Genomic DNA, 176,575 nt, shown 5'->3' on the forward strand with positions numbered 1-176,575 from the left:
AGGAAGTAGATCAGCACGACGGCCCCGAGCAGGCCGAACAGCAGCCCGGTGAAGGCGCTGTTCATGGTCTGCACCTGGCCGAGCAGCACCACGGAGGAGCCCTTCGGCACGTCCTTGGCGGTGTCGGCAATCACCTGGCGGATATCGGCAGCGACTGCGCCGAGATCGCGGCCCGAGGTCGTGGCAAAGATCTGCACCATCGACTGGATGTCGTATTGCGACACCACCGCGCTCGAGGTCGAGCGCTTGATGTCGGCGATGCCGCCGAGAATCGGCGATTGCGAATTGCCGGCGGCCGTGATCGGCAGCGTCTGGAGCGCGCTGAGCGAGTCGATCTGGTATTGCGGCGTCTGCATCACGATCGAGTAGGACACGCCGTTATCGGGGTTGAGGTAGTAGGTCGGCGCCACCTGCGAGGAGCCGGCGAGATTGACCACGAGGCTGTTGGTGACGTCGCGCTCGGTCAGGCCGACATATTGCGCGCGGGTGCGGTCGACGTCGATGTTGAAGGTGGGGTTGTTCGGCGACTGCTGGATGCGTGCATCGGCCACACCGGGAATCTTGCGGACCTTGGCCAGCAGCTGGTTGGCGTAAGCAAAATTGGCACTGAGATTGGCGCCGCGAATCTGAAGATCAATCGGCGCCGGCGCGCCGAAGTTCAGGATCTGGCTGACGATGTCTGCGGGGAGGAACGCGAAGCTGACGCCGGGGAACAGGCGTGGCAGCTGCTCGCGCAGCACGCGCACGTGCTCCTCCGTCGGCTTGTGGCCCTCTTTCAGCTTGATCTGGATGTCGCCGTCCTGCGGGCCGATCACGCCCGTGTTGTTGTAGGTCATGTTGATGCCGGAGATCGGCATGCCGATGTTGTCGGTCATGGTCTCGATCTCGCCCGGAATCAGCTTGCGAACCGCCTTCTGCACGTCGGCGAGCTGGTTGGCGGTCTCCTCGACGCGGGTGCCGACCTGGGTACGGACATGCATCAGGATATTGCCGGCATCGACCGCGGGAAAGAAGTTGCGTCCCAGGAACGGCACCAGCGCGAAGGACGCGCCGACCACGCAGAGGAAGCCAATCACGAACACCGCGCGGTGCGCCAGCGCCAGTCCCAGCAGATTGTGGTAGCCGCCGCGAATGCGCTCGAACCGCTTCTCGAAGCCGCGCTGGAACCACACCAGCGGATTGCGCGATTTCGGCGGCGCGCCCTCGTGATGGACATGCGCCTGCAGCAAATAGTTCGCCATGGTCGGCACCAGCGTGCGCGACAGGATGAACGACCAGATCATCGCGAACATCACGGCCTCGGCCATCGGCACGAACAGGAAGCGCGCGACGCCGGTGAGGAAGAACATCGGCACGAACACGATGCAGATGCAGAGCAGCGAGACGAAGGCCGGCGTCACGATCTGGTTGGCGCCGTCGAGGATCGACTGCTCGACCGGCTTGCCCTGCTCCAGATGGTAGTTGATGTTCTCGATGGTCACGGTGGCGTCGTCGACGAGAATGCCGACCGCGAGCGCAAGGCCGCCGAGCGTCATGATGTTCAGCGTCTCGCCGATCGCCGACAGCATGATGATGGCCCCGAGCACCGACAGCGGGATCGAGACCGCGATGATGATGGTCGAACGCCAGCTGCCGAGGAACAGCAGGATCATGACGCTGGTGAGCAGCGCCGCGATCACGCCTTCGAAGGCGACGCCTTGAATCGCGCCGCGGACGAACACCGACTGGTCGCCGATGAAGCCGATCTTCAGGGCGTCGGGGAGCTGGTCCTTGACGTCGATCACCTTCTGCTTGATGCCGGCGATGATATCGAGCGTCGAGGTCGCGCCCGCCTTCAGCACCATCATCAGCACCGAACGGTTGCCGTCGACATGGACGATGTTGGTCTGCGGCGGATTGCCGTCACGCACGGTCGCGACGTCGCGCACATAGACCATCGCGCCGTTGACGGTCTTGATCGGCAGATTGCCGAGCTCGTCGATCCTCAGCGGCGAGTTGTTGAGCTGGATGTTGTATTCGAACTGGCCGATCTTCTGGGTGCCGACCGGCGTGATCAGGTTCTGCGCGGCGAGCGCGTTGGCGACGTCCTGGCCAGACAGGCCGCGGGCCTGGAGCGCTGTCGGATCGAGGTCGATCTGGACCTGGCGCTGCTTGCCGCCGAACGGATACGGGATCGCCGCGCCAGGTACGGTGACCAGCGGCGTGCGCAGGTTGTTGATGCCGATATCGGCGAGATTCTGCTCGGTCAGGCCATCGCCTGACAGCGCCACCTGAATGATCGGCACGGTCGAGGCGGAGTAATTCAGGATCAAGGGCGGCGTTGCGCCCGGCGGCATCTGCTTCAGCAGCGTCTGCGAGATCGCGGTGACCTGCGCGTTGGCGGTGCGGATGTCGACGTTCGGCTGGAAGAAGATCTTGATGATGCCAAAGCCGTTATAGGAGTTGGCAGTAATGTGCTCGATGTCGTTGACGGTCGTCGTCAACGCGCGCTGGAAAGGCGTGGTGATGCGGCCGGACATCTGGTCCGGCGGCAGGCCGGTGTACTGCCAGACCACGCCGATCACGGGGATGCGGATGTCCGGGAAGATGTCGGTCGGCGTCCGCAGGGCCGCGAGCGGCCCGATGATCAGGAGCAGAAGCGCGAGCACGACAAACGTGTAGGGTCGGCTCAGGGCAATACGGACCAGAGCAATCATTGGTCAGGCAATTCCAAAATCGGGGACAGGGAACACGCCCCACGGGTTCCTAGGGCTGATTTACCCGAACACTGCGGAAATGGCCAACGACGGCGCCGCCCCGTGCGGTCACTTCCCTGCTATCGCACAGCGAAATCGCATTCCAGATATGCAGCCCCTGCCCGGAAGATTACAGAAGCGGCTTACCCAGCGAAAAAGCGGCGCCCGCAGGCGCCGCTTCCAGAACTGCGATCATGTCCCGGCTTAGGCCGCGCGGACGTTGGTCAGGAACTTGCTGACCTCGGTCTTGAGGCGGCTCGAGTCGTTGGACAGCATCTGCGCTGCCGACAGCACCTGCGATGAGGCCGTGCCGGTCTCGGTCGCACCGCGCTGCACGTCGGTGATATTGGAGGAGACCTGCTGGGTGCCCTGCGCGGCCTGCTGCACGTTGCGGGCGATCTCCTGCGTCGCTGCGCCCTGCTCTTCCACCGCAGCGGCAATCGCCGAGGAGATTTCGGAGAGACGCTCGATGGTCGAGGAGATCTCCTTGATGGCGCCGACCGAGTCGTTGGTCGCCGCCTGGATGCCGGAGATCTGCTGGCCGATCTCGCCGGTCGCCTTGGCGGTCTGCTCGGCGAGCGCCTTTACCTCGGAGGCGACCACCGCGAAGCCGCGGCCGGCTTCACCGGCACGCGCCGCCTCGATGGTGGCGTTCAGCGCCAGCAGGTTGGTCTGGCCGGCGATGGTGTTGATCAGTTCGACGACGTCACCGATGCGGGAAGCCGCCTTGGACAGCTCGCTGACGCGCTCGGTGGTGGCACGGGCCTGGCCGACGGCGTCACCCGCCATCCGGGCCGATTCCTGCACCTGGCGGCTGATCTCGCCGACCGAGGAGGCCATCTCTTCAGTGGCCGAAGCAACCGACTGCACGTTGGTCGAGGCTTCCTCCGATGCACCGGCAACCGTGGTCGCCAGCCGCTGGGAGCGGTCGGCGGTCGAGGTCAGCGTCGAGGCGGAGGCTTCGAGCTGGGTCGAGGCCGACGACACGGTCTGGACGATCTCGCCGATCATCGTTTCGAAATCGCGGGTGATGCCGTCGACGCGGCGGCCGCGCTCGATCTTGGCCTCGGCATCGGCGGCGGCAGCCTCGTCGGCGGCTTTCTTGGCGATCAGCGCCTCCTTGAAGATCTGGAGCACATCGGCCATGGCGCCGATCTCGGTCTTCTCGCCGCGATGCGGGACTTCGGCGGAGAGGTCGCCCTTGCCGAGCGCCTGCATCGGCTGGATGATCGAGTTGATGCCGGCGGAGACGTCCTGGACCAGGTAGAAGCCGACGCCAAGGCCGGCAACCACGGCGGCACCGAGGATGATCGCGACCAGCATGAAGGCGTAGTAATAGGTCTCCGAGGCGTCTGCGGAGGCCTGATCGCCGCCCTTGGTGTTGAGTTCGATATCCTTGGCCAAGATGGCGTCGGCCTCGAGGCCGATCTTGTTGACCGTCTTGGTGTTCAGCTCATGTGCGTCGTGCGGAATCTTGTTGGCATCCCGGCGCGACAGCGCCATGACTTCCTGGGTGCCCTTCTTGTACTCTTCCCACTTTTTGGACCACTCGCTGTACAGAGCTCGCTCTTCGGGCGAGGTGATCATCCCCTCATAAGACTTGCGGAACTTAGTGTTCGCCTCGACCACCGTTGCCAGCGTTTTCTCGGCCGCAAGCTTTTCCTCCAGCGTCTCCGACAGCATGTGCTCGCGGATCACGTTGCGGTAGGTAATGACGCCAGCGCGCAGATCGCCGATCACGCGGACGCTAGGCATCCAGTTCGTGGTGATGTCGACGGTGTTGGCGTTGATCGTCCGCATCTTCATGACGGCGAGGAGGCCCATGCCGGCCATCGCGACCAGCAGGAACGCCACGGCACTGATGATCTTGGCGCGAATGGAGATGGTGGCAAACATAATCGGGTCTCTTTGCGTTGGCGCGGCGGCGCGTCCTGAAACGTGGTCAAACAAAAAGGAGCGGCGCCGACATCCAACAACAAAGCGACTGAGCAGTTGTTAACTACGACTCCGTACGAGTACGGAACCTTAAAGAAGTGAATGAGGGACTAAAAAGGCCCTGCGCTCAGCGCATGAGCCCAAGCGCGTCCGAGAAAAACTCCGGCCCGCCGAAATTTCCGGACTTCAGCGCGAGCAGCATATCGCCAGCTTCAGCGCCGACGGCGCGCAGCACCGGCACGCCCGCAGCGATTTCCGCGCCGACCAGGAAGCCGGGAATCCCGAGGCGATCGACAACGGCGCCGGAGGTCTCGCCACCAGCCACGACCAGCCGCCGAACGCCTGATTTCACGAGGTTTTCCGCAATGTCGGCCATCGCCTGCTCGATGGCATGACCGGCCGCATCGCGGCCGTGGCGCGCCTGCAAGGCGGCGACCTGATCCGGTGTCGCGCTCGACGCGATCAGGACCGGACCGTCGGCAAGTCGCGGCCTGGCCCAGGCGATCGCACGCTGCACTTCGTCCGCTCCCGTAAGAATACGGTTCTGATCGAGATGGAGCACCGCCATGGCACGTTCAGCATTGGCGATCTGCTGGAGCGTCGCCTGTGAGCAGCTTCCGGCGAGGCAGGCCGCCGGTCCGCCGACGGCAGCGTCCGACCCGCCGCTGCCAGCGGCCGACTTGACCTTGCCCGTCGAGACCAGCGCCCGCGCCAGCCCAAGGCCGATGCCGGAGGCGCCGACCGACAGCCGATGCTGGGCGGCGACGAGGCCGATGGTCTCGAGGTCGCGGTCGAACACGGCGTCGATGATCGCGGCGCCGACGCCCTTGCCCGCGAGCTCAGCCAACCGGGCCCGCACGGCGTCGGCGCCGCGAGCGACGGTGGCGAGGTCCACGAGGCCGACCTGCGTCTTGCTCTGGCGCGCCAGCACGCGCACCAGGCTGGAATCGCGCATCGGGTTGAGCGGATGGTCCTTGAGCGGACTCTCGTTCAGCGGCACGGCGCCGACGAACAGATTGCCCTGGTAGACGGTGCGGCCGGTCTCCGGGAAAGCAGGCGTCACCAGCACGACGCCCTCGCCTCCATCGGCGCGCAGCGCGTCCATCACCGGGCCGATATTGCCCGCATCGGTGGAATCGAAGGTCGAGCAGATCTTGAACAGCACGTGGCTGGCGCCACGGCCACGCAGCCATGTCTCCGCCGCGCGCGAGCGCGACACGGCAAGGCCGGCCTCGATCGAGCGGCTCTTCAGCGACACCACGACGGCGTCGACCTCGGGCAGCGCCAGGTCGTCAGCGGGCACGCCGATGGTCTGCACGGTGCGCAGGCCCGCGCGCGTCAGCGTGTTGGCGAGATCGGAGGCGCCGGTATAGTCGTCGGCAATGCAACCCAGCGCGAGCGTCACGGCTTCACTCCGGCATAAGGCTTGAACCAGGCGAGGCCATCGGTGGTCTTGCCGCGCGGATTGTATTCGCAGCCGACGAAGCCGGCATAGCCGAGCCGGTCGAGCTCGGCAAACAGGAACGGATAGTTCAGCTCCTCGCCGTCGGGCTCGTTGCGCGACGGGATGCTGGCGATCTGGATGTGACCAATGATCGGCATCATCTCACGCAAGCGCATGGTGACGTCGCCGTGAATGATCCCGCAGTGATAGATGTCGAACTGGAGCTTCAGGTTCGGAAGCCTCAACTCCTGGATCAGGTCGCGCGCGAAGCCGAAATCGTTGAGGAAGTAGCCGGGCACGTTGCGCGCATTGATCGGCTCGAGCACGATGTCGATGCCGTGCGGAGCGAAGAACTCCGCAGCCCACGCCACCGATTTGTAGAACGCCTCGATCGCGACGCGCTCGCCGCGGTTAGCAATGCCAGCCATCAAATGGAGCCGCTTCACGCCAGTCGCCTTGGCGTAAGGCAACGCGGTGTCCAGGCTCGCCTTGAGATCCGAGAACCGCGCCGGGAGCGCCGCAAAACCTTTCTCGCCGGCGTTCCAGTCGCCCGGCGGCAGGTTGAACAGCGCCTGCGTCAGGCCGTTGCGCTTGAGGCGCTCGCCGACCGCCTCGGCCGGATGCTCATAGGGAAAGAGAAACTCGACCGCGGTGAAGCCCGCTTGCGCGGCGGCATCGAAGCGGTCGAGGAACGGCACCTCGGTGAACATCATCGAGAGGTTGGCGGCAAAACGGGGCATCGGACTCCTCTTGGCTCTACTTGTCGCCGGGCAGCTTCACGCCGGTGACCTGCGCATACATGCGCGCCACCGATGCGTCGTCGTCACGGCCCATGCCGGCGGCTGATGTCATCAGGAACATCTGGAGCGCGGCGGCGGAGACAGGCACCGGGAATCGGGCGCTGCGCGCCATGTCCTGGATGATGCCGAGGTCCTTGACGAAGATCTCGACCGCGCTCCGGGGCGTGTAGTCGCCGTCGAGCACATGCGGCATGCGGTTCTCGAACATCCAGGAATTGCCGGCGGAGGCCGTGATCACCTCATAGACCTTGCGGATGTCGAGGCCCTGCTTGGCGGCAAAGGCCATCGCTTCGCTGGCGGCGGCGATATGCACACCGGCGAGCAACTGGTTGATCATCTTGAAGGCGGCGCCCTGCCCTGCGGCATCGCCGAGCTCGTAGAGCTTTGCCGCCATGGCATCGAGCGCCGGCCGTGCCTTTGCAAAGGCAGCGGGACTGCCGGATGCAAGGATCGTCAGCTCGCCCTGGGCTGCGCGCTGCGCGCCGCCCGAGATCGGCGCATCCAGATAGTGACGGCCGGTCCCCTCAAGCTGCTTCGCGAGGCGGCGGGCCACATCCGGGTCCATGGTGGCGGAGGACAGGAAGACACTGTCCTTCGGCAGGGTCTCGGCGACACCGTCCTTGCCGAACAGGATCGTCTCGGTCTGGGCCGCATTGACGACGACGCTGACGACGATATCCGCGCCCTTGGCCGCTTCGGCCGGGGTCTTTGCGCCTGCGCCACCGTCCTTCACGAAACGCGCCACCGCATCAGCCGAAACATCGCAGCCGGTCACGGCATGGCCGGCGCGCTTCAGCGAGGTCGCCATGCCGAACCCCATCGAGCCGAGCCCGATGACGGCGATACGCTGATTCTGTGACCTGGAGGCTGACATGCAACTAACCCTTGCGAACGTTTCCCGGACGGCCGCCCTTTGTGGCGGCTCGGCAACCGAATAACACGGCTTGGCCGCGCTGCCAAAGCGTGAGACAAGCGGGCATGACGGCCATGAGCAATGAGACCCGGCTGCGCGAGGATGTCTGCCGCTTCGGACGCTCTTTGTTCGAACGCGGGCTGACGCCGGGCTCCTCCGGCAATATCAGCGTCAGGCTGGATAGCGGCGGCTGGCTGGTGACGCCGACCAACGCCTCGCTCGGCTTCCTCGATCCCGCAAAACTGTCGCGGCTGGACGATCAGGGCCGGCTGGTTTCGGGCGATGCCCCGACCAAGGAAGTTCCGCTGCACACCGCGCTCTACGACACACGCGGGAGTGCACGGGCGATCGTGCATCTGCACTCCACACACTCGGTCGCGCTATCGATGCTGCCCGAGATCGACCCGCGCGCCGCGCTGCCGCCGATGACGGCCTATTATCTGATGAAATGCGGCGCCACCGCGCTTGTGCCCTATTACCGCCCCGGCGATCCCGCAGTCGCGGATGCGATCAAGGGACTGGCGGGGAAGTATTCATCCGTGCTGCTTGCCAATCATGGCCCGGTGGTCGCCGGCGACACGCTGGAGGCCGCGGTGTTCGCGACGGAGGAGCTGGAGGAGACGGCGAAGCTGTACCTGCTGCTGCGGGGGCTGAACCCGCGATATTTGTCACCGGAGCAGGTGACGGATCTGGTGAAGGTGTTCGGGGTCACGCTGCCGGAGCATGGGCACGAGGATTAGGTGGCGCGCGGTCATGGGCGGGCTAGCGTCGCCTCACCCACCGCTGTCATTCCCCGTGAAGGCGGGGAATCCAGTACGCCGCGGCTTCTCCGTATCTCTCTGACGTCTCGGAGTACTGGAGCCCGCCTTCGCGGGCGATGACACCGAGTGCGTGGGACGTACATGCCCGACACCTTGTGGCTACAGCCCCAGATACGCCTTGCGCACGTCGGGATTGCCCCTGATTTCGGCTGCCGGGCCCTGCATCAGCACGCGGCCGGTTTGCAGGATGTAGGCGCGGTCGGCAATTTCTAGGCACTCGGCCATGCGCTGCTCGACGATCAGCACGGTCATGCCGGCGTCGCGGATGCGCAGTACCGCCTGGAAGATTTCGTCGACCAGCTTCGGCATGATGCCTTGCGAGGGCTCGTCCAGCATCAACAGCCGCGGGCGCGTCATGAGCGCGCGGCCGATCGCGAGCATCTGCTGCTCACCGCCGGATAGCGTCTCGGCGCGCTGCTCCAAACGTTCCTGGAGACGCGGGAACAGCTTGAAGACGAGATCGAGCGGCTCTTCGCGATTCGCCTCACCGCGGTAGAGATAACTGCCGAGGCGCAGATTGTCGCGCACCGACAGACGCGGAAACAGGCGGCGGTTCTCCGGCACATAGGCGATGCCGGTGGCGGTGACGTGATGCTGCGCCATGCCGTCGAGCCGCTTGCCGTCGAACGTCACCGTGCCCGAGCGCGGGCGCTCGGCGCCGGCGATGGATTTGAGCAGCGTCGACTTGCCCGCGCCATTGGCGCCGGCGACGCAGACGATCTCGCCCTTCTGGACCTCGATCGAGACCGCGGAGATCGCGACCAGACCCTGATAGGCGGTCGTGACTTCATGCACCGACAGCATGACGATCTCCCAGATATGCGCTGATCACCTTGGGATCGCGAACGACGTCGGAAGGCTTACCCTCGACCAGCACCTTGCCGAGGTCGAGCACGATGGCGCGGTCGACCAGCGGCATCACGATCTCCATGACATGCTCGACCATCAAAACGGTGATGCCGGCATCGCGCACCTTGCGCACCAGCGCGACGCCGGTCTGCGCCTCGGTCGGCGTCAGGCCGGTGAGGACTTCGTCCAGCAGCAGCAGCTTCGGTTCGGTCGCCAGCGCACGGGCGACTTCGAGGCGGCGTTTCTCGGCCGGCACGAGGTCGCTCGCGAGCACGTCGGCGCGCGCGGCAAGGCCGGTGAATTCGAGCACCTTATGCGCCTTACGGCGCGCCTCGCGCATCACGGTGTTGCGGACGAGAGCACCGACGATGACGTTGTCGATGACGGTCATGGTCTCGAAACTCTTGCCCACCTGGAAGGTGCGCCCGACGCCACGCTGGCAGCGCTCTGCCGCCGGCATGTTGGTGACATCCTCGCCGTCGAACCAGATCGACCCTTGAGTCGGCGGCAGAACGCCGGCGATGAGATTGAACAGCGTCGACTTGCCGGCGCCGTTCGGCCCGATCAGACCGACGATCTCGCCGCGGCCGACCGAGATCGAGACATCGCTGTTGGCGATGAGGCCGCCGAACCGCTGCCAGACGCCGCGGGTTTCAAGGAGCGCAGTCATCGCGTGGCTCCTTTTGCCTTCGAACGGGAGAACAGGCTCACCAGACCGCGCGGCAGGGCCAGCGAGATCGCGACGATCAGGGCGCCATAGACGATGAGGTCAACGCCACGGCCTGAGCCGCCGATATAAGAGCGCGTCAGCTCCGTCATCGGGATCAGGATGGCAGCCCCAAGCACAGGCCCCCAGAGGGTGCCGATGCCGCCGAGCACGGCCGGCAACGCCATCAGCAGCGAAAACTGGAAGCCCATCACGCTCTCAGGATCGATATAGGCCAGAAACTGCGCATAGAACGCACCGCCGATGGCGACGAGGAAGGCGGAGACCGCGGCCGCGCCCATCTTGGAGTTGAACACGACGACGCCGAGGCTCTCGGCCGCTTCCGGATTGTCCTTCACCGCGCGCCACCAAAAGCCCCATTTGGAGTCTTCCAGCCACCAGGTGACGAACCAGGCGAGGCTGCACAGCACCAGCGCAAAATAGAAGTACGGCAGCTTGCTACGCATGAACTGGAATTTCAGCCAGCTGTCGCCGCGCACGGGAACGGTGATTCCCATCGCAGCCCCCGCCCATTCCCAGTTCTGGAACAAGAGCAGTCCGATTTCGGCGATGACGATGGTCGCGATCACGAAGTAATGGCCGCGCAGGCGGAAGAAGGGATAGCCGAGCCCCATTGCGATGATCGCCGCTATCACGCCGCCGGCGAGCATGCCGAACCAGGGCAGCACGCCGAACTTGGTGAACAGCAACTCGGTGGTGTAGGCGCCGATGCCGAAATAGAGTGCGTGCCCCAACGAGATCTGCCCGCAATAGCCGGACAGGATGTTCCAGCTCTGCGACAGCGCCGCATACATCAGGGTCAGGATCAGGATGTTCTGGACGTAAACGTCCTTGATCAACAGCGGAGCCAGCGCTGCGAGCCCGGCCAGCACTGCGGCAATGATGAGGTCGCGGCGGCGCCGCGCTGCAAAAGCCTTGTCCATCACATCGACCCGAACAGGCCGCGCGGCCGGATGAAGACGACGAGGAGATAGACGGCATAGATGCCGACGGACTTCAGCGATGGCGGCAACACCAGCGCGGTCACCGCTTCGACCAGGCCGACAATGATGCCGCCGGCGAAGGCGCCGAACACGCTGCCGAAGCCGCCGAGCGCCACGGTCACGTAGGCGATCAGCGCGAACGACGCGCCGACATCGGGATAGATGTAGAAGAACACCGCCATGATCGCGCCGGCGAGACCGACCAGCGCGGCGCCAAGGCCCCAGCCGAACGCGAACACGCGGTTCTTGTCGATGCCGACGAGCGCGACGGCGCCGGGATCCTCGCGGGTGGCTTCCAGCGCGCGGCCGAAGTCGGTGCGGTGGACGAAGAGGTAGAGCCCGGCGAAGGCCGCGATCGAGACCAGCGCGCCGACCAGTTGCGGCTCCGGCAGGAAGATGCCGGCGACCGAGATGGTTTTACCGCCGAGCCAGGACTGTGGAATGCTGCGATAGTCCGGCGTGAAGAAGTACTGCGCGAGGCCGCGCATCACGATCGCAAGGCCGAAAGTCGTGAAGATCTGCACCATGCCGGCATTGGCCTTGGCCCGCATGGCGAAGCGTACAAGGAGCAGATAGACCACCGCTCCGAACACGAACATCGCCGCGGCGACCAATGGGGCCGACAGCAGGGGATCGATCGCGAAGAACGCGAACAGAAAGAAGGACAGGTACATCGCGATCATCAGGAATTCGCCATGGGCGAAGTTCGTGACGTCCATCAGGCCGAAAATCAGCGCGAGGCCGACCGCGATCAGTCCGTAGAGCAGGCCCATCAGAAGGCCGCTCGCGAGACTCTGGATAATAGCTTGAGCTGTCAAAAGTCGTCCCCCGTTCGAAACGTCATCGTTTGTTCCGTCATTGCGAGCGAAGCGAAGCAATCCAGCATCTCACCACGGAGACACTCTGGATTGCTTCGTCGCTTCGCTCCTCGCAATGACGAGGCTCGTGCGACGATCTCGATTTGCTCCCCTGCTCCCGCGCTCCGAAACGCTTACTTCATCGGCCAGATCGCTTCGGCGATCGCGGCCTGCGGCGGGAAGATGGTGACGAACTTGCCGCCGACATATTGCAGCAGCACCGGGTCGGCGTCGTTGTTCTGGCCGGCTTCGTCGAACTTGACGCGCTTCCAGGGCATGATGGTCTGCTCGCCCGGGATGTCGGTCGCGGCCAGTGCATCGCGGATCTTCTCGCCGTCGGCCGACTTGGCGCGGTTGATGGCGTCGGCCAGGATGATCAGGCCCATGAACTGGCGCGAGGTGAGGTCGTTGAAGTCCTTGCCCGAGCGCGCCTTGAACATCTCGTTGATCTTGCCGACCATGGGACGCTTCTGCGCGAGATCGAGCGAGAAGGTGCCGCGCGAGATCACGCCTTCGAGCTTGTCGCCGACGGCATCATAGAGCGCCTTCTCCGAGAAGCCGGCGTCCTGCGCCACGATCGCGTTCGGCTTGTAGCCCAGTTCGGCCATGGTCTTGACCAGCAGGATGCCGTCCGTGGTGTAGCTCGACGGCATCAGCACGTCGGCATTGGCGGTCTTGAGCTGCTGCACCTCGGCCGAGAGCGAGGGCGAGTTGGCGCGATACTTGATGTCGGTGACGATCTTGTAGCCGCGCTCGCCGGCGATCTTGGCCTGGGCGTTGCCGGAATCGGTGCCGAAGATGGTATCCTCGTGGAACAGCGACAGCGTCTCGATCTTGGTGCCCTTCTTCTTCAAGGCATCGAAGAAGTCGAACATCGCGGCCGAGTACATCTCGTCATGCGGGGCGGCGCGGAAGTAATATTTGAGGCCGCGGCGATGCAGGCTCGGCGAAGAGTTGTCGGCCGAGACGAACGGGATCTGGTAGCGTTCGCAGATCTGGCTGACGGTGACGGCGACCGCGCTCTGATAGGTACCGATGATCGCGGAGACCTTCTCCTGCGTGATCAGGCGCTCGGCTTCGGCGCGGCCCTTTTGCGGATCGGCCTGGTGGTCGGCGAACACGAGGCGGACTTTTGCGCCGCCGAGGCCGGGCAGACCCTCGCCCTTGGCCAGCGGCAGATCGAAATCGGTGTCCTTGTTGATGACTTCGAGCGCGGTCTCATAGGCCTTCTGCGCGTCGACGCCCTGCTGCGCGCTGCCGCCGGAGAACGGATAGATGACGCCGATCACGACTTCCGAGGTCTGGGCGCGTGCAGCGAGCGGCACCAGCGCGGCAGTGGCGGTGGCTCCTAGCAGCACGTCACGGCGAGAGATCGTCATGGCAAAGTCCCCTGTTACTAAATTTCGACTGATCGAATGGAGCGATTGATGGATGCGGTAAAGCCCGAAGAAGCAGCAGACGTTGCCTACTAAATCACGGCCATGGTCCGGTTCTTCAGATCCGTCACCAGCATCAGGCCGGGCGAATGCGTGATCGCGAACGGCAGCCTGGCGGCGTTGATCACCGATTGCGGCGTCACGCCGCAGGCCCAGAACACCGGGATCTCGTCGTCGGCGACGGGCACGGGATCGCCGTAGTCCGGCTTGGCGAGATCCTTGATGCCGATCAGGTGCGGATGCCCGAGATGCACGGGTGCACCGTGCACGGCGGGATAACGCGAGGTGATCTGCACGGCCCGGATCGCATCGGCCGGCCTGAACGGACGCATCGACACCACCATGGGACCGGCGAACGGACCGGCCTCGCCGCAGGCGATGTTGGTGCGGTACATCGGCACGCGCACGTTCTGCTCGATGTGGCGGATCGGCATGCCCTCGTCGAGCAGCGCCTCTTCGAACGAGAACGAGCAGCCGAGCACGAAGGTCACGAGATCGTCGCGCCAATGCCTGGTCACGTCGGTCGGCTCGTCGACCACCTCACCGTCGCGCCAGACGCGGTAGCGCGGCACGTCGGTGCGGATGTCGAGATCGGCACCGAGTGCGGGGATGTGCGGGCTGCCGACGTCGGACATGCCGATGATCGGGCACGGTTTCGGATTGAGCTGGCAGAAGCGGTGAAAGGCGCTGGCGTACTCGGCCGGCAGGATCGCCAGATTGCCCTGGACGAAGCCGGGAGCGACGCCGGCGGTAGATCCGACCTGGCCGCCGCGATAGGCAAGCCGCGCCTGGCGGCTCGGGAGCGTGTCGGGTGTTTCAGTTTGCTGCGCTGCCACCAAAACAGTCATTTGATCGACCTGCCTATAAACTCAACAAAGACAGCCAACACCAAGCATGCTATAAAGTCTAATCTTCCTTTCTAATCGATCTTGATAAATTGAATTTATCGATCGGGAAAATCCTTCTCAATGCTGGACTTCAGGTCGATCGAAACTTTCCTCTGGGTTGTGAAGCTCGGCAGCTTTCGCGGCGCCGCAGCACGGCTCAATACGACCCAGCCGGCGATCTCCCAGCGCATCGCCCAGCTCGAGCGCGAGATGGGCGTAAAGCTCCTGAACCGGGACCATCGCGTTGCTTCGCCGACGCCGAGCGGCCGGCAGATGATGGTCTATGCCGAGAAGCTGATCGGTCTGCGCGCCCAGATGATGGCCGAGGTCGGCGACCGCTCGGCCATGCGCGGCGTGATGCGCCTCGGCGTCGCCGAGACCATCGTGCACACCTGGCTGCCGCGGCTCGTCAAGAGCATGAACGAAGTCTATCCGAACCTGTCGCTGGAGATCGAGGTCGACATCACGCCGAACCTCACCGCGCGACTGCTCGCGCAGGAGATCGAGCTTGCTTTCGTCGTCGGGCCGCTGTCGGCCTCAGGCGTCCACAATCGCGTGCTCGCCGATTATCCGATCGGCTTTCTCGCAAGCCCCTCGCTCGGTCTCGGCAACGGACCGGTGACGCCGGCGGAGCTTGCGCGGTTTCCGATCATCACCTTCCCGCGCAAGACCAAGCCTTACGAGGTCGTGCGTGAAGTCTTCGACCGGCCGGAGCTGCCGCCGATCCGGCTGCATGCATCCGCATCGCTGGCGACAGTCATCCACATGGCGGTCGAGGGGCTCGGCATCGCCGTGATCCCCGACGCCATCGTCGAGAACGAACTCGCCGACGGGCGGTTACAACTGCTCGACACCGATCTCGCCATAGCGCCGCTGACATTCACGGCGAGCTGGCTCGCCTCGCCTGACGTCGTCGCGGTGGAGCGTGTCGCCGAGCTCGCACGGCAGATTGCGCAGAGCAGCCTCGCGGTTGACGAGCCCGCGCCGGCGCGTCATTGAAAAAGGCGCCGGACAAAAGAGAGACCGACCGCATGAGCCGAGCCGCCACCAATTTACAGATCGATTCCGCCCGCCTCTGGGGCTCCATCCACGAGACCGCGCAGTTCGGTGCGACGGCCAAGGGCGGCGTGCGGCGGCTGACGCTGAGCAGCGAAGACAAGCAGGTGCGCGACTGGTTCCGCAAGGCGTGCGAGGACGCCGGCCTCGAGGTGCACACCGATGCGCTCGGCTCACAGTTCGGCCTGCGCAAGGGCCGCGACATGTCGAAGCCGCCCGTCGGCATCGGCTCGCATCTCGACACCCAGCCGACCGGCGGCAAGTATGACGGCATCCTGGGAACGCTCGGCGCGCTGGAAGTGATCCGCACGCTGAACGACGCAGGCATCGAAACCGAAGCGCCGATCTGCGTCGTCAACTGGACCAACGAGGAAGGCTCGCGCTTTGCGCCGGCGATGATGGCTTCCGCGGCTTACGTCGGCGATTTCACCACCGACGATATCCTCTCGCGCAAGGACGTCGAGGGCACGACCGTCGGCCAGGCACTCGACAGCATCGGCTATCGCGGCGACAAGCCGGTCGGCTTCCAGAAGCTCGGCTGCTTCGTCGAGCTGCACATCGAGCAGGGCCCGATTTTGGAGGCCGAGGGCAAGACCATCGGCGTGGTCGATTCCGGCCAGGGCGTGCTGTGGTACGACGGCAAGATTTCCGGCTTCGAGAGCCACGCCGGATCGACGCCGATGCCGTTGCGGCGCGATGCGCTCGCGACGCTCTCCGAAATCGTGCTGGCGATGGAGGCCGTTGCGAAGAAGCATGGGCCCAAGGCGGTCGGCACCATCGGCGAAGCCGTGATCGCAAACCCCTCGCGCAACGTCATTCCCGGCGAGATCGCCTTCACCATGGACTGCCGCAGCGCGGACGGCGCCATCATGGATGCGCTCGATCGCGATTTGCGCGCCGCGATCGCCGAGATTGCCGCGCGCCGCAAGGTCGAGGTCAAGATCGACCTTGTCTGGCGCAAGCCGCCGACGCATTTCGATCCCAAGCTGATCGCAGCGGTCGAGAACGCGGCGAAGACGCTCGGCTATTCCTCTCGCCGCATCACCTCCGGCGCCGGCCACGATGCCTGCAACCTCAACACCGTCATGCCGGCGGCGATGGTGTTCGTGCCCTGCAAGGACGGCATCAGCCACAACGAGCTCGAGGATGCCACGCAGCCCGACTGCGCCGCGGGCACCAACGTGCTCATGCATACCGTGCTGGCGATCGCCGGCGTCGCATCCTGACCGGAGAGAGCCATGCGCGGAGTTTTCGTCGACGCCAACGAAGCCCTCGCCGTGATCATGGAGCGGCTGGAGAAGCCTGATGATCCCAAGGTGCGGATCCACCGGGATCCCGATATCAAGCCCGAGCAATATCCTGAAATCCTCGATGGCGCCGAGATCGCCATCGTCGATCACACCGCGCTGCCGACCGAGGTCGCGAAGAAGTGCACGGGCCTGAAGCACGTCGTGTTCCTCGGCACCGGCGCGCGCAGCTACATGAACCCCGAAGAGCTCGCCGAGCTCGGCATCTCCGTGCACCTGATCAAGGGCTATGGCGACACCGCCGTCGCCGAATCCGCGATCGCGCTGATGTGGGCTTCGGCCCGCGTCATCGCGATGATGGATCGCGAGATGCGCGCCGGCAACTGGCTGCGCGAGGATGGCATGCAGCTGACCGGCAAGACGCTCGGCCTGATCGGCTTCGGCGGCATCGCCGCCGAGGTCGCACGCATTGCGTCCGGCAGCGGCATGAAGGTGATCGCCTGGAACCGCTCGCCGAAGAGTTTTCCGGGCGTCGAATTCACCGATCTCGACACATTGCTGGCGAAGAGCGACGTGGTCTCGCTGCATCTGCTGCTCAACGACGAAACGCGCGGCATGATCACGCGCGAGAAGATTCTTGCGATGAAGCCCGGCGTCATCCTCATCAACACCGCGCGTGCCGCGGTCGTCGACGAGCAGGCGATGATCGACGCGCTGAAGTCCGGCCACATTCGTCATGCCGGCCTCGACGTCTTCAACATCGAGCCGCTGCCTGGCGATCATCCGCTGACGAAGATTCCGAACGTGACGCTGTCGGCGCATTCGGCCTTCCGGACGCCGGAAGCCAGCGAGAACCTGATTGAAGCGGCATGGGTTCATTGCCGCCGTATCGTGAAAGGATAAGAGCAATAACAATGGCCGACTATCGCACCATCAAGGCAGAGCCGCTCACCAACGCCATCCGCGCCATCGTCAAGGCCGGCGGCTCCTCGGACCGCGAGGCCGAGCTCGTATCCACCAATCTGGTGGAAGCCAACCTCAAGGGACATGACTCGCACGGCGTCGGGATGATCCCGCGTTATGTCCAGAGCGTCGTCAACGGCGGCCTCGCCGTGAACGCGCACGTCAAGACCGTGCTGGACACCGGCCCTCTCCTCACCCTCGACGGCGTCACCGGCTACGGCCAGGTGATCGGCCATGAAGCGATGGAGCTGGCGGCAGAGCGCGCCAAGCGCAACGGCGTGTGCCTGGTCGGCCTCTCCAACTCGCATCACATCGGCCGCATCGGCCACTGGGCCGAGCAGTGCATCGACCACGGGCTGGTCTCGATCCACTTCGTCAACGTGATCTCGCGCCCGATCGTAGCGCCTTGGGGCGGCAGCGATGCGCGCCACGGCACCAACCCGTTCTGCGTCGGCATCCCGCGCCGGGGCAAGGACCCCATCGTGCTCGACTTCGCCACCAGCAGGATCGCGCAGGGCAAGACCCGCGTTGCCCACAACAAGGGCGTCGAGCTCGAGCCCGGGACCATCATCGACAATGAGGGCAAACCCACCGTCAATCCGCGCTACACCGTGATCCCGCCGCACGGCGCCATTCTGCCGTTCGGCGAGCACAAGGGCTCGGGGCTCGCGCTGGTCTGCGAAATCCTCGGCGGCGCGCTTTCCGGCGGACAGGTGGTCAAGGGCCCGTCCGACGGCAAGTACAATGTCCTCAACGGCATGCTCTCGATCGTCATCGACCCGAGCAAGCTCGGCACCGGCGAGAACCTCGCGAGCGAAGTCGAAAGCTTCGTCGCCTGGCACACCGGCTCGCCGCCCGGCCCCGGCGTCGACAAGGTCAAGATCGCCGGCGAACCGGAGCGTGAGACCAAGAAGAAGCGGCTTGCGGAAGGCATCCCGGTCGATCCGACCACCTGGCAGGAAATTCTGGAGGCGGGGAAGAAGTTCGGACTGGATCAGGCGGCGATCGAGAAGATCGTGGGCTGATCGGAGCGCGAAGCGCAGCTCTCCGCGTGTGGTCCCGACCTCATGCACAATTGCGCAAAGAAGCATGGACTACGGCGAAACATCGCCGCATCCGCGGGATGGATTTGAACCGGCCCGCGTTGTCCCACGACAACGCGGGTATCCCGGCTCACATCCGCCCAGAGGTTCACATGCTCTCCCGTCTCACAAAGCTCGTGTCCGGCTCAGGCCGTCCGTCGCATGCGGCCGATTTCTACCAGCAACGGCTCGCCATCTACGAAAGCGAACTCGACGAACCCGAATACAGCTTCAGGGACAGCGCCGAGCGCCGCATCGACATCCACGCCTTTGGCCGCGATTTCGTGCCGGTGTGCCAGGAGGGATCCGACGAAGGCTACGTGCTTCTGACCAACGGCATGAGCGAGCAACGGATGCCGGGAGTGCCTGGGGACGCCAAGCCGCGTGCCGAGCTGATGTGGTATGTCCGCGAACCGACGCCGGATGTCTGCGACAATCTACGCTGGCTCTCCAACCTGCCGTTCATCGACACGACCTGGTTCGGCTTCGGCCATCGCGTCGCGCTGCCGTGGCCTCCGGTCGCAGGAACGGACTTCCAGACGTTCCTGTTTCTGACGCCGATCATCGGGCCCGACAAGCAGATCGCCGAGGCGCTGGAAATCGCGGGCGATCCCGTGGAGATTTTGACCGTGAACCTGATTTCGCATCAGGAGCTCGGGCTCATCAAGTCCAGGGGCCTCGATCCGTTCCTCGACCTGCTCGACGAGAACGACTATCCACCGATCTTCGATCCGGCGCGGAAGTCGTATGTATAGGGCGCGCCCAAGACACCGCTGCCCTACCCTTCTCCCCTTGTGGGAGAAGGTGGCGCGAAGCGCGGGATGAGGGGTTCTATCACCGAGCTAGACTGCGAAAGGCTCACCCGCGGAGAGAAACCCCTCACCCGGCTTCGCTTCGCGAAGCCACCCTCTCCCACAAGGGGAGAGGGTGAAGAGCCTCAATCCACCATATCCGCGACCGCCTTGCCGCAAGCAGTCGTGTCGGCATTGCCGCCGAGATCCTTGGTGCGCAGCGTGCGTTCGGCGAGCGTGCGCTCGATCGCATCGACGATCGATTTGCCGGCGACCTTCTCGCCGAGGTGGTCGAGCATCATCGCGCCGGACCAGATCGCGCCGATCGGGTTGGCGATACCCTGCCCCGCAATGTCGGGCGCCGAGCCGTGCACCGGCTCGAACACCGAGGGAAAATCGCCCTCGGGATTGATGTTGCCTGATGGCGCGATGCCGATGGTGCCGGTGCAGGCCGGGCCGAGATCGGAGAGGATGTCGCCGAACAGGTTCGAGCCGACCACGACGTCGAACCAGTCCGGATGCAGCACGAAGTTCGCGGTCAGGATGTCGATGTGGTACTTGTCCCACTTCACGCCCGGAAACTTCTTGGCCATCGCCTCCACGCGCTCGTCCCAATAGGGCATGGTGATGGAGATGCCGTTGGACTTGGTCGCCGAGGTCAGGTGCTTCTTCGGCCGCGACTGCGCGAGCTCGAAAGCGAATTTCAGGATGCGATCGACGCCGGTGCGGGTCATCACCGTCTGCTGCGTGACGAACTCGCGGTCGGTGTCCGGGAACATGCGGCCGCCGACGGAGGAATATTCACCTTCGGTGTTCTCGCGCACCACCCAGAAATCGATGTCGCCGGGCTTGCGATTGGCCAGCGGCGACGGCACGCCGGGCATCAGCCGCACCGGGCGCAAATTCACATACTGGTCGAACTCGCGGCGAAACTTGATCAGCGAACCCCACAGCGAGACGTGATCCGGGATTTTCGCCGGCCAGCCGACCGCGCCGAAATAGATCGCATCGTGCTTGCCGATCTTTTCCTTCCAGTCGTCGGGCATCATCTGGCCGTGCTTCTCGTAATAGTCCCAGGACGAGAAGTCGAAATGGTCGAAATGCAGGGACACGCCGTGCTTCTTGGCCGCGGCCTCCAGAACGCGCAGGCCCTCGGGCATCACTTCCTTGCCGATGCCGTCGCCGGGAATGACTGCAATCCGGTATTGTTTCTTGCTCATCGAGAACGTCCTTGGTTGGTCCGGCAGCCGCCGCCTTTTTGACCGCACTGCAATGGACCAAACTCGGCGGCAGTGCAACGCTGCACTGCAATGTTGACCATGGCGCGGCCGAGCGCCTACTGGTTTGATCCTGATGTTCCCACCGAGCGAGTACCCTTCATGGATCTGCATCTGCGTGGCAAGCGCGTCCTGATCACGGGCGCGTCCAAAGGCATTGGCGCAGCCGCCGCCGAGGCGTTTGCCGAGGAAGGCGCAAACCTCCTGCTCGCCGCCCGCAGCGGCGACCAGCTCAAGGCCCTGGCCGATCGCTTGCGCTCCGCGCACCAGATCGATGCAGCGACGAGCATCGTGGACCTGCGCAAGGCCGAGGACGTCGCGCGGCTCGCCAGGAACGCCGCCGATATCGACGTGCTCGTCAACAATGCCGGCGACATTCCCGGCGGCTCCATCGACAAGATCGACGAGGCGACCTGGCGGCACGCCTGGGAATTGAAAGTGTTCGGGTACATCAACCTGACGCGGCAGATCTACGCGCAGATGAAGGCGAAGGGCGGCGGCGTCATCGTCAACGATATCGGCGCGGCCGGCGAGAAATTCGACGCCAACTACATCTGCGGCAGCGCCGGCAATGCCGCGCTGATGGCCTTCACCCGCGCGCTCGGCGGCAAGAGCCTCGCCGACAACATCCGCGTGGTCGGCATCAATCCGGGCCCTGTCGGCACCGATCGCCACGTGACGCTGCTCAAGACGCGGGCCAAGCACCAGTTCGGCGATGAGAGCCGCTACAAGGAGTTCCAGAAGAGCCTGCCGCTCGGCCGCCCCGCGCATGCGCGCGAGATCGGTGACCTCATGGCGTTCCTGGCGTCGGATCGCGCCGGATATACGTCCGGGGTCATCTATACGGTGGATGGCGGCATCAGCGCAGGCTGGGGTTAACTCTATCCGCGTCATTGCGAGTGCAGCGAAGCAATCCAGAGTCTTTCCACAGCAACAGTCTGGATTGCTTCGCTGCGCTCGCAATGACGATTGAATATGCACAGGAGTAAAATAGTTGTCTCAAGACCTGATCCGCGAAACGGCCTGCGCCGTCGTCGACAAGCTGCGATCCGGCGACGTCTCGCCGCTCGAACTGCTGGATGTGCTGGAGAAGCGCATCGGTGAGGTCGATGGCAAGGTGAACGCGCTGCCGACGCTGTGCTTCGACCGCGCGCGGGACAGCGCCAAAGCGTTGATGCAGAAGCCGGCCGGTGCGCGCGGGTTGCTCGCGGGCCTGCCGGTACCGATCAAGGACCTGACCGATGTCGCGGGCGTGCTGAACACGCAGGGTTCGCCGATCTTCAGGGACAACGTGCCCAAGCAGTCCGATCTCATGGTCGAGAACCTCGAAGGCAATGGCGCGGTCGTCTACGCCAAGTCGAACACACCGGAATTCGGCGCCGGCGCCAACACCTTCAACGAAGTGTTCGGCGCGACGCTCAATCCCTGGGATATTTCGAAATCGGCCGCCGGCTCCTCCGGTGGCGCGGCGGTAGCGCTTGCCACCGGCATGGCCTGGCTTGCGCAGGGCTCCGACATGGGCGGCAGCTTGCGCAGCCCCGCAGCCTTCTGCGGCGTGGTCGGCATGCGGCCGAGCATCGGGCGCGTCGCACATACGCCCAAGTCGGCGATCGACCGCAATCTCGGCGTGGTGGGGCCGATGGCGCGCAACGTCGAGGATCTTGCGCTGCTGTTGGATGCCATGAGCGGCGACTATGCAGACGACCCGCTCTCGCTGCCCGCACCTGCCACCTCGTTCCTGTCGGCGGCTCAGTCAGGCAAGAAGCCGAAGCGCATCGCCTATTCGCCAGATCTCGGCATCACGCCGGTCGATCCCGAGGTCAAGGCGATCACGCGCAAGGCCGCGGAACGCTTTGCGGAGGCTGGCGCGATCGTGGAGGAAGCGCATCCGGACTGGCGCGAGGCGCATGAATGCTTCCATGTCCTGCGCGCCTTCGATTTCGCGATCACCAAGGCCAATCTGCTGCGCACCAAGCGCGACCTTCTGAAGCCCGAGGTGATCTGGAACATCGAGGAAGGCCTCAAGCTCACGGTCGAGCAAATCGCGCGCGCCGAGGCGCAGCGCGTCGGCATGACCGCGCGCGCGATCGAGTTCTTCGGGACGTACGACCTGTTGCTGACGCCGACCACGATCGTGCCCCCCTTCCCGATCGAGCACCGCTATGTCGCGGAATGCGCGGGCAAGAAATTCGAGAACTATGTCGAATGGCTCGGCATCGTCTACGCCATCACGCTCGCCTGCTGTCCGTCGCTGTCATTGCCCTGCGGCTTCACGGCGTCGGGGCTGCCGGTCGGCGTGCAGGTCGTCGGCGCGCCGCGCGCGGATGCGCAGGTGCTCGCGGGCGCAAAGCTGCTCGAGGACATTCTGGGCCTGCGCGGGACGACGCCGATCGACCCGAAGGTGAAGGCATAGTGCCGGCCGCACCGGGGGACGTTGGTTGTTCCCCGGTGCCGGCATCCCTGCCATCAGATCGCCACAGCGCTGCCAGTTACCAAGGCCTCGACGCCTTGGTCGGCTCTCTAGTCGTTCGCTTTCGGGCCACCGTGATACTGATGCGCGTCGTAGCCCATATCCTCCGTCATGGCCGCGTGGGCCATGGAGGCCGGATGGAGCTGCGACATCCGGGCGGTGGCTTCCGACGCCACAGACGGATGGTGCACGACGCCGCGGGCGTCGGCAGCAGAGCAAAGCGCGACCAGAACGGCCGACGCGGCGAGAACAGATTTCATCATGATTTGACGTGCCTCGTGTTGAAGCCCACCAGCAAATAAGAGGTGGGCTTCGCAGCGTAAGATTCCTAGCCTGAATCGGTGCGCTTGCTATAGGCGCGGCATAAACATTCCGCTCTCCAGGATTACCGCGAAGCCGCGTGCGCCTCGAGGCTCCGGCTGTAGCGCGACATCGCAAAGCAGAACACGAAATAGATCGCGGCAACGAAGATGTAGACTTCGACGGAGAACTGCTGCCAGGCGGGATCGATGATCGCGGTCTTGGCAGTCGTCAGCAGGTCGAAGATGCCGATGATCAGCACGAGGCTGGTGTCCTTGAAGAACGCGATGAACGTGTTCACCAGCGGCGGGATGACGTGGCGGATCGCCTGCGGCAGGACGATCAGCCGGTGCTTGCGCCAGTACGAGAGCCCCAGCGCATCGGCGGCCTCATACTGCCCGCGCGGCACGGCCTGGAGGCCGCCGCGGATGACTTCGGCAAGATAAGCGCCCGCGAACAGGATGATTGCGATCTGCGCGCGCAACAGCTTGTCGATGTTGAAGCCGCTCGGCATGAACAGCGGAAACATCACGCTCGCCATGAACAAAAGGCTCACCAGCGGCACGCCGCGGATCAGCTCGACATAGAGCACGCTGAGCGAGCGGATCGCCGGCAGCTTTGAGCGCCGGCCGAGCGCGACGAGGATACCGAGCGGGAAGCCGAAGGCCAATCCGAACGTTGCAAGGATCAGCGTCACCGGCAGGCCGCCCCAGCGATCCTGCGAGACGAACGACAAGCCCAAAACGCCGCCCCACATCAAGATACTGATCAGGGCCAGCGCCCCGATCCAGAGATAGGCCAGCTCGCGCCGCCACAGGGCGCGACGGGTGGAGAGATAGAACAGCGCGATGAACAGCACGACCGACAGCGCGGGCCGCCACTGCTCATCGAATGGATAGGTGCCGAACAGGATGAAGCGATATTTTTCGGGAATGATCGCCCAACAAGCGCCAAGGCCACGCACCGCCTTGCAGGCGCTGGAATCATTTGCCGGTGTCAGCCAGACAGCGTTCGCGATGCCCCACTGCACGAAGCTGAAGACGCCCTTGGACAGCAACGCCAGCAGCACGACCGTGAGGATGCCGTTCGGGATCGACGAGAACAAATTGGTGCGCAACCAGCGCAGCACCGGATTGCCCATCTGCGGGCGGCGGGCGGCGCGCGGTGCGTCCGGAACATCGGTGATCGCGGTCATGCTCAGCGCTCCACCAGCGCGATGCGCGCATTGTACCAGTTCATGAAGAAGCTGATGCCGAGGCTGATGGTTAAAAACACCGCCATGATCAGCGCGATCGCCTCGATCGCCTGCCCGGTCTGATTCAGCGTGGTGTTGGCGATCGAGACTACGTCCTGATAGCCGATCGCGACTGCGAGCGACGAGTTCTTCGTTAAATTGAGATACTGGCTCGTCATCGGCGGCACGATGACGCGTAGCGCCTGCGGCAGGATGATCTGCCGCAGCATGAAGCTGCGGCGCAGGCCGAGCGCATTGGCGGCGTCCCACTGCCCGCGCGGCACCGACTGGATGCCACTGCGCACGATCTCGGCGATGAAGGCCGAGGTGTAGGTGACGAGTGCGATCAGCAGCGCGAAATATTCCGGCGCGAGCGTCAGCCCGCCGACGAAGTTGAAGCCGCGCAGCTCGGGCCATTCGATCTTCCAGGACACACCGAGCAGCACGGACACCAGCGCCGGCAGCGCGACAATCAGGCCAATCGCAAAGGGCCAGGCCGGCCGCGGTTTGCCGTCGCGCATCTGCTGCGCAATCAGCCAGCGCCGGATGAGATAGAATGCGACTAAGCCCAGCACGGCTGTGCCGAGCACCCAAAGCTGCGGCGAGCCGACCGGAATCGCCGGCAGGATCAGGCCGCGATTGGACAGAAACACGCCGTCGACCGGCCGCCACGCCGCACGCGCGGCCGGCAGTGCCTGCATCAGCACGTACCAGAACAGGAGCTGGAGGAGCAGCGGGATGTCGCGCAGCGTCTCGACATAGACGGCGGCGAGCCGCGACAACAGCCAGTTGGCGGACAATCGCGAGATCCCGACCAGCGTGCCCAGGATGGTTGCGAGCACGATGCCGATCACGGCGACGCGCAAGGTATTGGCGATGCCGACCACGAAGGCCCACAGGTACGTGTCTCTCGGATTGTAGGCGAGCAGGCTGTCGGCGATCGGCATGCCGGCTTCGCGGCCGAGGAAGGCGAAGCCGGTCGTGATGCGGCGGGCCGAGAGATTTGTGACGGTGTTGGACCAGAGGAAGGCGACAACCCCAAGCACGATCCCGACGACGAGCACCTGCCAGAAAAGGCCTTGCAGCTCGCGGCGCCCCCATGCGCCGAAGAAGCGACGGCGGGGCGGCGGTCTCGGACTGTCTGAAGTCACAGCACAAAAATCCTTCTCAAGAGCAACGATTTCCGGCGGCGCACGTCAACTGTTGCACCAATCTGAAAAGCGTGCAACAAATGTTTCATGGCCGAGCCCGCGAAATCCTCGCCCTTGAGCGAACTGCGCATTGCGTTGCCATCGCTCCCCCTGCGCTTGCAGGAGGTCGGCCGCTTCGTTGCCGCCAATGACTACGACGCCACCACCCGTTCGATGCGCGATCTGGCAGCCGAGGCCGGCGCCGACCCGGCCGCGTTCACGCGGCTTGCCAAGGCCATCGGCTATTCCGGCTGGGAGCAATTGCGCGCCGCACTCACCGAGGCGCGGCGGCCGTCGCAGATCTCACCTTTCTCCGGCCGCGCCAAAAGCCGCCGCCACGGCCCGAACGCCGATGTCGCGCTCGTCACCGACAAGCTCGAGGCCGAGGGCGCCGGCCTTCTGCGCATTCCGGCCCAGCCGATTGCGGAAGCGGCCCGCGCGCTGCACGACGCCAAGCGGATCTGGATTGCCGGTTACCGAAGCTGCCGGAGCGTCGCGGAGCTCTTGAACTACGAGCTCCGTCTGTTCCGACCCGAACAGGTGCAACTCGTCGGCGTGTCCGGCCCGGACGATCTCGATCTCGGTGCCTTCCGCCCCGGCGAAGCCGTCATCGTCATCGGCTTCCTGCCCTATACTCATGCGAGCGTCCGCGTTGCGCAGGCCGCCCATCGTGCCGGCGCAACGCTGATCGCGATCGCGGACAGCCTCACGGCGCCGATGGCCGAAGGGGCTGACCACGTGCTGCTGTTTGAGGCGGCCTCCTCCCCCGGCTTCTTCCCGAGCCTCACCGGCGCCATCGCGATTGCGCAATCGCTCGCGGCGGTAACATTCTCGCTCGGCGGGACCACCGCGAAGACACGCCTGGAAAATACCGAGGCGCGGCTCGCCGCGGCCTCCACTTACGTTTCAGAGAAAGGTTGACCCATGGCCGCTCGCACCAGCCGCGTGCTGCACCGCTCGTTGCGCGAAACGCCGCCCAAGGCGATCGGCGGCGAAGGCGTCTATCTCTTCGCCGAGGACGGGCGGCGCATCATCGACGCCTCCGGCGGCGCAGCCGTCTCCTGCCTCGGCCATCAGCATCCGCGCGTGATCGCGGCGCTGGCGAAGCAGGCGTCGACGCTGGCCTATGCGCACACCGCCTTCTTCTCCTCCGAGCCGGCCGAGGCGCTGGCCGAGACGCTGGTCGGGCACGAACCCGGCGGTCTCGCCTACGCCTATTTCGTCAGCGGCGGATCGGAGGCGATCGAAGCCAGCATCAAGCTCGCGCGGCAATATTTCATTGAGCGCGGCGAGCCGCAGCGGCAGCACTTCATAGCGCGGCGGCAGAGCTATCACGGCAACACGCTCGGCGCGCTCGCCGCCGGTGGCAATGCCTGGCGGCGCGCGCCCTATGCGCCCCTGCTATCTGGTGCCTTCAGCCATGTGACGCCGGCCTTTGCCTATCACGAGAAGCACGAGGGCGAGTCTGATGCGCAGTTCGTGGCGCGGCTCGCGGCCGAGTTGGAAGCCGAATTCCAACGGCTTGGCCCGGCTACCGTCGCGGCCTTCCTCGCCGAGCCCGTCGTCGGCGCCACCGCCGGCGCCGTGACCGCGCCGGACGGCTACTTCAAGGCCGTCCGCGACATCTGCGACCGGCACGGCGCGCTGCTCATTCTCGACGAGGTCATGTCCGGCATGGGCCGCACCGGCACAACGCACGCGTGGGAACAGGAAGGCATTGCTCCGGACATCCAGGCGATCGCAAAGGGACTCGGCGGCGGCTACCAGCCGATCGGCGCGATGCTCGCGAGCGGCAAGATCATCGACACAATCCGCGCCGGATCGGGCGCGTTCCAGCATGGCCACACTTATCTCGCGCATCCCCTCGCCTGCGCGGCCGCGCTCGCGGTGCAGGATGTGATCCGCGAAGACCGCCTGCTCGACCGCGTGAGGGAGCGCGGCAAGCAGCTCGAGCAGCGGCTGACTGAGCGCTTCGGCAATCACCGCCATATCGGCGACATCAGGGGACGCGGACTGTTCTGGGCGATCGAGCTCGTCGCCGATCGCGCCGGCCGCACCTCGTTCGATCCCTCGCTGAAGCTGAACCAGAAGATCAAGGCGGAAGCCTTCGCCAACGGGCTCGGCTGCTATCCCGGTGGAGGTACCGTGGACGGCGTCCGTGGCGACCATGTGCTGCTAGCACCGCCCTATATCGCTTCGACTGACGAGATCGACCAGATCGTCGACAAGCTCGGCACGGCCGTCGACAACGTGTTGCGTAGTGTCAATCACTGAGGGGAGAGTATCATGATGAGGAAAGTGGTTATCGCGGCGAGCGTGCTCGCGGCATCGACGGTTGTCGCGTCGGCGGCGACGCTCGACACGGTGAAGAGCCGCGGCACGCTGGTATGCGGCGTCAGCGCCGGCTTTGCCGGTTTCTCCGCGCCGGACTCGCAGGGCAATTACAAGGGTCTCGACGTCGACTATTGCCGTGCGCTCGCCGCCGGCGTGCTCGGCGATGCCAGCAAGGTGCGCTATGTCTCGCTGACCGCGCAGAACCGTTTCACGGCGCTTCAGTCCGGTGAAATCGACGTGCTCTACCGCAACTCGACGCAGACGTACTTGCGCGGCGTCACGCTGGGGCTCCGCCAAGGCCCGATCAACTTCTACGACGGCCAGGGCTTTGTCGTGAAGAAGGACCTCGGCGTGAAGGAGTTGAAGGACCTCAAGGGCGCCACGGTCTGCGTCGCGCAGGGCACCACGCATGAGGTCACGCTCGGCGATTACGGCCGTGCCAACGGCATCGACTGGAAGCCGCTGGTGTTCGACCGTGTCGACACCATGTACCAGACCTTCTTCGGCGGCCGCTGCGATGCCATGACCCAGGATGCCTCCGCGCTCGCCGGCGCGGTCACGACCGCCGCACCGAATCCGGCCGACTACGTCGTGCTGCCGCAGACCATCAGCAAGGAGCCGCTCGGGCCCTTCACCCGCAACGGCGACGAGGTCTGGAGCGACATCATCACCTGGCTGCATTACGGCCTGATCGAGGCCGAAGAGCTTGGCGTCACGCAAGGCAATGTCGACGAGATGGCGAAGTCGCAGACGCCCGCGATCCAGCGGCTGCTGGGTGCCTCGGGCGACCTCGGCTCGCGGCTCGGTCTCGACAACAAATGGCTCGTGACAGTGATCAAGGCCACCGGCAATTACGGCGAGATCTACGAGCGCAATGTCGGCAAGGCGAGCCCGCTCAAGCTCGACCGCGGCCTCAACGGCCTCTGGAGCAAGGGCGGCTTGATGTACGCGGTGCCGTTCAAGTAAATGACTCTCGTGTCCCGGACGCGCTGCAGCGTCCCCGGCGATGCGAAGCATCGTCCGGTGCGTTGCTGCGCAGAGCCGGGACCCAGCGGCCACAATGGGCCCCGGATGCAGCGCAATACTTCGCATTGCGCTGCATCCGGGGCACGAGACCTACAAGGTACTCACCTTCAATGACCACGCCTCCTCGCATCGCTCTCATCCACGCCCTCAAGCACTCCATCGCCCCGATCGAGGCGGCGTTCGCGAAGGCGTGGCCGGAGGCGACCCTGATGAACCTGCTCGATGACAGCCTGTCGGCGGATCTCGCGCGCGACGGGGAACTCAATGATGTCATGACCGAACGCTTCCTGGCCCTCGGCGATTATGCAGCAGCAACGGGGGCGAACGGAATCCTGTTCACCTGCTCGGCCTTCGGCCTCTGCATCGAGGCGGTGGCGCGGGCTCATGCGCCGATGCCGGTACTCAAGCCGAACGAGGCCATGATCGAGCGCGCGGTCACGATGGGCAAGCGGATCGGCCTACTCTCGACGTTCCCGCCGACGCTGGTGTCGATGCCGCCGGAATTTCCTGCCTCCGTCCAGGTCGTGCCGAAGCTTGCCGAAGGCGCGCTGGCAGCGCTCGATCGCGGCGACCGCGCCACGCATGACCGGCTGATTGTGGACGCATCAAGAGACCTGCGCGATTGCGACGTCATTGCGCTGGCCCAGTTCAGCATCGCAGCAACCGCGCCACTGGTCGCAGAAGCCACCGGCCGTCCGGTCGTGACGACCCCGGACAGCGCGGTCGAGAAGCTCATGAGATTGCTGAAGGCGAAAGCCTAAGCGCCGGTCTTTTTCCGACGCTGCGCGTCCTTGATCGCGACCGCGAGCGCGGCCTTCGTCTCGTTGACAAAATCCTCGACCAGTTCCTCGCGCGTGGCGTGCGCGGCCTCGCCGGTGAACAGGCCCTGTTCGGCCAGCATCACCACGCCGTGCAGCGCCGCCCAGATCTTCAGGGCTTGCCGCTCGCGCAAGAAGCCTACGGCTGGCGCTTCCAGCGCCTCGATCACGAGCGCAAACGTCTCGCGCGTGGCTTCGTGCAGCTCACTGCCCTTGTCCGCGCATGACACGGTGCGCGAGGCGAACATCAGGCGGTAGATGCCGCTGCGGCGCAGGCCGAAATCGAGCGTTGCTTGCGCCAGGCGCGACAGCTTTGATTGCTTCGACGGTTTTGCCATCGCTTCACGCAGAATCGCGCTGAGCTGCCGGAACGCCTCCGCCGTCACCGCCACAAGCAGGGCATCGCGATCGGCGAAATGCCGATACGGCGCCGGCTGTGAGACGCCAAGCTGCTTTGCCAGCGCCTTGATACTGATCGCCTCGGCCCCGCCCTGCTCCGCCTCGCGCAGAGCGGCCTTGATCAGGGCGTCACGGAGATCGCCATGGTGGTAGGTGTTCTCGGGCTTGCGAGCGAGTTGTGAACGCATGTTACGGCGAAGCCTATAAGTTTGCGCTTGACAGGGGAAGCCTGTCGCGAATGTAATAGTATATAACTTAAAAAGCGGCAAAGGCCGTAGACAACATCGACAAGAGGAACGCGCCGGCCTGCGGGCTCCGCGCAAATGACCGAGGAAGCCGCCATGACAGAGCGACTGAGGGTTCACGTCGACCCCGACAAATGCCAGGGCCACGCGCGCTGCAAGGCGCTGGCGCCGGAGCTGTTCGAGCTCGACGAATACGGCAACGCCCATGAAGCCGGCGACGGCGTCGTTCCCGAGGGCCTCGAAGACAAGGCCTGGCTTGCCAAATCCAATTGTCCGGAAATCGCGATCGATGTGATCGAGGAGTAGTGCGGCCTCTGCCGCCCCCGCGTGCTTTCAGCGAACACGAGCCCTGAGGGATTTCCTGCCATGTCCGACGTCAGCCAGCCCGCCGCCCATCCGCCTGTCACCGACTGGGTCAACGATTTCGACCACACCGACCCGCAATGGACGGACGATCCCTTCCCGATCTGGGAGGAACTGCGCGCCGCGAGCCCGGTGGTGCACACCGAACGTTTTCTCGGCTGCTACATGCCGACGACCTATGAGGCGGTGCGCGAGATCGCCAACGACACCGAGCATTTTTCCTCGCGCCGCATCATCGTCCGCGATGTCCGGCCCGAAGTCGCCCGGAACGCGGCCCCGCCGATCACGTCCGACCCGCCCGTGCACAAGCCGGCCAAGCAATTGTTGCTGCCGCCGTTCACGCCGGATGCGATGAAGAAGCTGGAACCGCGGATGCGTGCGATCTGCAACGAGCTGATCGACGGGTTCATCGCCGATGGCAAGGTCGACGCCGCAGCGCGCTACAGCAAATACATCCCGGTTCAGGCCATCGCCCACATGCTCGGCATACCCGAGAGCGACAGCGATCTGTTCATCAACTGGATCCACATGATCCTGGAGCTCGGCATCAAGGACGAAAGCAAGCTGCTCGAGGCCGTGCAGGAGATGAGCGCCTATTTCAGGACGCATATCGAGGAGCGCAGATCGAGGCCGACCGACGACCTGATCTCCTACCTGATGAATGCCAAGGACAAGGAAGGCCAGCCGCTGGAGGAGTCCCACGTGCTGGGTTCGCTGCGGCTGCTCCTGATTGCCGGCATCGACACCACCTGGAGTGCGATCGGTTCCTCGCTCTGGCATCTCGCCCGGACGCCGGCCGACCGTGAGCGCCTGATCGCCGAGCCCGGGCTGATCCCGATCGCCGTGGAGGAGCTGCTGCGTGCCTATTCGCCGGTGACCATGGCGCGCGAGGTGGTCAAGGAGACCACGATCTCGGGCTGTCCGGTCAAGGCGGGCAACATGGTGCTGCTATCCTTCCCGGCCGCCAACCGTGATCCCAAGATGTTTCCGGACGCTGACAAAGTCGTGATCGATCGCCGCGAGAACCGCCACGCCGCCTTCGGCCTCGGCATTCACCGCTGCGTGGGTTCCAACCTTGCGCGCATGGAGATGCAGGTTGCGCTGGAGGAATGGCTGAAGCGGATCCCGGACTTCGCCCTTGATCCGGCAGGCACGGTGACCTGGTCGCAGGGCACCGTGAGAGGCCCCCGCCAGTTGCCATTTCTGCTTGGAAAGGCGATGTAGGCCTCTCCAAACAGCAATACGGAGAAGCCGGACGTGACTGACCAAGCAATCCAACCGGCCTCCGACCACATTGACCTCGCCGACGCCGAGCGGCGGATCAAGGCGATCTTCATCGGCTCGATCGGCAATCTCGTCGAGTGGTACGACTTTTACGCCTATACGGCGTTCGCGCTCTATTTCGCCCCGGCCTTCTTCCCCGGCAACGACCCCGTCGTGCAGCAATTGAACGTCGCCGTGGTGTTCGCGGCGACCTTCCTGATGCGCCCCCTGGGCGGCTGGCTGTTCGGCTACATCGCCGACCATTTCGGCCGGCGCATCTCGCTGACCTTGTCGGTCGTCTTCATGTGCTTCGGCTCGCTGATCATCGCGCTGACGCCGACCTACGCAACCATCGGTTTCGCCGCACCGGTGATCCTGGCGCTGGCCCGCGTCATCGAAGGCCTGAGCCTCGGCGGCGAATATGGCGCCAGCGCCACTTACTTGAGCGAAGTCGCCGATCCCAAGCACCGCGGGTTTTATTCGAGCTTTCAATACGTCACGTTGATCGGTGGCCAGCTCACCGCGATCATCGTGCTGCTGCTCCTGCAAAAGGTCTTCCTCACCCCCGAGGAGCTGAAGGCCTGGGGCTGGCGCATCCCGTTCGCGATCGGCGCGGCGCTCGCGATCTTTGCCGCCGTGATGCGGCGCAATCTGCACGAGACTGAGGCGTTCGAGGAAGCCAAGAAGGTGGTGAAGCCGACCGGCTCGATCACCAATCTGCTGCGCTATCCCCGCGAGCTGCTTCTGGTGGTCGGCCTCACTGCCGGCGGCACTGCGGCGTTCTACACCTTCACCACCTACATGCAGACCTTCGTCAAGCTCTCCGTCGGCCTGACCGAGGATCAGACCACCTTCGTGATCTTCGGCACGCTGATCTTCGCGACCATCCTGCAGCCGATCTACGGCGCCATCTCGGACAGGATCGGGCGCAAGCCACTGCTGATCTTCTTCGGCGTCGCCGGCACGCTCGCGACCGTGCCGCTCCTGATGACGCTGAAGGAGACCAAGTCGCCTTTCATGGCCTTCATCTTGATCTGCGCCGCCTGGCTGTTCGTCGCCGGCTACACCTCGATCAACGCCGTGGTGAAGGCCGAGCTGTTCCCGACCAATGTCCGTGCCCTCGGCGTCGGCCTGCCCTATGCCATCACGGTCTCGATCTTCGGCGGTACGGCACCGGCGATCGCGCTCTATTTCAAGAGCATCGGGCATGAGGAGTGGTTCTACTACTATCTCGCAGGCGTCATCTGCCTGTCGCTGATCATCTATTCCACCATGCGCGACACCAAGCACGCCTCTGCGATGCATCGCCACGAGTAGCTCATCCACGAGTAACCTATGGCCGACGAGACGCCATCCGACAGCAAACTGACGCGCACCAAGGAGAAATGGGCGCGCGAAGGCCGCTTCCTCACGGGCCGCGTGACGCGACCGGAGGATCAGCGGCTGCCGCCGGGCCAGCATCTCACCAAGGACTGGCCGGTGCTCGATCTGGGAGTCGTGCCGCCGGTTTCGCGCGAGCGCTGGCGGCTCGACGTTTACGGTGCGATCGAGAATCCCGTGTTCTGGACCTTCGCCGAGTTCGCTGGGCAGAAGCAGGTACAGTTCACCTCCGACATTCACTGCGTGACGACCTGGTCGCGCTACGACAATCAGTGGGAAGGGCTCGCGACCCGTGAGCTGCTCGCGGCCTGCCGGCCGCGCGAGGATGCCCGCTTCGTCACGCTGCATTCCTATGACGGCTATACCACCAACCTCGCGCTGGAAGACTTTGCCGCCGAAGACGCGCTGCTCGCCCATAGCTGGTCGGGCCAGCCGCTGACCGAAGAGCACGGCGGCCCGGTGCGGCTGGTCGTGCCGCATCTGTATTTCTGGAAGAGCGCGAAGTGGCTTCAGGCCATCGAATTCCTGACCGAGGACGCGCCGGGCTTCTGGGAAGTCCGCGGCTATCACAACCGCGGAGATCCCTGGGCCGAGCAGCGTTATTCAGGCGATTAGGTTCAAGCAAGGACGGGGAGAAGCCCATGCCGACTGAACGCTTTCAATTTACCGGCGAAGGCGGCCATCAGCTAGCGGCCGCGCTGGAGCTGCCGGATGGCGAGCCCACGGCCTACGCGCTGTTCGCGCACTGCTTCACCTGCGGCAAGGACACGCTGGCAGCAAAACGCATCTCGGTCGCGCTCGCCGCCAAGGGCATCGCCGTGCTCCGCTTCGACTTCACCGGGCTCGGCTCCAGTGAGGGCGATTTTGCCAATTCGACGTTCTCCTCCAACGTCGCTGATCTCGTGCACGCCGCCGATCATCTCCGAAAGGTCCGCAAGGCTCCGTCGATCCTGATCGGCCACAGCCTCGGCGGTGCCGCGATCCTCGCCGCCGCCGGAAGGATTCCGGAAGCCAAGGCTGTCGCCACCATCGCGGCGCCGTCCGATCCCGCTCACGTCACCGGCCTGTTCCGCGAGCATCTCGACACCATCCGCGCGCAGGGCGAAGTCGAGGTCTCGCTGGCGGGGCGCCCATTCCGGATCAAGCGCGAATTCCTCGACGACATCGCCGAGCACGAACTGATGAAGGACATCACCGGCCTGCACAAGGCCCTGCTGGTGATGCAGTCACCTGTCGACGACACCGTCGGCATCGACAATGCAACCAAGATCTTCGTTTCGGCAAAACACCCCAAGAGCTTCGTCTCGCTTGATCATGCCGATCATCTGCTGACCAAGCCGGCCGACGCGCTCTACGCAGCGGACGTGATCGTCGCCTGGGCGAGCCGCTACATCGACGCGGCAAGGCCTGCGAAGGCCACGGACGTTGAGGCGGAGCCGCGCAGGGTCGTGGTGCAGGAGACCCGCAAGAGCAAATTCAACCAGCTCATCACCGTCGGCCCGCATCATCTGGTGGCGGACGAGCCGATTGCGGCCGGCGGCGAGGATGCCGGCCCCGGCCCCTATGACTTCCTGCTGGCCGGCCTCGGTGCCTGCACCTCCATGACCATGCGCCTCTATGCCGATCGCAAATCGCTGCCGCTCGACCGCGTCACGGTCACGCTGAAGCACTCCAAGATCTATGCCAAGGACTGCGCGGAGTGCGAGACGCGCGATGGCATGCTCGACCAGATCGAGCGCGACATCGCGATCGACGGCGCGCTCGATGCGGAGCAGCGCAAGAAGCTGATGGAGATCGCCGACAAGTGTCCGGTACACCGGACGCTGACCTCGGAGATTCGCATCGTAACCAAGGCCGTATCGTGAGCAAGGCCGTGGACTAGCGCGCCTGCATTAGAAACACGACGCCATCGTCCGCAACGCCGCGCTGATCTCGTTCTCGCGCCAGGCCGCGAAGCCGAGCAGCAGGCCATGGTCGCGTGGACGGCCGAGCGCCAGGCTGGATAAGGCCCGTGTTTCAACGCCTGCCTCGACCAGCCGTTTCACCGCCGCCTGATCGGCCCGGCCGCGCTTGAGGCGGGCGACGAGCTGGATGCCGCCCGAGGGCACTTCGGCAGAGAGAACTTCGCCCAGATGGCGCTCCAGTCCCGCCGCGAGATGATCGCGGCGCGCATGGTAGAGCCGGCGCATCCGGCGCAGATGCGCGAGAAAATGCCCGTCGGCGATGAACTCCGCCAGCGCTTCCTGGATATGGCTGGAGGCGATCAGCCCGATGTGCCGCTGGGCGATCTCCAGGGTGCCGACCAGCCCTGGTGGCGCGACGACATAGCCGAGCCGGATATCGGACGTCATCGCCTTCGAAAACGTTCCGACATAGAACACGCGGCCATGGGCGTCTAACCCCTGCAAGGCCGGCACCGGCCGGCTGTCATAGTGGAATTCGCCGTCGTAATCGTCTTCGACGATCCAGGTCTCGCCTGGCCTGCTGAGACCGAGAAATTCGGTGCGGCGCGCGAGCGACATCAGCCGCCCGGTCGGGTGCTGGTGCGATGGGGTCATGAAGATGAGCTTTGGCGCGGCCAGTCCCGGCATCCGCTGCATGCCCTGCTCATCCAGCTTCATGCCTGTCACGCGCGCGCCGGACGCGCGGAAAGCGGCCGCCGCGCCGGGATAGCCGGGGTCCTCGACCCACACGTCATCGCCGGGCGTAATGAGCGACGCGGCAATCAAGGTCAGCGCGGCCTGTGCGCTGGGCAGGATCAGGATCTGATCAGCCGTGGCGCGAACGCCTCTGCTGGTCGCAAGATAGTGCGCCAGCGCCTCGCAGAGGCGTGTGCGGTTGACCGGTCCGAGCTCACGTTTGGCCGCACGCACGGCGCTGCGGCGCAGGCAGCGGGCCCAGATCTCGTTCGGAAACTCTCTGAAATCACCATGGCCCGGACGCAACGGCTTCAGCGGTGCCTGATAGGACATCGGCCAGTCCGCCCGCTTGAGCTTTGAAGCCCACGGAGAGAGCCGCAACTTTGCGGAGCGCGCGCCGGATACGACCGCCCCCACCCCTCACCCTGCGCGCCGCCGTCGGCCGTGACCACCGGACGGCGGCCGCGCGAGGTCTCGAGATATCCCTCGGCGGCGAGCTGCTCGAACGCATAGGTGACGGTGTTGCGCGAGACGCCGAGATCGCTCGCGAGCCGGCGGCTCGACGGCAGCGCGCGGCCCTTGCCGAGGCGACCGGCCGCGATCAGGTTTCGCAGCTGCCCCGTCAGCTGCGCCGCCAGCCCTTCGTCGTCGACCCGCTTCAGGTCGATCAGGGCAGAGATCATGCTTTCCGAAACTGGCACCTTATTCCTTTTCAATCTGGCACTTTTTTAGGTGCCAACCGGAATGCTATCCACCGGGCTGGACTGCTTCAAGGATTTTGCGATGAACTCCCTCTCACCCCGCACGGCCGTCGGCCTGTTCCTCATCGTCGTGCTGGCCTGGGGCGTGAATTGGTCCGTCACGAAACAGCTCGTTCAGTTCCTTCCGCCACTGTGGACTTCAGCGATCCGGAGCTGGATAGCGCTGGCCGGATTGTTCGTGATCCTCGGGCTGAGCAACAATCTGGTGATCCCGGAGCGACGCGACATTCCCGTGATCCTGAGCGTCGCGCTGCTGCACATGACGATATTCTCTGTCCTGGTTGCGGCCGGTGTGCGCTTCCTGCCCGCGAGCAAGGCCATCGTGCTCGGCTACACCACGCCGCTCTGGGTCGCGATCGCCGCGCCCTTGCTGGGGAAGGATACGCTGACCGCGCCAAAACTCGCCGGCGCCCTGCTCGGGCTGATCGGCCTTGCCGTGATCATGAACCCGGCATCGATCGACTGGACCAATACCAACGTCGTGCTCGGCGCCGGCATGGTCATCCTGGCCGCGATCTCCTGGGCTGCAAACATCATCTACATCCGCGCGCATCGCTGGATTGCCTCCCCGCTTCAGCTGCTGATCTGGCAGGTGCTTGTGGCGACCATCGTGCTGACAGGGTCGGCGGCAATCACGGACGGACTGCCGCACGCGGAATGGTCCTGGAAGCTCGTGCTGCTGTTCCTGTATTCCGGCCTGATCGGGACCGCACTGGCCTATTGGGCAATGTCGATGGTCAACAAGAGCATCTCGGCTCTGACGACGTCGCTCGGCACCACTGGAACGCCGCTCGTCGGCATCGCCAGTGCGGCGATCCTGCTGGGCGAGCCGATCGACATGAGCCTGGCCGTCGCGGCCGCTCTGATCGTCACCGGCATTGGCCTTGCGACGCTGGGCGACCGGCTGCTGCGCGGTCAGGCCACCGCGAGCGGCTGAACCCGCAGTGCACCGCGCAGGCCCGCCGTCGTGCCGAGCAGGATGCCGGCGACCGCGACGAACGAGCCCAGCGCGAGCGTCGACACACCGGTGAGCCCCTGCCCGATCGAGCAGCCGAATGCCATCACGCCGCCGATCCCCATCAGCGCTGCACCACCGGCCGAGCGCAGCATGTGGCGCGGCGAGGAATAACCTTCGAGGTGAAACCGGCCTGTGGCGAGCGCGGTGACCAGGCTGCCGGCGAGGACGCCGGCAACGGTGGCGATGCCGAAGTTGAGCGTCAGCCCGGTCGAGAGCATGGCGAACTGCAGCGCGTCCGCGATCGGCGCGATGAAGGTGAGCGACGTCACCGGGACGGGATTGAAATCGTCGGCGCCGAGATAGCCGGTGACGAACCAGCCGCTGGCGACCAGGAGGCCGACGACGACACCGGCTGCAATCTGGCCGGGCGAACGCCGAAACGCCGGGTGTGCGAAAGCAAACAGGATCAGCGCAATGACCATTGCAGCAGCGGTCAGCGCGCGCGAGACCGCTTCACCGGGACCAAGCGTCGCCAACAGTGACGGCAGCGAATTGGCGTTGACGGTCGTTTGCGAGGCCTGAACCAGTGCAATACGGGCTGGCGCGATCAGGCCCTTGAGCGTCATCTGCGCGGCAATGGCGAGCACGATCACGACGACGAAGGAGCGGAGATTGCCGCGGCCGAGCAGCACCAGTGCTCGCGAGCCGCAGCCGTTCGACAGCACCATGCCGTAGCCGAACAACAGGCCGCCGAGGAACAGCACCGGCGTCGAAAAGGATTGTTGCAGATAGATCGACTTGCCGAGATCGACCATGTCTCGACCGGCAAGGAATTGGCTCGCAGCGATCGCAACCGCAATCGCCAGCGCGTAGGTCCGCACCAGCCGCCCGTCTCCCTCGGCCAGCCAGCCGCGCATGCTGCTCATCAGGCAGAACCCGCTGAGCAGGCCGACGGCACCGTAGACCAAGCCGATGATAAGGCCGGCGAGGATGACGAGTTGAGTGGACGAGTCCATGATCAAGGCTTCAGGATAACCCGATCGCGCGACGAGCCGGCGACCGCGACATAGGCCTCCTTGGCGCGCTCCAGCGGATAGACGGCATTCGCATTGATCGGGAATGGTTTCAGGTGCCCGCTCGCAAAACCCGGGCCGAGGTCACGCAGCACGGCGCCCGTCGCTGCCGAGGATAGGCCGAGCGTGTCGATACCGACATAGGTGTGCTGTCCGCGATAGAATTCGAGGATGTTGAACTGCACGATCCGGTCGATCGCGGCGATCAGGATCTGGCGGCCGCGTAATGCGAGGGACTTGTGCGCGGCCTGGAAATAGGGATCGCCGACCGTGTTGAAGACGATGTCGGCGCCCTTGCCGCCGGTCACTTCGCGCACGCGCGTGGCGACATCGGTTGCGGAGGCGTCGATGACCTCGATGGGCGCATTGGCATGGCCCTCATAGGCTTCCGCCTTGCGCACCACGCCGATGACGCGCGCCCCCTGCCAGGTTGCGATCTGGACCGCGGCCTGACCGACCTTGCCGTTGACGCCGAACACCAGCACGGTTTCGCCGGGCTTTGGAATGCCGGCGCGCCGAAAGCCTTCCATTGCGGTGACGAAGGGCACGCCGATGCCGGCGGCCTCCTCCCAGGACACCGTCTTCGGCTTCTCCACCACGGCGTCAGCTTCGACGACGACATGGCTGGCGTGGGTGCCGTCGCGGCGGATGCCGAGATCGCCGGAGGAGCCGAACACCTCGCGGCCGATCGTATCCGCCGGTCCGCCAATCACCACACCGGCATAATCGCGGCCGGACGTGCGGGGGAAGACGGCATAGGGCATCAGCCCGGTGGCGGCCTTGACGTCGGACGGGTTGACGGCCGCGGCCTTGATCTCGATCAGGAGATCATTGGGACCGCGCGCCAGCGTATGAGGCTCGACGCCAGGTGCGATCGCAGCGGCGCTCTCGGCTTTGGCGTTGAGGCGCACGCAGCGCGCTTCGACGGTTTTGGTATCGGCTGGCGACATCGAAAAGCCCACGATTTCTCGCGGGCCTTGTCGCCTTTGGGCGCGGCCAAGTCAATCCTTCGGCCGCTTGTCGTAGAGGCGCTTGGCCTTGCCGAGCGAGCGCTCCAGCGTGGCCGGCGCGACCACGCGCACCTGGGAGCTGATGCCGATAGTGTTCTTGATGTGGGTCGAGATGCGGTCGGCGTGATCGACGAGCCCCCGACCGTCCCAGTGTTCGGGCCGCGCCTCGGCAATAATGGTCAGTTCGTCCATGCGGCCTTCGCGTGTGAGTTCAAGAATGAAATGCCCGCCGCACCAGTCGGTCGCGAGCAGCACTTCCTCGATCTGGGTCGGGAACAGATTGACCCCGCGCAGGATGATCATGTCGTCCGAACGGCCGGTCACCTTCTCCATGCGCCGCATGCCCGGCCGCGCCGTGCCCGGCAGCAGCCGCGTCAGGTCGCGGGTGCGATAGCGGATCACCGGAAAACCTTCCTTGGTCAGCGAGGTGAAGACCAGTTCGCCCTTTGCGCCGTCCGGCAGCACCGCGCCGGTCTCTGGATCGATCACTTCAGGATAGAAATGGTCCTCCCAGATGTGCAGGCCGTCCTTGGTCTCGATGCATTCCTGCGCGACGCCGGGGCCGATCACCTCCGAGAGGCCATAGATGTCGGTCGCGTCCATGTCGAAGGCATCCTCGATCTCCCCGCGCATTGCATTGGTCCAGGGCTCGGCGCCGAAGATGCCGACCTTGAGCGAGCACTGGCGCGGGTCGAGCTTCTGGCGCTTGAACTCGTCGAGGATCGCCAGCATGTAGCTCGGCGTCACCGTGATGATGTCGGGCCGGAAATCATTGATGAGCTGTACCTGCCGCTCGGTCATGCCGCCGGAGATCGGCACCACGGTGCAACCAAGTTTCTCGGCACCGTAGTGCACGCCCAATCCGCCGGTAAACAGGCCATAGCCATAGGCGTTGTGGATGATCATGCCCGTGCGGCCGCCGGCGGCGCGAATCGAGCGTGCCATCACCTCCGACCAGGTATCGATATCGCGCTGGGTGTAGCCGACAACGATCGGCTTGCCTGTCGTGCCCGAGGAAGCATGCACGCGCACCAGCTTCTCGCGTGGCACCGCGAACATGTTGAACGGATAATTGTCGCGCAGATCCGTCTTCACCGTGAACGGGAATTTCGCGAGATCGGAGAGTTCGCGAAAGTCGGACGGATGCACGCCGGCCTTGTCGAAGGACTGGCGATAATGCGCGACGTTGTCGTAGGCGTGCTTCAGCGACCAGGCCAGCCGCTGCTTTTGCAGCGCCATGATCTCGTCACGTGACGCGCGCTCATGCGCGTCCATCTCGGCACTATAGGCGTTGCCACCTTCCTTGAGCCTCGTCAGAGCCATCCTCGTTTCCCCACATTGGTTGGTTCTTTTTATTGATCTTGTTATTGATCTTGCGTCGGCAGCCACGTGCCGGGAATGACACGCGAATGCCCACGGAATTCCGCGATGACGGTGTCACTCACTGTCACGCGCACGTCGTAGATGCCTGAGCGTCCGCCACGGCTGACCTCGCGTGCTTTTGCAACGAGGCGGTCACCAAGCTTGCCCGGCTTGATGAAGGTGATCTGGCCCTGCGCCGCCACGACACGTTCATTGTGCGAATTGCAAGCAAAGGCGAAGGCGGAATCGGCGAGCGTGAAGATGAAGCCGCCATGGGCGATGCGCTGGCCGTTGACCATGTCCGGCCGCACATTCATCGCCAGCGTCGCGAAGCCCGGACCGATCTCGACGATCTCCATGCCGAGCCCCTTGGAGGCATCGTCCTCCGCCCACATGGCGTCGGCGCAGGCGCGGGCAATATCCTCGGGCGAAAGGTTGGCTTTGACGTTCACGCGCTTCTCCCGGCCAAATGCCTGGCCATAATGCTCTGCTGCCCGGCCATAACTGTCAAACGTGATCGTAATCGACCACGACTCGTTCCGACGATGGCTTCGCCTGGCAGGTCAGGACGAAGCCGGCCTTCAACTCCCAGGGCTCCAGCGAATAGTTGATGTCCATCGGCGCCTCACCCTCGACCAGCTTGGCGCGGCAGGTCGAGCACATGCCGCCCTTGCAGGCGAAAGGCAGATCGACGCCGGCGCGCAGCGCGGCATCGAGGATCGCCTCGTCCTCGGCAACCGGCACGTCACGACGCTTGCCGTCGATGATCAGCGAGGCCATCGCCTTCGGAGGCGCGTCGGGCGCAACGATCTTCTTCGGTCGCGGCTTGCCGCCGAATTCGGAGACGAAGCGCTCCACGTGGATGCGCTCCTCCGCGATGCCGAGATCCCTGCAAGTCGCCTCGATCTCCTCGCTCATGCCAAGGGGACCACAGATAAAGATATGATCGACACTCGCGGCCGGTACCAGGGAGCGCAGCAGCACCCTCACCTTGTCGCCGTCGAGCCGGCCATGCAGGATCGGGATGTCCTGCTCCTCGCCGGAGATGACGTGGAAGATCGAAAGGCGATCGATGAAGCGATCCTTCAGCTCTTCGAGCGCCTCGAGGAACATGATGTTGTCGGTCGCGCGGTTGCCGTAGAACAGGAAGAAGCGGCTGTCCGGCTCGCGCGCGAGCACGCCCTTGACGATCGACAGGATCGGCGTGATGCCGGAGCCTGCGGCAAAGCCGACATGGATGCGTCCGCCATCTGCCGGCGGGATCACGCCGAAGCGTCCGGTCGGCGTCATGACGTCGAGCTCATCGCCGCATTTGAGTTCATCCGCCGCCCAGTTCGAAAATGCTCCGCCGTCGACCTTCTTCACGGCAATGCGGATTTCGCCATCGTCAGGACCCGAGCAGATCGAATAGGAGCGCCGGACTTCTTCGCCATCCAGCATGGTGCGGAGCGTGAGGTACTGGCCGGGCGCGAAAGCGTAATCGCCCGCGAGTTCGCCGGGAACCGCAAAGGTCAACGACACGGCGTCGGCCGCCTCGCGGCGGAGGTCGCTAACGGCCAGGCGATGGAAGCGCGGTGCGGCTGCTGACATGGTCAATGACACTTGAAATAATCGAAGGGTTCGCGGCAGGCCTTGCAGCGCCAGAGCGCCTTGCAGGAGGTCGAGCCGAATTCGGACAGCAACTCGGTATTGTCGGAGCGGCATTGCGGGCATGCGACCGCCTGCTCACCGAACAGCGCACGGCGCGAGCTCGAGGCTTGCGGCGGCGCAATGCCGTAGGCGCGCAGCTTCCGGCGCCCCTCTTCGCTCATCCAGTCGGTGGTCCACGCCGGCGACAGCACCGTGCGGACCTTCGGACGATGAAAGCCAGCGCGCTCCAACGCGACCTCGATTTCGAACGCAATCATGTTCATGGCCGGGCAGCCTGAGTAAGTCGGGGTGATCGCGACCTCGACATGATCGCCGTCGAGAACGACATCGCGAAGCACGCCGAGATCAGCGATGGTCAGCACTGGAATCTCGGGATCAACCACGTTCGCGGCGGCGTCCCATGCGCGCCGGCGCAACTCACTGTCGCGGTCGAGCACCGTCACCATGTCTGCCCCGGGAACGTGCGCTGCATCGATTGCAGTTCGGACAGGAGATGGCCGAGATGCTCGCTGTGCCGGCCGGAACGGCCGCCCTGCTGCATCCAGTCGTTCTGCGGCAGCGCCAGCGTCGCTTCGCTGACGACATCGGAGAGCGTCGTCAGCCAGCGGCCGCACAAGGTCCCGGGATCGATGGCGATGCCGGCATGGATCAGGGCGCGTTCGCCGTCATCAACGGCAAACATCTCGCCGGTGAAGGCCCAGAGGTGATCGATCGCGGCTTGCGCGCGAGCGTGGCTTTCGTCCGTGCCGTCGCCGAGCCGAATGATCCATTCCGAGGCGTGGCGCAGATGATAGGCGCTCTCCTTCTCCGACTTGGCGGCAATCGCCGCGAGGGTCGCATCACGCGAGGCCATCATCGCCCGCCAGTAGAGGTCGGCGAAGGCCGAATAGAAGAACTGCCGCACCAGGGTCTGGGCAAAGTCGCCATTCGGCTGCTCGACCAGCAACAGGTTGCGGTACTGCCTGACATCGCGCAGGTACGCGAGCTTGTCCTCGTCGTTGTCCTTGCCTTCGGCCTTGGCGGCGTAAGTGTAGAGCTCGCGCGCCTGGCCGATGAGATCGAGCGCGATATTGGAGAGCGCCATATCCTCTTCCAGCATCGGCGCATGTCCGCACCATTCCGACAGCCGATGGCCCAGGATCAGCGCGTCGTCGGCGCGGCGCAGCGCGTAGAGCACCAGCGGCGTTTCAGAGACCTGGATGTTGGCCACAAGCATCACATGTGCCCCACTTCCTCTGGCACCTCATAGAAGGTCGGATGCCGGTAGATTTTCGATTCCGCCGGCTCGAACATCATGCCCTTCTCGGCGGGATCGCTCGCGGTGATCGCGGTGGACGGGACGACCCAGATCGACAAACCCTCGCCGCGCCGCGTGTAGATGTCGCGCGCGGCCTGCAAGGCCATGGTGGCGTCGCTCGCATGCAGCGAGCCGACATGCTTGTGCGCGAGCCCGTTGCGGCTGCGAATGAAGACTTCCCACAGCGGCGTGTTCGGCGTGGCCATCGTGATCTCCTTATTCCGCGGCTTGCGCGGTCTGGCGTTGCGCGCGCTTCGCCGCATAGCGAGCTGCCGCCTCGCGCACCCAGGCGCCCTCGTCGTGCGACTTGCGGCGCGCGGCGAGCCGATCGCGGTTGCACGGTCCGTTGCCGGCGAGCACCTGCTTGAACTCGGTCCAGTCGATGTCGCTGTAGCGCCAGTGCCCTTCAGGGTCCTGCGTCATGCCGGGATCGGGGATGGTGAGGCCGAGATATTGCGCCTGCGGCACGGTGGCATCGACGAACTTCTGGCGCAGCTCGTCATTGGAGAAGCGCTTGATCTTCCACTTGGTCGAGGTGTCGCTGTGCTGGCTCGTGGCATCGGGCGGGCCGAACATCATCAGCACCGGCCACCACCACCTGTTCAGCGCATCCTGCGCCATCGCCTTCTGCTCATCCGAGCCGCGGCACAGCGTCAGCATGATCTCGTAACCCTGGCGCTGATGGAAGGACTCCTCCTTGCAGACGCGGATCATCGCGCGCGCATAGGGACCATAGGAGCAGCGGCACAGCGGGATCTGGTTCATGATCGCGGCACCGTCGACCAGCCAGCCGATGGTGCCGATGTCGGCCCAGGTCAGCGTCGGATAGTTGAAGATCGAGGAATATTTGGCCTTGCCGGCGAGCATGGCGTCGACCAGCTCTTCGCGCGAGGTGCCGAGCGTCTCGGCGGCGGCATAGAGGTAGAGCCCGTGGCCGCATTCGTCCTGCACCTTGGCCAGCAGCGCCGCCTTGCGGCGCAAGGTCGGCGCGCGCGTGATCCAGTTGCCCTCAGGCAGCATGCCGACGATTTCGGAATGGGCGTGCTGGGATATCTGGCGGGTGAGCGTCTTGCGATAGGCCGCCGGCATCCAGTCGTTCGGCTCGATGCGCTCCTCGGCGTCGATGCGGGCCTGGAACTGCGCAGCCCTGGCCGCGTCCTCGAGGCCGCGATCGTCGGTCTCGGCCGTATTCAGCGCCTGGGTATACATGCGCATCCTCCCGTTTTATTGGGAGGCAATATATAACAAAAATTACTTCATGCAAGATATTTCTGTAACATATAAATCAGGCCTCGAACCTCCTTTCCAGAAGCTTCCGCGCTGGCGGCAGCGGCCCCTTTTCATTGGTTCCATGGCCATCAAGCCATTGTTCCGACGGAGCAAGCAGCGCGCGATAGATCTCGCCGCAGAGTTCGCGGGCCGCCCGGCCCGGCCAGTCCGCCGGCAGCAGGCTTTCGGGCAGCAAGGGATCGCGCAACACGACGCGGCGGTAATAGTGGATCAGCAGGATCCGCGCGGTGAAGGCGTCGGCCTCGGACAAATCGGTGCCGCGCGCGATCGCGGCGCGCAGCGGCTCGAACGTCTTCATGAATTTCAGATAGGCGTCGGCGGTACGGTCCAGCGGCCAGCTCGCGCTGAGCAGGCGACGACCGCTGTCATCCTCGGCCGAGACCTCGAGGCGGATCGCGCCCGCGGCCTCGTCCGGCACCGGCACGCCCGACGGCGCAATCCACACGCCCGGCAGCGGACTGCCGAAGCCGGCGTTGCGGAGCGCTTCGCGCGAGACGTCGCGGTCCTCGCCATTGCCGATCAGAAGCAGCTCGAAGCGACCGGTCCAGTCGGACGGCGGCGGATCGTAGATGTGGCGGGTCGCGGCCTCGAAAGTCTGATTTCCTTTGTCGGCCAGGCGATAAAAACTGTTGCGGCCGACCTTTTCACGCGTCAGCCAGCCATCGGCGGCAAGCCGCGACATCGCGGTACGCACCACGCCGCTGTCGATATCAAGGCTTTCGAAGAATTCCAGCAGCGTGCCGAGCCACACCGAGCCGCCACGCGGCACGATGGCGTCGCCGAACACGGTGATGACGATGGAGCCGGTGCGCGATGGCTCGCGCTTGAGCTGATCGGTGATGCGGGACAATGGATACGCCATGCGCGAGGCATAGCGCGTTTGATGCGGGCACGACAATGGACGGGAGCGACAATGGAGGCGAGCCGGGCTCGATCCTCCGGGACGGCGCTTCGCGCCTCCTCAAGATGAGGTCTCATCGCTTTCGCGCGGCCTCCTTACTCCCTGCCCTCATGGTAAGGAGCGCGGCACAGCCGCGCGTCTCGAACCATGCAGGCCCGCTACCGATGCGGATCGGGATAGACCATGCTGCGCCAGCCGCTGCGGTCGAACGGCCGCCACTGGCCTTCCTTCTGCGCGAGGCGGTCGGCGACTGCGTAGACGGCGGCGGGATGATGGCCCATGCCGCAATGGCTGCTCTCGACCTCGATGCTCTCGGTCTCGGCGCCCGACTTCTCCATGCAGCCCTGCCAGGCGCAGACGCCGTCGGTGCGGCTGAAGATGGCCGTGGTCGGCACCGGCGGCGCGACGGCGAGCTCACCTCCGAACTGCGGATCGACCTCGTCGGACTTCCGCCCGCTCGCCCACTCATACACACGCCAGGCATTGGTCGAACGGGGATCGCCCGCGAAGGGGCTGCCGAGCGTAACCACCTGCCGCACGCGCTCGGGCATCATCTTGGCGAGCTGGCGCGCATAGATGCCGCCGAGGCTCCAGCCGACCAGGCTGATCTTGCGGCCGTGCTTGTCGCTGAGCTCCTCCACCAGATCGACCATTGCATGCTGGACGCCCTCGCGCAGGCCGTAGTTGCGGCCCTGGCGCCAGCCGCTCACCGCATAACCCTTGCTGGTCAGAAACGTGCGCAGCGCGCGCGTCGACGCGTCGGAGGCCACGAGGCCTGGCAACACCAGCACCGGATGCCCATCGCCGCGGGGCGCAAGGCTCAGCAGCGGCAGCGCGCCGAGGAATGCGCCGAACTCGTGGATCGCACGCCCTTCCAGGAACATCAGGGTACGGGACGGCGGACGCAGCGTCTGGGCAGTAGCAGTCATCAATGGTCCCCTGGGCAGAGTTGCTGAAAAGGCTACCGGTTGCGATGCCGGCAAATGGGTGCGAATTCCAACAGTCCGGCTTCTTGAACGTTCCGCAACGCAGCATGAATCAGCTAGGCGGCCGGTTCCCGACATTCAAGCGGGTCAAGCCCGAGGCGACAATAGGCCCGCGCGTGAATGCCAGCGTCCGTGACGCAAAAGTCACAACCATCGAAGCAGGAATTCTACGGAGTAGAGCGCAAGACCTGCGAGCCCGCCGATCAGCGAACCGTTGAAGCGGATGTATTGCAGGTCGCGGCCGATGTTGATTTCAATCAGCGAAATCAGCTGCGCCATATCCCACGCCTTGACCTGGTCGGAAATGAAGGTCGAGACGCCGCTTTTCTGATCCGCAACGAAGCTGCGCAGCACCGCCACCAGACCCCTGTTGATCTCGCCGCGCAGCTCGGCATCGCCGGCGAGCGCCTCGCCCGCGGCGACGAACATGCCGGCGAGATGATGCTGCAGCACCTGCGTCTCGCCGCTCGCGCTGCGCTCGATGAAGGAGCGCGTGTTGGCCCAGACGGTGCGGGCGAGGTCGGCAAGCTCGGGCCGGGCGAGCAGATCGCGCTTCAATCCGTCGATACGATCGATATAGGCCCGATCGGTGCCGAGCCGGTCGACGAAGCTCAGCACCATGCGATCGAATTCGCCGCGAAACGGATGTTTGGGATCGCTGCGCACCTCATTGAAGAAAGCAGTGGCGGACGCCACGATCTTGTTCACCAGAAACTTGTCGGCGCGATAGAGCCTGAGCAGGGTCGGCAACTCCGCGCGCACCTTCTCGCGGATCATCGCCATCGTCTCGGTCTGGTTCAACGTCTCGTGCATCACGCGCAGGAGATCGTCGAACAGGATCTGGTGCCGTCCCTCTGCCACGAAGCCGCGCAGCGTGCCGGCCGCGAGCGGCGCGAGATCGATCGCCTGGAGCTGTGAGGACATGCGGCGGATGATGAAGGTCATCAGACCCGAGCTTTCCGTTGCGGAGACGGCCTCCGGCAACAGGCGCAGCGCGAAGCGCGCGAGATCATCGCTGCGCTTGCGGTCGCGCAGCCAGTCGGCGACGAAGGAGCCGAAATCGATCTCCCTCAGCTTGGCCTCGACCGGGCCGGCCTCGAGGAAGTGCACCTGGATGAACTCGCCGAGCTTGTCGGCGATGCGGGCCTGGTTGCTCTGGATGATCGCGGTGTGCGGGATCGGCAGGCCGAGCGGCCGCTTGAACAGCGCGACCACCGCGTACCAGTCGGCGAGCCCCCCGATGGTCGCGGCTTCCGCGAAGGCCGCGACGAAGCCGAACACGGGATGCACAGGCACAAGCCATTTCGCCACGGCGAACAGGACAAGCGTCGAGGCCAGCACCAGCGTCGCCAGCGCTTTCACGCGACGCAACTCGGCCGCGCGTTCGGCGTCACCGGGGGTGTCGAAGGAGAAAGTGGCGGGTGGGGTCATCACTGCATCACCCTACTCGTCATTGCGAGCGAAGCGAAGCAATCCAGAGTCTTTCCACGTCGACGGACTGTATGCTTGGCTTCGCTCGAAATGACGGCAGCGCAAAAACAAAGGCCCGCCGAAGCGGGCCTCAAATTTCAGTTTGTACTCAGGGTGCCGTATCAAGCGGTCTTGGTGTAGACCTTGGCAAAGTTGTCCTGAGCGGACTTCGCACCATTGGCAGCGAGCTTGCCGACATAGTCGGCGGTCGCCTTGGCGCGCGAGACGAAGACTTCGCCGCGGGCGCGGAGCAGGCTCGACTGGATCTCGACGGCTTCGCTGATCGACTTGGCGGACGCGAGCTTGTCGATGCCCGAGAAGAACGCCTCGGCGTCCTCGTAGATCGCCTGCTGGATGTTGCGGCTGATCTTGCCGGCTTCAGTGACGGACTCGGTCACCGCGTTCTCGACGGCGGCGGTCACGCGCTCGGAGCCAGCGAACACCTCGGCAGCACGGTCCTTGGCGGTGTTGGCAGACTTCTTGACGAACTCGCGGGCGGCCTCGGGAACTTCCAGGTTCTGGATGTTCTTGAACGCGTCCTTGAAGCCCTCGAAAGCGGTGTTGGTTTCGGTGGTCATTGGGGTCTCTCCATCCTCATTGGGTTGAGCTATGGGCTCACCCCGTCCGTTTGGCCCGGGGCGCGGCTTATATGGCACAATTAATTGTGCAATGCAATATTCGTATTGCATTGCGATATCACGAAACCGTGAATAGCCTTAATGGGAGGCAAATCTGGTGCCTCCTTGGCCACCTGGGTTCCCCAACGACCATTAGCGCCGAGCCGCGCTCCTAGTGCTGGACGGCGCCCGGCAGCCCGTAGGCCTCCATTTGGGCCTGGACCTGCGCGATGTTGTGCCCGAGCACGACGATGTCGTGGGTCTTGCCGCCGACGTCCCGGACATGGTCCCGCAACAGAGCCTCGGCCTTGAAGCCGAGGCTCTCGAACAGCGCGATCGCCGCCTGCTGGTCGACCGTCATCTGAACCGAGAGCTTTTCGAGGCCGGCGCCGAGCGCGAGCGCAAAGGTTTCCTGCGACAGCGCCCGCCCCACCCCCTTCCCGCGCACGTCGAGCGAGACCACCATGCGAATCTCGCCGACATGGGGCGACCAGGAATGCGGATCGCGCACCAGCGTGCCGCAGCCGACGACCTTGCCGTCCCTGACCGCGAGCAGGCTCGTGATCGCGCCGCGTTCGATCTCCTTGACCCACGCCGACAGCACCTTCGGCTCGCTGATGTTGCGTGGCAGGAACAACAGATCATGGGTCGGCAGGCCCTTGCCGAAGGCAAGCACCGCGGCCTCGTCTGCAGGCGACATCAGGCGGATCTCGATATCGCCCGCGTCCGTCTTGACCTGACGCGGATAGGAACGCTGCTCACTCATGTCGATCTCTTCCCCAGCCAGGAGTCCAGTTTCGGCCACAGCCGCTTTACCGCATTTGCACCGGCGACCAGCGAGACGTGACCACCCTTCAGCATCACCTCTTCCTTGTCATCCGAGCCGATCTTCGCAATCAGATGCTTTGCGGCATCATAGGGCACGATGTGATCGTGCTCGGCGACCGCATGCAGCATCGGCACCTTGATGTTCTCGAGCTTCGCTGCGCGACCGCCCACCGACATGGTGTCGTTGAACAGCTTGTTGTCCCACATCAGATCCTTGGTGATGGCGCGGAAATACTCGCCCGCAAGCGGCAGCGTGTCGGTCGCCCAGCGGTCGAACATGCGGTACGACTTGACGAACTCGTCATTCCAGATGTTTTCCCAAAGCTGGATCTGGCTCACCGTGCGCGAGGCCGGTCGCAGCATCTCGAACGAGGAAAGGATCATCTCGGGCGGCACGTTGCCGACGCTGTCGACGAGACGATCGACGTCGAAATAGCGGCGGTCGGAGAAATTGGAGAACAGCTTCATCTCACGGAAGTCGATCGGCGTGGTAAAGCAGATCAAATTCTTCATCGGCCCGTCTTTGAAGATCGAGCCGTAAAGCAACGACAGGACGCCCCCAAAGCAATAGCCGATCACGGAGACGTCCTGCTCGCCGGAATCCGCCTGCACGCGGCGGACGCAATCCGGGATGAAGTCGAGGACATAGTCCTCCATGCGCAGGCTCTTCTCCTCCGGCCTCGGCGCGCTCCAGTCCAGCATGTAGACGTCGTAGCCGCGCTTGAGCAGGAATTCGATGAAGCTCTGGCCAGGCACGAGATCGAGGATGTAGCCGCGATTGGTGGTCGCCATCACGATCAAGACCGGCACGCGGTAGATCTCGTCGGACATCGGCCGGTAGTGATAGAGGCTCATGGTGCCGCGCGAATGCAGCACGTCCTTTGGCGTCGAGCCGAGCGAAGGGCCCGAGGTCGAGAAATATTCGACGCCCTTGATGCTGCGTTGGATTGCGCGCTGTACCTCGGACTGGATGCGATCCGGGATCGATGCGAAATCTAGTCCGGTGGCTGCATTCATGTCTGCTCTCCGCCCTCGGACGGCGGGCGCTTGGTGCGCGGCGGTCGCAATGCCGTATCGAAGCCCTGAGATACGCCGGAACCTGCCGCCATCTGGCTCAGCATCCACTTGATCTCACCGATCTGGCCTTCGATGGCTTGCAACCTTTCGGCAAGGCCAGTGACCTGATCGCGGCTGGGCAGGTTCATGGAGACCAGATATTTTTCCATGAGCTCGCCGAGCTGCTTCTGAGCACCTGCAGCAACCCCTCCCGCGCGGTTCATCGCCTGTGAAAACTCGGGCGACGACATGGCCTGGTTGGCGAAGGAGTTGAACCCCTTCTCCATCTCGCCCATCATCTTCTGCCACATGGCGACCGGGTCATTGGTCTTGTCGGTCATCGGCGTCCTCCTGGTATCGAGAGCTGCGATGCCCTTCTTTTTTCGCCATACCACACCGTTGCGAGGGAGCGGTCAACCGGCAGGTCGCGCGGTGCGGCGCACACGGCTTCTTTGCGGCGGCAAACCGTGCGATACAGCATCGATCAGCAGGAGGGAACGCGCCCGTGACCACCCATCAGCCGCCCCAGACCATCCGCGCCAACGGCATCGACATCTGCTACGAGATTTTCGGCAACGACAATGCCGAGCCGCTGCTGCTGATCATGGGGCTCGGGGCGCAGATGATCCACTGGGACGATGCGTTCTGCGAGCAGCTCGCCGTGCATGGGTTTCGCGTGATCCGCTTCGACAACCGCGACATCGGCAAGTCGAGCCATCTGACGGGCGGCAAACGCCTGACGCCGCTCGAGCTATTGAAGCTGCGCTTTCTCAGGATTCCCGTCGCCGCGACCTACAAGCTGATCGACATGGCGAAGGACACGGTCGGCCTGATGGACGCGCTCGGCATCAAGTCCGCGCATCTGGTCGGCGCCTCCATGGGCGGCATGATCGCGCAGGAGGTGACGCTGTCGTTTCCCGAGCGCGTGCGCTCGCTGACCTCGATCATGTCGACGACAGGCAATCCGCGCGTGCCGCCGCCGACACGCGAGGCCTCCGCCATGCTGATGGCGCCGCCGCCGCGCAGCAAGGAGGAGTTCATCGTCCGCTTCGGCGAGACCTGGAAGGTGCTGCGCGCCGGGTCCTTTCCGGAGGAGGAAGCGCTCGATCCTGATCGCGCCGAGCGCGTCTTCGCGCGTGGGCTCAATCCGGCCGGCGTCGGCCGGCAGCTCCGCGCGGTGCTCGCTTCCGGCAGCCGCAAAGAGCGGCTGCATGGCGTGAAAACGCCGACGCTGGTGATCCACGGCACTGTCGATCCCCTGGTCCGGCCCGAAGGCGGCAAGGACACCGCAGAGTCAATTCCGGGCGCAAAGCTGTTGATGATCGACGGCATGGGCCATGCGCTGCCGATGCGCTTCTGGCCCGAGATAATCCGCGCCATCGACAAGCACGCTCATGGGGCGGCGGCGCGGGCGGCATAAACGCGACCGGTCTCCTCGCGGTGACCATAAGAGCTTCCGGTTACTCTCTTAACGCGGGCCGGCGTGAAAGCTATACAGGCCTCCCTCAATCGCAAGACAGAGGCTGCGGCCTCTCGGAGCTCACATGCCTCTCATCGTCCGGTCCGTCGCAATGATTGCGGCTTCCATTCTCATGCTGTCCCTCGGCGGCGGCGCTGCGATGGCCGCCAGCGCGCAGGAAGAAGCCAACCGCGCCGCCGCGCTGGCCTTCTACGAAAAGGGCCTCAATCAGAAGGACGCCGACGCCGCCCTCGCCTATGTCGGCAACCGTTATGTCCAGCACAATCCAAATGCGCCCGATGGACCGGACGGCTTCCGAAAGTTCATCGGCTTCCTGCGTGAAAAGTTTCCGAACTCGCACAGCGAGATCAAGCGCTCATTCGTCGACGGCGACTTTGTCATCCTGCACGTTCACTCCGTTCGCGAGCCCGGCAGCAGGGGCCGCGCGATCTCCGGGCTACAAATCGCCGCCTAGCTCTTCCGCGCAATCCAGATCACATGGCGCGCGCCGCCGCCTCTGCCGGTGGCGCGAATATTGACTTCGTTCACATCGAAGCCGGCGCTGCCGAGGCGCTTGGTGAAGGCCGGATTTGGTCCCGATGACCAGACGGCCAGCACGCCGCCCGGCCGCAGCGCCACCTTCGCCGCCTTCAACCCGCTCGCATTGTAGAGTGCGTCATTGCCCTTCCGGGTCAGCCCCTCCGGCCCGTTGTCGACGTCGAGGAGAATGGCGTCGAAGGCCGACCGCTGCGCGCGGATGATCTCGCCGACGTCGGTCTCCCGGATGTTCACCCTGGCATCGTCGAGGCTGTCGCCGAAGACCTCCGCCATCGGGCCCCGAGCCCAAGCGACCACCGCCGGCACGAGCTCGGAGACCACGATCTTCGCCTTGCTCCCGAGCACAGTGAGCGCCGCACGCAGCGTAAAGCCCATCCCGAGACCGCCGATGAGGACAACGGGTTTGGCGACCGTCTCGATCTGCTTCGCCGCCAGCGTCGCAAGCGCGGCCTCAGAGCCGGACAGGCGGTTGTTCATCAGCTCGTTGGTGCCGAGCTTGATGGAGAACTCCTTGCCGCGCCGCATCAGGCGGAGCTCTTCGTCGGAGCCGGGGATTTTGGCGGTATCGATCTTTTCCCAGGGAATCATGCAAGAGCTTTAGCACGATTTCCGTCGTGGCCCCGTAGCCCGGATCGAGCGCGTCTTGGGCTACGCGCCCGCCCAGACGTCGAGCACGTACCGGTTCTTCGCGCCCATTTCCTCGATCCAGCGCGCAGCCGTGGCGGCATCGCTGCCGCTCTTGTCGCGATGGATCGCCACGAGCGCGGCCTTCACGTCAGGCTCCATCTTGCTGCCGTCGCCGCAGACATAGATGATCGCGCCCTGCTCGATCAGCGGCCAGACCCTGTCCTTCTGCGCGGCAAGCATGTGCTGCACATAAGTCTTCGGTCCATCCGCGCGCGAGAACGCGGTGAAAAGCTCGGCGATGCCGCTCGCCGCCAGCGCCTTCAGCTCGTCTGCGTAGAGAAAGTCCTGGTCGGGATGACGGCAGCCGAAGAACAACATGGCCGGGCCGAGGGCGGCACCTTTCGCCTTGCGCGCGGCGCGCTCCTGGAGGAAGCCGCGGAAAGGCGCAAGCCCGGTGCCCGGACCGATCATGATGATCGGCACGGATGGCTCATCCGGAAGCCGGAAGCCGGCCTTGGTCTCACGAACAGTGGCGTAGATCGCATCGCCCGCGCGCCGATTGGCGAGATAGTTCGAGCAAATGCCCTTGTAGGTGCCGCGCCCGGAGGCAGCCGGCCCCTCGACCACGCCGACCGTGACGCTGCAACGAACTGGGTCGACCGACGGCGAGGAGGAGATCGAGTAATAGCGCGGCGCGAGCAGCGAGAGCATTTCGAGATAAACGTGGAACGGTAACTCGCAGGCCGGATATTCGAGCAGCATGTCGAACACCGATTTGCGCCTGGCCAGAATCTCGGTGCGATAACGCTCGAGCGGCTCGGCCTCCTCGCCAACGAAGACGAGCAGCTTCGGCTTGGTGACCGGGCAACGGGTGTGCTCGGCCATGATCTGGATCTGCTTGCGTGTCGCGACCTGCTGCAATTCGACGAACTCGCTCAGCAGGCGCCCGACCGAGACGGCATCGCCGACCGGCAGCTGCGCGCGGCGGCCTTCGGCCACCTGAAGCCTGATCTGGTCGGCCGGCAGGAAGCCGAAGCGGCGGGCAACCGAATCCACCAGCGTCGGATCGTTGCGCGGGACCACGCTCAAATGATCGCCGACGCGGTAGCTGATATTGGACGGCAGTTGCACCTCGATATGGCGCGTCGAGCGCTCGGACGAATTGGCGCCGGACTTGTTCTGAAGCTCGTCGTTGACCAGCACCTTCATCGCCACAGCACCGCCCTGCGCCACGATGGTGTTGACGGCGGTCACCGCCACCGGCTCGATCGCATAGAGCGGATCGTCCTCGGCCGTACGAGTGAAATTCCAGTCGATGCCGAATTCCTTGGTCGCGACCTGCGCGGCCGCCGGGAACCATTTCTGGAACTGGCCGTCGAGATCGCTGCGCGCATCGCCCTCGCCGCGCGGATAGACCGCGCGGGCGCCGTGCTTCGACAATTGCTCGTCGATGAAGCGCGGCACCGATTGATAGGTCGCCGCCCAGTCGCTGTTGCCGCAGCCGAACACGGCGTAGCGCACGTTGGCAAAGGCATCCTTCGGCAAATCGTCGCCGAGCCATTTGACGAACTGCGTCGCATTATCCGGCGGCGCGCCGTTGTAGGAGGCGCAGATGATCAGCACGCCGCCCTCCTGCGGCAGCTTGCCGACGTAGTCGTCGAGCGGCCCGAGATGCACGGCGAAGCCGTTGATCTCCGCGAGGTCGGCCATGCGCGTCGCGAGCTCCTCGGCCGTGCCGAGATTGGAGCCGTAAAGCACCAGCATCGGCGTGTTGTGGCCGGGGCGCGCCGTCGGCTGACGCGGCGCCTTGGGCGCCGAAGCCGCTGCAGCGACAGGGCCCCCATAGGCACCGCGCTCGCGATCGGCACGCGGACGCACCTTGATCTTGAAGCCCTCGGGCTTCATGGTCAGCGTTTCTTTCAGATGCAGCTGATAGCGCTGGTGGTCGATCAGCTTGAAGCGCTGGAGGATCATGCCGAGCGCGAGCGCGGCCTCGTGCATGGCAAATCCGCGGCCGATGCAGGCGCGCTGGCCGTTGCCGAACGGCTTCCAGGCATTGATCGGCCGCTTCGCCTCCGCTTCGCGGCTGAAATTGTCGGGATCGAAGGCGTCGGGATTCGGACCCCAGACCGAGGGATCGCGATGCAGCGCGGTCACCAGGATGGTGGTGAAGGTGCCCTTCCTGAGCCTGTACCTGCCGCCGCCGATGGTCTCGTCGTTCAGCGGCGAGATGCCATAGGCCGGCGCCGGCGGCCACAGCCGCAGCGCCTCTTTCAGGATCTGCGTGATGTAGGTGAGCTGCGTCACCTGCTGGTAGGTCGGCTTCGCATTGACGTCGGGGCCGAAGATGCGGTCGACCTCGTCATAGGCCTTCTTGAGAATGTCGGGGTGCTTGAGCAGCGCGTAGAGCGTGTAGGACAGCAGGCCGCTGGTGGTCTCGTGCCCCGCGATCAGGAACGTGTTGATCTGGTAGCGGATGTTGATGTCGTCGAGTTGCTCGCCGCTCGAGCGATCGACGCCGGTCATCATTGCCGCGAGCATGTCCTTCTTGTCGTCGATCCCTTCGGTGCTCTTGCGGCGCTCGGCGATGATCTCGTCGACCATCTTGTTCATGAAGGCGACGTCTTCTGCGAGCGTCTTCCGGCGCTTCTGCATCCAAAACTGCTCGAGCGGCAGGCCGCGCGTCATCATGATGGTTTCGAGCGAACGCACCAGCGACTCGACGAAGGGATGGTAGTCGCGTCGATAGAACGAATTGAAGCGGTACTCGAAGCCGCACAGGCCGATCGTGTCCAGCGTCAGCGCAGTCATGTCATGGACGACGTCGATCTCGTCGTCGGCATTGAGCCGCTCCCATTTGTTGACGAGCTGCTCGGCGATATCGACCATGCTCGGGTGATAGGACTGCATGGCGCGGTTGCCGAACGGCTGAAGCAGGATGTTGTGCGCCTTGCTCCAGTTCGGTTCCCTGGTGTCGGCCGTGAACAGGCCGTCGCCGCCGACCGCTCGCACGCGCCGCAGCGCGCCGCGCACCGTCTTGTCGAAACGCTTTTCGTCGGAAAGCTCGTCGACGAGATCGTGGCCGGAGACGACGACGATCGGCGAGCCCATCATGTCGAGCCAGAAGATCGGACCGAGCTCCTTGGCAAGCCGCGTCAGGTGCTGCACAGGCGCAGCCGAATCCAGCGACAGCATGTTGCCGACCACCGGCTTGGTCGGCGGATGCGGGATCGGGTCCAGTCGGTTCTTGGCTGACATCGAAATGTAGTCCCCCTGCCTCAATGTCGTCATTGCGAGCGAAGCGAAGCAATCCAGAATATATCCGGAGGCAGTCTGGATTGCTTCGTCGCTTCGCTCCTCGCAATGACGAGTTCGCAATGACGAGCTAGCCAAACCGCCTTCTACGCCATTCGATCAGCTTGGCGCTGACCTCTTCCGGCTTCTCCTGCTGCGTCCAATGGCCGCTGTCGCGGACCAGATATTTTTCGAGATCGGGAATCAGCTTGTCCATGCCATCGGCGGAGGACGGCGGCAACACCGCGTCGTTCTCGGCCATGATCATCAGCGACGGCACGCGCACGGTATGATCGAGCCCCTCGGCGCGCGTCCAGTTACGCGACATATTGCGGTACCAGTTGATACCGCCGGTAAAGCCGGTTCTGGTGAAATTGTCGACGAACACCTTCTTCTCTTCCGGCGACAGGATCGGCGTCCGCGGATCATGCTTCGCGTCATAGGCCGCAATCATCTGCGGAAACGCCAGATTGACCCGCGGCGAAGCGCCGACGCCGGCGATCACTTCCTCTGCCGGCGCGTCGGGCGGACGCGGCGCCGGCTTGCGCATGAACGCATCGAATGTCTGCTCGACACGACCGCCAAAGATCCTGTCGGGTTCACGCGCCGGATCCTGGAACTGCACGATGTACATCTTGTCGCCGAAGCGGGCGCGCAGCAGCTCGATCGGATCAGCCCAGGCACGGTTGGTATGGGGAGTGTTGATGCCGACCACCCCCGCAACCCGGTCGATGTGCCGCAGCGGCATCTGCCAGACGATGAAGCCGCCCCAGTCGTGACCAACGAAGATCGCCTTGTCGATCTGGAGGTGATCGAGGAGCCCGACGAGGTCACCGGTCAGATTTTCGATGTCGTAGGCCTCGACCGGCTCGGGCCGGTCGGTCGCGCCGTAGCCGCGCTGGTCCGGCGCGATCACCCGGATGCCGGCCTCGCTCAGCGCCTTGATCTGGTGACGCCAGGAGAAGGCGAGTTCCGGCCAGCCGTGGCACAGCACCATCGGCGGCTTGTCGCTGACCGGGCCCGCCTCGTAATAACCCATGCGGATTCCGTTCGTCTGCACGAACTTGAGCGGTGGCATTTCAATCATCGCAATGTTCCTACTCTGCGGCGCCCTTGACGTCGGCTGCCGGCGGCGCGTAGGCCGCTTCGAGCGCAGCAAACTCCTCCGGCAGCATGTCGCACATCACCTGCACATGCGGAATGATGTTGGCACCGACGATGAAGCCGAAATCGAGCTGGTCGCGATAGCTCTGCACAGTGATGTTGAGCGCCTGTCCATGCGTCGAGATCGACACCGGGAAGATGTGCAACAGCTCCGCGCCGGCGGCATAGAGCGTCTGCCGCGGCCCCGGCACGTTGGACACCGTGATGTTGGCCGCCGGCGGCAGCACATCCGACAGGTTCGAGCGGCTGTAGAGCAGTGCCAGAACCTGCACCATCATCGGCGCACCCAGCATCGAGATATTGGAAATCTGCGGCATCAGGGCCCGCAACGGATGCGACATCTCCTTGGACTTGGTCGACTGCGCGATGATCGCCTCCAGCCGCGCCTTGGGATCGTCGACATTGGTCGCGATCGAGCAGATCATGCCGAACACCTGGTTGTTGGCCTCGGTGTTGCCTTCCTCGCGCAGCGAGATCGGCACGGCGGCGGTCAGCGATTTCGCCGGCAGCGTGCCATATTGCTGGAGGTAGCGCCGGACCACGCCGGAGGCGAGCGCCAGCACCACGTCGTTGAGCTTGCCGCCGGCCTGCTTGGCGAGCGCCTTTGAACGCGATAGCGAGATCGAGACGCCGGCAAAGCTGCGTTCCGAGGAAATCGTCTTGTTCAGCATGGTCGGCGGCGACACCATGCTGGCGAGGCTTTCCCGAGATTTCGGATCGGAGATTTTGCCTAGCACTTCGGAGACGCTCTTGACCATGGTCGGGATGTTGCCGGCGAACCGCACGGCGCTCTCGATCTGGTACATCGCATTGTCGAACAGGATCGAGCCGATGTCGCTCTTGCCCGTGCGCGGCAGTTGAAGGTTCTTTGCGGCCGCCGAGGCATCGAGTGGCTGGGTGAAGAGCTGCTGATAGGAATCGAGCAGGTTGGCGGCGATGTCGCGCGGCTCCTGTCCGGGCCTCGCTCCCGCCGTCGGCGGATCGACCTTCCGGGGGATCGGCGAGATATCGTAGATCATGTTGGTCAGCGCCGCCCCGGCGCCGCCGTCGATGGCGGCATGGTGCATCTTGGAATAAAGCCCGACCTCGTTGTCCTTCATGCCCTCGAACACGTAGAACTCCCAGAGCGGCCGGGCGCGGTTCAAGAGCTTGGCGTGCATCCAGCCGACGATGCGTTCAAGCGTGGCGCGGTCGCGCGGCTGCGGCAGGCTGGCGCGGAAGATGTGGCGGTCGATGTCGAACTGGTCGTCCTCGACCCAGGAGGGATGATCGATATCGAGCGGCGCCTTCTCCAGCCGCGCCTTCAGGATCGGCGCGATGTGCAGGCGCGAGACGATCATCGCCTTGAAGTCTTCGAAGAAGTCGCCCTTGTAGTCGTCAGGCAGGCGAAAGATCGCCATGCTGCCGACATGCATCGGCATCTCCGGCGTTTCCAGATAAAGAAATGATGCGTCCAGCGACGACAGCTTCTTACCGTCAGCCATAGGTCCCTCCGCTAATTTTGACGGGCGCCTTTGCCGGCGCTTCTCGTCAGGCCGATACTGCCCGTTCCGGCGGGGCATATGCAATGGCAAACGGCCCTGCCCGGTCGAACGGCCAGAATTCCCCCTCCGGTTGCGCCAGACGGTCCGCCACGGCCCACAGCGCCGCGGGGTTTACGCCGAGCCCGATATGGCTCGCCAGGTGCACCTCGATGTTCTCGGCGCGGTCGGAGGGACGCAACAAACAGGTTCGCCAGTTCACGACACCGTCGGCGCGCGAATAGATCGACGTCGCCGGCACCGGCAGATCGTCGGCGATCGCCTCGCGCAGTTCGGCAAAATCCTCGACACGATCGCCGGACAACGCCTCGTAGAGCCGCGTGGCGTTGGTCGCCCGCACGTCGTTGGCAAACGGGCTGCCGAGCGTGACGACGTAACGGACCATCTCGGGCGCCTGGAGTGCGAGATCGCGGGCATAGACGCCGCCGAGACTCCAACCGACCAGGCTGACCTTGCGTCCGCTGGTGGCGTGGATTTCGGCGAGCCGCGCGCGCAAGGCCTCCCTTATCCGCCCCAGCCCACCGAGATTGCGTCCCATCCGCCAGGCATGCGCCTCATAGCCGAGCTCGCTGAGATAGCGCCGCATCGGCACCATCGAGAGATCGCTGGCGAGAAAGCCCGGCAGTGCCAGCACCGGATGGCCGTCGCCTCTGGGCGCGCGCATCAGGACCGGCGACAGCAGCAGGCTGGCGTTGAATTCGAACAGCCCACGGGCTTCGGCGAGCAGCAAGCCGAGGCTCGGCGGACGAAGCCGGCCTGAGGTCTGCGGCCCGTCCGGCCCCGGCGGCATTATTTCTTCTTGTCGCCGCTGCGCGGGCTGCCGAGGCCGGCCATGGTGACGAACATGTCCTGAAACCGCTCCGCGATCTTCGGATCGAAGGTGAACCAGCTCTGGATCAGCGATTCCGGCGAGACCTTCTCGATGTTGCTCAGAACCTGCTGCTGGAGCTTGTCCATCACCGCCGTCTGCATCGGCGCCACGTCGGGCAAACCGAAGAACTGGCGGGCTTCGAGGGGGGTACAGTCGATTTCGATGTTAACTTTCATGTCCCCTCCAGATGAGATTCGAGCGGCCTGTCGCAGTATCGCCGCGAGACGGTGTGCAACGCAAGCGACCTGAGGCAGGTGGCCGGGCGCCGGCCTCGGACATGGTCAATCAAATCGGTCCGCCGGGCGGCCTGCTGGCCGTTTCCGCGTTTATTCCCCTCGCCGATCGAAAGTCGAATGTCGCCGGGATGCCTCTCACCCCCAAATTGTCGGTCAGTATTGCTGCACAGCGGTGCAACTTGGCGCGTTCCTTGCTGGAATGGCGCTTGCACGGGTCGAGAACTCTGGGCAACATGGATCGATCGGCCCCACCGAACAATCAAAAATGACGGTGCGGGCGAGTGGAGAGGGTCAAAAATGTCAGTCGGACGAAGTCTGTTTGCGGCGACGCTCGCCGGTGCGCTTGCGTTGGCGGTCTCGCCGGCATCGAGCCAGACGCTGCGCTATGCCAACCAGGGTGAGCTCAAATCGCTCGACCCCTACACGCTCAACGAGTCGACCACCCACGCGCATCTCGGCCATGTGTATGAGGGCCTCGTTACGCGCGACAAGAACCTGAAGATCATCCCGGCGCTCGCCGAAAGCTGGGAGACGCCGGAGCCGACGCGCTGGCGCTTTCATCTGCGCAAGGGCGTGAAATTCCACAATGGCGACCCCTTCACCGCGGATGACGTGGTGTTCTCGGCCGAGCGCGTGCGGGCCAAAGGCTCGAACCTGCTGAGCCGAATTCCGGCCGACGCCAAGGTCGTCAAGGTCGACGATTACACCGTCGACTTCATCCTCACCGCGCCCAATCCTATTCTGACGGCGCTGTGGGCGACCTGGTACATCATGGACAAGAAATGGGCAGAGGCGAACGATGCGGTGGCACCGACGCCGGCCGCCGCCACGACGCCGAGCTACGCCTCGCTCCACGAAAACGGCACCGGCCCCTTCATGATCGAGAGCCATCAGCCGGGCGTGAAGACCGTCTTCAAGGCCAATCCGAACTGGTGGCGCAAGCCAGAACATAATCTGAAGGAGATCATCTTCACGCCGATCGCATCGGAGGCCACGCGCGTCGCGGCCCTGCTGTCGGGCGAGGTGGACGTGATCGAACCGGTTCCGGTCCAGGACATCCAGCGCGTCAATTCGAGCCCGAACGCCACCGTGCTGACGGGACCTGAACTGCGCACCATCTTCGTCGGCATGGACCAGTCGCGCGACGAGCTGCTGTACTCGAACATCAAAGGCAAGAACCCGTTCAAGGACATCCGCGTCCGCGAAGCCGTCTACAAGACGATCGACGTCGACCTAATCAAGAACCGCGTCATGCGCAGCCTCTCGACACCGTCCGCGTTGATGATCGCACCGGAGCTCTATCCGCTGTCGAAGGACTTCACCCGGCCAAAGCCCGATGCCGAGGCCGCCAAGAAGCTCCTGGCGGAAGCAGGCTATGCCGACGGCTTCGAGGTGACAATGGACTGCCCGAACGATCGCTACGTCAATGACGCCGCGATCTGCCAGGCTATCGTCGGCATGCTCGCCCGCATCAACATCAAGGTGAACCTGCTGGCGCAGCCCAAGGCGCAATACTTCGCCAAGGTGCTGAAGCCCGGTGGCTACAAGACCTCGTTCTTCATGCTGGGCTGGACCCCTGACACGCTGGACTCCCACAACGTGATGCACGACATCATGGGGTGCCGCGAAGATCCCAAGGATCCCAACCGCGGCGAAGCCAATCTCGCCGGCTACTGCAACAAGCAGTTCGACGAGCTCGCCGACAAGGTGCTCCTGGAGCCTGATACGACTAAGCGCGATCAGTTGATCAAGCAGGCCTATGAGCTCGCGATCAAGGACTACGCTTACGTTCCGCTGCATCAGCAGGCGCTCGCCTGGGGCGTGTCGAAGAAGGTGAAACTGACCCAGCGCGCCGACAACCAGGTCCTGCTCTATTGGGCGACCAAACAGGACGAGTAGGTTGTTGAGAAGTTGCGAAGTCCCGGAAGCCAAGGCTTCCGGGACTTGTTGTTTAGGGCTAACGCGATGATGCGTGCCGCTGAAGAGATGTGAAAGGAACAGATGCTCGCTTTCACACTGCGCCGGGCAATCCAGGCCATCGGTGTCATGATCGCCGTCGGGATCATCGCGTTCTCGATGTTCCGCTTCGCCGGCGATCCCGTGAACCAGATGGTCGGGATGGATACCTCCGGCGCCGAACGCGCTGCGATCCGCAAGTCGCTCGGCCTCGACGATCCCGTGCTCGTGCAGTTCGGCCGCTATATCGGTAACGCCGCGCAGTTCAAGTTCGGCGTGTCGTACCAGTTCCGCCTGCCCGTCACCAACCTGCTGATCGAGCGGATGCCGGCGACGCTGGAGCTCGCCATCGTTGCCACCATCTTCGCCATGGTCAGCGGCATCCTGATGGGCGTCTATTCCGCGCTGCGCCGCGACAGCTGGCTCGCGCATGTCTTCCAGGCCGTCTCGCTGATCGGCATTTCGCTGCCAACCTTCCTGATCGGCATCCTCCTGATCTACCTGTTCTCCGTGACCCTCGGCTGGCTGCCGTCCTTCGGACGCGGCGATGTCGTTCGCATCGGCTGGTGGACCACGGGCTTGCTGACACTGTCGGGCCTGAAGGCACTGATCATGCCCGCGATCACGCTCGGCCTGTTTCAGATGACGCTGATCATGCGTCTCGTCCGCGCCGAGATGCTGGAAGTGATGCGCACCGACTATATCCGCTTCGCCCGCGCCCGTGGCCTGACCACCCGCGCCATCCATTTCGGCCACGCCCTGCGCAACACGCTGGTTCCCGTGATCACCGTGGCCGGCCTGCAATTTGGCTCGGTAATTGCATTCGCGATCATCACCGAAACCGTGTTCCAGTGGCCAGGCATGGGCCTCCTGTTCGTGCAGGCCGTTCAGAACGTCGATATCCCGATCATGGCGGCCTATCTGATGATGGTGTCCCTGATCTTCGTCACCATCAATCTCGTGGTTGATATCCTCTACACCATCGTCGATCCGCGGCTGCGCTCGACGGTCAGCCGGGCGCATTAGAGATGAGCGACGCCGTCGTTCCGCACAAAGTCGAAGGCCGCGGCGCGCACGCTGCGCCGGGCTGGTTCAAACGCGCGCTCGACAGCGATCTGTTCTACTCGTTCCGCCGCTCCAAGATCACCATGGTCGCGGCTGCGGTGACGCTGCTGTTCTTCCTGCTCGCGATCTTCGCCTCATTGCTGTCGGTGCAGAACCCGTTCGACCCGGCGCAGCTTCAACTGATGAATTCGCGTATCTCGCCGCTGTGGACCGCCGACGGCCAGAGCCCGTTCCTGCTCGGCACCGACGAGCAGGGCCGCGACGTGCTGTCCGCGATTCTCTACGGCATGCGCATCTCGCTCCTGGTCGGTGTGCTCGGCGTGGTCTTCTCCGGCGCGCTCGGCATCCTGCTTGGGCTCACGGCCGGCTATTTCGGCGGTGCCGTCGACGGCCTGATCATGCGCATCGCCGACGTGCAGCTCTCCTTTCCGGCGATCCTGATCGCGCTCCTGATCAACGGCATCGCCAAATCGGTGTTCGGCAACAAGCTCGACGAGATGAGCATGCTGGGCGTGCTGGTGTTCGCGATCGGCCTGAGCTTCTGGGTCCAGTACGCCCGCACGGTGCGCGGCTCGGTGATGGTCGAGAAGAACAAGGACTATGTCGCCGCGGCGCAGCTGATCGGCCTGCCTGCCCCCGTGATCATGCTGCGCCACGTGCTGCCGAACACGATGGGCCCGATCCTGGTCATCGCCACCATCAACCTCGCCCTCGCGATCATCACCGAAGCGACGCTGTCGTTCCTCGGCTCCGGCATGCCCGAGACCATGCCCTCGCTGGGTACGCTGATCCGCATCGGCAACAATTATCTGTTCGCGGGCGAATGGTGGATCGTCGCCTTCCCCGGCATCGCGCTCGCTGTCCTGATCCTCTCCATCAACCTGCTCGGCGACTGGCTGCGCGACGCGCTGAACCCGAAGCTTCGATGAGTATGGGCCGTCCATGACCGAATCCATTCTCTCCGTGCGCAATCTTCAGGTCGAGTTCGCCTCCCGCCGCGGCACGCTGCGCGCGATCGACGGCGTCTCCTTCGACATCGCCAAGGGCGAGGTGCTCGGCGTGGTCGGCGAATCCGGCGCCGGCAAGTCCGTCACCGGCCTGTCGGTGATCGGCTTGATCGATCCGCCCGGCCGCATTGCCGGCGGCGAGATTCATCTCGCCGGCCTGCGCATCGACAATCTGCCGGCCGAGGAGATGCGCCGCATCCGGGGAAAACGGATCGGCATGATCTTCCAGGATCCCCTCACCTCGCTCAATCCGCTCTACCGCGTCGGCGACCAGATCATCGAGACGATCAGAACCCACCTGAGCCTGTCCGAGACGGCCGCCCGCCGCCGCGCCATCGACCTGCTCGCCGAGGTCGGCATTCCCGCGCCGGAAAAACGCATCGACGGCTATCCCCACGAATTCTCCGGCGGCATGCGTCAGCGCGTGGTGATTGCGCTGGCGATCTGCGCCGAGCCCGAGCTGATCATCGCGGACGAGCCCACCACCGCGCTCGACGTGTCCGTGCAGGCGCAGATCATCTCGCTGATCAAGCGGCTTGGGCGCGATCACGGCACCGCCGTGATGCTGGTGACCCACGATATGGGCGTGATCGCGGAGACCTCCGACCGCGTCGCCGTGATGTATGCCGGCCGCGTCGCGGAGATCGGTCCGGTACAGGACGTCGTGAGAAACCCGCTGCACCCCTACGCCAAGGGCCTGATGGGCGCGATCCCGACGCTCGCCGGCGACGACAAGCGCCTGGTGCAGATCCCCGGCTCGATGCCGCGCCTGTCGGCGATCCCGCGCGGCTGCTCATTCAATCCGCGCTGCGCCTTCGCCTTCGATCGCTGCCGGGTTGAACGGCCGGAGCCGCTATCGCGCGGCACACAATCCGTTGCCTGCCATCTCTACGATACCGTGCCGGCGGAGAGCGCGGCATGAGCAACGCCTTCGTCCAGGCCACAAACCTGCGCCGCGTCTTCGACGTCTCAAAACCCTGGCTCAACCGCGTGCTGGAAGGCGGGCATCTCGAATATCTCAAGGCTGTCGATCACGTCACCTTCGATATCAGGAAGGGCGAGACGTTTGCGCTGGTCGGCGAGTCCGGCTCGGGCAAGACCACGGTGGCGCGGATGGTCGTCGGCCTGTTGCCGCCAAGCTCCGGCGACGTGCTGATCGACGGCGTCTCGATGACCGATCCGCGGCAGGCGCCGGCACGGCGAAGGCTGCGTCGCCGCATCCAGATGATCTTCCAGGATCCCTATGCGAGCCTCAACCCGCGCTTCCGTGTCGATGCCATCATCTCCGAGCCGATCCGCGCTTTCGACCTGATCCAGGGCGAGCGCGACATTCAGGGACGCGTCGGCGAGCTGCTCAGCCTCGTCGGCCTCCATCCCGACGACCGGCTGAAGTTTCCACATGAATTCTCCGGCGGCCAGCGCCAGCGCATCGCGATCGCCCGGGCGCTCGCCTCCGACGCCGAGTTCATCGTCTGCGACGAGCCGACCTCGGCGCTCGACGTCTCCGTGCAGGCGCAGATCCTCAACCTGATGCGCGACCTCCAGGACAAGTTCGGCCTGACCTACATGTTCATCAGCCACAACCTCGCCGTGGTCCGCCACATGGCGAGCCGCGTCGGCGTGATGTATCTTGGCCGCATCGTCGAGATCGCGGAGGGGCGCGAGCTGTTCGCGCGTCCCCGCATGCCCTACACCAAGATGCTGCTGGGAGCGGTGCCTGATCTCGCCATGAGCGGCCGCCAGCGCATTCCCGTGAAGGGCGAGATTCCGAACCCGATCAATCCGCCGCCCGGCTGCGCCTTCAATCCGCGCTGCCCGCTGGCATTCGATCTCTGCCGCAAGGAAGCCCCGGAACTGATCGACGGCGTCGCCTGCCACGCGGTGAACACCGCGCCGGTCCCGGCGTGACGCGCGCGTGCCATGCGGTCCACGCATTGGCGGCACGGCATCGCCTGTGATCAATTGCGCGCGCGACAAATAAGGTAGCGAAATCCCATGGCCAGCAACGTCAATCCCGATCCTTTCACGACTCGCCCCGAGATCGAGGGCACGTTCGGGGTCGTCGCCACCACACACTGGATCGCGACTGCGGTCGGCATGGCCATCCTGGAAAAGGGCGGCAATGCCTTCGACGCCGGCGTCGCCACGGCGTTCACGCTCCAGATCGTGGAACCGCATTTGAACGGCCCGGGCGGAGACGTGCCCATCATCGTGCATGACGTCAAACGCGCACGCACCGAGGTGATCTGCGGCCAGGGCCCGGCGCCGGCGCGCGCCACCATCGCGCACTACAAGAGCGAAGGCCTCGACATGGTGCCGGGCACCGGCCTGCTCGCAGCCTGCGTCCCCGGCACGTTCGAATCCTGGATGATGCTGCTACGCGACTACGGCACGATGCGCGTGCGCGACGTGCTGGAGCCGGCGATCTCCTACGCGCGCGACGGCTATCCGCTTGTCGAGCGCGCCAGCGCCACGATCCAGACCGTCGAGCAGCTGTTCCGCAAGCATTGGCCGACGTCGGCCGCGGTCTATCTGCCCAATGGCGAAGTTCCGAAGCCCGGCACGCTCTTCACCAACAAGACGCTGGCTGCGACCTACGCCCGCATTCTCAGCGAGGCCGAGAGCGGCGGCGGTGGCCGCGACGCCGAGATCGAGCGCGCGCGAAAGGCCTGGTCGCAAGGTTTCGTTGCGGAAGCCATTGACAAGTTCTGCCGCACCCAGGAGGTGATGGATGTCAGCGGCTCGCCGCATCGCGGCGTGCTCTCGGCCGACGACATGGCGCGCTGGCAGCCGACGATCGAGGCACCGCTCACCTACGACTATGGCCGCTACACCGTCTGCAAGGCCGGCGTCTGGAGCCAGGGTCCGGTGACGCTCCAGCAGCTCGCGCTGCTCAAGGGCTTTGCGCTCGACGGGCTCGATCCGACCGGGCCGGAATTCATCCACCTCCAGATCGAATGCGCCAAGCTCGCCTTCGCCGACCGCGAGAAATTCTACGGCGATCCCAAGTTCAGCGAGATCCCGATCGCGACGCTGCTGTCGGACGCCTATAACGACGAACGCCGCAAGCTGGTGACCGAGAAAGCTTCGCTCGACCTTCGGCCCGGCACGGTCGAGGGTCTTGGCGGTGTGGTCAAACTGCGCCGCGCCGAAGGACAGCGCGAGGCCGTCGGCGCACTCGGCGCCGGTGAACCAACCGTAGGCCGCTTCGGCGAGGTGCGCGGCGACACCGTGCATTTCGACATCATCGACAAGGCCGGCAACATGGTGTCGTCGACGCCGTCGGGCGGCTGGCTGCAATCCTCGCCGATCATTCCCGAGCTCGGTTTTTGCCTCGGCAGCCGCGCACAAATGTTCGATCTGGAGGAGAACCAGCCGAGTTCGCTCGCGCCGGGCAAGCGGCCGCGCACGACGCTGTCCCCCACTATGGCGCTACGCGACGGCGAGCCGTATCTGGCCTGGGGCTCGCCCGGCGGCGACCAGCAGGATCAGTGGATCACGCAGTTCTTCCTGCGCCACGTCCATTGCAACCTCAATCTCCAGGAAGCGATCGACGCGCCGGCCTGGCACTCCGAGCATTTCCCGATCTCGTTCTGGCCGCGCACAGCGCGTCCAGGCGTGCTGGTGGTCGAGAACCGCGTGCCGAAGGCGACGATCGAGAACCTTCGCGAGCGCGGACATATCGTAGAGGTCGGCCCCGACTGGTCGGAAGGCCGCCTCACCGCCGCCTCGCGCGTCGGGGTGCGCCGGCGCGCCGCGGCCAATCCGCGGGGCATGCAGGGTTACGCCGCAGGACGCTGATAGGCAGCACATGACCTGGTCGATCATCGCGCGAGATCCTGCCACCGGCCAATTCGGCATCGCGGTAGCGACCCGTTTCTTCGCCGTCGGCGCGCGCGTGCCTTACATCGCGGCCGGTCTTGGCGCCATCGCAACCCAGGCCTTCGTCAATCCCTATTACGGCATCGACGGCATCAAGCTGCTGCGCGAGGGCCTGAACGCGCATGACGTTCTCGCCACCCTGCTCGCGACCGACGACGGCCGCGCGAGCCGCCAGATCCACATCATGGACGCGAGCGGCGCGATCGCCGCGCATACCGGGCGCGACTGCGTCGACTGGTGCGGACACATCGCCGGCAGCGGCTTCTCGATCGCCGGCAACATGCTGGCCGGCGCCGACGTGCTCGACGAGACCGCGAAGACCTATATCGCCAATGACAGCCTGCCCTTCCCGCGCCGCCTGCTTGCCGCCATGCGCGCAGGCGAAGCCGCCGGCGGCGACAAGCGCGGCAAGCAATCCGCGGCGCTCTTGATCCACGGCGAGGAAGAATGGCCGGCGCTGGACATTCGCGCCGATGATCATCCCGATCCGCTGGACGAGCTCGAACGGCTGGAGCGCGTCAGTCAGGAACTCTGGGTGCATTTCCGCTCCTCCATGCCGACGCGGCAGAACCCGGCAGGCAACACCCATCGCAGCGTCATCGACGCCAGCATCGCTGCGAGCCGAGCAAGGCAATCATGAGCGCAAGCCCTCTCATCGAGATCAAGGATCTGCGCATCCGCTTCCACGGCGACGACGGCCGCGTGACTCACGCCGTCGACGGCGTGGATCTCAGCGTCGCCAATGGCGCGACGCTCGGCCTCGTCGGCGAATCCGGTTGCGGCAAGAGCGTGACGTCGCTGGCGATCATGGGACTGCTGCCGAAACAGAGTGCCGAGATATCCGGAGCAATCCGCTTCGACGGCTTCGACCTGCTGAAGACTCCTGACCAGACGTTGCGCGACCTCCGCGGCAACCGGCTCGCGATGATTTTTCAGGAGCCTATGACGTCGCTCAATCCGAGCTTCACAATCGGCGACCAGATCGTCGAGACCATTCTGCGCCACCGCGGCGGCTCCCGGCGCAGCGCGCGCGAGCGGGCCATCGAGCTCTTGCGCCGCGTCCACATCCCGTCACCGGAGCGGCGGATCGACGAATATCCACACAAGCTCTCCGGCGGCATGCGCCAGCGCGTGATGATCGCGATGGCGCTCGCCTGCGATCCGCGGCTGCTGATCGCGGACGAGCCGACCACGGCGCTCGATGTCACCTTGCAGGCGCAGATCCTGGAGTTGATGCGCGAGCTGAAGGCAGCGAGCGGCGCCGCCATCATCCTGATCACCCACGATCTCGGTGTCGTCGCCGAAGTCTGCGACGAGGTCGCGGTGATGTATGCCGGCGAGATCGTCGAGCGCGCGCCGGTCGACGAGCTGTTCGCCATGCCGCAGCATCCCTACACCGTCGGCCTGCTGGGCTCGATCCCGCGCCTCGACCACCGCGCCGAGCAGCTTGCCACGATCGAAGGCATGGTGCCGAACATGGCGCAGCCGCCCGCCGGCTGCCGCTTCAGTGCGCGCTGCCCCTTCGTGCTGGACGACTGCACCAAGGCGCCGCCACCGCTGGTCGAGGTCAGCCCCGGTCACCTCTCGCGCTGCATCCGCGCGCCGCTCGAACTCCTGGTGTCGTGATGGCGCTGCTTTCTCCTCTCGTGCCCCGGGCGCGGCGCAGCACAAGCGAAGCGCAGCGGTGCGCTGCTGAACCGCGGCCGATGTGGCAGCGAGCTGGATCCCGGTTCAGCGTCGCAACACTTCGCGTTGCGCCGCACCCGGGACAGGAGAGCAGGATTCGCGGGGAGCAGACACGATGACCGCTCTCCTCGAGGTCGAAGGCCTGGTCAAGCATTTTGTCGCCGGGCGCTCGCTGTTCGGCCGGGCACTGGGGCATGTCAAAGCGGTCGATGGCGTCAGCTTCTCTCTCGACGCCGGCAAGACGCTGGCCCTGGTCGGCGAATCCGGGTGCGGCAAATCCACCGTCAGTCGCCTGGTGCTGCGGCTGATCGAGCCGGATGCCGGCACGGTGCGTTTCGCCGGCCGCGACCTGCTCTCGCTGGACGCCGGGGCGCTCCGCGCCTTCCGCCGCGAGGCGCAGATCATCTTCCAGGACCCCTACGCCTCGCTCAATCCGCGCATGACGGTCGGCCAGATTCTCACCGAGCCGCTGGCGCTGCACGATCTGGTACCACCGCCGCAACGGCGCGAGCGCGTCGCGGAAATCCTGCGGCTGGTCGGTCTCGAGCCGCGGCTCGAGCGACGTTATCCGCACGAATTCTCCGGCGGCCAGCGCCAGCGCATCGCCATCGCCCGCGCGCTCGCGGTCGAACCAAAGCTGATCATCTGCGATGAGCCGGTCTCGGCGCTGGACGTCTCGATCCGCTCGCAGATCCTCAACCTCCTGCGCGAGCTGCAGGACCGGCTTGGGCTGGCCTACATCTTCGTCTCGCACGATCTGGCTGTGGTCAAGCACATCGCCGACCATGTCGCGGTGATGAATCTCGGCCAGATCGTCGAGACCGCCGAGGCGGACGCCCTGTTCGCGGCACCCCGCCATCCCTACAGCCGTGCGCTGCTGTCCGCGATCCCCATGCCTAAACCGCGGGCAAAGCGCAGCCGGATTGTGCTGCAGGGAGAGATCCCGAGCGCGCTCAGCCCGCCGCCGGGTTGCCGCTTCCACACCCGCTGCCCCTACGTGGTCGACCGCTGCCGCAGTGAAATGCCGCAGCTCGTGCCGGATGGCATCGGACATGCAACGGCCTGTCACCGAACGTCGGAACTGCCGTCCTCCGCGGCGATCGTCCCGTCCGACGGCGGCTTCTCGCCGGTCCTTGAAAAATTGGTCGCCGCCTTCAGCGGCGGCCCGGAAGCAGTCCGCGGCAGCGGGGTTAGTTCATTGGGAACGGACCCGGCATAGCCGCAAAATAGAGGTTGAGAGCGATGAGTTTCATGCGTTTGACAATCCTGGCGTCGGCCCTGCTGACGTCGCTCGTGGGCGCAGCCCAGGCTCAGACCACGCTTCGCATCGGCATCGCCGAAGACCCCGACATCCTCGATCCCAGCATCGGCCGCACCTATGTCGGCCGCATCGTCTTCTCCGCCTTCTGCGACAAGCTGTTCGACATCGACGAGAAGCTCAACATCGTGCCGCAGCTCGCGCTGTCCTACGAGACTTCGGCCGACGGCAAGGAGATGACGATCAAGCTCCGGCCCAACGTCAAATTCCATGACGGCGAGCCGCTGGACGCCGAAGCCGCAAAGTTCTCGATCGAGCGGCACATGACGCTGCCGACCTCGTTCCGGAAGTCCGAGCTTGCCAGCGTCGACCATGTCGAGGTGGTCGATCCCCTGACCATCAAGCTGGTGCTCAAGACCCCCTACTCGCCGCTGATCGCCCAGCTCACCGACCGCTCCGGCATGATGGTGTCGCCGAAGGCGGCGAAGGAGGCCGGCGACAAGTTCGGCCTGCATCCGGTCTGCGCCGGCCCCTACAAATTCGTCGAGCGCGTCCAGCAGGACCGCATGGTGTTCGAGAAGTTCGCCGACTACTGGAACAAGGACAACATCCATATCGACCGCGTCGTGTTCCTGCCGATTGTCGACGCGACGGTGCGGCTCGCGAACCTGAAGTCGGGCGGGCTCGATCTGATCGAGCGCGTGCTCGCCACCGACATCAAGGACGTGCGCGCCGATTCCCGCCTGGTGCTGTCGACCGCGCCGGAGCTCGGCTATCTCGGCCTGACCGTCAATATCGGCAACGACAAGACCAAGGGGCCGCTGAGCCAGTCGGCGAAGGTCCGCCAGGCACTTGATCTCTCGATCGACCGCGAAGCCCTCAACCAGGTCGTCTTCAACGGCGAGTTCACGCCCGGCAACCAGTGGGTCAGCCCGAAGCATCCCTATTACCAGAAGGCATTCCCGGTCCGCGGCCGCGACATCGCAAAAGCGAAAGCGCTCTTGAAGGAAGCCGGCGTCACCACGCCGGTGACGGTGGATTACATGATCCCCAAGGGCGCGGAGAACGAAGCCGTGGCCCAGGTCGTCCAGTCGATGGCCGCGGAAGCGGGCTTCGACATCAAGATCCGCGCGGTCGAATTCGCGACGACCTTCAAGCAGGCCCAGGCAGGTGAGTTCCAGATCTTCCAGATCAACTGGAGCGGCCGCATCGATCCCGACGGCAATTCCTACATCTTCATGCGCAGCAAGGCGCCGCAAAACGACGGCGTGTACGCGAACCCCGACGCCGACAAGCTGATGGAAGATGGACGCATGACGTCCAACGTCGAGGAGCGCAAGGCGATCTACGAAAAGCTGACCAAGATCCTGCTCGACGATTTGCCGATCATCTACATCTACCACCGCACGCTGCTGATCGCGCACACCAAGAAGCTGGATGGCTACAGGCAGATGCCGGACGGGCTGGTGCGGGTGGTCGGGCTGAAATTCAAGTGACGAACGTCGAGATGATTGCGTGTCCCGGACGCGGCGCGGCGCGCAAGCGCTGCACCGCAGAGCCGGGACCCATAGCGCGGACTCGTCGTAACAGATGGGTCCCGGTTCAGCAGCGCAACATTACATGTTGCGCTGCGCCCGGGACACGGACCGAACCATGCTGAATTTCCTCGCCCACCGAATCGCACAGATCGTGCCGACACTGTTCTTCGTGTCGGTGCTGATCTTCTCGCTCCAGCAGTTGCTGCCGGGCGATCCCGCACTGGTGATGGCCGGGGAGGAGCGCGATCCCGCCGTGATCGAACAGATCCGCCAGCAGTACAAGCTCAATCAGCCGATCCCCGTGCAGTACGTCTATTGGCTCAAAGGCGTTGTCTCAGGCAATTTCGGCGAGTCGCTGCGCAACAAGATGCCGGTGCGCGAGCTGATCGCACAGAAACTGCCGGTGACGCTCCAGCTCGGCTCGATGGCGATCCTGATCGCGTTCCTCATCGGCATTCCCGCCGGCATCGTTTCCGCGGTGAAGAAGGGCACGGTTTGGGACTATGGTGCCAATCTGTTCGCGCTGTGGGGCATCTCGACGCCAAATTTCTGGCTCGGAATCCTCATGATCTTCCTGTTCTCGATTCACCTGGGCTGGCTGCCGGCCTCAGGCTATGTGCCGCTCACCGAGGACTGGCGCGCGAGCCTGGCTGCCACCATCATGCCGGCCTTCGTGCTCGGCAACGCAATTTCGGCGATCCTGATGCGACACACACGTAGCGCCATGCTCCAGGTTCTGGAGAGCGACTATGTCCGCACCGCGCGCGCGAAAGGTCTCTCCGAGCGCTCGGTGATCCTCAAGCATGCGATGCGCAACGCGCTGACGCCGATCATTACGCTCGGTGCGCTCGAGCTCGGCACGCTGTTGTCGGGCGCGGTTCTGACCGAGCAGATCTTTTCCATTCCCGGCTTCGGCAAGCTGATCGTGGATGCCGTCTTCAACCGTGACTATGCGGTGGTGCAGGGCGTGGTGCTGGTGACGGCCACGGTCTACATCACGCTGAATCTCGTTGCCGACGTCGCCTATGTCCTCGTCAATCCGCGGCTGCGAGGTTAGACGATGACCGACGCCGCACTGCCAGCCAGTCCCGCCACGCAGGCCTACGAGCTGGACAGCCCGGCCCGCCGTGCGCGGCGGCGCCTGTTCAAGCGCAAGGCTGCGGTCTTCGGGCTTATCGTGATCACGGCTTTCATCCTGCTTGCGGCCCTTGCGCCGCTGGTCGTGCCCTATGATCCCATTGCAACGAGCTGGAGCCTGGTGCGCAAGCCGCCCACCGCCGCCCACTGGTTCGGCACCGACGATCTCGGCCGCGACATCCTGAGCCGCATCATCTACGGCGCGCGAGCCTCGCTGATGGCGGGTCTGATCTCGGTCGCGATTGCGCTCGGGATCGGTGTCCCTCTCGGTCTCCTCGCCGGTTATCGCGGCGGATTTGTCGACGCGCTGATCAGCCGGATCACCGATGCAATGTTGGCCTGCCCGTTCCTGATCCTGGCGATTGCGCTGGCCGCCTTCCTCGGTCCCAGCCTCGGCAACGCCATGATCGCGATCGGCATCTCGGCCACGCCGATCTTCATCCGCCTGACGCGCGGGCAGGTGTTGAGCGTCAAGGCCGAAGACTATGTCGAGGCGGCGCGCGCGCTCGGCAATCCGCCGTGGCGGATAGCCTTCTCGCACATCCTGCCGAACATCCTGCCGGCACTGCTGGTGCAGGCGACACTGTCGATCGCCGCCGCCATCATTGCCGAAGCGGCGCTATCGTTCCTCGGCCTCGGCCAGCAGCCGCCCGCCCCGTCCTGGGGCAGCATGCTCAACGCGGCGCAGCGCTTCCTGACGCAGGCGCCGTGGATGGCGATCTGGCCGGGTCTTGCGATCTTCCTGGTGGTGCTGTCGCTGAACCTGCTCGGCGACGGCCTGCGCGACGCGCTCGACCCGCGCCAGCGCTAGATCACGCTCTCCCGCATCACGCGGCGGCAATCCATCTCGTATTCGAGATCGACCACCGGCGGCCGGGCAAAATGCCAGGTCAGGCCGGAGCGCAGCGCGCCGCGACGGACCAACTCGTCGACCAGCGCGTGGTGGAAGTCGTGCACGGAATAGGCCTGCACGCCGGTCGTGTCCTTCCAGCCGAAGCCGAACGCCGTCATCCGGTTCTCCATCTGCGACGTCGTGGTGAACCGCACCTTCTCGCGAAGGCCCTCCGGACTGAGGTCGCGGTAGCGCACGGTGCGCTCGACATAGGTCCCGCTGCCCTCGCGCGCCTCGGCGCCGCCCGCGATCACGAAGCTCGGCGTCTTCGATGTGGTCGGACGCGTGAAGGAGAAGGCATAGAACGACGGCTCGGATGGCGGATCGATCTCCGGACAGACATTGCTGCGCGCCACCGGATTGGTGGTGCCGTCGAAGATACCCCATTCGGACAGCGTCTTCACATAATGCAGGTTGAATGCGCGAAAACCTTCTTCGCTGAAGGCCGCCGGTGAGCGCAGCTCGCAGGCGCAGAACGCCGTCAGCGGCCGGCCTGCTTCCCGGATATACTTCGCCGCAAGCACAAATCCCTCGGCCAGCGGCACCAGGCGATCGAACCGAACGCGCTCGATCTCATAACCGTCATCCGCAGCCGCGCCGGCCGAATACTGAAACACGGACGGAATGAAACGGTAATTGCCGGCAGAGAAGTCACGTGTCATCTCGAACTCCTATTCCAGTTTCATGCGGATACCCTTGGCGCCATTGAGCAGGCGCTTCAGGTGAAAACCGGCCAAAGAATCGTCGGCGTGCATCCCGACCAGCGCGGCAAAGGCGGGCATGGCCGCGACGTCGCCGGCCTCCATCTTGGCAAAAGCCTCGGAATATTGCGCCGTCGTTGGCGCTTCGAATTTGTCCTGCGGCAACGGTTCGAACGCGCGCAGCGGTTCGCTGCGTCCGCGCAGCATCAGCTCACCCACGGGACGCCCCTGGAAATTCTCAGCCGCCTTGGCGACGCTGGCGCTGACGCAAATGCGCGTTCCCAGGTGCTTGTTGGCGGCTTCGAGCCGCGCCGCGATGTTGATGGAATCCCCGTAGGCCGTGTAGTCGAAGAAACGGTTGCCGCCGAAATTGCCGACCAGCGCGGGCCCGGCGTGAATGCCGATGCGGGTTGTGCCGAAGTTCACGCCCTTGGCGCTCTGCCGCGCGCAGAAATCCTGCGCCCAGGCATCGAGGTCATGAGCGCAAGCGACCGCACGCGTCGCATAATCGGGCTGATCGCCGGGCGCGTTGAAGAGCACCTGGATCGCATCGCCGATGATTTTTGCGACCGTCCCCTCATGCGCGAAGACGACTTCCGTCATCCCACCCACATATTCGTTGAGGAGCGCACCCAGCATCTCGGGCGGGGCGGTTTCGACCAGCGAGGTGAAGCCGGTGATGTCGGTGAAGATGGTCGCGATATCGCGCCACTGCACCTGGATCCCCTCGCCCTCGCCGCCTGCCGCCAGGCGCCTGGCGAGCTCGGGCGAGAAATGACGCGACAGCGCGGCGTGGGCCCGCTCGGCCTCGATCTGACGCCGCCGCACCTCGCGCAGCATCTCGATATGGCGAATGGTCTTCTCGATCGTGGCTTCCAGGTCGGCGAAGTCGATCGGTTTGGTGAGGAAGTCGAACGCGCCGCGGTTCATGGCGGTGCGGATGTTGCTCATGTCGCCGTAGGCCGAGACGATGATGGTCGACTTCTTGTCCTCGGCCTCCTGGAGCTTCGCCAACAGCGACAGCCCGTCCATGCGCGGCATGTTGATGTCGGAGACCACCATATCGACGTGCGGATTCTGCTCAAGCGACTGGAGCGCCTCGACGCCGTCGCGCGCGAATATGATGTCGACGAGCCCGTCACGAATCTTCCTGCGGAATTTTTGCAGGATCAGCGCCTCGAGGTCCGGCTCGTCGTCGACGAAGAGGATGGTCGAAGTCATGCGGCTTGCTCGAGCCTCGTGTCGATCTCTTGCCGCAGCAGCGCAAAATCGATCGGCTTGGTGAGGAGCCCGATGGCGCCACGCTCGATCGCCTTCCGGCGCGTCTCGGCGTCGCCATAGGCCGTGATCATGATGACGGGAACGTCCGGATGCTCGGCGCGCACCTTGGGCAGCATATCGAGTCCGCTCATGCCTGGCATGTTGATGTCAGACAGGATCAGGATCAACGAGGGGTCGCGCACCTCGGAGGCGAGCTTGAGCGCATCGGACGCGGACGGCGCAAATTCCATCTGGAAGCGTCCGGCACGCAGGTCACGCCGGAACTGCTGCCGGAACAGCGCCTCGACATCGGGCTCGTCATCGACGACCAGGATGTAAACGTTCAAATCTTGCCTCCGGGAGTGCCGCCTGCCGCCATCATGCGCGGCAGCGTGATGATGAATTCGGTGAATACACCTTGTGTGGTGTTCACGTCGATCGTGCCGCCGTGCTGCTTCACGACGATGTCGTGGCTCATGGACAGGCCGAGCCCGGTGCCCTCTCCGGCCGGCTTGGTCGTGAAGAAGGGATTGAACATCTTCTCCTTCACCTCCGGCGGAATCCCGGTGCCGTTGTCGCGGATCCGGACCTCGACCTTGTCGCCGAGATTTTTCGTTGTCGCGCGCAGGGTGGGCTCGAAGGCGTCTGCGGCGCTCTCCTTGCGCTTGGCTGCGGCATAGAAGCCGTTCGAGATCAGATTGAGCAAGACACGCGTGATCTCCTGCGGATAGATGTCGACCATGCCGGCGGCGGGATCGAAATCGCGGTCGAGCGTGACGTTGAAGCCGGGCCTTTCGGCACGCGCGCCGTGATAGGCCAGATTGAGGCTCTCCTCCACGACCAAATTGATATCGCTGGGGCGATGCTCGCCGGAGCCCTCGCGCGAATGCAGCAGCATGTTCCTGACAATGGAATCGGCGCGCTTGCCGTGCTGCACCACTTTTTCCAGATTGCTCTTGAGCATTCCGGTCAGCTCGTCGACCTCTTCCTTCGTCTTGCCGTCGAGTGCAGCTGACTGCAGCGTCTCGTTGAGCTCGTCGATCAGCTCCGTCGACACCGAGGAGAAATTGTTGACGAAGTTGAGCGGGTTCTTGATCTCATGCGCGATACCCGCCGTGAGCTGGCCGAGCGAAGCGAGCTTCTCGGTCTGGATCAGACGGTCCTGCGCGGCACGCAGATCATCGAGCGACCGCGACAACTCTCTGGTGCGCTCCTGAACTTCGTCGAACAACCGGACGTTCTCAATCGCAATAAGGGCCTGATCTGCAAAAGTCGTGGCGAGCTCGATCTGCTTCTCGCTGAACGGACGCACGATATGTCGCGTCAAGACAAACACTCCGATGGGCGCCCCCTCTCGAAGCAGAGGCACACCCAGCATCGTACGAACGTTAGAGCGTCTTCGCGCGGACGAAGGCGCATATTCGGGATCCGCCTGCACGTCCGGAACATGCACTGTCGTGCATTCAAGCAAGGTGCGTCCGACGACACTTCCCCGTTCAGGCACGGAGGCAAATGTCCGAAGCTTCTTCTCCTGCTCGGCATCAAGACCGCAGCTTGCGGCCAGATAAAAGACGCCGTCGCGAGGCCGGAAGATCGTTCCTTCGTCCGCATCACACAAACGGGCTGCCGATCCGACCAGCGTGTCAAGCACGGTTTGCAGATCGAACGCAGAGCGGCTGATGACCTTCAGCACGTCTGCGGTCGCGGTCTGCTGTTGCAACGACTCGCTCAATTCCGCGGTCCGCTGCTCGACCTTATTCTCGAGGTCCGCATAGGATTCTTGCAAACGCTCGCCCATATGGTTGAACTGGTCCGCGAGCCCCTCGAGCTCATCGCCGGTCTTGATCGAGATGCGCTGGGAGAGGTCTCCGCCACCGATCCGTTCAGCGCCGCTGCGCAACGCCTGGATCGGGCCGACCATGCGGCGCGCGAGGAAAATCCCGGCGAGCACCGCAAAGATCGACGCGGCGAGCAGCACCAGTGCGAGCCGTTCAAACGCGGCATAGAGGGCCGCATAGGCCTCCTCGACCGGCAGCTCGACGAACATGGTCCAATGCAGCGGCCCGATCGGGGCCGATGCGGTCAGCACCTTCTGCCCCTGGATGTTGCGTGCTTCTGGAAGCGCCTCGGACAGGGTGCCGTCTGCGGCCTGCGCAGCGCGCACCTGCGCGAGGCCGGACATGTCGGTGTTGCGCAGGACCAGGCTGATATCGGGATGCGCAATCAGGCGCCCTTCGGGGCCGACCACGTAAGCGTGTCCGTGCTCGCCGACCTTGATCTGGGACACGACGTCCCAGATCAGCTTGAGATTGACCTCCGCGATGCTGACGCCGGCATCCTTGCGCGACCCGGCCTGCGCCAGCGTCATGTAGGGCTCGGACTCCCTGCGGAAATAGACCGGCCCGTAATAGACCTTGTGCGCCACCGCCTCGGTGAATTTCGGATCGTCCGACAGGTCGATCCCGCTGTCGATCGCGTCCATGGCGAGCCGGGAGACCCGCAACCGCTCCCTGCCGGTCGCATCGACCTGGGCGAGCTCGGTGATCGCGGGCACCTGGCGCAGCAGCCGTAGCGCGTCGAAGCGGCGCTGCTCGATCGAACTCGCCGACCAGGGCAGCTGCGTGGTCCAGCCAAGCTGGCTCTCGATCTCCTTGACGAACTGGCCGATCTTGGCCGCCGCCGCCTCGGCCTGTTCATGCTGGACCCGGATCAGCGCGGCCTTGTGCTCGCGATAATAGAAGAAGACCTCGAACAGGCCGTTGGCCAGCAGCGCAATGGCAACGACGGCCACGAACAGCGCGACATATTTGGTGAACAGCCGGATCCTGATCCCTTGCCCCGCCGGTTCGCCGGGCACGACGCCGTCCGGAGCCGCGCCGGGCAGCGTCCTGGCTTGTGGGGTGTCAGGATGGAGGGAGATGCTCATCCCGGCGAATCTAGCAAGAAGGCCGGAACTTGTCTCTCGCCAACGCGGAAAGGAGTTCCCCGTAATCCTGACGGCGGCCGCAGGCTGCGGGGCAAGTGAAAAGGGCGGCAACGGGTGCCGCTGCCGCCCTCTGGTTCGCTGACCTGCGGCTCAGGTCGGTCGCAGCGCCTTGGAATTGAGGTCGAGATCGTTGACCTCCTTGTTCCGCTCGGAATCGGCCGCCGCGCGGTGGTCGGTTGCCAGCACGACGTAGACCGCGGGCAGCACGAACAGCGTGAACAGCGTACCGATCGACATGCCGGCGACGACCACGAGACCGATCGAGAAGCGGCTGGCCGCGCCCGCGCCGGACGCAGTCAGGAGCGGGATCAGGCCGGTCACCATCGCCGCCGTGGTCATCAGGATCGGCCGCAGACGAATACGGGCCGACATCTCGATGGCCGAGCGTCGGTCGAGCCGTTCGTTGATCTGGAGCTCGTTGGCGAACTCCACCATCAGGATGCCGTGCTTGGTGATCAGCCCGACCAGCGTCAGCAGGCCGACCTGGGTATAGATGTTCATAGTCGCCACGCCGAAGAACAACGGGATCAGCGCGCCGACGATCGCCATCGGCACCGAGATCATGATCACCAGAGGATCACGAAGACTCTCGAACTGCGCCGCCAGCACCAGGAAGATGATGATCAACGCGAAGCCGAAGGTGACCGCGAGTTGATTGCCCTCCTGCACGTACTGCCGGCTGTCGGCGAGGTAGTCGTGGCTGAAACCCGCGGGCAGCTTCTTGGCTTCGCCTTCGAGGAAGTCGACCGCCGCACCAACGGTCACGCCCGGCATCGGCACGGCGGAGAAGGTCGCCGAGTTCAGCTGGTTGTAGTGCGTCAGTGAATTCGGGTCGGTCTTTGTCTCGATCGACACCACCGTCGACAGCGGGAGCTGCTGGCCGGTATTGGTCGTCACGTAGTAACCGCCCAGAGATTCCGGCGAGAGCCGCTGGCCACGCGGCACCTGCGGAATCACCTGGTAGGAACGGCCCTCCAGATTGAAGCGGTTGATGTAGTTGCCGCCGAGCAGCACCGCGAGCGTAGAGCCGAGGTTCTGCATGTTGACGCCGAGGTCCTGCGCCTTGGTACGATCGATCGTGACCTTCACGTTGGGCTGGTTGTAGGCGAGGTCGCTGTCGGAGACGATGAACATACCGCTCTTGCGGGCGGCATCCTTCAGCTTCTCCATCTGCTCATAGACCGTCTGGAATCCTGCGGTGGAGTTGATGACCATCTGTATCGGCAGGCCGCCCGGGCCGCCGGGCAGCGGCGGCAGGTTGAACGCGAAGGCCTGCACGCCCTCGATCTTGGAGAGCTCGGCCTGCACCAGCGGCTTCAGCTGGATCGACGAGCGCTTGCGCTCCTCCCAGGACTTGAGCAGCATGCCGGCGATACCGCCCTGCGGGCCGTTGATGCCGTTCAGCACGAAGCGCAGATCGGTCTCGGGGAATTTCTGGAATTCCTTGTCGAGTTTCTCGCCATAGAAGTCGACGTAGTCGATATTGGCGTATTTCGGCGCCTTGGTCACCGCGAACACGATGCCCTGGTCTTCCTCAGGCGCCAGTTCCTTCGACGTATGCATGTAGAGGAAGCCGACGAGCCCGAGGATCGTCACCGCGAACAGGCCGGTGATGGCCTTGTAGTCGAGCGAGCGGTCGAGCTTGCGCCCGTACCAGCGCGTGAGCGCGCCAAACACCTTGTTGACGAGCTTGGCGAAGCGGCCCTCTTCGGTGTTCTTGAGGAGCACCGAGCACATCATCGGTGACAGCGTAAGCGCGATCACGCCTGACACGATCACCGAGCCCGCAAGCGTGAAGGCGAACTCACGGAACAGCGAGCCGGTGAGACCGCCGAGGAAGCCGATCGGCGCGTACACCGCGGCGAGCGTGATCGTCATCGACACGACGGGACCGACGATCTCGCGCGCCCCCTGTAGCGCCGCTTGTACCGGTGTCTTGCCCTCCTCCAGATGGCGATGGATGTTCTCCACCACGACGATGGCGTCGTCGACCACGAGGCCGATCGCGAGCACCATCGCGAGCAGGGTCAAGAGGTTGAAGCTGAAGCCCAGGGCCAGCATCAAGGTGCAGACGCCGATCATCGACAAGGGAATCGTGACGACAGGAATGATGACCGAACGGAACGAGGCCAGGAACAGGAAGATCACCACGATCACGATGATCACGGCTTCGCCCAGCGTCTTCTCCACCTCGTCGATCGAGGACTGGATGAACTTGGTCGAGTCGTAGGCGACCTTCATCTTCATCGACGGCGGCAGATTGCGTTCGAGCTCGGGGAACAGCGCGCGCACGCCCTTCACCAGCGTCAGCGGGTTGCCTTGCGGCGTCGCCTGCACACCGATGAAGATCGCGTGCTCGCCGTTGAAGGCGACGCTCGCATCCGTGCTCTGGGCCGCAAGCTCGACGGTGGCGATGTCCTCCATCCGCACGAAGCCGCCGTCCTTGGCCTTGACGATCATCTTCTTGAACTGGTTGACGTCGGTCAGGCCCGTGTTCGTCGAGACGTTCGAGACGATGAGGTAGCCCTTGGTTTGCCCCGCTGCGGACTGGAAGTTGTTCGCGGTGATCGCAGTCGCAACATCCGCCGGCGACACGTTGCGGCCGGCCATTTTCACCGGATCGAGCCACAGCCGCATCGCAAAGGTCTGGCCACCGAGAATATCGGCGGAAGCCACGCCATCGACGGTCGACAGCACCGGCTGCACCACGCGCGTCAGATAATCCGAGATCGCCGAGCCCGACAGTTCCTCGGACGAGAAGCCGAGATACATCACGGCCGTGGTCTGGCCCGTGGTCTTGGTGACGATCGGGTCGTTGGATTCCTTCGGGATCAGGTACTTGACCGAGTTCGTCTTGGCCAGCACCTCGGTCAGCGCCTGGTTCGGATCGAAGTTCAGCTTGATGTAGACCTGGATCGTCGAGGTGCCGAGCACCGAGGAGGAGGTGATGTAGTCGACGCCTTCGGCGGAAGCGACGGCCTGCTCGATCGGCGTGGTGATGAAGCCCTGGATCAGGTCCGCGGACGCGCCGGGATAGACGGTCGTGATGTTGATGACCGTGTTCGACAGCTTCGGATACTGCCGGATCGGCAGCACCATCGCCGCGCGCAGGCCGATCAGCAGGATCAGCAGGCTGACGACGACCGACAGGACGGGTCGCTTGATGAAAATATCGGTAAATGCCATCGCGGCGATCTCGATTTCTATGTCTCAAGAAAAGTGATCCGGCCGGGCCGGATCACTTGGATGGTGTTGATCAGTAGCGCGGCGGCTGCGCCGGGATCTGTGGAGCGGGGTCAGTCGAAATCGACACCGCAGCGCCCGATTGCAGCTTGAGCTGGCCGACGGCGACGACCTTGTCGCCCGGCTTCACGCCCTTGATGATTTCGACGCGACCATCGACCCGGTTGCCGGTCTGCACGAAGGTGCGCACCGCGGAGAGGCTGGTCTTGCCGTCCTCTTCCTTCTTCTCGGTGATCACGAACACGGAGTCGCCGTACAGCGTGTAGTCGACCGCCGTCTCCGGCACCGTGATGACCGCCGGCTTGTCCGGCAGCACGACCGTCGTGGTCACGAACATGCCGGGCTTCAGGATCTTGTCGGGATTGGCGATCGTCGCCTGTACCCGGATGTTGCGGGTGTCGGCGGCGATCTGCGGCTCGATCGTGGTGATCTTGCCTTCGAAGACGCGCCCCGGATAGGCGTCCACCTTGAGCCTGACGACCTGGCCGACCTTGAGGTTGCCCGAGTCCTTTTCCGTCACGGTGAAGTTCGCCCACAGCTGCGACAGATCGGTCAGCGAGACGATCGCCGTGCCCGCCGTCAGATACTGTCCAACCTCGACCTTGCGCACGCCGAGATCGCCGGAGAACGGGGCGCGCACCAGCTTCTGCGAGATCACGGCTTCCGTCTTGGCGATGCCGGCCATCGCCTGGTCGTAGGCGGCCTGCGCGGTGTCGACGGTCGCCTGCGGACCGAACTGGCGCGAGGCCAGCTGCTTGGCGCGGTCGAGCGAGAGCTGCGCAACGGTCGCCTGCGCCTTGTAATTGGCGAGGTCGCCCTGCTCCGGCATGTCGAAGAACTGCACCAGCGGCGTGCCGGCTTCGACATGGGCGCCCGGCTCGAACTTGATCTCGGTGACGCGGCCATTGACGTCGGCGCTGACGTCGACCTGGTGCACGGCGGAGAGCCCGCCGACGGCGGTTAAAAGGTTCGGCACCACCTCGGACTTCGCCTCGGCCGCGCTGACTGCCGTCGGCGGCGGCTTGTTGTTGGCGAAGAACTGCTTGATCATCTGGCCGCGGAAGTAATTGAACCAGACGAGACCACCGACGAGCACGCCCAGGAGCGTGCCGACGATGATGAACCACAGCACTGGCCTCACCGGACGCTTGGGAGCCTTGGTGTCGATCGGTTCGCCCGAAATCTTGTGTTCGGTTACGATGTTCATGTCATGCGCTTTCTGCAATCGCCGTCTTGCCCGCATCCGCGACCTGATCGCGGCCCAAATGCGAAGCAATTGCGGCGTCGTTAAGTCCGATACCCCTCAGGAGAAACTCACAGAGCTGCCGCTCCAGATCGTTCGCCTTGCCGTAGACGAGGCAGGGCGTGGCCGGCAGCCTGGTCAGCGCAGCCGTCATCACTGAATGATGCGCAAACCAGAACAGGTTGAGCGGATCGCCGCTGAACGGCCGCGCGTCTCCGCTGGCAACCGCGCGCTCGAGCGAGGCGAGGAAGACCGCTCCGATCAGCTTCTCGATTTTGGCGTATAGCAGACGGGCGAATTCGCCGTCATCCAGATGGCTGGTGGCCATCAGTCGCAGGCGCTGCGCCTCTTCCTGGTCGGGCCCGTCGGCGATGTGGAGGAAATGCTGGACCATGCCGCGGATCAACTCGACCAGCGTGGCCGTCGAAGGCTCCCGCTCGAGCAGGTCCGTCAGTGCCGGATCGGCTTCGCATTCGTCGCTGAGGATTTCGGCGTAGAGCGCCGCCTTGGACGGGAAATGCTTGAACAGCAGCGCCTCAGAAATGGCAGCGGCGGCCGCCACGCTCTTCGTCGTGGTGCCGGTATAGCCGTGTCGGGCAAAGCAGCGTTTCGCGGCACCGAGGATCAATTGACGCCTCAGGTCGCTCGTCATACGCAATGAGCTCATGTTAGTGAGTAAGCACTCACCCACGCAAAAGTCAAGCAATATGCTGCATCGCAACCTATGTGGGTGCGAACTTGTTGGAAAATGGCCACACTTCCCCGCCCGGAGGGACCGGGACGGTTGCTCAGGACATGAGCCAGGCGGGGCTAGATCGGCTGGAAGCCGAGGTCGTCGCGGATCCGGTTGACGATATAGGTTCCATCCCGGGTCGGCAGAATTCGCTCCAGACTGGCGTTGTTGATCTTCACATTGGCGAATCGCGGGCCGGCCGAGACGTCGTGGACGGCTTTCGCAAAGGCCTCCACTTCCGCCATGGTCGAGATCGCCCGGCTGTCCTGGATGCCGCAGGCCCTGGCGATGGCGACGAGGTCGGCGGCAGCGGAGGTATGGCTGGTCTGGCCGCCGGTCTCGCCATAGGCCTCGTTGTCGAGCACTGCGATCGAGAGGTTGGACGGTTTCTGGAGGCCGATGGTCGCGAGGCTCCCCATCCCCATCAGCATCTCGCCGTCGCCCGTGATGACCAGCACCGGCAGTTCTGGTTGCGCCAGCGCCAGGCCAAGCCCGATCATCGCGGCGCCGCCCATGCCGCCCCAGAGGTAGAAGTTGCGCGCGTGGTCGCCAGCGGCACACATGTCGTTGGTGGAGGCCCCGAGGCCGCCGATCGCGACCACGTCCTTGCGGTTCGCAAGCAGGGTGGACACCACCTGACGGCGGTCGAGGAGATTGGCCTTGCTCATTTGGTGAAAACCTTGGCGCCGATCAGGCGCTGCGACAACAGGACGGCGGTGGGCGTGAGCGCGTTGTAGGCTTGCGCTGCGGCCGCCTCCAGCACGGCCGGCACTTCGGCCGCGTTCGAGGCGCGCAGCACCTGGACACCCGAGAGTTCGAACACACCCTGCGTGGTCGATCCCATCGGCACCTGCCATGGATTGAACTCGCCCCACTCGCCGCGCATGGTCACCAGCGTCAGAAACGGAAAGCGCAGGATCGGGATCAGCGACAGCATGTTGATGCAATTGCCGACGCCGCTCGATTGCATCAGCAAGACGCCGCGCTGTCCGCCGGTCCAGGCGCCGGCGAGCAGCGCCACGCCCTCCTCCTCCGTCGTCAGCGGAATGCCGCGCATCGTGGATGAGCCCAGCACACGCTGGATCAGCTTCGAATGGCCGGCATCGGGCACGTAAGGCACCTGCCTGACGTCGAAGCGTTGCAATGTCGCGAAAATATCGTCGGGCCAATTCGGGGCCGTGTCGGCGGCGTCAGAGCGCGCGTGCATTTTCCTGTCCGGTCGGCTTGCAAATCACGACACGACTGTAGACGGTGATCCGAGCCGCTCGAAAGAGCGAAATCAGCATATCGGTCTCAACCGGCGAGTATGGCGGCATGAACGCAGATGCGAAAAAACTGGCGGCCAATTTCGATCTGGAGCGGCTGACACCCGAATTCTACGACGATCCCTACCCGACTTATCGTGCACTGCGGGAAAACGAGCCGGTCAAGCGCCTGCCCAACGGCACCGTGTTCCTGACCCGCTATGACGATCTCGTCACCACCTACAAGAACACAAAGTCGTTCAGTTCGGACAAGAAGCGCGAGTTCGCGCCGAAATACGGCGACACCCCGCTCTACGAGCACCACACCACGAGCCTCGTCTTCAACGACCCGCCGGCGCACACGCGTGTGCGGCGCCTGATCATGGGCGCCCTGTCGCCGCGCGCGATCGCAGGCATGGAGCCTGATATCGTCAAGCTGGTCGACGGCCTGCTCGACGCCATCGCCGCCAAGGGGGCTTGCGAGCTGATAAACGACTTCGCCGCGTCGATCCCCATCGAAGTGATCGGCAATCTGCTCGACGTTCCCCATGACGAGCGTGAGCCGCTGCGCGATTGGTCGCTCGCGATCCTCGGTGCACTCGAGCCGGTGGTGTCGCCCGAGGTGGCTGCGCGCGGCAACAAGGCAGTGAAGGATTTTCTCGGCTACCTCCAAACGCTGGTTGCGCGCCGGCGCGAGAGGCCGGGCAATCCGGAGCGCGACGTGCTGGCGCGCCTGATCCAGGGAGAAGGTAACGGCGAGGATAACGGCGAGCGGCTGACCGAGAAGGAGCTGCTGCACAATTGCATCTTCCTGCTCAATGCCGGGCATGAGACCACCACCAATTTGATCGGCAACGGCCTCGTCGCGTTGCACCGGAATCCGGACCAGAAGCAACGGCTGATCGACAACCCCGAGCTGATCAAGACTGCCGTCGAGGAGATGCTGCGCTACGAGAGCTCGAACCAGCTCGGCAACCGCATGACGACAGAGACGGTCGAGCTCGGCGGCGTGATGCTCGATGGCGGCACGTCGGTGACGCTGTGCATCGGGGCGGCCAACCGCGACCCCGCCCAGTTTCCGGAGCCCGAACGCTTTGACATCGCGCGCACGCCGAACCGGCATCTGGCCTTCGCCACCGGCGCGCATCAATGCGCCGGCATGGCGCTGGCACGGCTGGAAGGCGCGATTGCGATCTCGCGCTTCCTGGCGCGCTTCCCGCACTATGCCGTGAGCGGCCAGCCGGTGCGCGGCGGACGGGTGCGGTTCCGCGGCTTTCTGAGCGTGCCCTGCTTCATAGGTTGAGGGCCTAAAACAAAAATGTCGAAAACAACCCCATGCACAGTAGCGGAGGTTGGCGGAAGATTGCCTCTGTGGATCCGCACAACCATTTGACAAGGGGAGGCAAATCAGCGGCATCGCGCACCTCGCCGATGCCCGGATCAAGTTGAGCGCGGTGCAGTCGGTTGACGCCGGCACGCAGCAATGGAGTGACGAAAGATGAGCTCGTCCGTCATTGATTTCCTCGCAACAGAAGCGCGCTTTGGCGCCCGTAATTACGAACCGATCGGGGTCGTCCTGTCGCGCGGCGAAGGTGTCTGGGTCTGGGATACCGACGGCAACCGTTATCTCGACTGCCTCTCGGCCTATTCCGCGGTCAGCCAGGGCCATTGTCACCCCAAGATCCTGGCGGCGATGGTGGAACAGGCACACCGGCTGACGCTGACCTCACGCGCCTTCCACAACGACCAGCTCGCCCCGTTCTACGAAGAGATCGCGGCGCTGACCGGCTCCCACAAGGTGCTGCCGATGAACAGTGGCGCCGAGGCGGTCGAAAGCGCGATCAAGTCGGTGCGAAAATGGGGCTACGAGGTGAAGGGCGTGCCGGACGGCCAGGCCGAGATCATCGTCTGCGCCGATAATTTCCACGGACGCACGCTGGGCGTCATCGGCTTTTCAACGGACCCTGAGACCCGCACACACTTTGGACCGTTCGCGCCGGGTTTCAGGATCATCCCGTTCGGCGACGCCGCGGCGCTCGAAGCAGCGATCACGCAAAACACCGTCGCCTTTCTGGTCGAGCCGATCCAGGGCGAAGCCGGTGTCATCATTCCACCAGTCGGCTATTTCGCCAGGGTGCGGGAGCTCTGCACGGCCAACAACGTCATGCTGGTGCTCGACGAGATCCAGACCGGGCTCGGCCGCACCGGCAAGCTGCTCGCCGAACAACACGAGGGAATCGAGGCGGACGTGACCCTGCTCGGCAAAGCCTTGTCCGGCGGCTTCTATCCGGTGTCGGCCGTGCTCTCGAACAACGAGGTGCTCGGGACATTGAGACCCGGACAGCATGGCTCAACCTTCGGCGGCAACCCGCTTGCCTGCGCGGTGGCGCGCGCGGCGATGCGCGTGCTGGTCGAGGAAGGCATGATCGAGAACGCGGCCAGGCAGGGCGCGCGCCTTCTGGAAGGCTTGAAGGACATTCGTGCCAACACGATCCGCGACGTACGCGGGCGCGGCCTGATGCTGGCGGTCGAGCTGCATCCAGAGGCCGGCCCCGCGCGCCGCTACTGCGAGGCGCTCCAGGGCAAGGGTATCCTCGCCAAGGACACCCATGGGCACACGATCCGCATCGCCCCGCCGCTGGTGATCACCGGCGATGAGGTCGACTGGGCGCTGCAGCAGTTCGCGACGACCCTGACGCAGGATTTCTCCTGAAGCTGCCTGCGTCGGAAGATCGCAATACCGGCCCCGGCCAACAACGAGTTAGCGGCCCGGCCAGAACCGGACTCGTGCAGCGCAAATAGTGACGCATTGTCCTAAGGCAAAACTCTGCATGATCCCGGCAACCGGATGAATGGGGTGCGTGGAACCTATCGGAGCGACGGACGTTTTGGTCCGCGAATGAGCAGCGCCATGCCCGGCGCAGCAAGCGCCGAGGCCGGTGGCGCTGAGCTGCGCGGATCGGAGAAATGCTCATGAGACTCACTCTTTCAGTCATCAAAGCTGACGTTGGCTCCGTTGGCGGGCATACGAAACCGTCTTCACGCATGATCGCGACTGTCGAGGGCGAGGTTGCCAAGGCGATCTGCAATGGTCTGCTGATCGACGGTTTCATCTGCCACACCGGCGACGACATTGCGATCATCATGACGCACACACGGGGCGAAGGAAGCTCCGAGGTCCATCAACTCGCCTGGAAGACGTTCCTCGCCGCCACCTCGGTCGCGAAAACCTCCGGGCTCTATGGCGCTGGCCAGGATCTTCTCGCCGACGCGCCTTCCGGGAACATTCGCGGCGCCGGCCCAGGCGTCGCCGAGCTCAGCTTCGACCACAGCTTGTCCGGCGTGCGACCCGCGGAGTCCTTCATGGTGTTCGCGGCCGACAAATGCGGCCCCGGCGCCTACAACCTGCCGCTCTATCTCGCCTTTGCCGACCCCATGTACTGCGCTGGGCTGATGCTGCCTCCGATGATCAAGGGATTCCGTTTCCATGTCATCGACATGGACAACACGGCCGGCGACAGCCTACTCGAGCTCGATGCACCCGCCGACAGCTACCACATCGCCGCCCTGCTTCGCGACAACGAGCGCTTCGGCATCGATCGCATCATTTCTCGAACCCATGGCGAGGTCGTCGTGGCCGTTTCGGCGCAGCGCCTCCACGCGATCGCAGGCAAGTACACCGGCAAGGATGATCCAGTCGCGATCGTCAGGAACCAGGGGATTTTCCCGGCTCCAGAGGAAATAATCTCGCCGTTCGCCAAAGCACACTTCGTGGGCGGCGATGCACGCGGCTCGCATGTGATGCCGCTCATGCCGGTGCCACTCAACACGCCCGTTACCGGCATGTACTGCCTGCCGATCGTTTCTTGCGTCGGCTTTTCGATCGACAGGGAAGGCCGCTTTGCCGAGTCCTACACCGATTTCTTCGACAACCCGTCATGGGATGAGGTCCGCCGGCGCGCCCAGCGCAAGGCCATCGAGATGCGCAGCCAAGGCTGGTCTGGCGCCGCCATGCTACCCTATTCCGAACTGGAATATGGCGGCTTCCGCGACACCGTGTCCGGACTGCTGAAGCGTTTTCGACTGCGCGAAGACCGCAAGCCGGAAGCGGCCGAGTAGCGATCGCCTCCAATCAGAAGCTGGAGCGACGTTCACGTTTCAATCGACAGATGCAGGCGCTATGACGACTTGCCGATCCGGAGGTGGATATGGCCAAAAAACGCATCGGCATTCTCACGGGCGGCGGCGACGTCGCGGGCCTCAATGCAGTCATCAAGAGCGTGACTTATCGCAGCAGTGAGGACGACATCGAGGTTGTCGGTCTGCGCCGTGGTTGGGAGGCCCTCACGCACCTGAACCTCGACGACCCTAACAGCAGGTCCCACTACGTCATCCCGCTGAACCGTGAAAACACTCGAACCATCGACCGGCGCGGCGGTACCGTGCTGCACTCGAGCCGCGTCAATCCCTCCAAGATACAAAAGCTGCCCGATCATCTCGTCGGCAATGATGTTCCGGTCTCGCTGAGCACCAACGGCGGCATCGCGACAAAGACGTGGGATCTCACCAGCCGGGTGCTCGCTAACCTTTCGGGACTTGGCATCGAACACCTGATCGCCATCGGCGGCGACGACACGCTCAGTTATGCGGCCAAGCTCAACGAACTCGGCGTCAAGATCATCGCCATCCCGAAGACGATGGATAATGATGTCCGCAACACCGAGTACTGCATCGGCTTCTCGACCGCGATCACCCGCGCCAGCGATGCCATCCAGCGGCAGCGCACCACCGTGGGCTCGCATGAGCGAATTGGCATTTTCCGCGTCTTTGGCCGCGATGCCGGATTTACGGCACTCTACACCGCGTATGCGACCTCGATACGATGCGTCATACCGGAGTATAAGGTCGACCTCGACAAGCTTATCCAGTTGCTCATCGAGGACAAGCGCGCCAATCCAAGCAACTACGCGCTGATCGTACTAAGCGAGGGAGCTCAGTGGGAAGGCTACAAGCTGCGGGAATACGGCGAGCCTGACGCCTATGGTCACCGCAAGAAGGCCAACGTGGCGGAATCGCTTGCCGACGAGATCAAGCAGCGCACCGGCGAGGAGACGATCACCTCCGATCTCACCTACGATCTGCGATCGGGTGATCCGGACTTCATCGACAAGCTTGTGGCCCTGACTTTCGGTAACATGGCCTACGATGCCATGCTGGAAAGCAAGACCGGCCTCATGTCGGCGCTGGTCGAGGGCCGCTACGACCTCGTGCCCATCCCTGACGCCAAGCTCGGTCCGCGCAAATTGGACGTTGCGAGCAGCTACAACACGGAGCGCTACCGCCCCCTCTACGCCAATAAGCAGGGGCTGCCGATCTTTCTTAACCGCGCGTCTTAGCGTGCCGGACCGGGCGAGCCAGCAGTAAGTCCAGCCGATGTCCGTTCTGCCGCTGAAAGCGGAAGTCAATTCAGAGGGCTCACGCTGACGGCCGCCAAGCTGGTCGAACCCGCTATGCCACGCTGAGCGGCGAGCAGAAGGCGCGCTTCAACGCGCTGCAACAGGTCGCAAACCCGTGAGGCCAGCGCTCGTGACCGCCGTAGGTGCGCAGCACCTCGTCCATCGGCTTGCCCTACCAACTGTTGGAGAAGATCTCGATCTCCGAGAAGCGGGATTTCTCTTGAGGCTGCCTGCGTCGGAACATCGCAGTGCCGGCCGCCGCCAACAACGAACCATTGCGCCAACTATGCGTTGAAAATCGCGGGCGATTTCGAGCTGGGAGCACGATCATGCTTCCGCGTGGCGTTTGCTTGACGGGGCTTTTGGTTGGCGTCTCGATGCTGGCGACGAGCGTCGGCGCGTCCGCCCAGGGACCCGGCCAGGGACACGGAAGAGGTGGACCACCGGGGCCGGCCGCAGCGCCGGCGGCCCGGCCCGCACCACCACCTGCCATGGCCCGTCCGGCGGCGCCGCCAGCGATGGCGCGTCCCGCCGCGCCAGCATTCCATCCTCCGGCCATGCCGCAGCGACCGGCCATGGCGCCGCCCCCGGCGCCTCGCATGGCCTCGCCGCCGCCGCGCCCGGCCCCGCACTTCGCTGCCCCGCCACCGCGAGCCGCCCCGCACGTGGCGGCGCCGCGGCCTGAATTCCATCGGGCCCCGGCAGCCCCGCAACGCCCGGCGATGGCACCGCAGCCGACGCCGCAGATCGCCGCCCCCTCGCGCCCAAGCGCACCGTCGGCCGCGAGCGTGCGGCCGGAACAGCCGCGCGAGACGCTGTCGCGCCAAGCAGGGGAACGCCAGGGCCGCATCGACCGCTTGCAGCAGCGTGTGCAGACATTGCAGTCGCAAAAGCCGGAAGGCGCAAGAGCGCAACGCGAGCAGCAGCGGTTGCTGCAGTCGCAGAATAGGCTGCTGGAGCGCGAGCAGCGCGTACAACAGCGTGAGCAGCACGTCGAGCAGCGACAGCGCGAGATGCTGTCGCGCCAGACCACGGAGCGCCAGACCCGCATCGATCGCCTGCAGCAGCGTGTGCAGACATTGCAGTCGCAAAAACCGGAAGGCGCACGCGCGCAGCGCGAGCAGCAACGGATACTCCAGACGCAGAACCGCTTACTCGACCGCGAGCAACGCGCGCAGCAAAGCGATCTGGCGCGCCAGCAGAGGCTGGGACTGCAGGCCCCCGCTGCAACAGTTGCAGCGGCTGGCGCCGCGCGCGGGCGGTTTGGCGCGCACTTCCGCGAGCGGCCTCTTGCGCAAACCCAGGTGGCCCTCGTCGCCCGCCACCGCGGCTGGGCTCCCCGGCAGGCCTGGCGACACCGCCATCCCGCGGTGTTCGTGGCATGGCTTGGGCCCGTGTTCTGGCCTTACGCCTATTCCGACATTTTTGACTACACGTTCTGGTCCTATGCTTACGAGCCCGGCTATTGGGCGTACGCGTATGACGGCTTCGTCGACACCGTGTTCTGGGGTGGTGACAGCCCCTATTCCGCTTATGCCAGCACCAACCCGTATGACTATCCGCAAGCCGGTGGCGGCGCCCGCTCGCGCCAGCGCGCCAGCGTGAGCCCGCAAACGCTGCAGCAATTGTGCGGCACACCGGACAAGGGCGTCACTGCTTGGCCGCTCGACGATATCACGAGCGCGGTGCGGCCGACGCCCGAGCAACGCGCGCTGCTCGACGCGTTGAAGACCGCGGCGGCCAACGCTGCCGGTGTGTTCAAGGACTCCTGTGCTGATACTTATGCACTGACCCCGCCTGGCCGTTTGCGGGCGATGATGAACCGCGTCAGCGCGACACTGGATGCCGTCAAGATCGTGCGACCGGCACTGGAGAATTTCTACAACTCGCTCAGTGACGAGCAGCAGGCCCGCTTCAACGCGCTCGGCCCCAACATCGGCGACCGCTCTCCTCGGCAGCAGGAATCCGGTGCCCAGGAAGGCAGTGCCGAAGGCTGCGGCGATCCGAAGTCCGGCCTGACCCAGTTGCCGATCCAGAGGATCGAGGCTGTGCTCCATCCCGCGGGCAAGCAGAAGGAGGCGCTCGACCGCCTCGGCGAAGCGACGGCGAAGGGTGTTGAGGGCCTACAGGCAGCCTGTCCGAACGATGTGCCGCTGACGCCGGTCGGACGGCTGGAGGCGATGCAGCACCGGCTCGAGGCCATGCTTCAGGCCGCCAAATTGGTCGAGCCCGCCCTGGACGAGTTCTATTCCACGCTGAGCAGCGAGCAGAAGGCGCGCTTCAACACGCTGCAACAGCTCGCAGGCCCTTGACGGCGGCGTCGCATTCGCTCGTTGCAATTTGAGCGGCGGCCGAACGACGCGGGGGGCCATCATCGCCCTGTTTCACAGTTCGACGAGAAAGTTCGACGAGAACATGCGTATCCGGGCCGCTTCTCTCCGTGAAAAGTGCGGCGGCACGGAATGCAAACAACCGCCTCGTCTCGACCTCACGCGACGGAGATCGTCTTCGGTCCAGCGTCGTTCGCGGTTGGGATAGCTTGGGCCCGCTCTTTCTCATCCGAACTGATGGTGTTGCATCGCTGGAAGTGAGCAGACAACTCAAGATCGGCCAGGTGATCCCAGTATTCTGCTTCTGCGAGCAGCTTCCATTTGTTCATGCTGTTGTAAGCGGCCTGTTGGCGGCACAGCGAACCCATCGCACGTAAGCGCTGCACTCTCTCCACTGCCTCCACTGCGAACCTCCCTTCGCGCCAGCTTGTTTACAAGCGCATTTATGTTGTCACAATTTCGCAGATTGAATTGACGAGTGATAGTCCGGTGTTTGACGGTCAATCGATGATAGCGCAATCGTCTGACTTTTCACCGACGTCAGCAGCTCCAGCCCTGAGAGCTGGTCGAGTTCTCAGCGTCGCAGCCCCTTCGGCCAGCGCTATACGCAGGCACGCAACAAGACTCGCGTCGGACGACGGGTTCCCAAGTCGCAGATGCATTCCATTTCAGGACTGAAATCTTAATTGTCGGCGGCCTTCCCAGGATAGTGGTTAGCTGGCGATCAGACCGGGCCGGACAAGGTTTGATCCCGAAACTATTTTGGCCCGGCACATGGGACTGCAAGACCGCCTTCGGGCGGTCTTTCCTTATCGCCGCAATAGAACGGGGCTTGGGCTGGATCACGCCGGGGCCCTTCGGCACGCCGATCACAACAATGGCCCCGACGGTTGCACGTCGGGGCCATCCAAGATCATCAGGCGTGGGTACATCCGCCGTGCCTGCCGATCGTTGATGCCACTGATTACCGCATCCGATCTGGCGCAGACCGTGGCGAGGCTGCGGCATCGGGATGATATCATTCTGCCTGAAAGCTGACGGCTGTCCACCTCTCGTTGGTGGTACTCCAACCGGCTCGCTTGCTACACCACCGTCTGGTGCCGCGCGATACAGGTGCGCAGCACCTCATCCATCGGCTTGCCCCACCAGTCGTTGGAGAAGATCTCGATCTCGGAATAACCGGCATAGCCTTGCGCCTCGACAGCGGCGCGCGCCGATTTGATGTCGATGACGCCGTCACCCATCATGCCGCGATCGTTGAGGATGTCCTTGGTCGGTACCAGCCAGTCGCAGACATGGAAGGCCAGCAGGCGGTCCTTGCCGGCGCGCGCGATCTGGGACATCAGCTCCGGATCCCACCAGATGTGATAGACGTCGAGCGCGACACCGAGCATGCCGCTGCGGCCGGGGTCGAGCCGGTCGCAGATGTCGAGCGCCTGTTTTGTGGTGTTCACGCAGGCGCGGTCAGCCGCATAGGCCGGATGCAACGGCTCGATCGCCAGCGGCAGCCTTGCCTGCCTGGCGTAATCGAGCATGTCGGCAAGCGCGTCCTCGACCTGCCCGCGCGCCGCCGCGATATCCTTCGACGCCTCGCTGCCCGGCCGTGAATATTGCGGCAGGCCGCCGACGACGAGAACGATGCAGGGCGCGCCCAGCGCCTTGGCTTCGTCGACGCAACGCCGGTTGTCGTCGCGCACTTCGTTCCTGCGCGATATGTCTGAGGTGAACATGCCGCCACGGCAATAGCCTGACAGATCGAGCCCGGCGTCGCGCACCGCGCGCGCGGCGCGGTCGAGACCGACGGCGGCGACCTGGTCGCGCCAGGGATCGATGGCGCGGATGCCGTGCCTTGCACAGGCCTCGATGATTTCGACGAGGTCACCCTGCTTGCGGACCGTCGCTGTGTTGAGCGACAGCCAGCGATGGTCGGACGAGAAATCGCGCATCAGTCTTCCAGTCCGTGCGAGGCCAGCACGGTCTTCATCCGCCGCATCGCCAGTTCCGGATTGGCGAGCAGCCCGGCCTGATCCGCCAGCCGGAACAGTTCGGCCAGATGCAGCATCGAGCGGGCGCTCTCCTGCCCTCCGACCATGGTGAAATGGTCCTGGTGACCGTTGAGATAGGCCATGAACACCACGCCGGTCTTGTAGAAGCGCGTCGGCGCCTTGAAGATATGGCGCGACAGCGGCACGGTCGGCCCCAGCACATCGTGGAAGCCCGCTTCGTCACCGGCAGCAAGGCGCGAGAGCGCGTAGGACGCCGCCGGCGCGATCGCATCGAAAATACCGAGCAGCGCGTGCGAAAAGCCCTGGTCGTCGCCGGCGATCAGCTCCGCGTAGTTGAAATCGTCGCCAGTGTACATCTTGATGCGCTTGTCGAGGCGACGACGCATGTCGATCTCGCGCTGCTTGTCGAGCAGCGAAACCTTGACGCCGTCGACCTTGGCGGCGTTGCCGTTGATGATGGCCACCGCCGTGTCCATCGCCTTGTCGAGATCCTTGGTGCCCCAATATCCCGTGAGTGCCGGATCGAACATGTCACCGAGCCAGTGAATGATCACGGGCTCGCGGACCTGCGACAGTACACGGTCATAGACTTTTGCGTAGTCATCGGCGCTGCGGCCGAGTTTTGCGAGAGCACGCGACGCCATCAGGATGATGCGGCCGCCGACCTTCTCGACGGCCGAGAGCTGCTCCTCATAGGCGCGGATGACGTCGTCGAGGCTCTTGGCGTCCTCGACCGCAAGGTGATCCGTGCCCGCGCCAGAGAACACCAGCGCATTGCGCCGCTTGGCGGCGCCGACCGAGCGGGTGATCAGCTCCAGCGAAGTCGGCCAGTCCAGCCCCATGCCGCGTTGCGCGGTATCCATGGCTTCGGCAACGCCAAGGCCGAGGTCCCAGACGTGCTCGCGGAAGGCGATGGTCTTGTCCCAGTCGACGGCAACCGAGAGCCAGGGATCGTTGTCGGCGAAGGGATCGGCCACCGTGTGCACGGCCGAGAAGGCGATGCGGTTCAGCGGCCCCTCAAGCTTTGCGGGAAACGTGCGCGAGGCCGCGAGCCGGTAAGTCTCGATCGAACGATCGGCCTTCGGCAGCTTGAGCGACAATGACGACATCGGCAGGACGGGCTTGTTCATGTATCCCTCCTCAGGCCTTGATCGGGGCGACGTCGATCCAGCGCCGCTCCTTCCAGCTCTTCAGCGCGCATTCGGCGAGCTGCACGCCCTTGACGCCCTCGAGCAGCGTGAACTTGTAGGGCGCATCCTCGTAAACATGGCGGATGAACATCTCCCACTGCTCCTTGAAGCCATTGTCGTAGGTGACGTTGTCGGGCAGCTTTTGCCAGTCGCCGTAGAAATCGTGCAGCCGCTTCTCGTCGGGATTCCACACCGGCCGGGGCGTCGCCTGCCGCGCCTGGATCATGCAGTCGGTGAGACCTGCGACCGCCGAGCCGTGCGTGCCGTCGACCTGGAAGGTGACGAGGTCATCGCGGTAGACGCGCGTGACCCAGGACATGTTGATGTGGGCAATGACGCCCCCCTCGAGCTGGAAGGTCGCGTAGGCGGAATCATCCGCGGTCGCCTTGTACTTCCTGCCCTGCTCGTCAAACCGCTCGGGGATGTCGGTGTTGCCGATGCAGACGACGCTCTGGACGTTGCCGAAGAGGTTGTCGAGCACGTAGCGCCAGTGGCAGACCATGTCGAGAATGATGCCGCCGCCGTCCTCGTCGCGGTAATTCCAGGACGGCCGCTGCGCCTCCTGCCAGCCGCCTTCGAACACCCAATAGCCGAACTCGCCGCGCACCGAGAGGATGCGGCCGAAGAAGCCGGAGTCGCGCAGGAAGGCGATCTTCTTCAGGCCGGGCAGGAACAGCTTGTCCTGCACCGTGCCATGCTTGACACCCTTGGCGTTGGCGAGCTTGACGACCTCGAGCGCCTCCTCAAAGTTGGTCGCGATCGGCTTCTCGCAGTAGACGTGCTTGCCGGCATTAATGGCCCGGGTCAGCAAGCCCGGTCGCGCCTGCGTGGTCGCGGCGTCGAAGAACATGGTGTCGTTCTTGTCGGCGAGCGCTGCGTCGAGGTCGGTGGTCCAGCGCGTGATGTTATAGCGTTTGGCGAGCGCCTCGACCTTGTCGGCGCTGCGGCCGACCAGGATCGGATCAGGCATGATGCGGTCGCCGTTCTTTAAACGGACGCCGCCCTGGTCGCGGATCGCGACGATCGAGCGGATCAGATGCTGGTTGAGCCCCATGCGGCCGGTGACGCCGTTCATGATGAGGCCGAGGCGTTGGGTGGTCATGCCAATTGCTCCCTAAGTGATTTTGGCTGTTCGAGCGGGCGGAGCGCCGACCAGTCCGGATGGACCGACGTCGCAAAGCCCGCAGCATGAAGCGATCCCGTCAGGAGATCGCCGTCGTGAATGGAGAGCCGGATGCCCTGCCCGGCATCGGCATAGAGATCGGGATGTCCGGCCGCGAAGGCCTGCGCTTCAGCCGCGGGCGCCTCGCCAAAGCCGTCGACATAGTGGTGGCCATTGCGCTCGGCATGGGTGACGCCGATGAAGGCACCGAGCGCGAGATCCTGCTGCACGGCAAGGCCCGCCTGGCAGGTGAGGTCCTCGCCGGTCACGAAGAACCTCGCCCCGTCCGCGCTCCATTTCGCCGCGCGCGTCGCGTTGACGATGGACTTGTAGAGCCCCTTGCAGGATTTCGAGGAGATGCCGCAATAGCCGAGCGCCCGCGCCGACGGGAACGCATCGTAGGAATCATCGGCCTCGTCGATGATGAACCCGTGCGCTGCCAGCGAGCCCAGCGGCGATTGCCTCGTGATGTCGCGCGGCATCGGCTGTTCGACATAGAGCAAGCGCGAGGCGATCGAGCGCAATGCGGGATCGTGATCAATCCGGTCCATCAGCGCCTGCAGCCCGGCAAGATCGGCGTACTGCTCGTTCGCGTCGAGCGTCACCTTGTAGTGGCGCCCGAGCGCATCGAGCTCCTTGCCGATGCGCGCCAGCCGTACTGCGTCGGCTGCGGGATCGCCCGACAGCTTCAGCTTGAAATAATTCGCGCCGACGTTCTCGCGTGCATCGGCAACACCGCCCTCACCTTCGACGGTATCGTCGAGGCCGACGGTGTGCCTGATGGCAACGCGCGGCAGCGGCGTTCGGCTCGCGAGAAACTGCGCGATATCCGTTTCCTTCAGGTCAGGCGAAAGCCGCGCATCGATGCCGGCAATGTTGCCGGCCATCCCATCGAAGAAGCTGGTCTCTGCGGCGCGGAGCAGCGCATCGAGGATCGCCTTGTCGATCTCGGCGGGGCCATAAGCAGCCGCAAGCGCCGGAACGTTCTTCTTCGCACAGGTCGCGACCTGGGCACCGACGCAGGAGGCATGCAGATCGAACGCGGTCAGAAATCCGGTCCGCGCAAGATAAAGCCCGCGCGCGATCTCGAGCGAGCGGCGCAGGCCATCGACCGTGTGCGCCGGCGACAGCTCCGGCCGCTTGTCGAACCATTTTGGCACCAGCAGCTCGGCGCTGGCGCCGACCGCAACGCCCCTGCCCTCGACCTCGATCTCGACCCGCACGAACAGCTGCGGCGTCGTGTTGATCGTGATTGCGCCAAAGCGGAACGGCCGCGCGAACTGCGTCGGTCGTTCGAAGAAAGCGATATCTCGCAGCTTCAGGCGCGGCGCCATGGTTTTAGTCCAGCGAACCTTGCGAGAAGAAATGCTTGCGGATGCGTTGCACCAGCTCGGTGAAGACAGGATCGGCCATCACATCGAGCGAGCGCGGGCGCGGCAGCGGCACGTCGTAGATGGCGGCGACTGCGCCGGGGCGCTCGGTCATGACCAGCACGCGGTCGGCGAGGAACACGGCCTCGGGAATCGAATGCGTGATCAAAAGCACCGTCTTCTTCGTCTCGCGCTGGATCCGCATCAGCTCGACATTCATGCGCTCGCGCGTCAGCGCATCGAGTGCGCCGAACGGCTCGTCCATCAGCATGATTTTTGGATCGTGCACCAGCGCCCGGCAGATCGAGGCGCGCTGCTGCATGCCGCCGGAGAGCTGCCAGGGCAGCTTCTTCTCGAAACCTTCGAGCCCGACCATCTTCAACAGCGCCTGGGCGCGTTCGAGATATTTTTGCCGCGGCAACCGCTTCATGTCGATCGGCAGCATCACGTTGGACAGGATGTTGCGCCAGGGCAGCAGCAGCGCGTTCTGGAAGACGATGCCGACATTGCCGTGCGGCGTCGTCACCTTCTCGCCCTCGACCAGGATCTCGCCCGTGGTCGGCGGCAACAAGCCCGAGATCAGCTTGAGCAGCGTGGACTTGCCGCAGCCGGAGGGGCCGACCACGACGAAGAACTCGCCGTCATTGATGTGGAAGTCGAGCGGACGCAGCGACGGCACGTCGCCATCGCGCGTCCGGTAGGTCTTCGACACGCCGGACAGCTTGATGCCCGACGCATCGCCGGCTGCCCGGTCGCTCACCAGTCTCAGATGCGCGGCCGGCTGCACGGTTTCGCTCACGATTGTCGCAGGTTTCACGAGCCACTCTTCGGCAGATAGTCATTGGTGTAGAAGGCCTTCGGGTTCTCCTTGGCCTTGGCGTCGAGCCCGCCATATTCGACCATGAGGTTGACCGAGTCCGTCATGTTCTGGTCGGTGACCTGGAACGGCCGCTTGCTCTTGGTTTCAGCGGTCCGGTAGAGCGGAATGGTCAGCTCGAAGCCCTGCGTCAGCGTGTCGATCTTGCCGCCCTTCGGGTTGGCATCGAGGATCGACTGCGCGGCGGCCTTCGGCTCCTTCTCGGCGGCTTCGACCGCCTTCGTCGTCGCCGACATGAAGCGACGGACGAGATCGGCATTGGCCTTCACGTAATCGGAGTTGGCGATGATGCCGGAGGAGACCATGTTGATGCCGTAGTCGGCGAACTTGATCGGGAACACGTCCTTGCCGGTGGCGTCCTTGATCTTCATCGACTGGTCCATGACGTAGCCGAGCAGCAGGTCAGCCTGGCCGTTGATGACGGCGTTGAGCTTGGTCTGGCCGTCGCCGGCAACCGTCTGGAAGTCGCTCTCCTTCAGGCCAGTCTTCTTCAGGAACAGCGGCCAGATCTGGGTCATGGAATCGGCCGGCGTGATCGCCACCGTCTTGCCCTTGATGTCCTCGGGCTTCTTGATGTTCTTGTCGGCAAAACCCATGGCGGACATCGGGCTGGTCTGCAGCAGCACGCCAGTCGCAACGACGGGCGCGCCCTTGATCGCAGCGCGCATCATGGTGGGGACGTCGACATAGCCGAAGTCGGCGGTCTTGGCGGCAACGGCCTGCGTGGTCGCAGCCGAACCGCGGCCTTCCTGGATCTCGAGGTCGATGCCTTCGGCCGCGTAGATGCCCTTGGCCTTGCCGTAGTAGAACGGCGCGTGCTCGCCATAGACGTACCAGTTCAGCATCAGCACGACCTTGTCGGCTGCCTTTGCCGGCGACACCGCAAATGCCATCAGCGCCAAAGATGCAGCCCCAATCCACCGCTTCATCGTCACTCTCCCTTTGTCGTTATGTTTCGGCCGTTAATGGCCGTTGCTTAAGTTACGAGGCGAAAATCACGTCCTCACGCTGGCTGACATGCCAGGGAATGACCAGCTTCTCGATCCGGTCCACGATCCAGAACAGGATCACGCCGAGCAGCGCCAGGATCACCAGCGCCGCGAACATCGTCGGCAGGTCGAACGTGCCGATCGAGCGCTGCATCACGTAGCCGATGCCGGAATTGGAGCCGACGAACTCGCCGACGACGGCGCCGACCACGGCGAGCGTCACCGACACTTTGAGGCCTGAGAAGATCGCCGGCAGCGCATGCGGCAGGTTCACTGCGCGGAACACCTGGAAGCGGCTGCCCTGCATGGCGCGGGCGAGATCGACCATGTCAGGATCGACCGATTTGAAGCCCTGCACGGCGGAGACCACCACCGGGAAGAAGCCGAGCAGGAACGCCGAAATCACTTTCGGAATGATGCCGAAGCCGAACCACACCACGAACAGCGGTGCGATCGCGATCTTTGGCACGGACTGGGAGAACACCAGCAACGGATAGACGTAGCTCTCCACCGTCTTCGAGCCCGCGATCAGCATCGCGACGGGAATGCCGAACAGCGCCGACAGCAGGAAACCGCAGACGGTTGCATAAGTTGTCGGCCAGGACTGGCGCAGCAGTTCCGGCCATTCGGTGCGCAGCACGGCGACGACGTCGGCCGGCGCCGGGATCTGATAGGCGGGGATCTTGAACAGGCGGATCGCAAGATCCCAGGCGACGACGATGAAGACCAGGAACAAGAACGGCCGGACCCAGGCCGCGTTCAGCATCTTGGACACCGCACTTTGCGGCTTCAACTCAGCCACGTCTCACTCCCCGGCATTCTTCTTCGTTCGGGGGAGAAATTAACTCGTTGGATAAATACTGTCCAGAGCTTTCCCTGTGACGTTTTGTGCCGGTTCCTGGCCTGCTCTCGCGTCCCGGACACGCTGCCGCGCTACGTCCGGGGCACGAGACCGCCTCACCCTCGGTGTCATTCCCCGCGAAAGCGGGGAATCCAGTACGCCGCGACTTCTCGGTTCAATCTCAACCGTCTCTGGAATACTGGATTGCCCGCCCCAGTGCGCAACTGCGCACAAGGCGGGCAATGACGGCGGAGATTGAGGAAACGGCGGACGATCCGTCCACAAACGCGCGGACCAGGCCACTAAACCGTCTGCGCCACCGCGCTACGCGACTTCGGCGCCTTGGCGATCTCGAACAGCGCGGTCGATCGCCCCGTCAGCGCGGCCAGCACGAGGCCGACCATGTGCGAAAGCCGCTCGTCCTTGGCGTCCTTGGCCAGCAGATCGCGACCGAAGATCACGCTCAACGTGGCCGAATTGGAGAGATAGAAGAAGCAGAGCCCGGCGATCGAGATGTAGAGTTGCACCGGATCGACCGCGACCTGGAAATCGCCACTGTCGACGCCGCGCCGCACCACGGTGCGGATCATCTCGACGAAGGGCGAGTGCATCGACTTGACCTTGGTCGATTTCTTCAGGTGCTTTGCGCGCGCGAGGTTCTCGGTCTGGAGCAGCGACAGGAATTCCGGGTTGCGGAGAAAATAGGTCCAGGTGAACTCGATCAGCCGACGGATCGCTTCGGGCGGATCGAGATGCTCGAGATCGAGCCCCCGCTCCTCGCTGCGGATCTTGTCATAGGCGCCTTCGAGCACCGCGAGATAGAGCTCGTCCTTGTTGCCGACGTGATAGTAGAGCATGCGCTTGTTGGCGCCGGCCTTGGCCGCGATGCGGTCGACGCGCGCGCCGGCCAGCCCGTGGGTCGAAAACTCCTGCTTGGCGGCTTCGAGAATGCGCAGCCGCATCCCCTCGGGGTCGCGCTGCCATTTCAGAGTTCGCTTTGCCTTCGCCAAACCGGTTGCTCGCTGGGTGCTCACGGTATGCCATGTACCACGCGCCCGCCGTCATTGCGAGCGCAGCGAAGCAATCCAGAGTACCTCTGCGGAAAGACTCTGGATTGCTTCGTCGCTTCACTCCTCGCAATGACGGGTGGAGAGGACAGAGCTTCAATCCACCGGCTTCGGCGAACGCTCCAGCAGCACGGTCTGGATCCCGCAGGTGCCGTTCCTGACCGTCATGATCCGCGTGCCCGGCTTGCGGCCGTTGCGAACCTCGGTGACGTCGAGGCCGGCGGCGATCAGGCGGGCGCGCGTGGCATCGATGTCGGCGACCCGCCAGCTCAGGCCCCAGAGACGGTCATGCAGGGAATCCCCGCCCGCCACGGGGCGGCGCACCACTTCGACGATGAGGTCGCCGCAGCGGAAGAACATCAGCTGGCCCCAATCCTGATGCGAGCGGTCCAGTGCGAGATCAAGGCCGAGCCGCGCGCCATAGAGCGCAGCGGCGCGGTCGGAATCCTCGGTGGTGACCACGACGTGGTCGAGCCCGTCGATCGGCGCGATGTCGGTCGCAGCCGACAGCGGCCGCTCCTCGGCGAGCTCGAGGAAGAACATGCGCACGCCGCGCGTCAATTCAGTGGCGGCGCGCGTGCGTTTCCAGTGCAGGACCGCGCCGCTCTCGACGTCGTTGCTTTCGACCTCCGCGACCGGATCCGGCCTCAAGGCCACCCGTTCCAGCCGCCGGTGCATCTTGCCCATGTCTGCGACACGAAAGCACAGGCTGGCGAGCACGCCCTCGCGGTCGTCGAGCAGCGCGCGAATCCGGTCCGCCGCAACGTTAAAGCCGCTCGGTGCCATCAATTCGATCGTCATGTTCGCAAGCGTGAACATCACGCGGTCGGCGCCCTCGCCGGAATTCTGCCAGGCCGGTGCGCGCCCGAGCAGCGTCTGATAGGCCGCCTTGGCCGCATCGATATCCCTCACCAGAGCGACGACGTGATCGAGGCCGGTGATCATGTTTTTCCCTTTTGATCGACCTGGAACCTGGGCCGAAAATCGGCATTTGTCCGGGCTTGGCATTGGCCGGTGATGGTCGTATTCCGGCATCATGCTGACCTCAAGCGCTTCGGGGCGGTTTTGCGAATAATTTCAGCGTCCCGACAGCGGAACCGGTGTTAGAGTAAGCCCGCCGGCCGGGACCACCCAGCGCATCACGGACAACCAATGCAGGCTCTCTTTATCGGACAGACCTATATCGACGTCGTCTTCATCACCGACCACATGCCGACCGGCGACGAAAAGCACGTGGCAACGGACTACGCGGTCTCCTTCGGCGGCAACGCGGTCACGGCGGCGTTCTGCTGCGCCAAGCTCGGCATCGTGCCCGATCTCATCGCCACGGCGGCCAATGACTGGCTGGGGCGCATGTTCCAGGACATGTGCGCGAAATACGCAATCTCGCTGCACGGGCGGAAGGTGAACCAGTCCTCGCTGTCCTTCATCATGCCCAAGGACGGCAAGCGTGCCATCGTCCGCTGCCGCGACGACGAGCACATCCACCCGTTCCCGATGCTCAATCTCGGTGGCTGCCGCGCCCTGCACATCGACGGCCATCAGCCCGATGCCGCGATCCACTATGCAAAGGTCTGCCGCGAGGCCGGAATCCTGACCTCGCTCGACGGCGGCGGCCTGCGCACCAACACGCATGAGCTGCTCGCATTCATCGACGTCGCCATCGTCGCCGAACGCCTGTGCGAACAGATGGACCTGACGCCCGAGAAGATGCTCGACTACCTCAAGAGCCGCGGCTGCAAGATCGGCGGCGTCACCATGGGTGAGAAGGGTCTGCTCTGGTACAATGAAACAGGTGCGGTCGAGGTCATGCCGGCGATGCCGATCCCGCGCGAGCGCGTGATCGACACCAACGGCGCCGGCGACGTCTTCCACGGCGCCTATGTCTATTCCTACCTCGCCCATCCCGGCAAAAGCTGGCGCGAGCATTTCGACTTCGCCCGCGCCGCCTCGACCTTCAAGATCCAGCGCCTCGGCAACGAAGCGGGCCTGCCGACCCTTGTCGACATCGCGAAAGTCAGGCACGAGTTCGAAGTCAGGGTCTAGGATTTTGTAAGGGCATATCATGGGGCGCGTCTTTATCGCCGGCAGCATCAACATGGATGTGGTGGCGACCGCCGATCGCCACCCCAAAGTCGGCGAGACCGTCGCCGGCCGGCAGGTGCTGTATTTTCCGGGCGGCAAAGGTGCGAACCAGGCAGTCGCGGCGTCACGGCTCGGTACGAAGACCACGCTGATCGGCCGGCTTGGCAAGGATTCGTTTGGCGCTGAGTTGAGAACTTTCCTCGGCGCTCAGGGCATCGACCTCGGCTCCACCAAGGAGACGGCCGAGGCGCACACCGGCACTGCGATCATTACCGTCGCGGCGTCCGACAACACCATCGTCGTCATCCCCGGCAGCAATGCTCTGGTCGACGCTGACGATATCGCGGACGTTCCGCTGGCGAAGGGCGATGTAGCCGTCAGCCAGTTCGAGATTCCGCTACCGACGATTGCCGCCTTCTTCCAGCGCGCGCGCGCGGCCGGTGCCACGACCCTGCTCAACCCGGCACCGGCGCAAAAGATGTCCGCCGAGCTGCTGGCGCTCGTCGACATCCTCGTGCTGAATGAGACCGAGCTCGGCTTCCTCGCGGGCGTGGAGCTTTCCGACGGCGACGAGGCCGCAAGAATCATCGACGTCGCGCGACAACTTCAGGCGCGCGGGGACCAGACCATCTGCGTGACGCTCGGCAAGCGGGGCGTGCTCGCGCTCGCCGGCCGCGAGGAATTCGCGGTGCCCGGCCGCGCGGTGAAGGCGGTCGACACCACCGGCGCCGGCGATTGCTTCGTCGGCGCGCTTGCGGCGCAGCTGGCCGAGGGCGTGTCCTTGCGTGCAGCACTCGCTTTCGCCAACGCGGCCGCCTCGATCAGCGTGCAGCGCATGGGCGCCGGGCCGTCGATGCCGACGGCCGCGGAAGTCGCCGCGGTCGTCAAGGCCGGCTGATCACGCCAGCGCGCTCTTCAGGTCGAAGCCTTCATCCGCGGCCTGCTCCGGGGTGATCGAGCGCTCCATGCCGAACAGGCGGCGGCCGAACATGTGGTCTCCGGCACGGTTGACCGACTCGATGCCGAGCAGTCTGTCGCCCTTGTAGCAGAACGCCGAGAACGCTTTCTTCGCCGGATCGCCGCGCAGCACGACCCGGTCGTAGCCGGTGGTCAGCCCCGCCATCTGCAGCTTGTCGTTGCCCTGGTCGCTCCAGAACCAGGGATGGCTGTCGTAGGCCTTGCGGTCGCCGGTCAGCCGCGCCGCGAGGCAGCGGGCGTGATCAGTGGCGTTCTGCACCGATTCCAGCCGCTGCGATCCGCCAAAGCGCGGACTGGCGAACAGCGCGCAGTCGCCGATCGCGGAGATGTCAGGATCGGACGTCGAGAGATATTCGTCGACGATGATGCCGGCGGCGACGGGAAGCCCCGCCTCCGCCGCAAGCTCGATGTTCGGCAGCACGCCGACACCGACCACGACGAGGTCGGCCGGCAGATGCCTTCCGTCGCTCAAGGAAACGCCGGTGACCTTGCCGCCCTCGGCCTCGATCGAGGTTGCCTGCACACCGAGGTGAATGCGGATGCCGGCCTCGCGATGCCGCGCTTGAAAATACTCCGAGACCTCCGCCGTCACCGCGCGCGCCATCACGCGCGGGGCGAGTTCGAGCACGTCGACCTCGAGGCCCTTGATCCGCGCGGTGGCCGCGAATTCGAGGCCGATGAAGCCGGCGCCGATTACCACGACTCGCGATTTCGACGGCATGATCTGCCGCAGCGCCTCGCTGTCGTCGAGGATGCGCAGATATTTCACGTCGGGCAAATTCGCATTCGGCAAATCAAGCAGGCGGTTGCGCGCGCCCGTCGCCAGCACGAGGTGGCCGTAAGGCAACGTCTCGCCAGACGCAAGATGCACCTTGTGGCCGGCGCGATCGATCGACACCGCGCGGCCCGCGATCAGCTCGATCTTCTGGTCCTGGTAGAATTTCTCAGGCCGGAACATCAGGCTCTCCGGCCCGGCCGAGCCCTTGATATAGGCCTTCGACAGCGGCGGCCGCTGATAGGGCAGATGCGCCTCGTCGTTGATCAGGCAGACGCGATCGGAAAAGCCCGCCTGGCGCAGGGATGCCGCAACCTGGTAGCCGCCATGGCCGGCACCGACAATGATCACTGGACCATCCGTCATTGGAACAGCCCATTTCCGGAGACACGAGCATCACCCATGTCGTCTCCTCTCTCGCTGATATTGGCTTGGCTAGCCTAGGAGGAGCCGGCGCTCGTGTCCGTCCCTAAACGAAGGCGGCCCCATTTGAGCCCATCGTTCCGTCCTGCGCAAGAGCGGCATGCGGGGCACTGGCGGCCGGGGATTGTCACCTCCGACCTTCTGCGATTTAGTTGCAGCAACGACCTCATGCCGGGGATATTCCAGATGCCAGCTCCCGTCTCCAAACCCGATGATCCCGCCTTGCTGCGGATCGACGGCCCGATCGCAACCATCACGCTCAACCGCCCCGCCGCGTTCAACTCGATCAACCTCGCGATCGCGCAGAAGCTCGAACAGCTCGCGGCCTATCTCGAAGGCGCCGACGACATCAGGGTCGTCGTGCTCGAAGGCGAAGGCCGCGCCTTCTCGGCCGGCGGCGATCTACAGACGATCGGCGCTGCGGCCGAAACGGGCACGGTCACGCCTGTCGTCGGCGAGCTGCTGAAGCACTATCACGCCTTCATCGAGATCATCCGGCGCATGCCGAAGCTATCATTATCCAGCGTGCACGGCTCGGCCGCCGGCGCCGGCATGGGCCTCGCCTTCGTCACCGATCTCTGCATCGCCGCGGAGGATGCCAAGTTCACGCCGGCCTATGCCAAGATCGGGGTGTCGCCGGACGGCGGCTCGACGGTCGGGATCGTCGGTACGGTCGGATCGCGACGTGCGCTTCAGATCTTCCTGTCGGAGGACAATTTTACCGCGCAGCAGGCCTATGAATGGGGCCTGGTTGCGAAGGTCGTTCCCGCCCCGGAGCTGAAGGCGGCCACGCGAAAACTCGCCGAGCGCCTGGCGCAGAATCCGCCGGCGGCGATCGCCGGCACCAAGTCGCTGGTCTACCAGGCCGCGACCACGACGGTGAAGCAGCAGCTCGATGCCGAGGAGCACAAGATCATCATGGCGATGAACACGGAGGATTTCCGCGTGGCCGTGAAGAAGTTCACGAGCAAGTCGAAGTGACGACACCCGCGCGCACGTTCTACGGCCTGCGTCACGGCGCGACCGACTGGAATCGGAAGGGACTCTTTCAGGGGCGGACAGACAATCCGCTGAACGAGGACGGCCTTGCGCAGGCGCACGAGGCCGCGGACATGTTGCACGGTGCCGGCATCAGCCGCATCGTCGCAAGCCCCCTGGTGCGCGCGGCGCGAACGGCCGAGATCATCGCGGACGCCATCTCGGTGCCGCTCTCGATCGACGACGGCATCATCGAGTTCGATTTCGGAAGCTTTGAGGGCCTCCCTGTCCGCGACCTCATGATCAAGCACGGCGTCAACTCAGCGACGGGCCTCGTCTCGATCCTGCCCGCCGACGGCGAAAACTGGGACGCCATGACCGAACGGTCGCTGGCTTGCGTCTCCGCATGGCTCGACCGTCATCCCGACGACGACTTCCTGTTCGTCTGCCACGACGCGGTGATGCAGGGAATGGCGAATTCGCTGTGCGGCAGCTATTTCAAGAACAGCCACGGCACGCCGTTTCGCTACCTCCGCGAAGGCAAGCAATGGCGCGTCGAGCAGCTCGTCACTTAGGACAGATGTAGCCCGTCCCTGCCGGCGATTTGAAGCACCCGACCGACTCCGGCAGCACGTGCTGCGGCAGCCACAGCACCACGCTCGGGAAATAGATCGCAAACGCGATCGTGGCCAGGAACACGACATAGATCGGCAAGGCGGCGCGTAAGGCCTTGGCAAAACTGATGCCGACGAATTTCGAGGCCATCAGCAGCACCAGACCGTATGGCGGCGTGATCAGACCGAAGGCGAGCGTGGCAATCAGCACCACACCCATGTGCACGGCGTTGATGTCGCCGGCCTCGGTCAGCGCGTTGACCAGCGGCATGAAGATAATGATGGTCGGCACCGGTTCGATGAAGTCACCGACCACGGTGAAGAGCAGCACCATCAGCAGCATGATCAGATGCGGATCGTTGCCGGCGATCGAGGTGATCCACTCGGCGATATAGGTCGCACCGCGCAGATAGGCGAGCATCCAGCCGAAGGCGTTGGCGGCGCCGATGGTGATCAGCGGCAGCGAGAAGATCAGGCCGGCGAGACAGAAATCGTAAGGGATCTTCCTGATATGCCCGCGATTGAGCGCGGGGATCACGACCACCACGATCCAGACCACGGCGACGACGCCGGCTTCCGTCGGCGTGAACCAGCCGGTGAGGATGCCGCCGAGCAGGATGACCGGGATCATCAGCGGCAGCGCCGCATCGCCTGCGGCGAACGCCACCTGCCGCAGCGGCGCGCGTGGCTTGCGCAAGCCGGAGGGGCCGAAGAAATAACAGTAGATCATCAGACCGAAGCCGATCATCAGCCCGGGCACCACGCCCGCCATGAACAGGCCGGCGATCGAGACGTTGCCGACCGCGCCATAGACCACCGCCGTGATGCTCGGCGGCACCAGCGCGGCGATGGTCGAGGCGGACGCGATGATCGCCGCGATGAAGGCGGGCTCGTAGCCCTCGCGCTTCATCGGGCCGCCCAGTGCACGGCTCATCACGGCAACGTCGGCGGTGGTCGAGCCCGACATTTCCGAGAAGAACATGCTGAAGACAACGACGACCTGCGACAGCCCGCCCCTGATGTGTCCGACCAGCGACACCGACAGATTTGCGATCCGCACCACCACATTGGCTGAGCTCATGAGCTCGCCGACCAGCAGGAAGAACGGGATCGCGAGCAGCGCTTCGGAATCGACGCCGTCGAAGATCTTCTGGATGATCGCGGCCAGCGAGACATCCGACAGGATCGCACCGATGAAGACGCCGGCCATCAGCGAGAACGGCACGGGCACGCCGAGATAGCCGAACGAAAGGAAGCAGATCGACATCAACCCCAGGACAATTGGTGCGCTCACGGCTGCGCCCTCATCTGCACTTCCGTGATGACGGGCGCTCCGTCCTCTTCGGGCGGCTCGCGATGGTCAAAGCCGTTGCGCAGGCCGTTGACGAGCTGCTCGATGGTGAACAGGCCGATCAGCACGCCAGACAGCGGGATGATCGCATAGAGCGAGGCGATCGGCGTACCCGACGGCAGGCGGAAGCTGCCGAAGCCGCGGAGATAGTTCTGATAGCCGTACCAGACCAGGCAGAAGGCGACGCCGAGCACGACGAGGCGAATGATCACTTCGACGATCAGCCGCGACGTGCCATGCATCGCTTCGGAGATCGCCGTCAAATAAAGATGATCGTTGCGCCGGGTCGCGGCCGCGGTCCCGACGAAGATCGCATAGATGAACAGCGTCGAGGTGACTTCCTGAAGCCACAGCCAGGGATGGCCGATGGTGCGGGTGACGATGTCGGCGGTGACCGACAGCGAGAAGCCGAAGCAGAGCACGCCGCAGAGGATCATCAGCGCCAGCTCGAGCCAGTCGAGCCAGCGCCATTTCAGGTGGCGTTGCCGTTGCACCAGCAGTTTGTCGGCGATGGCCATTGTTGCTCCCGGCTGCAGCTTTCCGTCATGGCCGGGCTTGTCCCGGCCATCCACGCACTTGGTGCGGGCTCGAAGGAAGAACGTAGATGACCGGGACATCTGGCGCGAAGGCGCGCATCGCGCTTCTGCCCGGCATGACGACTTTGCTGGAACTAGTTCACCGACCGGATCAAATTCTTGATCTTCTCGGCATGCGGGCCGAGCTCCTTGGCGAGCTTGTCGAGATAGGGATCGGCGACCATCGTGAAACTCTTCTTGTCGACATTGTCGACGACCTTCACGCCCATCTTCTTCAGCTTCTCGGCCGCCGTGCGCTCGAGGTCGAACGCCTTCGCGGGCTCTTTCGTGCTGACCTCGTTGGCCGCGGTCTGCACCCACTGCTTCTGTTCGGCGGACAGGCTCTGCCAGAGCTTGTCGGAGACGAACACCAGCGCGTTGTTGGCTTCGTGCTCGGTGATGTTGAGGACCGGCGCGACCTCGTAGTGCTTGTTGACGAGGTAGACGTTGATGCTGTTCTCGGCGACGTCGACGACGCCGGTTTGCAAGCTCGTGTAGACGCTGCCGAACGGCATATGCACGGTCTGGGCACCGTAGGCCGGGAACATGGTGTCCTCGGTCGCGGTCGCCTGGACGCGGATCTTCAGCCCCTTGATGTCGCCGACATTGTGAAGCTCCTTCTTGGAGTACATGTGGCGCACACCCTGCGAACCCGTCGCGATCACGTGCAGGCCCTGCGTGGTCTCGTCGATCATGGTCTTGAGCGCTTCGAACACGCGGGGATCGGCCAGCCCCTTGATCACGTGGTTCTCGTCGCGGAACAGATAGTGCAGCGACATCACGCCGGCCTGCGGCGAGATCGTCGCGGTGTTGGCCGAGGAGATGATCGCGAATTCGATGTCGCCGGCCTTCACGAGCTGGAGCACCTGCGGCTCCTGCCCGAGCTGCGCGCCGGGATACTGGTCGATGATCATGGTGCCCTTGCTCAATTCCTTGAGCTTGTCGGCAAAGAGGTCGCCCGCGATGGAATAGCCGGTGTTGCGCGGCTGATCGTAGGCAAAGCGGTAATGCTTCACCTCCTGTGCCCCGGCCCCGCTGACGAAAAGTACGGCGGCCATAGCCGCCAACCCACGCATGGATCGTGCAATCATCGTTTCCCCCTGTTTTACCGCCCGCCGCTTTAGCGGTCTGAGCGTTCGTTCGGGTGGTTCGTCACCCCGTCTCAGTCTGCTTCCCAGTCCTCTGCATGAAATCGAAGTCGCAGCCCTCGTCGGCCTGCATGATGGTCTCGTTGAACAGCCAGGCGTAGCCACGCCGCGCCTCTTCGGGTGCTGCGGCCGGCTTCAATGCGGTGCGCCGACGCTCCAGCTCGGCAGCATCGACCAGCAGCTCGATGCTGCGCCTGGCAACATCCAGGCTGATCATGTCGCCGTTCTTCACCAGCGCGAGCGGCCCGCCGACGGCGGATTCCGGCGTGATATGAAGCACGATGGTGCCAAACGCGGTGCCGCTCATGCGCGCATCCGAAATGCGCACCATGTCCTTGGTGCCGCCGCGCGCGAGCTTCTTCGGGATCGGCAGATACCCCGCCTCGGGCATGCCGGGCGCGCCCTTGGGGCCGGCGTTGCGCAGCACCAGCACGTCGTCGGAGTTCACGTCGAGCTCGGGATCATCGACCCGCAAGGTCATGTCCTCGACGGATTCGAACACCACCGCGCGCCCCGTGTGCTTCAACAGCTTGGGGCTCGCGGCCGACTGCTTGATGACGGCGCCGCGCGGCGCGAGGTTGCCGTGCAGAACGGCAAGGCCGCCTTCCTTCTTGATCGGATTGTCGCGCGGGCGGATCGCGTCCTGGCCTGGCACGTCCTCCGCATTCGCCACAACATCGCGCAGCGTCTGGCCGGAGATGGTCTTGGCGTCGAGATCGACGAGGTCGCCAAGCTGTGCCAGCAATTTCGGCACGCCGCCGGCGTGGTGGAAGTGCTCCATGTAATGTTCGCCCGACGGCTTGAGATCGACCAGCACCGGCACTTCGCGGCCGATCTGGTCGAACACCTCGAGGTCGAGCCGATGCGGCGAGCGATGCGCCATCGCCGTCAGATGGATCAGGCCGTTGGTCGAGCCGCCGATGGCCTGAAGCACGACCTGCGCGTTCCTGAACGATGCCGGCGTCAAGAGTTCGCTCGGCTTCGGCCCCTTGGTCTTGGCCATCTCCGCCGCAACCCGGCCGCTCGCTTCAGCCAGACGGAAGCGCTCGGCATGCGGCGCCGGGATCGTCGCACTCATCGGCAGCGAGAGACCCATGGCTTCGATCATGCAGGCCATGGTCGAGGCCGTGCCCATCACCATGCAGGTGCCGACCGACGGCGCGAGGCGGCCATTGACCGCCTCGATCTCGGCATCGTCCATTTCGCCGGCGCGATACTTGCCCCAGAGACGGCGGCAGTCGGTGCAGGCGCCGAGCACCTCACCCTTATGGTGGCCGACGACCATCGGCCCGACCGGGATGACCACGGTCGGCAAATCGGCGCTGATCGCGGCCATGACCTGCGCAGGAAGGGTCTTGTCGCAGCCGCCGATCACGATCACCGAATCCATCGGCTGCGCCCGGATCATCTCCTCGGTGTCCATCGCCATCAGGTTGCGCAGATACATCGAGGTCGGATGCGCGAAGCTCTCGGCGATCGAGATGGTCGGAAACACGAACGGCATGGCGCCCGACAGCATCACGCCGCGCTTCGCGGCCTCAATGATCTGCGGGACGTTGCCGTGGCAGGGATTGTAGTCGCTGTAGGTGTTGGTGATGCCGACGATCGGGCGCTCCAGCGCGTCGTCGGAATAGCCCATGGCCTTGATGAACGCCTTGCGCAGGAACAGCGAGAAGCCGGCATCGCCATAGCTGGTCAGACCCTTGCGCAAGCCACTCGTCATCATGCCACTCCTCAAGTTGCCATTGTGGTACAGCCTGCCCCTCGATTGTCAATAAGATTGGTCCATATTGTCGCGGTTTCTGGCCTGAGACACCGCTTTTGACCACGAATTATTGACAATCCAGCCCGTCCCTGCTCCACAGGACGGACCGGCCGAAGCCGGAGGCTGAGGGGATGTCCGACATTCGCACCGCTGAGGCAATGCCGGTCCGGCGCGACGACCCGGACGACGTCGTCGCGCGGCTGGAGGAGGACATCATCTTCGGCCGCCTGCCGCCGGGTGCGCGCCTGACCGAAGACGCGCTGATGTCGCGCTACGGCACCTCCCGCCACTTCGTGCGCCAGGCGCTGGTCGATGCCGAACGCCGCGGCATCGTCCGCCGCGAGAAGAATGTCGGCGCCACCGTGCGGTTCTACTCGGCCGAGGAAGTCCGGCAGATCTACGAGGTCCGCGAGATGCTGACGCGACAGGCCGCGCTGATGATCCCCCTGCCCGCGCCGCAAGCCCTGATCGACGAACTCTCCGCCTTGCAGCGGGACTATTGCGCGAAGGCCGACATCCGCGACCTGCGCGGTATCCACGAAGCCAACGACGCCTTCCACGTCGCGCTGTTCGCAGCCTGCGGCAACCCCTATCTGGTGCGTTCGCTCCAGGACTACATGAACCTCACGCTGCCGATGCGCGCCAAGAACCTCGCCGACCGCGAGGGTCTCGCCCAATCGCGCCGCCAGCACGAATTGATGATCGAGCTGTTGAAGGGCCGCGACAGCTGGGCGCTGGCCCAGCTCTGTGTGGATCACATGCAGTTCAGCAAGGCGGACTATCTGGCGCGGATTTCTGGGGGCGAGGCACGGCAGTAGGCTTCGCTTCGACGTCTCAGGAGTTCGCGACCGGCCGGCACGCGACGAGGACTGTGCCGATGCATTGCAGCACGATTTCGCGTTTCTGATTACGGAGATGTATCTGGTTGCGGACGACACCCCTGTCGGGATGCGACTTGGTTTCGCGCTTCTCCAGAATCGTCACATCAAGACCAAGCTCGTCTCCCGGGCGCACCGGCGTGGGCAACCTGAGTTCATCAAAACCGAGCCCGGCCAGGACACGAAGCGAAAACGGCTGGGTCTTGCTCAACAATGAAATGAGGATTGCGAAGGTGTGAGCACTTGATGCCGTCAACCCCGCAAAGACCGAGCGTGCGGCAGCTTCCTCATCGACATGAAAGGGCTGCGGGTCGAACTTCCTGGCAAATTCAATGATCTCGTCCTTCGATACCTGATACGGGCCCGCCGTCCGCAATCTGCCGACCTCAGCCTCGTCGAAATACAGGATGGCCATCAACGCCTCCCAAGCGCTGGCTGGATGTGATGCCTACCCGTCCCGCCGCTCAAGGTCCGCAGATGGCGCGGATCGGCGCTACCGCACATGCACGTTCAGTACCGCCTCAGCAGACCGCGATCCACGCCGGCATCGCCATAGTCGGCGCAGGCCGCTTTTGGGTTCTTGATCAAGTCCGCCCGAACGCGTCTGAACGTCTTGCCGGCCGCGTCGGACACCTCGGGGCGGAACTTGCCGGGGTCGTAGGTCTCGCCGTCGCGGGCCTTGATGGCGGCGGCATAGGCGTCGATCATGGCCATCGCGGCCTCGGGGCTGCCGAGCAGCCGGGCGCCGAGCTGAACGCCGCCGGCACCATCGACCTCGTAACCGTCGCATCGCTGCTCCAACACGACGGAGGCCGTTACGAGCTGGTCGAGGAATGTCGCCTCGGCGTCGCTGAGGGCTGCGGCTCGCGCAAGCTCTGAGACGATCATCGCGAGCATCGCGACAGCGGATAGCGCGACTTTCAAGCGCGCCCCTGACGGCCCATGACAAGCCCGTACAGGAAGAGGAGAATGATGGCGCCGACGATGCTCCCGATGAAGCCGGCGCCCTCCCCGAACTTATACCATCCCACGGCCTGACCGAGCCAGGTCGCGACGAACGCGCCGACGATTCCCAAAATCGTCGTCAGGATAAACCCCGTGGGCTCGGATTTGTCGCCGGGCATGATGAATTTCGCGACTACGCCGACGATAAATCCAATGATGATCGTCCAAAGGATACCCATGTCCATCGCTCCATTCGGTCGGTTTGCACATCAACGTCTGAAGGAATGCGTGATCGCTTGATGGGCCAGACGATCCCGGGAACGACGTTGATCTAGATCAATGGGCGGAAGCGGCCGGGCCGAAAGCTGGTGCCTGCTCTCTTGCGCGGGAAGGCGCTCAATGCGCTCCGCAACGCGAAGCGGATCAACGCATGGCGATCATAGGCGAGATCACGCACACCACGACCTACCGCTATGCAAAGCCGGTGAGGTTCGGCACGCACCGGGCGATGTTCCTGCCGCGGCGCGGCGCCTCGACCCGGCTGCTTCGCTGGTCAGCTTCCACCAGCCTGTCATCAAAGGTGCACTGGGTCACCGACTCCCGTTCCAATGCCGTTACGGTGATGGACTTCAGCGAACCCGGCAGCGAGCTGACGTTCACGTTCAAGGTGCGCGGCGTCTATTTCGGCATCAAGGGCCTGGAGTCGTTTCCGCTCGAGCCGAGGGCCGAGGAAGTGCCCGTGCAGTATACGCCGGACGAGTGGACCGACCTTGCCGGGTATCTGCGTCCGCATGCCGACGATCCGGACGGCAGCCATGCGGCGTGGACCAAGAGCTTCGTTGCCGGCGATCAGGACCGGACCGCCGACGTGCTGCACCGCATGCTGGGCTCGTTTCGCAGCGAGTTCGCCTATCGCGGAAGAGATGCGGAAGGCACGCAGTCCCCCAGCGAGACGCTGCGCACCAAATCAGGCACCTGCCGGGACTTCGCTTGGCTGATGATCGAGACGTTGCGCCGGCTCGGGTTCGCGTCTCGTTTCGTCAGCGGCTATCTCTACGACGCATCGCTCGATGGCGGCGCGGTGGGCATGACCGGCTCCGGCGCGACCCACGCATGGGTGCAGGTGTTCCTGCCCGGCGCCGGCTGGCTCGATTACGATCCAACCAACAGCCTCAGCGACGGCTTCGACCTCATCCCCGTGGCCATCGCGCGGCATCCGGGCCAGGCCGTGCCGCTGGCCGGCTCGTGGTTCGGCGATCCCGGCGACTATCTCGGCATGTCGATCAATGTCGCCGTTCACAAGATCGGCGAAGTGCTGGATCCTTCGGAGGGATAAGTGCCGAAAGATCCGCGCGGCGGCCGCTGACCATGGCGCTTGATCGCAACAGCACGAGGGGACATGGGCTGCTCGATGCAGTCGTCGTCCCATTCGAGGCCCTGAAAGGCAGGATCCGACAGCTCTATGAAGGTGACACATTCGGCTGCATCAAATTCCGATACGCCCTGCTTGCACTCGATATCGTCACGGTCCTGTTCATCATCGCGACCTCTTTCCTGCCTCGCAACAGGGCCATCGAATCGCTCGATGTCGTGTTCGGCGTCCTGATCCTTGCGGATTTCGCGGCGCGGATGATCATCAGCCGCCAGCCGCTGCGCGACCTGGCGCGGCTTTCGACCTGGACCGACATCGTCGTCATCATTTCGTTCCTTGCGCCGCTTGCCGGAGAAGCCGGCGGCTTCCTGCGTGCATTTCGAACATTGCGACTGCTGCGTGACTATCAGATGGTGGCGCGGCTGCGGGTCGATAGCGCCTTCTTCCGCCGAAACGAGGAAGTCGTCTTTGCGGTCGCGAACCTCGGGGTGTTCATCTTCGTGATGACAGGGATCGTCTACGAGACCCAGAAATCTCACAACCATCAGATCGCGAACTATGCAGACGCGCTCTACTTCACGGTCACCGCACTGACCACGACCGGCTTCGGCGACATCACCTTGCCCGGCACCGTCGGACGCCTGATCACCGTCGTCATCATGATCTTTGGCGTGACCTTGTTCCTGAATCTCGCCAAGGCATTGCTCGCGCCGTCCAAGGTCCGCTTTCCCTGTCCGGTCTGCGGTCTACAGCGCCATGACGTCGACGCGGTGCATTGCAAGGCCTGTGGGACGGTATTGAACATTCCCGATGAGGGCATGGACTAGGCCGCGTGCCGGCGCGAGTGCCGCGACAGCTGGCAGCTCTGGGTCGACCACATGCAGTTCAGCAAGTCGGATCATCTCAAGCGCATCGCTGAGGACGAGGCCGGGCGCTAGCTAAGCAAGTTCCTGCCACGAAACGAGCTGTATAGATCCGAAACGGGAACGTCGCTAGCCCGAGCGCGTTGGAAGGCCTGAGCGAGATTCATTCCCGTCGTGCTTCGGACGTGGCAGATAACGACTCATCGGAGCGTGTCAGCCCAAGGGAGGGCTGGCTACCGCGCAGGTTTGAACAATGAGGGTCTGCGGAGCGATGCGGGCCGGTTTGTTCATGGCATTGATTGCAGCGGCCTGGCTCGGCGGACAGGTCCAGGAGTCCCTCGCACAAACGCAGCCTTCCGCTTCTCCGAGTGATCCCGGGAAAGCCACTCCGCGAAAAGAAAGCGCCCCCAGGAAAGAAACGAGACGACCTGCGGACCCATTTACGATGGGCTTCGTAACCGGTACGCCGCAATGCACTGAATTCGCAATAGCGCAGGATATTGCGACCACACTGGCCAGTGGCCAGGAGTCGGGCCCTCATGGCGAAGTCGCTTTGCGGGTTGTGCCAATCGTGGGAAACGGCGGCAGCCGCAGCATCCTGGACGTGCTCACCCTGGCGGGTGCCGACGTGGCGATCGCACCTGTTATCCTGGTCGACCGGCTCCGGGAAGCAAAGACGTTCGGAGACATCTCTCACAAGCTAGTCTACATCGCCCCGCTCCATGTCGAAGAGTTCCATCTCCTCGCGCGCCCGGAGATCGCAAGCCTGGCGGATCTTGCGGGGAAGAGGGTCAATCTCGGCGAGGACGGCAGTGCCAGTGCGGTGCTTGGCCGCGAGGTGCTGAACCGTCTGGGCGTCAAGATCATCGAGTCCAACCTGGGACCGGACGCCGCACTGGAGGGGATGCGGAAGGGAGACATCTCCGCCGCCCTATTGGTCTCGGGAAAACCAGTCAGCTTCCTCGCGCGCGTTGGGCAAGCCGGGGGTGTTCACTTCTTGCCCATTCCCTATTCCAAGGAGCTGCTGCAGCAAGACTACCTGCCATCGACGCTCCGCCACGAAGATTACCCGAATATCCTGGGGATCGATGCAACTGTCGACACGATCGCGATCAAATCCGCCCTCTTCGCCTACAACTGGCCGCCCCGCAACGAACGGTTCCGGCTGTTGGAGTTATTCGTCCAGACACTGTTCACGCGCTTTCCTGAATTTCTCGGCGACGCACATCACCCCAAATGGCGCGAGGTGAACCTGGCCGCGCTGCTCCCCGGATGGCGACGATTCCGACCGGCAGAGCGCTGGCTCCAGCAGCAATCCGGCGGCGAGGCCGCGCTTCGCAAGGCGTTCGGCCGATTCCTCGAAGGAAAGCCAACCGCCAATCCGCCAGACCGCGAAGAATTGTTCCGGGACTTCCTGCGCTGGCGAGAACGCAATCCGGGCAAGTGAGCAAGCTTTGGCGAGCAAACCTCGGCAAACAAACCCCGGCAAGAAAACCTCGGCAAGAGAACCTCGGCAAGAACCTCGGGAGGTGTCGATGCGCAACGCGCTTGTGAGGACAACCCTGGTTGCGTTACTCGCCTTGATCGCCGACGTGAGGCGTCCCGCCGCCCAATTTGCTCCCTTCTGGCCGCCAGAGCCGCAGACGCTCGCACCGACCGCCGCGCCACCGGCCGACCAGGCGGAGCAAACCAGGACAGCCCCTCACCGAAGCAGCAAGGTGCACAGGAAGCACGAAGTCGTTCGTCCGCCGCCAAATCAGCGGAAGGTCGCCGAAAAAAACGGATACAAGCGGGTCAGCGATCTCGTGAACTTCCCGAAGTTCTTTCCGGGCCTCGGCATCATCTTCGTCAAGCCCGACACTTTGCCGCTGGGGCCGTTCCTGTGCTTCGATCGCAGGGATCGTCTGGTGGCGACCGTGTACATGGTCCCGAACGAGGACATCGACGATCACAAATCATTGGAGGGGGCGGGGTCCGCGGCACCAGTTGATCACGTCAGTCTCTACTTCAACCCGGGTCACCCCGGCGTGGATGTACCGCATTACCACGTGGTGCTCTGGCATGTGACCAGCAAACAGGAAGCGCGCGTTGCGAAATGACGTGCAACAGGTAATGCGATCACACGGACCCCAATTGTCCGGGCACGTCACGGACGATCTGCGCCGGCGCCCGCCGACATGCGTTGATCGACGACAATTGGCCGCCTTGAGCCGCAAGCCGGGCGCTTGGCCCGGCCGCAGCAATTGTCAGGAATTGGCGAGCCCGCACCCTACCGCTTATTCCAGTCGATAATCCGGCTCGCGTCGCCGTCGAACTCGTTGCTGCAGAACGCGCCGCCCTGGTAGTGATCGCCGACCGGATCCGGCTTGAGCTTGGCCTGCTCGGCCATCGCGTGCGCCACATGATCCTCGGAGCGGCCGGTCGGGCGGTAGCCAAACTCGTAGGCGCGGTGGTTGTCCCACCAGGCACGCTCGTTCAGGGACACGCCGTAGAACACCTCGAAATGGATGTCGGGATGCTCGAGCCCGATCTGGCAGAGCTGCACCAGGTCTTCCGGCTTCAGCCAGATCGAGATTCGGCGAAGGTCCAGCGGCACGTCACCGAAATTGCCGATGCGGAGGCAAGTCACTTTCAGGCCGTGCTTGTCGGCATAGAGCGCGCCGAGCGCTTCGCCGAACACCTTGCTGACGCCATAGCGGCCGTCCGGGCGTGGGGTGACGTCGGTGCCGATCTTGTGGTGGCGCGGATAGAATCCGACGGCATGGTTCGACGAGGCGAACACCACGCGCTTGACGCCCTTGCGGTACGCGGCCTCGAACAGATTGTAGCCGCCGATGATGTTGGCCTGGAGGATGTCGTCCCACGGGCCTTCGACCGAATAGCCGCCGAAATGGATGATGCCGTCGACGCCCTCGCAGATCGCCTCGCACTGCGCGAGGTCGGACAGGTCCGCCGCCTTGAACTGCTCGTTCGCCCCGAGATCCCCCGGCGGGCGGATATCGCTGAGCAGCAGGTCCGGATAGATCGGCGGCAGCAATGTCCGCAAGCGCGTTCCAATCCCGCCCGAAGCTCCCGTCATCAAGATGCGCGGCATTTTTCCCTCATATTTGGTGACCGATTTGCGGTCATGGATATCTGATGCTAGCAGACTTGGGCAGAGGGAACGTAACAACGAGAATTGCACATGAACGATGCATCGTCCCACACTCAAGGCTGGCGGCCGGCGACCTATTACCCTGATCCGGCGATAAAAGCACTGGACCCCCGCTTCGAAAAATACTGGCTGAAACTTTCGGCGGTGGAGCGGCTGACGACCGGTCTGCGCTGGGCCGAAGGTCCCGTGTGGTTCGGCGACGGGCGCTATCTGCTCTGCAGCGACATTCCGAACCAGCGCATCATCAAATGGGAAGAGGAGACCGGCGCCGTGTCGGTCTTCCGAAAACCCTCCAATTTCGCCAACGGCAACACGCGCGACCGCCAGGGCCGTCTCGTCACCTGCGAGCACGGCGGGCGCCGCGTGGTGCGCACCGAATATGACGGCAGCATCACCGTGCTGATGGATCAATTCAACGGCAAGCAGCTGAACTCGCCGAACGATGTCGTTGTTAAATCGGACGGCTCGATCTGGTTCACCGATCCGACCTTCGGCCTGCTCGGCAATTATGAGGGCTACAAGGCGGAGCCCGAGATCGAGCCGAACGTCTATCGGCTCGATCCCGGGACGCGCGAGGCGACCATCGTCGCCGAAGGCGTGCTCGGTCCTAACGGGCTGTGCTTCTCGCCCGACGAGAAGATACTGTATGTCGTGGAATCGCGCGGGGTGCCGAACCGAAAGATCCTCGCCTACGACGTCTCGGCGGATGGCACCACGATCTCCAACAAGCGCGTCCATATCGATGCAGGTCCAGGCACGCCGGACGGCATGCGCTGCGACATCGACGGCAATCTCTGGTGCGGCTGGGGCATGGGCGATCCCGAGCTCGACGGCGTCGTGGTGTTCGCGCCCGACGGCGTCATGATCGGCCGCATCGCGCTGCCCGAGCGCTGCGCCAACCTCTGCTTTGGCGGCGTCAAGCGCAACCGCCTGTTCATGGCCGCGAGCCAGTCGATCTACGCCCTGTATGTGAACACGCAGGGCGCGGTCGGGGGATAGGCGCTCCACAGCGACGATCTCGTAGGGTGGGCAAAGCGAAAGCGTGCCCACCATTCCTCGCCGGGCACGTCGCTACGCTCCTTTGCCCACCCTACGAAATCTCTCCTCCGTCATTGCGAGCGAAGCGAAGCAATCCAGAATCTCTCCGCGGAGACGGTCTGGATTGCTTCGTCGCTCCGCTCCTCGCAATGACGGGCCCCAAACAAAAAACGCCGGAGCGGTTTGCCGCTCCGGCGCTTTGTTTGTTCAGGCGATAGAACCTACGCCGCGTTGAAGCCGGCGACCGCCTTTACTTCGAGGAAGTCCTCGAGGCCGTACTTGCCCCACTCGCGGCCGTTGCCCGACTGCTTGTAGCCGCCGAACGGCGCGGTGCGGTCGTTGGGCACGCCCTGGAGGTTGACGTTGCCGGCGCGGATCTGGCGGCCGACGCGCTTGGCGTCCTCAACCGAAGCGCCCGTGACGTAGCCCGCGAGGCCATAGGGCGTGTCGTTGGCGATGTGCACGGCTTCGGCTTCGTCCTTGGCACCGATGATGGTCAGCACCGGTCCGAAGATTTCTTCACGGGCGATCGTCATGTCGGGGGTGACGTCGGCGAAGATGGTCGGGCGGACATAGAAGCCCTTGTTGACGCCTTCGGGCAGGCCCGGGCCACCGGCGACGAGCGTTGCGCCCTCGTCGATACCCTTCTTGATGAGGCCCTGGATCTTGTCCCACTGGCCGCGGTTGACCACGGGACCGATCGTCGTGCCTTCGGCGCGGGGATCGCCCGCCTTGGTCTTGTCGGCGACAGCCTTCGCGATCGCGGCGACTTCCTTCATCTTCGACAGCGGCACGATCATGCGCGAGGGCGCGTTGCAGGACTGGCCGGAGTTGTTGAACATGTGCATCACGCCGCCGGTCACCGCCTTCGTGAGGTCGGCGCCTTCGAGGATGACGTTCGGCGACTTGCCGCCGAGCTCCTGGCTGACGCGCTTCACGGTCGGAGCCGCACGCTTCGCCACGTCGATGCCGGCGCGGGTCGAGCCGGTGAACGAGATCATGTCGATGTCGGGATGCTCGCTCATGGCGGCGCCGACCTCGGGGCCGAGACCGTTGACGAGGTTGAACACGCCCTTCGGCACGCCGGCTTCATGGAGGATTTCCGCGAAGATCAGCGCCGAAGTCGGGGTGAACTCCGACGGCTTCAGGATCATGGTGCAGCCGGCGGCCAGCGCAGGCGCGACCTTGCACGCGATCTGGTTCAGCGGCCAGTTCCAGGGCGTGATCATGCCGACCACGCCGATCGGCTCGCGCAGCACCATGGCGGTGCCGACCGGTTCCTCGAAGTGGTAGTTCTTGAGCACGTCGAGCGTGGTCATGAGGTGGCCGAGGCCAGCGCCGGCCTGGAGCTTCTCGGCCATCGGCAGCGGTGCGCCCATCTCGTCGGAGACGGCGGCGCCGATCTCCTTGAGGCGGCCCTTGTAGATCTCGATGACTTTGGTGAGCAGCGCGACGCGCTCCTCGCGGCTGGTCTGGGAGAAGGTTGCAAAGGCGCGCTTGGCGGCAGTGACGGCCTTGTCAACGTCAGCCTTGGAGCCCAGCGCAACCTCGTACATCGCCTCTTCCGTCGCGGGATTGACCACGGCGGTGGACTTCTTGACGGCGGGATCGACCCAGGCGCCGTCGATGTAGAATTGCATGCGATTGACCATCGTTAACCTCTTCTTGGGGGCTTGGAGGGGGCGTTTCGGCAGGCATCCTTGCACGAAAGCGCCGGCAATTGAACCCGCCATATGCGGGGCCAGCGTTGCGGCGGACGCGCGGAATATGGGACGCGATTTGAGACGAGGCAAGCGGCCATCGGTCCCGGCTCTGCGTCGCGACATTTCATGTCGCGCCGCGTCCGGGACACGAGATTAGAACGAGTGTAGACACTCTCGTGCCCCGGACGCAGCGCAGCGCTACTTCAGCGGTGCGCTGCTGAGCCGGGGCCCATGCACCCAGGTTACCTCGACTACACCGCCATCTTCCGGTGCAGCACCGGTGCGCCGGTGGTGAGACTTTCCGCCGCATCGATGATCGCATTCGCATCGATACCGTAATGACGGTAGAGGTCCGCGATCGCGCCGGTCTGGCCGAACTGCTCGACGCCGAGCGCTTCGACGCGATGGCCGCGGACGCTGCCGAGCCAGCCGAGCGCGGAGGGATGGCCGTCGATCACGGTCACGATGCCGCAGTCGCGCGGCAGCGGCGCCAGCAGCTTTTCGATGTGGCTGAGATGCTGCACGCCACGCCGATCCCGCCGCAATTTCCGCGCAGCGGTCCAACCCGCATGCAGACGATCCGCCGAGGTGATCGCGAGCAGGCCGATGTCGCGGCGGCTCTCGCCGATGAAGCCGGTCGCCTCGATCGCTTCGGGCGCGACCGCGCCGGTATAGGCGATCACGAGTTCGGCATTGGGCCCCGGCTTGCGCAGCCAATAGGCGCCGTCAGTGATGCCCTGCGCAAGCTCCGGTGTCATGATCCGCTGCGCCTGCTCGATGCTGCGCGTCGAGAGCCGCAAATAGACCGAGCCGCCCTCGCCCGGATCGCGCTGCATGTGATTGAAGCCCCACGCCATGATCACGGCGAGTTCGTCGACGAAGGCCGGCTCGAACGAGGCGAGCCCGTCCTGCGCCATGCCTATCAATGGCGTGGCGATCGACTGGTGTGCGCCGCCTTCAGGGGCCAGCGTGATGCCTGATGGCGTCGCCGCCACCATGAAGCGCGCATCCTGGTAGCAGGCATAGTTCAGCGCATCGAGCCCGCGCTCGATGAAGGGATCGTAGAGCGTACCGACCGGCAGCAGCCGTTCGCCGTTGATCTGATGCGACAGGCCGAGCGCCGAGAGCATGATGAACAGGTTCATCTCGGCGATGCCGAGCTCGAGGTGCTGGCCCTTGGGCGAGAAGTCCCAATTGAAGGTGGACGGAATTTTCTCGCTGCGGAATAAGTCCGCCTTCTCGCCGCGCGCGAACAGGCCGCGCCGGTTCACCCACGGACCGAGATTGGTCGAGACCGTGACGTCGGGTGAGGTCGTGACGATACGTTTGGCGAGCTCGCTGTCGTCGCGCGCGATCTCGTTCAGCACGAGGCCAAAGCCCTGCTGGGTCGACATCTGCGGCGACGGCTTGAACGCAAGTTGCAGGGGCACCTCGACGACCGGCGCGGTCAGCCGGCGGCCGTCCTGGTTGAACGGCACGCGCGCGAGGAAGGCGTCGAGCTCGGCAGCGTCCTGCGCGAGGCCCTCGTACTTGTCCCATTCGTGGCCGGGGCGGATGTTCTGGCTCTCGCGATATTTCTCCATCTGCGCGACCGTCATCAGGCCGGCATGGTTGTCCTTGTGGCCCTGGAATGGCAGGCCGACGCCCTTGATGGTGTAGGCGATGAAGCAGACCGGACGATCGTGGTCGATAGATTCGAACGCCTCCAGCATGCTCGCCATGTCGTGGCCGCCGAGGTTCGACATCAGCGCCAGCAGTTCGTCGTCACTGCGGCGGTCGATCAGCTTCGTGATCGGGCCCTGATCGCCGATCTCGTCGTGCAGGTGTTTTCGGAACGCAGCGCCGCCTTGAAAACACAGCGCCGCATAGAGCGCGTTCGGGCAATTGTCGATCCAGGCTTTCAGCGCCTCGCCGCCGGGCTCGGCAAAGGCCTCCCGCATCAGGCGGCCATATTTCACGATCACCACGTCCCAGCCGAAATTGCGGAACATGGTCTCGAACTTTTCCCAGAGCCCTTCACGCACGACGGCGTCGAGCGACTGCCTGTTATAGTCGACCACCCACCAGGTGTTGCGCAGGCCGTGCTTCCAGCCTTCGGCGAGCGCTTCGAAAATGTTGCCCTCGTCCATCTCGGCATCGCCGACGAGGGCAATCATCCGCCCTTCGCGACGGTCCTTCATCCAGCCATGCGCCTTGACGTAGTCCTGCACCAGCGATGAGAACAGCGTCTGTGCGACGCCGAGGCCCACCGAGCCGGTGGAGAAGTCGACGTCGTCGACATCCTTGGTGCGCGAGGGATAGGACTGCGCGCCCTTGAAGCCGCGGAAGTTCTCCAGCTTCTCGCGCGTCTGCCGGCCGAACAGATACTGGATGGCGTGGAACACCGGGCTCGCATGCGGCTTCACCGCGACGCGGTCCTCAGGTTTCAGCACGTGAAAATACAGCGCCGACATGATGGTCGCGAGCGAGGCCGACGAGGCCTGATGACCGCCGACTTTGAGGCCGTCGGCATTCGGGCGGATGTGGTTGGCATGGTGGATGGTCCAGGACGACAACCACAGCGCCTTGCGGCTAAGGGCGGTCAATGTGTCCAGACTGGCAGAATCGACGGGCATGGCAATGCTCCCGGAAACAGGTGTCCGATAATACGCCCGCGAGCGACGCCAAACTTCTCAATTTTTCGCACCATATCTCAAGACATTGGGATATCTTACCAATGTAACATCACCTCATACAGGTTTCATCCCAATGCCCGGCCTCGACGCCATCGACCGAAAAATCCTCGCTTTGCTTCAAAACGACAGCCGGCTGACCATGCAGGAACTGGCCGACAAGGTCGGGCTCTCGGTGTCGCCCTGCCATCGCCGGGTCAAGCTGCTCGAGGAGCGCGGCGTCATCTCGCGCTACATCGCGACCGTGGACCAGAAGGCGCTCGGCCTGCATGTCAGCGTCTTCATCTCGATCAAGCTGGCGCGGCAGAAGGAGGAGGATCTCAACCGCTTTGCCCGCGCGATCTCGAAATGGGACGAGGTGCTGGAGTGCTATCTGATGACCGGCAACCGCGACTATCTCTTGCGCGTGGTGGCGGCCGATCTCGCCTCCTACGAGACTTTTCTCAAGACCAAGTTGACCCGGCTCGACGGCATCGCCTCGATCGAGTCGAGCTTTGCGCTGAGCCAGGTCAAATACTCGATCGCGCTGCCGGTCTGACGGTCCCTCCGGGCTATTTCGGAACCGGTGTCACATGGGCGCAATAAACCCCGCCGATGGTCACGTGCGACAGGCACCCTGCCGAAAGAAGGACCCATGACCGCATCCGACCGCACCCCTGAAATGGCCAAACGCGAGTGCATCATCCGGGAAATGACCGACGATCTCGACGAAGAGCTGGAGATGGAGCTCGATGACAGCAGGCTCGACGAGCTGCTGGATGAGACGGACGCGCTCCGCCCGACGGTGGATCGCAGGCTCTATTTCCGGGAATTGCTCCGCCTCCAGGGCGAGTTGGTCAAGCTCCAGGACTGGGTGCAGAGCGAGAAGAAAAAGGTGGTGGTGCTGTTCGAGGGCCGCGATTCCGCCGGCAAGGGCGGCGTGATCAAGCGCATCACCCAGCGCCTCAATCCCCGCATCTGCCGCGTCGCAGCGCTTCCGGCGCCGAGCGAGCGCGAGCGCACGCAATGGTATTTCCAGCGCTACGTGTCGCACCTGCCGGCCGGCGGAGAGATCGTGCTGTTCGACCGCAGCTGGTACAACCGCGCCGGCGTCGAGCGCGTGATGGGCTTCTGCACCGAAGAGCAGTACCAGGAATTCTTCAAGACGGTGCCGGAGTTCGAGCGGATGCTGATCCGCTCCGGCATCATCCTGATCAAATACTGGTTCTCGATCACCGACGACGAGCAGCAGTTCCGCTTCACCATGCGCATCAAGGATCCTTTGAAGCAGTGGAAGCTGAGCCCGATGGACGTCGAGGCGCGCAGCCGCTGGGAGGCGTACACCAAGGCCAAGGAGACGATGCTGGAGCATACGCATCTGCCTGACTCGCCGTGGTGGATCGTCGATGCCGTGGACAAGAAGCGCGCCCGCCTCAACTGCATCGCGCATCTGCTCAGCCAGATGCCGTACCAGGAGGTCGCCCACGTGCCCGTGGTGCTGCCGCCGCGCGTGCGCAACCCCGACTATCACCGCGGGCCGATTCCGCCGGAGATGTACGTGCCGTCGAAATATTGAGGAGGTCTTGTAGGGTGGGCAAAGCGCAGCGTGCCCACCATTCTCACCACGAACGCGGACGCATGGTGGGCACGGCGCTGCGCGCCTTTGCCCACCCTACGGCACTACAGCACCGTCACCGCCACGGCTGGACGATGATCTTGGTGTGCGCCTCGGGATTGGCGAGGTCGGCGAAGGCTTTGGCGACGCCGTCGATGCCGACCTCGGCGGTGACCATCGCGGCCGCATCCACCTGCCCTTCCGCGATCAGGCGCAGGGAGGCCGCGAACTCATCCGGCGTGTAGCCGAGCACGTACTGAACGTTGAGCTCCTTCATGATGCCGAGCATGGGCTCGCTCCTGTCGGTCTCCATGCAGACGCCGACCACCACGATGCGCGCATCACGCGGGGCGCCCTCGAACACCTGCTGCAACAGGCCGGGCACGCCGACACATTCGAAGATGATCGCAGGCTTCAGTGCCGGCAGCATCGCCTGCAACGGCGGCCGCGCCGCCTTCTCGGCCTCCGACATCTGCGCATGCTCGGCCCAGGTCGCGTAGGGCTGCGTCACCTTGGGATCGACGACGATATCGGCCCCGAGCCTTGCCGCGAGCGCACGCCGCGCCGGCGAATAGTCGGCGGCGACGATCGGATGCAACCCCTTGATCCTGAGCGCGGCGATCACCGCGAGCCCGACCGGGCCGCAGCCGATGACGAGCGGCACCTCGCCGCCACGGATGTTGGCCTTCGCCACGGCGTGGACGCCGACCGCAAGTGGCTCGGTCAGCGCGGCGTGCTCCGGCGCGAGACCGTTGGGCACCTCCAGCAGCAGGGGCTCGCTGAGCAGCATCGCCTCGGCGTAGCCGCCGATGTTGTCGTTGGAATAGCCGATGCCCTCGACACCTTGCGGCGTCACGAGCGCCGGCAGCGAGCAGACGCGGGTGCCCGGCTTGAGCTTGCGCGCGGTGCCGGGGCCGTAATCGACGATCTCGCAACAGAACTCGTGGCCGAACACGACGTCGCGGGTGAGGTCCATCGGCTTGCGCCCGGTCTTCTTCGCCATCTCCACCATGCGGTGGGCGTGCTGGCGCGCGTGGAGGTCGGAGCCGCAGATGCCGCAGGCCAGCGTCTTGACCAGAACCTGGCCGGGGCCCGGCTTCGGCTCGGCCATCCGGTCGACGACAATCTCACCATTCCTGAAAATCGCAGCGCGCATCCGGCTCCTCCCGTGTTGTTGGAGCCGTTGATAGCACGAAGCGGAAGCTGCGAACTTGCGTCAGGGGTTCGGGGAACGCTCTTCCAGCACCAGCAGCTGGGCGCGGCGGATGCGCTCGCGATGGGCGATGTAGAGGCCGCTGGCGACGATGAAAGCCGCGCCGACGATGGTCCAGAGGTCCGGCAACTCACCGAAGATGAAGAAGCCCAAAATACTGACCCACAGCAACTGCGTGTACGAGAACGGCGCCAACACCGAGGCATCGCCGTAGCGATAGGCCAGCACGATGATCCACTGGCCCACGGTGGACGCGACGCCGATCACGATGCCGAGACCGATCGCGGTCCAGCTCGGCGTCACCCAGACGAACGGCACCATCAGGCTGAGGATCGCAACGCCCGTGAGCGCGGAATAGGCCATGGTGGTGAGGACGGCCTCGCGCCCGCTCATCATGCGCGTCAGGATCAGCGCAGCGGCCCAGCAGAATGCTGAGATGATCGGGAAGAACGCGGCGGCGTGAAACGCATTGGAGCCCGGGCGCAGGATAATCATCACGCCGATGAGACCGATCGCGGTCGCGATCCAGCGGCGCATGCCCACCTTCTCGCTCAGGAAGATGATCGACAGCGCGGTGACGAACAGCGGCGAGACGAAGCCGGTAGCCGAGGCTTCCGCGATGGGGAGGAAACGGAGACCGGTGATGAAGAACAGCGACGAGCCGAGCAGTGCGATGCCGCGCATCAGTTGCAGGCCGAGGCGATCGGTGCGCATCGCATGCAGCGGCGAGCCCGGCAGCATCACCGGCGTGAACATCAGCGCGAAGGTAACGAAGCGGATCCAGGTGATCTCGATCGACGGCAGGCTGGTCGACAGATACTTTGCGGTGACGTCGGAGCAGCCGAGGAATACCGTCGATAGCAGCACCAGCGCGATACCCTTGAAGGGATGATCGACGCGCGCAGGCGCGCGACGAGCCTCCTGCTTCTTCTCCGGCACGGGCATGGGAATACTGTCGAGCCTTGCGGCTGCGGCGGGCGGCGGTGTCACGGCTAGAACCTGGGAAAACGACGATTCGGGAACGGTCGTAAAAAACGACAAATGCGCCGCTTTCACAACTTCCGAAAACAGGATGCCGATATGCGCTGACGACCGCGCGCGTCAATACTCCATTAATAATAGGCGTTTGTGCACTACAGCATGGGCAGACTGCGCGGCTTCGGACCGCGCGGAAACGCCGCATCGAGCGCCGAAATCTCCTCTTTCGTCAGCACGAGATCGCCGGCCGCCGCATTCTGGCCCGCATGTTCCGCGGACGAGGCCTTCGGGATCGCGAACACCGTAGTTGCACGGGTGAGGAAGCTCAGCGCGACCTGCCGCGGTGTCACACGACGCGCCTCCGCGATGCGTGCCAGCACCGCGCCTCCCTTGCTGTTGCTTGCGGGAAAATCGTCATGACCAAACGGCGAATAGGCGACGACAGCGACGGCGTGCTTCTCGCACCACGGGATCACCGCATGCTCGATCGCGCGCTCCTTGAGATGATAGAGCACCTGATTGCAGGCGATCCGCCCTTCACCGGAGACGTCGAGAATTTCGTCGAGATCGTCGGCATCGAAATTGGAGACGCCCCAGGATTTGATCTTGCCGGCCTTCACCAGTTCCTCGAACGCGGCGACGGTGTCTTCGAGCGGATAGGAACCGCGCCAGTGCAGCAGATAGCAGTCGAGACGATCGGTCTTCAGCCGCCTCAGCGAGCGTTCGCACGCCGTGATGGTGCCCCCACGCGAGGCGTTGCTCGGCAGCACCTTCGAGACAAGGAACACCTCGTCGCGGCGGCTTGCGATTGCATCCGCGATGACGAGCTCGGCATCGCCATACATCTCGGCGGTGTCGATGTGGGTCATGCCGAGATCGAGCCCGCGCTGAAGCGCCGCGATCGCGCGCTTGCGGTCGCCATGATCGAGATACCAGGTGCCCTGCCCGATGACGGAGACGTTCGCGCCGGTCTTGCCGAAGGGTTTTGTGTTCATGTCAAAGCTCACAATCCGCTGATATCCGCAACCAGCACGCTGCCGGTCCCTGACTCCGTGATATAGAGCCGATCCTTCTTCGCGCCACCGATGGCGACATTGGTGCAGCTCGGACCCGCGCACGACTTGATCCGCGCGATCAGCTCTCCGTTCGGAGCGAACACGAAGACGTGGCCGAGCGAGGCGTGGCCGACGAACAGGCGGCCGCTTGCGTCCATGGTCATGCCATCAGGGCCGCTGGTGCCGAACAGCGAACAGAAGCGGCCGACCTTGGACACGCTGCCGTCCTTCATGAACGGCAGCCGCCACACCGCGTTGTCGCGCGTCATCGCGACGAACAGCACGGTTTCACTGGGGTCGAGCACCAGGCCGTTCGGGCTGATGCCGGTGTCGATCAGGCAATCGAGCCGGCCGCTCGGCGTCAGGCGATAGACGCGGCCGCTTGCGTCGTGCAGGCCGGTCTGGCCCTGATCGGTGAAGAAGATGTCGCCGTTGGAAGCGAGATGCAGGTCGTTGCAGCCGCGGAACGATTCCGAATTGCGCGCGGTCAGGATGGGCCTGATGCGCCCTGCTCCGGCGTCGAGCTCCATGATGCCGTGCATGTAGTCGGCCACGAGGATGCGGCCATCGGCGGCAATCTTCAATCCGTTCGGCCAGCCCTCATATTCGATCACGAGCGACCACGCGCCATCAGGCGCGATGCGGAAGATGCGACCGAAGGGAATGTCGACGATGTAGAGATTGCCGTCCTTGTCGAACGACGGTCCTTCGATGAAGCTATCGGTCGGCACACCCGGGCGGTTGGCATCGGCCCAATCGGTCCGCACGCCCTTGCGGCGGAATTGGTCCGGCATGGTGGAGAAGATCTTGGTTTCGATCAGGCGCGGCGGCGTTTCCAGGTACATCATTGTTGTTTTTGTGCATGTGGAGGGGGAGTGCGCGGGAACATAGGGCACAATCGCGGGCGCGTCGATTGGGCGAAGGACATGGCTGCGTCCACGTCACTCTCGTGTCCCGGACGCGCTGCAGCGTGAAACGCTGCGCAGAGCCGGGACCCAGAAAGGCCAAACACTCTGCTGTTAGATGGGCCCCGGCTCTGCAGCGCATCACTTCGTGCTGCGCAGCGTCCGGGGCACGAGACCGCCTCCCGGTCTGGAGAGATACCCTACCCCGCCGCGACCTTCGCCTGCTTCACCGGCACTTCCGTCGTCGCGATCAGCCGCTTCAGCTCGGGGATACATGACCCGCAATTGGTGCCGGCCTTGAGCTTGGCGCCGATCTCGGCCGCCGTGCGCGCGCCGCTCGCGATGGTGTCGCAGATGGTGCCGCGGCCGACGCCGAAGCAGGCACAGACGATCGGCCCGGTCGAAGCCGCGCCCTCCGTCGATTTACCCGACAGCAGCATGCGGCGCTGGTCGTCGGTGACGTGGTCGGCCACGAACAGGCTTTTCACCACCTCCCAGTCGCCGGCGTCATGCGCGGGGCCGACGAACAGGCAGGTCTCGATGCGGTCGCCTGCGAACGCGGCCGCGCGATAGATGCCGCCGCCGAAATCGCAATAGTCGGCGACGTCCTCGCCCGCGACGCTCTCAAGCCAGGCCGGCCAGCGCGACAGATCCGCATTGTCGGCGAAGAGATAGCCGAAGCCGCCTGTAACCGCGACACGGGTCCACATCAGGTTCGGCGGCAGATCGAGCTGCTTGCGCGACAGCGCAAAGCCGCGGAAGACGTACTCATAAGGCGAGATCGCCGCCGGCGTGGCTTTCGACTCCGGCTGGCCCGAGAACGGATCGGTGAAGGACTGCACGAGAGCGCCCACGCGGCCGTGCGAGGCGTTCATCGCGCTCCAGTGGATCGGCGCGAACAGCGTGCCGCGCTGCTGGCGGTCGCTGACGACGACCTTCAGGATGCACCGGCCGTAATCGGTGGTGATGCGGGCGTAGCCGTCATGCACGATGCCGTATTTGCTGGCATCATCAGGGTGCATCTCGACGAACGGTTCCGGCAGATGCGCGCCCAGTCGCTGGCTGAGGCCTGTGCGCGTCATGGTGTGCCACTGGTCGCGGATGCGGCCCGTGTTGAGCCGCAGAGGGCGCGAGGCGCCGGTCTCGCCGCGCAGCGCCGGCACTTCCGGCGCGACGAAGCGGCCCTTGCCGTCATTGGTGAAGAAGCCGCCGCGCGCGAAGAAGCGCTCGCTGGACGCCTGCCCCTCGCGCACCGGCCACTGAACCGGCTTCAACGCATCGAACGCTTCATCCGTCAGCGAGGTGAGCCCGCTGATGTCGAAATCGCGGCTACCATCGTTCTCGAACGCCGAGAGCGCCGCATGCTCGCGAAAAATATCGGCGGCCGACTTGTAACTAAAGCTGTCGCCGAAGCCGAGGCGCTTGGCGGTCTCGCTGAGAATCCACCAGTCCGGCCGCGCCTCGCCCGGCGCCGGCAGGAACGAGCGCTGGCGCGAGATGCGGCGCTCGGAATTGGTCACCGTACCGGACTTCTCGCCCCAGGCGAGCGCCGGCAGCAGCACATGCGGTCCGGCCTCGACCGTGTCGTTGGAGAGCACGTTCTCGGAGACCACGAACAGCTCGAGCTTCTTCAGCGCCTCGCACACGAAGTCCGCGTCCGGTAATGACACCGCCGGGTTGGTGCCCATCACCCACAGCGCCTTGACCTCGCCACGGTTGATGGCCTCGAAAAGCTGCACCGCCTTCAATCCCTCATGGGTCGCGATGCGCGGCGCCTTCCAGAACCGCCGCACGCGATCGATGTCCGGCGGCGTGAAGCCCATATGTGCGGCGAGCATATTGGCGAGACCGCCGACCTCGCGGCCGCCCATCGCATTGGGCTGGCCCGTGAGAGAGAACGGCGAAGCGCCCGGCTTGCCGATCCGGCCCGTGGCGAGATGGCAGTTCAGGATCGCGTTGACCTTGTCGGTGCCCTGCGCCGACTGGTTGACGCCCTGCGAATAGAGCGTGACGACCCGCTCGGTGTCGCGGAACATCTTGAAGAAGGCGGCGACGTCCTGTTCGGAGAGGCCGGTCGCAAGAGCGGTCGCAGTCACGCTGCCGGCAATGTTACGCGCGCGCGCCAGCGCATCAACGAAGCCCGACGTATTCTGCGCGATGTAATCCTGGTCGAGCGCGCCATTGTCGGCGAGATGGACGAACAGGCCCGAGAACAGCGCAGTGTCGGTGCCGGGCTTGAGGCCGAGGAACAGGTCGACGTCGCTGGCCGTGTCGGTCCGGCGCGGATCGATCACGATCATACGCGCGCCGCGTTCCTGCCGGTTCTTCAGCATGCGCTGGAACAGCACCGGATGGCACCAGGCCGCGTTCGAGCCGACGAAGACGAGGAGATCCGCCTGGTCGAGATCCTCATAGCAGCCCGGCACGGTGTCGGCACCGAACGCGCGGCGATGGCCGGCGACCGAGGACGACATGCAGAGACGCGAATTGGTATCGACATTCGCCGTGCCGACAAAACCCTTCATCAGCTTGTTGGCGACGTAATAGTCCTCGGTCAGGAGCTGGCCCGAAAGATAGAACGCGACCGCGTCGGCGCCGTCGCGCGCCACGATGTGCTGCATGCGATGGGCGACGTGATCGAGCGCATCGCTCCAGGCGACGCGTTCCAGCACGCCCTTGCAGCGGATCATCGGATAGAGCAGTCGGCTCTCCAGCCCGACGGTCTCGCCGAGCGCGGAACCCTTCGAGCACAGCCGGCCGAAATTGGCGGGATGATCGGGGTCGCCCGCGATCGCCGCACCGCCCTTGCTATCAGGCGTCGCCAGCACGCCGCAGCCGACGCCGCAATAGGGACAGGTCGTCTTGGTGGCGCGGAGCGTGGGATCGATCGCCGTCATATCGAGCTGCCTTATCAAGCCGCCTTGGAGGAACGCGCCAGCGCGCGGCCGAACATCATGTCGGTGCGGATCGCCGTCACCTTGTCGCGATTGCGGATCAGCTCGAGATACCAGAGCGCGTCGACGGTATCGCCGATCAGCACCGCGCCGGTGAGCCGGCCATCGGCGATGACGAGCTTCTTGTAGGTGCCGCGCCTGCGGTCTGACAGCACCAGGCTCTCGCTGCCCTCGCCGCCCATGAAGTCGCCTGCGGAGAAGACGCTGACGCCCGAGACCTTCAGATTGGTCGAGACCACGCTGCCCTGATAAGCGGCGGGACGGCCGGCGAGATGCCGCGCCAGCACGCGCGCCTGCTCGTAGGCGGGCTCGACCAGGCCGTAGCAGGTGCCGCGATGCTCGGCGCATTCGCCGAGCGCGTAGATGTCAGGCGAGGCCGTCTGCATCACGTCGCTCACCACGATGCCGCGATTGACCGCGATGCCGGCGTCCTTGGCCAGCGCGACGTTGGGCCTGATGCCGGCGGCGAAGATCACGGCATCCGCCTCGATGCGACTGCCGTCGGCAAGCTCGACGGCTTCGACATGGCCATCGCCGTGAATGCGGGCGGTGGATGCATTGAGCAGGATGCGGATGCCCTTGCGCTCGACCAGCGTCTTGAGCAGGTCGGCCGCCGGCAGATCGAGCTGGCGTTCCATCAGCCGGTCCATCAGGTGCAGCAGCGTCACCGGCGCGCCGGCTTTCGCAAGGCCATAGGCCGCTTCGAGGCCGAGCAGGCCGCCGCCGACCACGACGACGCGCTTCTTCGCCGCCGCGAGCGTGAGCAGCAGGTCGACATCGCGCGTGTCGCGGAAGGTGTGCACCCCCGCAAGATCGGCCCCCGGCACGTTGAGACGCAGCGGCGTCGAGCCGGTGGCGAGCACGAGCTTGGAATATTCCATGCTCTCTTCACCTTCGATCTTCAGCTCGCGGCGGCCGGTGTCGATCTCGGTGACGCGATAGCCGTAGCGCACCGTGACGCCGCGATGGCGCCACCAGTCGGCCGGCCTGAGCTCGATCTCGTGCGAGCCGGTCTCGCCGGCCAGCACCGAGGAGAGCAGCACGCGATTGTAAGCGAGCCGCGGCTCTTCGCCGATCACGGCGACCGCGTAGCGGCCGAGCGCGGTCTTGGCGAGCTCGTCGACCAGACGCGCGGCCGCCATACCGTTACCGACGATGACGAGCGGTTCACTCACAAGGCATCTCCTATTCGGCGGCCTGCGCCCGTGCGCCGTAGGCCTCGGAAATCATGTAGCCGGACAGGACGCCATAGGCGTCGGTCCAGGCCGTGGCGAGTTCGGGCGTCCAGGCCTCGCCGAGGCCCTTCTCGAGGGTCCAGAGCAAGGTCGCGCCGACCACCGGATAGTGCTCGGCCTTGGCGCCATAGGCGACGTGACGCTTGGCGAGCGCCGAGGCCGCGGGAAGAATCGTGTCGAGATTCGACAGGCCGCCGACGACGGCGGCGAGCATGCCCATCAGCTTCTTGCGCTGCTCGGTCATGTCCTCGGGAAACATCGCGCGCACGGACGGCGCAACCTCGAACAGGCGATCGTAGAACAGCACCGCGGCCGCCTCTGAAATCGGCGCGACCTTGGAAAAGCTCTGCTGGATGAGTGTGATCTGTTCTGAAGTCATGATGTTGTCCTGCCTGTTTCGGTTTGCCTTGGTGCGCGCCATTGCGAACCAGGTTCATGGGTCAAACGTCATCAGCGAGACTTCTCCCCGCGTACGGGGAGAAGCGACATTTATGCCAAACTCAGACTCGCGCTTCCGCGAGGCTTGCCGCGCCTTCACCCTGCGGGACGCGACGCAGATAAAACCACCACGTCAGTCCGAGGCAGGAAGCATAGAAGGCGAGATAGATCGCGAGCGCGAGCTGCGGACCACCGGTCATGGCGATCGACTTGCCGAAACCGGTCGGGATCAGATAGCCGCCGACCGCGCCGATCGCGCCGATGAAGCCGACCGCCGCACCGCTCTCGATGCTCGCCGTCTTCAGCGCGAGCGCGCGGGCCGCATCGCCCTTGCCGCGCACCTTGAACAGGTTCTGCTCGCGGAAGATCGAGGGGATCATGCGATAGGTCGAACCGTTGCCGATGCCCGTCGTCACGAACAGGATCAGGAACATCGACAGAAAGCCGATGAAATCCTTTTGCCCGACAAAGTAGAGCACGCCGACCGTGGCGCCCGCCATCACGATGAAATTCCAGAACGTGATGATCGAGCCGCCGATCCTGTCGGCGAGCCAACCGCCGAGCGGACGCGACAGCGAGCCGACCAGCGGTCCCAGGAACGCGATCGCGATCGTCACCGCCGGAAACTGCGTCTTGATCAGCAGCGGAAACGCCGCGGAGTAACCGATGAAGGATCCGAACGTGCCGATATAGAGATACGCCATGATCCAGGTGTGCTTGCGTTTGACGACGGCCAGCTGGTTCCTGATCGACGACTTGGCCGTGGTCAGGTTGTTCATGAAGAACACCGCACCGAACACCGCGATCGCGATCGGCAGCACCCACATCAGGCCGGCATTCTGGAGGAAGATGCCGTCGACGGGGCTTGCCTGGAACAGGTTGATGACGGCGAGCGTCATCAGGATCGGGGTCAGGAGCTGCACGCTGGAGACGCCGATATTGCCGCCGGCCGCGTTCAGGCCGAGTGCCCATCCCTTCATCCGGTCGGGGAAGAAGAAGGAGATGTTGGTCATGCTGGAGGCGAAGTTGCCGCCGCCGAGGCCAGCGGTCGATGCGACCAGCAGCATCAGCCAGAACGGCGTGTCGGGATGACTGACGAAATAAGCGAGCGACAGCGTCGGAATGAACAGGACAGCCGCGCTGAAAATGGTCCAGTTGCGGCCGCCGAAGGTCGTGACCGCGAACGTATACGGGAAGCGCATCAGGGCGCCAATCAGGCCGGGAACGGCGACGAGCTGGAACAGCTGGTCGGTGGTGTAGTGGAAGCCCGCCTGCGGCAGCTTGGTGGTGACGATGCTCCAGATCAGCCAGACGGAGAAGCCGATATGCTCGGCCACGATCGACCAGATCAGGTTACGCCGGGCGATCGCCTTGCCGCCCGCATTCCAGAACGCCTCGTCTTCGGGGCGCCAGTCAGAAATCCACGTCGGATTCCGTGTCGGATTCGTCGTCATTGATAATCCCTTCTTGGCTCACCGCTGCGTCGTTGCAGGCTCAGCCTCCACGCGGAGGCGCGCGCCGAGGCCAAGCCCCGGTGGCGAGTTCACGATGCTGATTGATGATGTTGAGGGACGTCGTCGTTGGCGTCGCAAATTGACATTTCAATTTCCGTGCCAATTGCGCGCGTTCGGGAAACACAGGGAATTCAGGGGCTTATTCGTATTGCCCGAAGTTCTTGCAGGCGGATTTCGCTCGCAAATCTTGCGATTCGCTCAATCCTTGTGCGGCGCACAAGGATTGAGCGAGGTGTCGATTATTTAGGCGCGTGAATCTTCCGCGTTAAACCTTCGTTTACGCGGCCTCGACGAAGCGATGACGTTCATAGAGGAATTCGAGCACGCGGTGGCGGCACTTCAAATAAGTGGAATTGGTCGCGAGCTCGAGCCGTTTGCGAGGACGTGCGAGCGGCACCTCCAGCACCTCGCCGATGCGCGCGCTCGGCCCGTTCGTCATCATCACGATGCGATCGGATAGCAGCACCGCCTCATCGACGTCGTGGGTGATCATCAAAATGGTGTTGCCTAGCTTCTGGTGCAGCGCCATGACCGAGTCCTGCAGATGCGCACGGGTCAGCGCATCGAGCGCGCCGAACGGCTCATCCAGCAGCAGCACTTTCGGCTCCATCGCCAGCGCCCGCGCGATCCCGACGCGCTGCTTCATGCCGCCGGAGATTTCGGAAGGACGCTTGTCCCTGGCATGCGCCATCTGCACCAGGTTGAGATTATGCATCACCCAGGCGTCGCGCTCGGCCTTGGTCTTGGTCCCGGCAAAGACCTTGTCGACGCCGAGCCGGACGTTCTCGTACACAGTGAGCCACGGCAGCAGGCTGTGGTTCTGGAACACGACGGCACGATCGGGCCCCGGGGAGTTCACCTCGCGGTTCTCCAGCAGCACGCCGCCCGTGGTGGCGTTGGTCAATCCTGCAATGATGTTGAGCAGGGTCGACTTGCCGCAGCCGGAATGGCCGATGATCGAGACGTATTCGCCCTTCTCGATCGTCAGGTTGATGTCCTTGAGCACCTCCGTGGTGGCGGCGCCGCGGGTGAAAATCTTGTCGATGTGGTCGAGCTTCAGATAGGCGGCCATGTGCCCTCTCCTCTCAATTCTGCGCCGTGCCGCGGGTGACCATCTTGCCGAGACCCGCGATCAGGCGGTCGAGCACGAAGCCGACGATGCCGACATAGAACAGCGCCAGAATGATCTCGCTGATATGCGAGGAATTCCAGGCGTCCCAGATGAAGAAGCCGATACCGACGCCGCCGATCAGCATTTCGGCGGCGATGATCGCCAGCCATGACAGGCCGATGCCGATGCGAAGGCCCGTGAAGATGTAGGGTGCCGCCGCCGGGATCATGATCTTGCCGAAGAACTCGAGCGGATTGAGCTGCACCACCGCGGCGACGTTGCGGTAATCCTGTGGGATGTTGCGGATGCCGACCGCGGTGTTGATGATGATCGGCCAGATCGAGGTGATGAAGATGACGAATATCGCCGAAGGCTGGCCGTCGCGGAACGCGGCGAGCGACAGCGGTAGCCAGGCGAGTGGCGGGATGGTGCGCAGCACCTGGAACAGCGGATCCAGCCCGCGCATCGCCCAGACCGACTGCCCGACCAGCACGCCGAGCGCGATGCCGGCGATCGCAGACAGCGAATAGCCGAGCGCGACGCGCTGTAGGCTTGCGGAGAGATGCCAGAACAGGCCCTTGTCGATGCCTCCGTGGTCGAAGAACGGATCGAGGATGAGCTCCTTGGTGTCCTTGAAGACTTTTGACGGCGGCGGCAGCGCCGAACCGGCGCGGCGGCAGACCAGCTCCCACACCACCGTCAGCAGCGCGATCACGACCAGCGGCGGGATGACGCGCACAGCGGTCTCCCTTGCCATGCGCGCGTAAGTCTCGCTCCGCGGTGGGCGCCTCGGCGTCATCGCGACGACCGGCGCGGCGATGGCCGCGGGCGCCGCAGTCTCAACCTCAATCTTCGTGGCAGGCATGTTCATTGAAAATCCCTCTCCGGCTTCAAAGGACGATGCGGCCGCCTGACGGCGGCCGCAGGCTCCATCAGACTTCGACGCGCTTGATCGCGAGCGACTTCAGATAGGCAGCCGGATTCTCGGGATCGAACACCTTGCCGTCGAAGAAGGTCTCCTTGCCGCGGGAGGTCGATGCCGGGATGTCGGCGGCCGTGACGCCCAGCGTCTTGGCCGCATCCTTCCAGAGGTCCTCGCGGTTGACCTTGGCAATCAGCGCCTTGGTGTCGAAACCGGGCTCGTATTTGCCCCAGCGGATGTCTTCCGTGAGGAACCAGAGATCGTGGCTCTGGAATGGATAGGAAGCCTGATCCTTCCAGAAGCGCATCTGCTGCGGCGAATTCTCGATCACGCGGCCCGTGCCGTAATCGAACTTGCCCTTCATGCGGTCGGTGATGTCTTCGACCGGGCAGTTGATCCACTGGCGCTTGGCGCAGATCACCGCGGCCTCCTCGCGGTTCTCGACCTTCTCCGCCCATTGCTGGGCTTCCATCACCGCCATCAGCAGCGCCTTCGCCGCCTTCGGGTATTTGTCGACCCAGGCCGCACGCATGCCGAACGATTTTTCGGGATGCTTGTCCCAGAGCTCGCCGGTGGTGATCGCGGTGTAGCCGATCTCCTGATGGATGAGCTGGAGATTCCAGGGCTCGCAGACGCAGAAGCAGTCCATGGTGCCAACCTTCATGTTGGCGACCATCTGCGGCGGCGGGACCACGATGGTTTCGATGTCCTTGTCCGGATCGATGCCGCCGGCGGCGAGCCAGTAGCGGATCCAGAGGTCGTGCGTGCCGCCCGGGAACGTCATCGCGGCCTTCACGGCCTTACCGCCGGCCTTCTTCTTCTCCAGCGCCGCCTTGAAGGGCGCGGTGTCGATTCCGACCTTGAGGTCGGCATATTCCTTGGCGACCGAGATGCACTGACCGTTCAGGTTCAACCGCGCCAGAATGTACATCGGCGTCGGCTGGTTGTTCTGCGTCACCTTGCCGGCCGAGATCAGATACGGCATCGGGGTGAGAATGTGCGCGCCGTCGATGCCGTTACCTTCGGAGCCGAGCACGAGGTTGTCGCGCGTGGTGCCCCAGGAGGCCTGCTTCTGCACCTCGACGTCGGGCATGCCGTATTTGGCGAAGATGCCCTTCTCCTTGGCGACGAACAGCGGGGTTGCGTCGGTGAGCGCGATGAAGCCGAGCTTGGCACCCTTGACCTCGGGGCCAGCGTCCTGTGCGAACGCACCGGCGGGGAAATTCAGTTTTACGGCGGCGAGAAGTGCGGCGGTCGAGCCGGCGGCCTTCAACAATTGACGGCGGCTCGGGCCCGAGGGCTGGCGGGTGCGCTTGGTCATAGGCAGTGTCGTCCTTTGCATCGTTGCAGAATTGATGGCGTCAGTGCGCGCGAGCAGCCCGTCCGTCCGGTGGCGCCGGCTTTGGCGCATGCGAACGCACGACGGGAATCCCCCGTCTGGCGGCGCTGGCAAATCGGATGAGAAGTCTCGCGGGACGGCTTCAATGGCGTCGACATGGAACTATTCAAGCTTCGTGCCAACCCCGACGCGGGTAAAAATCTTGAATAATCAGTTTGTTAGCGTCGTCGCGCCAGACTGTCGCAGGGCCGCTCCGCATGCGAAATTTGCGGCCTGCTCAATCCTTGTGCGACGCACAAAGCTTGTGCATCCGCTCAAGCAAAAGGCCGCCAAGCACATCGCGATCAGATCAACAAGACGTACATCTTATTGATATCGCTTCATCTTTCTGCTGCGCGCAGCCGGCACGCTACTTGCTTCTCCAATGCCGTCAACGAAGACTGCGGCTTGCCGCATGGTTTGCAGCCGCTGGCGGCCGCAACAGGAAGCTCAACTGCTTCGCGGCCTTCCTCGGCTCGGTCGTCGTGACGCGATTCTCAAGGCTTCCAAACCTCTCCAGACCTCGTGCGCGGCAGGCAGTCCGCACGACCCATGACGTTTCAGCCGCTCTCGCAGGAGGGCGTCGATCTCACCTTACGAAGCAAAGGAACCATTGATGTCGTATCTCGCGCCTTCGGAATTCGTCACCAAGATGGTGGATGCGGGCGAGTCCAAGATCTTCATGTCCACCCGGGATACCATCATCCGAGCCTACATGGCCGGCGCGATCCTCACGCTCGGCGCATGGTTCGCCATCACGATCAACGTGAACACGGGCCAGCCGCTAGTCGGCGCGATGCTGTTCCCCGTCGGCTTCATCATGCTGTACCTGCTCGGCTTCGATCTGCTTACCGGCGTGTTCGTGCTCTCGCCGCTCGCCCTGATCGACAAGCGTCCCGGCGTCACGCTGGGCGGCGTTCTGCGTAACTGGGGCCTGGTCTTCGTCGGCAACTTCGCTGGCGCCATCACCGTCGCCTTCATGATGGCCTTCGTCACGACGTTCGGTTTCACGCAAGAACCCGACAAGGTCGGCGCCGCAATCGGCAACATCGGTGAAGGCCGAACGCTCGGCTACGCCGCGCACGGCGCCGCCGGCATGGCGACGCTGTTCATGCGCGGCATGCTCTGCAACTGGATGGTCTCGACCGGCGTTGTCGGCGCCATGGTCTCGACCTCGGTCCCCGGCAAGGTCATCGCGATGTGGATGCCCATCATGCTGTTCTTCTACATGGTGTTCGAGCATTCCGTCGTGAACATGTTCTTGTTTCCCTCGGGCCTGATGCTGCATGCGAAGTTCTCGATCATGGATTATCTGATCTGGAACGAGATCCCGACCGTGCTCGGCAACCTCGTGGGCGGTCTCGCCTTCACCGGCATGACCCTCTACACCACGCACGTCATGACCCTGCCGAAGCGCCAGGCCGGCAAGGCTGCGCCGACCCGCGTTGCGGCCTGATCAAATACGTCTCGACAGGGGAGCCTCGCCCGACCAGGGTGCGGCTCCCCTCTCCTGGTGATGACGATGACGCGCGGACTCCTGATTTCGGTCGGCCAGCACTCCGATAGGGGTCGCAAGCCCGTCAACCAGGATTTTCACGGCGTCCTGATTCCGGAAGAGCCGCTGCTCAGCCTGAAGGGCATTGCGGCCGTTCTCGCCGACGGCATCTCGAGCAGCACGGTGAGCCAGATCGCGAGCGAGTCGGCGGTCAAGAGCTTCCTGATGGACTATTACTGCACGTCGGAATCCTGGACGGTGAAGACGTCTGCCCGCCGCGTGCTGGATGCGACCAATTCCTGGCTGCACGCGCAGACGCGCAAGAGCCAATATGCCTATGATCGCGACAAGGGCTATGTCTGCACGCTGACCGCCATGGTCATCAAGGCGACCACGGCGCACATCTTCCATGTCGGCGACTGTCGCGTCTACCGCGTCGCCGGCAAGGCGCTCGAGCAGTTGACCGACGATCACCGGATCATCGTGTCGTCGGAGCAGACCTATCTCGGCCGTGCGCTCGGCATCAATCCGCAGCTCGAGATCGATTACCAGACGGTCGAGATCGAGGCCGGCGACACCTTTATCCTGGCGACCGACGGCGCCTACGAATTCGTCGATCAGCGCTTCATCACGAGCGCACTCGGCGAGCACGCAGCCGAGCTCGACGGCGCGGCAAAGGCGATCGTCGAGGAAGCCTACCGGCGCGGCAGCGACGACAACATCACCGTTCAGATCCTCCGCATCGACGCGGTGCCGCAGCGCGAGCCGGCCGGCATCTTCAATCAGACGTCACAGTTGCCGCTGCCTCCGCTGCCGGAGCCGCGAGCGATCTTCGACGGCTACAGGATCGTCCGGGAGATTCACGGCAGCAGCCGCAGTCATATCTATCTCGCCGTCGATGCGGAGACTGACGAGCCGGTCGCGCTCAAGCTGCCGTCGATCGATTTGCGCGACAACGCCGCCTATCTCAAGCGTTTCCTGATGGAGGAGTGGATCGCGCGCCGGATCGACAGCCCGCACGTGCTGAAGCCGCTGTCACAGTCGCGCCGGCGCAGCTACCTCTACGTCGCGACCGAATTCGTCGAAGGGCAGACGTTGAAGCAGTGGATGACCGACAATCCACGCCCCGATCTCGAAACCGTCCGTGGGCTGGTCGAGCAGATCGCCGCGGGCCTGCGGGCCTTCCACCGCATGGAAATGCTGCATCAGGACCTCAGGCCCGACAACATCCTGATCGACAAGACCGGCACCGCGAAGATCATCGACTTCGGCTCGGTCAGGGTCGCGGGCGTCGCGGAGGCCGCGCCGCGAGACGAGGCCGACGACATTCTGGGAACGGTCCAGTATACGGCGCCGGAGTATTTTCTCGGGCAAGGCGGCTCGCCGCGCTCCGACATGTTTTCGCTGGCCGTGATCTGCTATCAGATGCTGACGGGAAAGCTTCCCTATGGCACCCAAATCGCCAGGATCCGCCGCAAGGCGGACGTGCGCAGACTTCAGTATCGCCCCGCCGACGACGACCGCAACGTGCCTGCCTGGGTCGACGGCGCGCTCAGGCGCGCGCTCCATCCCGATCCCTACAAGCGGCACGAGGACCTATCCGAATTCGTCTTCGAGCTTCGCACGCCCAATCCCGCCTATCTCGACACGCGGATCACGCCGCTCCTGGAGCGCAGCCCGCTGATGTTCTGGAAGCTGACCACGGCGGCGCTTGCCTGCGCGGTGATCGTGCTGCTGGCGATGCTGCACGCGCGGTAGGGTTTGAGCTCATGGAGGCGCAGACGTCAGCTTCTGGCAGGCAAACGGACATACCAAGGCAGGTCGACTTGTTCCGCTGATGACCCGAAGCGGACGTGCGTCGTGGTCGCAGCGATATCCGCCTACTGTCTCGACATCGAAATTAATAGCGTGTTGACGACCGGAGCAGGCGGATTTGTCATCTCGGACGGAGATACTGCTGCGTCGTTGAGATTGCGGACCGGGCGCTGCGATGCGGAGGGCGTGCTTAGGGCCAAACTCAACTTCTTCAGCATGCGCCGGAACTCGTGATCATACGACGCGTCGACATCGCGCATCGTTGAAAACGATGTGACGAAATATTCCTTTAATCGGTCGATCGCTTCTCCATCTCCATAGAGAACACAAGCACTGTTGGGATTAGGAGCAAGATGAACAATCACCTTCGGCATGCAGCGCTTGCTGTATTCATTGTCATACTGCCGATTTTTACAATCGGTCACGCTCGCGCCCACGATTATCAGCACCCCGAGTTGAACAGCTGGTATGAGAGCTTGCACAGTGGCAAAGGGCCTTGCTGCGATGGCAGCGATGCGAAGCGCGTTGATGACGCCGATTGGGAAGCTAAGGACGGTCACTATCGCGTACGCCTTGATGGCGAGTGGGTTGATGTTCCGAACGAAGCTGTCGTGGATGGACCAAACCGCGCTGGCCGTACGATGGTCTGGCCTTACTACCTAGATGGTCACCCGAAGCCGCGCTGCTTCATGCCGGGGAGCATGGGCTGATAGCGAGCGCAGGCATGCAAGCCTGAAGTAGACCGGCGCTCTAGCACCCGTCGTCTCCTTCCACGACGGTCGACAAGAAGCTGGAACGAGCCAGGTCACATGCAATCGGTTTCGAGAACGAGGTGCCAAACCATCTACTTGTCAACGAACCATCGTTGGTGACCCAGGGGATTGGCCGCAGTTGCGGCAGATAAGATGCATACGGCATCACTTTCGCAAGCGTCACTCTGACCAGATACTTTGCTAGAAAAGCCTCGTTCATTCCGCCGTCCAGTCCGCTATAGATCGGGGCTGCCGGCACGTTGTCATTGAGCAATCGCGCGAATTCGAGTTCGTCGGTACGTTGCTTCTCAAGCGCCCGCCGCGCAATTTTGGAATCCACGACAAACGCGGGGCATTTGTCGGTGGGACTGAACACGAGAGGATACGGCGAATTTGGTGGAGCTTGCGCATCGAACACATAGCGTCGATTGCACACGTCCACCTTAGGTTCGAGATGCGTCGTCTCGAAGTGATCGTTGCCGACTTTGAGCATTTTCCAGAAGGAGAGGTTCGGGCTATTTCGATGCTGCGCCAGGTTTGCCGGCGTCAGGCGGAATGGATAAGCCTGGACCTGAAAGGACGGTCGGCCGCCGAGGGAGTCCCGCGCTAGCGAATAGATCTCGCTTATCTGTTCGTCGGTCATGGCATAGCAACCGCTCGATGAGCAGTCGCCATGGATCATGAGTAAGCTGCCGTCGCGATTGTTTGCCTTGTCGAAGCTGTTGGGAAAGCCGACGTTGATCGCGAGATGGTAATCGGAATTGGGATTCATCAGCTCGGGAGTAATCGTATAGAACCCCTCTGGAGCCTGACGGTCACCCTCCTTCAGTTTCGGCCCGAGATCCCCCGACCACCGACAGATCGGGTACACCTTGAGGATTTTGAAGAGGCCTGTGGTGTCCTGTTTCCAGACTTCGAGCTCCGCCTCTTGCTTGAAGACGCGCACAAGGATAGGCGAGTATTTTGGCATCTTCTTTTGTCGGAGCAGCGAGAGCAACTCGGGTGGTAGCTCCTTTGTCGCCTTGGCCGGCAAGCGGTTGCTGTTTTCGCCAAGGCAGGTGGCCGGCGACAACGCCGCGAAAAAAGCTGCAGTCAGCACAAGCGCACGGAGTGCCGTGGCGCCGATCATGACCCTACCTCGGGCGTGGAATCTGCTCATTTGGGTAGCGTGTAGTCAGTGGGTTCGTAAGGCAAGCCCAGATGGACGCAGTCACCAGAGAAGTTCGAGCTTATCGTTGGCCTTGGGGATGCCAAGACGCTCGGTCTCGTCGTCCGCTTCTGACCCCAACTCGGATATCGAGTGAGGCTCGCTATTGCGCCGCTATTGGAAGCACTTCGGACGCCGTTCACACGCCCTGGCTGCCGCACGTACGCTTGAACGGAGAGCCCTCACGCCGGCTCCGCCGCCTTCACACCGAGCGGCTTCGGCGCCATGCCGCCGCCCGGCTTGAGATGGAATTCGTAGCTCATCAGGTGCCATTGCCCGCTCGCCTTGGTGCCATCGGGCATCTCAGGGTCGTTGCGCGGCTCGACCTTGGCGACGAGGTCGTCCTTCACCCCGAACACCACGTCGGAATCCAGATATTTGTCGCCGTCCATGAAGACGTGGGTGATCAGCGGCTCGTAACCCTTCGCATTGACCAGGAAGTGCACGTGCGCGGGGCGCATCGGATGACGCTTGGTCTGCACGATCATCTCGCCGACAGGGCCATCGGTCGGGATCGGGTAGCTGCAAGGCAAAATGGTGCGGAAGAAGAAGCGGCCGTCGCTATCCGTGATGAAGCGCGCCCGCGCTGAGGCGCCGATCTCGTCATAGTTCGCCTTCTGTGAATCGTAGAAGCCGTCATCGTCGGCATGCCAGACGTCGACGGGGACGCCCGCAAGCGGCTTGCCCTTGAGGTCGGTGACGCGGCTCTGCACGAACATCCGTTCGCCGGTCTGGTTGTTCGGAGAGATGTCGGTGCCATGCGCGGTGACCTTGTGCTCGCCGACATAGAACGGGCCGAGCACCGTGGTCTGGGTCGCGCCGTCGCGATCGCGATGGTTGACGGCGTCGACCAGCATGGAGACGCCGAGCACGTCGGAGAGCAGGATGAATTCCTGCCTTGTGTCGGTGCATTTCTGGCCGGTGCGGGTCAGGAAATCGATGGCGTATTCCCATTCCTCGAAGGTCAGCCCGGTCTTGCTCACGTAATCGTGCAGCGACTTCACCAATTCCTGGAGCAGGAATTTCGCCCGCGTATCAGGCGTATTGTCGAAGCTTTTGACGACGGCTTCGGTGAGTTCGGTCTCGTTGAACTGGGTCATGGTGCGTTTGCCCTGAGCTTTCTCGTTGACCCCATGAGAGATCCTTGGGGCTCCCAGGAGGCGTTCCTGGGTGAGCCTACACCAGTCGGCGGGGCCGCGTTAAGCGCAACCGGCTTGGAATGGAGCCGTCATTTCGGTATCAACTTTCCGACAAAACGCCCCCGGAGGAACTGATGCTCGCCCCTACCCCCGCCTCGCCCGAATCCGTGGGCATGTCCAAGGCCGCGCTCGACCGCGTCGATGCGCATCTGAAGAGCCGTTACATCGATGCCGGCCGTTTTCCCGGCACGCAGCTCCTGGTCTATCGCCGCGGCAAGATCGCCCACAGCTCGGTGCAGGGCTTTGCCGATGTCGAGCGCAAGGTGCCGGTCAAGGACGACACCATCTACCGCATCTATTCCATGACCAAGCCGCTCACCAGCGTCGCCTTCATGATGCTGGTCGAGGAAGGCCTCGTCGCGATCGACGAGCCCGTCGCCAAATACATTCCGGAATGGAAGGACCTCGGCGTGTTCGTCGCCGGCACCGCGCCGGCCTTCCTGACCCGGCCGCCGTCCCGGCCGATGCTGATCGTCGACCTGCTGCGCCACACTGCCGGCCTCACCTACGGCTTCCAGCAGCGTTCCAACGTCGATGCCGCCTATCGCGCGGACAAGATCGGCGAGGTCGAGAAAGCCGGCACGCTGCAGAGCATGATCGAGGCTCTTGCAAAGATCCCGCTGGAATTCTCGCCCGGCGAGTCCTGGAACTACTCGGTCGCGACCGACGTGCTTGGCTATCTCGTTGGCAAGATCTCCGGGATGCCCTTCGAACAGTTCCTGAAACAACGCATCCTCGATCCGCTCGGCATGACCGACACCGATTTTCACGTGCCGGCCGCCAAGGCGCACCGTTTCGCAGCCTGCTATTCAGCCGATCCCGGTGGCGGCATGACCTTTCATGCCGGCCAGCGCCGCGAGGGCCTGACGCTCCAGGACGATCCGACCCAGAGCTCGTTCCTGTCCCCGCCCTCGTTCATCTCGGGCGGCGGCGGGCTGTGCTCGACGGTCGCCGACTATCTCACCTTCTGCCGCGCGCTGCTCAATGGCGGCGAGCTGGGCGGCGTCCGCCTGATCGGGCCGAAGACACTGGCGCTGATGACGAGCAATCACATTCCGGGCGATCGCGCGCTGCCGGAAGTCTCCCGCTCCCTGTTCTCGGAGGCGACCTATAACGGCATCGGCTTCGGCCTCGGCTTCGCCGTGACCATGCGCCCGGCGGAGACGCTGATCGCCGGCAGCCCGGGCGAATATAATTGGGGCGGTGCGGCCACGACCTCGTTCTGGATCGACCCGGCCGAGGAGCTGATCACCATCTTCATGACGCAGGTGCTGCCGTCGAGCGCCTATCCGCTCCGGCGCGAGCTGCGCAGCATGGTCTATGCCGCGATCACCGAGAGCAACCTTTAGTCAAATCGACCGATCCCGCGGCCTCAGGGCCGCGGGATCGAGCCTGCTCATTTCAACATCTCCGGAACGATCAGGCGCGGCAGGAACAGCGACACGCTGGGCCAGATGATGACGGCTGCCAGCACGAGCAGCATCGGCACCAGCATGATCACCGTGTCCTTCAAGGCGTAGCGCAGCCGCACGCCGGCGATCGAACAGGCAATCATCAGGCACAAGCCGTAAGGTGGCGTCACAAGCCCGAACGCCAGCGAGACGATCGAGATGATCGCAAACTGGACCGGGTGCAGATCGACGGACCTGGCCAGCGGCTCGAGCACGGTGCCGACGATGACGATCGCCGGGATGGCGTCGAGAAAGCAGCCGACGACCAGAAAGCAGAAGGCGATGAAGAAACCCGCGGTGACCGTGCCCATGCCCCAGGTCGAGACATTGGCCAACAGCTCCTGCGGAATCTTGTAGTAGGCCAGCAACCAGCCGAATGCGCTCGCAGTCCCCACGCAGAACAGCGCAACGCCGGCAAGGCGTCCGGTGTCGAGCAGTGCCTTGTACAGATCGCGCCAACCGGTCTCGCGATAGAAGAACGCCGACAACGCCACGGAATAGAGCACCGCAACGCAGGCGGATTCGGTCGCGGTGAACCATCCAAGCAGGATGCCGCCGACGATGATGAACGGCGTTATCAGCGCCGGTATGGACCGCCAGATCGCGCAGCGCATGTCCCGCCAGCTATCCTTCGGATAGGTCGGATAGCCTCGTCGCACGGCGTAGACGTGCACGGTCGCCATCTGGGCGCCGGCAATCAGGAGGCCTGGGACGATGCCGGCCAGATACATCGCGGCGATCGACGTCGAGATCAGCCCGCCCCACACGATCATCAGGATCGACGGCGGGATGATGACGGCGAGCACCGCGGACACCGCGGTGATGGCGATGGAGAACGAGAGATCGTAGCCTTCCTTGGTCTGGGCATCGATGAAGATCTTCGACTGGCTCGCCGCATCGGCGGTCGAGGAGCCGGAGATGCCCGCGAAGAACACCGAGAGCACAACGTTGATCTGCGCCAGCGATCCCGGCCAGTGTCCGACCATCGAACGCGACAGCGCGACCAGCCGGTCGGTGATGCCGCCGATGCTCATCAGATTGGCAGTGAGCAGAAAGAACGGCACTGCCAAGAGGATGAATGAATTGTAGGCGTTGAAGGTTTCCTGCGCGAGCATCATCATAGAGAGGTGAGGCTCGATCAAAAGAATCGGCACGCAGGCAAGGCCAAGTGCGAAGGCAACCGGCACGCGGACGACCAGCAGGCCAACGAAAACCCCGAACAGGATGATCGCCGCCTGTCCGGCGGACAGAACATTCCCGCTCATGGCTTCACCCCAACCAGAATCCGCGCTTCGTCGAGAATCTGCTCGCCCGCAAACACGATCCAAGTTACGCCGGCCACCGGCCAGGCGACGTGGATCAGCCAGAGCGGCAGATCAGCCAACTCCGACGTCCTGTTCCAGGCGAACCGCGTGAATTCGAGACCGGCCCACACAAATACAAATGCAAGCGCCAGCACGCCGAGACGGGCGAGGATTCGCACCAGAGCCTCCGACCGCCGTGACAGATCGGGCCAGACGTCAACCTCGAAATGCTGGGCCTCCCGGATGCCGACCATGGCGCCGATCATGATGGTCCAGACGAACAGGAAGCGCGCCATCTCCTCCGTCCAGATGTAGGAGGGAATGAGCGGGGTGTAGCGCGATATGATCTGCAGCGTCACCGGGATGACGAGAATGCCGACACAGGCCGCGAGCAGGATTTCGAGCAATTTCGCATAGGCCGCCGTCGCTCGGCGCCATAGCGACGGGTTCGCCGCAACAGGTATTTCGGTCATTGGAGCTCCGCGGTGGCGATCATCACCAAAGGGGCAAGCCGCAAGGCTTGCCCCGATATTGCGTCGGTAGACATGGAGAGGTCAGGCGACGTTGATCTTCTCGAAAATGCCTTCCGCGCCGATTTCCTTGGCGTAGGTGGCCATCACGGGATCGGCGAGTTTCTTCATGGCGTCCCGCTCCTCGAACGGAACGCGCTTGAGCTTGCCGGCCTTCTCAAGCGCGTCGAGCTTGATCACCTCTTCGCTCGACTCAAGCTGACGGCCGTAGTCGCCGGCTTCCTTGCCGGCCTTCATGATCGCGTCCTGCAAATCCTTCGGCAAGGTCTTCAACGTCTTCACCGAGAAGCAGATCGGCCGGATCGAGACGGCGTGCTGGGTCAAATTGAGATGGGGGGCCACTTCGTAGAACTTCATCGCCTCGACACCGGCGGCTTCGTTTTCGCCGGCCGATATCACACCGTTCTGGATCGCGTTGTAGATTTCGTTGTAGGCGATCACCGTCGGGCTCATGCCGACTGCCGCAAAGGTCTTCGACCAGATCGGCGCGCCCTGCACGCGAACCTTGAGGCCCTTGAGATCGGCGAGATTCTTGAGCGGCTTGTTGGCGAAGATATTGCGGATGCCACCGCCGGAATAACCGATCAGGACGACCTCGGCTTTCGCCGCGACTTCGTCGGCGATCGGCGCCAGGATGTTGGCTTCGACGACCTTGTTCATGTGCTCGATGCCCTTGAACACGAAGGGCGCATCGATGAAGGGAGCCGCCTTGGCGAAGGTCGACATGTGAGCCGGCGAGACGATGCCGTAATCGACCGCCTTGCCCTGCGACATATACTCGAAATACTGTTTCTCGAGGCCGAGCGAGGAGTTCTTGTGCAGGGTGAAGTTGACGGGCTTGCCATAGTACTTCTTCACCAGCTCCTCGAACCGGATCAATGCCCGGTTGAAGGCGTGGTCGTCGTTGAACTGGACCGCGCCGTTCAGCGTGATCGGCGCTTGCGCCCTGAGGATCGACGGCATGCCAATCGTAGCCGCCGCAGTGGTCGCACCGAGACCAGCGAGAAATGATCTTCGCTTCATCGTCTCCCCTCCCTGTGATGCTCCGCCCCTGTAACCGGGGCGTGAGCGCAGCCGGCACGCGGCCGGCGTTCGGGGAGGGTATGAAAAACTACGGCGGGACGGAAGCCAATTCGCGTGCCCTGGAGGTACTCTTCGTCGCAGGGCCATGTCTGCGCGACCTGTTGCACTGCAACTCGCGCGCCCCTGCCCGCGCGCGGCAGGCCGTATGAGCGGCCTGCCACTCTCGCAGGAACGGAAGACGTGCGGACCTGCGCGCTGCACGCAGAGGGTCCGCCCGCCTTCCGCCGCAGACCTAGTGCATGTGACCGATCAGATAAATTCCACCGCCGAGCACCAGAACGGCGGGCACGGCCCACAAAATCAGAATAGGCATTGCGTCATCCTCCTCAGTTGGACGTGCAGACCTTGACGGTCTTCATGCCGCTTTCAGCCTCGGTGCGCGACTTGTAGATCGTGCCGGACGGGCTGACGACGGTCATGGATGTCTCGGTCGGCTTCTTGTCGACGACCGTGCACTTCTTCGTCTTGACGTCCTGCACGACGTAGAACTCGTCGGCCGCGAACGCCGGCAGGGAAAATGCGGCAAGCATCAGCGCTGAAGTCACTATTTTTATCTTCATTTTCTCTTCCTCCAATCGCCGGGCACTCCGACCCGGCCGATTTGGAAACGGGAAAAAATGGCAATTTGTTCCTATGCGCCGGAACACCCTGCGGGGTGAGTTGTTGTTGCGGCGCCCACTTACGAGGAGGAGAAGATGAAGAAGCTGTTCCTGCTATCCGCCGCGGCCGTCCTGATGTCGACCGGCGCTTTCGCGCAATCCACTGTGGTGACCACCACCGGAACCGGTCACGCGGCAGCGGTTCAGATCGAGCCGCAGTACCGGACCAGGATCAAATCCTATGTCACCGAGCACCGCGTCCATCCGGTCACGACGAAGGAAAAGATCATCGTCGGCGCGACGGTGCCGAGCGACGTCGAGCTCGAGGCCGTGCCGGCGGACTGGGGTCCGTCGCTGACGAAGTATCGCTACGTCTACTCCGGCGAACGCGTGATGCTGGTGGATCCTGGCTCGCGCACGGTCGTGCAGGAAATCGATTGATCAAGACCTGATGGCAAGACCTGACGGACTGACGCGGCCGCCCTCCTGGGCGGTCGCACGCCTTGGAGTTCACGATGGATTCTCACCGAGAGGCCCGCATCGCCGGGCTCAGTCTGGCAGCTGTCTATGCCATGTGCCTCTTGCTGACGGCGATCGGCATGACCTGAGGCGCGGACACCCGCGACCGCGCCGCAAAATGCCCTCTCGGACGTGCTCGCCGGACGCGAAAATCGTGGCGTAGTGCAAGTCCCACCCGTATGGTCTCCCCAAAATCATAATCCGGCGCCGCTGCGCTGGAACCGGGACGCCCGCGTTTGTCAAAGCTCACCCTGCCGGTCCGGCTCGCTCTTCTGGTCACGGGAACGATGTTGCCGCTGATCGTCTTTGCGGTCGGCATCGCCTATTCCAACTATCGCCAGGACCGCAGCGACGCGACACGACGCGTGCTGGAGACGGTGCGAAGCATGCGCCTCGTGTTCGATTCCGAAGTGCAGCGGATGACCGGCGGCTTGCAGGTGCTGGCGCTCAGCAACGCCTTGCAAAGCGGTGACTTCAACGCCTTCCGTCGGCTGGCGGCCGGGTTCATCAGCCAGTATGGCGAGGACAGCGTCCTGTTGGTGGCGGATGGGAGCGGGCGCCAGCTGTTTTCGACCGTCACGACTGAAACGACAAACCTGCCGCCCCGCAACAATCGAGAGATCGTCGAGCGGGTATTTGCGAGCAAGTCGCCGCAATATTCCGACCTGTTCATCGGCTCGACCAAGAAACGGCCGATCGTGACCGTCGAAGTTCCCGTGCTGCGCAACGATGAGGTCGTCTACGCGCTCTCCTTCAGCCCGCCGATCGCGACATTCCAGAAACTGGTCGAGCAGCAGCGGCCGAACGATCAATGGACGGTGTCGCTGCTGGACACCAAGGGTCGCGTGTTCGCGCGCACGCCAAACCCGGCCGAGACGTTCGGCAAGCAGGCCTCCGGCGCACTGAACGATGCGATGGCTCGGACGCCGGAGGCGACGCTCTCCAGCGTTTCGCTCGACGGCGTCGCGCTGTCCACCGCCTATACGCGGTCACGGCTGACCGGCTGGACGGTCGTGGCCGGTGTCGCCGAGAGCTCGCTGATCGCCCCGCTCTGGCGCGACATTGCGATCACCAGCCTGATCGGCGGCATCCTGCTGCTGACCGGCCTGACCTTCGCGGTGCGGATGGCGACCACGATCGCGCGCGGCGAGATGCTGCACAATCTGCTGATCGAGGAGCTCAACCATCGCGTCAAGAACACGCTGGCCTTGATGCAGGCGATCGCGGTGCAGACCTTCCGAAGTTCAAGCCGGGACGAGCGGACCAAGTTCGAGGGACGGCTCGGTGCGCTCGCCGAGGCGCATAATCTCCTGAGCCAGGAGAAATGGACGGGCGCGGAGCTGAGGGATGTGATCGCGCGCGCGCTCCAGCCGTTCCTGCTGAGCAATCCCGATCGCATCCGCATGGCCGGCCCCGCCGTGCCGCTGTCGCCGCGGCTCGCCGTGGTGCTGTCGATGATGGTGCACGAGATCGCCACCAACGCCGCGAAATACGGCGCACTGTCGAACGAGAGCGGCCGGGTGACGCTGGATTGGGAGGTCATCACCGACACGCCGAAGTCGCGACTGCGGCTGATCTGGAGCGAGATCGGCGGACCGCCGGTGACGGCCCCGGTGCAGCGCGGTTTCGGCTCGCGCCTGATCGAGCGCAGCGCGCGCGACCAGCTCGGCGGCGAGGCAACCGTCGACTTCCTGCCGCGCGGCGTCGTCTGCACGGTGGTGTGCGCGCTGGACGAAGCGCGGTGAACGGATTGAAGGAACATCGGCGATGAAGATCACTAGAGTACGTACGCACTTCCTCGAAGCGAAGCTCTCGCAGCCCTTCGCCTATTCGCGCGCCTGGTACGACACGCGCACCGCGATGCTGGTCGAGATCGAGACGGATGACGGCCTGACCGGCTGGGGCGAATGCTACGGGCCCGCGCGGATGACGGCGGCAGTGGTGCAGAGCATCGCACCCTGGCTGATCGGAGAGGATCCGCTGCGTACCGACGTGCTGTGGCAGACGGTCTACGCACGCTTGCGCGATCACGGCCAGAAGGGGGTCGTGATCCAGGGCCTGAGCGGCATCGACATTGCGTTATGGGACATCAAGGGCAAGCATTTTGGCGTGCCCGCGCATCAGCTTCTCGGCGGCGCCGCGCGCAAGGAGGTTGCCGCCTATGCGACCGGCCTCTACCGGCGCAGATCGGGTGACCCGCTCGAATATCTGCCGGAGGAAGCAGCCGGCTATGCCGCGGAGGGTTTCCGCGCCGTGAAGCTGAAGGTCGGCTTCGGTATCGCGGAGGACGCCGCGATCACGCGCGCGGTGCGCGAGGCGATCGGCCCCGATGTCGCGCTGATGGTCGATGCGAACCACGCCTATGACGCCGTCGCGGCGATCCGGCTCGGCCGCCTGATCGAGCCCTGCGACATCGGTTGGTTCGAGGAGCCGGTGCCGCCGGAGGACGTCGCGGGCTATCGCGCCGTGCGATCCGCGCTGACGATTCCGATCGCCGGCGGCGAGTGCGAGTTCACGCGCTTCGGCTTCCGCGACCTGTTCGCCTCCCATGCTCTCGACATCGCCCAGCCCGACACCTGCGCGGCCGGCGGCCTCTCCGAGTGCAAGAAGATCGCCGACATGAGTGAGACGTTCGGCATCCGCTACAATCCCCATGTCTGGGGCACCGGGATTGCGATCGCAGCCTCGCTCCAGCTTCTCGCCGTGCTGCCGTCACACACGCCGACCTCGCTGGCGCCGCTGGAGCCCATGCTAGAATTCGACCGCACCGAGCATCCGATCCGGCAGGCGATTTTGAAAGAGCCGATCGAGCACGCGAAGGGTATCGTGCGCGTTCCCGACGGCCCTGGTCTCGGCATCGAGATCGACCGCGAGGCGCTGGCGCGCTTCGCGGTGAGTTCCTAACCGATCGTCTGGAGCGCCGGAAACGTCTCCAGCAGCCAGATGCTGACATTCGAGACCGCGCCGGTGAGGAAGCCGATGCCGGTGATCACCATCAGGACGCCCATGGCGCGCTCGACATTGACGAGTTGGCCTTTCATGCGCGCGAACAGCTTCGAGAACTGCTCGATCATCAGGGCGGCGATCAGGAAGGGAATACCGAGGCCCGCGGAATAGACCGCGAGCAGGCCGGCGCCTTTGGTCACCGTGGCTTCGGCCGCGGCGATCGAGAGGATCGCGGCGAGGATCGGGCCGATGCACGGCGTCCAGCCGAAGGCGAAGGCGAGGCCCATCACGTAGGCGCCCCACAGGCCGACGGGCTTGGGCGCGGTCATGCGCCCCTCGCGCATCAACAGGCCGATCCGCGTCAGGCCCAGGAAGTGCAGGCCCATGACGATGATGACGATGCCGGCGAGGATCGACAGTTCGGCCGACCAGGCACGGATCAGCCCGCCGATCAGCGAGGCGCTGGCGCCGAGCGCCACGAATACCGTGGAGAAACCGAGCACGAACAGCAGCGCCGCCATCATGATCGCGCGCTTGGAGGCCGAGTCCGGCTCCTTGCTCTCGACATGCTCGATCGTCGCGCCCGTGAGATAGATCAGATAGGGCGGAACCAGAGGCAGAACGCAAGGAGAGAGGAAGCTGACGAGGCCGGCAATCAGCGCCGCCGGGATCGAGACATTTTGCATGATGCAGTCGGAGCCATCTCAGGCTCTTGGGCCGCGCGCCGGGAATGCGCGCGGGCCGGAGCCGAACCGGCTCTGGTGTAGCCGATGCCTAAGAATGCGCAACAGAGGCGCACAAAACCAGGCTCCTCCCGATGCCGTCTGCGATCACAGATGCGGCATCGGGACGCGCACAAACCTCGCCAAAAAGCGAGACTCGGCGGCGCGGCTACTTCACCACGCGGAGCAGCGGACGCCGGGGCTGGTCCTGCGTCTGCTTGGAGGGGGGCTGCGGCTCGTTTCCGGCGCTGCGCAGCATTTCGTCGCACAGCGCCTTGAGATCGGCACTGTCAATTCCTTTGAGCTTCATCCGCACGTCGAGAATGACGATGGACAGCAATTCGGCCGACTCGCGGCTGTTCACCTCGTTGAGAACCTTGCGGCACTCCTCAAGCGTTTCCAGCACCGACTGCAATTGTTCGTCTGAATGCGACACCGGCGTTCTTTCCGTTAATTCGGCTTGCGAGACGGGTTTGTGGTGATCCCCTCGGCCCCCGTGGGATACCGAGAATAACACGAGGCACCCACGCCTCCGAATATGATTTCAGTGTGTTTCTGCCTGAAAAATGTGGTTCCGGCGAACATCGCGCCGTTGCGCGGGAGGCCATTGTCGTGGCGGCCGAGACCCAAGCGCGTGGCGCTGTATGATTGATTCATTCCGCGGGGCGGCAATCCTCGCGCAGGGACGTTCGTGACGGAAAGCGCCGACAATCCTGCAGCCATTTCAGGGCTCGCAACGGAACTCACGCCACACCCCTCATTCGGACGCTAGTCCGTCCGATTCCCAGTCTTGGTAGCACTCGGATACCACCCCCACGCAGCGGTAAGGTTGGCGTTCAAAACTCGCCGTTCCCCAACCCGCAGTGGTTGTGGTTTCCGCCCAATTCTGCCAGTTTAGCAACCCGAAGGGACTTGTATGCACTCCTTGGCGGAAAGGGGCGTTCCACTGGAGGAACGCCCAAAGATCAACATCAGCGGCCTCTCCGATTGGGACGCGGCCCGCATATTCTTGGAAGTCGTTCGATGCGGCAGTTTTCGCTCGGCGTCTGAACGCCTGTCGCTGTCGATCAACGCCGTCCGCCGCCGGATTGATGATTTCGAGCGCCAGACCGGTACCACCCTGTTCACCCGCGACGTCCACGGCACTCACCTGACCGATGAAGGTGCACTGGTGGTCTCCGCTGTCGAGCGCATGGAGGCGGCTGCCTTCGACGTGCTGCGCGCCAGCGATTCGACGGCCAACGCCTTGTCCGGCGAAGTCCGTGTAGCCGTGACCGAGGGTCTCGGGACGTTCTGGCTCGCCCCGCGGCTGGTCGAATTCCAGCAGGCCTATCCGAAGATCCTGGTCGACTTGCATTGCGCGATGCGCTCGGCCGACGTCTCGCGGCACGAGGCCGACGTCGCCATCCATCTATCACGGCCCTCGGCGCTCGACGTCAAGCTGGTGCGGCTCGGCCGCATGCACCTGATGTTCTGGGCTTCGGAAAAATACCTCGAGAAATATGGCACGCCGCGCTCGGCGCTCGAATTGATCAAGCACCGCCTGGTGCTGCAATTCGCCGACCAGCTCGCCGCCAAGGAAACCTTCGAGAGCTTCTTCCCAGGCGTTCCGGAACGTGACCTTCTGGTCATGAAGACCAACGTCTCGAGCGCCAACTATTGGGCGGTCGCGAATGGCGCCGGCATCGGCGTATTCCCGAGCTACGCCATTGCGCTTGGCGGGAAGTTGATTCCACTGGAGGTCGAGCTGAACAGGCCGCTGGATATCTGGTTGTCCTACCACCCTGGTAGCGGCCGGATTCCACGCGTGCGGCACATGATTGACTGGCTGATCGAAGCTTTCAATCCGGCGCGATTCCCGTGGTTTAAGGAGGAGTTCGTGCATCCGCATGAATTCAAGGACGTGTATATGGGCGAACCCCTGACCCAGCTCTTCGGGGGATTTTCAACCGAAGAACAACGGTGAGAACGAGTATGAAAACAGCGGCGAAAAGAATGAAGCAGCGCAGTGCCGGCAAGCCGGACATTGAGCTTGGCAAGCGGATCCGTCTGCGGCGCGTCGAGATGAAGATCTCGCAAGCCGAGCTCGGCGAGAAACTCGGCGTGAGCTTCCAGCAGGTCCAGAAATACGAGAAGGGCGTCAATCGCGTCGGCGCGGCTCGGCTTCAGCAGATCGCCACCGCCCTCGATGTGCCCGTGACCTTCTTCTATGACGGCGACAACAAGGCGCGCGAAGTCGAGAGCCTGCTCTTCCTCGATTCGGCCTTCAGCCTCCGCCTGCTGCGCGCCTACAGCAAGATCAAGGACCAGACGGTGCAGCGTCAGCTCGTCTCGCTGATGGAATCGATCGCGGCGAACGAGGGCTGAGCCGATCGGGGCTCTGACCTCTACGGCCGATGTTCAATCCGCCGCGTCACGGGGGCGCGGCCGGATTGAACGAGACCCAGCCCGCGCGCTTGCGCGCGGCTCTCTTTCCGGGGCGGCCTAGCCGCCTCTTTTTCTTTGCGGGCTGCTTCTTGCAGATTTCCTGGCGATCTGCCCGCCATTCTCCGCGGAATTCGCGAACCCATCCCGCCCCTGCCGCGACCCAATCGAGAAGCCCCGCATCGGACGCGCGGGGCTTTCGACTGCCGTGCCTAATGGGGGCCTCAACTCCGAGGCTCCAGCTTCCCGCCGATTTTGCGAATCGGCGCACGCGGCGCGCGGCGGCCGGGAATTGCCAATGCGAGCGCCCGTCCGGGCCTCGTCCTCATGGGGAAGATGGGACTCATGTCGAAACGCCATGCGATGATCGTTGCCGTCGGCGTGCTCGCGAGCGCCTCTGCGCTGGCGCAAACCGAAACCACGGGGCAGGCAGGCCCCAGGCCGGCAACGGCGGCCGGTACGATGCCCGCAGCGGCGAACCCGGCCCATGCCGCTGCGCCTAAGGCTGCCGCGCCAGCTTCGACGGCAGAGAGCCGCTCCGCCGCGGCGCTCGCATTGACGCACGAGCCAACCTATGACGAGGGTAGCGCCCAGAGGATCAGGGATGCAGCGCTGAGCTATTCCGATCTTGCCGTGCGCGGCGGCTGGCCGACGATCCCGGCGGAGGCCAAGTTCGCAGCCGGCGTCCAGGGCACCAATGACGATCAATTGCGCAAGCGACTAATCCTCTCCGGCGATCTCGCAGCCGACAAGACGAGCGGCGCCTTCGACCAGGATCTCGGAGACGCCGTAAAGCGCTTCCAGGCCCGTCATGGCCTGGCGCCGACCGGCACCATGACGCCGCGCACGATCGCAGCGATGAACGTTCCGGTGCAAAAGCGCATCCGGCAGCTGGAGGCTTCGCTTCAGAGGCTCGAGAACATGAATTTCGGCTTCGGCCAGCGCTATGTCGTGGTCAACATCCCCGCCGCCTTTGCCGAAGCGGTCGAGAACGACGTCGTGGTGCGGCGCTATCGCGTGATCGTCGGCAAGACCGAAAAGCCCTCGCCGACGCTGACGGCCCAGATCACCGGCGTCGTGCTCAATCCGACCTGGACGGTGCCGTCCTCGATCGCAAAGACCGAGATCTCGGCGCATATGCGCAAGGATCCGACCTACCTGTCGCGCATGCACATGGAGGTGCTCGACGCCCACGACAATCCGATTGATCCGCATGCGGTCGACTGGTCGGGCACGCACACACCGAACTTCACCGTGCGCCAGCACAACGGCACCTTCAACGCTCTTGGCGCGGTGAAGATCGACATGCCGAACTCCTATTCGGTCTATATGCACGACACCAACCAGCGCAATCTGTTCAGCGACGACTACCGTTTCGATTCCCACGGCTGCTCGCGCGTCGACAATGTGCGCGATCTCGCCGCCTGGCTGCTCAAGGACCAGCCGAAATGGAGCCGCGCCGCGATCGATGCTGAGATTGCCAGCGGCGAGCACCTCGAGGTCACCATGGCGAAGAAGGTGCCGGTGGCCTGGATTTACCTCACGGCATGGATGACCAAGGACCAGACCGTCCAGTTCCGCAACGACGTCTATAACCAGGACGAGCAGTTGCTGGAGGCCACCGCCGAAGAGGCAGCGTTCTTCAGCAATGCCGGCAGCCACCCGCTGACCTCGCACATGCACGTAACGCAGTAGAGCATCATCCGGAAAAGTGTGCAGCGGTTTTCCGAAAAGATCATGCTCAAGGAATAACCGCTTCTCGCGCCATGCAATCGCGGCACAGGCGGATGCAAAGCCGCGTCCCTCGTCGCGGTTGACCCGGGCCGCACCCCGGCCGCACATTGCGCCCGGCCTACGACAAGCGAGCGCGCGATGCCTGACATTTCCATTACGACCGAAACACCCCATGCCGACGGCAAGATCCTCAAGCAGATCATCGACGGCATCGGCGTGATCACCTTCAACAATCCCGACAAGCGCAACGCGATGTCGCTGGAGATGTGGGCGGGATTTGGCGAGGCGCTGACAGCGTTGCGCGACGACGACACGGTGCGGGTCGTGATCCTGCGCGGTGCCGGCGGCAAGGCATTCGTCTCCGGCGCCGACATCAGCCAGTTCGAGAAGTCCCGTCACAACGCGGCGGCGTCCGAGGAATACGCCAAGCGCAGCGCCGCCCAGCGCGCGCTGTTCGCCGACTATCCCAAGCCGACCATCGCCTGCATCGAGGGCTTTTGCCTCGGCGGCGGCATGCAGGTTGCGATGCTCGCCGACATCCGCCTCGCCGCACATGGCAGCCAGTTCGGCATTCCCGCGGCCAGGCTCGGCATCGCCTATGGCTATGACGGCTTGAAGCATCTGGTGTCGCTGGTCGGCCCGTCCTGGGCGCGGCTTCTGATGTACACGGGCATGCGCATCGATTCCGCCGAGGCGCTGCGCATCGGTCTCGTCGAGCGCTTGTTCCCGATCAATGAGCTGTGGGGTGAGACGATGGCGATCGCGCAGACGATCTCGCAGAACGCGCCACTCGCGATCAAGGCTGCCAAGATCACCATCGCAGAGGTGCTGAAGGACGAAAGCGCACGCGACATGGATGCGATCAAGGCGATCGGCACGGCTTGCATGGACAGTGCGGATTTTCGCGAAGGCCGGCAGGCCTTCATGGAAAAGCGCAAGCCGCAGTTCAGGGGGAAGTGACTCTTCCGTCATTGCCAGCGCAGCGAAGCAATCCGGAATCCCACCGCGGAAAGACTCTGGATTGCTTCGCTGCGCTCGCAATGACGACGGCGGGCAGATCGCTCGCTACGTCGAACGCCGCAACCTGGAACTCTGTAGATCAGCCAACCTGAACCTTCATTCAGGAAAATTAAATTCCTCAGCCGTTCGCAGCGCGGTAGCAACCATTTGATCCGCCGCAGGTTCTCCCGACATCAATGATGGGAGTCTACGATGAAATTCAGGTTTGCTGTTCTTGGTCTGGCTGCCTTGGGCGGTGCTGCACTCGCCTCGGGAGAGGTGCTCGCGGCGATGCCGAATGGCATTCCGCAGGCCGATCGCGTCGCGAGCGGGCCGGCCGCAAACATCGATCAGGTCCGCATGGTCTGTAATCAATGGGGCCGCTGCTGGTGGCGTCCGAACTATTATGGTGCTTACGGCTATTACGGCGGCCCGCGCCGCTTCTACGGCCCACGGCCATACGGCTATTACGGCCACCGCCACTGGCGTCGCTGGTGAACGACAAAGGGGCCGAGAGGCCCCTTCTCTCTTGGCGTTCTGACTACAGCGCTCCCAGCACCGCCTTCGTGATGTCGGCCGTGCCGTTGCTGCCGCCAAACTCCATCGGCTTGATGCCGCCGGCGTAGACCTGATCCACCGCGCGCTCGATCGTCTCGCCGGCTTCCGCCGCGCTCTCGACGCCGTGCTTGTCTGCGAGCCAGTCCAGCATCATCGCCGCCGACAGGATCATCCCGGTGGGATTGGCCTTGCCCTGCCCCATGATGTCGGGCGCAGTGCCATGGCAGGGCTGGAACACGGCGTATTTGTCGCCGATGTCGGCAGACGGCGCCATGCCGAGGCCGCCGATCAGGCTCGCGGTGATGTCGGAGACGATGTCGCCGAACATGTTCTCCATCACCATGACGTCGAAATCCCAGGGCCGCTTGACCAGCATCGCCGAGCAGGCATCGACGTAGAGCCGGTCCGTCTTCACGTTCGGATGCTTCTTCTCGATCTCGTCAAAAATGCCGCGGAAGAAGGCAAAGGCCTTGAACACGTTCGCCTTGTCGACACAGGTCAGCATCCCCGGCTTGCCGCGTGCCTTGCGCCGCTCGGCGAGGCGAAACGAGAACTCGAACAGGCGCTCGGAGGTCTTGCGCGTGATCACCATGGTCTCGCGCGCGTCCTCATGGGTGACGACGCCCTTGCCCATCGAGGCGAACAGGCCTTCGGTGGATTCGCGGATCACGACGAGATCGATGCCGCGCTGGTCGGCGCCGACGATCGGGCTCGGCACACCCGGAATGAGCCGCGCCGGGCGCACGCCGGCATAGAGGTCGAAGATGAAGCGCAGCTCGATCTGCGGCGCGATCTCGGTATTGTCGGGATAGCGCACCGACGGCAGGCCACAGGCGCCGAGCAGGATCGCGTCGGCCTCCTCGCAGAGCTTGATGGTGCTATCAGGCATCGACTTGCCGGTCGCAAGATAATTGGTTGCGCCCGCCGGCGCCTCGGTGAAGCGGAAGCTCAAGCCGGACTTCGCCTCGATCTTGCGCAGGACTTCGATGGCCGGCGCCATGACTTCGGGACCGATGCCGTCGCCGGCGAGCACGGCAATGTGGAAGGCGTTGTTTGCGGACATGGGAGATCTCTGCGTGAAGAAAGGTGTGGCTCGTCATTGCGAGGAGCGAAGCGACGAAGCAATCCAGACTGTGTCCGCGGAGGGATTTCTGGATTGCTTCGCTCGTAATGACGGAGGAGAGAGCGTTTATTACGGCGTCAGCACCGTGCGACCGACCACCGCGCCCTGCTGCAATTGCACCAGCGCATCGTTGGCCTGGTTGAGCGGCGCCTTCGTCACCGGGATCGGCGGCACGTTCTTCGCGCGCACAAGATCGAGCAGCTCCTGCGTCTCGCGCAAGTTTCCGACATAGCTGCCCTGGATAGTCACCGCCTTGATCGGAATCAGCGGCAGCGCCCAGGTCGCACCGCCGCCGAACAGGCCGACGATGACGAGCTTGCCGCCCTTGGTCAGGCAATCGAAGCCGAGCTGCGTCGTGGCGGCATTGCCAACGAGATCGATCACGGCGCGGATCGGCCCGCCCGCCTTCTTGGCAAGCTGCTCCAGCGCGTCCGGTGCCTTGGGATCGACGGTCGCAAGCGCGCCGGCCTTTTCCGCGGCCTCGCGCTTCCTGGCGTCGATGTCGACCATGATCGCGCCCTTGCCGCCCATTGCCTTCAGCAGCGACAGCGCCATCAGGCCGAGACCGCCGGCGCCGAACATCACGATCGGCGTGTCAAAATGCTGCTCGACCTTCTTCAGCGCGCTGTAAGTGGTGACGCCCGAGCAGGCATAGGGCGCGGTGGTCGCCGGGTCGAGCCCCTTCAGATTGAGCAGATAGCGCGGATGCGGCACCAGCATGTGATCGGAATAGCCGCCGTCGCAATAGACGCCGAGCGAGCGCGGCGTCAGGCACATGTTCTCGTCACCGGCGAGGCACGTGGCGCACTTGCCGCAACCGATCCAGGGATAGACCAGGCCGACGTCGCCGAGTTTGAGATCGCCCTGGTCGGTCGGTTTCACGTCGGGACCGAAGGCTGCGATTTCGCCAACGGTCTCGTGACCCATGGTCAGTGGCAGATTGATGCCGCGATCCTTCAGCGACAGCGGCTTGCGGCCATGGCCGAGATCGTAGCCGCCTTCCCAGATGTGGAGGTCGCTGTGACAGACGCCGGCGGCCTTCACCTTGATCAGCACCTGCGTGCCCGACGGCTGCGGCGTGGCCTCGTCGAACTCCTGCAGCGGTGCCTTGAAATCGGCAACCTTGAAACTCTTCATCGGCGTTCTCCCGCATGCTTCTCGTTGTCACGCCACCATGCCATGACCGGCGGGGCGAAACAAATCCGCTGCCGTCTTACAGCGTTTTCGAGCGAAGTGGATACCGGTTCGCGTAAGGAAAACGCCTCAAAATGAGGATCTAGAGCCCCGTTCCGATCGCATCGGAACGGGGCTCTGGTTTAGGCCAGCGGATAGTGGCAAGCCGCGAACTGGCCGGGCGCGACCTCGCGCAACTCCGGTATCTCCGCGCTGCATCGCTGGTCGGCCCGGGGGCAGCGGGTGCGGAAGCGGCAGCCGGACGGAGGCGCAATCGGCGATGGCGGCTCGCCGGTCGCCACACTCTCCGCGGGACGGACATCCGGATCAGGCACCGGGATCGCCTGCAACAAGAGCCCGGTATAGGGATGCGCGGGCTTCGCGAACAATTGCTCCGATGGCCCGACCTCGCAGAGCCGGCCGAGATACATCACCGCGACGCGGTCGCTGACCGCTTTGACCACCGCGAGGTCGTGCGCGATGAACAGCAGCGTCAGGCCGAAGCGCGCCTTCATCTCCTCGAGCAGATTGAGGATCTGCGCGCGAATGGAGACGTCGAGCGCCGAGACCGGCTCGTCGCAGACGATGAACTCCGGGTTGAGCACCAGCGAGCGCGCGATGCAGATGCGCTGGCACTGGCCGCCGGAGAATTCATGCGGCAGGCGGCCCGCCACGAGATCAGGGTCGAGCCCGACCGCGCCGAGCACCTCGTGGACGCGCCGCTTGCGCTCGGTGGCATCCTTGACGCCGGCGATGATGAGCGGCTCGGCCACGATGTCGCCGATACGCCGCCGCGGATTGAGCGAGGCGATCGGATCCTGGAAAATCAACTGCACGCGGCGACGCATCTTGCGTAGCGCCTCGCCCTCCATCGCGGTGAGATCCTCGCCGTCGAACAGCACGCGGCCGGACTTGGCGCGCCGCAATTGCAGGACCGCGCGCCCCAGCGTCGACTTGCCGCAGCCGGATTCGCCGACCAGTCCCAGCGTCTCGCCGCGCGCGACCTGGAGGCTAACGCCGGAGACCGCGTGCACCGTCTTGTTGCCGAGACCATATTCGACGACGAGATTGTCGACGTTCAGGAGCGGCTCATCGCGCACGGCAAGCTGCATCATGCGCCGACCTCCTCCGCCATCTGGATCGGATGGAAGCAGGCATAGAGATGTCCAGGCATCTCGGCGCCCTTCAGCTCGGGCTTGGCCTCATGACACCGCCCTGCGGCATAGCGGCAGCGCGGCGCAAATGAGCAGCCCTTCAGCGGCCGGGTCGGATCGGGCGGACGGCCGGAGATCGCAGGCAGCGGCGTATGCGGCGCGGTCTCCAGCTTCGGAATCGCCGCCAGCAGCGCCTCGGTGTAGGGCATGTGCATGCGCTTGAACAACGCCTGCGTCGGCGCGCGTTCGACCACCCTGCCCGCATACATCACCGCCACCTCGTCGGCGCGGCCTGCGACGACGCCGAGATCGTGGGTGATGATGATCATCGCCATGTGGCGGCGGCGCTGCTCGCGCGCCAGCAGATCGAGGATCTGCGCCTGGATCGTGACGTCGAGCGCCGTGGTCGGCTCGTCCGCGATCAACAGTTTCGGCTCGCAGGACAGCGCGATCGCAATCGCGATGCGCTGGCGCATGCCGCCGGAACATTGATGCGGATACTGCGCGAGCCGCTGCTCCGGCGCGGGAATGCCGACAGCGGCGAGCAGCTCGATGCTGCGCTTTCGCGCCGCCGGGGCATCGAGCTCGAGGTGCTCCTGGATCGTCTCCATCAACTGGGTGCCGATGGTGAGCACCGGGTTGAGCGATGTCATCGGGTCCTGGAACACGACTGCGAGATCGCGCCCGCGCAGGTGGCGCAGCCGCTCCGCGTCGAGCCGCACCAGATCCTCGCCGTCGAACATCACGCGGCCCGTGAGCTTCGCCTTCTTCGGCAGAAGCTGAAGCACCGCGCGTGACAGCATGGTCTTGCCGCAGCCGGATTCGCCGACGATGCCGAGCGTGCGCCCCGCCTCCAGCGACAAATCGACATGATCCACGGCGCGCAAATTGCCGCGCGGGGTCGGCAGCTCGACCGCGACGTCCTCGATGGTCAGCAGCGGCGCGCTCACAGTGCCCCCTGACGCGGGTCGGTCAGGGCCCGCAAGGTGTCGCCGACGAGGTTGAAGGCCAGCACGGTCAAAAACAGCGCCGCTGCCGGCAGGAAGGCGAGCCGCGGCGCGATGTCGAGGCTGTCGCGCCCTTCGCCGATCATGCTGCCCCAGCTCGCCATCGGCGGCGGCACGCCGAGACCGAGGAAGGACAGCGCGCCCTCGACCACGATGGTGACGGCGACGCCGAGCAGAAAGAAGGCCAGCAGCGGCAGGATCACGTTCGGCAGCAGCTCGCGCAACAGGATGCGCGCATGGCTGGCCCCCAGCGCCTCGGCTGCGATCACGAATTCGCGCCGCGCCAACGTCAGCGTCGCCGCGCGCGCCACCCGCATGAAGGCGGGAATGCCGAGGACTCCGAGGATGATGGTGAGATTGGGAATCGACTGGCCGAGATAAGCGACCACTGCGAGTGCGAAGATCAGCGGCGGAAAGGCCAGCAGCACGTCCATGCTGCCGACCACCAGCGTCTCGAACCGACCACGGAAATAGCCGGCGAGGAGACCAAGCGCGCCGCCGAGCGCAAGGCCGATCATCGGCGCGATCAGCCCCACCGTCAGCGAGACGCGCGCGCCAAAGATCAGGCGGGCGAATTCGTCGCGGCCGAGCCCGTCGGTGCCGAGCCAGTGTTCCCCGGAGAACGCGGCACGGCGCTCCAGCATGTCCATGTCTACAGGATTCTGCAGCGGCAGCACCGGCGCGAGGATCGCGAGCGTCAGGACAATCGCGAGCCAGGCGCTCGCGAACCAGAACAACAGGCCGGGCCCGCGCCTGCGGCGGACGGGCGCGGACGCCTCGTCCTGGATGGAAAGCTCAAGCGTGGCCATGGCGGATCCTCGGATCGAGCACGGCGTAGAGCATGTCGACGATGAAATTCACGATGACGAAGCCGCAGGCGACCAGCAGCACCACGCCCTGGAGGATGACGAGGTCGCGGGTGTAGATCGCACCGACCAGCAGCCGGCCGATGCCGGGCAGCGCGAAGATCGATTCCACGATCAGCGTACCGCCGAGCAGGCGGCCGATATTGATGCCCGTGACCGTCACCAGCGTCAGCGACGAAGGTTTCAGCGCGTGCACGAACAGGATGCGCGCAGGCTTGAGGCCCTTTGCCTTCGCCAGCGCGATATAGTCCTCCTGCAAGGTCGCGATCATGTCGGAGCGCAGCACCCGCATGATGCCCGGCCATTCCGCAAGCGCCAGCGTCAACGCCGGCAGCACGAAGAAGCGCAAATTGCCGAGCGGCGCCTCGGTGAACGGCACATAGCCGGTCGCCGGAAGCCAGCGCAGCTCGACGGCGAACAGATAGATCAACAGGATCGCCACCAGAAAGGATGGCATCGACAGCATCGCAAACGCGCTGCCGGTCATGAAGCGGTCGAACGCGCCGCCGGCGCGCGCGGCGCAGGCGATCGCGACGGGGACGCCGATCAGGAGCCCGATGAATTCGGCCATCAGCATCAGCTGGAGCGAGACCGGAAAGCGCTCGGCAACCGCTTGCAGCACCGTCTGCCCGGTGCGGAACGAGCGGCCGAGATCGCCTTGCAGCACATGCCCGAGCCAGCTCAGATAACGCCACCACAGCGGCTGGTCGAGCCCCATGTCATGGCGCAGCGCGGCGACATTCTCCGGCGTCGCCTGGTCGCCGAGGATGACATAGGCGAGATCGCCCGGCAGTAGCGAGGCGATCAGGAAGGTCAGCAGCGAGACCGCGAGCAACACCGGCAGGATGGCAAGCAGCCGCCGCACCACGAAGGTCAGCATCGCGCGGTCATTCCAGCCAGGTGGAGGAGACGTCGATCACGCCGTTGTAGATCTTGGGAAAGCCCTTCAGCTTGGCGCTCGATAGCGCGTAGTACGTATTCTGGAAGGTCCAGAACCAGATCGCCTCCTTGTTGATCAGGCGGCTGATCGCGCAATAATCGTTGGTGCGCTGGCCGATATCCGCGCTGACGCGCGAATGGTCGAGCAGCCGGTCCAGCTCCGGATCGACGAAGTTCGCCAGCGACAACGGACTGCCGCTGCGGAAGTTCGCATACATCTGCGGATCGGGGTCGGCGAGATCGACGATGCGCCAGGGCACGAGCTGGAACTGACGCGTGAAGGCACGCGGCGGGATCGTGGCCTGATCGACCTGCTCGATCTCCATGTTGGCGCCGGCACGCTTCCAGAATTGCTGCAGCACCTGGCCGATCATGCGGCCGCGGGGCGTCGCGGTCACCAGCATCTTGAACTCGACCGGCTTGCCGTAATCCTTGAGCAGCGCCTTGGCCTTCTCGACGTCGAACGGCAGCGCGCCGTCGTCCTTGCACTTGACCCAGGAGCCGTCGCCGTAGGGATTGCTCGCGGGGCGGCTCAGGCCGTTGCTGATCGCCTGCGACATCTTTGGACGGTCGATCGACATCACCAGAGCCTGACGCACGCGGACGTCGTCGAACGGCGCCACCTTGGTGTTGAAAGCGTAGACCTGCGCCCCCGAGCCCTTGTAGGTGTGCACGGTCAGCTTGGAGTCCTTCTGCGCCCTCATGATGTTGTCGGCGTCGTTCTCGTCATCCCAGATGATGTCGGCCTCGCCCGATTGCAGCGATGCGAAGCGCGACTGCGCGTCGGGCAGCGGCTTCAGGATGATGCGGTCGAGATAGGGGCGGCCCTTGTTCCAGTAGTCCGGGTTTTTCTCCAGCACCATGCGGTCGCCGGCGGTCCATGATTTCAGGATGTAGGGACCGGTGCCGACGGGATTGCGATTGTAGTCGGCGCCCTTGGTCTTCCAGGCCGTCGGCGAATGAATGACGTTGTTCGAGCTCTGGATGGTGATCGTGGCCGGCAGGTTCACGGCGGGATCGGTCAGATTGTAGACGATGGTGTATTCGTCCGGCGCCAGCACTTCCTTGACGGTGCTGATGTAGAAGGCGCAGCGGCACTTGTTGGCGGGGTCCTTCTGCCGGTCGAAATTCTCCTTGAAGGCCTGCGCATTGAACGGCGTGCCGTCGTGGAATTTCACGCCCTCGCGCAGCTTGAAGGTCCAGCTCTTGTAATCGTCGGAATGCGTCCAGGACACCGCGAGTTTCGGCGCGACCTCGCCCTTGTCGTCGAGCGTGGTCAGCGTGTCGAAGATCGCGGCCGCGGCCGTGTTGGTCGAGGTATCGTAGACGCCGACCTTGAGCGGGTCGAAGCCCGAAATGTCCATCTCCTGGCCGACGGTGATGCTGCCGCCCGACTTTTGCGCCTGCGCAGGCGAGACAAGCGCAAATGCCGCAACAAGGAAAATCGGCGCGCAATTGCGCGCTGCGGCAACAATGTTCGTCATGGTTCCTCCCGGGATCCCTCGTCCGATGTTTCGGATCGTTGAATGACTCGAACGCGAGATTGGCGACAAATGCTCGCCACGGCAAGAGGAACACACGAGAGATCAAATGCCGCACGCGCGCGGCGCAATCCGCTCAGCGCGTCGTGGCTGTTTTGCCTGACGGAATTGGCGCCTTGCTGGCGAGGCCGACCTCGTCGCGGAGCGCATCGGTGTGCTCGCCGAGCACGGACATCTGCTTGGCGGGCGTGGTGTCGGCGCCCGACATCCGGAACGGCAAATTGAGCACCTGGAACGAGCCACCTTCGTCCTCCACAGACGAGAGCGCCTGCCGGTGCGCGAGCTGCGGATCGGACAGCGCCTCGGACACGGTGCGATAGGCCGAGGCCGGCACGCCGGCCCCGCCCAATGCGACGAGGCACGCATCCGTCGAAAGCTGTTTCGACCAGGCCTCGACACCGTCCATCATGTCGGCCCAGTTCTCGCGCCGCGCGGCGTAGGTGGAGAAGCGCGCGTCGGATATCCATTCGGGGCGGCCGATCACGCCCATCAGGCACTGAAATGTCTTCTCGCTGGCGACCGTGATCATGACATAGCCGCTCGCCGTCTCGGTCGGGCCGAACATCGGGCGCGGCGGCGGCTTCACTGCGAATTGCGAGCTCTGCAACTCGATCACCGTCAGGGTCAGCATCGATTCCAGCATGGAGACGTCGAGGTGCTGGCCGAGGCCGGTCACCGTGCGCTGATACAGGGCCGAGGCAATCGCGCCAAAACCGTAGGTGCCGGTGACGACGTCGGCATGGTAGATGCCGCAATAGTCTGGACGGTTGCGGCCGGGCTGGTAGGCGAGATGCGCCATATCATAACCCGAAGCCGCATGGATCACCGGCGCGTAGGCCGGCAGTTCGGCCGAGGGGCCGCTCTGGCCGTAGCCCGAGATCGAGCAATAGATCAGCCGCGGGTTGAGCGGCCGCAGATTGTCATAGTCGAGCCGCAGGCGGCGCATCACGCCGGGGCGAAAGTTCTCGACCAGGATATCGGCGGTCGCGGCCAGCCGGCGCACCGCTTCCTTGCCCTCCTCGGACTTGAGGTCGAGCACCACGCTTTTCTTGCCGACATTGAGCTGGCCGAACACGGTGCTGCACCCCTTGCGCAGCGGCGGCCGGGTCCGCATCGTCTCGCCGCCGTCGGTCTCGATCTTGATGACCTCGGCGCCCATGTCGGCAAGCATCCGCGCACAGTGGGGACCGGCGATGGTGGTCGAAAAATCCAGGACCCTGAGGCCAGCGAAGGCCTTTGTCGTCGTCCCCTCATGCTTATCTGCTAACTGCATGCCTGCCTGCGCCCCTCGGCCTCTTAGGAACTATCGAAGTTCTCTCTTGTTGATGCGCCGACCCTAGAGGGCGGCGGCTGAGTAGGAAAGTCTTTACCGAACGGACGCGTCTTGCGGGCGGGCTTGGGAATTCCGGGACAACTGGACCCGTTCTTGCATAGCAGCAAACGGGATCGGAAGAGGGCAGCTGTTCTTGAGGGTCTTGTTCGTCACAACCGAGATGGACGATTTCGTCCGCGTTGGCGGGCTCGGCGCCGTTTCCGCTGCGCTTCCCAGGGCGCTTCGGCCGCTCGCCGATATCCGGGTGATGCTCCCCGGCTATCGCGACATCATCGAACAACTCACGCATATTCAGATCGTTGGCCGCTGCCCGGCTTTTGCGGAGATGCCCGCCTGCTCGCTCGGCCGTGCCGCGACCAGGGACGGGCTGCCGGTCTATGTGCTGTTGTGCTCACAACTCTACGACCGGCCCGGCAATCCCTATGGCGACGAGTCCGGACACGACTGGCCGGACAACGACATCCGCTTTGCGCGCTTTGCCTCGGCAGCCGCTGAGCTGGCCATGGGCAAGCTGGACAAGAATTGGGCAGCAGACCTGATCCATGCCAATGACTGGCAGGCCTCGCTCGTGCCGGCCTATCTCGCCTGGCGCGGGGCCAAGCTGCCGTCGATCCTTACCATCCACAACCTCGCCTACCAGGGACTCTTCCCGAAGGACTCGCTGCGGCGGATCGGCGTCCCCGAGAGCTCCTTCCATATCGACGGCGTCGAGTTCTACGACCAGCTCTCCTTCCTCAAGGCCGGGCTGGTCTATGCCTCGCACCTCACCACCGTCAGCGGCACCTATGCACGCGAGATCACGACGGAGGAATTCGGCTGCGGCCTCGAGGGCCTGCTTCGTGTCCGCTCCGACGCGGCCGAGCTCACCGGCATCCTCAACGGCATCGACGAGAGCTGGGACCCGCGCTCCTGCGCCCAGCTCGCCCAGCAGTTCGGCGCCGGTGACTGGGTCGGCAAGAAGGCCAATGCGGATTACGTGCGCAAGCAGTTCGGGCTCGCGGTGTCGCGCGGCCCGATGTTCGCGATCGTCGCACGCCTCGTGCACCAGAAGGGTATCGACCTCGTGCTGTCGGCCGCCGACGAGATCATCGATGCCGGCGGGCAGATCGTGGTCACCGGCTCCGGCGAGCCCGCGCTGGAGCAGGCGCTGATCGACGCGCATCGTCGCCGCCCCGACGCGATCGGGGTCACGATCGGCTTCAACGACGCCCAGGCGCGGCGCATCTTCGCGGGCAGCGATTTCACATTGATGCCGTCGCGCTTCGAACCGTGCGGGCTCAGCCAGATGTACGCCCAGCGCTTCGGCTCGCTGCCGATCGGTCACCAGACCGGCGGCCTTGCCGAGACCATCACCGATGGCGAGACCGGCTTCCTGTTCTCGCAGCCCTCGCGAGCGTCCTTCCTCGGCGGCGTCCGCCGCGCCTTCGGGGCCTTCATGGCGCATGACCAGCTCGACACCATGCGCCGCAGCGCGATGGGACGATCGTTCTCCTGGAGCATATCGGCCGGCAGTTACAGCGCGCTGTACCGGAAGCTGGCAGCGGTTTGAGGCGACCTCCCCGTCATTGCGAGGAGCGAAGCGACGAAGCAATCCAGACTGCCACCGCGGAGGGATTCTGGATTGCTTCGCTGCGCTCGCAATGACGATGTGGAGCCACCGCGCCCACTCTATCTCCCGTCACCCTGAGGTGGCCGCGCCTTCAGCGGCCCTCGAAGGGCGGCGGCCCGGCTGTAGCAGCGGGGGCCGTGCATCCTTCGAGGCTCGCGCCGCTCGCACCTCAGCGACTGTGTTCTTTGTCAAGCGGGTTGCCATGGTTTTCGATCCCTGAGCATGGCGTTGAGGACGGTGATGAGCTTGCGGGCAACGGCGATGAGGGCGACCATTTTCGGCTTCCCGGCGCTCACGAGATGGCGATAGAAGAGCTTGAGCTGCGGGTGGCATCGGATGGCCGACAGGGCGGCCATGTAAAGAGCTGCCCGCAAGGCGGTGCGTCCGCCACCGATCTTACTCCTGCCTTTCCATCGGCCGGACTGACGGACGAAGGGAGCAAGCCCGGCGAGGCTTGCGATCTGGCGACGATTGAGCGCGCCCAGCTCAGGCACCTCGGCAAGGAAGGTGCGTGCGAGCGTGTTGCCAACCCCGGGAAAGGTGATCAGCAAGTCTTCCCTGTCCCGCCAGGCCGGCGAGCCGCGTACCAGTGTATCGATGTCGTTGTCGATCTCCGGCAGCTCCTTCTCGAGGACCTTGATGTGGCGAGCAAGGCTTTTGCGGACGCGGACATTCTCGGCCCGCTTCTCGCGCTGGCGTTCCGCAACGATCATCTCGATGATCTGCCGGCGGCGAGCAACCAGTTCGGCCAGCAAGCGAGCCTGCTCGTCCGGGACGGGGCGCAAAGCGGGCTTCACCGCCTCGACGAACCGCGCGATCACCGCGGCATCGATCGGATCGGACTTGGCGCGCTGGCCGACGGCCTGCGCGAAGTGACGGATCTGAGCCGGATTGATCACGACCAGCGGCAGTTGCGCTCCGGTCAGCGCCGCAGCGACGACCGTCTCGAAGCCGCCAGTCGCCTCCACCCCGATCAGGGTCGGCGGACAGGCCACAAGCCGCGCAACAAGGTCTTCCAAGCCCTTGCCGTCGCGCGCGACCGCAAATGCTTCTCCGCTCGGACGCATATGAACGTCCAACCGGTCCTTCGATACATCGATGCCAACATAGATCGCGTCCATCTGCACCCATCCTTGCGCAACCGGGCTCACCAGGCGGCCCTCGCGACTGTTCGGGTTCAATGGAACAACGGACGGGGCGCCGCGCTGAGGCACGGGCTTCAAAGCCCTTGGATGAAGCGGTCTCCCGTCCGTTACCGCACCGGACACTCTATCCGATCCGGCGCAA

The 176,575-nt window shown here is 64.2% G+C and carries 159 protein-coding genes and 1 pseudogene (1 of these 160 running past the window's edge); 62 read left to right on the plus strand and 98 right to left on the minus strand.

The window, feature by feature from the left end:
- The 5 genes from JQ627_RS04770 to ltnD form a co-directional block, all read right to left on the minus strand.
- On the minus strand, positions 1-2,696 hold the 5' portion of the coding sequence (locus JQ627_RS04770) for an efflux RND transporter permease subunit (protein ID WP_212482972.1). 484 nt of this gene lie to the left of the window's left edge; the window shows 2,696 of its 3,180 coding nt (coding positions 1-2,696); it begins with the start codon at positions 2,694-2,696; the stop codon falls past the left edge of the window.
- 243 nt (positions 2,697-2,939) lie between these two features.
- Positions 2,940-4,631: a methyl-accepting chemotaxis protein gene (locus JQ627_RS04775; protein ID WP_212482973.1), complete on the minus strand. Its 1,692-nt coding sequence runs from the start codon at positions 4,629-4,631 to the stop codon at positions 2,940-2,942.
- Between the two features lie 166 nt (positions 4,632-4,797).
- Entirely contained in the window at positions 4,798-6,075 is a 1,278-nt protein-coding gene (gene otnK, locus JQ627_RS04780) for a 3-oxo-tetronate kinase (protein ID WP_212482974.1), read from the minus strand.
- The gene (otnI, locus tag JQ627_RS04785; RefSeq protein WP_212482975.1) at positions 6,072-6,854 is read right to left on the minus strand and encodes a 2-oxo-tetronate isomerase; all 783 of its coding nucleotides are present in this window, start codon (positions 6,852-6,854) and stop codon (positions 6,072-6,074) included. Before otnI ends, otnK begins: the two co-directional genes overlap by 4 nt.
- A gap of 16 nt (positions 6,855-6,870) precedes the next feature.
- Entirely contained in the window at positions 6,871-7,788 is a 918-nt protein-coding gene (gene ltnD / locus JQ627_RS04790) for an L-threonate dehydrogenase (protein WP_212482976.1), read from the minus strand.
- 104 nt (positions 7,789-7,892) lie between these two features.
- Between ltnD and JQ627_RS04795 the strand changes: the two genes are divergently transcribed.
- Positions 7,893-8,567 carry an aldolase gene (locus JQ627_RS04795; protein ID WP_212482977.1) on the plus strand — a complete coding sequence of 225 codons (675 nt, stop codon included), beginning with the start codon at positions 7,893-7,895 and terminating at the stop codon, positions 8,565-8,567.
- 180 nt (positions 8,568-8,747) lie between these two features.
- Here JQ627_RS04795 and JQ627_RS04800 read toward each other — a convergent pair whose 3' ends face one another.
- From JQ627_RS04800 to JQ627_RS04825, 6 genes are all read right to left on the minus strand, one after another.
- Positions 8,748-9,452 carry an ABC transporter ATP-binding protein gene (locus JQ627_RS04800; protein ID WP_212482978.1) on the minus strand — a complete coding sequence of 235 codons (705 nt, stop codon included), beginning with the start codon at positions 9,450-9,452 and terminating at the stop codon, positions 8,748-8,750.
- Positions 9,436-10,167, minus strand: a complete 732-nt coding sequence (locus JQ627_RS04805; RefSeq protein WP_212482979.1) for an ABC transporter ATP-binding protein — start codon at positions 10,165-10,167, stop codon at positions 9,436-9,438. Before JQ627_RS04805 ends, JQ627_RS04800 begins: the two co-directional genes overlap by 17 nt.
- Positions 10,164-11,147, minus strand: a complete 984-nt coding sequence (locus JQ627_RS04810) for a branched-chain amino acid ABC transporter permease (protein WP_014496897.1) — start codon at positions 11,145-11,147, stop codon at positions 10,164-10,166. Before JQ627_RS04810 ends, JQ627_RS04805 begins: the two co-directional genes overlap by 4 nt.
- A complete protein-coding gene (locus tag JQ627_RS04815) occupies positions 11,147-12,025 on the minus strand; it encodes a branched-chain amino acid ABC transporter permease (protein ID WP_212482980.1) in 879 nt (292 codons plus the stop codon). Before JQ627_RS04815 ends, JQ627_RS04810 begins: the two co-directional genes overlap by 1 nt.
- Before the next feature lie 173 nt (positions 12,026-12,198).
- Positions 12,199-13,443 (minus strand): ABC transporter substrate-binding protein, encoded by a 1,245-nt coding sequence (locus JQ627_RS04820; RefSeq protein WP_166099080.1) that lies wholly within the window; start codon positions 13,441-13,443, stop codon positions 12,199-12,201.
- A gap of 89 nt (positions 13,444-13,532) precedes the next feature.
- Entirely contained in the window at positions 13,533-14,348 is an 816-nt protein-coding gene (locus JQ627_RS04825) for a putative hydro-lyase (protein WP_212482981.1), read from the minus strand.
- A gap of 120 nt (positions 14,349-14,468) precedes the next feature.
- Between JQ627_RS04825 and JQ627_RS04830 the strand changes: the two genes are divergently transcribed.
- From JQ627_RS04830 to JQ627_RS04850, 5 genes are all read left to right on the plus strand, one after another.
- Entirely contained in the window at positions 14,469-15,386 is a 918-nt protein-coding gene (locus JQ627_RS04830; protein WP_212482982.1) for a LysR family transcriptional regulator, read from the plus strand.
- 32 nt (positions 15,387-15,418) lie between these two features.
- Positions 15,419-16,669: a Zn-dependent hydrolase gene (locus JQ627_RS04835; protein ID WP_212482983.1), complete on the plus strand. Its 1,251-nt coding sequence runs from the start codon at positions 15,419-15,421 to the stop codon at positions 16,667-16,669.
- Between the two features lie 12 nt (positions 16,670-16,681).
- Positions 16,682-17,593 (plus strand): NAD(P)-dependent oxidoreductase, encoded by a 912-nt coding sequence (locus JQ627_RS04840; protein WP_212482984.1) that lies wholly within the window; start codon positions 16,682-16,684, stop codon positions 17,591-17,593.
- Between the two features lie 11 nt (positions 17,594-17,604).
- Positions 17,605-18,678 (plus strand): malate/lactate/ureidoglycolate dehydrogenase, encoded by a 1,074-nt coding sequence (locus JQ627_RS04845; protein ID WP_212482985.1) that lies wholly within the window; start codon positions 17,605-17,607, stop codon positions 18,676-18,678.
- A 170-nt stretch (positions 18,679-18,848) separates the two neighbouring features.
- Entirely contained in the window at positions 18,849-19,490 is a 642-nt protein-coding gene (locus JQ627_RS04850; protein WP_212482986.1) for a suppressor of fused domain protein, read from the plus strand.
- Positions 19,491-19,672: 182 nt separating this feature from the next.
- Here JQ627_RS04850 and JQ627_RS04855 read toward each other — a convergent pair whose 3' ends face one another.
- The gene (locus tag JQ627_RS04855; RefSeq protein WP_212482987.1) at positions 19,673-20,746 is read right to left on the minus strand and encodes a tartrate dehydrogenase; all 1,074 of its coding nucleotides are present in this window, start codon (positions 20,744-20,746) and stop codon (positions 19,673-19,675) included.
- A 159-nt stretch (positions 20,747-20,905) separates the two neighbouring features.
- Here JQ627_RS04855 and JQ627_RS04860 point away from each other — a divergent pair, with 159 nt between their 5' ends.
- On the plus strand, positions 20,906-21,682 hold the full coding sequence (locus JQ627_RS04860; RefSeq protein ID WP_212482988.1) for an SDR family oxidoreductase: 777 nt from the start codon (positions 20,906-20,908) through the stop codon (positions 21,680-21,682).
- A gap of 115 nt (positions 21,683-21,797) precedes the next feature.
- A complete protein-coding gene (locus tag JQ627_RS04865) occupies positions 21,798-23,216 on the plus strand; it encodes an amidase (protein ID WP_212482989.1) in 1,419 nt (472 codons plus the stop codon).
- A gap of 107 nt (positions 23,217-23,323) precedes the next feature.
- On the opposite strand, the gene JQ627_RS04870 is transcribed toward JQ627_RS04865, so the two are convergent.
- The 3 genes from JQ627_RS04870 to JQ627_RS04880 all read right to left on the minus strand — a co-directional run bounded on the left by JQ627_RS04870 (position 23,324) and on the right by JQ627_RS04880 (position 25,958).
- Positions 23,324-23,536, minus strand: a complete 213-nt coding sequence (locus JQ627_RS04870) for a hypothetical protein (protein WP_212482990.1) — start codon at positions 23,534-23,536, stop codon at positions 23,324-23,326.
- A 122-nt stretch (positions 23,537-23,658) separates the two neighbouring features.
- Positions 23,659-24,768, minus strand: coding sequence for an amino acid ABC transporter permease (locus JQ627_RS04875; protein ID WP_212482991.1), 1,110 nt, complete (start codon positions 24,766-24,768; stop codon positions 23,659-23,661).
- A gap of 2 nt (positions 24,769-24,770) precedes the next feature.
- Entirely contained in the window at positions 24,771-25,958 is a 1,188-nt protein-coding gene (locus tag JQ627_RS04880; protein ID WP_212482992.1) for an amino acid ABC transporter permease, read from the minus strand.
- An 87-nt stretch (positions 25,959-26,045) separates the two neighbouring features.
- On the opposite strand from JQ627_RS04880, the gene JQ627_RS04885 reads away from it, so the two are divergent.
- From JQ627_RS04885 to JQ627_RS04900, 4 genes are all read left to right on the plus strand, one after another.
- On the plus strand, positions 26,046-26,918 hold the full coding sequence (locus JQ627_RS04885; protein ID WP_212482993.1) for a MurR/RpiR family transcriptional regulator: 873 nt from the start codon (positions 26,046-26,048) through the stop codon (positions 26,916-26,918).
- Between the two features lie 3 nt (positions 26,919-26,921).
- The gene (locus tag JQ627_RS04890) at positions 26,922-28,271 is read left to right on the plus strand and encodes an aspartate aminotransferase family protein (protein WP_212482994.1); all 1,350 of its coding nucleotides are present in this window, start codon (positions 26,922-26,924) and stop codon (positions 28,269-28,271) included.
- A gap of 12 nt (positions 28,272-28,283) precedes the next feature.
- A complete protein-coding gene (locus JQ627_RS04895; RefSeq protein WP_212482995.1) occupies positions 28,284-29,297 on the plus strand; it encodes an amino acid ABC transporter substrate-binding protein in 1,014 nt (337 codons plus the stop codon).
- Between the two features lie 170 nt (positions 29,298-29,467).
- Positions 29,468-30,118, plus strand: a complete 651-nt coding sequence (locus tag JQ627_RS04900; RefSeq protein ID WP_212482996.1) for an aspartate/glutamate racemase family protein — start codon at positions 29,468-29,470, stop codon at positions 30,116-30,118.
- On the opposite strand, the gene JQ627_RS04905 is transcribed toward JQ627_RS04900, so the two are convergent.
- Entirely contained in the window at positions 30,115-30,762 is a 648-nt protein-coding gene (locus JQ627_RS04905; RefSeq protein ID WP_212482997.1) for a TetR/AcrR family transcriptional regulator, read from the minus strand. The two genes, JQ627_RS04900 and JQ627_RS04905, sit on opposite strands and share 4 nt — an antisense overlap.
- 153 nt (positions 30,763-30,915) lie before the next feature.
- On the opposite strand from JQ627_RS04905, the gene JQ627_RS04910 reads away from it, so the two are divergent.
- The 5 genes from JQ627_RS04910 to JQ627_RS04930 are packed head-to-tail and all read left to right on the plus strand — an operon-like array spanning position 30,916 to position 35,690.
- Complete coding sequence (locus tag JQ627_RS04910; protein ID WP_212482998.1) at positions 30,916-31,125, plus strand: ferredoxin; 210 nt, start codon at positions 30,916-30,918, stop codon at positions 31,123-31,125.
- A gap of 60 nt (positions 31,126-31,185) precedes the next feature.
- A complete protein-coding gene (locus JQ627_RS04915; RefSeq protein WP_212482999.1) occupies positions 31,186-32,406 on the plus strand; it encodes a cytochrome P450 in 1,221 nt (406 codons plus the stop codon).
- Between the two features lie 33 nt (positions 32,407-32,439).
- Entirely contained in the window at positions 32,440-33,762 is a 1,323-nt protein-coding gene (locus JQ627_RS04920) for an MFS transporter (RefSeq protein ID WP_212483000.1), read from the plus strand.
- A gap of 18 nt (positions 33,763-33,780) precedes the next feature.
- A complete protein-coding gene (locus tag JQ627_RS04925; RefSeq protein ID WP_212483001.1) occupies positions 33,781-34,440 on the plus strand; it encodes a sulfite oxidase-like oxidoreductase in 660 nt (219 codons plus the stop codon).
- A gap of 26 nt (positions 34,441-34,466) precedes the next feature.
- The gene (locus JQ627_RS04930) at positions 34,467-35,690 is read left to right on the plus strand and encodes a bifunctional alpha/beta hydrolase/OsmC family protein (protein ID WP_212483002.1); all 1,224 of its coding nucleotides are present in this window, start codon (positions 34,467-34,469) and stop codon (positions 35,688-35,690) included.
- 27 nt (positions 35,691-35,717) lie between these two features.
- Here JQ627_RS04930 and JQ627_RS04935 read toward each other — a convergent pair.
- Positions 35,718-37,147: pseudogene (locus JQ627_RS04935) on the minus strand (PLP-dependent aminotransferase family protein).
- Positions 37,148-37,247: 100 nt separating this feature from the next.
- On the opposite strand from JQ627_RS04935, the gene JQ627_RS04940 reads away from it, so the two are divergent.
- Positions 37,248-38,162, plus strand: a complete 915-nt coding sequence (locus JQ627_RS04940; protein WP_212483003.1) for a DMT family transporter — start codon at positions 37,248-37,250, stop codon at positions 38,160-38,162.
- Here the strand turns inward: JQ627_RS04940 and JQ627_RS04945 are convergent.
- The 16 genes from JQ627_RS04945 to JQ627_RS05020 form a co-directional block, all read right to left on the minus strand.
- The gene (locus JQ627_RS04945; RefSeq protein WP_212483004.1) at positions 38,141-39,199 is read right to left on the minus strand and encodes a YeeE/YedE family protein; all 1,059 of its coding nucleotides are present in this window, start codon (positions 39,197-39,199) and stop codon (positions 38,141-38,143) included. The two genes, JQ627_RS04940 and JQ627_RS04945, sit on opposite strands and share 22 nt — an antisense overlap.
- Positions 39,200-39,201: 2 nt before the next feature.
- On the minus strand, positions 39,202-40,206 hold the full coding sequence (locus JQ627_RS04950; protein WP_212483005.1) for a zinc-binding alcohol dehydrogenase family protein: 1,005 nt from the start codon (positions 40,204-40,206) through the stop codon (positions 39,202-39,204).
- 51 nt (positions 40,207-40,257) lie between these two features.
- Entirely contained in the window at positions 40,258-41,589 is a 1,332-nt protein-coding gene (gene paaK / locus JQ627_RS04955) for a phenylacetate--CoA ligase PaaK (RefSeq protein WP_212483006.1), read from the minus strand.
- A 41-nt stretch (positions 41,590-41,630) separates the two neighbouring features.
- Positions 41,631-42,080, minus strand: coding sequence for a hydroxyphenylacetyl-CoA thioesterase PaaI (paaI, locus tag JQ627_RS04960; RefSeq protein WP_212483007.1), 450 nt, complete (start codon positions 42,078-42,080; stop codon positions 41,631-41,633).
- Positions 42,081-42,135: 55 nt separating this feature from the next.
- Positions 42,136-43,218, minus strand: a complete 1,083-nt coding sequence (gene paaE / locus JQ627_RS04965) for a 1,2-phenylacetyl-CoA epoxidase subunit PaaE (protein WP_212483008.1) — start codon at positions 43,216-43,218, stop codon at positions 42,136-42,138.
- A 2-nt stretch (positions 43,219-43,220) separates the two neighbouring features.
- A complete protein-coding gene (gene paaD, locus JQ627_RS04970; protein WP_212483009.1) occupies positions 43,221-43,724 on the minus strand; it encodes a 1,2-phenylacetyl-CoA epoxidase subunit PaaD in 504 nt (167 codons plus the stop codon).
- The gene (gene paaC, locus JQ627_RS04975) at positions 43,718-44,494 is read right to left on the minus strand and encodes a 1,2-phenylacetyl-CoA epoxidase subunit PaaC (protein ID WP_212483010.1); all 777 of its coding nucleotides are present in this window, start codon (positions 44,492-44,494) and stop codon (positions 43,718-43,720) included. Before paaC ends, paaD begins: the two co-directional genes overlap by 7 nt.
- Positions 44,494-44,781, minus strand: a complete 288-nt coding sequence (paaB, locus tag JQ627_RS04980; RefSeq protein WP_008136594.1) for a 1,2-phenylacetyl-CoA epoxidase subunit PaaB — start codon at positions 44,779-44,781, stop codon at positions 44,494-44,496. The genes paaC and paaB overlap by 1 nt, the downstream gene beginning before the upstream one ends.
- Before the next feature lie 10 nt (positions 44,782-44,791).
- The gene (gene paaA, locus JQ627_RS04985) at positions 44,792-45,784 is read right to left on the minus strand and encodes a 1,2-phenylacetyl-CoA epoxidase subunit PaaA (RefSeq protein WP_212483011.1); all 993 of its coding nucleotides are present in this window, start codon (positions 45,782-45,784) and stop codon (positions 44,792-44,794) included.
- A gap of 76 nt (positions 45,785-45,860) precedes the next feature.
- Positions 45,861-46,727 carry a phenylacetic acid degradation operon negative regulatory protein PaaX gene (gene paaX, locus JQ627_RS04990; protein ID WP_212483012.1) on the minus strand — a complete coding sequence of 289 codons (867 nt, stop codon included), beginning with the start codon at positions 46,725-46,727 and terminating at the stop codon, positions 45,861-45,863.
- Positions 46,728-46,924: 197 nt separating this feature from the next.
- Positions 46,925-47,695 carry an alpha/beta fold hydrolase gene (locus JQ627_RS04995; RefSeq protein WP_212483013.1) on the minus strand — a complete coding sequence of 257 codons (771 nt, stop codon included), beginning with the start codon at positions 47,693-47,695 and terminating at the stop codon, positions 46,925-46,927.
- A 201-nt stretch (positions 47,696-47,896) separates the two neighbouring features.
- Positions 47,897-49,183 (minus strand): DUF445 domain-containing protein, encoded by a 1,287-nt coding sequence (locus JQ627_RS05000; RefSeq protein WP_212483014.1) that lies wholly within the window; start codon positions 49,181-49,183, stop codon positions 47,897-47,899.
- A 161-nt stretch (positions 49,184-49,344) separates the two neighbouring features.
- Positions 49,345-49,800 carry a phasin gene (locus JQ627_RS05005; RefSeq protein ID WP_071915875.1) on the minus strand — a complete coding sequence of 152 codons (456 nt, stop codon included), beginning with the start codon at positions 49,798-49,800 and terminating at the stop codon, positions 49,345-49,347.
- Between the two features lie 211 nt (positions 49,801-50,011).
- Complete coding sequence (locus JQ627_RS05010) at positions 50,012-50,605, minus strand: GNAT family N-acetyltransferase (protein ID WP_212483015.1); 594 nt, start codon at positions 50,603-50,605, stop codon at positions 50,012-50,014.
- Complete coding sequence (locus JQ627_RS05015; RefSeq protein ID WP_212483016.1) at positions 50,602-51,684, minus strand: alpha/beta hydrolase; 1,083 nt, start codon at positions 51,682-51,684, stop codon at positions 50,602-50,604. Before JQ627_RS05015 ends, JQ627_RS05010 begins: the two co-directional genes overlap by 4 nt.
- The gene (locus tag JQ627_RS05020) at positions 51,681-52,064 is read right to left on the minus strand and encodes a hypothetical protein (protein ID WP_212483017.1); all 384 of its coding nucleotides are present in this window, start codon (positions 52,062-52,064) and stop codon (positions 51,681-51,683) included. The genes JQ627_RS05015 and JQ627_RS05020 overlap by 4 nt, the downstream gene beginning before the upstream one ends.
- Before the next feature lie 164 nt (positions 52,065-52,228).
- Between JQ627_RS05020 and JQ627_RS05025 the strand changes: the two genes are divergently transcribed.
- Both JQ627_RS05025 and JQ627_RS05030 read left to right on the plus strand, forming a co-directional pair.
- Complete coding sequence (locus tag JQ627_RS05025; RefSeq protein WP_212483018.1) at positions 52,229-53,143, plus strand: alpha/beta fold hydrolase; 915 nt, start codon at positions 52,229-52,231, stop codon at positions 53,141-53,143.
- 124 nt (positions 53,144-53,267) lie between these two features.
- Positions 53,268-53,657, plus strand: a complete 390-nt coding sequence (locus JQ627_RS05030; RefSeq protein ID WP_212483019.1) for a nuclear transport factor 2 family protein — start codon at positions 53,268-53,270, stop codon at positions 53,655-53,657.
- On the opposite strand, the gene JQ627_RS05035 is transcribed toward JQ627_RS05030, so the two are convergent.
- The 6 genes from JQ627_RS05035 to JQ627_RS05060 form a co-directional block, all read right to left on the minus strand.
- Positions 53,654-54,328 (minus strand): spermidine synthase, encoded by a 675-nt coding sequence (locus tag JQ627_RS05035; RefSeq protein WP_212483020.1) that lies wholly within the window; start codon positions 54,326-54,328, stop codon positions 53,654-53,656. The genes JQ627_RS05030 and JQ627_RS05035 overlap by 4 nt on opposite strands.
- A 60-nt stretch (positions 54,329-54,388) precedes the next feature.
- Positions 54,389-57,625, minus strand: coding sequence for a bifunctional cytochrome P450/NADPH--P450 reductase (locus JQ627_RS05040; protein ID WP_212483021.1), 3,237 nt, complete (start codon positions 57,623-57,625; stop codon positions 54,389-54,391).
- A gap of 127 nt (positions 57,626-57,752) precedes the next feature.
- Positions 57,753-58,748, minus strand: a complete 996-nt coding sequence (locus JQ627_RS05045) for an alpha/beta fold hydrolase (RefSeq protein ID WP_212483022.1) — start codon at positions 58,746-58,748, stop codon at positions 57,753-57,755.
- 10 nt (positions 58,749-58,758) lie between these two features.
- Positions 58,759-60,309, minus strand: a complete 1,551-nt coding sequence (locus JQ627_RS05050) for a wax ester/triacylglycerol synthase family O-acyltransferase (protein ID WP_212483023.1) — start codon at positions 60,307-60,309, stop codon at positions 58,759-58,761.
- Between the two features lie 46 nt (positions 60,310-60,355).
- Positions 60,356-61,156 carry a triacylglycerol lipase gene (locus JQ627_RS05055; RefSeq protein WP_212483024.1) on the minus strand — a complete coding sequence of 267 codons (801 nt, stop codon included), beginning with the start codon at positions 61,154-61,156 and terminating at the stop codon, positions 60,356-60,358.
- Entirely contained in the window at positions 61,156-61,413 is a 258-nt protein-coding gene (locus JQ627_RS05060) for a DUF6489 family protein (RefSeq protein ID WP_194476990.1), read from the minus strand. Before JQ627_RS05060 ends, JQ627_RS05055 begins: the two co-directional genes overlap by 1 nt.
- Positions 61,414-61,770: 357 nt before the next feature.
- On the opposite strand from JQ627_RS05060, the gene JQ627_RS05065 reads away from it, so the two are divergent.
- From JQ627_RS05065 to JQ627_RS05120, 12 genes are all read left to right on the plus strand, one after another.
- Positions 61,771-63,372 (plus strand): ABC transporter substrate-binding protein, encoded by a 1,602-nt coding sequence (locus tag JQ627_RS05065; RefSeq protein ID WP_212483025.1) that lies wholly within the window; start codon positions 61,771-61,773, stop codon positions 63,370-63,372.
- Between the two features lie 102 nt (positions 63,373-63,474).
- Positions 63,475-64,455 (plus strand): ABC transporter permease, encoded by a 981-nt coding sequence (locus tag JQ627_RS05070; protein WP_212483026.1) that lies wholly within the window; start codon positions 63,475-63,477, stop codon positions 64,453-64,455.
- Positions 64,456-64,457: 2 nt separating this feature from the next.
- Positions 64,458-65,423, plus strand: coding sequence for an ABC transporter permease (locus tag JQ627_RS05075; protein ID WP_014496948.1), 966 nt, complete (start codon positions 64,458-64,460; stop codon positions 65,421-65,423).
- 13 nt (positions 65,424-65,436) lie between these two features.
- Entirely contained in the window at positions 65,437-66,423 is a 987-nt protein-coding gene (locus JQ627_RS05080) for an ABC transporter ATP-binding protein (RefSeq protein ID WP_212483027.1), read from the plus strand.
- Positions 66,420-67,409: an ABC transporter ATP-binding protein gene (locus JQ627_RS05085; protein WP_212483028.1), complete on the plus strand. Its 990-nt coding sequence runs from the start codon at positions 66,420-66,422 to the stop codon at positions 67,407-67,409. Before JQ627_RS05080 ends, JQ627_RS05085 begins: the two co-directional genes overlap by 4 nt.
- A gap of 87 nt (positions 67,410-67,496) precedes the next feature.
- On the plus strand, positions 67,497-69,302 hold the full coding sequence (locus JQ627_RS05090) for a gamma-glutamyltransferase family protein (protein WP_212483029.1): 1,806 nt from the start codon (positions 67,497-67,499) through the stop codon (positions 69,300-69,302).
- A gap of 10 nt (positions 69,303-69,312) precedes the next feature.
- The gene (locus JQ627_RS05095) at positions 69,313-70,023 is read left to right on the plus strand and encodes a DUF1028 domain-containing protein (RefSeq protein WP_212483030.1); all 711 of its coding nucleotides are present in this window, start codon (positions 69,313-69,315) and stop codon (positions 70,021-70,023) included.
- The gene (locus tag JQ627_RS05100; protein WP_212483031.1) at positions 70,020-71,009 is read left to right on the plus strand and encodes an ABC transporter ATP-binding protein; all 990 of its coding nucleotides are present in this window, start codon (positions 70,020-70,022) and stop codon (positions 71,007-71,009) included. Before JQ627_RS05095 ends, JQ627_RS05100 begins: the two co-directional genes overlap by 4 nt.
- Positions 71,010-71,184: 175 nt before the next feature.
- Positions 71,185-72,288: an ABC transporter ATP-binding protein gene (locus tag JQ627_RS05105; protein ID WP_212483032.1), complete on the plus strand. Its 1,104-nt coding sequence runs from the start codon at positions 71,185-71,187 to the stop codon at positions 72,286-72,288.
- A 23-nt stretch (positions 72,289-72,311) separates the two neighbouring features.
- Entirely contained in the window at positions 72,312-73,823 is a 1,512-nt protein-coding gene (locus JQ627_RS05110; RefSeq protein ID WP_212483033.1) for an ABC transporter substrate-binding protein, read from the plus strand.
- A gap of 157 nt (positions 73,824-73,980) precedes the next feature.
- The gene (locus JQ627_RS05115; protein WP_212483034.1) at positions 73,981-74,922 is read left to right on the plus strand and encodes an ABC transporter permease; all 942 of its coding nucleotides are present in this window, start codon (positions 73,981-73,983) and stop codon (positions 74,920-74,922) included.
- 3 nt (positions 74,923-74,925) lie between these two features.
- Complete coding sequence (locus tag JQ627_RS05120) at positions 74,926-75,813, plus strand: ABC transporter permease (protein WP_212483035.1); 888 nt, start codon at positions 74,926-74,928, stop codon at positions 75,811-75,813.
- Here the strand turns inward: JQ627_RS05120 and JQ627_RS05125 are convergent.
- From JQ627_RS05125 to JQ627_RS05165, 9 genes are all read right to left on the minus strand, one after another.
- Positions 75,810-76,556: a hypothetical protein gene (locus JQ627_RS05125; protein ID WP_212483036.1), complete on the minus strand. Its 747-nt coding sequence runs from the start codon at positions 76,554-76,556 to the stop codon at positions 75,810-75,812. The two genes, JQ627_RS05120 and JQ627_RS05125, sit on opposite strands and share 4 nt — an antisense overlap.
- A gap of 9 nt (positions 76,557-76,565) precedes the next feature.
- Positions 76,566-77,816 (minus strand): adenylate/guanylate cyclase domain-containing protein, encoded by a 1,251-nt coding sequence (locus tag JQ627_RS05130; RefSeq protein ID WP_212483037.1) that lies wholly within the window; start codon positions 77,814-77,816, stop codon positions 76,566-76,568.
- Positions 77,813-78,202: a response regulator gene (locus tag JQ627_RS05135; RefSeq protein ID WP_212483038.1), complete on the minus strand. Its 390-nt coding sequence runs from the start codon at positions 78,200-78,202 to the stop codon at positions 77,813-77,815. Before JQ627_RS05135 ends, JQ627_RS05130 begins: the two co-directional genes overlap by 4 nt.
- On the minus strand, positions 78,199-80,781 hold the full coding sequence (locus tag JQ627_RS05140; RefSeq protein WP_212483039.1) for an ATP-binding protein: 2,583 nt from the start codon (positions 80,779-80,781) through the stop codon (positions 78,199-78,201). The genes JQ627_RS05135 and JQ627_RS05140 overlap by 4 nt, the downstream gene beginning before the upstream one ends.
- A gap of 150 nt (positions 80,782-80,931) precedes the next feature.
- Entirely contained in the window at positions 80,932-84,027 is a 3,096-nt protein-coding gene (locus JQ627_RS05145; RefSeq protein WP_212483040.1) for a MexW/MexI family multidrug efflux RND transporter permease subunit, read from the minus strand.
- Positions 84,028-84,097: 70 nt separating this feature from the next.
- Positions 84,098-85,291 carry an efflux RND transporter periplasmic adaptor subunit gene (locus JQ627_RS05150; RefSeq protein WP_212483041.1) on the minus strand — a complete coding sequence of 398 codons (1,194 nt, stop codon included), beginning with the start codon at positions 85,289-85,291 and terminating at the stop codon, positions 84,098-84,100.
- A 1-nt stretch (position 85,292) separates the two neighbouring features.
- Positions 85,293-85,994 (minus strand): TetR/AcrR family transcriptional regulator, encoded by a 702-nt coding sequence (locus tag JQ627_RS05155; protein WP_212483171.1) that lies wholly within the window; start codon positions 85,992-85,994, stop codon positions 85,293-85,295.
- Positions 85,995-86,137: 143 nt separating this feature from the next.
- A complete protein-coding gene (locus JQ627_RS05160) occupies positions 86,138-86,728 on the minus strand; it encodes a thiamine pyrophosphate-dependent enzyme (RefSeq protein WP_212483042.1) in 591 nt (196 codons plus the stop codon).
- On the minus strand, positions 86,725-87,267 hold the full coding sequence (locus tag JQ627_RS05165) for a phosphonopyruvate decarboxylase (protein WP_212483043.1): 543 nt from the start codon (positions 87,265-87,267) through the stop codon (positions 86,725-86,727). Before JQ627_RS05165 ends, JQ627_RS05160 begins: the two co-directional genes overlap by 4 nt.
- A 107-nt stretch (positions 87,268-87,374) precedes the next feature.
- Between JQ627_RS05165 and JQ627_RS05170 the strand changes: the two genes are divergently transcribed.
- The 5 genes from JQ627_RS05170 to JQ627_RS05190 all read left to right on the plus strand — a co-directional run bounded on the left by JQ627_RS05170 (position 87,375) and on the right by JQ627_RS05190 (position 95,072).
- Positions 87,375-88,607, plus strand: a complete 1,233-nt coding sequence (locus tag JQ627_RS05170) for a cytochrome P450 (protein WP_212483044.1) — start codon at positions 87,375-87,377, stop codon at positions 88,605-88,607.
- 195 nt (positions 88,608-88,802) lie between these two features.
- Entirely contained in the window at positions 88,803-90,017 is a 1,215-nt protein-coding gene (gene rocD, locus JQ627_RS05175) for an ornithine--oxo-acid transaminase (protein WP_212483045.1), read from the plus strand.
- A 260-nt stretch (positions 90,018-90,277) separates the two neighbouring features.
- On the plus strand, positions 90,278-91,423 hold the full coding sequence (locus JQ627_RS05180; RefSeq protein ID WP_212483046.1) for a fructose-1,6-bisphosphatase: 1,146 nt from the start codon (positions 90,278-90,280) through the stop codon (positions 91,421-91,423).
- An 89-nt stretch (positions 91,424-91,512) separates the two neighbouring features.
- Positions 91,513-92,700 (plus strand): 6-phosphofructokinase, encoded by a 1,188-nt coding sequence (locus tag JQ627_RS05185; RefSeq protein ID WP_212483047.1) that lies wholly within the window; start codon positions 91,513-91,515, stop codon positions 92,698-92,700.
- Positions 92,701-93,482: 782 nt separating this feature from the next.
- The gene (locus JQ627_RS05190) at positions 93,483-95,072 is read left to right on the plus strand and encodes a Spy/CpxP family protein refolding chaperone (RefSeq protein ID WP_212483048.1); all 1,590 of its coding nucleotides are present in this window, start codon (positions 93,483-93,485) and stop codon (positions 95,070-95,072) included.
- A 176-nt stretch (positions 95,073-95,248) separates the two neighbouring features.
- Here the strand turns inward: JQ627_RS05190 and JQ627_RS05195 are convergent, their stop codons facing one another.
- The 10 genes from JQ627_RS05195 to JQ627_RS05240 all read right to left on the minus strand — a co-directional run bounded on the left by JQ627_RS05195 (position 95,249) and on the right by JQ627_RS05240 (position 105,537).
- Positions 95,249-95,494, minus strand: coding sequence for a hypothetical protein (locus JQ627_RS05195; RefSeq protein WP_409363796.1), 246 nt, complete (start codon positions 95,492-95,494; stop codon positions 95,249-95,251).
- Positions 95,495-96,172: 678 nt separating this feature from the next.
- Positions 96,173-97,036 carry a sugar phosphate isomerase/epimerase gene (locus tag JQ627_RS05200; protein ID WP_212483049.1) on the minus strand — a complete coding sequence of 288 codons (864 nt, stop codon included), beginning with the start codon at positions 97,034-97,036 and terminating at the stop codon, positions 96,173-96,175.
- The gene (locus tag JQ627_RS05205) at positions 97,036-98,226 is read right to left on the minus strand and encodes a dihydrodipicolinate synthase family protein (RefSeq protein ID WP_212483050.1); all 1,191 of its coding nucleotides are present in this window, start codon (positions 98,224-98,226) and stop codon (positions 97,036-97,038) included. The genes JQ627_RS05200 and JQ627_RS05205 overlap by 1 nt, the downstream gene beginning before the upstream one ends.
- A 10-nt stretch (positions 98,227-98,236) precedes the next feature.
- On the minus strand, positions 98,237-99,388 hold the full coding sequence (locus JQ627_RS05210) for a Gfo/Idh/MocA family protein (RefSeq protein WP_212483051.1): 1,152 nt from the start codon (positions 99,386-99,388) through the stop codon (positions 98,237-98,239).
- Positions 99,385-100,782 (minus strand): hypothetical protein, encoded by a 1,398-nt coding sequence (locus tag JQ627_RS05215; RefSeq protein WP_212483052.1) that lies wholly within the window; start codon positions 100,780-100,782, stop codon positions 99,385-99,387. Before JQ627_RS05215 ends, JQ627_RS05210 begins: the two co-directional genes overlap by 4 nt.
- A 4-nt stretch (positions 100,783-100,786) precedes the next feature.
- Entirely contained in the window at positions 100,787-101,635 is an 849-nt protein-coding gene (locus tag JQ627_RS05220; RefSeq protein WP_212483053.1) for an ABC transporter ATP-binding protein, read from the minus strand.
- On the minus strand, positions 101,632-102,624 hold the full coding sequence (locus JQ627_RS05225; RefSeq protein ID WP_212483054.1) for an ABC transporter substrate-binding protein: 993 nt from the start codon (positions 102,622-102,624) through the stop codon (positions 101,632-101,634). Before JQ627_RS05225 ends, JQ627_RS05220 begins: the two co-directional genes overlap by 4 nt.
- Before the next feature lie 52 nt (positions 102,625-102,676).
- Entirely contained in the window at positions 102,677-103,486 is an 810-nt protein-coding gene (locus tag JQ627_RS05230; protein ID WP_212483055.1) for an ABC transporter permease, read from the minus strand.
- Between the two features lie 341 nt (positions 103,487-103,827).
- Positions 103,828-104,535, minus strand: a complete 708-nt coding sequence (locus JQ627_RS05235; RefSeq protein WP_212483056.1) for a TetR/AcrR family transcriptional regulator — start codon at positions 104,533-104,535, stop codon at positions 103,828-103,830.
- A 153-nt stretch (positions 104,536-104,688) separates the two neighbouring features.
- A complete protein-coding gene (locus JQ627_RS05240) occupies positions 104,689-105,537 on the minus strand; it encodes a VOC family protein (protein WP_212483057.1) in 849 nt (282 codons plus the stop codon).
- A gap of 207 nt (positions 105,538-105,744) precedes the next feature.
- On the opposite strand from JQ627_RS05240, the gene JQ627_RS05245 reads away from it, so the two are divergent.
- A complete protein-coding gene (locus JQ627_RS05245) occupies positions 105,745-106,638 on the plus strand; it encodes a sugar kinase (RefSeq protein ID WP_014496984.1) in 894 nt (297 codons plus the stop codon).
- A gap of 19 nt (positions 106,639-106,657) precedes the next feature.
- Complete coding sequence (rbsK, locus tag JQ627_RS05250; RefSeq protein WP_212483058.1) at positions 106,658-107,575, plus strand: ribokinase; 918 nt, start codon at positions 106,658-106,660, stop codon at positions 107,573-107,575.
- Here the strand turns inward: rbsK and JQ627_RS05255 are convergent, their stop codons facing one another.
- Positions 107,576-108,796 carry an NAD(P)/FAD-dependent oxidoreductase gene (locus JQ627_RS05255; RefSeq protein WP_212483059.1) on the minus strand — a complete coding sequence of 407 codons (1,221 nt, stop codon included), beginning with the start codon at positions 108,794-108,796 and terminating at the stop codon, positions 107,576-107,578.
- Between the two features lie 243 nt (positions 108,797-109,039).
- On the opposite strand from JQ627_RS05255, the gene JQ627_RS05260 reads away from it, so the two are divergent.
- Complete coding sequence (locus tag JQ627_RS05260; RefSeq protein WP_212483060.1) at positions 109,040-109,834, plus strand: enoyl-CoA hydratase/isomerase family protein; 795 nt, start codon at positions 109,040-109,042, stop codon at positions 109,832-109,834.
- A complete protein-coding gene (locus tag JQ627_RS05265) occupies positions 109,831-110,406 on the plus strand; it encodes a histidine phosphatase family protein (RefSeq protein ID WP_212483061.1) in 576 nt (191 codons plus the stop codon). The genes JQ627_RS05260 and JQ627_RS05265 overlap by 4 nt, the downstream gene beginning before the upstream one ends.
- On the opposite strand, the gene JQ627_RS05270 is transcribed toward JQ627_RS05265, so the two are convergent.
- The 4 genes from JQ627_RS05270 to JQ627_RS05285 all read right to left on the minus strand — a co-directional run bounded on the left by JQ627_RS05270 (position 110,399) and on the right by JQ627_RS05285 (position 115,242).
- Positions 110,399-111,739, minus strand: coding sequence for a TRAP transporter large permease (locus JQ627_RS05270; RefSeq protein WP_212483062.1), 1,341 nt, complete (start codon positions 111,737-111,739; stop codon positions 110,399-110,401). The two genes, JQ627_RS05265 and JQ627_RS05270, sit on opposite strands and share 8 nt — an antisense overlap.
- The gene (locus JQ627_RS05275) at positions 111,736-112,314 is read right to left on the minus strand and encodes a TRAP transporter small permease (RefSeq protein ID WP_212483063.1); all 579 of its coding nucleotides are present in this window, start codon (positions 112,312-112,314) and stop codon (positions 111,736-111,738) included. Before JQ627_RS05275 ends, JQ627_RS05270 begins: the two co-directional genes overlap by 4 nt.
- A 152-nt stretch (positions 112,315-112,466) precedes the next feature.
- Entirely contained in the window at positions 112,467-113,462 is a 996-nt protein-coding gene (locus JQ627_RS05280) for a TRAP transporter substrate-binding protein (protein WP_212483064.1), read from the minus strand.
- A gap of 61 nt (positions 113,463-113,523) precedes the next feature.
- Entirely contained in the window at positions 113,524-115,242 is a 1,719-nt protein-coding gene (locus tag JQ627_RS05285; RefSeq protein ID WP_212483065.1) for an IlvD/Edd family dehydratase, read from the minus strand.
- Between the two features lie 173 nt (positions 115,243-115,415).
- Between JQ627_RS05285 and JQ627_RS05290 the strand changes: the two genes are divergently transcribed.
- Positions 115,416-116,102, plus strand: coding sequence for a GntR family transcriptional regulator (locus JQ627_RS05290; protein ID WP_212483066.1), 687 nt, complete (start codon positions 115,416-115,418; stop codon positions 116,100-116,102).
- A 16-nt stretch (positions 116,103-116,118) separates the two neighbouring features.
- On the opposite strand, the gene JQ627_RS05295 is transcribed toward JQ627_RS05290, so the two are convergent.
- The 3 genes from JQ627_RS05295 to JQ627_RS05305 all read right to left on the minus strand — a co-directional run bounded on the left by JQ627_RS05295 (position 116,119) and on the right by JQ627_RS05305 (position 117,346).
- On the minus strand, positions 116,119-116,577 hold the full coding sequence (locus JQ627_RS05295) for a MaoC/PaaZ C-terminal domain-containing protein (RefSeq protein WP_212483067.1): 459 nt from the start codon (positions 116,575-116,577) through the stop codon (positions 116,119-116,121).
- A gap of 95 nt (positions 116,578-116,672) precedes the next feature.
- Positions 116,673-117,086, minus strand: coding sequence for a hypothetical protein (locus JQ627_RS05300; protein ID WP_212483068.1), 414 nt, complete (start codon positions 117,084-117,086; stop codon positions 116,673-116,675).
- Entirely contained in the window at positions 117,083-117,346 is a 264-nt protein-coding gene (locus tag JQ627_RS05305; protein ID WP_212483173.1) for a GlsB/YeaQ/YmgE family stress response membrane protein, read from the minus strand. The genes JQ627_RS05300 and JQ627_RS05305 overlap by 4 nt, the downstream gene beginning before the upstream one ends.
- A gap of 191 nt (positions 117,347-117,537) precedes the next feature.
- Here JQ627_RS05305 and JQ627_RS05310 point away from each other — a divergent pair, with 191 nt between their 5' ends.
- The 4 genes from JQ627_RS05310 (at position 117,538) to JQ627_RS05325 (ending at position 121,441) form a co-directional block, all read left to right on the plus strand.
- On the plus strand, positions 117,538-118,443 hold the full coding sequence (locus tag JQ627_RS05310; protein ID WP_212483069.1) for a transglutaminase family protein: 906 nt from the start codon (positions 117,538-117,540) through the stop codon (positions 118,441-118,443).
- 32 nt (positions 118,444-118,475) lie between these two features.
- A complete protein-coding gene (locus JQ627_RS05315) occupies positions 118,476-119,306 on the plus strand; it encodes a potassium channel family protein (RefSeq protein WP_212483070.1) in 831 nt (276 codons plus the stop codon).
- A 481-nt stretch (positions 119,307-119,787) separates the two neighbouring features.
- Positions 119,788-120,789: a TAXI family TRAP transporter solute-binding subunit gene (locus JQ627_RS05320; RefSeq protein ID WP_249142851.1), complete on the plus strand. Its 1,002-nt coding sequence runs from the start codon at positions 119,788-119,790 to the stop codon at positions 120,787-120,789.
- A gap of 88 nt (positions 120,790-120,877) precedes the next feature.
- Positions 120,878-121,441 carry a hypothetical protein gene (locus JQ627_RS05325; RefSeq protein ID WP_212483072.1) on the plus strand — a complete coding sequence of 188 codons (564 nt, stop codon included), beginning with the start codon at positions 120,878-120,880 and terminating at the stop codon, positions 121,439-121,441.
- Positions 121,442-121,611: 170 nt separating this feature from the next.
- On the opposite strand, the gene JQ627_RS05330 is transcribed toward JQ627_RS05325, so the two are convergent.
- Complete coding sequence (locus tag JQ627_RS05330) at positions 121,612-122,436, minus strand: NAD(P)-dependent oxidoreductase (protein WP_212483073.1); 825 nt, start codon at positions 122,434-122,436, stop codon at positions 121,612-121,614.
- Positions 122,437-122,526: 90 nt separating this feature from the next.
- Between JQ627_RS05330 and JQ627_RS05335 the strand changes: the two genes are divergently transcribed.
- Positions 122,527-123,495, plus strand: coding sequence for an SMP-30/gluconolactonase/LRE family protein (locus JQ627_RS05335; RefSeq protein ID WP_212483074.1), 969 nt, complete (start codon positions 122,527-122,529; stop codon positions 123,493-123,495).
- 260 nt (positions 123,496-123,755) lie between these two features.
- On the opposite strand, the gene JQ627_RS05340 is transcribed toward JQ627_RS05335, so the two are convergent.
- A complete protein-coding gene (locus tag JQ627_RS05340) occupies positions 123,756-125,186 on the minus strand; it encodes an aldehyde dehydrogenase family protein (protein WP_212483075.1) in 1,431 nt (476 codons plus the stop codon).
- Positions 125,187-125,488: 302 nt separating this feature from the next.
- A complete protein-coding gene (locus JQ627_RS05345) occupies positions 125,489-127,852 on the minus strand; it encodes a transketolase (protein ID WP_212483076.1) in 2,364 nt (787 codons plus the stop codon).
- Positions 127,853-127,985: 133 nt separating this feature from the next.
- Here JQ627_RS05345 and JQ627_RS05350 point away from each other — a divergent pair, with 133 nt between their 5' ends.
- Positions 127,986-128,447, plus strand: a complete 462-nt coding sequence (locus tag JQ627_RS05350) for an Lrp/AsnC family transcriptional regulator (RefSeq protein WP_027516697.1) — start codon at positions 127,986-127,988, stop codon at positions 128,445-128,447.
- A 96-nt stretch (positions 128,448-128,543) separates the two neighbouring features.
- The gene (gene ppk2, locus JQ627_RS05355) at positions 128,544-129,464 is read left to right on the plus strand and encodes a polyphosphate kinase 2 (RefSeq protein WP_212483077.1); all 921 of its coding nucleotides are present in this window, start codon (positions 128,544-128,546) and stop codon (positions 129,462-129,464) included.
- A 115-nt stretch (positions 129,465-129,579) separates the two neighbouring features.
- On the opposite strand, the gene JQ627_RS05360 is transcribed toward ppk2, so the two are convergent.
- The 11 genes from JQ627_RS05360 to JQ627_RS05410 all read right to left on the minus strand — a co-directional run bounded on the left by JQ627_RS05360 (position 129,580) and on the right by JQ627_RS05410 (position 143,149).
- On the minus strand, positions 129,580-130,659 hold the full coding sequence (locus JQ627_RS05360) for a zinc-binding dehydrogenase (RefSeq protein ID WP_212483078.1): 1,080 nt from the start codon (positions 130,657-130,659) through the stop codon (positions 129,580-129,582).
- Positions 130,660-130,719: 60 nt separating this feature from the next.
- Positions 130,720-131,661: a DMT family transporter gene (locus JQ627_RS05365; protein WP_212483174.1), complete on the minus strand. Its 942-nt coding sequence runs from the start codon at positions 131,659-131,661 to the stop codon at positions 130,720-130,722.
- A gap of 188 nt (positions 131,662-131,849) precedes the next feature.
- The gene (locus JQ627_RS05370; RefSeq protein WP_212483079.1) at positions 131,850-132,689 is read right to left on the minus strand and encodes an aldo/keto reductase; all 840 of its coding nucleotides are present in this window, start codon (positions 132,687-132,689) and stop codon (positions 131,850-131,852) included.
- 8 nt (positions 132,690-132,697) lie between these two features.
- Positions 132,698-133,594: an SMP-30/gluconolactonase/LRE family protein gene (locus JQ627_RS05375; RefSeq protein WP_212483175.1), complete on the minus strand. Its 897-nt coding sequence runs from the start codon at positions 133,592-133,594 to the stop codon at positions 132,698-132,700.
- Between the two features lie 260 nt (positions 133,595-133,854).
- Entirely contained in the window at positions 133,855-136,551 is a 2,697-nt protein-coding gene (locus JQ627_RS05380; protein WP_212483080.1) for a nitrate reductase, read from the minus strand.
- Positions 136,552-136,565: 14 nt separating this feature from the next.
- Complete coding sequence (locus tag JQ627_RS05385) at positions 136,566-137,783, minus strand: FAD-dependent oxidoreductase (protein ID WP_212483081.1); 1,218 nt, start codon at positions 137,781-137,783, stop codon at positions 136,566-136,568.
- Positions 137,784-137,793: 10 nt separating this feature from the next.
- Positions 137,794-138,222: a globin family protein gene (locus JQ627_RS05390; RefSeq protein ID WP_212483082.1), complete on the minus strand. Its 429-nt coding sequence runs from the start codon at positions 138,220-138,222 to the stop codon at positions 137,794-137,796.
- Positions 138,223-138,343: 121 nt separating this feature from the next.
- Entirely contained in the window at positions 138,344-139,735 is a 1,392-nt protein-coding gene (locus tag JQ627_RS05395; RefSeq protein WP_212483083.1) for an MFS transporter, read from the minus strand.
- Between the two features lie 337 nt (positions 139,736-140,072).
- Positions 140,073-140,867 (minus strand): ABC transporter ATP-binding protein, encoded by a 795-nt coding sequence (locus tag JQ627_RS05400; RefSeq protein ID WP_212483084.1) that lies wholly within the window; start codon positions 140,865-140,867, stop codon positions 140,073-140,075.
- Between the two features lie 13 nt (positions 140,868-140,880).
- The gene (gene ntrB / locus JQ627_RS05405) at positions 140,881-141,777 is read right to left on the minus strand and encodes a nitrate ABC transporter permease (protein WP_212483085.1); all 897 of its coding nucleotides are present in this window, start codon (positions 141,775-141,777) and stop codon (positions 140,881-140,883) included.
- Between the two features lie 61 nt (positions 141,778-141,838).
- On the minus strand, positions 141,839-143,149 hold the full coding sequence (locus JQ627_RS05410) for a CmpA/NrtA family ABC transporter substrate-binding protein (RefSeq protein ID WP_212483086.1): 1,311 nt from the start codon (positions 143,147-143,149) through the stop codon (positions 141,839-141,841).
- Between the two features lie 673 nt (positions 143,150-143,822).
- On the opposite strand from JQ627_RS05410, the gene JQ627_RS05415 reads away from it, so the two are divergent.
- Positions 143,823-144,662 (plus strand): formate/nitrite transporter family protein, encoded by an 840-nt coding sequence (locus JQ627_RS05415; protein ID WP_212483087.1) that lies wholly within the window; start codon positions 143,823-143,825, stop codon positions 144,660-144,662.
- Between the two features lie 60 nt (positions 144,663-144,722).
- On the plus strand, positions 144,723-146,459 hold the full coding sequence (locus JQ627_RS05420) for a bifunctional protein-serine/threonine kinase/phosphatase (protein ID WP_212483176.1): 1,737 nt from the start codon (positions 144,723-144,725) through the stop codon (positions 146,457-146,459).
- A 122-nt stretch (positions 146,460-146,581) separates the two neighbouring features.
- Here JQ627_RS05420 and JQ627_RS39595 read toward each other — a convergent pair whose 3' ends face one another.
- Positions 146,582-147,076 carry a hypothetical protein gene (locus JQ627_RS39595; RefSeq protein WP_212483088.1) on the minus strand — a complete coding sequence of 165 codons (495 nt, stop codon included), beginning with the start codon at positions 147,074-147,076 and terminating at the stop codon, positions 146,582-146,584.
- On the opposite strand from JQ627_RS39595, the gene JQ627_RS38960 reads away from it, so the two are divergent.
- Positions 146,972-147,226, plus strand: a complete 255-nt coding sequence (locus JQ627_RS38960; protein WP_312015731.1) for a hypothetical protein — start codon at positions 146,972-146,974, stop codon at positions 147,224-147,226. The genes JQ627_RS39595 and JQ627_RS38960 overlap by 105 nt on opposite strands.
- A 40-nt stretch (positions 147,227-147,266) precedes the next feature.
- Here JQ627_RS38960 and JQ627_RS05430 read toward each other — a convergent pair whose 3' ends face one another.
- Positions 147,267-148,397, minus strand: coding sequence for a murein L,D-transpeptidase family protein (locus JQ627_RS05430; protein ID WP_212483089.1), 1,131 nt, complete (start codon positions 148,395-148,397; stop codon positions 147,267-147,269).
- Positions 148,398-148,657: 260 nt separating this feature from the next.
- Complete coding sequence (locus JQ627_RS05435; RefSeq protein ID WP_212483090.1) at positions 148,658-149,575, minus strand: intradiol ring-cleavage dioxygenase; 918 nt, start codon at positions 149,573-149,575, stop codon at positions 148,658-148,660.
- Positions 149,576-149,748: 173 nt separating this feature from the next.
- On the opposite strand from JQ627_RS05435, the gene JQ627_RS05440 reads away from it, so the two are divergent.
- On the plus strand, positions 149,749-151,023 hold the full coding sequence (locus tag JQ627_RS05440; protein WP_212483091.1) for a serine hydrolase: 1,275 nt from the start codon (positions 149,749-149,751) through the stop codon (positions 151,021-151,023).
- 47 nt (positions 151,024-151,070) lie between these two features.
- Here the strand turns inward: JQ627_RS05440 and JQ627_RS05445 are convergent, their stop codons facing one another.
- From JQ627_RS05445 to JQ627_RS05460, 4 genes are all read right to left on the minus strand, one after another.
- Positions 151,071-152,390: a TRAP transporter large permease gene (locus JQ627_RS05445; RefSeq protein ID WP_212483092.1), complete on the minus strand. Its 1,320-nt coding sequence runs from the start codon at positions 152,388-152,390 to the stop codon at positions 151,071-151,073.
- Positions 152,387-152,902 (minus strand): TRAP transporter small permease, encoded by a 516-nt coding sequence (locus tag JQ627_RS05450; protein ID WP_212483093.1) that lies wholly within the window; start codon positions 152,900-152,902, stop codon positions 152,387-152,389. Before JQ627_RS05450 ends, JQ627_RS05445 begins: the two co-directional genes overlap by 4 nt.
- A gap of 81 nt (positions 152,903-152,983) precedes the next feature.
- On the minus strand, positions 152,984-153,982 hold the full coding sequence (locus JQ627_RS05455; RefSeq protein WP_212483094.1) for a TRAP transporter substrate-binding protein: 999 nt from the start codon (positions 153,980-153,982) through the stop codon (positions 152,984-152,986).
- A gap of 386 nt (positions 153,983-154,368) precedes the next feature.
- On the minus strand, positions 154,369-154,602 hold the full coding sequence (locus JQ627_RS05460) for a hypothetical protein (protein ID WP_212483095.1): 234 nt from the start codon (positions 154,600-154,602) through the stop codon (positions 154,369-154,371).
- 135 nt (positions 154,603-154,737) lie between these two features.
- Here JQ627_RS05460 and JQ627_RS05465 point away from each other — a divergent pair, with 135 nt between their 5' ends.
- From JQ627_RS05465 to JQ627_RS05475, 3 genes are all read left to right on the plus strand, one after another.
- Positions 154,738-155,082: a DUF1236 domain-containing protein gene (locus tag JQ627_RS05465; protein WP_212483096.1), complete on the plus strand. Its 345-nt coding sequence runs from the start codon at positions 154,738-154,740 to the stop codon at positions 155,080-155,082.
- A 365-nt stretch (positions 155,083-155,447) separates the two neighbouring features.
- The gene (locus JQ627_RS05470; protein ID WP_212483177.1) at positions 155,448-156,905 is read left to right on the plus strand and encodes a sensor histidine kinase; all 1,458 of its coding nucleotides are present in this window, start codon (positions 155,448-155,450) and stop codon (positions 156,903-156,905) included.
- Between the two features lie 22 nt (positions 156,906-156,927).
- Positions 156,928-158,064 (plus strand): mandelate racemase/muconate lactonizing enzyme family protein, encoded by a 1,137-nt coding sequence (locus tag JQ627_RS05475; RefSeq protein ID WP_212483097.1) that lies wholly within the window; start codon positions 156,928-156,930, stop codon positions 158,062-158,064.
- On the opposite strand, the gene JQ627_RS05480 is transcribed toward JQ627_RS05475, so the two are convergent.
- Positions 158,061-158,792, minus strand: a complete 732-nt coding sequence (locus tag JQ627_RS05480) for a cytochrome c biogenesis CcdA family protein (protein WP_212483098.1) — start codon at positions 158,790-158,792, stop codon at positions 158,061-158,063. The two genes, JQ627_RS05475 and JQ627_RS05480, sit on opposite strands and share 4 nt — an antisense overlap.
- A 205-nt stretch (positions 158,793-158,997) precedes the next feature.
- Positions 158,998-159,264, minus strand: coding sequence for a hypothetical protein (locus tag JQ627_RS05485; RefSeq protein ID WP_212483099.1), 267 nt, complete (start codon positions 159,262-159,264; stop codon positions 158,998-159,000).
- Positions 159,265-159,744: 480 nt separating this feature from the next.
- On the opposite strand from JQ627_RS05485, the gene JQ627_RS05490 reads away from it, so the two are divergent.
- The 5 genes from JQ627_RS05490 to JQ627_RS05510 all read left to right on the plus strand — a co-directional run bounded on the left by JQ627_RS05490 (position 159,745) and on the right by JQ627_RS05510 (position 164,483).
- A complete protein-coding gene (locus JQ627_RS05490) occupies positions 159,745-160,794 on the plus strand; it encodes a LysR family transcriptional regulator (protein ID WP_212483100.1) in 1,050 nt (349 codons plus the stop codon).
- 29 nt (positions 160,795-160,823) lie between these two features.
- On the plus strand, positions 160,824-161,195 hold the full coding sequence (locus JQ627_RS05495) for a helix-turn-helix domain-containing protein (protein WP_212483101.1): 372 nt from the start codon (positions 160,824-160,826) through the stop codon (positions 161,193-161,195).
- A gap of 402 nt (positions 161,196-161,597) precedes the next feature.
- Positions 161,598-162,947: a murein L,D-transpeptidase gene (locus tag JQ627_RS05500; protein WP_212483102.1), complete on the plus strand. Its 1,350-nt coding sequence runs from the start codon at positions 161,598-161,600 to the stop codon at positions 162,945-162,947.
- A gap of 177 nt (positions 162,948-163,124) precedes the next feature.
- The gene (locus JQ627_RS05505) at positions 163,125-163,946 is read left to right on the plus strand and encodes an enoyl-CoA hydratase (RefSeq protein WP_212483103.1); all 822 of its coding nucleotides are present in this window, start codon (positions 163,125-163,127) and stop codon (positions 163,944-163,946) included.
- Positions 163,947-164,198: 252 nt separating this feature from the next.
- Entirely contained in the window at positions 164,199-164,483 is a 285-nt protein-coding gene (locus JQ627_RS05510) for a hypothetical protein (RefSeq protein WP_212483104.1), read from the plus strand.
- Positions 164,484-164,526: 43 nt separating this feature from the next.
- Here the strand turns inward: JQ627_RS05510 and JQ627_RS05515 are convergent, their stop codons facing one another.
- The 8 genes from JQ627_RS05515 to JQ627_RS05550 all read right to left on the minus strand — a co-directional run bounded on the left by JQ627_RS05515 (position 164,527) and on the right by JQ627_RS05550 (position 173,619).
- Positions 164,527-165,606 (minus strand): isocitrate/isopropylmalate dehydrogenase family protein, encoded by a 1,080-nt coding sequence (locus tag JQ627_RS05515; RefSeq protein WP_212483105.1) that lies wholly within the window; start codon positions 165,604-165,606, stop codon positions 164,527-164,529.
- Between the two features lie 129 nt (positions 165,607-165,735).
- The gene (locus JQ627_RS05520; RefSeq protein ID WP_212483106.1) at positions 165,736-166,803 is read right to left on the minus strand and encodes an alcohol dehydrogenase; all 1,068 of its coding nucleotides are present in this window, start codon (positions 166,801-166,803) and stop codon (positions 165,736-165,738) included.
- 179 nt (positions 166,804-166,982) lie between these two features.
- Positions 166,983-167,954: an ABC transporter ATP-binding protein gene (locus JQ627_RS05525; protein WP_212483107.1), complete on the minus strand. Its 972-nt coding sequence runs from the start codon at positions 167,952-167,954 to the stop codon at positions 166,983-166,985.
- Positions 167,951-168,943: an ABC transporter ATP-binding protein gene (locus JQ627_RS05530; RefSeq protein WP_212483108.1), complete on the minus strand. Its 993-nt coding sequence runs from the start codon at positions 168,941-168,943 to the stop codon at positions 167,951-167,953. Before JQ627_RS05530 ends, JQ627_RS05525 begins: the two co-directional genes overlap by 4 nt.
- Positions 168,940-169,809: an ABC transporter permease gene (locus JQ627_RS05535; RefSeq protein ID WP_212483109.1), complete on the minus strand. Its 870-nt coding sequence runs from the start codon at positions 169,807-169,809 to the stop codon at positions 168,940-168,942. Before JQ627_RS05535 ends, JQ627_RS05530 begins: the two co-directional genes overlap by 4 nt.
- Positions 169,796-170,746 (minus strand): ABC transporter permease, encoded by a 951-nt coding sequence (locus JQ627_RS05540; protein WP_212483110.1) that lies wholly within the window; start codon positions 170,744-170,746, stop codon positions 169,796-169,798. The genes JQ627_RS05535 and JQ627_RS05540 overlap by 14 nt, the downstream gene beginning before the upstream one ends.
- Before the next feature lie 7 nt (positions 170,747-170,753).
- Entirely contained in the window at positions 170,754-172,289 is a 1,536-nt protein-coding gene (locus JQ627_RS05545; RefSeq protein WP_212483111.1) for an ABC transporter substrate-binding protein, read from the minus strand.
- Positions 172,290-172,422: 133 nt separating this feature from the next.
- Positions 172,423-173,619, minus strand: coding sequence for a CaiB/BaiF CoA-transferase family protein (locus JQ627_RS05550; RefSeq protein WP_212483112.1), 1,197 nt, complete (start codon positions 173,617-173,619; stop codon positions 172,423-172,425).
- Between the two features lie 193 nt (positions 173,620-173,812).
- Between JQ627_RS05550 and glgA the strand changes: the two genes are divergently transcribed.
- Complete coding sequence (gene glgA / locus JQ627_RS05555) at positions 173,813-175,228, plus strand: glycogen synthase GlgA (protein ID WP_212483113.1); 1,416 nt, start codon at positions 173,813-173,815, stop codon at positions 175,226-175,228.
- 248 nt (positions 175,229-175,476) lie between these two features.
- On the opposite strand, the gene JQ627_RS05560 is transcribed toward glgA, so the two are convergent.
- A complete protein-coding gene (locus JQ627_RS05560) occupies positions 175,477-176,409 on the minus strand; it encodes an IS110 family transposase (RefSeq protein WP_212483114.1) in 933 nt (310 codons plus the stop codon).
- Positions 176,410-176,575 lie beyond the last annotated feature (166 nt).

It is taken from the genome of Bradyrhizobium liaoningense (assembly GCF_018130785.1).
GTDB classification, from domain to species: domain Bacteria; phylum Pseudomonadota; class Alphaproteobacteria; order Rhizobiales; family Xanthobacteraceae; genus Bradyrhizobium; species Bradyrhizobium liaoningense_A.

What these genes read in the sequence shown, in the direction of transcription:
- JQ627_RS04775 (WP_212482973.1), bottom strand. Translation starts at nt 4,631, where the DNA reads ATGTTTGCCACCATCTCCATTCGCGCCAAGATCATCAGTGCCGTGGCG.
- JQ627_RS04945 (WP_212483004.1), bottom strand. Translation starts at nt 39,199, where the DNA reads ATGGACTCGTCCACTCAACTCGTCATCCTCGCCGGCCTTATCATCGGC.
- JQ627_RS05460 (WP_212483095.1), bottom strand. Translation starts at nt 154,602, where the DNA reads ATGAAGATAAAAATAGTGACTTCAGCGCTGATGCTTGCCGCATTTTCC.
- JQ627_RS05490 (WP_212483100.1), top strand. Translation starts at nt 159,745, where the DNA reads ATGCACTCCTTGGCGGAAAGGGGCGTTCCACTGGAGGAACGCCCAAAG.
- JQ627_RS05540 (WP_212483110.1), bottom strand. Translation starts at nt 170,746, where the DNA reads ATGCTGACCTTCGTGGTGCGGCGGCTGCTTGCCATCCTGCCGGTGTTG.
- JQ627_RS04870 (WP_212482990.1), bottom strand. Translation starts at nt 23,536, where the DNA reads ATGATGAAATCTGTTCTCGCCGCGTCGGCCGTTCTGGTCGCGCTTTGC.
- paaX (WP_212483012.1), bottom strand. Translation starts at nt 46,727, where the DNA reads ATGGCGTATCCATTGTCCCGCATCACCGATCAGCTCAAGCGCGAGCCA.
- JQ627_RS05545 (WP_212483111.1), bottom strand. Translation starts at nt 172,289, where the DNA reads ATGACGAACATTGTTGCCGCAGCGCGCAATTGCGCGCCGATTTTCCTT.
- JQ627_RS05285 (WP_212483065.1), bottom strand. Translation starts at nt 115,242, where the DNA reads ATGACGAGTGGCTTGCGCAAGGGTCTGACCAGCTATGGCGATGCCGGC.
- JQ627_RS05390 (WP_212483082.1), bottom strand. Translation starts at nt 138,222, where the DNA reads ATGACTTCAGAACAGATCACACTCATCCAGCAGAGCTTTTCCAAGGTC.
- JQ627_RS05015 (WP_212483016.1), bottom strand. Translation starts at nt 51,684, where the DNA reads ATGAATGCAGCCACCGGACTAGATTTCGCATCGATCCCGGATCGCATC.
- JQ627_RS05160 (WP_212483042.1), bottom strand. Translation starts at nt 86,728, where the DNA reads ATGAGCAAGGCCAATCTCCTCGACCGCCGTCAGGTGGTGTCCACCCTG.
- JQ627_RS05335 (WP_212483074.1), top strand. Translation starts at nt 122,527, where the DNA reads ATGAACGATGCATCGTCCCACACTCAAGGCTGGCGGCCGGCGACCTAT.
- otnI (WP_212482975.1), bottom strand. Translation starts at nt 6,854, where the DNA reads ATGCCCCGTTTTGCCGCCAACCTCTCGATGATGTTCACCGAGGTGCCG.
- JQ627_RS05105 (WP_212483032.1), top strand. Translation starts at nt 71,185, where the DNA reads ATGACCGCTCTCCTCGAGGTCGAAGGCCTGGTCAAGCATTTTGTCGCC.
- JQ627_RS05515 (WP_212483105.1), bottom strand. Translation starts at nt 165,606, where the DNA reads ATGTCCGCAAACAACGCCTTCCACATTGCCGTGCTCGCCGGCGACGGC.
- JQ627_RS05050 (WP_212483023.1), bottom strand. Translation starts at nt 60,309, where the DNA reads ATGGCTGACGGTAAGAAGCTGTCGTCGCTGGACGCATCATTTCTTTAT.
- JQ627_RS05115 (WP_212483034.1), top strand. Translation starts at nt 73,981, where the DNA reads ATGCTGAATTTCCTCGCCCACCGAATCGCACAGATCGTGCCGACACTG.
- JQ627_RS05200 (WP_212483049.1), bottom strand. Translation starts at nt 97,036, where the DNA reads ATGCGCGATTTCTCGTCCGACCATCGCTGGCTGTCGCTCAACACAGCG.
- JQ627_RS05430 (WP_212483089.1), bottom strand. Translation starts at nt 148,397, where the DNA reads ATGATCGGCGCCACGGCACTCCGTGCGCTTGTGCTGACTGCAGCTTTT.
- JQ627_RS05075 (WP_014496948.1), top strand. Translation starts at nt 64,458, where the DNA reads ATGAGCGACGCCGTCGTTCCGCACAAAGTCGAAGGCCGCGGCGCGCAC.
- JQ627_RS05380 (WP_212483080.1), bottom strand. Translation starts at nt 136,551, where the DNA reads ATGACGGCGATCGATCCCACGCTCCGCGCCACCAAGACGACCTGTCCC.
- JQ627_RS05150 (WP_212483041.1), bottom strand. Translation starts at nt 85,291, where the DNA reads ATGAACATCGTAACCGAACACAAGATTTCGGGCGAACCGATCGACACC.
- JQ627_RS05145 (WP_212483040.1), bottom strand. Translation starts at nt 84,027, where the DNA reads ATGGCATTTACCGATATTTTCATCAAGCGACCCGTCCTGTCGGTCGTC.
- paaK (WP_212483006.1), bottom strand. Translation starts at nt 41,589, where the DNA reads ATGGCTCTGACGAGGCTCAAGGAAGGTGGCAACGCCTATAGTGCCGAG.
- JQ627_RS05500 (WP_212483102.1), top strand. Translation starts at nt 161,598, where the DNA reads ATGTCGAAACGCCATGCGATGATCGTTGCCGTCGGCGTGCTCGCGAGC.
- JQ627_RS05495 (WP_212483101.1), top strand. Translation starts at nt 160,824, where the DNA reads ATGAAGCAGCGCAGTGCCGGCAAGCCGGACATTGAGCTTGGCAAGCGG.
- JQ627_RS05465 (WP_212483096.1), top strand. Translation starts at nt 154,738, where the DNA reads ATGAAGAAGCTGTTCCTGCTATCCGCCGCGGCCGTCCTGATGTCGACC.
- JQ627_RS05505 (WP_212483103.1), top strand. Translation starts at nt 163,125, where the DNA reads ATGCCTGACATTTCCATTACGACCGAAACACCCCATGCCGACGGCAAG.
- JQ627_RS04875 (WP_212482991.1), bottom strand. Translation starts at nt 24,768, where the DNA reads ATGACCGCGATCACCGATGTTCCGGACGCACCGCGCGCCGCCCGCCGC.
- JQ627_RS05310 (WP_212483069.1), top strand. Translation starts at nt 117,538, where the DNA reads ATGGCGATCATAGGCGAGATCACGCACACCACGACCTACCGCTATGCA.
- JQ627_RS05360 (WP_212483078.1), bottom strand. Translation starts at nt 130,659, where the DNA reads ATGCGCGCTGCGATTTTCAGGAATGGTGAGATTGTCGTCGACCGGATG.
- JQ627_RS05035 (WP_212483020.1), bottom strand. Translation starts at nt 54,328, where the DNA reads ATGATTCCCTGGGAAAAGATCGATACCGCCAAAATCCCCGGCTCCGAC.
- JQ627_RS05010 (WP_212483015.1), bottom strand. Translation starts at nt 50,605, where the DNA reads ATGAGTGAGCAGCGTTCCTATCCGCGTCAGGTCAAGACGGACGCGGGC.
- JQ627_RS05315 (WP_212483070.1), top strand. Translation starts at nt 118,476, where the DNA reads ATGGCGCTTGATCGCAACAGCACGAGGGGACATGGGCTGCTCGATGCA.
- JQ627_RS05330 (WP_212483073.1), bottom strand. Translation starts at nt 122,436, where the DNA reads ATGCCGCGCATCTTGATGACGGGAGCTTCGGGCGGGATTGGAACGCGC.
- JQ627_RS05060 (WP_194476990.1), bottom strand. Translation starts at nt 61,413, where the DNA reads ATGAAAGTTAACATCGAAATCGACTGTACCCCCCTCGAAGCCCGCCAG.
- JQ627_RS05420 (WP_212483176.1), top strand. Translation starts at nt 144,723, where the DNA reads ATGACGATGACGCGCGGACTCCTGATTTCGGTCGGCCAGCACTCCGAT.
- JQ627_RS05210 (WP_212483051.1), bottom strand. Translation starts at nt 99,388, where the DNA reads ATGACCACCCAACGCCTCGGCCTCATCATGAACGGCGTCACCGGCCGC.
- JQ627_RS04840 (WP_212482984.1), top strand. Translation starts at nt 16,682, where the DNA reads ATGCGCGGAGTTTTCGTCGACGCCAACGAAGCCCTCGCCGTGATCATG.
- JQ627_RS05005 (WP_071915875.1), bottom strand. Translation starts at nt 49,800, where the DNA reads ATGACCACCGAAACCAACACCGCTTTCGAGGGCTTCAAGGACGCGTTC.
- JQ627_RS05365 (WP_212483174.1), bottom strand. Translation starts at nt 131,661, where the DNA reads ATGCCCGTGCCGGAGAAGAAGCAGGAGGCTCGTCGCGCGCCTGCGCGC.
- JQ627_RS04835 (WP_212482983.1), top strand. Translation starts at nt 15,419, where the DNA reads ATGAGCCGAGCCGCCACCAATTTACAGATCGATTCCGCCCGCCTCTGG.
- JQ627_RS05240 (WP_212483057.1), bottom strand. Translation starts at nt 105,537, where the DNA reads ATGATCACCGGCCTCGATCACGTCGTCGCTCTGGTGAGGGATATCGAT.
- JQ627_RS05345 (WP_212483076.1), bottom strand. Translation starts at nt 127,852, where the DNA reads ATGCCCGTCGATTCTGCCAGTCTGGACACATTGACCGCCCTTAGCCGC.
- rbsK (WP_212483058.1), top strand. Translation starts at nt 106,658, where the DNA reads ATGGGGCGCGTCTTTATCGCCGGCAGCATCAACATGGATGTGGTGGCG.
- JQ627_RS05055 (WP_212483024.1), bottom strand. Translation starts at nt 61,156, where the DNA reads ATGCCGCCGGGGCCGGACGGGCCGCAGACCTCAGGCCGGCTTCGTCCG.
- JQ627_RS04925 (WP_212483001.1), top strand. Translation starts at nt 33,781, where the DNA reads ATGGCCGACGAGACGCCATCCGACAGCAAACTGACGCGCACCAAGGAG.
- JQ627_RS05480 (WP_212483098.1), bottom strand. Translation starts at nt 158,792, where the DNA reads ATGCAAAATGTCTCGATCCCGGCGGCGCTGATTGCCGGCCTCGTCAGC.
- JQ627_RS05455 (WP_212483094.1), bottom strand. Translation starts at nt 153,982, where the DNA reads ATGAAGCGAAGATCATTTCTCGCTGGTCTCGGTGCGACCACTGCGGCG.
- JQ627_RS05470 (WP_212483177.1), top strand. Translation starts at nt 155,448, where the DNA reads ATGTTGCCGCTGATCGTCTTTGCGGTCGGCATCGCCTATTCCAACTAT.
- JQ627_RS05215 (WP_212483052.1), bottom strand. Translation starts at nt 100,782, where the DNA reads ATGGCGCCGCGCCTGAAGCTGCGAGATATCGCTTTCTTCGAACGACCG.
- paaA (WP_212483011.1), bottom strand. Translation starts at nt 45,784, where the DNA reads ATGTATACCCAGGCGCTGAATACGGCCGAGACCGACGATCGCGGCCTC.
- JQ627_RS05205 (WP_212483050.1), bottom strand. Translation starts at nt 98,226, where the DNA reads ATGAACAAGCCCGTCCTGCCGATGTCGTCATTGTCGCTCAAGCTGCCG.
- JQ627_RS05130 (WP_212483037.1), bottom strand. Translation starts at nt 77,816, where the DNA reads ATGACTTCGACCATCCTCTTCGTCGACGACGAGCCGGACCTCGAGGCG.
- JQ627_RS05260 (WP_212483060.1), top strand. Translation starts at nt 109,040, where the DNA reads ATGCCAGCTCCCGTCTCCAAACCCGATGATCCCGCCTTGCTGCGGATC.
- ppk2 (WP_212483077.1), top strand. Translation starts at nt 128,544, where the DNA reads ATGACCGCATCCGACCGCACCCCTGAAATGGCCAAACGCGAGTGCATC.
- JQ627_RS05320 (WP_249142851.1), top strand. Translation starts at nt 119,788, where the DNA reads ATGGGCTTCGTAACCGGTACGCCGCAATGCACTGAATTCGCAATAGCG.
- ntrB (WP_212483085.1), bottom strand. Translation starts at nt 141,777, where the DNA reads ATGAACATGCCTGCCACGAAGATTGAGGTTGAGACTGCGGCGCCCGCG.
- JQ627_RS04825 (WP_212482981.1), bottom strand. Translation starts at nt 14,348, where the DNA reads ATGACTGTTTTGGTGGCAGCGCAGCAAACTGAAACACCCGACACGCTC.
- JQ627_RS05550 (WP_212483112.1), bottom strand. Translation starts at nt 173,619, where the DNA reads ATGCAGTTAGCAGATAAGCATGAGGGGACGACGACAAAGGCCTTCGCT.
- JQ627_RS05165 (WP_212483043.1), bottom strand. Translation starts at nt 87,267, where the DNA reads ATGCACGCGCGCTCTGACGCCGCCGACACGGCCCCGAATTGGCCCGAC.
- JQ627_RS05030 (WP_212483019.1), top strand. Translation starts at nt 53,268, where the DNA reads ATGCCTCTCATCGTCCGGTCCGTCGCAATGATTGCGGCTTCCATTCTC.
- JQ627_RS04800 (WP_212482978.1), bottom strand. Translation starts at nt 9,452, where the DNA reads ATGCTGTCGGTGCATGAAGTCACGACCGCCTATCAGGGTCTGGTCGCG.
- JQ627_RS04830 (WP_212482982.1), top strand. Translation starts at nt 14,469, where the DNA reads ATGCTGGACTTCAGGTCGATCGAAACTTTCCTCTGGGTTGTGAAGCTC.
- JQ627_RS05245 (WP_014496984.1), top strand. Translation starts at nt 105,745, where the DNA reads ATGCAGGCTCTCTTTATCGGACAGACCTATATCGACGTCGTCTTCATC.
- JQ627_RS05415 (WP_212483087.1), top strand. Translation starts at nt 143,823, where the DNA reads ATGTCGTATCTCGCGCCTTCGGAATTCGTCACCAAGATGGTGGATGCG.
- JQ627_RS05280 (WP_212483064.1), bottom strand. Translation starts at nt 113,462, where the DNA reads ATGATTGCACGATCCATGCGTGGGTTGGCGGCTATGGCCGCCGTACTT.
- JQ627_RS04845 (WP_212482985.1), top strand. Translation starts at nt 17,605, where the DNA reads ATGGCCGACTATCGCACCATCAAGGCAGAGCCGCTCACCAACGCCATC.
- JQ627_RS05305 (WP_212483173.1), bottom strand. Translation starts at nt 117,346, where the DNA reads ATGGGTATCCTTTGGACGATCATCATTGGATTTATCGTCGGCGTAGTC.
- JQ627_RS04900 (WP_212482996.1), top strand. Translation starts at nt 29,468, where the DNA reads ATGACCACGCCTCCTCGCATCGCTCTCATCCACGCCCTCAAGCACTCC.
- JQ627_RS05095 (WP_212483030.1), top strand. Translation starts at nt 69,313, where the DNA reads ATGACCTGGTCGATCATCGCGCGAGATCCTGCCACCGGCCAATTCGGC.
- JQ627_RS05070 (WP_212483026.1), top strand. Translation starts at nt 63,475, where the DNA reads ATGCTCGCTTTCACACTGCGCCGGGCAATCCAGGCCATCGGTGTCATG.
- JQ627_RS05155 (WP_212483171.1), bottom strand. Translation starts at nt 85,994, where the DNA reads ATGAGCTCATTGCGTATGACGAGCGACCTGAGGCGTCAATTGATCCTC.
- JQ627_RS05065 (WP_212483025.1), top strand. Translation starts at nt 61,771, where the DNA reads ATGTCAGTCGGACGAAGTCTGTTTGCGGCGACGCTCGCCGGTGCGCTT.
- JQ627_RS04855 (WP_212482987.1), bottom strand. Translation starts at nt 20,746, where the DNA reads ATGAGCAAGAAACAATACCGGATTGCAGTCATTCCCGGCGACGGCATC.
- JQ627_RS05000 (WP_212483014.1), bottom strand. Translation starts at nt 49,183, where the DNA reads ATGACCCCACCCGCCACTTTCTCCTTCGACACCCCCGGTGACGCCGAA.
- ltnD (WP_212482976.1), bottom strand. Translation starts at nt 7,788, where the DNA reads ATGTCAGCCTCCAGGTCACAGAATCAGCGTATCGCCGTCATCGGGCTC.
- JQ627_RS04940 (WP_212483003.1), top strand. Translation starts at nt 37,248, where the DNA reads ATGAACTCCCTCTCACCCCGCACGGCCGTCGGCCTGTTCCTCATCGTC.
- JQ627_RS05325 (WP_212483072.1), top strand. Translation starts at nt 120,878, where the DNA reads ATGCGCAACGCGCTTGTGAGGACAACCCTGGTTGCGTTACTCGCCTTG.
- JQ627_RS04905 (WP_212482997.1), bottom strand. Translation starts at nt 30,762, where the DNA reads ATGCGTTCACAACTCGCTCGCAAGCCCGAGAACACCTACCACCATGGC.
- paaB (WP_008136594.1), bottom strand. Translation starts at nt 44,781, where the DNA reads ATGGCCACGCCGAACACGCCGCTGTGGGAAGTCTTCATTCGCAGCCGC.
- JQ627_RS05340 (WP_212483075.1), bottom strand. Translation starts at nt 125,186, where the DNA reads ATGGTCAATCGCATGCAATTCTACATCGACGGCGCCTGGGTCGATCCC.
- JQ627_RS05295 (WP_212483067.1), bottom strand. Translation starts at nt 116,577, where the DNA reads ATGGCCATCCTGTATTTCGACGAGGCTGAGGTCGGCAGATTGCGGACG.
- JQ627_RS05110 (WP_212483033.1), top strand. Translation starts at nt 72,312, where the DNA reads ATGAGTTTCATGCGTTTGACAATCCTGGCGTCGGCCCTGCTGACGTCG.
- JQ627_RS05375 (WP_212483175.1), bottom strand. Translation starts at nt 133,594, where the DNA reads ATGTACCTGGAAACGCCGCCGCGCCTGATCGAAACCAAGATCTTCTCC.
- JQ627_RS05535 (WP_212483109.1), bottom strand. Translation starts at nt 169,809, where the DNA reads ATGGCCACGCTTGAGCTTTCCATCCAGGACGAGGCGTCCGCGCCCGTC.
- paaD (WP_212483009.1), bottom strand. Translation starts at nt 43,724, where the DNA reads ATGGTGACGGTGCTCGACCGCGACAGTGAGTTGCGCCGGCGCGCATGG.
- paaE (WP_212483008.1), bottom strand. Translation starts at nt 43,218, where the DNA reads ATGTCAGCAGCCGCACCGCGCTTCCATCGCCTGGCCGTTAGCGACCTC.
- JQ627_RS05475 (WP_212483097.1), top strand. Translation starts at nt 156,928, where the DNA reads ATGAAGATCACTAGAGTACGTACGCACTTCCTCGAAGCGAAGCTCTCG.
- JQ627_RS05080 (WP_212483027.1), top strand. Translation starts at nt 65,437, where the DNA reads ATGACCGAATCCATTCTCTCCGTGCGCAATCTTCAGGTCGAGTTCGCC.
- JQ627_RS05255 (WP_212483059.1), bottom strand. Translation starts at nt 108,796, where the DNA reads ATGACGGATGGTCCAGTGATCATTGTCGGTGCCGGCCATGGCGGCTAC.
- JQ627_RS05045 (WP_212483022.1), bottom strand. Translation starts at nt 58,748, where the DNA reads ATGATTGAAATGCCACCGCTCAAGTTCGTGCAGACGAACGGAATCCGC.
- JQ627_RS05350 (WP_027516697.1), top strand. Translation starts at nt 127,986, where the DNA reads ATGCCCGGCCTCGACGCCATCGACCGAAAAATCCTCGCTTTGCTTCAA.
- JQ627_RS05190 (WP_212483048.1), top strand. Translation starts at nt 93,483, where the DNA reads ATGGCACCGCAGCCGACGCCGCAGATCGCCGCCCCCTCGCGCCCAAGC.
- JQ627_RS04805 (WP_212482979.1), bottom strand. Translation starts at nt 10,167, where the DNA reads ATGACTGCGCTCCTTGAAACCCGCGGCGTCTGGCAGCGGTTCGGCGGC.
- JQ627_RS05400 (WP_212483084.1), bottom strand. Translation starts at nt 140,867, where the DNA reads ATGGCCGCCTATCTGAAGCTCGACCACATCGACAAGATTTTCACCCGC.
- JQ627_RS04850 (WP_212482986.1), top strand. Translation starts at nt 18,849, where the DNA reads ATGCTCTCCCGTCTCACAAAGCTCGTGTCCGGCTCAGGCCGTCCGTCG.
- JQ627_RS05120 (WP_212483035.1), top strand. Translation starts at nt 74,926, where the DNA reads ATGACCGACGCCGCACTGCCAGCCAGTCCCGCCACGCAGGCCTACGAG.
- JQ627_RS05410 (WP_212483086.1), bottom strand. Translation starts at nt 143,149, where the DNA reads ATGACCAAGCGCACCCGCCAGCCCTCGGGCCCGAGCCGCCGTCAATTG.
- JQ627_RS05140 (WP_212483039.1), bottom strand. Translation starts at nt 80,781, where the DNA reads ATGAGCATCTCCCTCCATCCTGACACCCCACAAGCCAGGACGCTGCCC.
- JQ627_RS05125 (WP_212483036.1), bottom strand. Translation starts at nt 76,556, where the DNA reads ATGACACGTGACTTCTCTGCCGGCAATTACCGTTTCATTCCGTCCGTG.
- JQ627_RS04795 (WP_212482977.1), top strand. Translation starts at nt 7,893, where the DNA reads ATGACGGCCATGAGCAATGAGACCCGGCTGCGCGAGGATGTCTGCCGC.
- JQ627_RS05040 (WP_212483021.1), bottom strand. Translation starts at nt 57,625, where the DNA reads ATGTCAGCCAAGAACCGACTGGACCCGATCCCGCATCCGCCGACCAAG.
- JQ627_RS05440 (WP_212483091.1), top strand. Translation starts at nt 149,749, where the DNA reads ATGCTCGCCCCTACCCCCGCCTCGCCCGAATCCGTGGGCATGTCCAAG.
- JQ627_RS05520 (WP_212483106.1), bottom strand. Translation starts at nt 166,803, where the DNA reads ATGAAGAGTTTCAAGGTTGCCGATTTCAAGGCACCGCTGCAGGAGTTC.
- JQ627_RS04890 (WP_212482994.1), top strand. Translation starts at nt 26,922, where the DNA reads ATGGCCGCTCGCACCAGCCGCGTGCTGCACCGCTCGTTGCGCGAAACG.
- JQ627_RS04950 (WP_212483005.1), bottom strand. Translation starts at nt 40,206, where the DNA reads ATGTCGCCAGCCGATACCAAAACCGTCGAAGCGCGCTGCGTGCGCCTC.
- JQ627_RS04995 (WP_212483013.1), bottom strand. Translation starts at nt 47,695, where the DNA reads ATGACTGCTACTGCCCAGACGCTGCGTCCGCCGTCCCGTACCCTGATG.
- JQ627_RS05450 (WP_212483093.1), bottom strand. Translation starts at nt 152,902, where the DNA reads ATGACCGAAATACCTGTTGCGGCGAACCCGTCGCTATGGCGCCGAGCG.
- JQ627_RS05510 (WP_212483104.1), top strand. Translation starts at nt 164,199, where the DNA reads ATGAAATTCAGGTTTGCTGTTCTTGGTCTGGCTGCCTTGGGCGGTGCT.
- JQ627_RS05445 (WP_212483092.1), bottom strand. Translation starts at nt 152,390, where the DNA reads ATGAGCGGGAATGTTCTGTCCGCCGGACAGGCGGCGATCATCCTGTTC.
- JQ627_RS04820 (WP_166099080.1), bottom strand. Translation starts at nt 13,443, where the DNA reads ATGACGATCTCTCGCCGTGACGTGCTGCTAGGAGCCACCGCCACTGCC.
- JQ627_RS05525 (WP_212483107.1), bottom strand. Translation starts at nt 167,954, where the DNA reads ATGATGCAGCTTGCCGTGCGCGATGAGCCGCTCCTGAACGTCGACAAT.
- JQ627_RS05180 (WP_212483046.1), top strand. Translation starts at nt 90,278, where the DNA reads ATGAGACTCACTCTTTCAGTCATCAAAGCTGACGTTGGCTCCGTTGGC.
- paaC (WP_212483010.1), bottom strand. Translation starts at nt 44,494, where the DNA reads ATGCTTGTGGCCAACATCCAGGTCTCTGAAACGCCGCTGGTGCTCTAC.
- JQ627_RS05370 (WP_212483079.1), bottom strand. Translation starts at nt 132,689, where the DNA reads ATGAACACAAAACCCTTCGGCAAGACCGGCGCGAACGTCTCCGTCATC.
- JQ627_RS05020 (WP_212483017.1), bottom strand. Translation starts at nt 52,064, where the DNA reads ATGACCGACAAGACCAATGACCCGGTCGCCATGTGGCAGAAGATGATG.
- JQ627_RS04885 (WP_212482993.1), top strand. Translation starts at nt 26,046, where the DNA reads ATGGCCGAGCCCGCGAAATCCTCGCCCTTGAGCGAACTGCGCATTGCG.
- JQ627_RS04930 (WP_212483002.1), top strand. Translation starts at nt 34,467, where the DNA reads ATGCCGACTGAACGCTTTCAATTTACCGGCGAAGGCGGCCATCAGCTA.
- JQ627_RS05435 (WP_212483090.1), bottom strand. Translation starts at nt 149,575, where the DNA reads ATGACCCAGTTCAACGAGACCGAACTCACCGAAGCCGTCGTCAAAAGC.
- JQ627_RS05395 (WP_212483083.1), bottom strand. Translation starts at nt 139,735, where the DNA reads ATGACGACGAATCCGACACGGAATCCGACGTGGATTTCTGACTGGCGC.
- JQ627_RS05085 (WP_212483028.1), top strand. Translation starts at nt 66,420, where the DNA reads ATGAGCAACGCCTTCGTCCAGGCCACAAACCTGCGCCGCGTCTTCGAC.
- JQ627_RS05225 (WP_212483054.1), bottom strand. Translation starts at nt 102,624, where the DNA reads ATGAAGCGGTGGATTGGGGCTGCATCTTTGGCGCTGATGGCATTTGCG.
- JQ627_RS05185 (WP_212483047.1), top strand. Translation starts at nt 91,513, where the DNA reads ATGGCCAAAAAACGCATCGGCATTCTCACGGGCGGCGGCGACGTCGCG.
- JQ627_RS05275 (WP_212483063.1), bottom strand. Translation starts at nt 112,314, where the DNA reads ATGGCCATCGCCGACAAACTGCTGGTGCAACGGCAACGCCACCTGAAA.
- JQ627_RS04895 (WP_212482995.1), top strand. Translation starts at nt 28,284, where the DNA reads ATGATGAGGAAAGTGGTTATCGCGGCGAGCGTGCTCGCGGCATCGACG.
- JQ627_RS04915 (WP_212482999.1), top strand. Translation starts at nt 31,186, where the DNA reads ATGTCCGACGTCAGCCAGCCCGCCGCCCATCCGCCTGTCACCGACTGG.
- JQ627_RS04810 (WP_014496897.1), bottom strand. Translation starts at nt 11,147, where the DNA reads ATGGACAAGGCTTTTGCAGCGCGGCGCCGCCGCGACCTCATCATTGCC.
- JQ627_RS05170 (WP_212483044.1), top strand. Translation starts at nt 87,375, where the DNA reads ATGAACGCAGATGCGAAAAAACTGGCGGCCAATTTCGATCTGGAGCGG.
- JQ627_RS05100 (WP_212483031.1), top strand. Translation starts at nt 70,020, where the DNA reads ATGAGCGCAAGCCCTCTCATCGAGATCAAGGATCTGCGCATCCGCTTC.
- JQ627_RS05290 (WP_212483066.1), top strand. Translation starts at nt 115,416, where the DNA reads ATGTCCGACATTCGCACCGCTGAGGCAATGCCGGTCCGGCGCGACGAC.
- JQ627_RS05560 (WP_212483114.1), bottom strand. Translation starts at nt 176,409, where the DNA reads ATGGACGCGATCTATGTTGGCATCGATGTATCGAAGGACCGGTTGGAC.
- JQ627_RS05090 (WP_212483029.1), top strand. Translation starts at nt 67,497, where the DNA reads ATGGCCAGCAACGTCAATCCCGATCCTTTCACGACTCGCCCCGAGATC.
- JQ627_RS04860 (WP_212482988.1), top strand. Translation starts at nt 20,906, where the DNA reads ATGGATCTGCATCTGCGTGGCAAGCGCGTCCTGATCACGGGCGCGTCC.
- JQ627_RS04910 (WP_212482998.1), top strand. Translation starts at nt 30,916, where the DNA reads ATGACAGAGCGACTGAGGGTTCACGTCGACCCCGACAAATGCCAGGGC.
- rocD (WP_212483045.1), top strand. Translation starts at nt 88,803, where the DNA reads ATGAGCTCGTCCGTCATTGATTTCCTCGCAACAGAAGCGCGCTTTGGC.